This is a genomic window from Crateriforma spongiae, from assembly GCF_012290005.1.
Taxonomy (GTDB): domain Bacteria; phylum Planctomycetota; class Planctomycetia; order Pirellulales; family Pirellulaceae; genus Crateriforma; species Crateriforma spongiae.
The window spans coordinates 922,743-1,128,761 of record NZ_JAAXMS010000001.1; the positions used below are offsets into that span (position 1 = coordinate 922,743).

Below are 206,019 nucleotides of genomic sequence, written 5' to 3' on the forward strand. Positions count from 1 at the left end.
GTCATGGATGATTGGGGTGCGGAAAGGCCGTCACGCCGACTTTCGTTGAAGGAGTCGGAGAAGCAACAGATCCTTAATGTCTTGCAGGAAACGGGCTGGCGGATTCGGGGCAATGGAGGTGCGGCCGAACTGTTGGACGTCAAGCCGACGACTTTGGAAGCCCGGATGGCTCGCTTAGGCATTCGTCGGCCAGGGAATCGATCGGACGATTCGTAGTCGCCCGTTCGTTTCGTTCATTCTTTCTTGGCATCGTTGCAATGCCGCCGCCTATTGAGTCTTGGATCGGGCGGTGTGTGGTCGCGTCGGTCGGTGGCCAGACAACGTGCGCTCGGTGGCCAGACAACAGGGGTTGCCAACGGGCGGACGAAGCGGGATGCCTCCAACATTTGGTGGGATCTCCAAGGGTTGTCGTGCCGCGGTGGAGACGTGTCGGAAGGAGGCGATCGACACAAACTGTTTGACTGCCATGGTTTGTGTTTCGAACGATTGACGACGGACTGTGACGGCACGACCTGTGCTGTGGAGGGCCGACCTGCATTCGAATCCGCAAAGTTTGGGTTCACCGCATTTCACCGCGAATGCGAGAGGAAGGTTGGTTCATGTTCCAGGCCGTCTTGCGAGTCGTCGCGCCGCACGAGATGCGTGGAGAGTTCATCGACGTCTTCTGGGGATTGACCGGGCCCACCGCCTGCGTTCGCGGATGTCGGGGGTGTCGCGTGTTCCGCGAGGTCGAGGATGGCGACGCGATCACCTATTGGATGCAGTGGGACAGTCGGGACGCGTTGGATGAACACTTTCGGTCCGAGCGGTTTCGGCGACTGTTGCCGTACATCGAGATGTCAACCGAGCCGCCCGAGGTGGAAGTCACGCGGGTGGAGCGTTTGGGCGGAATTGAAATGGTCCTGACCGCCATCAATTCGCGGCTGAGCTGATGGTTGTGGGAACTGAAACACTTGTCGCTATGAAAGATGCAGTGATGAAGCCGATCCTATTGAAGCTGTTGTTGATGTTGGGTTGCGTCGGGCTTGGTCCGATCGCTTGGTCAGACCCGCCATCCGAAGAGTCCGCGATCCGTCAGATGGTCAAGGCGTATGTGGATGCCTACAACCGACATGATGCGGACGCGGTCGCCCAAATGTGGTCGCCCGAAGCGGTTTATACCAACCCGCACAGCGGCGAACAGTTCGTTGGACGGGACGCAATCCGCGGTGAATTTGCCGCGACGTTTCGTGGTAGTAACGACCTCAAGTTGTCCCTCGTCACCGAGTCGATCGAATTCGTCTCGCCCAACGTGGCGATTGAAAAGGGGGCGGCCACATTATCGCAAAAAGGATCCGTCTCCGAATCGACGCGATATTCGGCTGTCTATGTCAAACGCGACGAGCAGTGGTTGCTGGACCGTGTCACCGAGATTGTGACCGAGCGGCCGAAGCCCAGTTATGAAGGTTTGAAGGAACTGGAATGGCTGATCGGCTCATGGATCGATACTGACGACGATGCCACGGTTGTGACCACGTGCAATTGGACCAAGAACCGAAGTTTTTTGACTCGGATGTTCTCGATCAGTGTCGGCGACAACGTGGACTTTGCCGGAATGCAGATCATCGGATGGGATGCTGCTGAAAAGACCATCCGATCATGGGTGTTCGATTCGGATGGTGGTTTTGGGCAAGGCACGTGGCATCGTCAAGGCGAAGCTTGGCATATCCGTTTGGTCGGCACGTTGCCCGACGGCACCCGTTCATTTTCGACGAACATTATGCGGCGCGTCGATGACGACACGTTCACTTGGCAAGCGGTGGATCGCATGGTCGCGGGCGAACTGTTGCCCAACGTCGATGAGATCGTCGTTAAGCGTCGAGATGAAAGCCAATGAAATTTTTCAACGGTCGAACGTTTGGCATGTCGGTTGGCGCTCAGACGACGCTCCTGAAAGTCTCCGGCTCGCTGAATGAATCCAAGCCGAACCGTTGGATCACCAAGCCGATGTGTGGGGAGAAAATAATGAAATGCAAAATCGTATGGCTGGGCATTTTGTGTGTCAGTCTCTTAACGCCCACCGAAACCCTGGCTCGAGGCGGTCGTGGTGGCGGCATGCGCGGCGGTGCAATGCGAAGCGGTGGGTTCAGTGGTGGCGGATTTAGCGGGGCCCGGCCGTCGATCGGACACGCGCCATCGGTCAGCCGCCCAGCTTCAAGGCCATCGGTCCCCAGTATGTCGCGACCCGGAATTTCGTCGCCCGGGTTTTCATCACCCGGCATCAGCCGTCAGCCCAGCGTTGGCACGCGGCCCAGTGCCGGCGGAGGCTTGTCATCCGGTGCATCGATTGGAAACCGTCCCAGCGCGGGGACTCGTCCGGCCGCGGGAACACGTCCCAGCTTGCCGTCACGTCCCGGTTCACCGTCACGACCAGGAACCGGGGGCGGGACGGGAATCTCCAATCGACCGAGCAATGCCGGCGGCCCTGGTGTTGCGACTCGTCCCAGTGTGGGCGACCTACAAGACTTTTTGGATATCGGTCCGGCGACTGGGGGCGGACGTCCCGATTCGCGGCCTGGAAACCAAGTCGGTGATCGAGCCGGAAACTTGGCCGCTGGGATAGCCGGAGGTGTTGCCGGCGGGGCGGCGGCGGAGTTTTTGCGTGACCGCCCCTCGACCGCTGATCGGCCTGCTTCAGGAGATCGGCCTGCTTCAGGAGATCGGCCTGGTGCAGGAGATCGACCTGGTGCAGGAGATCGACCTGGTGCAGGAGATCGACCTGGTGCAGGAGATCGACCTGGTGCAGGAGACCGACCTGGTGCAGGAGACCGACCCGGGCATGGCAACCGACCCGATCGAATCGCCGACCGAGAGGAACGGCAGCAGAACCGCATGGACCGACGCGATGAGATTCGCGACCAGATCGATGATACGCCGATCCGAGACTTCTGGTCGGACCATCCGCTGTGGGGAACGTGGGCCATCACGCGTCCGTTCCGCTGGGCGGCTTGGGGCGGCGTGTCGACTTGGGTCGACTACGGGTGGACCGAACCGCTGTATTACAACTACGGCGAAAATCTCTACTACGACGACGGTTCGGTCTATTACGAGGGCGAACCGATCGCGACCGAAGCCGAATACGCGGCGCAGGCCGAAGCCATCGCCGCATCGGCTGATCAAGTGCCGGTCGATGACCAGGAGTGGATGCCGCTGGGTGTCTTTGCTTTGGCACCTGACGGCCAAGAATCGGGGCCGGAGCCCACGCTGTTTTTACAGTTGGTCATCAGCAAGCAAGGCGTGATATCCGGGACGCTGAATAACATTGCCACTGGCGTGACCCAAACGATCGAAGGGATGACCGACAAGGAGTCCCAGCGATGTGCTTGGAACGTTGCCGACAAGGCCCGTCCGATCATGGAAACGGGCATCTACAACTTGACGCAAGACACCGCACCGGTGCTGGTTCATTTCGCCGACGAAACGACTCAGCAGTGGTTAATGGTACGACTGGACGATCCGTCTGCGGGGGAACAATGAATTTTCAAGGTTTACGTTGCACGATGTTACATCGATTGATAGGCATTTCCGGAACGGTCGGTCTACTTTTGTTGATCGGTGGTTGCGGTGAAGTCGACGCCCTGCCCGAACCCGTCCGTCCGGTCCGTGCCGCCAAGGTGGGATCCAAGCACGCAATGCCCGGTCGTCAGTTTCCCGGGCGTGCCGAGGCGAAGCAGGACGTGGAAATGTCGTTTCAGGTTTCCGGACTGTTAATGGACTTACCCGTTGATGTGGGGACCGAGGTCAAGCAGGGTGACAACATCGGTGCGTTGGAGCCGCAGGATTTCCAAGCCGCTCTGGCGATGGCCGAAGGCAACTTGGCACGAGAGCGTTCCAACTTATTGGCGATGGAACGCGGGGCGCGACCGGAAGAAATACAAAAGCTGCGAGCCGCATTGGCTGAAGCCGAAGCCCTTCACCGTGAATCAATTTCTGCTCACCAGCGGAACGTCCGGTTGATCAAGGAACAGGCCGCTAGCCAGGAGGATTTCGATCGCAGCTTGGCACGTCAGGAACGCAATGCGGCACAAGTCGCCAGCGTCAAAGAGGAATTGAATATTGGTTTAAAGGGGGCTCGTCCCGAGGACCTGGACGCCAAACGTGCGGAGATTCGTGCGTTGGAAGCCGCCGTTGCCAGTGCCAAAAACCAGCTGAACTACGCAACGTTGAAGGCCCCTTTCAGCGGACGTGTGGCGGCACGTTACGTCGACAATTTTCAAACCGTTCAAGCGAAGCAGCCGGTCGTTCGTTTAGTCGATCTATCCAAAATCGAGATCACGGTGCAGGTTCCCGAGAGCCTGATCACCCTTGTCCCACAGTTGCGAAAAGTGGTTTGTCGTTTCGACGCCTTCGCCGGCAAAGAGTTTGAGTGCGAGGTCACGAAGATTGGCAGCGAAGCGTCACAAGTCACGCGCACCTATCCGGTAACCGTCCAGCTGGATCAACCGGACGATCTTTCGATTCTGCCGGGTATGGCGGCCACCGTTCAAGGTTTGATCGATGTCGACCAAGTCGATGATGGATGGATCGTGCCGGCCAGCGCGGTGTTTGCCTCCGAAGGCAATGATCGGAGTTCCGTTTGGATCGTGGACGAGTCGTCGCAGACCGTTTCGCGTCAGGAGGTCGAGATCTTGCGATTGATGGCCGACGGATTGACGGTCGTGGCCGATGGGATCAACGAAGGCAGTTGGGTGGTCACCGCAGGTGTGCATTCGTTGCGTGAAGGCCAGCAAGTGAAGTTACTGCAGGCGGGAAGCTGAGGACGTCATGAATCTTGCAGCTATCGCAATTGAAAAACGAGCGATCGCCTACTTTGGGGTCGCGCTGGTGGTCATCGGCGGCGTTTTTTGCTTCTTCCAGCTAGGGCAGTTGGAAGACCCCGAATTTTCGGTGAAGACCGCTGTCATCACGACGACCTATCCGGGCGCAAGCGCCGAGCAAGTCGAACTGGAGATCACCGACCGCATCGAAACCAAGCTCCAGGAGATGACGGAGCTGAAGAACGTCTATTCGAACTCTCGACCCGGACTGTCGATCATCAAGGTCGACATCAAAAGCCATTATTGGTCGGAACGTCTGCCGCAAGTCTGGGACATCTTGCGTAAGAAAGTGGCTGACGTGGAACCGACGTTGCCGCCGGGGGCCGGAAAGCCCAAAGTCGGAGACGACTTTGGTTATGTGTTCGGGTTCTTGTTGGCCGTCAGCAGCGACGGATTTAGCTATGCCGAACTGGAACGCTACGTCAAAGACATGCGGAAGGAACTGAGTGTTGTTTCCGGCGTCGCACGCGTGGATTTTTGGGGCGTCCAGGACAAACGCATCTATGTGGACGTTTCGACAACCCAATTGGCGGCGCTGAACATCACGCCCGAACAGCTGATCCGAACGCTGCAATCGGAAAACATGGTGGTCGACGCCGGCAGTGTGAACCACGACAGCAAGCGTTTTCGGGTCACACCAACTGGCGAATTTGCGTCTCCCGAAGACATCGCCGATTTGGCCGTGTCCGGGACTGTGGTCGGACGAGATGAAATCCTTCGCATTCGCGATTTTGCATCGGTGTCGGTGGGATATGTCGATCCGCCGATGCAATTGATGCGTCACAACGGACGTCCCGCCATCGCACTTGCCATTGCGCCTGGTGCCGGCGAGAACGTCGTCCACGTGGGCAATGCGATTGATCACCGCATCAACGAATTGCTGGCGGATTTGCCGGTCGGTATCGATGTTCAGCGGGTGTCGTGGCAGTCGGACCAAGTCAGCGAATCGATTCGCGCCTTCATGATCAGCTTGCTGGAAGCGGTGGCGATCGTGCTGATTTTGTTGGCCGTCACGATGGGCGTTCGGCCGGGCATCATCATTGGGATCAGCGGACTGGTGTTTCCGATTCTTGGTACGTTCATCGTGATGTCAATCATGGGAATCGATCTGCACCGTATCTCACTCGGTGCATTGATCATCGCCATGGGCATGATGGTCGACAACGCGATCGTGGTGACCGATGGAATCATGGTCCGCATCGCCCAGGGACGCGACCGGGTGGAAGCGGCGATCGAGGCGGCAAACGGTCCGGCGCTGCCGCTGTTGGGCGCGACCGTTGTGGCCTGCATGGCGTTTTACCCGATCTTTGCGTCCAGTTACGACACCGGCGAATACGCGGGAAGCCTGTTCACGGTGGTGGCCATTTCCCTGGTGCTTAGTTGGCTGTTCTGTCAAACCGTTGCGCCGCTGTTGTGCATCGCAATGTTGCCGGGCCCCAAAGCGGGACAACCCGGCGGGGATCCGTACCAGGGCAAGTTGTATCGATGGTTTCGCGGCGTGCTTTCGTGGACCATCCGTTATCGGATTCTGTTTCTCAGTGGGATGGTTGGGTTATTACTGGCATCGGTCGTGGGCTTCCGCTGGGTGCCGCAGTTGTATTTCCCCGATTCCAGCCGCTTGCAGGTGATGATCGATTACTGGACGCCCCAGGGGACACGAATCGAAGAAACCAGCGCCGGACTGGAGCGGATCGAAGAGTACCTACAACAGCATGACGCCACCGCATCGGTCAGCACGTTCGTTGGGAAGGGACCGCCGCGGTTCTACTTGCCGGTAAGCGCCGAAGACCCCTACACGTCGTATGGCCAAATCATCATCAACACCAAATCGCTTGACGGAGTGAATCAACTGGTCAGCGATACGGACGCTTGGGTCAAAGCAAACGTCCCCGAAGCGATGGTGCGAGTGCGGAAGTATGCCGTGGGGGCTTTCGATGATTGGAAGATCGAGGCCCGGTTCAGCGGACCGGCTAATGCGGATACGGCAACGTTGCGTCGACTGGCCGAAGCCGGAGCGAACGTTTTGCGCGAGACGCCGTTAGCTAAAGAAATTCGCGTCAATTGGCGACAGCGTGTTTTGGCATTGCAGCCACAATTGAATCAGGAACGAGCGCGATGGGCCGGCGTCTCACGCGAAGAACTGGCACGTGTGTTGAAGCGATCGTCCGATGGTGTGGTGATCGGGCAATATCGTGAAGACGATAACCTGATTCCTATCCTGGCGCGAAACATCCAATCCGAACGTGAATCGTCCGCGAATTCTTTGGATGAACTGCACGTGACGCCACGGTTGTCCACCAAGGCTGTTCCCGTTTCGCAGATCATTGACGGAGTCGGCATGCCGTGGGAAGACCCGATAATCTGGCGTTGGGATCGACGTCGTGCCATCACGGTTCAGTGTTCGCCCAACGGCGTGACGGCACCGACGCTGCGAAATGCGGTGTTGGAAAAATTTAATGCGATCGATCTACCGCCCGGATATCGACTGGATTGGGATGGCGAATACTGGAGCGCCAAACAGTCACAAGAAGCGTTGGTGCCCGGCATTGTCCCAGCGGTGGTCGTGATGCTGTTCATTTTGGTGGCTTTGTTCAACAGTTTTCGGCCGATGTTGATCTGCATCGGTGTGATTCCCTTTGTGATGATCGGGATCACCGGCGGCCTATTAATGACCCAAACGCCGTTCGGGTTTATCGCTTTGCTGGGGGCGATGAGTTTGTCGGGAATGATGATCAAGAATGGGGTTGTTTTGCTGGATGAAGTGAACGCCAACCTCGGCCGCGGCTTGAAGCCCTATAATGCGGTGGTCGAAGCAGCGGTTTCGCGTCTAAGCCCCGTGGTGAATGCCGCGGGGACGACCGTGCTGGGTGTATTGCCAATGCTTCAAGACGTGTTTTGGGTTGCACTGGCGGTGACGATTTTCTTCGGGTTGATCGTCGGAACTTTGCTGACAATGGTCATGGTGCCAACCCTGTATGCGCTTTTCTACCGCATTCCTGCCGAGTCACAGCGTTAAGGGACGGCCGATGGATTCACAGTTGGGACAACTGATTCGCCACACGCGGGTGGACGAAATCGTCGGCGACGTGATCCGGTTGCGTGCCACCGGTGTGGCGCTGGGGGACATGGCGGAAATCCAGAACACCGACGGCAAGACGTCGCTGGCGCGAGTGATCGGATTGGATCGCGATTTGGTCAGTCTGCAGGTCTTCGCCGGCGGCAAAGGCCTGTCGACCGACGCATCGGTTCAGTTTTTGGGTCGACCGCTGGACGTGGTTTATTCGCCAAATATTTTGGGGCGCATTTTTCGCGGTTCCGGCGAACCGATGGACGGCGGTCCCGATCTTTCGGCGGATCCCCACATCCGCGTTGGCGGTCCAACCGTTAATCCGGTGATGCGTGTGATGCCGACGCGGATGATTGAAACTCGCGTCCCGATGATCGACCTGTTCAATAGCTTGGTCGAAAGTCAAAAGATTCCAATCTTTTCGGTCGCCGGCGAACCGCACAGTGAGCTCCTTGCACGAATCGGGTTCCAAGCCGATGCCGACGTTTTGGTATTCGGCGGTCTCGGATTGATTTTCGACGACTACAGTTTTTTTCGGACCAGTTTTGAACAGCACGGCGTCTTTGCCCGCACCGTGATGTTCGTCAATCAGGCATCTGATCCGTTGGTCGAACGTTTGCTGGTCCCCGACATGGCGCTTGCGGTCGCCGAGAAATTCGCGGTGGAAGAAAACAAACGTGTGCTAGTTTTGCTGACCGATATGACCGCTTACGCCGACGCCATGAAGGAGATCGGCGTGGCGCAAGAACGCATTCCAGCGGTCCGCGGCTACATGGGCGATTTGTATACGCAGTTGGCACAACGCTACGAAAAAGCGTGCGATTTTAAAGGGTCCGGTTCGGTCACCATCTTGAGTGTCACGACGATGCCTGGTGACGATGTGACTCACCCGGTTCCCGACAACACGGGCTACATCACCGAAGGCCAATTCTACCTGCACGGTGGAATCATTGATCCCTTTGGTTCGCTATCGCGTCTGAAACAACACGTGATCGGTAAGACCACTCGCGAGGATCATTCGCAAATCATGAACACGATGATCCGCTTTTATTCCGAGGCGGTCGAAGCCCAAAAGAAACAGGCGATGGCTTTTGAGCTGTCGCCATTTGACGAAAAGCTGTTGAAGTACGGTCGTCTGTTCCGCGATCGATTCATGGACATCCGCGTCTCTATGGGCGTAACCGAAGCGTTAGATTTGTGCTGGCAGACGCTTGCCGAGTGCTTTGATCCCCAAGAACTGTTGATGAAACAGCATTTGGTCGACAAGTACTTTCCAAAACCTGCGGATTCGACGACTGCAGCCAAAAAGTAGCATGTCATGGCGAAATTACGGCTCAGCAAAAACAGTCTTCAACAGCAGCAGCAGAACCTGAAGCTGTACCGAAAACTGCTGCCGTCGCTGGATTTGAAACGCAGACAGTTGACCGTCGAGGCGCAGAAAGCAAGGGCGGAACACCAAGCCGCCTTGATGGCCGCTGAAGTCTTGGAAGCCGCCATCGGCGATGAACTTCCCATGCTGGCGGATCCGCAAATCGATCTGTCCGGCTTGGTGACCATGGACGGGTATCAAGTCGGTCAACAGAACGTTGTCGGAACACGATTGCCGGTGCTGCAACATGTCGAGTTTACGGTTTGCGATTACTCGCGTCTGTCGACCCCCGCGTGGGTGGATGTTCTGGTGCAGCGACTAAAGGATGCATCGGAGTCCCGTGTGCGTGCCCGCATCGCTGGTCAGCGGGTCGAGATCTTGAACAAGGCCGTTCGCCGTATCACCCAGCGGGTGAACTTGTTTGAGAAAATATTGATCCCTGAGGCGCAGAAAAATATCCAGCGAATTCGAATCTATCTGGGCGATGCCGAACGGGCCGCGGTCATCACGTCAAAACTGGCGAAGACAAAGCAGCAAACGGCCGGCGGCGGATGGGACACCGGGGAGTGGGGGGCATGAGTATCGTTGCATTGGAGCGAGTCACCTTTGCAGGATTGACCAGTGAAAAGGAACGTTTGCTGGACGATCTGCATCGTTTCGGGTGTCTGGAAATCATTCCTTGCGATCAACCGGGGGCAACTCCGGTGCATGATGGACCATCCGGTCCCGCACGCGACGCGTTGAAGTTCTTGTTGTCATCGCCGCATCGACGTCGTCAGATCCGTGACCCCGAGCGATTCGATGCGGATGCCGTTGAGCGGAAGGCATTGCAGTTGCAATCGCAATTGCAGACGTTGCATGAAGAACTTGACGACTTGATTCAACGGTTGGAATTGGTAAGGCCGTTCGGTAAGTTTCGTTTCGCTTCCATTGAAGAGATGGGCGACCTTCGTTTGTGGTTCTACGTGGTTCCGCACGACCAAATGTCAGGTGTGGAATCGGCTCTGTCGGAATCAACATCGAACAATAACAGTGCCTGGCAAACGGTCAATCGCGATGCGAGGTTTTGTTATGTCGCAGTTGTATCGATCGACGAACCGATCGACATACCGGTTCCCCGTGTTCGAATCGGATCAAGATCGCCCGATGAGCTTGCCAAGCGGCGCGACGACGTCGAATTTGCGATCGAAGATGTTCAGGCTGAACGGATTTCGTTGACGCGATGGTGTCTGTTGTTCGCACGCAGTTTGACCGAATTGGAAGACGCCGCAGCCCGGCGGCAGGCTGCCGGACAGACGCTGGATGCGGATCCTGTTTTTGCACTGCAGGCTTGGGTTCCCAGCGACCGCGTCGACGAGTTGGCGGAATATGCTAAACAAAAAGGAATCTTGTTCGAGCATCGGCCGCCCGTCCAGGGCGAACGTCCGCCCACGCTGATGCGTAACATGTCGCAAACGGAAGCCGGCGAAGACTTGGTTAACTTCTACATGACGCCGGGCTATTGGACATGGGATCCGTCCGGTGTCGTTTTTGTTTCGTTTGCGATTTTCTTCGCAATGATTCTGGCCGATGCCGGTTATGCGTTGTTGCTGGGCGTCGGATTGTTGGCCATCTGGCGTCGACTGGGACGTCCCCCCCAGGGTGACGATGCCTGGATCGCGGCGTCCGACATCGAACAGGGCGAACCGGAATTGCAGCGCTCGATGGGGCAACGTTTCCGGCCGATGTTGCTGTTGATCGTCGTGTTCTCGCTGATCTATGGCGTGTTGGTCGGCAGCTACTTTGGGCTTTCAACGTCACCGGATTCGGTGTTGGGCCGATTCAACGTTTTGGATATGGGTAATTCGCAATTGATGATGGGCGTGTCGGTCTTGGTGGGCGGGGTGCATGTGATTTTGGCCAACCTGATGGATGCGCGGCGTTATGTTGATTGGCGTGACGGTTTGGCTTCCTTGGGTTGGGCCATGGCCGTGGGCGGTGGCCTGATGGCGGGAGCCGGCTATGCGATGCCAAGGCTGGATGTGCTGACGACTGTCGGTGGTGGCTTGGTGGCCGTCGGCTTGTTGGTGGTCGTCGGATTCACGGCTCGGCATGAAAAGCCGGTCAGACGGTTGGTCGGCGGTCTGATCGGGCTGACAAAAATTTCCGCGGCGTTTGGCGATGTGTTGAGCTATCTGCGATTGTTCGCCCTGGGGTTAGCATCAGCATCTTTGGCAACTGCCTTCAATGACATGGCAGCGGGGCTGCACGGCAGTTTTCCACGTCTGGGATTGCTGTTTGCGTTGCTGGTGTTGTTGTTCGGACACGCATTGAATTTGTTGCTGGGCGTTTCCAGCGGAGTCATTCACGGGTTGCGGCTGAATGTCATCGAGTTTTTCAACTGGGGACTCAAAGACGAAGGTCGGCGTTTTACCCCATTTCGACGAAAGGAAGGTTCCCTATGGAATTAGCGATCACCACGTTGGGGTGGATCGGCCTGTACGCTCCGCTGGCCCTTGGTGCCGTGGGCAGCATGCTCGGTTGTTTGCGCGGCGGTATGGCTGCGTGCGGAGCAATGTTGGAGGTGGAAAGCGGCTATGGACGTTTTGTGGGGGTGGCCGCAATGCCATCATCGCAAACGATTTATGGCATCGTCGTGACGATGGCATTGCCAGCGGCGATCGGCGCAGAGAATTCGCCTGGCATCTTCGCGCTGGGCACTTTGTCTGGCGTCGCTTTGATGTTCAGCGCACTGGCACAAGGATCTGCTTGTGCGGCGGCGATCAACGCATCGAAAAGTAAACCCGAGGTCTTTGGGATCTCGTTGGCGCCGGCTGCATTGATCGAAGGCTTTGCCGTGTTTGCTTTTGTGTTTGCCTTGGTCCTGGCCGGTCGTTTACCAGGGTGAAACGTCGGGGATCCCGTTCACTTGTCCGGTTCAAGCACTCCTGCAAGTTGCAAACATGGAAACTAATCATCCAACATCCGATGGCGTTCAGCAGCTGATCGATAAGATTCGCGACCAAGGCGTCCAGGCGGCGCAAGCGGAGGCGGATCGCTTGTTGAACGATGCACGTGCCCAGGCTGCAGCGATCATCGCCAATGCCAAGGCGGAAGCGGAACAGGAAAAGGATAAAGCGAAAGCCGAAATCGATGCGCACCGGTCCGCTTCGCTGGATGCGCTGGACTTGGCTGCCCGGGACGCCGTTTTGGTGTTGAAATCGCGGGTGACCAAGCGGTTTGAAGAATTCCTAAGTCGGATGGTCGTGACAGCCACTTGTGATCACGAATTGGTCCGCAACCTTGTCTTGGTCCTTGCCGGTCATGCCGCCGAGGAACTGATCGAAGACAAAGAGATCCACATCCGGGTGTCCCAGGCTTTGTTGGGCGAAACAACTTTGGAAGACGACGCGCGCGAAGCCATCCTGGCCCTGTCAAGTGACATGCTGCGTGAAGGGATCGAGCTGATGCCGACGCACGAAATCAAGGGCGGCGCGAGGGTGCGTCTGGTTCAGGATCAGCTTGAAATCGATCTATCCGACCGCGCCGTGGCTCGATTGATCGCACAACGAATCGTGCCGCGTTTCCGTGCCATTTTGGAGGGGACCGAGTCCGCGTAGTTTCATCATGTATTACGACTTGATCGCCAGCCTGCCGCACCTGCCGCATTTTCTGTCGGCAGAACACTGCCCCATTACACCCTTGCGGTTGCGACAACGTTTGGGACTGCTTCGTCCAGGCGACGCCGAGTTGCTGCAGCGAGTTTGGCCGCTCGTTCAGTGGCGCGGCGATGGATTGGCCATCGAGTCAGATCATGTGATCACGGAACGCTATCGCCAGTTGGTCGAATCACCTGTGCCGGGACCGCTTCGCGGCTACTTGGACTATCGCATGACACAACAAACCCTGCTGGCGGCGCTCCGTCGGAAGCAGGCTGCGATGGGGCCGCCAGCGACGGCGTTGTTTGCGGATTCTTCGAGCCCGATTCATCAGATTTCCCGGAACTGGGAAAAGCCAGATTTTGGATTGGCAAACGTTTACCCCTGGCTGACCGGAGCGTCCGATCAACTGGCCAGTGGTGACGCACTGGGCTTGGAACAGACAATGGTGGAATTGAACTGGCGCTGGCTAAGTCGGATGGCCGACCAATCCGTGTTCGGCTTCGCCGCGGTGGTCTCCTTCGTCTTCAAATGGGATCTGCTTCGGTCCTGGCTGGCCAATGATTCGGCAGAAGCGAAACAGCGTTTTCAAAAATTGATTGATAGGGTGACGCATGTCGCAGACTGATGACCGAAAGAGTGCCGGGCGAACCGCTACTGTCGTGCAAGTGCGTGAAAGCTTGGTGCTGATCCAGATCGATGAAGATGCGTCGGTCATGAAGAACGAAGTCGGCTATGTTTGTGTCGGCGACGAAAGGCTGAAAGCGGAGGTCTTACGAATTCGCGGACGTACCGCCGACATGCAAGTGTTCGAGGACACCACCGGGGTTCGGGTGGGTGACCGAGTCGAAATGACCGACGAGATGTTGTCGGCGACTTTGGGACCTGGGTTGTTGGGACGTGTTTTCGACGGCTTGCAAAATCCGCTGCACGAACTGGCGCAGCAACATGGATTTTTCCTTCCACGTGGCGTTTCCGTTGAACCGCTGGACATGAACCAACGATGGGAATTTACACCCGCCGTGTCCGTTGGCCAACGCGTCGCGCCGGGTGGCGTCTTGGGGACCGTTCCCGAGGGACCCCTGACACACAAAATCTTGGTTCCTTTCGGCGAATCGGATTCCGTCACCGTGACTTGGATCGCAGAGGGAAAGCATTCGTTGAGTGATCCGATCGCACGTATCGAGTCGGCGGGCCAGGAACGCGACGTTACGATGATGCAACGTTGGCCGGTGCGGCGTCCGGTTCCCGGATCGCTGCTGCGTCGGAATTTTGCCGAACGGTTGTATCCGCAGGAACCGTTGACGACCGGGACTCGGATCATTGACACCTTTTTTCCGATCGCCTCTGGCGGAACCGGATGCATACCTGGCCCGTTTGGTGCCGGCAAAACGGTGTTACAAAGCACGATCGCGCGTTATTCGACCGTGGATGTCGTCGTCGTGGTTGCCTGTGGCGAACGAGCGGGCGAAGTCGTGGAAACGATCACGCTGTATCCTGAGACGGAAGATCCACGCACCGGTGGCACTTTGATGGATCGAACCATCATCATTTGCAACACGTCATCGATGCCGGTCGCTGCCCGGGAGGCATCCATTTACATGGGAGTGACGCTGGCGGAGTACTATCGACAAATGGGGCTGAGCGTTTTGTTGATCGCCGATTCGACATCCCGCTGGGCACAAGCGATGCGGGAGACGTCGGGACGGATGGAAGAGATTCCCGGTGAAGAAGCGTTTCCCGCTTACCTGGATTCATCCGTCAAAAACGTTTACGAGCGAGCGGGCGTGATTCGCTGTCCGGATGGTTCGGAGGGCAGTTTGACGATGATCGGAACGGTATCACCGGCCGGCGGAAATTTCGAAGAACCCGTCACGCAATCCACCCTGGGGACGGTCAAGACCTTCCTGGGGTTGTCGTATGATCGCGCCTACAAACGCTTTTACCCGGCGATCGACCCGCTAATTTCTTGGTCTCGATACCTGGACCAGTTGGCGCCATGGCTGAGCGAAAACTTGGATGCCGATTGGATCGGCGACGTCAAACGACTGCACGAGCTATTGCAGCAAGGAGAGTCGATCAACCAAATGATGCAAGTGACCGGCGAAGAGGGAATCACGCTGGAAGACTTCATCACTTGGCAGAAATCCGTCCTCGTGGACATGGCGTATTTGCAACAAGACGCGTTTGACGAAGTCGACGCATGCATGTCCCGCGACCGGCAACTGGAATCGCTCAGGCTGCTGATGCGTTTGGTCGATCGTGATGATGAACTTGAAAGCCGCGAGGAGGTTCGCGAACTGTATACTCGACTGATCGGGTTGTACAAAAACTGGAACTACAGTGCGCCCGGAACGCCGGACTACGAAAGCTATCGAGAACAAATCGAAGCGATCGCAAGCCGAACGTGATCTTGGTTGAACGACGCCGACATTTGTGGTGGTTTGGGGCCCAGATTTCCAATCCAGAGACTTCTTGGCGGAAAGTTGGATTGAATGCGAGATTCAAATTTGATCGATCGGATTGGACAAGGGATTTAATGTCATGAACCAACATCCCGATACCGGACAACCGTCACCGCTGGGGGCCACCGTCGTTGATGGCGGCGTCAATTTCAGTTTGTACTCTCGCGTCGCAGCAGGTGTCGAACTGCTGTTGTTTGACCGCGAGGATGACGACGTTCCCGCTCAAGTGATCGCCTTTCATCCGGAATCCAATCGAACCTATCACTATTGGCACCGAATGGTTCCCGGGATCAAAGCCGGTCAACTGTATGGGTTTCGTGTGCATGGTCAGACCACCGTCACGTACGGGGCGCGTCCGGATCCCGAAAAAGTCTTGCTGGACCCCTACGGACGTGGCGTCGTTGTACCCAACGGCTACAGTCGTGATGCCGCTTCCAATCCCGGTGACAATTCGTCAACGGCCATGAAGAGCGTCGTCGTCGATGCGTCAGATTACGACTGGGAAGGCGACCAGCCATTACGGCGGCCCGCCGCGCAAACCATCATTTACGAAATGCACGTTGGTGGATTCACGCGTGATTCGCGATCGGGAGTTTCGCCGTCGAAACAGGGGACCTACGCCGGACTGATCGAAAAAATCCCTTATTTGAAAGAATTGGGCATTACGGCGGTGGAACTGTTGCCCGTATTTCAGTTTGATGCGCTGGACGCACCGGACGGAAAAAAGAATTACTGGGGATATGCCCCGATTTCGTTCTTTGCGCCGCACGCTGCCTATAGTTCGCGTCAGGATCCGCTGGGACCGGTCTGTGAGTTCCGTGATATGGTGAAAGCACTGCACCGTGCCGGAATCGAAGTCATCTTGGATGTCGTTTACAACCATACCGCTGAAGGAAACGAGCGCGGACCCACTTTGTCATTTCGTGGGATCGATCGATCCACGTATTACATTTTGCACGATGACCATTATGCGAATTACACCGGATGTGGGAATACGCTGAATGCTAACCATCCGATCGTCCGCCGTATGATCGTCGACAGCTTGCGCTATTGGGTGCGTGAGATGCACGTCGACGGATTCCGATTTGACTTGGCGTCGATCCTATCACGAGATTCAGACGGAGTCCCGCTGCCGAACCCACCGGTGCTGTGGGACATCGAATCGGATCCGCAACTGGCGGGGACGAAATTATTGGCCGAAGCCTGGGACGCGGCAGGTCTTTATCAGGTCGGCAGCTTCGTGGGGGATGCCTGGCGGGAGTGGAATGGCCGATTTCGCGACGACGTACGTGATTTTTTTCGTTGCCAGCCAGGGTCAGTGCGGCGGATCGCCGACCGCATTGTCGGTAGTCCCGAATTGTATGGTCACAAGCTGCGGGAACCGGAACAAAGTGTTAACTTCGTCACCTGCCACGATGGTTTCACTCTGAACGATTTGGTTTCCTACAACGAAAAACACAACGAAGCCAACGGTGAACAGAACCGTGACGGTTGCAATGACAATCGAAGTTGGAATTGCGGAGTGGAGGGGCCGACAGATGACCCAGAGATTGAAAGGCTTCGGAATCGTCAAATCAAAAATATGCTGACGGTGACCATGCTTTCGTTGGGGATTCCAATGATCACCATGGGCGACGAAGTGCGGCGGACGCAAAACGGAAACAATAACGCGTATTGCCAAGACAACGAAATCAGTTGGTTCGACTGGTCATTGCTGGAACAGCATGCTGACATTCACCGGTTTGTTCAAGTATTCTGCGACCAGCGTGTTCGACGAACAACGGTCCACGAACGGGAACGAGTCACGTTGGTCGATCTGTTGTGTGAGGCCAATGAAACTTGGCATGGTGTGAAGTTGAACCAACCTGATTGGAGCGATTCATCCCATTGTTTGGCGCTTCACGCGCAGCTGCAAAGTGCCGAAATCTACTTTCACCTGATCTTGAACGCGTATTGGCAACCGATGGAATTTGAATTGCCGCCGTTGGACGTCGGGCCGTGGCGGCGGTGGATCGATACGTCGCTGGAGTCGCCCGATGACATCGTTCATCAGGACTGTGCCCCGACGGTGGCAACGAACCACTATCTCGCCGAATCGCATTCGGTTGTCATGCTGATTTCTGGTGGAGGTCTTTCATGATGTCACCGTGGGGAACACCAGTCGCTTGTACATCACATGGGCGTCCACCAACCCTTGGTCGGCATGGCGAAAAGCGTCTGGCAACGTGCCGACGATTTCGAAGCCGAGCTTCTGCCACAATCGCACCGCCACCTCGTTGACCGCAACGACCAAGTTGAACTGCATGGCGGTGTAGCCGAGCTTCACGGCTTCTTGTTGTGAGTGTTTGCACATGGCCGTTGCCGTTCCACGTCCTCGTGCCTGCGGCGATACGACGTAACCACAATTACAGATATGCGAACCCAAATCAGGCTGATTCGGCTTGAGGTAGTACGTGCCGAGGATGCCCAGGTTTGAATCAACGGCCACATAGGTATGGGCCGGATTGTTGATCCAAATCTGATAGGCTTCGTCTTCGTCGATCGTCGGCGAATAGGGATAGGTGGTGCCGGCACGGAAAACAGGTTCCAGGATCTTCCAGGTGTCAGCCCAGTCATTGTCGGAAAAGAAACGGATTTCAAGCATCGTGATTTGGGTGGTGTGCTAGACGCCGATCGGACGGGGGACGCGACCGTGCATTCGGATGTCGGACGCCGACCTAGACGTGAGGCAACCGAAGCCGAATTTATCCGAGTTTATTCGTTTATTCGGCCGCAGCAGAAGTCGTGGCCATTCGTTGGGCGGATGCTTCCCGTTGTTTGGCGTCCAAGGCGCTTCGTAACTGGTCGATCCGTTTGTCAAACGAGCGTCGACCGACCAAATTTTCTTTTTCCAGCGGATCGTTCTGTAGATCGTATAACTCTTCACCGTCAGGCCAACGTGCGTATCGCCAATGTTGGTTGCGAATCGCATAGCCAAGTTTTGGGCCACGTTTGACGACGGTGTAGGCGTATTCTTTTTTGCCTTTCCGTTCCGGGTGATTCAACAGCGGTTGCAAGGAATGTCCTTGCAGCGACGCTGGTGGGGACAGTTGCGTCAGATCCGCGATGGTCGGATAGATATCAATCAGTTCGACCATGGCCTGTGATCGAGTTCCCCGCTGAGTCAATCCCGGTACTCGAATCAAGAATGGGACTCGTGTGCCGATATCAAACAGGGTGACCTTTCCCCATAGAAAGTGGTCGCCGAGGTGATAACCGTGATCGGAGGTGAAGATCACGATGGTGTCGTCCCAGTGTCCCGAATTTTTCAAAGAATCGAAGACGAGTTTCAGCTGTGAATCGATGAATGAAACGCATGCGTGGTAGGCCTGCATGTACTTTCGACGCAGGTCATCATTTTCGACTCCCAGTTCAAATCCAAAGGCTTCGTATCGTTTGGAAATGGCAGTGCCGGGGATGGAATCCCACAGCTTTGGGCGGTCAGGAACGTAGGTGATTTCGGCGACGGGGTATCGATCAAAATACTTGCCGGGCGCTAGAAATGGTACGTGTGGTTTTTGAATGCCACAGGCGATGAAGAATGGTTGGTCACCGTTGGCTTTGTTGGCCAACCATTGCTGGACTTGGCGTACGTTCTTTCCGTCTTTGTGTTGATGATCGTCCAGTCCGCTGCGGCCGTAACCGGGGGGCGTCTGGGCGTTCAACTTGGCAGAAACGGATCTTTGAATTTCTTTCCAGGCTTTTCGGTTTGTGCGATCCGTCACACTGCCGTGTTCGGCTTCGAACCGGATTCGTGCATCGCGAACCACCGGCAATTCGTCGTTATCAAAGCGGACGAATTCGTCCCATGCGGTTGCCCCGTGCTCGTGTCGGGGCGAATGAAAAACTTTCCCAACGCTGGCGGTCCAGTATCCGTTTTGCTTTAAAAACTGTGGCAGCGTCGTGGTTCCAGGACGCTCGTTTCGGATGTCCGCGGTGTTATCCAAGACACCGGTCGATTGGGGATACAGCCCGCTGAGCAAGGACGCGCGGGACGGTCCGCAGACGGGATATTGGCAATAGGCTCTTTCGAACGTCATCGCGTCATTGGCAAACGCTGCCAATGTCGGTGTTTGAATCGGCTGATAACCGGCCGGTGAGACGTGCGTATTCAAATCGTCACAAACGATCAGCAGCACGTTGTGTTTCTTGCCGTCCGCGTTGTTTTCCACGGCCTCGTTTGGTTGCCGGTCCACATCATCGAACGTCGACGCAGGGACACTTGGATGGTCCGCTGAGTGTCCATCGCCGGAAAATGCCAATACCAACGAACAGCAAACGAACCGACAAAAGCCATCGCGAAGTGTCATGGTCAGAACCTGGCGTTGGTGGACGGTGTTAATGGGCGGACTGCGTGGCGAAAGGATGTGGCGATGGATCGTTAGGCTGGCGTCAGGTCGGACAAGACCAGTGGAATTTCTTCGAAGACGTCACCGTGTTGGCCGATCAGTCGGAAGGTGACCGTCGGATCGTCGGCGGCCATGTCGAATGTGAATTCACCGAAAGCGATGAAGTCGTTTCCTTTGTCGTCGGTGCCGCTGTAGCCAAACAGTTGATCGGGGCAGTCTTTGACCAAGCCGGCTGGTCCGGAAACGCCGCCTAACGTGGCCGGTTCAAATTCATAGAATGCAAACCCCGATGGGCGGGGAATTCGGAAGCCGCGAGCGCCATGTCGGTCTCCGCAGACCAGCAGAACTCCACTGACGTTTTCTTGTTCGATCAACTGAAAGATTTCTTCACGAGCCTCGGTGTCCCAGCTGCCCCATGAGTCTTTGGCGTTGGAAACATAGTCGCTCCACATCGTTCCGCTACTGATGATCTTGAACGGTGCGTTCGACTTTTGAAGCGTGTTCTTCAGCCAGGCTTGCTGGGTTTCACCCAAATAAGACCCGTATCGATTGCGGCGTGAATTTTGGCGACACGATCGGGTGTCCAGCATGATGATTTCAATCGGGCCGATGCGTGTGTTGAAATAGATGCCGTCTCGTTGGTCATCGGCGGGCGGGTTGTTCCAGTTTTCATGCCATACCGACCGAACGCCATCACGATCCGCATCCGTGAAACGTTTGGGCACGCCGCTGAGGTCGTTGTTGAAGTAGTCGTGATCATCCCATGAGGCATACAGGGGGACTTGCGATGCAAGTGTACGCCAAGCGTTGGATACATCACGCAATTGATAGTCAGCACGATGCATGGCGATGTTGCCTTCGCGGTCATCCACCGCGATGTCACCGAGTAGCATCATTGCATGAGGGTGACGCCCGACGATCTGGCGAAACAGGTTCAGGTTGTGAACGCCGATTTTGTGACAGCAGGATCCGAAAGCGATTCGGACCGTGTCACTTGCGGTATCCAACGGCGCGGTGGTGAAATTTCCTTCGGCGGCCAAATGGTCGCCGACATGCAGTTGGTAGTCGTAGCCGGTGTTGGGGGCCAATCCGGTGATCGATAGACGCAATGCTTGGCCGGGGTGATCAACCTGCCCTTGGAACGTCTTGCCGGCGACGGCGATCGAGCATGTTTGCGTGGTCGCCGGGCGCAACCAAATTGTGACACCATTGCTGTGGAGATCACCCAACATCGGGCCGCCCATGAGATGCAACCGATGATGCTTTGCCGCATCGACAATGGCTTGGTCGGTGAATTCTGCGGTCGGGTTGTCGGCAAACACTTTGCGTGCATCGAGATAGAACTGTCGCAGGTTGGCCGGCGGCGGTCCGTAGCTGTCAAGCAATTGGGTGTCGATATCCAAAGTGCCTTTGTGAGCATTCTTCAGCGTGACACGGAATTGTCGGTCGACGGCGTCTCCGAGAGCCAATTTGCAAGACGTCAACAGAGAACCGAGAGTGATCAGAAATGGTCGGCGTTTCATGGTCGTGTCGGGCGAGTGGGATGCTGATGGACGGAGGCCAACGGCAGGCGGGACAGGAATCGTGCGGTAGCGATCGTGTGATCAGTAGCATAGCCCAGCCGCCCAACGCACGTTGGGAGGTGCGCACGGGGGTACGATGGTCCAAGAATTTCGCCGAAGCGTTGAAGGCACCGTTGTCCCGTTGCGGTGGAACGTTCTGGTCCGACGCCGCCTAAGATTCGACGTCTTCGTCGAACACCGGATGATCCAGTCCGTGGTCCAAGTCGGCTTCGGCCGCTTGGATGCTTTTTGCAATCGCCCCCACGCGGCGGGTCAACCCGATGTGAAAGATACCGTCGCCTTCGTCGATGACGCCGTTGCGTAATCGACCGATAACGACGCCGGAATGCGTGGCAAAGATGGGCGTTTTCTGGCGTCCCAGCGGATCGCCGATCTTTCCAAGAATCATGCCCTCTTCGACGAAGGCTCCTAAATTTACCGAGGGCAAAAACAGCCCGCCCCGCGGTGCACGTTGCCAAGTGGTTTGTTCGCAGAAGACGGTTTTGCCGCGTGTTTCGGTGCGTTTTGCTTGCGGTAACATTTGCAAGTGACGCATGACCGACAGCACACCGTTGATGGCCAACTGGACGGGAGCCGGTTCCAAAATGCCCGCTTCGCCGCCCTCGTACATCAGTTGCACCATGCCTTGACGACCGAACACGTCACGAAAGGATCCTTCGCGAACCGTCGAAGCAATCGTCACAGGCGCGCAGAACACTTCGGCCAGTTCCTTGGCGCCGGGGACATCGTCGCTGTAGCGAATTTGGGGCAGATTGGGACGGTTGACCGCACCGGTGTGCAGATCGATGGCATGAGTGCACTGGTTAGCGATTTCCTTGGTCAAAAGATCGGCCAAGCGTGCGCCAAAGGAACCATTCTTTGATCCGGGAAATAAACGGTTCAAATCACGTCGATCCGGCAGGTAGCGACTGCGGTTGACGAAGGCCGGCAGGTTGACGACCGGGATCAATATCAAGTCGCCCGCCAAATGACGCATCCGTCGATTCAGCAGACGCCGAATCGCTTCGGTGCCGTTGATTTCATCGCCGTGGATGGCGGCCGTGACCAGCAATCGAGGTCCCGGTTTTTCGCCGCGGCGAACATGCACGGTCAGATCCAAGACTTGGTGGGTGACCAAATGACCCACTGGCAAGTCAATCGTTTGGCGTTGTCCCGGCATCAAACGATGGGGGCCAATGCACAATGGTTGATCAAAGTTGTCGTTCGGCATTCAACAGGCTCGCGGCATTGCCCCATGTCCCTTAAATTCTACCGCGGTCATCGGCGAAGCAAATCGGGCATCGGGAAAGTCGCCATGCCCCGAGGCAAAAGCGGTCCGGCTAGGTCGGTCCGCCGTCGCTGGACTCGTGTATCAAACGTCGGCTTGGGTGATAGGTGAAGCGTAATGTTGGTTCCGATTATCGTTGGAATCGGATTGACGATCGTCACCGTCGCCATCCACGCGGCGGGGACGGTGTATTGGATTCGAAATCTGTTCAAGCACCGTGATCATTTCCACGCCCGGATGAGCTTCGGAGCGGTGTTGGACATCTTGGCCCGAACGGCGGCGACGCTACTGGTGATGCATATCATCGAAGTGTTGGTTTGGGCGGCGCTGTATTGGTGGATGCAGTCCGAAACGCTGATCAATACCTTTGAAGACGCGATGTACTTTTCCGCCGTCACGTTCACATCGCTTGGCTATGGAGACATCGTCGTCCAGTCTCATTGGCGGATCGCGGCGGGGATCCAGGCGATGACGGGGTTGTTGGTTTTCGGCTGGAGTACGGCGTTGCTGTTTGCCGTGGTTCAGCGACTGATCGTCATCGAAGAATTGCATTTCGAATCTCTGCCCAAATTGAACGATGCCGAAACGAGCGGCGGTCTTCCGACTCAGGGTTCGTCGGCGCCGATCAATCGTAACGTTACCGAAGGCAGTGATTCCGGTTCGGCTCCGTAAGCGGTCAAACCAAGTCGCTGGGCCGCGCTGCCATTGCAAACGGCAAATTCCACACGGCCACCGGACCCCGATAAGACGACCATTTCGCCCGGCGTTGCGTCCCCGTAGGTGGCAACCGATCGCACCGAGATGGGCGTCGATTCATTGGGACAATCGATCCAAGCATCTGTGATGGTGTGCCCCGACGGACAATCAGCCGTGTGGATGTTTGTGATTAGATTTCCAAAGGAGTCTGCGTACAGCACTTTCCCGCGGATTTCGGTGGATCCCGAGGTTGCGTCGGATCGGTGTTCCGGTTTGGGAAGCGTGAAGCGAACTGGATCGATGCGACGTTCGCCCAGTTCGGACAACGGAATTCCGCCTGCGATCGCGGCGGCGGCCGGGGCCATCAGATCGCGGCCGTGAAAAGTATTGGAGACATCCCGCACTGTTCGCATCGCGGTTTCATCCAAGTGCCAGGCGTCGACAATGTTCAGCAAACTGAACAAACCGTTATCGGGTCCGACAATGAAGTGTTGGTCGTTGATCCCCGATTGGTTGGGGCATTCGAATGTGCCGACCAAGATTTTGCGGGATGTTCCCACCCCCGGATCGATGACGGCCAAGTGAACCGAACCGCTGGGGAACCAAGGCAATGTGTCGGCCAACCAAATCGCGGCGGCGGTAATGTTTTGCGGTGGAACATCGTGGGTGACGTCCACCAGGACACTGTCGGGCGAACGCCGCAGCAAGACGGCTTTCATCTGGGCGACGTAGCCGGCGGTTGCTCCAAAGTCGGTGGTAAGCGTGATGATCGCCAAAGGTCGGCTCCTGCATGAACCTGCGAAATCGGTATGCTTGGCATCGCCACGCGGGACTATTTCGAATCGTCCACGCCCACGACGACACCTGACAGACTTTCTCGCAATCCATCTGCTTCGACAAGACACGCACGATGCCCACCGCTTTGACCATTGCCGCACACCACGACGACATCGAATTTCTGATGGCAGGAACGATGATTCTGCTGAAGCAGCGTGGTTGGGACCTGCACTACATGGACATCGCCGATGGGTGCCGTGGGTCGACCGTGACCGATCGCGAAGAAACGGCACAAATTCGTTTGAACGAAGCACGTCAGGCTGCCGAATCGCTGGGCGCGGTCTTTCACCCACCGATTTGTCCGGACATGGAAATCCACTATCGCACCGATTTGTTGCGAAAGGTCGCTGCGGTTGTCCGGCAAGTGCAGCCGAGCGTGATTTTGACGCATTCGCCGATCGATTACATGGAAGACCACGAGAATGCTTGTCGTCTGGCCGTCGGCGCAGCGTTCGCACACGGCATGCCTAACCTGGAAAGTGATCCGCCGGTGGGCACCTACGACGATCCCGTGACGGTTTATCACGCTCAGCCGGTCGGCAATCGCCAGCCGACCGGCGAATTGGTGGTTCCGCATTTTTATGTGGACATCAGTGACGTGATCGACAAAAAACAGCAGGCATTGGCCTGTCATGAAAGTCAAAAGGTCTGGCTGGACCAGTCCCAAGGCATGGACAGTTACCTGCAAACCATGCGCGACGGATCGGCAGAGGTCGGCCGGATGAGCGGTCGGTTCGCTTTTGCCGAAGGATGGCGTCGGCGTGAACACTGGGGGTTCTGTGGCCGCGATGACGACCCGTTGCGAGACGCCTTGGCGGATATGATTGCCCCTGGCAAACCACGCGGCGAGGTCGGAAAGGGCTAGGATGTGGATTCCCACCGGCACCGGTCTGCTGTCTATCGTTGATGATGTCGCCATCGGTTCGAAATGGTCGACAGGTGCCGGGGCCCCGCGAAAGTCTTGCCCTCCCCTGCCCAGTGAGATGTTGTGATGTTTTCTTGTCGACGATTGGCTGACCGACGTGTGATCGGGTTGGTCGGTATTTGGATCATGGGTCTGGCCTTTGCCGTCGATGTATGCGGCGATGATTCCCGCAGAACCAATGTCGTGTTGGTCATGGCCGACGACATGGGATGGGCACAGACGGGGTACTATCAACATCCGATTTTGAAGACGCCGCATTTGGATGAAATGAGCCGGCATTCGATTCGCTTCGATCGGTTCTATGCCGGCGCACCGGTTTGTTCGCCGACCCGTGCAAGCGTATTGACCGGACGCAACAACGATCGCACCGGCACCCTGAGCCATGGATATCCGCTGCGACACCAGGAAGTCACGATCGCACAGTTGTTGAAGAAGTCCGGATACACAACAGGCCACTTTGGGAAATGGCATTTGAATGGTTTGCGGGGACCCGGTGTTCCCGTTTTGCATACCGATTCGCATCACCCCGGTCACTTCGGGTTCGACCAATGGATTTCGGTGACCAATTTTTTCGATCGCGACCCGATCATGAGCCATCGCGGCAGCTTCGTCGAATACGAGGGGGATTCGTCAGAAATTGTTGTCGATCAAGCTTTGGAATTCATCAGTCGCCAAGCAAAGAGTGACCAACCGTTTCTGGCGGTGATCTGGTACGGAACGCCACACAGCCCTTTCCACGCCGCTGAAGCGGATATGGAGGGCTTTGAGGATTTGGATGAAGCATCGAGAAATCATTATGGTGAATTGGTGGCCATGGACCGCAGTATCGGAACCCTGCGTCAGGGTTTGCGAGACGCGGGAATCGCGGACGAAACGATCTTGTGGTTTTGCAGTGACAACGGGGGACTGCCAAAAATCAAGCCATCGTCGACCGGACCGCTGCGAGGCAACAAAGGCACGATTTATGAAGGCGGATTGCTGGTCCCGGCATTGTTGGAATGGCCCGATCGCGTCGACCAGCCGCAGACTTTGATGACGCGAAGTGGGACGTTCGACATCCTGCCCACGATCTTGGATGCGTTGGGAATGAAAGACATCCAGCCTGATCGCCCGATCGATGGGATCAGCCTGATGCCGATGATTGATGCGGCGGTTGCGGGTGAACCGATTCCACCACGCACGAAGCCGCTGAACTTTCGCCATTCCGGTCGTTTGGCTGTGATTGATGGTGATTTGAAATTGCTGACGACCGACATTCGCAAGGGCAATTTTGAACTTTACGACCTGGCGAATGATCTTTCCGAAACCAATGACTTGTTTGATTCGCGACCTGATGACGCCAAGCGTTTGATGGAAAAACTGATCCAGTGGAATCAGTCGGTCCAGGACAGCATTGAAGGAATTGAGTATCCCGAAGGACGTTTGTTGCCGGGAGATCCGCCGTCGCGATTCTGGAATGAGACGCCTGAGTATCAGCCGTACATTGAACAGTGGCGACAACGACCGGAGTACGGTGATTGGCTGGCCAAGCGTCGGTCGTCGAAAAAGGCGAGCAAGTGATCGGCCGGCGACGTGATCAACGGTGATAGGAACGGTCCGCGTTTTCGTGATTCAAACGCATGCAAACTAGCGGAACCGGAACAGACCGTTGAGCCAACGGTAACATCGGCCGGCCAATGAGATCGGTTCCGCGTCGATTTTGGCCCGAACCGTCGCGCCGGTGACCATGCGAAGCGATGGCTGGTCCAACAAGACACTGACCAGATACGAGGTGGATCTGGGATCGGTTTGACGCGCGGCTTCGGGATCGTCACGGCGTTCGGCATGCTCGTTCGCGTTCCATCGTTGTCGAGCGATTTGCACCACTTTTCCCGACATCCACTGGTCGGGGGCGGCATTCATGATCAGGCGGACGCGATTGCCGATCTTCAGACGGTGGATGTTCGATTGTTGGGCAATCAAGTTAGCGTTCCAGCGATTGCCCACTGCGATGCTAATCAGTTCCGTGCCGGCTTCCAAAGTGCAGCCCGCGTTTTCAGGTAACGTTGGGTCACCCTGCCACCCCGTCAAACGAACGTCATCGGTCGTCTGAACGCGTCGAGGCGGTTCTAGTACGACGCCGGCGAATTCGGATCGAATGGTCAATGCTTCGACTCGTTGATCGGCTCGCGCCTTCTGATCGATAAGGTCGGCCAGCAAGGCTTCGGCCGCTGGCAATTGGTTGGCAACGACGGGGTTGCTGACGGTCGTGTCTTTCAGTGCTTGTACCACGGCTTGTTGGGACCCAACGCGTCCGGATGCCATGACTTGTTGCAATTCGGTTTCTTCATTGGACAGTGTCGCGATCACTTGGCCTTTTTCGATCGGATCGCCGGGGCGGACGGACAGCGATTCCAGATCGCCGGTGGTCGACACGAACACGCGGGCTTCCTGCGCCGGTGCGATGCGACCGGTCGCCGTTACGCGGGATGAATAGGGAATCAACGCGGCGATGCCCAGGGCCGCTGTCGCCACGACGCTGATCCAAAGTCGGTGCATTTTGATTTGGTGCCGCTGTTGAGGGTTTTGAAGAAAACGTCGGGGGCCACGCAGCATTGTTGAAATCATCATGGCCGCTGCGAAAACGCAAAGGGTTTTGCCCAGCGATTCCAAGCCATAGGGTCGCAACGCGTACGCGACGAACCACAAGATGACCAGCGTCAATGTCCACCGGTAAACAAACGCCGCGATGGCATAGACGGCCAACACGGTCCGGTACCGCCAGGTTTCCATTGAAGGCTGGGGATCGCGGATGCCGAGAAAATGGTTGGAAGCCAGGGACGATAGCCAACGATTGGCTTGCTGCGACAGATTGGGGATGTCCAATAGATCCGAAAGGACGTAGTAGCCGTCGTAACGCAGCAACGGATTGGCATTAAAGACAACCGTGCTGATGCCACAAACCAGCATCACATTCATGGCCACGTAATGGACCAAGCCTGGGCCGGACAAGAACCAGATCCATGCGGCCAAAGACGCCAAAATGACTTCGACCGCCATGCCGGCCAGACCGATCGAAGCTCGCGCGAATCGATTGGGCAACATCCATGAATCGGTGGTGTCACAGTACAACGCCGGTGTGAACACCAACAGCATGGGGCCGATCTGGTGGCATTCTCCGCCGAAATGTTTGCAAACTAACGCGTGACCCAATTCATGTGCGACTTTCGTTAAGCCGATCACTGCCATCAAGGTCACGACGGCGTCCAGCTGAAGCCAGCGATGCATGTCTGGAAATTCTGCGGCGAATCGTGATGCTGAAATCAGCATGATGATGCCGGCGGAAACGGCCAATGCAATCCAGAACGCCAGGCATGCGGGCTGTAACAGCGGCCGCACCCATGGATAAACACGACGCAAAAGTGGTTCGGGATCGACACCGGGAAAACGAATGAACAGCAGGCTGCTGAAACGCTGTTTCCATTGATCGGCTTGGTGCTTTCGCCGTTTTCGCAGCAGTTGATCGGCCTGTCCGGCAGCTTGGCTGATCAACAATCCGCTTTGATAGAAACGGAACAGCAGCCGATTCAATTCGGGTTCGGTCACGCGTCGTGGTGCAAAGCGTTTCTCGTAGCGTTTGCGAAGTTCCGTCAGGTCGGAAACGTCCTGCAGTTGCGATAGCACGAAATACTCGTCCGGTCGCATGCGATGATATTGCAGCGAAACCGGATCCTTGGCGACGAACGCCGATTCGTGGGCGTGCATCGTCTGGACGAATTGCAGGTCGGGACGACAGCGGACGTGAATGCGTTGTGACATTCTTCTGGTCACGCCGAGAGATGAAAAAGGATGTGTCGATGCACAAAGTCGATCACGTCGCTGAACCAACTGGTCAACAAACGGCGGCGATCACATTGGATCTTGGCGGTGACATCGGCGCCGATCATTGCCGCATCGTTGTTCCAAGGGGCGAAGCCGGACGCCTGGGCGGTGATATCCGCATAGGCGTCGATGACGTATCGGCCTTGCGGATCCAATCGTGTGGCGGTCGCCGTGGATTGCAAAGTGCCGGCGAAACTGAGTTCGGGTTCCGTCGCAATGGCGAACCGAAGTGGCAGTGTTGTGGAACCTTGCATCGATTCCAGCACGGGGCCCGCGTCGGAATCAACGATCGACAAGGTCAATTCCCACGGTCCCTGATCGTCGACGATACGCAACAACGCATCGCCACGGTTGACGGGGCGATCGATCAGACGCTGGCGGATCTGCCAGGCATCGACGCGGCCTCCGATCGGGCTGGTGACCACCAAATCGGATTGTTGCTTTTGCAACAAATCCAACTGAGATTTCAGTCCGGTCAGTTCACTGGACAATTGGCTTTCTTCCAACGCCCAACGTGCTTGCGATGCTGCATCGGCCGAAGGATCCAAACGCATCGCCTGCAGGGAAGCCAAGCGTTGGCTGGCGGTTTGGATACGACCGGCAAGATCTTCGACCTGGCTTTCCAAGTCAGCGTTCTCCAACCGGATCAACGGGACACCGGCCGACACCGTATCACCATCGGCGACCAAGATTTCTTTGACGATACCGTCGATCCCCGCAAACACTTGCTGGCGAATCTTGGGTTCAGCGTGTCCCGACGCGGTGACGGTGTGGTCGACGCGGATCAGCCAAGCGGCGGTCAACAAGGCGAACAGAATGACGAACGTCGCCAGCCAAGCGGCGCGACCGATCGATCCCGTTACACGGCCGATGGCCTTGCGTGTTCGCAGTGCGAAAACGCTTTGGTGTTCGTCGCTGTTTCGCAACGCTAATGCGGATGCATCGGCGACCTCGTGGATCGGGGGGCCGATCGTCGCATCGGGACGTCCTTCGAACGATTCCAGCAACAAAATGCCCAGCAGTCGCCCGTCACCCGACAAGGCGTTTTGAGTTTGTCGCAAAATTAAGGCGTCGACGTCGTCGTCATCGTCGATGCGATCCGACGGCAGCGTCGGGGCGTGGATCGGCAGCATGGCACAGGTGGTGACGCCGGTTTGGTCCAGGTAATCCTCCAGCGGCGTTTGAATTTGTGGCGGCAATTCGCCGGTGTCCGGCAACAGGACCGGACGGTTCAGCACGGCGGCGGCCTTGGCCAGACGCTCGGCAGAAGCCACGCTGTTGCTGCGTCGATCCACCACCGCCACGCTGCTGATTGCGGAAACCACCATCTTGCGACCACGCGGACGCAATAAGGTGACTCGATCCCACTGCAGCAAACGACGGGCTTCGTTGACAATGCGATAGCACGTCGCATTCATGTCCAAGTCGCGGTGCAACGACCGTAATGCTTGACGCGCACCTTCGGTCGACAAGTCCGTCGCTGATTGATCCGAAAGCCTTTGTTCGCCAGAAATGGCTAGCGACCGATCGGGCTCCGGTGCATCGATGTGTGCGTTTTTTTGGAAGTGCCGCAGCCAGGTTCGGCTGGCGGATGCGTACTGGGAAAGACGGCGAAGTTGGTCGACTTGAGTGCGAGGTCCGACGGTGGGTGACATCAGCGGCGCGACGATCAACACGGCGGTCCGATAGGGATCGCTTTCAATTTCCACATGGTATCCGCGAGTGACCGAACCCGGATCGTGGGTGGGGACGGAGCAACCGACGGCAGCCGAGGTGGCGGATTGCAAAAGTCTGCGGATCGCATCACGGTCGATGACGGCGGATGTGGATGGATCGGTGACCAGCATCACCGGCGCGGACCACTGGTGCCAATGCACGGCGACGATGCCGCCATTGAGTGCCTGTTGAAGATCCGTTGCCAAACGCCGAAGAAAGGACTCTGTGTCGCCGCTGGCCGATGCCAAGGCGGCGACGCGAGAATCGATCGATCCGACATCCGCTGGTTCGCCCCCGCCGGTCTGCGTGTCATACCGAAACGGCGCGTCAGAATCAGCCTTGCCGTGCGAGGTGGCCGAGTCGTTGGATGATGACGATGATTCGGCGTTCACAGGTGTGGGCTCGGTAACGAATGGAACGTGCGGCTTCGCGATCAGCGATCGCCCGCGTGAACCGAAGGACCGTTCATCCGGTAACGGTTAGGTTATCCGTTCAATGGTCGAACGAAATCGATCTCCGATAGGACGATCGGGGCCACAAAATCGGTCCAATCAACGATAATCCGACCGGTGCGAAGTCCAGTCGACCGAGCGAATCGCCTGGCATGCGGTGTGGAATCGACTCACGTGGCGAACAGACACGCCGGTCGTCACGATTCTATCGACTGGCCCGTGCGGGCACACAAGATGGGGGGGCGGTGTAGAAAAACGTCGCGGCGGGGCGGCCCCGACAGAAATGCGGCACGTCAGCAGTGACGGCCGTTCTACGCGTCGACCGCGTGTTGTTTCAGTTCGTCCAGATTGGCGAATTCCAGTGCGGATATGTGCGTCGATTCCAGGACGACAGACGGTGCCATGCCGGCATCGAAGGCTTCCTTCCACCGCGCGGCGCACAGACACCAGCGATCACCGGGCTGCAGACCGGGAAAATCGAACATGGGATTGGGGGTGGACAGATCGTTTCCGCGCTGCCGGCTGAATTCCAAAAATTCGGCGGTGACCTGAGAACAAACAACGTGCAGCCCCGTGTCTTGGCCGCCGGTGTTGCAACAGCCATCGCGATAAAAACCGGTCATCGGATCGGTACTGCAGGTTTGAAGTTCGCCCCCCAGTACGTTCTTGGCCTTTGCCATCATCACGTTCCAAATCCAAGGATTGCCATGTCACCGATGCCCGCAGTCGCCGCTGGGGCCCGCCTCGGCGTCATTGTAGGCCGATGGGAAACAGCGTAGCGTCGTCTTGAGCCCGTCGCGACAGGGGCCCCCATCAGCGTGAAAACGCACCAGATGTGGAATTTGATTCTGGACGATCTGGAAGGACTTCTTCGGTGGACCGTCAATCTTCAACGCGTCGGCCGATCAAATCTTGATAAAGACACGACGTCGATAAAGCCAAAGGAGCATGCCGTAGATGATCAATAGTGTGATTGCACCCGACACGGTGCTGATCGACGCGGGGCCGAACCACGCAAATGAATCACGGCCCAAGTGGCAGAACAGCACATCACGAATCGGTTCAACGATCGTCCAGCTGAACACGTAGGCCAGGATGCTGTTCGCACCGATGACGACAAACGGAAAACTCCACGATTGCCATTGGTGCTGATCACAAATCCAGTGCAGCAAGGCCAGCCACAGGAAGCAAACCGCGCCGCTGACCAGCGTCCATGACGGCGTCCAGATTCGTTTGACGATCGGGCAAAGATCCGTCCATCCCAAGAACCAACCCATGACAAAGCAGATGGATGCCGCAAGAAGCAGGCGTTTCATGCGTCCGCCGAACGAACGAATGTCGCGGAACCAACGTCCGGCAAAGATCCCCAACAACATCGTGCCCAGCGTCGGGATGAACGAAATGGTGCAGTAACCTCCGCCGTTGCAAACAAATGGTTCTTCGCGAGGAAACAAGTTCATCCACCAGACTTCCAGCCGCCAACTGGGGTTGCTGTTTTTGTTCCAGCGTGATGCAAAACCATCGTGGTGATGGGGCCAATCTTGAGGCACGCCGACCGCGGCATAATCAAAGTCGTCCTGTGGCGGGGCCGACGCCGCGTACCACGCCCAGAAACCGATCAGAACAACCGCCAATGCGATCAAATTCCAACGTGGCGACAGCAACGCGATCACGAAGGCAATGGGGTAGCCCAATCCGATCTGTGTCAGCGTGTCGTCGAAGCGAAATTGAGTTGAATCGTGACCGAGGGAACGCAGGCCGATGCCCAGCAGCACCAAGACGGCGGCACGCCACAGGGCGTGTAAAAACAACTTGGTGTCACTGCCGCCGTGACGACGTCGACTGGCAATGGAAAAGGGCAACGCGACACCGACCAGGAAAGTGAATCCCGGCTGGATCATGTCGTGCAACGACCCGCCTTCCCAGGCGATGTGGGACGTATGAAAACTGATCCATTGACAAATCGTGCTGTCGGGAAAGTGATCACCCAATTGATCCAGGTGCATCATTTCCGCCAGCATCAAAAACATCACCATGCCGCGGAACACGTCGATGCTGACCACACGTCCCGTTTTCGTCGCGGTCAACGCCGATTCATTCGGAACGTCACCGCGGGAATCGTCAGATGGGTTGTTCATCGCCGGGGTTCCGGATCGCGGTGTGTGGCATCGAGGCGGTCACTTTGGGGATGGCGTCCGGTCGGCCGATGACGCATCACGTTGTCGGCGGCATCGCTGGCTGCAATACAGGACTTGTTCCCAATGGCTGCGCCATTTTTTACGCCATGCGAACGTTCGGCCACAAACCGGGCAAACTTTTTGTGGCAGCGTTCGTTTGCGATCTCGATTCTTTGGCATCGGGTCTTCTGCAACGGGCGACGTTTGGCGATCGGTGAACCCATCGATGAAAAAACATCGTGGGGATTGAGTCGCCGCAACAGGGGCGTGATTGCGACGCCGCCCAAGCCATGGGAAACGACCGGTGGCCAGTCACGCATCGACCCGAGCGTCCTAGACCTTTTCCGCGGTTCCCGCGACGGTTTCGCCCGTGACCGGTGCTTTGCGTCGTGGCACGACGGAACCATCGGTTCGTTGTTGTGGCGGAACGACCACACCACAACTGACGATGAATTGTATGGCCTCGTCGATCGTCAGATCCAAATCGATGGCTTCGCTGCGTCGCACCGTCACGATGAATCCGGTCATTGGCATGGGGCTGGTTGGCATCAGAACGCTTAGTGTCGGTTCCCCACACGCTTCGGTGATCTCCAACATGCTGCCACCAGTGACAAAGCCGATCGACCAGATACCTTCGCGTGGATACTGAATTGCCACCACGCGGTTGAATTCAATCTCGCGATCATCAAAGGCAAAGTCCGTGATCTGCTTCACGCTGCCGTAAACCTTGTTGACGATCGGGATCCGCAGGATGGCCGCGTCGAAACTGGCCACAAACCATCGCCCGACGCCGCCGGCGAACACGCGTCCCAGAAAATAAAGCACCGTCAGGAATACGATCAAAAACACCGGCACCACGATGGATCGTGGCATGTACGTCAGTTCGACATAACGGTGCCAGTAAGCCGACGCGCTGGCCGGTCCCGGTGTGAACGGCCCAAAGTAGTCGGCGTTGTCGTCCACTTTGTTGACAACGTAGTCCGGCAGGAAGCGGAAACCATTTGGGCCAGGGACATAGTTGGTGCCTTCGTAGAAGAACCCGTCCAGACGGCGGCCCGATTCGGTGGATGCCTGCGCGCCTTCGGGGATTTCCGCCAACGTGTCGTTGACGTACCAAACGATGGCGTGACGGATGCCGCTTTCGACGGGGCGAAGCACGTAGCTTTCGATCGCGTTCCAAGCCCAGATCAACACGACGATCGTCAACAGCGGCGGCAGCACCACACCCAGACCGCGCAGGATGGCGCGTCGGAACGTGCCCCCGCGCGATTCGGCGCGCGACGAAGCCACGCGGATCGCGTCGGCCATGTCATCGGCCTGCGGCGAATCGGGATCGGAAGGTGTTGGAGCGTCGCTCATGAAAGTGGTTTCAGTCGCTTAGAGTCGATGGTCGGCTCGTGGTTGGTTTTGGGACCGACAAGCCCTGAACAGAGCCTGTGCTTATCCGGCAAAACCGTTGGGGCCGTTTAGGTGAGCGGTGCGTTTGTCGCCGCCCCGGACGTGTTTCGGCAACGCATCAGCCGTGCCAGTTTTCGAGTCATTGGCGAATTGCCCGTGCGATGACGCCCACACTGACTCGATCGGCACCGGCCAACTTCAGGACACGTGCCACTTCATTGGTTGTCGCCCCGGACGTCATCACGTCGTCGACGATCATGACGTGCCCACCCTTAATTCGGCCAAACGGTGCCCGGCCGAAACGGTCCGATGGAAGATAGCTTTTTTTAACGACAAAGGCATCGCGGACGTTGGAAATTCGCTGGCGATCTCCCAGCCATGCTTGTTTCGCGATCGGTCGCCGTGTCCGCAAGATTGATACAAACGGACGATCCAACTTGTTCGCTACGGTGACCGCCAATGTTTCGGCGGAACAACCACCTCGTGACAACCGGCGTGTCCAGTACGACGGCACGTAGGTCACCATGTCGGGCAACGGATCCATGTCGCCGGAAAGATCCCGGAGAATCTCCGACGCCAAATGTCCCGCCGCAGCGACGGCGATCGCCGCATGGCGTCCATATTTCGAGGCAACAACCATGCCCCGGACTGCTTCTTCGTAGGACCAAAGCGCATGGGTGCGGTCGATTCGCCAGCCTTTACCAGGTCCGGACGCACCACCACCACACACGGTGCAGCGACCCTTTTTGGCGGCCGATGCCCCGCCGGGCACTCCGCACCATCGGCATCCCATCCGCATTTTTGGACGCGAAACGGACAAGCGGGTCAGACAATCCTGGCAAAAATCACCGCCACCAGGGGTTTGTCGGCTGCACAACACGCAGGTCGGCGGCAGGACTAAATCCACCCATCCTGTCGATGGCATACTGATTGTTGACCGCTGGTCCGTCATCGGCGTGGGTTACCTGAGTGGGAAAAGTCGGCTGCGGCGTGGTTCGTCGGGGGGCCGGCACCGGCTTTACGATTTTCGAACCGAATCGGCGTGAACGAAGGCAGAACGAATCGCGAATGTCCGTCGGGGCGAAAAGAAAATTTCTGGAAAAACGAAAAACAGGTTTTTATCCGCGAACCTTCCCTTGCCCTGGGCGTCCTTACGACCGATCCCTGAGATTGGGTGACGGCTGGATCCGCTTTTCGCTGGTCCCCGTTGCTCCGCAGGAGTATCCTTTTTTGCGACGGTTGATGTTGTTTGCCACACCGCGGTTGATCCGTTGGCGTGGTTGAATCGTATCGTGACCGTCGCCTGGGTTGGAGTCACCGGCTCTGCCCAACCCATCAACTTCATCGTTTTTTTGTTTTGCTGCCGCACCCAAAACAAAGGGTGCCGGGAGGTTTGAAATGCGTTTGGAACAAGCCGCCGCCGTCGTCGTTCGCGTCTTTGCAGTTGTCGAAGTACGCACGAATCGCGTCATGGGTGCGTTTGCCGCCGCATTGCAGACCTCCACCCGTTTGATTCGCAGTTATCTGCGAGACGGGATTGATTGGCAGTGGCTGTTCTCGTCCAGATCACATCGACACCTATCGAGTTCGATGTCGTCAGGTCTGGATGTCTTGTCGGATCGCATGCACCCGCGTTGTCCGGGCCGGCCCATGTTGGTGCCGGTGACAACGCAGGGCCCGATCGGCACAGGGCGATTGAAACCGACGCTTGGCAAACGCTGCGGCTGATGTCGATCGCCGGCCTTGGTCGTGCGGAAAACCCTCGCACGCCACGGCTGACACGACACAGGCAACGTTTTGACCGTCGCTGAAATCGCCTTCCGATCCGGCACCGTTGTGTTGGTCCATCGGCCGTGATGCTTCGCACTGAAACGAAGCATTCCTCGGACGCCTGGAACCTGACAACGCACCGCATTCGGTCGGCATGGTCATCGCGGTTAACCAAGCAATCGGTTTGACGCCTTTGGACATCGGTTCCTTTGTCAGGTCCGCCGGAATCCGGCCGTGACCATCGACGAAACACCGTTTTGCCAAAGTCGTCTTGATCGACCCCGCCGCTAGACCGGCCACCACGACAACGCAACTTCGCACCGCTTTCGACTCCCACCGATCGCCAAGTCGCGAAGTTTAACGAAGCCAAACACAACCAGCAAAACACCCCACCGCGACGGCTGCCAAGAAAGTCGTCGCCCACCGAATCCGCCCCTTTTGGATTCACGTCGATCGTCACCGGCGGCCAGCAGAACCCTGGCCCCGACGGATCGGCCGACAAGGCGGATCGGGAAAAGGAAATCAACGATGAATGCAATCGATGAACAGCCAATGTCCCCGGCTCAGCTTCGCCAATGCAGCGTGGCTGAACTGGTGAAGTCGGCCCAGGATGGAAATCGCGAGGCCTTCGGCGAACTGTTCGAACGTTACCGTGGCGGAATCGTCGCGTTGGCGATGCGGAAGGTCCGCGACGGCGACGAGGCCGAAGAATTGGCCCAAGACGTCTTCATGCAGGCGATGCAGAAGATCAATCAATTGCGTGTTCCGGAAGCTTTCGGCGGGTGGTTGCGTCAGATCTTGCACCGCATGGCGATCAACCGCATCACGCGTCATCGCGGCGCGGTCGTTTGTGATCCCGAGACTTTGGAAGCAACGTGTGCGGCCGACGCAACGCCCGAAACCTTCGCCCAAGATCGCGAAGAGGCCGCCGCAGTTCGCAGCGGGATCGGACGTTTGAACGAGATGGATCGGGACACGCTGAACGCGTTTTACCTGAACGGACAAACCTTGATCGAAATGAGCGATGCGTTCGCCGCACCGGTCGGAACGATCAAGCGACGTCTGCACGTGGCGCGGAAGCGATTGGCTAAAGAAATCGATGTGATGCAAGCGGTTTGATCCGCTGGCCGATCGATCCGTTTCCCACAGTCGCCCATGCACCAAAATCCGTGACGCCCCGCCGGTGAAAAATCATCGGCGGGGTTTTTTTGGGGCTTTCGCCAGCGACATCGGGAGGAGTGATTCTTGCTGAGACCTGGCATCCGCACGGCGAAGCAAGACGAACCGTGATTGCAAGCAATCTGGAAAACAGGCGTTGCAGGCAAGCGGGCAAAGTTGGGGGCCAAATCGCAGGGGATCGTCCGGCGGGATGGGCTTTTCACCAGTGTGGTTGATTGAATACCCTCCGCAAAACTCACCCCGACGCCGTTGCCCAACGATTGGGCTTTGGGGCGTGCGGAATTGATGGGTGAATCACGAGGTCTGGATCGACACGATGCTTCATCATCCCCAATCCACCGATCACGAATCACCGAGCGACGGTCAACGTCCTGCGGCTCCCGTTGATGCGCTGAGCGCGTCTGCGTTGGAATTGTTGATGAAACCGTTGCCGCGTCGCCAGCCGTCACGCCAGGACAGTGGATCGTGGCGTGTCCGAAATAGTGGTTCGTCGGTATCGATGACCGAGGGGGTCGGCGAGGGGTTTTATCGGCCCGGAACTCTGCTGTGGTTGTCGGCGTTCCTGTTCTTGCTGGTGCCACTGTTGACGCTGGCGGATGTTCCGATCGCCCGCTACGTCGCCAACACTCGGTGGTCCAGTGATTTCCAGAGTGCCCTCGATCTGACCCTGGTTTTTTCGCACGGCATCGGCGTCTTTTTGGTGTTGGTGGGGATCATGTTGATGGCTCCCGGCAAACGCTGGCAAGTTCCCCGTTTGGCGACCTTGGCGCTGGGCGGTGGATCGGTAGCCATGATGGCCAAGCTGTTCGTGTTGCGGCGCAAACCCCACGCGTTGAACTTGGATCTGGCGACCACCGACTATGCGTGGTTGTGGGCGTTTGATTGGGATTTGGATCAGATCGCGACCTTCGCCGCACAGACACGCGCGTTCCCCAGCGGCAAAGTCGCCACGGCGACGGCATTGATCGTCGGTTTGTGGGTGATCCTGCCGCGCGGTCGCTGGCTGTTCTTCATCATTGGTGCCGGCCAACTGTTGCAGCCATTGTTAAGTGGTGCCCATTTCTTTACCGACGGGATCGGCGGCGTGGCGTTCGGGTTGTTGTGGGGGTACGTCTGCTTCAGCCCCAACCTGTTGGGCAGCGTGTTCGATCGCTTTGCACCCGAATCGCACCAGCGACTGCGGCGTCGCAAACGTGACAGTTATGCGTTGGCCGGCGAAGGATCCGGCGGCGGCGTTCACAGCGAAGATCGCGACAACGCGGAATCGCAGGAAGACAAACGAGCGGCGTGATTCGTTTTGCCGGCCGTTGGCTACTCGTTCATGCGTTGTCGCAGCGCATCCAAAACCGGTGGCGGAACGAACTTTGCCAATCGTTGGTCGCTGTCGCTGACTGCGGCGATCTGTTTCAGCAACGAACTGCTGACGTGTGAAAAACGTTCGTCGGCCATCAGAAACACAGTCTCGATGCTGTCGTCCAACTGCCGGTTGGCCATCATCATCGTGAATTCACCGGCGGTGTCGGTCAGCGGTCGAATGCCACGGATCATCAGCGATGATTTCTGCTGGCGGACGAAATCGACGGCCAAGCCATCGAACGGTTCGACACGCACGTTTTCAAAAGGCTCGGTGACCTTCTGAACCAGTTCGACCCGCTTTTCGATTGAGAACATCGGGCGTTTGTCCGCATTGATGCCGATCCCGACGACCAAATTTTCGAACAACGCCGAAGCCCTTTGGATAATGTGCAGGTGCCCCAGCGTTACGGGGTCGAAGGAGCCGGTGTACACGGCCGTGCTTTTGTGGGGCATGGTCAATCAATGAAGCAAGAGAAGTTGGCAGGCCATGGGCCAATCCGTTCGGCTACTTTGCCAGGCCTGCGGCCAAATCAGCCAGTTGTTCCAGTTCGTGCAGTGTGTTGTATGCGTGGATGCTGGCGCGGACACCCGCACCACGACAGCTGATGACCATGGAAGAATCCAAGGCCGATTGTCGGACTTTTGCCGCATCGACCCCGGGGACTTCAAAGATAACGATTCCCGTGCGATGCATTGACCCGACTGGTGCGTGACAAATCAGACCACGTTCACGCAGCATTCCTTCAAAGCCGTCGACCAGTCCGATCACCCGGTCAGCGATCGCGTTGGCACCGTGCATGCGGCGGACTTGCAGGAACAATTCAACGCTGGCCGACAAGGCGGCAAATCCGACCATGTTGGCCGACCCGCCTTCGAAACGAGCGGCGGTCGGGCGAAGGTCCAAATCGGTTGCCGTGAACGCTTTGGATTCTTTGACGCTATGCCAGCCCACGCCGATGCACCGCAGCGTTTCCAGGTGACGCCGGGCGACCACGGCGACGCCGGCACCCTCAGGCCCCAACAGCCATTTGTGACCGTCGGCCGCTAGAAAGTCGACAGGAATTTGGGACAGATCCAGTGGGTACATTCCCAAGCCCTGGATCGCGTCGACGAAAACCTTCACGCCGCGGCGATGAGCCCGGTGCACCAGAGATTCCAGATCGACCCGGTAGCCGCTGGAAAATCCGACCCAGCTGACGGCGATCATCTGAGTCGAATCGTCGACACGGTCGAACAAGTCATCGATTTCCACGCGGCCATCGCGGCGGGGAACAATTCGCACGTCCACGCCCTTGCTTTGTTGGTTCAGCCAAGGCAGCAAATTGCTGGGATATTCGCCTTCGGGCACCACCACGCTGTCGCCGGGCTGCCACGGCCAGCCTTCGGCCACCAGGTTGATACCGGTCGTTGTGTTGGGAATCAGACAGACTTCGTCGATCGACGCACCGGTCAGCTCGGCAAATTGTCCTCGTAACGTTTCCTGGCGATCGTGCCACTGCGGCCACACGGTGTCGCCTTCTTCACTGGCCTGAGTCGCAAACTTGGTGATCGCATCGGCGGCCGGCTTGGGCAGGGGGGCCACGGCGGCATGGTCGAAATAGTGCCATTTAGCCGTGATCGGCATCTGGTTTCGCCACCACAGCCACGGATCGCGCCGCAGCAAGTCGTCGGCGGTCGATGTTGGGGGGGCAGTAGACGAATTTTCAGGGGCGGGCGTCGAATTCATGGGCCAAATGCCGCGTTGACGGGACGAAGTATCGCAATCAACATCGCACTTTCGTCGCAATCCTTACAGCCGTCCGAGCGGCGAATTTTCGTGAAAATGCACACCTTGGGCGGGCGTGGGAAAATGCGTCGAGGGCAACTATACTTTGCCGATGAAGTTCCCAAGCAAATCCAACGGCCTGTCGCGGCGGGCCCCATTTCAGTCCTTTAGTCCTTTTCAAGAGGTTGGTTGATGCCCAAGGCGCTTTGTCTGATCAGCCTTGTGGCTTCGATCCTGGTCGTCGTGCTGTTTGGTGCCGATGCGATCATGGGCCTGGCCGGCATGGAAGATGTCGCTCCGCTGGGCTACGCCAGCTTGCTGATGGACCTGACGTTTGCCATTTTCGGCCTGATTCTGGTCTTTTTGAGCTTCACGACCTATCGCGAGCAGCGATAACCCCGGCCGTCTTGCCCTTGCCCCCCGCTTTTCGCGGTGGTCCTTCTTGGCGGTTGCGTGCGATCGACGCACGCCGTGATGAGCGGGCCCTGGATCCGCTGACTGTCGACTCATCCCCCGGGGCTGGCGATGTGGTGGGCAACCGACGCGCTTTCAAACGGTTATCTTGGTGGATCCATCGCCGCTTTGGCCTGCCTGGCCACCAGAAACTGCGGCGATTGATCACGTCCCGCCCTCCCCTTTCCTGGTTTCGGCCCTCGGCCGCCCCGCCATGCCAATCACAAGACGTCAGTTCTGTCGTGCCGCGACCGCGGCTTCGTTCTGCACATGGACCCTTTCCGACGCACGAGCCGATTCGGACGCGAATTCGTCGGGGATCGGCAAGCTGGAAACGATGGTGCCGTACCGTCAGATCACCAAGCCGCCGGGGCACCACTGGTTCGGGTACTACGACAAACGAGAATTCGACCCGACGGGGACAAAGGTGCTTTCGAACCGGGTGAATTTCGAAGGGCGTTCCCCCGCGGGAAACGATTCGATCGACGTCGGCTATGTCGACACCGCCGACGGTGACCACTGGGTGCCGCTTGGTGTGTCCAACGCTTGGGGATGGCAGCAAGGTTGCATGCTGCAGTGGATCGGACGCGACGGACGCCGTGTTCTGTGGAACGACCGCCAGGGTGACCAGTTCGTGTGTCGCATTCACGACCTGAAATCGGGACGAACGCGAACGATTGATCGGCCGATCTACACGATCAGCGACGACGGTCGCTTTGGTTTGTCTGCGGATTTTCGTCGCATCGACAACCTGCGTCCGGGATACGGCTATGACGGACTAGCCGATCCCTTTGTCGATCAGCGGAGCCCAAAGGAATCAGGCGTTTGGAAAGTCGACTTGGAAACGGGCGACAGCCGTTTGATTCTTTCACTTGACCGTGTCGCCGCAATGCCATGGCACGACGGCCAAACACACGACGAAGCTTGGCACTATTTCAACCATTTGTTGATCAATCCGTCCGGCACGCGCTTTATCGTGCTGCATCGGTTCCGCCCGGAATTTGATCCCCAGACGTTGCAATACAAAGGCGGTTTCGTGACGCGGATGTTGACCGCCGATCTGGACGGCAACGATTTGTATGAGTTGGATCCATCCGGGAAAACGTCCCACTTCATTTGGAAAGACGACGAAGTCGTGACGATGTGGACGCGGCCCATTGGCATGCCCGCCGGCTTCTACGACTTCGTCGATCACACCGACAAGGTGACGCCCGTGGGTGCCGGGGTGATGAAGTCCAATGGTCACAACACGTATTTACGCGGCGACCACGGTGATTGGATCTTAAACGACACCTATCCGTCCAAGCAGGACCGCCGCCAAACGGTGTATCTGTACCACGTTCCCAGCGGCCGTCGATTCGATCTGGGACATTTCCCATCACCCCATGCCTACACGGGGGAATGGCGTTGTGACACGCACCCGCGTTGCAGCGAAGACGGCACGCAGGTGGCCATCGACAGCCCGCATCAAGACGGCCGACAAGTTCACCTTTTGGACATCAGCGAACTGTTGGCCCGGAATTCATAGCGGCGGTTCCCACCGCTGCCCCGATTCCCGATCACCTTGTTCGGGAAACGAACGATCAAGAAGCCACGTTTTCGGCGGCTGACTTGTCCGCCTGCATCTTTTCGCGTAGTTCCTTGCACGCATCGCTGGGGTTGCTACACAGCGAACAACTGGTGGAACCATCGGGATTGGTCTTGCTGTTCAGCCCACCGCAACTGCCGCTGATCGCACGCCGCCCGAACATCACGCCGACGGCCATGCCGGTGACCACGATTCCCATAAACACAGCCGTGACGACCGCCAGCGGCAGGACACGTGAGACAAAGGAGGATTCATCCTTGGCATTCGATTCATCGGAACCTTTCACCGTTGTCAACTGATCGACATACGGTTGGAACTGGCCTGTGGCCGCTGCGTCGTAGCCATCCTGGTTGCGATGGATCACCAACACGTCCAGGCCTTCGGCTTTGGCGGCTTCGATACCCGCATCAGGTCCCAGCACATTGATGGCGGTGGCCCATGCGTCGGCCGACATGCAATCGTCGGTAATCACCGACACGGAGGCGACGTCGTGCTTGACCGGGCGTCCCGTTCGCGGATCAATCGTGTGTGAATACCGAACGCCATCGATCATGAAAAAGTTTCGATAATCGCCCGATGTTGCGATCGCCCCATTGGTCAGACCGTGGGCAATGGCCGGACGATTCATCGCTTGGTCCGGCGCCTGAATGCCGACCATCCAAGGGCCGGTTGGCTTTGCCCCCGTCGTTCGAATTTCACCGCCGATTTCAACGAAGACGTTTTCCGCACCAGTGGATTGCAGCAATTCGACGATGCGGTCCACGCCATGGCCTTTGGCGATCGCCGACAGATCGATGCGCAGATCGGGAATGTCTTTGCGCAACGCCGGTGGTTGTAATCGGACATGCAGATGCGAATACCCGGTCGCCGCTTTCAAGCGTTCCAAGGTTGCATCATCGGGGATTTGATTGGAACGCGGGGCGGGGCCAAAGCTCCACGCGTCCACCAGAGGTCCCACGGTCACGTCGAAGCCGCCATCGGTCAGTTCCGAAATCTCCAAGGCTCGCTTGACCACCAGGGCAGTCGCATCGCTGACGTCGAACCAATCGGTCGAATCCGATGCATTGAACTGCGAGATCTCCGACGACTTCAAATAGGTCGACATCTGGTCGTTGACGGTTCGCAATTCGGCATCGACTTGAAAGCGAAGATCGTCCGGCAGCGAATCATGGGGCGGCGCGATTTTGATCGAATAAGTCGTCCCCATCGTCTGGCCCGCAAAGCTGACCAGGTCTTGCTGACCGCGGGCTGGCGACTGACCGATGCCCAGTGCAACCAAAAGAAACAACGCGGCCACCCAAAAGTGCGACCGCGTTGCGACGTGCATGAATGCGTTCATGAAAGATCAACCACCGAAGTCGTCGTAGGCGATGTTTTCCGGTTCGACGCCCAAATCATCCAACATCTTGAAGACCGCTTGGTTCATCATCGGCGGTCCACAGATGTAGTACTCGATGTCTTCGGGTGCCGGGTGCTTGGACAGGTAATTTTCCAACAACACTTGGTGAATGAATCCGACGTAGCCCGACCAATTGTCTTCGGGCATCGGCTCGGAAAGCGCGATGTTGAATTGAAAGTTCGGGAATTCCTTCTCGATCTCACGGAAGTGATCGATGTAGAACAGTTCACGCAAGCTACGACCGCCGTACCAGTACGACACTTTTCGGTCGGTCTTGCGGTTCTTGAACAGTTCGAAGATATGGCTTCGCAGCGGAGCCATTCCCGCACCACCACCGATGTAAACCATTTCGGCGTCGGTGTCCTTGATAAAGAACTCGCCATAGGGACCACTGATGGTGACCTTGTCGCCCGGCTTTCGGCCAAAGATGTAACTGCTCATCTTGCCCGGCGGGATGCCTTCGGGGCCACGTGGCGGCGGCGTCGCGACCCGGATGTTCAGCATGATGATGCCCTTTTCACCCGGATAGTTGGCCATCGAATAGGCACGCACGACGGGTTCGTCGACCTTTGACACGTAACGCCAAACGTCAAACCGGTCCCAGTCCGGGTGGTACTCTTCTTCGATATCGAAGTCCTTGTATTCCTGGACGTGAGGCGGGCATTCGATCTGAATGTAGCCACCGGCCTTGAAATCGACTTCTTCGCCCTCGGGCAACTCCAGCACGAATTCCTTGATGAACGTCGCAACGTTGTGGTTGCTGCGGACGGTGCATTCCCACTTCTTGGTTTCGAAGGCTTCGGCAGGAACTTCAACCTGCATGTCTTGCTTGACCGCGACTTGGCAACTCAAACGGTCGCCTTCTTTCGCTTCACGGTTGCTGATGTGACCCTTTTCGGTCGGCAAAATATCGCCACCGCCTTCGGTCACTTTCACCTTGCACTGGGCACAAGTGCCACCACCGCCGCAAGCGCTGGAAACGAAAATGCCGGCGTCCGCCAACGCGCCCAGCAATTTACCGCCGGCGGGGACTTCGATTTCTTTCTGGTTATTGACGGTGATCTTCACCGGGCCCGAAGCCACCAGCTGGCTCTTGGCCAACAAGATCACCACCACCAACGCGACCACCACGAAGGTGAACATCACGACGCCGAAAACAACGGTTGTCATCGAATCAGACTTTGTTGACTTTTTGAAATGTGAATGACGAACGGATCGGCAGGCCGATCATGCGGTGGCGGACGCCTTGGGGATGTCCGACGCAGCAGCACCTGGCGACGATCCCGGAACCCGCCCGAATCGGATCAAAGCTGAATCCCGCTAAACGACATGAACGCCAGCGACATCAGTCCAACCGTGATAAACGTGATGCCCAAACCACGCAGCGGCGGTGGAACGTCACTGTATTTCAGTTTTTCACGAATTCCCGCCAACGCGGCGATCGCAATGGCCCAGCCGACGCCGCAGCCGAAACCGTAGACGCACGATTGGGGGAAGTTGTAGCTACGTTCCTGCATGAACAGCGACGCACCCAGGATGGCGCAGTTGACCGTGATCAGCGGCAGGAAAATTCCCAACGCGTTGTAAAGCGACGGAAAGAATCGGTCCAATGTCATTTCCAGAATCTGGACCATCGCCGCGATGACGCCGATGTAGCTGATGAAGGACAGAAACGTCAGGTCGACGGTCGAAAAATCGATCACATCGGTGCCGATGCCCAGGCCGTTCAGCCAGGTCAACGCGCCCTTCTTCAACATCCAGTCGTAAATCAACTGGTTGGCCGGAACCGTGATGGTTTCGATCACGATCACGGCAACGCCCAGGCCCAGTGCTGTTTTGACGTTCTTGCTGACCGCCAAGAACGTGCACATGCCCAGGAAAAAGGCCAATGCCAAGTTCTCGACGAAGACGGCCTTCAAAAAGATGCTCAGGTATTCTTCCATCGGACTCTAGGCCTCTTCGATTTGTTCGGGGCGGAACGATCGGATCACCCAGATCATGATGCCGATCAAGAAGAACGCACTGGGCGGCAGCAACATCAAGTTGTTCGGGTTGTACCAACCGCCGTTGCGGTCCAGTTCCATGATGGTGACGCCGAACAGCGATCCGTTGCCAAACAGTTCCCGAAAGAACGCGACGACCAGCAGCACCATGCCATAGCCGAGGCCGTTGCCGACGCCGTCCAGAAAGCTGATGCCGGCCGGGTTCTTCATCGCAAAGCCTTCGGCGCGACCCATCACGATACAGTTGGTGATGATCAGCCCGACGAAGACCGAAAGCTGCTTGCTGATGTCGAAAAAGAAGGCCTTCAAGAATTGGTCGACCACAATCACCAGCGACGCGATCACGGTCATCTGGACGATGATCCGAATGCTGCTGGGAATGAAACTGCGGATCGCACTGACGGCCAGGTTACTGAACGCGGTCACCGCAATCACGGCCAAGGCCATGACGACCGACGTTTCCATCTTGGTGGTCACCGCCAGGGCACTACAGATCCCCAGGATCTGCAACGCGATCGGGTTGTTATCAACCAGGGGTCCCAGCAGGACCTCTTTGGGTTTGGGGGCTGCCATGATTAACCCTCCAGCGTGGGTTGAAGTCCGGTGCTCGGTGAAACGCCAGCGGTTTCTTCGCCGGCGGGTGCTTCGTTCAATTCCGTCCGAAGCTTCTTCATGAACGGGCCATAGCCGTCATCGCCGGCCCAATAATTGATCAGGTTGGTCACGCCGTTGCTGGTGATGGTGGCACCGGACAGACCGTCGACCGAATAAGGATTTCCAGGAGGCGCCGGACCCTTGCTGACCTTGGCCGCCGGTTGCCCACTGTCGTCAAACAGCAGTTTGCCTTCCCACTGTTGTTTCCAACGCGGGTTGTCCACTTCGCCGCCCAGTCCCGGGGTTTCCCCGTGTTCGTAGAACGTCAGACCTTGAATCGTCTCCAGGTCGCTTTTCATCGCCAGATAGCCGTACATGGTCGACCACAAGCCTTTGCCATAGACGGGCAAGACGATTTGTCGGATACGGTCCTCGCCCGGACGTTTCACGAAGAAGACCTTGGCGACCTTTTCGCGACGGCCGATTCCGGGGTTGTAATCCTCAGCGACGACTTCGACGCTGCGAGCCTTGTCGTCGACCACTTCACGAGGATCGTAGGTTTCCGGATCGATCTCGGTGTTGTAGGAACCGTCTTCCAAGTTGACCAATTTTTCACTGATCCACTCGTACAGTTCCGCCACCTTTTCAGCCGACAGCTGTGACGCGGGCTTTCCGTATTCGCCCATCGCCAGACCTGTGGCGTCCAGAATGTTTCGTTGTTGATCCAGTTGCTTGTTCTTCGCTTGGATCGGACGCAGGACGACCGCCGCGGCGCTCACCGCTAGCGAACAAACCACGCAAAGAACCAGGGCAACCAAGATGGTGTTGCCGATCGAATCACGCCGTTGCATAACGAGCCTTTCTGCGAGAGACGTTCCACTGGACGACGAAGTAGTCGATCAGCGGAGCAAACACGTTGCCGAACAAGATGGCCAGCATGATTCCTTCGGGGAAAGCCGGATTGATGACCCGAATCAGGACGGTCATGAATCCGATCAGTCCGCCGTACAGCCATTTACCGGTTTCGGTCATCGATGCGCTGACTGGGTCGGTGGCCATGTAAACCAAACCGAACGCCAAGCCGCCGATGGCCAGGTGCCAATAGAATGGGACTGCGAACATGGGGTTCGTTTCGCTGCCCACCGCATTCAACAACAACGACGTGGCGACGACACCGCCGATCACGCCGGTCATGATTTTCCAGGATCCGACGCCGCAGGCGATCAAGATGCCGGCGCCGACCAAGCACAACAGGGCGCTGGTTTCGCCGACACATCCCTGAATGGTGCCGATGAAAGCACTCATCCAAGTGATCGGTTCCTGGGCACCCCAGACATAGTCGACGCTGGCCAGTGAACCGACGGCGTCCTGTTCGGCGATCGCCATCTGCCCCAGGGCGGTCGCGCCGCTGAAGCCATCGACGGCCGTCCAGACTTTGTCACCACTAATTTGGCCGGCGTACGCGAAGTACAAGAACGCACGACTGGTTAGGGCGACGTTCAAGAAGTTTCGACCCGTTCCGCCGAAGACCTCCTTGGCCACGATCACCCCGAACGCAATCCCCAGTGCGACCTGCCAAAGCGGAATCGATGCGGGCAGTGTCAGCGGGAACAGTAGCCCCGTGACCAAGAAACCTTCGTTGATTTCGTGTCCACGCAGAACGCTGAACACCAATTCGATGTGGCCACCGACGAACATCGTCACGATGTACATCGGCAAAAAGAAGATCGCACCGAGCACGAAATTGGCGACATGATCCGATGCGTCATAGCCGAAGCCGATCGCCTGGAACAGTTGGTGATGCCAATCGTAATCGATGTCGATCCCCGCGGCGGTCATCTTTTCAACCGCTTCGGTGGCCTGGTAACCGACATTCCACATGCCGAACAGGGTCACCGGAACCAACGCGAAGACGACCATGCTCATCATCCGCTTCAGGTCAATGCCGTCGCGAACGTGGGTCAAGCCGTGCGTAGTTTCGCCGGGTGTGTAAAGAAATGTGTCGAGGGCCTCGTAGACCGGGTAGGCCTTCTCCAGAATCGCACCCTTTTCAAAGTAAGGGTGTACCGAATCCAGAGCGTCGCGCAGTGCTTTCATGTTTCTGGGTATTCCTTGATCAACCTTCCCGTTCGATCGTGGTCAAGTTTTCACGCAACAGGGAACCGTACTCGTATTTGCCGGGACACACGAACGTGCACAACGCCAAGTCTTCTTCGTCCAACTCCAACGCGCCCAACTGTTGCGCTTGGTCGGTGTCGCGGACGATCAGGGCACGCAGCAATTGCGTCGGCAGGATGTCCAACGGGACGACCTTTTCGTAGGTTCCCAGTGGCACCATCGCCCGCACGCTGCCGCCGGTGGACGTCGTGAAGGGGAATTTTTTGCCCGGCGTCATCGCGGATGCGAAAACGCGTGTCACGCTGTACTTATCAAAACCGGGTTTTTGCCAGCCAAGAAACTCGCGTTCATCGCCTTCGGCCAAGACGGAGACTTGGTTGTGATAGCGGCCCAGGTACTGGTGTGGATCCAACGCGGTGCGTCCGCAAAGCACCGAACCGGAAATCGGCCGGACTTTGACGTCTTCGCATTCGCCGTCGATCAATTCGCTGACGTTGGCGCCCAAACGGGTTTCCAACAATCGCGGCTGTTTAACGACCGGTCCGGCCAACGCGATGACGCGTCGCGGGTCCAACGTTCCATTGATCAACAGCGATCCGATCGCCGCAACGTCTTGATACCCGATGTGCCAAACCGTTTTGGTCGGTCCCACCGGGTCCAAGTGATGGATGTGAGTGCCGACTAGCCCCGCCGGGTGGGGGCCGCCGAACGATTCAATTTCGATTTTGGTGTTGGAAGACCCGGGGATCTCGGAGTTCGGCGATTTGCACACGAACACCTTTCCGTCGGTCAGCTCGGCGATCGCTTCCAAGCCCAGTGAAAACTGGTCCTTGCGGTCGGCCAGCACCACCGCGGGGTCCGCCGCCAGCGGATTGGTGTCGATCGCGGTCACAAAGATCGAATGCGGGGTGGTGCCCGGGGCGGGAACTTTGCCGTAAGGGCGTCCGCGAAAGGCGGTCCACAGCCCGGACTGGACCAACACGTCGGTCAGCCCCTGACGGCCCATGCCCGACGGCGTGCCGCCCTTGGCTTGGTCGAATTCGACGCGTTCGTCCCCTTCGACTTGGATCGTCAACGCTTCGAATTTCCGTTTCGCACCGCGGACCACGCCGGTCACGCGACCCGATGCCGGAGCGGTGAAAATCACGCCGGGGGTCTTTTTGTCCTCGAACACCGGTTGGCCGGCGCGAACGGTGTCGCCTTCGGCCACCAGCATCGTGGGCTTCATACCGACGTAGTCGTCACCCAACAGGGCAACCGACGAAACCGGCGAAGCGACTTCGATGTGCTGTTCCGGGCATCCCGTGATGGGAAGGTCCAAACCCTTTTTGATCGTTACCATCGACTGTTTCAGCCTAGAAAGAATGCTTCACACGAACGCCGGCCCGTGTCGAAGACCGCCTGGTCGTGGCAAAACACGCCGCAGAGACTTTGTGAAAAAAATCACAAAGTAGGTCCAAGTCAACGCCCGCGGTTCTTGCGGGCGTCACTGTGGCAGAATATCGCACAGGCAAGCAAAAGTGACAACGGCATTGGACGCCGCTGCGGACGGTTTTCCCCAGGGCATCCCACGACGGTCAACGCTGACCGTTGCAACTGGAAAACTTTGCCGTCTTTGCAGGCAATGCACCAAGACCTGGCAACGGCGATTGGCGCGCCGCTAACACCCGATTCACGGGACGTTCGTCTTCCGGTAACCCCTTGCCGATGCTCCGCGATCGGGTGCCACCTTTGAATCAATACGCCTAGCGTTTTTTCCCTGCGCGTTTACGCTGCTGCAGAATTTTTTTTTGCATCGGTTTGCGGTGCCGTTTTTTGTTTGGTCGCGAGAGCGTTCCGACTGCGGCCGCCGGAAACAAGCGAACCCATCGTCACGCGGCATCCCTCAGGTGCATCGTCACGGGATGCCCCATGCCGGCGTCTGCTTTGGGAGTCACTGCTTCAGTGTGGCCGCCGAAGGAAACATCGCATGCGTGCCCCTGCGATTCACGCGGGCTAATGCGATTGTTTGCCCGGCCGACGAATACGAACTCAATACACCCTTTCCATCAAAGGCATCCGCCCTTGCGTCGCAACGACATCCGAAACGTCGTCATCATCGCCCACGTTGATCATGGAAAGACCACGCTGGTCGATTGCCTGTTGCGTCAAAGCGGCCAGTTTCGCGATGCGGAACTGAAAGGCGAACGCATCCTGGATTCCAATGATTTGGAACGGGAGCGTGGGATCACCATTTTGTCAAAGAACATCGCGATTCCCTACCGCGACGTCAAAATCAACTTGATCGACACGCCGGGCCACGCGGATTTTGGCGGTGAAGTCGAACGCGTCGTCCAGATGGCCGACGGTGCTTTGGTTTTGGTCGACGCCGCCGAAGGCCCCATGCCACAAACCCGCTTTGTTCTGGAAAAGGCTCTGCAGGCCGGCGTCCGGCCTATCGTGGTGGTCAACAAGGTCGACCGCCCGGACGGCCGCCCGCACGAGGCGCTGGACGAAGCGCTGGAATTACTGGCCGAGCTTGGCGGCGAAGACCAACTGGACAATGCGGCCTATGTCTTTGCCAGTGCCAAAGAGGGATTCGCCACGACCGACCCCGAAGCGACGTCCCCCAACATGCAACCGCTGTTGGACTTGCTGGTGGACGCGGTTCCCGGACCCGAAGTGGAAACGGAAGCTCCGCTGCAAATGCTGGTAACCACTTTGGACTGGAGCGACTACGTCGGTCGAATTGCGATCGGTCGAATCACCGCCGGTGGCATTCGCAGCGGTCAAAACGTGATGCTGTACCAGAAGGATCAGCAACGTGTGGCGAAGGTCGGCGGATTGTTCGTGTTCGACAAGCTTGGGCGCACCCCCGCCGAACAAGCGTCGGCCGGAGACGTGATCGCGATCGAAGGTTTGGAGAATGTCGAAATCGGCGACACCATCGCCAATACCGAAGGCGGCGCCGCGCTGCCGCGGCTAAGTGTCGACGAACCGACACTTGAGATGATTTTCAGTGTCAACACGTCGCCGTTTTTGGGGCGCGAAGGCAAGTTCGTGACAACGCGTCAGCTGAAGGCACGGCTTGAAAAGGAACTTGAGCGAAACGTCGCACTGCGGGTCCGTCAGGTCGAAGGCAGCGACAGCTATGCCGTGGCGGGCCGGGGCGTGTTGCACTTGGCCGTCTTGATCGAAACGATGCGACGCGAAGGTTACGAGCTGAGCGTCGGAAAGCCGCAGGTGGTCTACAAAGAAATCGACGGGATCAAGCACGAGCCCTACGAAGATTTGCGGGTGGAGGTGCCCACCGAAACGATGGGGCCGGTGATGGAACTGGTGGGTTTGCGCCGCGGAACCTTGGACGTGATGCAACAGCGTGGCGATTTCAGTTTGCTGAGCTTCAAAATCCCCTCGCGTGGTCTGATCGGCTTGCGAACCAAGTTACTCAACGCCACCCGCGGGACGGCGATCATCCATCACCGGTTTGACAGTTACCAAGTGGTCGAGGGCGAAGTCCCGCGTCGCGGAAACGGCGTGTTGATCTCCATGGTCAGTGGCAAAGCGATGCCGTTTGCTTTGTTCGGTTTGCAGGACCGATCCGAATTGTTCGTCGCCCCGGGAACGGAAGTCTATGAAGGCATGATCGTCGGCGAAAACGCCCGCGATAACGATATGACGGTGAATCCGTGCCGCGAGAAAAAGCTGACCAACATGCGGGCCAGCGGCAGCGACGAGAACGTGATTCTGAAGCCGCCGCGCGACATGTCTTTGGAAGCCGCACTGGAATACATCGAAGACGATGAACTGGTGGAAGTCACGCCGGAGAATATTCGGCTTCGCAAAGCCGTGCTGGGCGAAGCGGATCGTCGTCGTATCAAGCGTGCCGGGAAAACCGCGGCCGCCGTTTAGGCCTTGCCAGGCGGCGAGGCTTGTCGGGGATTCACGCACACCCACGCTGAGGATTTGTTCACGATTTTGTCCGTAACATGCGGATGCAGCGGAGAGTGATCGCCGTTGCGGCCCTGCGTCGTAGGGGGAAGCCCGAACTGTTCGAAAAATCAGGTGTCGACGAGGCCGCGTTTGCCACAGAAGAATACTAGACTGTCGTTAGCAACCTGTTTGTTTGACCCGCATGATTCTTGGACGATGAAACGTTTCGCAATCGCTTTCCTTGCTTTCGCATTTGTCTCGGCCGTCGGTTCGTCGGCACTGGCCACTTCACCGACCGGTTGGGACCGAGTCATCGTGCCGACCGGACAGTACCGCCAAACCGTCAAGGCGATGCCGATTGAACAGCGTCCCGGACGACCATTGCACGTTTACGGCAATACGATCCGTTACCGACACCAGGCCGCCAACGGACAAATGCGAGGCAAGCCGTTGCGTCGGATCCTTCTGGGAACCGATCAGTTGCGCGGTATCGGCCGATAGGTAAAACGCATCTAGCCGCCGCGACGATTGCCGTTTTGGGTCCGGTATTGCGGATAATACCCGTCGTAATAGGGCGCGACTGGATACGGGCTGTTTCCACCGGCCGGATAGGGATTGCCCGGGCGATCAAAGACGGGCGGTTGACCGGGGCGGCCGAGTCCGTTGCCCGGACGCTGACCATTGCCCGGACGTTGCCCGCCGGGGCCCGCAGGTCCGACACCGGTTGCGCCAACCGGCGGATAGGGGGCCGGATAGCCGTAGCCCAGATTCAGACCGGCGAACGGTGCACCCCAATTGGCGTATGGCGTACTGTAGGGCCGATACGGGAATCGCCATTCGCCGTAAGGTCGAACGGGATCACCCCAGGTGTCGACGTTGTGATAGTTATCGGCCGACTGGCCATAGGCCAGTGTGCTGCGATAGTGGCGGTACCCGCTGCTGCGATACGTCGGGTCGATTTCCACCGATGGCGTCGCCGTGGGCGCGTACTGAGTGACCCGCTGACCGCTGACGGGGTCATGCGTGTAGGTGCTCGGAAGCGTCAGCCAATCCGTTGCGATGGCCTGTGCGGTCAATAGCATCCATGCGACCACGGGGATCATGTAGCGCATGGACGCCAAGCTAGTTCGCAAAATGAATTGGCGTCGGGAAAATGGCAGGAACGCGGCGAATTTGCCAAGTTCTGCCTCGGCGTAATCCGTCCAATCGTCACCAGCGGACTTTCCATCATCGCCCGTCGAGCGAAGCGTGATGTGGCGAAAGCGACGTGCCGTTACAGCCGTCGCAGCCCGTCTTCGGTCATCGGATTGGGGATTTCGAAATCAATCTGATCGATTCGCTCCAATGTTTCCGCGTCCAAAATCAGGTCGTCCGCTTCCAGAGATTCTTTCAGCTGTGCGACCGAAGTGGCGCCGACGATCGTGCTGGCGACGAAATCGTGCTGCTTGCTCCAGGCCAGAGCCAGGGCGGTGACACTGACGCCCAAGTCCTCGGCGATTTGGCCCAGGCGTCTGGTGGTTTCCAGTGATCGATCATTGACGAATCGCTGGGCCATCCGTTTTTGACGGTCACCGCCGTTTGTCAGGTATTCCGTGAACCGACCGCCGGGCGGCGGCCCATCGTTGTATTTGCCTGTTAGTACGCCGCCGCCCAAAGGCGAATACGGTAACAGTGAAAGGCCTTCTTTACGCAGCACCTGGGCCAGTTCGCTTTCGCAACGGCGATTGATCAGGCTGAAGTTGTTCTGAACGGTTTGGTAGCGATCCAGTCCGTAGGTGTCGGCTTCCCATAGGCTTTTCATCACACCCCAGCTGGTTTCGTTGCTGCAGCCGATGACTCGGACCTTGCCGCTTTGCCGCAATTCAGTCAACGCCGACAACACTTCGTGATACGGCATGCCGTGGTCGGGCCAGTGGATCTGATACAGATCGATGTAATCGGTTTGCAGACGACGCAGCGAAGCTTCGCAGGCACGAATGATCTGGTGCCGGTCGACCGCACAGTGTTCGTTGCGGACCGGCGCGGCGAACCAGCCGTGTGCCGGGCCGGTGACTTTGGTGGCAACGATCACCGCTTCGCGGGTTTGTCGTTTCAACCAGTTGCCAAAGATTTCTTCGGTCTTGCCAACCGTTTCCCGCTTCGGTGGAACGGGATAGATTTCTGCCGCATCAAAAAAGTCGATCCCCGCATCGCGTGCGACGTCACAAATTTCGTGGCTGGTCGATTCATCGCACTGGGAACCGAACGTCATCGTGCCCATGCAGATGTCGGACACGACGATACCGCTGCGGCCGAGTCGTCGTCGTTGCATCGTTGAATATCTCTTGGAAGAACCGTTGTCGAAAAAATGGTCACGCGATCAAGCTGGTGGATCAGCGTTCGCGGAACAGTTCACTGATCGATTGGTCGTGGTGAATCCGCTTGATGGCTTCGGCAAGCAGCGGGGCGACCGACAACTGGACCATACCGGGCAATTGTTTTTCGGCAGGAATCGGAATCGTGTCGGTGACGACGACCGAATCGATCGGGGCTTCCCGCAGGCGATGAATTGCCGGACCGCACAGGACCCCGTGGGTGCAAGCGATGTGGATTTCTTTTGCGCCCGCATCGTGCACCAAGCGCGCCGCACCGCAGATGGAACCGGCGGTACTGATCATGTCGTCAAACATCAATGCGATGCGTCCTTCGACGGGACCACCGATGATGGTCGACTGGCGAACTTCCAGTGCACTGCTGCGACGTTTGTCGATGATTCCCAGCGGGCCACCCAATCGTTTCGCGTGGCCGACGGCGCGTTTGATGCTGCCTTCGTCTGGGCTGACCACGACGATTTCGTCTTCGTCCAGCCCGCGGCTAAGGAAGTGATCGTTCAGCACTGGTGCAGCGTATAGGTGATCCACCGGCACGTCGAAGAAGCCCTGAATTTGGGCCGCGTGCAGGTCCATCGCCAACACGCGATCGGCACCGGCGCGGGTGATCAGATTGGCGATCAGCTTGGCCGTGATCGGCACCCGCCCTTCGTCCTTGCGGTCCTGCCGCGCGTAACCGAAATACGGGATGACCGCGGTGATCCGTTCGGCACTGGCGCGGCGGCAGCAATCGATCATGGTCAACAGTTCGATCAAATGATCGTTGACCGGTGGACATGTGGGCTGGATCAAGAACACGTCGCGTCCGCGCACGTCTTCATCTAGCTTGCAAAAATTCTCTCCGTCGGGAAATTGTCCCAACGAGATCTTGGCCGGCTCCAGGTGCAGGTGCCGGCACAGTTTTTCAGTCAGCGTCGGGTTCGCCCGACCACTAAAGATTTTCAGTTCACGCATAACCCATTGATCGCATCGTTTCGTCGACGATCTGCAGCTCCTGTGGGTTGTTGATCGAAAGAGCTTCGCACGGCTTCAGCACGGGCAAAGCGTCCACCGCCTTGCCCGATTTCCGCAACAGTGCCGGACAATCCGTCAGGTAGTATTCGCCCTGTGCGTTGTCGTTGCTGATCTGTTCCAACGACGACAGCAAGTCGGGGGTTTGGAACAGGTACGTGCTCATGTTCACTTCGGTGATCGCCAACTGTTCCGGCGTGGCGTCTTTGTGTTCGACAATGCCGATAAAGTTGCCGTCTTCGTCACGAACGATGCGACCCAGCCCGGTCGGATCGTCTTTCTTCAACGTGCCCATCAGCAACGACGGCTGCGTTTTAGCGAAGTGATCCAGCAAGGTTTTCAAACTGTCGGATTGAATCAGCGGCGAATCGCCCGCAACCACGATGGTCGGACCGGCTTGCGTCATCAATGCGTCGCGACACATTTGCACCGCGTGGCCGGTCCCCAGTTGTTCGGTTTGTTCCACGAACTCGATCGGGTCTTTGCGACCGCTAAGCTCCTGGCGGACCAGGTCGGCTTGATAGCCAACGACGACGATCTTGCGTTCGATGCCGGCCGCCGACAAAGCGTCCAGCACAAAATGGATCATCGGGCGGTCCACCACGGGGCAAAGCACTTTGGGCAGTTCGCTTTTCATCCGTGTGCCCTTGCCGGCGGCGAGCACGACGGCACAGGGCGAATCCGTTGCAGGCATTGATTGAACCGATCGATTGTTGGGGGCCGAGTGTTCAGTGGTCGATCTTTCGGCCGGTCGCAGCGGATGCCTGCGACGCGGCCGATGGGCCGACATCGTGGTCGGTCGACCGGACATCAGCAAGGCGGGGCAAAGAAGGCCGAACCTGTGTGGTCGGTCCGGTCGCCCAGTAAATGTCGATCAATCGCCTTGGATACGCAGCATTTTCAAGGTCCGGCCTGCGGCGTCGATCTCGAATTTGAACCGCCCCAGATAGCTCATTCCCAGCAGCGGTTGGGCAAATGACGCGGAAGCGTCCAAGACGGCGGCACGGACGTTTTCCGCTTCGAATTGTCCAACCCGCACCGACGGCAACGTGACGCCGCGGGCACCGATCACGCGGCCATCGGCCAACTCCATCCGCATTGCCGGCGCATCGGCGGGAATCTTGATGTCCAATTCGGCGGCTGTTTTCGCCGGCAGACTGATGATCGACGCCCCGCTGTCCAGCACCATCTTGGTCGTCTTGCCGCCGACGGTCACGTTGACGAACAAACCATTGCCTTCGGATTCCAGTTCAATCGTTTCGCGAAACACCTCGGATTCTTCCGCCTCCAGACGACGAAGGACCGGTGCCAGAATCTCGTCGGCCGTCAGTTCGTCAGGGGTATTCAGGTTGCGATGGGTGACCGACAGGGCGATGGACACTTTGCGGTCCTTCAAGCTTTCGGCCAGTGCGTCCCGCAGTTGATCAAAGTCGGCGCGAATCGCCATCACGACTTCCGCATAATCCGATTCGGCTTGATGCAATTGTGACGCTTGCTTGTCCACGTTCAGCTTGGCGTTTTGACGATCGGCCGCCAACTGTTTCGTTTTCGCCGCCGTCGCGTTGATCATTGCGACAATTTTGTTGTGGTCCCGCCCGCTGATGGCCGGGATGGATGCCAGTCGCAAATTGAGTTCGCCATATTGTCGATTCAGCCGAGACAGTTGTTCGACGATCGTGTTTTCGATCAACGTGGCTTGCTGCCAAGCTTGGCGGATTTGCCTGAGCTCACGCCGTTGTTTGGGCAGCCCCGACAAGGCACGCGATATCTCGCCGGCCGACGTGCAAATGATCTGTCGTCCGGAAGGTTTCAGGCCATGCGTGTCCAGGATATCAACGGCCTGGGCCAACACCGCGGGTGAATAGGGTTTCGGTGCAGGGACGTCGGCGGATTGCGAATCCTGGCCATCAGGGTCGGATCGTGACGTGGTTGACGAAGCCTGTGATTCCGTATCACCGGTGCTTTCATTGGAATTGGTTTGTGCAGCGATCGTCACCGGCGGCAATGCGCAGATGCAAAACATCACGGCCAACGACAAACGGCCGATGGTCAAAGCAAAACCCGTAGGCATTGGAAACGTTACGGCGGTCGTGCGTTGGGGAGCGCGGAAGACCATGGATGGATGGGTGGTGGGGCGGAAGGGCGAAGGAAGGTGACGCTGTTGCGGGGGGACGAGACCTCTCTATCGTATGCTGGACGCGGCCGCGATGGGATTAAAAAATGATCAGCAGCGTGGCGGAAGTTTCTGCCGCCCCGATGTACGGGCGACGACCCTGGCGTCGGAACGAACGGCAGCGAACCAATCGAAAGTGGATCGACGGATGGACCGGAAAGAAATTCCAAACGCAAAGAACCGTTCGGCTTCATCGCACCCCATGCCGGCGACCTCACGACGCAGCGTGGTTCGGCGAGACCCGTCGGCAATGACATGTCCCATCTGTGGGACCGGTTTTTTGCTGGATGAGACGCAGGCCCCGCCGTTTTGCAGTGTGCGGTGCAAACAAATCGATTTGGGGCGTTGGTTGGACGAAGAGATCGGGCTGCCCCATGAAGGAGAACCCGATCCCGAAATGCTCGATTGAAACGAGATGCACACTCGAAGGCCGCGAAGAGTTACCGAATCCAGCGACTGGTTTTGGTTAGGCTCTGTTTATCAATTAGTAACCCGAAGCGTCAGCGAGGGGCCGAAGTTTTTCAACAAGAATCCCTCGCTGACGCGTCGGGTTACCGTTTTCATTGGCCTTCGTGTTGATTTGATAAACAGTGCCTAGCAGTCTGTGGCTTCCATCGGTCCGAACGCTGCTATCGCCAGGGTGACGGTTTGCAGAGCGGCGTTTAACGTTTGGGCATCGGAGGATGGGGGCGAATCGGCAGACGCCAAGCCGGGATGTCCCGTTCGACAATCTCGCCATCGGGCATCAGCACAAGAGCGACACGAGCGGTGTTGATTCGCATGGGAAGTTCTTCTTTCTTGGTCAATCGAATTTCGTCGATTTGCAAGATGATCTCGCCGGCGGCGAAATTGACTTTCCCGTACTTCAGGGTCACATCACTGGTGACCAACATACCGGCGCCATCCTCCAGTTCCGGATGAGCCGTACGCAGCACATCTGGCACCGAAAGTAGGTTGTCCCAAAGGTTCGACCACATGGTGCGGCTGGGGTGAATCTGACGTGCCGGCCCAGACCAGCTCCACGAACGCTTGATCTGTCGCACCGTGCTGTCTATCCGAGTCGCGCTGACGGCGTTGGCGCGTTCCGATCTTTTCCTTTCGTTTTGAGGTTCGTCGGCGGTTGCAACGCAGCACAGGCTTAGCAAGATCAAGATGGATCGAATGTGAATCGCCATGGTTGATGTCTCCTGGTGTTACGGTTCAGGGGCGGCTTGAAGAAGGTGGTGAGTTTCGGCAGTGTTGTTCTGCGGCCGTGTTCATTTGGTCGAAGGATCGTTCACGCGTCCGACGAACAGGATGCTTCCCGTTTGGTTGTCACGAATCAGAAAGGCGAACGGCCGATCGACATTGAATGTCGGCGGTGGTGCTGGCACCGACGTGGCTCGGATGCCGCCGACGCCGGTAACCGCGGCTGCAACGGTTCCTTCTTCGTCCACCTGAATGACGGCCTTATGAAGAACGGCAGAAAGTTTGATGCGATCCTGTTTCGTTATTCCCGAGAAATCTGCCGCGTTGGTGAACGCGGTTTCGATTCCCATCTGTTGTAAATGGGGGATCAGGTCGTAACTGCTGCTCAATTCAAACTTCGGAAGGGTCACCAACGTGCGACGTCGTTTCGGACGCTTGGCCAATTGGGTGTTGAGTGTGCTTAGATCCATTTGGTCGATCATGGAGCTCAGCCCGTCGTGGCTATCGGGCAATAAGATCACCATTTCCATGCGACGAATCTTGTCGCCATAAGGCAAAATTCCGATGCGATAGGTGTCGCCATCCATCGTTTGGATACGGATGTTTTTCTGCATCATCGGGACTTCCTTGGTCGTCCCGTCGGCCAGATGAAAGGTACGTGGCCGCGTCCGTTGTTTTGAGAAGGATTCGGACCATGACCCTTTGAAGTAAATGGCACTGGCCAAAAACATCAGCGTGTCTTTGGTAACCGTGTCACGCGACGCTAGCTTGGGAATACGTCCTGCGGTGGCGTCGGAAACCCAATCGTTGATCGCGGCAATGGATTCGTCTTGCTCGTGATGAAAATCGGCGTGCTCGACGCCGGCAAAACGGTCTGCGAGCAGGCTTTCGTACTTGGCACGAATGTCCAAGCCCGAACGCAACCACAGGTTCGATCCCATCGAGATCTCGACGCCCGTTTGGTCTTGGTCGGTCATTTGTTCAATGAACGGGCGGAAAAGCGAATCCGTGTTTTTATCGCGATACAACAAAGACCGAAGTTCCTCCTTGGTCGGACCTTTGGCAGCCGGTTCCAACAAACTGAGTGCCATGTGGATGTTCATCGGGGAACAAAAAATGTTCTTGTCGTCGGCTTTGCACAAACGCCGCAGCATATCGATGCTCAATCGATTCTGTTCCGACACCAAGGGTGATAAATCCATCGGTTCGGGTCGCAGTTCATTCGCGACCGTGCGGGCGGACACGAACGCCAGCGGAATCGATAACAGCAGGGTGATCGCCGCGACGGCCAGCGATCGGCGTTGCAGCCAGCGACAGGTGGTTTGTTTCAAGCTTTGAAGTGACATCATGGTTTCCTATTCAGTAGGCGGACGAACGAGAGAAGAAGAAGCTCAGCAACAACGCGGCGACGAACGGTGAAGCGATGAGCGATGAACACAGCACATCGGCATTACGCCGCGCCGTTTTTAAAAGCCCAAGAACATGGCCGGCATGTCGGCAGCGGGTGTTTGCTTGGGGGGCGTGGATGGTGGATCCGGTTGCACTGTTTTTTCGGGGCGCGAAACCGGCTTTTCGGGACGCGAAATCGGTCGGCCGATGGGGGCCGGCGTGGGAGGCCGTTGGCGAACGATTTTTTGGGTTTGCTGGGTCTGGAACGCTAGGGTCTTGATGGCCGACTGCAATCGTTCGACCAGAGATGATTCAAGCATTTTCAGTGACTGTTCAGCGCTACGGCTGATGCGTGTGGCCTCGTCCAACTGCCGAGACAGTTCCGTCAAACCTTTGGGCGTCGGGATCTCTAGCTTCAGCTTGCTAAGCAGTGGATCAAGCAGCTTGTCGACGATTTTGTTTAGCGGTTTCAGGATGATCCCAGCGATGGCTTGGGGCTTTTCCAGGATTTCGCGAACGCTGAAGCTTTTCGTCTTTCGAGTGATCGGGTTTTTGATTCGAATCGGTTTGGAAATCACGTCATCGATGCGGGCGATCAGTTCTTCGCTGGCTTTCATTTTGTCGCCACTTTGCTGAAGTGATTGATGGACCGTTGCGAAGGCTGCGAACACACTGTCGATCTTTTGAAACAACGATGTGATCAAGCGTGATTGCTGGCCCAACCGTTGGATCGCATCGACGGTTTGATCGACGGAACGGCGATGCTGCGAAGCGGTGAACTCGAGTGTCTGATGAAGTTGGCGATGCGTCGCTGCGATCTCCGTCGCCTGAGAAAGCGAATGCCGGTACACGCCGATGTCGCGACGCAAGGTTGCCAACTTGATGCGGCCGCCGGCAATGGTCTGTCGCAGATCTTTGACACGCTGGCGTGCCGGTTTCAAAACGTCGCGTTCGAATCTGTCCGCCTTCTTGCGAACCTTCGTGATTTGATTCTGCAATCGCTCGACGTTTTTCTTCAGATGACGCGCCGCGGTGCGAACGTGCGGCACCGATTGATAAGGCGTCAAACGATCGGCCAACTTTTTCAATCGACGATCAAAGTCGCGAATCAGGCTGGTCGTTTTGATTCCGACTTTGACTCCTTCGCCGAATCGCCAACCGGATTGGTCCAGGTGGACCAGTTGGGAATCGAATTCGCTGATCTGTGATTGCAATCGACGCAGGTCTGCATCGATCGCAGCACACTGGGGAAAGCGGGGGGAGATCGACGCAGACGCTGGTGCGGGCGACAGGCTGGCCCAGATTCCGCCAATCAGGGTGGCGAGCAGGAGGCTTTTGCGGATCATGCGACCTTGGCGGGGCTTGTGTGCAGCGGGTGACCGAGACCGACGTGGTGTCGATGTCGATCCCTGCGAGAGCCAACGTCGAAAGGTGACAAAGATTAGTGGCGAATTCGGATTTCATCCCCGTCGGGGGCTTGCGCTTCGATTGCCATCGGTGGTGGCCGATTCGTCGCTGATTACAGCGAAAACCGCAGCGTTAGCACGGCGTGGGGCGGAATCTGACCCTGCGATTGATGCTGCGGTCGGGGGGCGAAATTGTGTTCGTGGTCGGTCAACCACGCCGCATCTGGATCGCCGACGCCCGGCCCCGTCACGGTGTAGGGACGGTGGGTGGGCCGGTCGTTGACGATGTGAACGACCATTCGATCGTCGTTGCGGACACACAGGGCTTCCAGGCCGCCGGGCTGTTCGCCATCACCGCCGGCATCCATTTCGATGGGGACACATTGGCCGCCGGCCGGGCTGGTGTTGGCGATCTGCTGGAACACGTAATAGGCCTTGCTGCGCCAGTAACGTTTCTGCGGATATCCTTCGCCCCACTGTGTGCTGATCAAGCCCGATTGGTTCTGGGCCGGGTGCGCCCATTCGAATGCCATCCAGGCCGAACACCCCAAACGCAGCGCGTTGGTCATGTTCCGCCCATATTCCATCGCCGACGCCAAATCAGATTTGGGAGACCGCTGGGCCCACTCGGTCATCCAAATCGGTTGTTGGTCCGACTTGGTGAAGCGTCGTAGTTCCTGGAAACGAACCGGCCAATAACCGCCGGTGTTCCAGTAGTCGTGAACACCCCAGGCGGCCAAGTGATCCAATTGTCCGGACTGTACAAAGTCGGCCAGACGATCGCTGTCCTTTCCGGCGCGGGTGATCGAGCCGGCCCCCAACGTTTCCGGAAAAACGAATCGTGGAAGGTGATCAAATTCATTGTCGGCTTCGATCAATTCGATGATGGCGTTTCGCACCTGGACGTGCGTTTCGGCCAGTTCAGTCAGTGATGTGTAGTGCGTTCCGTCTTGGGTATGAGGCCAATCGGGTTCATTGAATAAGCAGAGATAATCAATCGTGGTCCCCTTCCACTTGGCGTGCTTCAGGAACGCGTAAACGTATTCGGCCATCTCCAGCCGGTATCGATCTCCCTTCTTCAAACCGCCATTACCGGTGGTCGCCTGATTGGTCTTCATCCACGGCGGCGGCGAATAAAGACAAGCGAAGACCTTCAAGTCGGGGTTGCGTTGTTTGGCATTCCACAGAATCCAAAACAGCCGGTCGCATCGCGACCAATCAAAGGCATCATTGTTCAGCGATTGCCAGTCGTCATTGTCATTGGTCGGCTCAAAGTCTGGACGGATCAACGCGTGAACCAATTGTGTGTCCACGTCGCGGAAGCACCAGTCGAACAGATCGTTGCTGATGTTGAATTGGTTGTCATAGAACATGACTCCGGCACCGAGCCCGGTGTAAGGGTGTCCGGTTTGATCGGGGTGAATCCGTAGGGTGACGGGATCGGACGACGCGGGTTCGGTAACTTCCAATGTCACTTCGGTCGCGACATCGCCGGCGGTCAACTGCACGGTGATCGCATCACCAGCGGATTCCGGAATGATCACGAACGGATTGCGTGGTTCGCCCGTGGGGTCTTGGACCAGGGATGCGGACCCCCTGATGTTGACCTGATAGGTTTGTGGATCGGCACTGGACCAGCGATTGCTGCCTTCGTACCGGGCCTGGATGTGGATCAAATTCGGGCCAGCGGCGAACAGCCCGTCATCAGGTTCGGCCACCCGTAGTGCGACGATTTTTTTCGGCGTCTCTTCCGGTGATTCAGCGGAAGCCAATCGCGACGCCGACACTACGGCGACAACAGACAGAAAGACGACGCGGGCCGTCGTGATGTTCATGGGAGTCCCCAAGGAGTGATCGTGATTTTGTTCCCAGTGTAGATCAGTCGGCCGGGCTGTTTTCGAGCCGGCTGTTGGTCGATGCTCCGCTGCGACAGTGGGGCGTCGCGTGGGCAAATGCGTCGGTCAGGCACGGCCAAGACGCCACGGCAACGGGAAACTGGCTTTACACAGGGGGTGGGGATCGGGATAATACGGGGCTTTGAAACCGAAGGCCTTTTCCGCTGTCCGCGGCGGAAAAGGTTTCTTTTTTGTCCGAAAGGAAGGATGGATGCACGAGACCGTTCCCATGACGCGGGAGGGTTACAACCGTTTGAAAGCCGAAATCTCTCGCCTGGAAAACGATGAGCTGCCCGTCATTACCGAAAAGTTGGCTGCCGCCCGCGAGGAAGGCGACCTGAAGGAAAACGCCGAATACCATGCCCAGCGTGAAAACCAGGGCATGCTGATGGCGAAGATCAGCGAGCTGAAAGACAAGGTCGCTCGGGCGTCAATCGTTGATACGTCGCAAATGCCCAAAGACGAGGTCGCTTTTGGCTGCACCGTGACTGTCGAAGACCTGGCCTACGGTGACGAAGAAGAGTTCACCCTGGTGGGCACCGGCGACGAAGATTACGACACGAACAAGATCCTGGTGACCAGCCCGCTGGGCCAAGGACTGATCGGCAAAAAGGTTGGTGATACCGCGGAAGTCGAAGCGCCGGCCGGCATGCTGAAGTTCAAGATCCTGAAGATCGAGTACGAATCCTAGCCGCTTAAAAATCTTTCACGGGCGTTTTCGCCGTCACGTCAAAAAGGGCTCCGAGGTCGCAATGACCGCGGAGCCCTTTTGCATTGGACTATGGGAGGACGCTTCGGTTCGATGACCGATCCGGTGCTAGCGGGCGACCGGTTCGATGTTGGTGGTGATGTCAAAGCCCATGTCGCGGATCATGTCATAATCGACTTGCGGCGGTTGTCCCTTGGTCGTCAGGTAATCGCCGACAAACAGGCTGTTGGCCACATACAGACCCATCGGCTGCATGTGACGCAAGTGGATTTCGCGGCCGCCAGCGATGCGGATTTCACGATCCGGATTGACGAACCGGAACATCGCCAACGCCTTCAAGCAGTCGTTGGGCGACATCGCTTGGGTGCCTTCCAGCGGAGTGCCGTCGATCGCATTCAGAATGTTCAGCGGGATTGAATGCACGCCCAGATCTTTTAGGTCAAACGCCATCTGCACGATGTCGTCGTGGGATTCACCCATCCCGATGATCCCACCGCTGCACATTTCCATTCCCGCGTCGCGAACGTTTTGCAGGGTTTGCTTGCGGTCTTCGTAGGTGTGCGTCGAACAGATGTGACCGTAATAGTTTTCGCTGGTGTTCAGGTTGTGGTTGATGCGATCAACACCGGCGGCGAACAAACGATCGGCTTGTTCGCGGTCCAGCAGCCCGAGGCTGGCGCAAATGTCCAAGTCATACTTGGCTTTGATTTCCGGCACGATGGATTCGACCGCGTTCATTTCACGCTCGTTCGGGCCGCGAGCGGAGATGACCAGGCAATAGGTCTTCGCACCCCGTTCGTGCGCCAGCTTGGCCGCTTCCATCAAGCGATCACGCTGCAGAATGTTGTACTTGGGAACCGGCGCGTTGCTGACCTTGGACTGGCTGCAGTAGCTGCAGTCTTCCGGGCACAAGCCGCTTTTCGCGTTCATCAGAAAGTACAGCTGGACGGTACGGCCGAAATGCTTTTGGCGGATCCGGAAACCGGCGGCCATGATCGCCGGGACGTCTAGGTCCGACGCGCTGACGATCGCCAACGCGTCTTCACGGCTGATCGTTTCGCCGGCCAGCACCGACGAGGCCAGTGAGTCATAGAAACCGGGTTCCGCCATCGGCTTGGCGTTGATCGCCACGTCGGAATCGGTGGAAACGGGAGGCAGGGTCTCCGGGGTGGCCGCGTCGGTGGTCGACATGATCTATCGGGCTCGCTGAATTCGATGAACAGGATCGGGGACGCCGTCCTTGACGCGATTTCCGTGGCGCGACCGGACTTTTGGGTCCGCAAAAAGCGGATTCGTATCGGTCGGCCCCTCGCATCGGGCGGGCTTTTGCATCTGCGGTGCAGATCGTTCAACATGGTGGCCCTTGGCCGACAATTCAGCAAGAGCGGCCGACCGCCGCGTACCCATTTGTGAACCGTCTGCGTTGGATCCCACCGAACCTGATCGAAGTCCCCAAATGGGGCCCCAAGCTTGGACATTGCGTCTGGGGTGTCTGGCCGAACTGGCATCGGCGTCCGCTCCGGCGTCCGCGTCGAATCGTCCTTTGGGCCGCGGCGACCGAGTTTTGGTGCGGACATCGCGGGGTGTGGAGCTGGGGGAACTGGTGTCGCCGGTGAGGTGGAATTTCCTACAAGGGCGTCAAGGTGGGCCCTCGCCGCAGATACTGCGCCGCACCACACCCCAGGACGAATTGCTGATTCGACGGTTGGATCGGCATCGATGCGAAGCGGTGGAGGCTTGTCGCGACGCAATCCGATCGGCAGGGATCGTGGCGACGCTGTTGGACGTCGATCACTTGTTCGACGGCGGGACGCTGTTGCTGCATTTTCTGGGCGACGTTCCCGAGCAGATCGACGCGATCACCGGCGACATTGTGCGACAATATGAAGCAGTGGTTCGCACCGGTGAATTTGCCGAATTGCTGGAAACCGGATGCGGTCCGGGGTGCGGCACCGACGCCGCCAAAGGTTGCGTCGGTTGCGTGTCCTGTGCCGCCCATGCGGCCTGTCGCACGGCCCGCTGAATTGGCGTTGGCGCGAGACGCCGATTCGTCAGGGTTTGATGACGAAGTTGACCAGACGCCCGGGCACGGCGATTTTCTTGACGACCGTTTTCCCGTCCACCAGCGACTGGACTTTGTCGTCGTCCAACGCGGCTTGGATCATGTCGTCCGGTTTGGCGTCGGCGGGGACCTTGATCTTCGTCTTCACCTTGCCGTTCAGTTGGACCGGGATCTCGATCGTTGATTCGCGGATCGCATCTTCGTCCCAGGTCGGCCAGGTGGCATGGGCGATCGAATCATCGTGACCCAGGCGGTTCCAAAGTTCTTCGGCCAAGTGCGGGGCATAGGGCGACAACAGAACGAGGAACGAATTCATCGCTTCGATCGGTCGTTCGTCTTGGCGGGTGAAGAAGTTGGTGAACTCCATCATCCGTGCGATTGCCGTGTTGAAGCTGAGCCCTTCGGTGTCTTCGGTCACCTTTTTGATCGTCTGGTGAAGGACACGGTTCTGTTCTTCGTTGCAGGGCTGGTCGACCAATTCGGCACACAGTTGATCGTCATCGGATTTCGCATCCACGATCATTCGCCAAACGCGATCCAAGAAGTTTCGCACACCGCCGACGCCGGACATGTTCCAGGGCTTGGTGGCTTCGAGCGGTCCCATGAACATTTCATACAGACGCAGCGAGTCGGCACCGTATTCACGCACCACCGCGTCAGGGTTGACGACATTGCCACGACTCTTGGACATCTTGTCGGCTTTGGCGATGACTTCGATGTCGGTTCCTTTGACGTACAACTTGCCTTTGCGTTTTTCCGTCGCATCATCGTCAAGGTCGTGGCCGTCGGTGCTTCGCAACACCAAAGTCTTGTCGTCTTCTTTGCCTCGCACCGCTTCGATGCCGACGTCGGCCAGAGTTTTCTGGTGCTGTTGGGCCTGATCTTCGCTCAAGTGAAATTGTGCTTGGCCCAAGATCATGCCTTGGTTGACCAGCCGTCCGAACGGTTCGGCGCAGGTCACGTGTCCGCGGTCGTACAAGACCTTGTGCCAGAACCGGGCGTACAACAGGTGCAGCACGGCGTGTTCGGCACCGCCCACGTACAGGTCGACGGGCATCCAAGCCTTTTCCAGCTCGGGGTCGATCATGCATTGGTCATTTTTCGGATCGATGTACCGCAGGTAGTACCAGCAAGATCCCGCCCACTGGGGCATGGTGTTGGTTTCGCGTCGGAAACGCCGTCCGTCCAATTCGACGATCAACCAGTCGTCGTCGGCCTTGGCCAGCGGCGGTTCGGGGCGGCCGTGGGGTTTGAAGTCTTCCAATTCCGGCAGCGTCACCGGCAAGTCTTCGGCCGGCACGGTGCGTTTGCGGCCGGTCAGTTCGCCGGCTTCGTCAATTTCATGAAGCACGGGGAACGGTTCGCCCCAGAAACGCTGGCGGCTGAACAACCAATCGCGAAGCTTGTAATTGACCGCGGCTCGGCCCAGGTGATCGCCGTCCAGCGATTCGGTCACGGCCTTCTTCACTTGGTCTGTCGTCTGGCCATCAAACGGGCCGCTGTTGATCGCCACACCGGTGGCCGAGAAACAGGCTTTGCCGGCCAAGATGGCTTCGCGTCGGGGATCATCGTCATCGGGCCCGACGACGGGAATCACGGGCAAGTCGAATGCTTGGGCAAACTCAAAATCGCGTTCATCGTGCGCCGGGACCGCCATGATCGCGCCCGTTCCGTAACCGGCCAAAACATAGTCGGCGACCCAGATCGGAATGGGCTTTCCGTTGACCGGGTTGATCGCGTGCGATCCGGTGAAGACGCCGGTTTTGTTCTTGTCGCCTTCGGTGCGTTCTCGATCACTTTTGAAGGAGGCTTGTTCGCAATACTTTTTGACTTGCTGCGATTGATCTTCGGTGGTCAATCGTTCCAGCATCGGATGCTCCGGTGCAACGACCATGTACGTCGCGCCGAACAGGGTGTCGGGCCGAGTCGTGTAGACGCGCAGGGCATCGGTGGGGTCCGTCGGAAAGCCCGACGCGCCACGTTCGGCTTTCCAAGCGTCGAACTGGTCGGCCGGGCCGATGAAGAAATCGACTTCCGCGCCGGTGCTGCGTCCGATCCAATCCTGCTGCAGTTTTTTGATGCCGACGGGCCAGTCCAAGTCGTCCAGGCCGGACAACAGTCGTTCGGAATAGGCCGTGATTCGCAACATCCACTGACGCAGCGGAATACGTTTGACCGGATAGCCGCCACGTTCGCTTTTGCCATCGATCACTTCTTCGTTGGCCAACACGGTTCCCAACTCGGGACACCAATTCACCAACGCGTCGTCTTGATAGGCCAGACGATGATCGTCCTGGTACGATTCGATCGCCGCATCACCTTGGGCGGCGATTTCCGCTGGGATCGGCAATTCGGAAATCGGACGACCCTTTTGTTGTTCGTCGTCGAACCAGGTGTCGTACAGGACCAGAAAGATCCACTGGGTCCAACGGAAATAGTCTTCGTCGGTTGTCGCGACGACCCGATCCCAGTCGTAGCTGAAACCCAGCATCTTCAGCTGGCGTGTGAAGTTGTCGATATTCCGTTGCGTCTGGATCCGCGGATGCTCGCCGGTGCTGATTGCGTGTTCCTCGGCGGGCAATCCGAACGAATCGAAACCGATCGGGTGCAGCACGCTTTCGCCGCGCAGACGCGCGAACCGTGAAACAATGTCCGTCGCCGTGTAGCCTTCGGGGTGACCGACGTGCAGACCGTCGCCGCTGGGATAGGGGAACATGTCCAGCACGTAGCGTTTGGTCCCGCCGGGCAAACGTGGCGTGGCGAACGTGCGATGGGTCTGCCAGTATTCTTGCCAGCGGGGTTCGATTTCGGCGGGGTTGTAACGCGGCATCGGTATCGCAGTCGAGTCGTCGGGAAAGAGGGGATCACGGCGGAGCGCCAGCATCGCCGCCATCGCCCGGGACAAAGGATTCGGCGGGCTGGGCAACGCCAGGGCATCGCGAGGCGGGATTCTAGGACAACGTCGTGGAAGCTTCCATGACCGGGCAATCGCCGACGGGGGACCTACGTGTCACCGCAATCGACGTTGACAGCGGTCCGCGGCGGCTGTTATCCCGCGATTGACGACCGGATCCGTCCCCCTTTCAGCGATCCCTTTGTGGCCAAATCGGCGAACCTGCCGGAGACATGTTCACACAGGCGGTCGTGCTGTTGACCGACGTTTGTGACCGCCCGCCGGATGTGAAGGTTCGGCAGCGACGGATCCCCCCACCGACCAACCAGGCTTCATCGCCAGCGTTCTTTTTGCGGGAAAAGGACGCCATCCGTGCCTGTCAAAGGTTTCGCAGCCGCGTGACCTTTGGTGTACGGACGTGTCAGGATCACCGCGCGACGATTACTGGGTCAATCGTCTCGACAATGACCTGCGGCGATGAAGTCACGACGCACCGGGGTGCGCTACGACGTGCCCCGGTGCGGGGATACAATCGCCAGCATGCCGACCAACGATCCCCAGCGCGAAGCCGCGACTGACGACGCAGCGTCTGACGAACAAGTCAACGCCGATGCAGCCACCGACGTCGAAAACGGAACCGACCAAGATCCCGCTTCGCCGGGTGTCCAAGGTGATTCGGTGTCTGACCCCGCCGATGACGTCCTGCCAGGCGATGACACGGGTTTGGACGACGCTCCGCCGGTGACCGTCCAGGATGAACGACGGCGTCGACGCCGAAAGAAACAGTTGGCTGTGGCCGTCGCAGTGATCGCGGCGGTGATTGCTGTGGTCGTGTTCTGGGGCGGCGAATCGCTGGACGTGATGCCCGAGACGACTGAGGAAGTTCCCGCGGCCCAGCGATTTCACGCTCTGGTTGAACAGATTCGTGCCGATGAACTGCAGTCGATCCACGTGACCGAATATGAGGTCACCGACGCGATGTGCCAGCAATTGCGGGGCTTGGACAGTTTGCAACACGTGATCTTTGACCAAGGCAGCATTGGTGACGAAGGCTTGGCGGCGATCGCTTCGCTGCCCAAGCTGCAGCACGTCCGCTTGCGGTTGTCGCCGATCACCGACAAAGGCTTGGCGTCGCTGACCGAATGTTCCGATCTGTGGCTGATCAATCTGCCGCACAGCCGGGTGACGGCCGACGGCGTCGCTCAACTTGGCAAACTTCCGCGGTTAAGACAGCTGCGTTTGGGAACCGATCGAGCGGGCAATGACATTTGCCGCGCGATCGCCGGTTTGACTTCGCTGCGCGGCATTCATCTGATCGGCATCGGGGTGACCGACGAAGGCATGAAGTTGATGGCGGAAATGCCCTACCTAGAATCGCTGTATTTGGACGATTCCGCGGTGACCGATGTCGGATGGCAATGGTTGTTCGACACCAAGCCGCAATTACACGTGCACGTCGATCAGCAGCACCACGATCGCGACCCCCACGCCCATCGCCACGACTGATCGATGACCGGCCGTCGCGTCGAATCCCATTCGCACAGACTTGGATCGACGCGACCGAACCGTCATGATTGGCGGCATGAATGCGAAAGCCCCCCACGCCGATCGTTTGCGCTCGTTGCGTCAGTCCTTCGAAACGCACCAGATCGATGCGTTGTTGGTGACCGACGAGATCAACGTCGGCTATTTGTCCGGGTTCACCGGTGACAGTTCTTACCTGTTGGTCGGCACCGGCGAAGCGACGCTGTTGAGCGACCGGCGATACGAAACACAGATCGCCCAGGAGTGTCCCGATTTGGCCGCCGCGGTTCGGCCGCCCTCGCAATCAATGCCGGACTTGCTGGCGGAGGTTTTGGCCGGATCCTGTTACCGTCGCGTCGGCGTCGAATCATCCAGCGTCACGTTGGCCCAGTGGGACGCTTGGCAAGACCGATTGGCCGATGCCTCGCCGTCGATCCAGTGGGTGCCGACCGCGGGCGTGGTCGAAGCGTTGCGGCAAATCAAAGACGAATTCGAAATTGGTCGAATCCGCCAATCCATCGACATCGCCGAACGGGCGTACGTTTCGGTGACCAGCCGTTTGACGTCACGGATGACCGAACGCGAAGTCGCCCATGACTTGGAATCCGTGATGCGGACCTTGGGGGCATCGGGGGTCAGTTTTGAACCCATCGTCGGTGCCCAGCCCAGTGGTGCCCTGCCCCATTATCGGCCCGATGCGGTGCCGCTGGGCGATGCCCCGACGCTGTTGATCGACTGGGGGGCTTTTTATCAGGGCTATGCCAGCGATCTGACGCGGACGCTGCATCGTGACGCCGCCAGCGACGCGTTTCGTCGCGCCTACGATGTGGTCCTGGCGGCTCAATTGGCGGCCATCGAACGCATTGGCAACGGCGTCGCGGCCAGCGACGTCGATGCGGCTGCCCGCAATGTGATCGAAGCGGCGGGGATGGGCGACGCGTTCAAGCATGGGCTGGGGCACGGAATCGGGCTGCAGATCCACGAATCCCCCCGGATGGCGTCGGTCAGCCCGCAGGTGTTGTCCAGCGGGATGGTCGTCACGGTCGAACCCGGTGTCTATTTCGAAGGCGAATTCGGCATCCGAATCGAAGATGACGTCTTGGTGACTGATTCCGGGTGCGAAGTGCTAACGCGACTGCCCAAGGGCCTCGATGATTGTCGGCTGATTCTGTAAAGTCTGCGATCTGATCTTTTGGGGCCACAGCGCCGATACTGTTTCGCCACCGGAGCCCAAAGGGGCTGGGGCGGCCCGGTCGGGGCACCCACCACGAAGCCTCGCGCTGCTGAAAATCATCCGTGGCTTTTCCCGTCACCTCCGCGATAGAACGATAAAGAATGAGCAAGGGAGAAAAGTCAAACACCGGCGTGTTTGACATCGATCGCATCCGTCAAATCGTCCAGTTGATGGAACAGCACGAGCTTGGCGAAGTCGATCTTCAGCAAGGCGACGAAAAAATCAAACTGTGCCGTGGGGTTGCCCCGGCTGCCGTGCCCGTTGCTGCACCGGCACCGGTCGCGGCTGCACCGGTCGCGGCTGCACCGGCCGCGGCGCCTGCCGATGCATCGGCCGACACGTCGGGCACGATCACGATCAACGCGCCGATGGTGGGTACTTTCTATTCACGCCCCAATCCCGAATCGGAAGCGTTCGTCAAAGTCGGCACGGTGGTCAGCCCCGATACGGTGTGTTGCATTGTCGAAGCGATGAAGGTCTTCAACGAAATCCCCGCCGAATGCAGCGGCAAGATCGTCGAAGTGTTGGCCCAAGACCAACAAGCCGTCGACTTTGGCAAACCGTTGTTCCGTGTCCAGCCGCTGGACGGTTGAAGCAAAACCTGACGTTCTATGTTTAAGAAAATTTTGGTCGCCAACCGCGGCGAAATCGCGCTGCGCGTGATCCGCGCTTGTCGTGAAATGGGCATCACCAGTGTCGCCGTCTTCAGCGAAGCCGACCGTGATTCGATGCACGTCCAATTGGCCGACGAAGCGTACTGTGTCGGTACCGCTCGCAGTGCCGACAGCTATCTGCGGATCGATCAAATCATCGCGGCTGCAGAAGTTTCCGATGCCGACGCGGTCCACCCGGGCTACGGCTTTCTGTCGGAAAACGCCCACTTCAACGAAGTCTGTCGTGAAAGCGGATTCGAGTTCATCGGCCCCAGTGCCGATGCGATGCGCAAACTGGGTGACAAAAACACCGCCCGGTCAATCGCCATCGCCAATGAAGTCCCCGTCGTTCCGGGCAGCGACGGGTTGATCGAATCGGACGACGTGGCACGACAGACCGCGGCGGAAATCGGCTATCCCGTATTGATCAAAGCAACCGCCGGTGGTGGCGGCAAAGGGATGCGGATCGCCGAAAGCGAAGACGTTTTGGCCAGTGCATTGAAAGCCGCCCGGAACGAAGCTGCTGCGGCGTTCGGCAACGGTGGGGTCTACCTGGAAAAGTTCATCGATCGCCCACGCCACATCGAAGTCCAAGTCATCGCCGACACCCACGGCAACGTTTGCCACTTGTTCGAACGTGATTGCAGCGTTCAGCGTCGGCACCAAAAGCTGATCGAAGAAGCACCTTGCAGCACGCTGACGCCCGAGCGACGCGACGCAATTTGCCAAGCGGCGGTGCGGATGATTCGCGGTGCCGATTATGCCAACGCGGGAACCGTTGAATTCATCGTTGACCAAAACAACGATTTCTATTTCATCGAAGTCAACGCTCGGATCCAAGTCGAACACCCGGTCAGCGAACTGGTCGCCGGCGTGGACTTGATCAAAGAACAGATCCGCGTGGCCGCTGGCCAACCGCTGTCATTCAAGCAAGAGGATCTGGTCTGCACCGGGACGGCGATCGAATGTCGCATCAATGCGGAGAATCCGGATCGCAATTTCCAGCCTTCACCCGGCCGAATTGAATCGATGTTTGCCCCCGGCGGAATGGGCGTCCGTTTCGATTCGCACGTCTACGCGGGCTACACCGTGCCGCCACACTACGATTCGATGATCGGCAAGCTGATCGTGCACCGCCCGACGCGTGAAGAAGCGATCGCCACGATGCGGCGTGCTTTGGCGGAACTGCAGATCAAGGGCATTTCCACCACGGCGTCCTTCCATGATGTCGTGCTGGGGCACCCCGAGTTTGTGGCTGCGACCATCGATACGAAGTGGGTCGATCGCGAATTCCAAAAGCCCTGATCAATCGGTCGTGGTTCGATCGATTTAAAATCGCTCGGTCGACGCTTCGGTGTCGGCCGAATCGGATCCAGCGGCGTCCAACGCCGCGATCCATTCTTGCGGTTGGTCACCGAAGTCTTTGCCGGTGGCGTCACGCAGCGAGTTGACTGCCAAACGCTGGGTCGACGGGTCGCTGTCATTCAATGCGATGCGTAGCGCGTCCACGGCGACCGGAGATTGAAATCGTCCGAGTGCGGCGATCGCGGAATTGCGGACATCATCATCGGGGTCGGCGTTGACCGTGGTGGCCAACAGCCGCGCCGCTTCCTCGTCACCCCGTTTACCCAGCCCACGACAAGCTTCCATTCGGACTTTGAAGTCGTCGTCATCCAGGCCCTTGCGCAACAGGTCCAATCCGTTGGCTTCGTCGGCACGGCCCGCGGCGACGACGGCCAACCGCCGCATTTCCGCGCTGGGGTCGTGTTCGTAAATCTTGTCCAGTTCACTTAGCCAATACTGTTGGCGATCGGCGGTCATCCGGGCAATGCCACCAGCGACGTCCTGCAGTTCTTGGTGTCTTTCAAAGTCGGTGATGCCCAACTGACGGTCGTCGCGCCATTCCTTCATCACAAAGTACGGATTGACCTTTTTCAACGCGTACAGCGGTCCGTCGTGACAACCCGGTGCGATCGTCATGATCGTGCCAAGCAGAACGGCGGATCGTATCGCGAAACCGAGGCGAATGGCCTTAGCAGGACGACTCGGTTCGATTCGGCTGCGGATCATGCGTGAATCAAGGCTCGTGAAGGAACGCGTTAGGGAAGGTCCGTCGCCAAGGCAACGCGACCGTTTTGCGATGTAGCAAACCACGATGGCTGCCTCCAAGGGCAGTTTATCGGCAACTGTGAAACTGCCAGTTTCCGCAACCGCCGTGATAGGCACCGAATGCGGGCCGGCGCAATCCCCCCCGCCCAATCGATCCATTCGGATCAGTTGGCCCCATCGGATTGTCTTCCCATGGTTTCTAAATGAACACACGCCCCATGTGCTAACAGTCAACGGCACAGTTTCGATAGAGCCGAACGAAACGCGATCTGGGTATCGCGTCGACGAACCAATGCGACTTGGCAGAGTTGCGGTTTGTGACGACGTCATCCCGTTGCGATGCGATGCTTCGGCACAAGCAAACTGATGGGGGCATCATGGCACTTTCCATTCACTCGAACCGTTGGACGACTTTTGCGCTGTTGATTGCGTCGGCTTGGATTGCATCCATCGCCCAGGCGCCCAGGGCACAATCCATCCACGATTCCATCGCTTCGCGCACGTCCAACGTCCGTGTCGATCCCGTTGGGACGGACTTGCCCGAGTCGATCACAACCGAGTCACACTCGTTCCAACGCGATCCAACATCCGACAGCGTGAATACCCAGGATCGGATCACGATTCATGTGGGAACGTCCACATCGATGACCGGGCCATGCGCTGATTTAGGCAATTCCGTTTTGGACGGCATTCGGGCCTCCTTCCATCAGGCGAACGCCGAAGGCAAGCGGTATCGATTTCAAATCACGGCGATGGACGATGCCTATGATCCTGCTAAAACGGCGTCGAACACGAAACGGTTGCTGGCCGATCCGACAATCTTGGCGGTGATCGGCAACGTCGGAACTCCGACCGGCGTGGTTGCCGCGACGATGTGTTGCCACACAGACACGTTGTTTTTCGCACCGATCTCAGGCGCGCAGATCCTGCGAACCGAAGGGACGCAGACGCTTCAGCATTTTCGCGGCAGCTATGAAGACGAAGTGTTGGCGTCGATCAACGCGATCCTTCGCTGCAGCGACATTCCAGCCGACCAGATCGGCTTTTTCTGCCTGCGGGACGGACTCGGGATGGCAGGATTCAAGGCCGCTTGTCGGGTATTGGAGCAGCACGGTGGTATTCCCGCGCATCGCATACCGGTCGGGTTGTACGCCAGAGATTCGCTGGCCATTCAAAACGGTTTGGCGGACCTGCTGAATCACCAGCGACCGCCAAAAGCAATCATCGTCGGCGCGTCCACCGACGCGACGAAAGAGTTTGTGTCCCATGCACGACGCCATGGCTATCGCGGCTGGATCATCTGTATCAGTTTCGTCCAAACGGATTCACTGGCACGTGTCATCGCCGTCGACGATCGGCGAGTGATCGCGACTCAAGTGGTCCCGGATCCGCTTTCAAACCACGATATTGCCATCCGGTATCGCGATGCATTGAAAGACTTTGCTCCACAATCGCATCCGAATCCCGCATCATTCGAAGGCTATTTGCTTGGATCCGCGTGGGTGCATGCCGTCGATTCATTGGAAGTCCATCCGAACCGGAAATCGGTGGTTCAGGCCGTTGAAAACATCTTCACGGGGACCACGCCGGTTCCCTGGTTGGAAGAATTCCGCAGTCTGCAAAACGCTGATGGCAAGCGGATCTGGGCCACCCGGCTGACGTCATCGGGAGTCCAATATGAAACGTGGGATCAGATCTTTGCATCGGAGGCGTTGTAATGCATCGAGTCATTCCACCCCATAAACCCATTACGGCAATGCTTGTTGCCGGGGTCGTCTCGGGAATCATTTTGCTGGTCAGCTGCGTGGTGACGCTTCAGCGGCTGAACGACCAACGTTTGCAAGCGGCCAAAGCTGAGATCCGAGCACGCGAGCTGGTCGATCAGACCCGGCGTTTCCGCAGTTCGATTGAAAACATCGTATTGCGTCCCGAGCGGCAGGATTGGGAACAGGTCGGCGGTCAAGCAGAAAGGGAACGTGATCAACTGCGCGAAGCTTTACAGTTCGTCGATTGCGGCCAGCAGCATCGTCCCGACGACTGCCAGTGCCAGAAACTGTACGATTCCCTGGATGAAATCGTTCTTGAAATCCGAGACTTGGGGAGATCCAGCGAGGTCCTGCGCGGCGATCTGCAAGTGTTGAAGCAACAGTTTCGCGTCGCACGAGATGCTTTGTTGCGAATCCGTTCCGCCGCTGAGTCCGTCGAAGGACGCTACCGTTTGAATGGGATCATTTCACCGGGAGACGAAATCCACCGCAACGTTCAAGCAACCATCTTGGAATGCAGCGACGCTTTGCATTACTTGGAACGCACGAAAGTTGCGTCCAACGTCAGCGACCTGCTTCGATTGCGTGAAGGCGCTTATCGACCATTGTTGATGCGTTTGGAGCTTTCGCTTCACCGGCTTGCCGAGCTAGACGATGCTCAGGCGATCGCGACGATCGATGACTTTGCCAAACTTCGACAGGCTGCTTTCGATCATTCTAAATCTGCCGATTTGTTTTTTCACCCGGATTGCGAAAGCATCTTCTGCCTGCGTTTCAAGGTGATCGAAAATCAAAAACAGATCGCTGCATCACAGAAACGCCTGACCGGTCTGGTAACGCAAGTCAGCACGAACGTTGCAAATCGGTTGGTCGCCCTGTCTGGTGACGATTCCCAACGCACCGCCGAAGTGGGGAACCCGTTGCAATCCGCCATTTGGACGATGGTTGTCTTGGGCGTGATTTTGTGCGTGACCTTTGTGGGGTTGGCGGTCGCAGTACGAAGGCTGTTGATCCGGACGTTCGAAGCGACCGAAGAGAAACGTCTGGAGGCGGAAAAGCTGGCGCTGGTGGCGAAGTACACGGTGAATTCCGTCGCGATTACCGACGAAAAAATTCGTGTCGAATGGGTCAACGAAGCGTTCACACGAAACACGGGGTACACCCTGAATGAAGTCGTTGGGTTGTCGCCCGGTAAGTTTCTGCAGGGGCCCCTGACCGATCCCAAGATCATCCGAAGGATGCGAGCGGCGCTCCGTAAAGATCTCGGTTTTCGCACGCGAATCTTGAACTACAAAAAGGACGGAACTCCCTATTGGAACGATTTGGAAGTTAGGCCTATTCGGAATCAAGACGGCGATGTCACCAAGTACATCAGCATCCAAACCAATGTCACTTCTCAGGTGGAAGCCGAACAGCGACAAGCAAAGCTTCAGCAGGAATTGACACAACAGAAAACCTTGCTGGATACGATCGTCCAGCACATTCCGGCGGGGGTCATCGCCGCCGGACCTGACGGAAACGTCACTTGCTTCAACGCGAAGGCGGAAAAACTGCTGGCGGCCAGTTGTGATGACTTGAAACGTGTGGACCAGGTGGACGCAATCTGGCGTTTCCAAGAAGACGACGGGAATGCGGAATCGGAATTCCAATGCCCGCTGGGGCGCGCGGTCAACGGCGAAGACATTCCCAATCGTCAATTTCGTGTGCAGGTGGGCGGCGATGACCGTTGGCTGTTGTTGGGCGCGGTCGCGTTTGATAGCGAACACGTCAACGGCGGCGTGGTGATCTTCAACGACGTGACGGAACAGGTCGCAACCGAACACGGCCAGCGGCAATCGCAAAAGCTGGAAGCCATAGGACAATTGGCCGCCGGAATCGCTCACGAAATCAATACGCCGATGCAGTACATCGGGGACAACATTGATTCGTTGGCCGAATGGATGGACGAGTTCGGTACGTTCTTGGAACAAGCCAACGATGGCGGCAATGACGAGGACCCCGATCGATGCGATTCGATGGACCAACCGGCACAGCGTATCCAACGACTGCAACAAATGGTCGCCGAAGCGTTGCAGGATTGTCGCGAAGGATTTGATCAAGTGACCGGCATCACTCGCGCGATGAAGGAGTTATCGCACCCGGGGGAAGCCACCTATCAGTGGGCCGATCTGAATCGGCTGGTGGTGGGCGCCATCACGCTGTCGAAGAATCGCTACAAGTATCACGCCGAATTGGTGAAAGATCTGGAAGCTGATCTTCCAGAAATTCAATGCCGGTCGGCCGAGATCAGCCAAGTCGTTTTGAACTTGGTCGTCAACGCTTCTGATGCGATCAGCGAACGTTTGGAATCCGACGATTCCCAAGGCGGGGTGATTCGAGTCGAAACGCGCCGACAAGATGATCAGGTCATCTTAAGTGTCAGCGACAACGGTTCAGGGATGGACGAAGCCACCATCGAACGCATTTTCGATCCGTTCTTTACGACCAAAGACGTCGGCAAGGGGACGGGACAGGGATTAACGATTTCGTATGACATCGTGGTGGCAAAACATCAAGGCAAACTGCTGGTCGATAGCGAACCGGGGGTGGGAACGACGTTTACGGTTTCTTTGCCTATTGAACGTGAAAGCGATGGTGAATCGGAATCCTACTCTCGGGACTTGGGTGACCCAGACGTTTGGCTGGACGAAGATCCAAACGTGTTGGATTCATTGCAGGACACCGATGATTTGATCATCACCTGAACAATCCAGATGAAAACGAACCAACAAACGAACGAAACGGCTGTCTTGTCGAATCACAGATGGGGTGAATGAAAGATGAACGATCGAGTCTTATTCGTCGACGACGAACAAAAAATGCTCGACGCGGTGGCGCGTCGCTTCGAAGGGACGTTTGAAATTCATACGGCTTCTTCGGGGGCAATGGCTCTGCAGATGATGGAGCATCAAGACCCGTTCGGTGTTGTGATCTGTGATATGAGAATGCCGCAGATGGACGGCTTGCAATTGATCAAAGAAGCACGGAAGAAGTTCCCCGACAGCATCTACATGATGCTGACTGGTAACCAAGATCTGACGACCGCGTGCAACGCGGTCAACGTTGGTCAGGTGTTCCGATTGCTTCACAAACCATGTCACAGTTCGGTGCTGCATCGCGCGATCGAAGATGGATTGATGCAATATGATTTGCTCAATGGTCGCGAAGATTTGCTACGCCGCACCTTTGGCGGTGCACTGACCGTATTGACGGAAATCTTGGAATTGACGCATCCCATCGTTTTCCAGCGTTCGCACACCGTGATGCGGTTCGTGGACGAATTGGCAGATCAGATGGGCCTGGGCAAACCTTGGGATTATCGCGTCGCCGCATCGCTTGCCAACATCGGCCGGGTCGTCGTGGGCGAACATGACCAGGACCGTTCCGACACTTATGGTGTTTGCATCGATTCGGAAGCCGAGATCGCTGGTCGCTTGATCGCCAATATTCCGCGTTTGACTGATGTGGCGGAAATCGTTCGCCGGCATCCCAATGCCAGTCGAATTCCCGATCATCCCGAACAGTCCCGCGAAACGCGAATCGAAGCCGGCGCTTTGTTGCTTCGTACCGCGATCGTGTACGAATTTCATTTGCGAAGTGGGCTGAAGCCTGACCGGGCTTTGACTCAATTGACGCACGCAATCCCTGGGCTTGCCAAGTCCGTATTGGATGCGGCGGCCAGGTTGGACGTGTCGGAATTCTCGGCACCGGACGATGAAAGACCGGATGTTGAAATTCGACCTTACGCGTTGAAAGAAGGCATGATCCTGGCGCAAAACGTCCAAACCCGCGATGGTTCCCTGCTGTTGTCCAAGGGGACCCGGTTGAGCCAAGCGTTCATTGAACGTTTACAACAAATGGCGATTCGCGATGATTTGCGGCCGCTGTTTGTCCAGGCCATTGTGGAAACACCCGATGCCCAGGAGGCGTCGGAGGAATCCGAACCGAACGCGGCGGATGAATCCCAGGGACAGAGCGACGGCGATACCGACGTCGGTGCGAACGCGGATCACGTTGCGGCCGATTCATTCAGCGGTGCCGACGAACCGGTTGCCGCACCGATCTAGCCGTGTGAAGGTGGGTTAATCAGATGCGATCGCGGCCAAGACCTGTTGCGCCGCTTCGATCGTTTCGTCGATCATCGCTTCGGTGTGCGTGCGGCTGAAGAATAACGCTTCGAATTGGCTGCATGGCATGTAGACGCCCTGGCCGATCATGCCCCAAAAGTACTTGGCGAACCGATCGCGATCGCAATGATCGGCTTCGTCCCAGCTGTTGACCGGTTGATCGTGAAAGAACAGCGTCATCATGCTGCCGACTTGTTGGACTTGGTGCGGGATCTCGGCCGACGTTGCCGCCGCGTCCAAACCATCGGCTAACTTTTTGCCCAGACGTTCCAGTTGTTCGTAGGGCGGTTGGCGTTTCAAGATTTCCAGGGTCTTGCTGCCGGCTGCTACGGCCACCGGATTGCCGCTTAGGGTTCCCGCTTGAAAGACTTTTCCGGCGGGCAGCACCTGATCCATGATGTCCTTTCGGCCGCCGTAGGCGCCCAGCGGCATGCCCCCGCCGACGATTTTGCCAAGCGTCGTCATGTCGGGGGTGATCCCATAGCGTTCTTGTGCACCGCCGTAAGCCAATCGGAATCCGGTCATCACTTCATCAAAGATCAGCACGCATCCGTCATCGGCGGTCAGCCGACGGACTTCTTTCATGAAGACCTCGCTGGCCGGCACGCACCCCATGTTTCCGACCACCGGTTCCATGATCACGGCTGCGATTTGGCCGGGATGATCGGCAAAGCACTGGGTGATGGCATCGACGTCGTTGTATCGCAGGACGATGGTGTCGCGGCTGGCGCCCGCGGTCACACCGGGGGAATCGGGCGTGCCCAAGGTTGCCGCGCTGCTGCCGGCGGCGACTAAAAGGCTGTCGACGTGGCCGTGATAGTTGCCGGCGAACTTGATGACTTTGTCTCGACCGGTGGCGCCACGTGCCACGCGAATCGCGCTCATCGTCGCTTCGGTGCCGCTGTTGACCAGACGCACTTTTTCAATTGAATCCACCGCGTCGATGATCTGTTGCGCAAGCACCGATTCGGCTTCCGTGGGTGCGCCATAGCTGGTCCCACGCGATGCGGCTGCGGTGATGGCATCGATCACTTCGTCTTGGGCGTGACCCAAAATCATGGGGCCCCATGATCCGATGTAGTCCAAGTACCGATTGCCATCGATGTCGAAAAGGTGCGGGCCTTTGGCGTGATCGATGAACAGCGGTGTTCCGCCCACGGCGCCGAAAGCGCGTGCGGGGCTGTTCACCCCACCGGGCATCAGTTGTCGCGCGGATTCGAAAGCGGCACGGCTCTTTTCGCCGGCGGCGGCCGTCAATGAAATCGATGTCATGTCGTGGGACCTGTGCAGTGATTGCTGTGTATGTCAGGCGTTGAGGCTTTTGATGTGACGGTGATGGGTTACAGGTTGGACGATCGTTCTTGTTCGATCATTTCTCTGGCTCCTGATTCGATCAACCGGTTCGCAATGTTGGTGGCCAACTGGATCGTCGATTTCGCATCGGGAGAATCCAATTCACCCGTTTCGTTCAAGCATTGTCGGCCGTCGTGTGACAAGACGCGAGCGTGGACGTTCACGCGATCGTCAACGATGGTTGCCAGCACGGCGATGGGCGCCAGACAACCGCCGTGCAATTGCGACAGAATGGTTCGTTCCGCTGTGACGCACAGCCGACTGTTGGGATCGTCCAGTTTTGAAACCGCATCCAGTGTCGCTGTGTCACCGGCGCGAACTTCGATACCCAGCGCACCCTGCCCCGGTGCCGGCAGCATCTGTGAAAGCTCAATTGTTTGACGCGGCAGGTCGTTCATCTCCAGCCGACGGATGCCGGCTTCGGCCAACAGGATTGCATCGAATTCGCCGCTGTTCAGTTTCGAAAGTCGGGTTTGGACGTTGCCACGGATCGGCCGAATGTCCAAGTCGTTTCGCAGCGCCTTCAACTGGGCCATGCGGCGGCGACTGCCCGTGCCGACGACCGACGCTTTCGGCAAAGTGTCCACGTCGTATCGCTGGGGCGAAACCAGACTGTCGCTAACCGTTTCGCGGGTCGGCACGGCGGCCAACGTGAAACGCTCGTCCGGTTCGGTCGGCAAATCCTTCAGCGAATGCACCGCCACATCGGCTTCGTCTTCGATCAATGCCTGCTGAATCCGTTTGGTGAACAAACCGACGCTCCGCGATCCGTCGATCGGATGCTGGTCGACATCGCCACCACTGACCAGTGGGACCAGACGAGTGTCGTAGCCGGCATCCGTCAGTTTCTGGGCAACGAAACGCGCCTGCCACATCGCCAAAGGGCTCTCACGCGTGGCAATTCGCACGATCGGTAAATCTGTCATCAAGCAAAAAGTCCAAAAACTGCGGATGCCGGATCGGCTTTCTCGGGCTCGCGTTGGGGCTGCGAAACCTGGATCATCCGGCACGGTGGCTAGAATGGGAACCGCCAAGCGAAGGGGCGACCTGTTGACACATCGGTGTTTCCGCCGACCCCGTGGGTTCGTCGATTCGCACGTCGACGGGTACGATCACGGCTCGGTTTGCGTTCGATGGGCGGATCGTCCCGGTGTTGGGCGATTCGATTTTCGACGTCCGAACCGGTGTTTTTTCGCGCCTCACGGCCGACGTGAATGTTGCCCCCGTAGTCAGGCATCAGGTTCCGCACCATTAAACGTTAGCCAATGCGGTGTGACGACCCCGGCGGTCGCCCCACCGCGAACCGTGCGGCCGAATTTTGTATTGAATGTTCACCGTCCCGGCCGTCATCCATCTGGTATTTGATCCCAACGTGTCCGCAAATCCACCAACCGGCGATTTTCGCGACGACGATGCGACCCGAGAATGGTCCACCGGCGATGGGGAGGCGGGTTCACACGACTTTACCGAAGCGGGGTTGTTCGAAGTTTCTTCTGGTGATTCGGCCGATGACGTCCTGGAGGTCCATGACCGCCTGGGCGATTACGAAATCAAGTCGCTGTTGGGCTCCGGCGGCATGGGCCAAGTCTTCTTGGCCGAACATGTGCGGATGCAGCGAACCGTCGCGCTGAAGACACTGCCCGTTCACCGGCTGGGCGATGCCAAAGCAATCGAACGATTCTTTTCGGAGGTCCGTGCCGCCTCTCGCGTCATGCATCCGAACATCGTCACCGCGTTTGACGCGGGCGAACAAGATGGTGTGCCCTATCTGGCGATGGAATACGTCGATGGAAAAACGTTGACCCAGATCGTCTCCGAAGGCGGGCCACTGACCGTCGGCGATGCGGCGGATGTCATTCGGCAAGCCGCGCTGGGGTTGCTGCACGCGCACCGGGCCGGCGTGGTGCACCGCGACGTCAAGCCGGGAAACTTGATGCGAACCACCGACGGGACGGTCAAGGTATTGGATCTGGGTTTGGCCCAAATCAGCTCGCTAGCGGTCGACGCGATTCGGCCGTCGGCTAAGACCGACGCAGGAACCAGTGCGGCCGATGCCAAATCGCAAAACCACGGCGATGACAAAACCGCTGGCAAAAAACAATCACGGGTCAAACGCCGACCGGGAAAGCTGATCGGCACCCTGTCGTTCATGTCGCCCGAACAGTTGGAAGACCCCGAATCGATTGATTCACGCAGCGATATCTATTCGTTGGGGGCGACGCTGTATTTCTTGTTGACCGGACGCACGCCATATCCCGGCGAATTCTTGGACCAAGTGTACGGTCATCGCCACGGCGAAATTCCCGATCTGATGCAGATCCGCGATGACGTCGACATGAATTTTGCCAACGTGTTTCGACGCATGATGGCAAAGTCACCGGGCGCCCGATACAACTCGCTGGATGAAGTGATCGAAGACCTGTCAGGTTACGTCGCATCGGATTCCGCGCCGTCTTGGCTGCAACAGTTGGCGCCCATGCAGGCGATCGCACAAGACAGCAGCACGATCATTGGCGGTTCGACCTATGGCGGTGAATCCACCGTGGCGCGTCGGACCGAGATTGTCGGTTTGGATCTGGGAATGTTCGACTTGGCCGCCGCCAGTGCGGACTTAAGCGGATCGCTGCGGAATTTGACGCCCGGCGAACTGGGCCAACCGCTGTTTCGAATGGTGATGACCGGCAGCGACGGGACGATGCGATTCGGTGACGTCGCAACTCAGCGGCAATCGACCAATCCCGACCAAGTGATTCGGTGTTTGCCGATGTATTTCGGCCAGCCAACAATCGGTCGGCAAGTTTGTGGACGCAATTGTCCACCGGAAGTCTTGATGGGCGCGATGATCCGCCGCGCGATGCGTCAGGCGTGGAATCGCAAACAGCCGCCCGAAGCGGTGGCGATCACTGTCCCATCGATTTATGACCAGCTGCATCGCCGCAGCATCATGCAATCGGCGACCATCGCCGGCCTGCGTTCGGTTCGCTTGGTGGACCGATCCTTGGCGTGCGTGCAATTGATGATGATGCAACATCAATGTGGCGGAACTGCATCGGCCCCCACGGACGACAATCCGTTGGTGTTGGATGACCCGGCCGAATCCGAACCCATGCCGGGCGACGAAAGCCGTCATGTGTTGTTTGTCGGACTGACCGGCCAGGCATGCGAGGCGGTGGTCGTTCGGTGTGAAAACGGTCGGCTGGAACAGTTGGGGGCCAGTGGGCATTGGAACCACGGCACACTGATCTGGATTCAACGTCTGGTCGACTTGGCCGCGGAGATGTACAGCCGGTCGATCGATCTGGATCCACGAAAAACCCTGCGACGAGCCGCTCGGTTGCAGACCGCATGTGAGCGTGCGATTCAGTCGCTGATCATGTTGCCCAGCGTCAAGATTACGATCGAAGCCGCATCGCATCCCGTGTCCGTCGTCGTGGATCGCATGCAGTGGATGCTGCGATGTGAAGACTTGATCGACCAAGTCACCGAACATATCCAACAGGCCTGTGAACGCGCGTCGATCCGGCCCGACGAAGTTGACCATGTGGTCGGTCTGGGACCGCTGTTGCGGATGCCGGAATTGAAGAAGCGAATCTTTGCCGGGGTTCCTGCCGCCGCGAATGTCACGATGGCGGATCGCCATGATGTGGCTTGTGGTGCAGCGATTTGCCTTTCAGGTGAATTGCCCGGTCGCGGTGATATCCCGATGCCGCCGCGAAACGTGGCCAGCCAACAGATCGGCGTTCTGGTCGAAGACGCGCAGGGACGCAGCCGCATTCTGCCCATCATTCCGCGAGGCACGATCTTGCCGGCTCGGACGAATCGCCGAATCAGTGCCGGGAAACAAAAGGAATCGTTGACGCTGTCCCTGGTCGAAAGCTCCGGGCCTCTTGGCAAACACTGGCAATCCCTGGGACAATATGATTTCGACTTGGATTTGGCGAAGGATTCGTCGGCCAAACGGGCTCGCATGATCGGCTTCGAAGTCGACATCAATGGCCTTTTGACCGTACGTGCCCAGACCCCGGGCGTTCCCGGAAGTAACAAGTTGCCGTCACTTCCAAAGCCGGCGATTGACGAAAGCGATCTGGCAGGCTGGATCCAGTGGTTGAACGAACAGCCCGTCGAATAATCTTGCCGGGCCGGTCGGGGCACCGTCGCTTCGGATCGGCGATCACGCCCGTTGTTGGTACTTGCTCGTGTGTTGGTGCACTTGGATGCTTCCTACACGGTCAGGTTGGCGGCCATCGCATCGCGAACCCGTTGACGACAGGTTCGCTCGTCTAAAGAACACCCCCACCCAACACGCGAAAGGTCTCATGGAATTTGTCAAAATGCACGGTGCGGGCAACGACTATGTTTATGTCGATTGCTTCGATCAAACCGTGCCGTCGGATCTGCCGGAATTGGCGCGACGCATTTCCCATCGCCGTTTCGGAGTGGGGGCTGATGGGCTGATTTTGGTTCGTCCCAGCGAACAGGCCGACGCGTGGATGCACATGTTCAACGCTGACGGCAGCGAAAGCGAAATGTGTGGCAACGGGATTCGTTGTGTCGCCAAGTTGGTCCAGGACCGCGGGTACGCCAACGCATCGCCGCTGACCATCGAATCGGGGGGCCAGGTTTATACGATCCAAACGCAATGCGATGACGACGGAAAGGTTTGTCAGGTCACCGTTGACATGGGCAAGCCGATTCTGCAGCCCGAACGGATACCGACACTGATTTCGGGCGACCCTCATGTCGTTGACGTGCAAGTGGAAGTCGACGGACGTCGTTTTCCCGTGACCTGTGTTTCGATGGGCAACCCGCACTGTGTCGTGTTCGTTGATCATGCCGACGACGAATGGGTGCTGAAGATTGGCCCACAGTTGGAAAACGATCCCCGTTTTCCAAAACGTGTAAACGTCGAATTTGTCGAAGTCCTGTCACCGACCGAAGTCCGACAGCGGACTTGGGAACGGGGCAGCGGCGAAACTTGGGCGTGTGGCACCGGTGCGTCGGCGGTTTGTGTCGCCGGTGTTTTGACGGGACGAACCGAACGAACCATCTTGAATCACTTGCTCGGTGGCGACCTGACACTGCGGTGGGATGAAGACAGCGATCATGTGTTCATGACCGGCGGAGCGACCGAGGTCTTCCGCGGGACTTGGTGAACGACGGGATCGCCGATGGGATGAAATCGGGGCGGGACGCAAAGCGACGCGGTTTGGTTTAGAATGCGCGCTTCGCTTGACGTCGCCGCTGCTGCAGCGACCCTTCCTGATTTGCCCCCCCGCACCGATTTCGAGAATTCCGGAATGATGTTCCGACCTGTTGTTTTCACGCTGTGTTTGTCGGCGTGGTGTCTTGCTTCGTGTTTGTCCAACGGCTTGGTGTTCGCTCAAGGCGATGATTTGCCATCGGTTCAGCAACGTGCCGGAGTCCAGCCGCGCAACGTCATTTTCATTTTGACCGATGACCATCGCTATGATGCGATGAGTTTCATGGGGCATCCCTTTTTGGAAACCCCGCACTTGGATTCGCTGGCATCCAACGGTGTTCATCTAAAGAATGCGTTTGTCACGACATCGCTGTGTTCGCCCAGCCGCGCGTCGATTCTGACCGGTCTGTACACCCACAAACACCGTGTGATCGACAACAACCGTGCCGTTCCCGAGGGCACCTTGTTCTTTCCGCAATACTTGCAACAAGCCGGATACAACACCGGGTTCTTCGGCAAATGGCACATGGGTGGCGGAAACGATGATCCAAGACCGGGCTTTGACCATTGGGTCAGTTTTCGCGGTCAAGGCAACTACCTGCCGCCAGGCCCCAATTACACGTTGAACGTCAACGGCGAAAGGGTCAAACAGAAAGGCTATATCACCGACGAACTGACCGATTACGCGTTGGATTGGTTAGATCAACAAAGCGACGATCAACCTTTCTTTATGTATCTGTCGCACAAGGCGGTTCACGCGAACTTTACCCCAGCCGAGCGTCACCAAGATCGATATGCCGATGCTGACCTAAGCTTTTTGCCTCGTGGCAAAGACATCACCGCCGAAAACAATTCACCACGATGGGTTCGTGATCAACGCAACAGCTGGCACGGCATCGATTTTTCGTACCACAGTGATCGTGGACTGGATTACTTGTATCGGCGTTACTGTGAATCGTTGCTGGCCGTTGACGATAGCGTCGGCCGGGTGTTGCAGCGTTTGAAAGATAAGGGCATCCATGACGAAACATTGATTGTCTACATGGGCGACAACGGTTTCATGTGGGGGGAACACGGTTTGATTGATAAACGTGTTTCCTACGAAGAATCCATTCGTGTTCCGATGATGATGCAGTGTCCCGATCTGTATGACGGCGGCAAGGTTGTCGAACAAGTCATCGGGAACATTGATGTCGGCCCGACGATCATGCATGCCGCCGGGTTGACGACCCCCGAATACATGGATGGTCGCAGTTTCTTGGAATTGCCGAATGATGCGGATCAGCCGTGGCGTGACTACTTCTTGTACGTGTATTACTGGGAAAAGAACTTTCCCCAATCACCGACGCAATTCGCGTTGCGAGGGGATCGATTCAAATACATCACGTATTACGGATTGTGGGATACCGACGAACTGTACGATTTGTCAAAGGACCCGAAGGAAACCCAGAACTTGATCCATGATCCTGAATATCAAAACGTGGTTCAGGAAATGGAAAACCAGCTGTATTCCATGCTTGGTCAGGCCGGCGGGATGGACATTCCGATGAATCAGCCCGCGGGCAGAAGCCAGAACAAGCGTTGGGACGACCGCGGCGGGAATGATGCAGCGGCGTTTCCCAAGGCGATGGTCGTGGACGAACCGATCAACCGCCAGGCGAAGTAGTTCGGCCCGCAACGCCGACGTGCTCCCATTGATATTGTCAACTTCCAGAAAGAATGAATCGATGAAGTGGATGCTGCGCGGCGTTTCGGCCGCGACGATCATGTTGTTGGTCTCCGGCGGAGATCATGCCGCTTTGCCCGCTGCGGAACCCTCCGGCAGCGCGGCCAAGGCGGCTTGGTGGCCACAGTTCCGCGGGCCGAGTGGTGACGGCGTCGCGATGCAACAGAATCCGCCCGTCGAATTCGGTGGCGAAACAACGTCGCTTTGGCGGACGGAGCTTGTCGGCAAAGGTTGGTCGTCACCAGTCGTTGCCGATGGAGTGGTTTGGATGACCACCGCGGTGGAACGTCAGCCGACCGAAGAAGAACGCTTGGAGTTGCTGCGAAAAACGGACAACGATGAAAAGAAGTTTCGCACCCTTGCGATCGCTGCTTCGATCAAATTGAAATTGTTGGCCGTCGATTTGCAGTCGGGCAGTCTGACCAAGACGATCGACCTGACCACGGTTCAGCAACCTGACGCGATTCACTCGCTGAACAGTTACGCGTCACCGACGCCCGTGATCGACGGCGGTTCCGTTTTTTGCCACTTCGGCACGTTTGGCACCTTTTGCATTGACCGTGACAGTGGCGACGTCGTGTGGTCACGAGTCTTGCCGCTGAAGCATGCGGTCGGACCCGGCAGTTCGCCAATGGTGTACGACGACAAACTGATCCTGATCCAAGACGGGATGGAGCAGCAGTATGTTGTGGCACTGGACAAAGCGACCGGCGAAACCATTTGGAAGGCCGATCGTCCGCCGATGCGGGCCAGCAATGGTGACCAGCGAAAATCCTATTGCACTCCCATCGCGATTGAAGATTCCAAGGGACGTGATCAACTGATCTGCATGGGCGCCCAATGGATGATTTCGTTGGACCCGTCCAGCGGTAAAGAAATCTGGCGCGTGGATCACGGCAGCGGGTTTTCGGTTGTGCCGCGTCCGGTGGTGCATCAGGATCTGGTGATCTTTGCCACCGGCTTTGGCAGCAAAGAATTGTGGGCGGTCGATGTGACCGGTAACGGCGACGTCAGCAACACGCACGTCCGCTGGACGGTGTCACGGGGTGTGCCGACCAAGCCGTCGCCGTTGTTGTTAGATGGGCTGCTTTACATCGTCGATGATTCCGGCGTGGCTTCCTGTTTTGCCGCCGAAGACGGCAGCGTTGTTTGGAAGAAACGGCTGGGAGGCAATTTTTCGGCTTCACCGCTGTTGGCCGGTGGCCGAATCTACTTTGCCAACCACGATGGTGACGTCTTCGTCGTCCGTCCGGGCGAAGAATTCGACTTGGTCCAAGAAAATCACTTGGGCGAACAGATCATGGCGTCGCCGGTGGCGGTGGACGATTCGCTGCTGATTCGCACCGATCAAGCGATCTATCGCTTTTGAATCTATTCGGTCGAATTTCGCTGGCCGTCGGCGGCGACGGTATGCGTAAGTCGTGCAATTCGATGGTGCGATCGATTGATGGATTTAATCGATGTCCAGCACACGTCGGTAAACATCGGCGACCCCATTGCTCATGGCCAAGTCCGAAAACTGCCGACCGTGACGTTGATAGGCGGCTTCGGACATAGCGGTCCAGTCATGGCGACCGGTGACCAATTCGGTGATCTTGTCCGCTAGGCTTTCGGCATTTCCGGCTTCGGCCAGCAAGCCTTCGACACCATCGGTGATCGCTTCGGGGGTGCCTTCGACGTGCGTCGCGATCACCGGAACCGCTGCGGCCATTGCTTCCAGTACGACCATGGGCAGCCCTTCGCCGAAAAGGCTTGGCAATAGCATGGCGTCCAATTGCGATAGCGCCGCGGGGACGTCATCGGTGAAGCCCACCCACTGGACGTTGTCGCCCAGATTCAAGCCATCGGCTTGCTGTTTGACTTGGCGTTCGTATTCCGGTGTCTCAAACGGACCGATGCACCGGAGCACGACATCGTGGCCTGACTGTCGCAACAGAGCCAACGCGTCCAACGCGACCTCCACGCCTTTTCGCGGCCGCATCAACGCGATCATGCCGATCGTCCATCGCTGTCCGACACTTGGAAAACGTTCCCGACGCGGTCGGATGCCGGGCACGCCGTTGTGGACCACGCTGATGCGATCGTCGGCGATGCCACCGGCCCGGCAATGGTCTCGCAGGCTTTCGGACACGGTGATCAGGTGATCGGCGCTACGCAAAGCGGCCTTTTCGGTCCACGCGTTGATCCGATTCAGCCAAGGTCGATCGGAATCACGCGATGCTGGGCTGTGCACGTGATACACCCAGGGACGCGACGTCAAACGCGACACGATCGCCGCCAACAACGCGGTCCGCGGTGTGTGGGCATGCAGCAATTCGTATCCGTGATCTTTGACCAGTGTCGCGATTCGACCCGTCACGGCCATGTCGAATCGGCCCGACATCGGAACGTCGAAAGCGCTGCCCCATGCCCCGCGTTTTTCATGCAGCATTTCAGAAAAGCGACCTGGTTTGACGCATGCGAAATCGGCAAAGAATCCGTGCGACGGCAGGCATCGTCCCAAGTGCGATTGGACACGTTCGGCACCGGCAAAGTGTTCGCCGTTGACCAAGTGCAAAACCTTGGTGGTCCGCATCGCCACCGGCGTTTTGGCTTTGGGCGTCGCCATGACTGCGACCGGGCCGACGGTTGCTTCGATTGATGTGGGAACCATGGGCGTAAGCATCGGGCGTGTCCTGCGAAAACGCGGGTGTACAGACGGCAGATCGGACCGCGGGCGGGTGTCGTTACTGGTTTTGTCTGACCAGGTGACTGTCTAATCTTTGCTTGCCACTTGGTAACGTGACCTGTCACCGTCACCGCCGGGCCTGTGACCGGGGATCGTCTTGTTCGACTTTGCGGATTGTGCCGGTCGATCCGAAGCCGTGGTCGCCGGCAAATTCGGCCGACCGTGTTTGGCGGGCGGTGGAACTGGATTTGGCCCGTCTACGTCATCCGGCCGGCTTGGTTTAAGCTGACGCGTCCCCGGCGATACCGTTCGGTGTTCTGATGGAGCGCCGTCGGCCAATTTTCCCCGTTCAATCCCCCTGTTTGTGACGAAGCATCCCCTTGAAAGCCAACCTTGTCTTGTTGCCCGGCGATGGCATCGGGCCGGAAATCGTGGAATCGGCCAAGAGCGTTTTGGAAGTGGTCGCCAAGCGGTTTGGCCATGAATTCCAGTACACCAGTTGTCTGATCGGTGGGATCGCCATCGATGAAACCGGCGATCCTCTGCCTCAGGACACCGTGGACGCTTGCCGGCAAAGCGATGCGATTCTGCTGGGCGCCGTTGGTGGACCCAAATGGGACGACCCCAATGCCAAGACACGCCCCGAAGCCGGGTTGTTGCGGATCCGCAAGGAACTGGGGCTGTTCGCCAACCTGCGTCCGATCAAGATGTTCGATCAATTGGCCGACGCTTCACCGCTGCGGCCCGACATCATCAAAGGAACGGACATTCTGTTCTTCCGCGAATTGACCGGCGGGATCTATTTCGGCCAGTCGGGCAGCGGAGAAGTCGATGGACACGAATCGGCCTATCAATCGATGGTCTACAGCGTTCCGGAAGTGGAGCGTATTGTTCGCTTGGCCGCCAAAGCGGCTCAGGGTCGCGACAACCGCTTGACCAGTGTCGACAAGGCCAACGTGTTGGAACCCAGCCGGCTTTGGCGTCGTACCGCCGCACGCGTGATGGCTGATGAATTTCCCGAGGTGCAGTACGACGTCGTCTTGGTCGACGCGATGGCGATGCACTTGATCAATCGTCCGGCCGATTTTGACGTCGTGGTGACCGGGAACATGTTCGGTGACATTTTGACCGACGAAGCATCGATGTTGCCGGGTTCGCTGGGCATGTTGCCCAGTGCTTCGCTGGGCGATGGTGGTCCCGGATTGTACGAACCGATCCACGGCAGCGCACCGGACATCGCCGGCAAAGGCATCGCCAATCCGCTGGCGACGATTCTGGCGTCCGCCATGTTGCTGCGTCATTCGTTGGACTTGAATGAAGAAGCCGCGGCGGTCGAATCCGCCGTTCAGGAAGTCCTGGCCGACGGATTGCGGACCGCGGATATCGCCCGCGGAGGTGATTCGGTCAGCACCGAAGTCATGGGCCAGGCGGTCACGGCCAAGTTGGCCTAACGCCGCCGACTGACCATGGGTTCGCATACGGCGGCGTGACCAGCGGGGGCGCCGCGATCTGATTCAGTTTGCGATTTTGAATTCGCCCCAGACGTCATTGGACCGCAGGGCACAGGTGGATCATGACGAATTTTGCCGCCACGGTTTCGATGCCGGCGACTCCGGTGCAACAGGCTGCCCAGTCGGCATCGCTGACCCCGACGTATTTGTTGCTGGCCTTGATTCTGGGAACGCTGGGGATCGCCAGTGTCGTCGGATGGTTCTTGTCACGCCGTGAAAAACTGGGTGTCGAAAACACCTTAATCACGCGGTTCAACTACAAGATCCGTGTGTGGTGGATGATGCTGGCGATCTTTGCGATCGGGCTGTTGCTTCACCGCATCGGGGTCGTCGTGCTGTTCTTTTTGGTGTCGTTTTGGGCATTACGAGAATTCATCACCATGACGCCGACACGTCGTGGAGATCACCGGACGTTGTTTTGGATCTTTTTCATCTTCACCCCACTGCAATACATCCTGATCGGGCTGGGCAGCGGTTATTACGACTACTACAGCATCGTCATTCCCGTTTACGCCAGCCTGTTCATTCCCGCTCGGGCCGCGATCGCGGGTGATTACAAGCGATTCCTGGAACGCAGTGCCAAGATTCAATCAGGGCTGCTGATTTGTGTTTACTCGCTAAGCCACGCACCGGCGTTGTTGGACCTGGAATTGGTGCGGACACCGATCCGCAGCGGTGCCGAAAAAATTCCGTGGGAAGGCAACAACCTGAGCGTGATGATCTTCTTCGTTCTGATCGCCCAACTGTCGTTGGTGATGGAGCGTGCCTGGAGCGTGTTTGCCGGGCGAACGGTGATCGCCGAAAAGATCAACGCGTCCAGAACTTGGGAAGGCGTCCTGGGGTCGATCGTCAGCACGGGTATCATTGCCGCCGCCCTGTCGTGGGCCACGCCGTTTTACCCATGGGAAGCCGGTGTGATGGGCGGCGTCGTCACGATCATGGCCAGCGCGGGAACGTTGACGATGAGTGCGATCAAACGCGACCGCGGGGTCAAGGACACGGGAACGCTGGTCCAGGGGCACGCGGGAGTGTTGGACCAGATCGACAACATCTGCTTTGCAGCGCCGATTTTCTTTCACGTCACGCGTTTCTTCTTCACCGCTTGATCACGACCCAAGCCGAAAACCCCTCGAACCGAATCCCGTTTCCGCGAAACGATCATGACGTTGACCCTGTTTGACACCCACGCGCACCTGAACATCGACGATTTCGCCGACAACGTTGACCAGGTGGTCGATCGCGCGAAACAGGTCGGGCTGGTCGGCATCGCCGTGATCGGCATTGATCGTCCGACCAGTGTGCGTGCGGTCGAATTGGCCGCGGCGTATCCCGATTTTTTGTACGCCGTCGTGGGAATCCAGCCGAACTCGGTGGCTTCGGCGGCCGAAGGCGATTGGCAGTTTGTCGCCGATCTAGCCGGCAGTCCCGGGGTGCGGGCGATCGGCGAAACCGGTTTGGATTGCTATTGGGACGACACGCCCATCGACGACCAAAAGGTCTATTTTGATCGGCACATGGATTTGTGCCTGCAGACGGGCTTGCCGATGGTGATTCACATGCGTGAGAGCTGTGAACTGATTTTGCAGCAGATGCAAAGCCGTTCCAAATTACCCGCCGGCGTGATGCACTCGTTCACCGGAACCATCGACCAAGCACGACAGTGTTTGGATCTTGGAATGATGATCAGCTTTGCAGGTATGGTCACGTTTAAGAAAAGCCACGACCTACGCGAAGTCGCCGCGATGGTCCCGGAGGACCGGTTGTTGGTCGAAACTGATTCGCCGTACCTCAGTCCAGAGCCGCTGCGGGGGAAACGCCCCAACGAACCGGCCCGCGTTGAACATACGCTGCGGTGTTTGGCTGATGTGCGCGGTGTTGCACCGGAGCACTTGGCGGATGCGACCACGGCGAATGCGAAGCGATTCTTTCAGCTTCGTTGATCGACCGCTTTTGTTCTTCGATTCAGACGCGGGCTGATTTCAATTTTTCTTTTGCTTCCTGCAAAAATTGCAACGCGTCCATCGGCGTCATCGCGTTGATGTCCAGTTTTTGCAAATCTTCCAGCAATGGATGATCAGCAAATCCGAACAGCGTCAATTGAAATTGCCCACCGCCTTGGTTGTCATCCGGGGCGCTGATGGTCGGACGATCAAACGCGTCTCGGTGATCCGCTTCCAACTGTGCCAGAACATCCTTGGCGCGTTCGCCAACGGCCTTGGGAACACCCGCCAAGCGGGCCACGTGAATGCCGTAACTCTTGTCCGCACCGCCACTGACGATGCGATGCAGAAACACGACTTCGTCGTTCCATTCCTTGACGGCGACGTTCAAATTGGCAACCCGCGGAAGCATTTCTTCCAGTTGGGTCAGTTCGTGATAGTGGGTTGCGAAAAGTGTCCGGCAACCGATCTGTTCGTGCAGGTATTCGGTGATTGCCCAGGCCAGCGAGAGGCCGTCATAGGTGCTGGTGCCTCGTCCGATCTCATCCAGAATGACCAGACTGCGTGACGTTGCGGTGTTCAGGATCCGCGCCGTTTCGACCATCTCCACCATGAACGTACTTTGCCCGCGATTCAGTTCATCGCTGGCACCAACGCGGGCAAAGATCCGGTCGGTCAGCCCGATTTCCGCCTTGTCGGCAGGCACGAACGAGCCGGTTTGCGCCAATAGCGTGATCAGTGCGACTTGGCGGATGTACGTGCTCTTTCCCGCCATGTTGGGGCCGGTGATCAACAGGATCATGCCCGCTTCGGGCGAATGCACACAGTCGTTGGGAACGAATTCGCCCTGAGGCATGGTGATGTCCAGCACCGGGTGACGTCCGTTTTCGATCCGCAGGATCGAATCGTCGGTCAACTGGGGACGCACCCATCCGCGATGACTGGCGATTTCGGCCAATGCCGCCAGGACGTCCAGCTGTGCCATCGCATCGGCGACTTCTTGCAGGATCGCCAAATGCTGATGGGTCGCGGTTCGAAGTTCTTGGAAGATGTGCTGTTCGCGTGCCGCGGCCTTTTCGTCGGCCGCCAACACCTTTTCTTCGTACTCTTTCAGCTCCGGTGTGATGTATCGTTCGGCGTTCTTCAGCGTTTGTTTGCGAATGAAGTCGTCCGGGACGCTGTCGCGATGTGCGTTGCTGACTTCCAGGTAATAGCCGAACACCCGGTTGTAACCGACCTTCAAATTGGTGATGCCGGTTTCGTCCATTTGACGTTGTTGATACGCGGCAATCCATTCTTTGCCGCCTTTGGCCAAATCCCGCAGCTGATCCAGTTCTTCGTCGTAGCCTTCGCGGATGAAGTTACCGTCGGCGGCCGACAGCGGGCATTCGTCGGCCAAGCCACGTTCCAGCTTCGAACGCAGTTCGGGACACAGATGCAGTGATGATTCGATCTGCACCAACTGTGCCGGTTTGCGGTCGGTCAACCGAGCTTTCAACGTCGGCAGCCCGGCCAGCGTGCGTGCGACTTGTTGCAAATCACGAGGCCCGGTTCGACCCGTCGCCAATCGGGCAAGCAGTCGTGTCAGGTCGAACGTTTGCTTCAAAGTCGCGCGGATATCGTCCCGTAAATTTTCGTTGTTGACGAATTCTTCGACCGCATCCAATCGGTGGTTGATCGGATCAATTTCGATCAGCGGACCGGCCACCCAGTCGCCCAGCATCCGCGAACCCATCGGCGTGCAGGTGCGGTCGATCACGTCCAACAACGATCCTTCGCGCGATGCGGTCCGCAGGGTTCGTGTGATCTCCAGACTACGTCGGCTGGCCGCATCAATTTGCAAGACGCGGCTTTGACGGTGCGATGTCAAAGACCGAAAGTGATCCAAACCCGACGGCTGGGTTTCTTGCAGGTAGGTCATCACCGCGCCGGCCGCGGCGATCGCCGGTGCGTCTTCGGTGGCGAATCCGAAGCCGTCCAGATTGTGCACGCCCAACTGTTTGCACAATGTTTCTTCGGCGGCGTCCTGGGCAAACGTCCATGCCGGTCGGCGTGTCCAGGACCACGGGGCGGTGGTGTCGGGGGAAAACCGTCCATCGTCTTCGCGGTACAGGACTTCGGCCGGCCCGATCCGTTCCAATTCATCTTCCAAGCGGTGTCGTGGGAACACGCCGGCTTCGAAACGTCCGCTGGAAAGTTCCGCCCATGCCAGGCCGACGATCGGATCGTCCGCGTTGTCCGCCTTGGCGGGTGGCAGGAAAACGCAGGCCAAATAATTCGCTTCGCGGGGATCCAGCAAACCGTCGTCGGTCAGCGTGCCGGCGCTGACGACGCGGGTGATTTTTCGGCGGACCAGCCCTTTGGCCTGCTTGGGGTCTTCGACCTGTTCGCACACGGCGGCTCGGTAGCCCGCACGAATCAATTTGTGCAGGTACTGGTCCAGCTGGTGGTGGGGAAAGCCCGCCATTGCCGTGGGATTGGCACTGTCCTTGTCCCGGCTGGTCAGAGTCAGCCCCAAGACCCGGGCGGCCGTTTCGGCGTCCTCCAGAAATAATTCATAGAAGTCGCCCATGCGAAACAGCAGCAGGGCATCGCCACAGGCTGTCTTCGCCTCGTGATACTGTTTCATCATTGGTGTCATGGCGGAAATCGTACCCATCGACCTTGCATCCGCCCAGTCAGGATGGATCTCGCGACGCCACGGTTTCCGCGTATCCCGTGACGATCGTCCGACTGGGGCAACTTTTGCGGGCTGGACCAGCAACCGGAGATTAAGGATGCGTCGTTTCTAAACGCCCACGGGCCACTCTCGTATGCACCGAGAGCTTTTCGATGCCTGGCAAAGTTTGACGATTGGGCGGTGAAATCCGAGGTTCGGGGCCGTGACGGGCGCCGGGGGTAGCTGGAACGATCGTCAAAACCGTCAAAGCTTTCCAATGCCGGGTTCGGTCTGTAGTGCCTGTACCACCCGCACCGATGAATCCGATTGAACGGGAGAGCGTTTTGTGCCGGTCGTGACACCGACCCAGGACCCATGAGGTCTGTCCGCGTCCGGCATGAACCCGTGATTGCTAATACGTCACCTGAACCAAAGACGGAAATACATCATGCGTCGCTCCTTCACTCGGGCATGTGCCGCGGCCCTGCTGATGGCCCAGACCGGATGGGTGGCTGCCCAGTATCCGAATCCAGTGCCGGTCAGCCAAACGGTTGGCCAGGCGGCTGCCGATGCGCCGCAGCTGAAAAAGCTTCGCGTTCCCGGATCCGCCGCGCGGCGAATCGCAACGACGATGAGTTTGCGATATCGCGACGTGCCGGGCATCTCCATCCAACCCGACCCGCAGAACAACCAGGTCGTCGTGTTGGCACCGGCTCGCGAGCATGGCCGGATCGCCAGCGAAGTCCGAAAGCTGGTGACATCCGCGGTGCAACCGGCATCGGCCCAGACCGAAGGCCCGCTGAAAGTCCAGCTGACCGCGGTGACGTGGCGCGAATTCGAAGACGCCATCGCTCAGGTGATCCCCGAAGGCACGCCGGTAACGACCAGTCGCAATGGCGAACGGGCGGCTTTCCAATTGACCAGTGCTCCCCTGACTGGAACCACAGTCCAGGTGGATCGACGGCTGAACACGGTCACCGTCATCGCGCCGCAGCCCGCCGTTCCGGGGTGGCAAGAAATGATCGATGCGATCGACGGTGGCATCCGTTCGCCCGGCGATGTGATGCAACTGGTGCGATTGCAGAACGCCGAACCGGCGCCGATCCAACGCGCGATTCGGTTGCTACGCGAAGTCGAATCGAACCAAGCCGAAGCGATGGCCGCGATCCCCGCACCGGCCGGCCGGCTGGCTCAGGTGCCGTTGCAAAACGCCATGTTCCAAGCCCCTGCCCCGCAAGACGGTGCGAGCGATGCGGGTGAACCACCCGCGAACGAAGACGAATTGGGTGCGCAGGGTGTTGCCGGTGATACGGAACTGCAGTTCATTCCCGAACTGGGAATGATCATCATCAAGGGGGCCAAGAAGGACGTCCAACGTGTCCGCGAGATCATCAGTGAGATCGAACGTCAAAGCGAACTGACGCGACCCGAGGTCGAAGTCGTTCGCTTGGAACATGCCGACGCCAATGCCGTCGAAACCTTGCTGCAACAGTTGTACGAAGACGTTTTGTCGACGCGACAGGGCGAAGTCAGCATCACGTCGCTGGACACGCCCAATGCATTGCTGTTGATCGGACGCCAGGAAGCGATCGCCAGCTTGATGGACTTGATCCAAAAGATTGATCAACCCATCAATGAGAACGATCGATTGCGGGTGTTTCGTCTGCAACACGCATCGGCCGTCGATGCAGAAGAAACGATTCGCGGCTTCTTCACCGAGCAACCCGGCAGCAGTGACGACCCGCGGCCCGGATTGGGGATTCGCGTTCGTATCAGCGCCGATTATCGCACCAACAGTTTGATCGTCAGTGCGTCGCAGCGTGACTTGGCCGAGGTGACTCGTCTGATCAACGAATTGGACGTACAGCAGATCGCGGCACAAAGCGAGATCCGCACATTCACGCTTCGCAACACGCTTGCCGAAGACTTGGCTGACACGCTGAACGAAATCATCGCGCCGGGCGAAGGTGACGAAGCGTCCCCGCCGTCGACGACGCTGTCGATCGTCAAACTGGGCAGCGAAGGCAGCGAGCAATTGGACAGTGGCGTCTTGGTGGGCGCTGTTGTCACCGCCGATACGAACACCAATACGATCATCGTCAAAGCACCGTCGACCAGCATGCCGCTGATCGGTGAACTGATCCGGCAGTTGGATCGTCCGGCCGATGTCGAGTCGCTGGTGAAGGTTTTCACGCTGGAAAACGGCGACGCGACCAACCTGACCGCCGCACTGCAATCGTTGTTCGGCGATGATGCGGCGACATCCGGCACCAGTGTCGGGGCGGGCAACTTGGCCGATTCGACGGCGTCGGAAAGCTCGCTGACGCCACTGCGGTTCAGCGCCGAAATTCGCACCAACAGCATCGTCGCCAGCGGCAGTGCAGAGGACTTGGAAGTCGTCGAGAGCATTCTGTTGCGTCTGGACAGCGAAGGTTTTGCCGAACGAATCACCGAAGTGATCTGGCTGCGTCACCAGGACGCCACCCAAATGGCCGAAGCCCTGCAACAGTACGTCAGTTCGCGAAGCCAGTCACAGAATCAATACACCCAATTCCAACAAGGCGGTCTGGGACCGTTCGACATGTTGGACCGCGACTTGATCGTCGTGCCGGAAGACCGCACCAACAGTCTGATCATCAGTGTTGCCCCGCGGTTGTATCCGGACGTCCGGCGACTGGTCGACCGACTGGATCGTCGTCCGCCGATGATCATGGTCAAAACCGTGATCGCCGAAGTTCGATTGAACGATCGATTCGAAATCGGTGGCGAACTAGGCCTGCAAGACTCGCTGTTGTTCGACCGTGACATTGCGGGCGGTGCGACCGGTGTCCCGCCGTACAGCGACAACGGATACAACTTCAACGGAACCAACCTGCCGAACATCAACAACGTGTTCCCCAACACACTGGCCTCACGCGGCGTGACCACGTTCGGTGTGGGGACGTCCAGTGCCGATGCCGGTGTGGGTGGATTCGTGCTGAATGCGGCCAGCGAATCGGTCAACATGCTGTTTCGTACGCTGCAAACCGCCGGCCGATTGCAAATCATCAGCCGTCCGCAGATCACCACGGCGGACAATACCGAAGCGTTGATCCAGGTCGGCCAGGACGTCGCACGGCCCCAAGACGTCGTCGTAACGAACAATAACACGGCGATCGGTGTCGAAGACGTCAGCGTCGGCTTGATCTTGCGAATCTTTCCGCGTGTCGGATCAGACGGCCAGATCTATATGGAAATCGATGCCGAACGATCGGCCATCAACAACACCGACCCGGGACAAGTCATCGGTAACTTCGATGGTGCACCCGTCGTCGTCCCGCCGATTGACATCACTCGAGCTCAATCGACCTTGACCGCATACAGCGGACAAACCGTGATCTTTGGTGGTCTGATCCAAAAGACCCGAGAGAACGTGACTCGTCGCGTGCCCTACCTGTCGAACATCCCGTTGCTGGGTTACATGTTCAAGTATGACGAGGAAACGGAAGCACGTAGCGAGCTGCTGCTGGTCATGACGCCGATGCTGATCAACGGCGAAGAGGATTTGGAATACATCAAGCAGACCGAATCCAGCCGCATGTCCTGGTGCTTGGCCGACGTGGTCGAAGCTCACGGTGACGTCGGGCTTAGCCATGGCTATGGACTGTGGGGACCCGCGGTTGGTCCGACGATCTATCCCGATATGACACCGACCATTGATGGTGTGATGCAGGAACAGATCATCAGCCAACAGGTGGTCAACGGAAACGCGTCCGGCGAAGCTTGTGTCCAGGAAGGTGCGGTCATCCAGTCACAACCCGTTGAATTGAACGACGGCATGATGATCCAGCCGCAACCGTATCAGCCGCCCGCTGGTGCTGAGATCCCCTTCGAATCGACGCTGCCCGCCGACGCGCCGATCATGACCGCACCGTCGGCCATGCAAGCACCGACGCAGCCGCGTGCACCCCAGCGGATTCATTCGCCTGAAAATGTCCAGCCGCCCGTCACGATGACGCCCGCGTCGCCGGTCAGTCACCGCATGCCGACATCCGGCGTTCAGCCGTCGCCGGCAATGCAGCAAAGTGGATCGGCTGGCCAAAGCGGCAACGTGGGCGGATTCCAACTGCCATCAAGCGGCGGTGCCGCGGCAAACCCTGAACCCGTCGTGGCACCGATCCCGACTGAGGCGATGCGTCAGGCATCTTGGAATTCGCAGTCCAGTTGGTCATCGCCAGCCCCGGCCAGCACCACGCCGCAGGCAACCCAAAGCGGCAAAGTGATCCGTCTGGGACAGGGGGCCACCGAAGTTTCCGCCAACGCGGGTGACACGACTGGGCAGGAACCGGCCAAGCCCAAGCGTCGCTTCCCCAAGGTCTCGCCTTTGTCTTGGCTGCGATAGTCGACGAATCAATCGAAAGGAAGGATCCGAACGATGAAAAAGAAATCACGCCCAATCGTCGCCGTCGCACTGTTGGTCGGCGGATGCACCACCATGACCGGTTGTGCATCATTGACGGCCAAACAAGACACGGGGCGTCCGACGACGGCCAACGCATCGAAGACCGATGAAACGCTGTGGGAAAAATTGCCGCTGATCGGAAAGAAAGACGACCAGCCCAAACCGTATCCCAATCCGGTGCAAGTCGCCGCGACGTGGACGCCCGATACGCTGATGCAAACCGGACGGGTCCCGACTCGTGGTTTCGGCGGACGGATTTTCTTCTTCGATGAAAAATCGCACGCCGTTCCGGTCGAAGGGACCTTGGTCGTGCACGCGTTCAACGAAGACGCGACTGATCCGAAGGAACAAGTGAAGCGGTACGAATTCACGCCGGAGCAATTCACAAAGCACTACAGCCAATCTGATCTGGGCGCGTCGTACAGCGTTTGGATTCCGTTCGATGCCGTCGGCGGCGAACAGCGTAAAATTTCGCTGGTCGCATCCTTCGTGACTGAAAGTGGCAAGCCGATTCAGTCCAGTCCGGCCAAGGTGGTGCTGCCCGGTCAAGTTGAAAAAACGCAAGAGACGTTGGCACAACGTTTTGCACCGGAGTACAAGGACTGGCAGGCGGCCAACGCCGGTGGGACCACGCGAGCCTCGGGATTAACGACGACGACAATCCAGCGTCGCCGCTCGGTGCCGGGGTCGACCAGGATTGGTGGCGCCACCGAAAGCCGATCCATGTTGGCGTCCAGCGATGCGACGCCCGCGAGTGATGTTTCGATGCGTCGACGGCCGATGACCCAGTCGGTCGATGTGATGCCGGCCAGTGCGACGATGCCCGCCAGTGCGACGATGCCATCTAATCAAACGCAGCGTTGATTGCCGCAGGGATCAAACATCCACGGCGCGCTCGAAACGTTGGATCGATGTGGCTTTCCCATCGGAATCCGTCTCGATCACCGCGCCGCATAGACGGACGTCGCGGGTGGCGACATAGAAATGGGTCGGTTGGAACGTTCGCGTGGTTTCCATCACGCGACGGATGTCCCGTCCGATGATGCTGTCGTACGGCCCAGTCATTCCGACGTCACATTGGAACGCCGTTCCGCCGGGCAGAACGGCTGCGTCGGCGGTCGGCACGTGCGTGTGGGTGCCCAATACAGCGGTGACACGACCGTCCAGATAACGTCCCAGCGTTTGTTTATCGCTGGTCGCTTCGGCGTGGACGTCGACCAGAATGCAGTCGACCTTGGATTCGATTTCGCCCAGCACACGATCAATCGCATCGAAAGGGCAATCGACCGGACGCATATAGACGCGTCCCAGCAGCGACACGACGCCAAGCTTTCCGGCCGGTGTGTCGACGATGCAGTGCGTGTGACCCGCGGCGGTCGACGGGTAATTCGCCGGTTTGACGATCCGGTCGCTGGACTGCAACGTGTCCATGATCTCTTTGCGACGATAGATGTGATCGCCCATCGTCATCGCATCGACGCCGGCGTCGCACAGACGCTGGAACTGACGTGGCGTCAAACCGGAACCATCGGATGCATTTTCAGCGTTCGCGACGATGGCATCTAAACCCAGTTCTTTCTTCAGCGGTGCCGCGTGCTGCAGCACCGCGGTGTAGCCAGGTTTTCCAACGATGTCACCGAGGAACAGAAAACGCATTACCAGCGGAGCCCAAACCGTTCGCCACCGGTGTCACGGTTATTGCCGCCTTTCAGCGGACCGTCATGGCGTGACTTGACGGCCATTTCGCGTGGCGGTTCGATCTCTTCTTCGGTCGGTTTGGTTTTCGCGGTGTCAGCGGCCGAGGTTTGGGCCGCTTTGATCGACAATGCGATTTTTTGGGTATCGCGATCGAACGACAGCACTTTGACTTCGACTTCGTCGCCTTCGGAAACGAAAGCACTGATTTTCGAAACGCGATGATGAGCCAATTCGCTGATGTGCACCAAGCCTTCGATGCCGGCGGCCAAACGGACGAAGCAGCCAAAGTTGGCGATCCGGGTCACCGTGCCTTTGTGAACCGTGCCCGCGGCGAAGGTGGCTTCGGCGGTGTCCCAAGGGTTTTCCAGCAGGTCGCGATAGGAAAGACTGATCTTTCCAGTCGCCTTGTCGACCTTTTCCAGTTTGACCTGAACCTCTTGGCCTTCTTCCAACACTTCGCTGGGGTGTTTGACGCGATCCCAGCTGAGCTTGCTGATGTGGATCAGCCCGTCCAGTCCGCCCAGATCGACGAAGGCGCCGAAGTCTTTGATGCTGCGGACCGTGCCCTTCAATTCATCGCCGACTTCCAGCTTTTCCAACTGCTCCTTGCGTTTTTCTTCTCGCTCACGCTCCAAAATCGCGCGACGCGAAAGCACCAGGTTACCGCGTCGCTCGTTGGCTTCGGTCACGAGACAGATCATGCGTTGGTCGACGAATTCCGATAGGTCTTCGACGCGATACTCGGTGACTTGGCTGATCGGGATGAAGCCACGGACGCCGCCGACCTTGCATTCCAAACCGCCGGCGTTGTGTCCCGTGATCGTGGCTTCGACGACGGATCCTTCTTCCATGTCCGCCCAGTCACTGACGTCGACCGCCTGGCCGGGCAAGGTCAGGACGTACAAGCCGTCTTCGCCGTTGAAACCGCGAACCATCACTTCGACGGAGCTGCCGATTTCCGGCTCTTGTTCGAACTGTTCGAAGGGCACGACGCCTTCATCCGGGCCGCCCATGCCGATGAAGACGCTGTCGTCATGGATTTTCAGGACGCGGCCTTGTAACCGCGAACCTTCGGCCAGCGGTTCTTTGCGGTCCGGCATGCCGGCACCGCCACCCAGAATCGAATCGATGTCCGAATCGGCCAGTTGCATGTCCAATTCGGCCTGCAGGTCGTCGGACAACGGTTGCCGCAAACTCGGGACGGCGACCTTGCCTTGCTTGGGCGGCGCCTTGGCGGCGGCCGGAGTGGTCACGCCGCTGGGAACGACTTTGGGAGCGTTGTCGGTCGAACCTCGTTCGCCGGCCAAGCGAGGACGCGGGGCTTTTTTGCCGCCCGGCTTTTTCTTCTTGGCGGGCTTGTTCGATGGGGCGGCCCCGGCGTCGGTCGTCGCGACCGGCGACGCGGGTTTGGCCAGCCCCAGCCCACGTGCGGCAAGCGGACCGCTGCCTCGTGCCACCGGTTTGGCATCGTCACCGGCCGACGAATCGGATTCCGCAGCCGGGGCGGCCGACGGCGTGTCCACCGGCGCCGGATCCGGTGTCACCGTGTTTTCCGACGCGTTTTCCGGATTCGGGACAGCGTCGTCCGGGCGAGGTGTGGGGGCGGTTGCGTTGGCGGGATCTTGCGGGCTGGCGCTGTCCGACGCAGGGGACCCGGTTTCGGGCGTCTGTTCGCCGTTGGTCATCGGTGGTGGTGCCGTGATCGGTTAGTAAATTAGGCGGCCACAACGTCAATCGCTGGGCATCGCCGTTGATGCTAAGGGCGAACAGTCTAACAACCCGATTCTCGATCAGATAGAGTCAACTCCAGCCATGCCCCAACTGCGGATCATCGGACCAGGCCACTCGACCGACAGCGACTTTGAAAGCCAGTTAAGACAAGCTTTGGATGGCGAACTGGTCGATCGAATCGTCGCCGCCGCCGTGCCACCGCTGGATGACAGCGGCCGGGATGCCCCATTGGATGACTTCCTGACCAGAACGCCCGCGAAACAGTGGTGCCAGGCGTCCGCCGCGGCCAACCGGGATCCCATCGCCAGCACGCTGTGGTTGTTGGCAGGCGATCTGGACCGCAGCCACAGCATCAGTCAACGTCTGCACACGCCCACCGGCAGCTACCTGCATGGCGTGATGCACCGCCGCGAAGGCGATTATGGCAACGCCAAGTATTGGTTCCGCGGTGCCGGACAGCATCCAGTCGAAATCGCCCTGCAATCGGAATTCCCCGACTGGTATCCGTCGGCCGACGGATTCGTCGATCGGTGTCAGAAATCCGTCCGTTCATCGCAACCGGAAAATCCTGACCTGACAGAGGTTCAGTGGGTGGAATGGTGTCAACTGCTGTGGGGGATGATAGCGACGTCGAAACCCTGAAATCTGTGTTTTTGCCGCCTTTTTCAGGACGCAAAACGAAACATGTTCGATAATAAAGACAGGAGCAGTTGCTCATAATGAGCATGTGTGGGGCACGCGAAATACGAGTGCTGCTCCGGTGAGCGGCCCGGGTTTTTTTTCAGCCGTCCGATGGGTGAGCATCGGCAGGTTGGGGCACAAAACCCGGGCCGTTTTTTTATGCGCCGGCGGAACATCCGGCCTCATCTTGTCCGCCCATCCAATCTGCCGATCCGCCGGTTTTGCGACATCCATGTCGCCGGGACGCAACGTCCGTGATGCCGGCAGGCAACATCGCTTTTGCCGCTGGGCGTTGCCGAAGCAGTCCACGCGGATCATTCGCAATGCGGTGGACGTGCGTTGGAGCCCGCAATTTCCGGGCATTTCAATTCTTCGCAGGACGCCCATGGCGATCTGTGGCAACGCGGTCGCGGGCGGTCGGCACATCGTCTGCTTTTGCATCGTGTCGCAGGCACGTCAGCGCGGGGAAAGACGTGTCGACATCACTGCGCCCTTTTCGATCGGTCCACCTCCGAACGACTTCGGCGTCCGACCATTTGCCCCGTCTGCCAAGACCGCCCATGCACTGTCTACAGTTGGCCAATCTGGCTTCGCTGCTGGCCCAACGAGGTCACGCCATCGCTTACCGCGAAGACGCGATCTGTCCCCGCGCTTTGACTGATTACTGGGTGGCCTGTCGATCGCGTTCAGATTTGTGGCATCAAGCGATGGCACGGAATCGCCAGACGCATCAGGCCGGCGATTGGGTCGCCCTGCGGCGTTGGTGGGATGATCACCTGGTGGTTTTACAGGAGATTCTGGTCAGCGAAATGTTGTCCCGTGTGGTCGCATGCTTGGCCGCCGCCTCGGATCAACAGTTTCGATCGGCACCGATTTGCTCAAAAACTTGGTCCGATGAAGACGCGATCGATGGCCCCCTGCCCGACGCGGACGACTGGGCGATCGATCCTTGGGGCGAAATCGTTGTCGGTGGCGATTCGGTTTCGGGATACAGCATGTCCCACGACAAGGATCGCGATGCGTCTTCGTCTGGCGACGCTTCGACAACTTCATCCAAAGATTCGACGGCGGCTGGTTCGGGTAAACAAGATCTGAGTCCCATCACCGATGCCATTCAGTCCAGCCACTTGGATGCTCGAAATCGCGTCCAGTTTTTGATGCTGCACAATCGCGGTTGTCGCGTGACCGACGCGGTTCGCTTGAATCGATTACGAATGACAGTGGAACGCTGGACCGATGCATTGTTGGGACGCATGCCGGTTCGATTGTCGACGGCGATGAAGTATGGCTTCGACAAAGAACTGATTCGCAGCTATGCCGATGAAACTGCCGAACTGGGGCCGACGATCGGATACAGCGCCGCTGCCGCACTGTTGAATGCGTCGATGATGAACACGCTTTCGCGTCATGTCGATCGAACCCCCGCGCTACCCCAAGCCAACCGGCGGGTCGCACAATCGGTGATCAAGATGCTGCGTCCCAACTTGTTCGATGATTGGGGTGAACTGAAATCACTTCGTCAGCATCGCATCGAATGCGATCATCGACACAGTGAACTGGACGGCAAGACGCCGACAGCGTGGCACATGGACGGCGACGATTCCGGTGATCGTGGAGATGCCGGGGCGAAGGATTCGCTGCAGCGATGGTACCTGGCGTGACGCGTCTTGGTCGGACGACTGGTTCGGTGAAGGTGATTCGGATCGACCCGTTGTTCCAGTCATTCAGCTCGCGATTCTGAACCGCGTTCAAAACTTGCGGATCGACGTCCAAGGTTTCCATATCGGTGGTAATCGTGCGAAATGGATTGTTCGTTCAAGTACCGCAGACATTCGATGCGCCCGTGATCGACAACCGGTTCATCAATCACGGTAATGAACCTTTTGCCGCATGCACGCCGGATGGACTCGCCGGCGACCGATACGGTGCGAAGTCGGCTGACGCACCCGGATTCGATCCGTTGCACCAATTGTGCCATCGTTTCTTCGATCGGATCGATCAGGCTGGGTAACCAATCCGCGCTGCTCTCCAACCAATCGCGGGCGACTTGGTCCATTTCAGGTGCAAGAGAAAGCGTGATCGGTGTTCCCACGCAAACGGCAGCCGAGATCGCCACCACAGCGTCCGCCAAGTCATCACCCGACTCGACGCGAACCGTCATCCCGTCGACCGGACGATAACGCCGCACATTGTCCTGTCCGACCAATTGAAAGGTGTCGTGTTCCTTCGCAAAGTCGGTTTGATGAGCCAGCGATTGTGACGCAACGGCACGCCGGAATCGGAAGCGTTGGTCACTGCCAAAAATAGATTCGGACGATTCGTTGTCTTTCATCCACTGGCACAATGGCCCCAAAGACTGGTGCGGCGTGTCGGTTTCTTGTCCGGCGGGTTCCCAATCGTTGGTGTGGCTGATGCGAGAAAACGCCAATACATAGTTCGGTCCGCCCGCTTTGATTCCCGGACCATAGGCAGAAAGACCCACACCGCCGAACGGTTGTCGCAAAACAATGGCACCCGTTGTCGGGCGGTTGATGTACAGGTTGCCTGCGGGGATGGACTCACGCCAAAGTCGGATCTCGCGATCGTCCAAACTCTCCAATCCGCTGGTCAGCCCATAGCCCGTGTTGCGAACCATTTCGATCGCTTCTTCCAGACGACCAAAACGCATCACGCCCAAAACGGGACCGAACAGTTCGGTGGTGTGAGTGAAGCTTCCCGGCTGGACGTTCCACTTCACCCCCGGTCGGTACAGCGTCGGGTGACCGTCGACGCGTTCGGACATGACCAGCCAAGTTTCATCGGATTCCAATTCCTGTAGGCCACGCCGAAGCTTTTCCGTCGGCGGATCGACCAAAGGAGTCACGCGGGTGTGCAAATCCCATGCGGATCCCACCGGCAGGCTGCGAACCGCGTCCGCCAAGGTTTCGCGAAACACTGGATCGTCGAAGACTTCGTTTTCCAATAACAGCAGCGAAGTCGCACTGCATTTTTGACCGCTGTGTCCGAAAGCCGAGTGCAATACGTGTTTGATTGCCAAGTCACGGTCCGCCATTGCCGTGACAATCGTCACGTTTTTGCCACCGGTTTCGGCCAGCAGGTGCAGGTCCGGACGAACGTCCAGCATTCGCATCGCGGTTGACGTTCCGCCGGTCAGCACCACCGTGTCGACTGTCGGATTCTTGACCAAGCATTCTTCGGCGACGTCATCGTCACAGATGATCAATTGCAACGCTTCCTTGGGCACGCCCGCGTCCCAAAAGGCTTGGCACAGCAACCATGCGGGCAGCAACGTTTGCGTCGAAGGTTTCAACACGACGGGGTTACCTGCCGAGATTGCCGCCGAGATCCCGCCGCACGCAATCGCCAGCGGAAAGTTCCATGGTGTGATCACCGAAACCACGCCACGAGGACGACATTCGATGCCGGGGCATTCGTCCCATGCCTTCATCGTCAGTGGATAGAACTCCAGAAAATCCACCGCCTCGCTGACTTCGGGGTCTGCTTCGGCGACGGTCTTTCCGGCACCTGCCACCATGCTGCCGATCAAATCGCCGCGTCGAGTACGGATAAGTTGAGCGACCTTGCGAAGCACCGCATGACGTTCGTCGACGGATCGGTCGGCGGCCCACGTTGATTTCGATGCGATGTTCACCGCCATCATCACCGTGGCGATATCGGCCTTTCGATAGCGACAGGTGACCACGCCGGGACGGGACACATCGTCGTTGGTGAACCACTGATGTGCGTCCGCCCTATCATCGTTTGAAGTTTCCGCCACCGAATGACCGGCAATCACTGATGTCACGCGTATCGCGTTGTCGTCGCACTTTGTTTGCCATTGATCCAGTGTTTCCTGGGCCCAACGCCCGTGGTGCGGCAGCGACCAATCGGTGTCGGGTTCGTTGACGAATTGCGTCCAGTGTTTTGCCGCCGGCGGCGGTGTCGGTGGCAGACAGCGATTTTGTGTTCGGCGTGGCTGTACCGAAACTCTTGGGCTGTCGATCAGGGCGGCTTCGAATCGATCTGCCAAACGCTTGAAATCAGGTGTGTTGGGTTGCAAACGATAGGCGTGCCGCAGGAAGTTTTCCGCACCCGTGTTTTCATCCAACCGGCGAATCAGATACGTGATGGCGTGCAAAAAGTCTTTCTTGCGACATGCCGGTGCGTACAACAACATCGATGCGTCACGCTCGGTCAGGGCGCGTCGCTGATGATTGGCCATGCCTTCCAGCATTTCAAACTGGACGGCATCGGCGGCACCGAAACGCTGAGTCCAAATCATTGCCAACGCCACATCGAATAAGTTGTGTGACGCGACGCCGACCCGAACGTGTCCGGCCGACGCTGCGGTGATCAATTCCCACAACATCCGCTTGTAATTGGCGTCCGTGTCGTGCTTGTTGGTGTACGGTGCAAGCGGCCAACCGCTAACCGACGCATGGACGCGTTCCATTTCCAGGTTGGCGCCTTTGACCAAGCGGATCGTAAGGGGAACACCGCCCCACTTCACGCGATCGGCCGACCACTGGATCAGATCGCACATCACCAAATAGGAATCAGGGACATAGGCCTGCAGTGCGATGCCTGCCTTCACCGATTCCAAGTCGTCGCGCTGCAGCGTCGTGCGCAACACTTCGGCGGTTAAGTGCAAATCGCTGTACTCCTCCATGTCCAAATAGACGAATTTGGCTTGCCGATCCCCATTGCCGTCGTCGTGGTTGGCGTTGCGATACAAACGTTCCAAGCGATTGGACACCGCACGGATCGTGTGATCGAAAGCCAGCGGAGAAACCTGGCTGTACAGCGTCGTTAGCTTGACGGAAATGCACTGTACCGCGGGCATTCGCAACAGATCGCAAAACGCTTGCATTCGCCGTCGCGTTTCGTCTTCACCCAACAACGCCTCACCCAACAAGTTGACATTCATGGCCACACCATGGCTCTGACGCGATTCCAGATGGGAAGCTAATAAGTCAGGTTCGGCTGGCAATATCACGTTCGCCGTTTCGCGACGCATCTTTTCCTTGACCAGCGGCACCGCCACGCCGGGCAAGTATTCGCCGAAGGCTTGGAAACCTTTCAGCATCGCTTGTTCGACCGGGTTGAAAAAACGAGGGATGCCTTGCAGATCCAACAGGTGAGTCATCTGGTCCGCCACCCGCGCCGACGTGTGCGTGCGGAACGCTTGGTCGGTCATTTCCACCAGCGTGGCTTTGTCTCCTTCGTGGCCGATCATGCGATCCAGTTCGGATTGCTGGCGTCGTTCTTGCGGCGTTTGAAGACGTCGAGATTCGGTCAGCAAATCGGCTGCCAGTTCGATGGCTTCGGCCGCATCACGCCGGGCATCCAATGCGGGATATGCTGACGGCGATTTGGGTTCATGCGTAGGCAAGACATGATCCTTGGATTGGTGTCGAACGAGATACCGGGCGGACCCATTGCTTGACCGCAGTGCTAGGGTGTGTCGATCGCCCGTCGAAGTGGATCAATCAATACGATCCGCGTGGGAGATCCGGTGGTGGTTCCGCCCTGTTTCATTGTAGGCGTGCTTCGCTTTTGCTCGGTTACTTTTCCCGTGACCAGCCAGGGCCAAGCTGAACAATTTCCCAGTGGACGCGATACGCCGGCGCGGCGTCCGTCCTTTTCACGCCATGCGTCAACGACGATAACGTGTGCTGGCCGATCGGCCCGTTGCAGGTGCAGCTTTCGCTACCACCGGCGGTCCAATGGCCATCTGGACTGACACCGTTTCTGCGTCGCCAACCCTCGTGACATTGCCGTGACCGACGATTCCCCCCGACCTGAAACTCCTGAACATGCACAGGCCGGTGCGGTGACAGGCGATGAAGAGGAAAAGGCTGGGTGTTTTCCGGCGATCCTTGCCGCCACGCTGATCATGGGCATGGTGTTCTGCATCGGTTGCGGCTTGTCGGCGTGGGTGATTTTCGGCAAGCGTACCGAGATGGCCATCGTGACGATGGAGAAGAACTTTGTGCCGATGGTCCAACAAAGTCGTTTGGAATCGGATGACAAAGCCGCGGTCCTGGAACAATTCGAAGACTTCATCCGTGACATGAAAGCGGACAATGTCGAAAATTGGCAGGCCAGCGGCGTGCTGCAGCGTTTGGTCAATTTGCCGATCGTCGAATGGGGGGATTTGCAGGCGGTCGAAGCCTACGCTCAAACGCGGGATCCCGAACTGGCCGACGAGGCACGGTTGCAGCTTTCTCGCCTTCGCCGGGCGATCGAATTGCAGGAAGCCGTTCGGATCGATGTGACCGATGCGCTGAAACCAGTGATGCGTCCCAGTGACGATCCTTTGATGGTGCAGGTGTTGATCGATCCGCTGAATGACGACGCGGTCAAGGAGACGGTTTTGCGAGCGAAGCTGTTGGCCGATCGTGCAGGAATACCCGACAAACCGTTTGAAGACGTACAGATTGGGCGGATTGTGCGGCGACAAATCGAAGCGGGAATGCTGAAGGGCACGTATTGAAGCCGCGTTTGGTTCCCCGGGGACTCGGCAAGGCTCTACAGTGACGGCGGTTCGGGCGAATCCCGACCGTGTTCAATTGGGTTCGGTGGAAGGGAAGAATCGTTGGCGACCAAGAAGATTGTCATTGTCGGGGCCGGGCCCGGCGGGCTGGCCAGTGCCATGCAATTGGCCAAAGCGGGTTGTGATGTGACCGTCCTGGAACGGCGGGATCGCGTCGGCGGGCGGACATCGGCGATTCATCAAGACGGCTTTCGGTTCGATTGTGGGCCGACGTTCTTTCTGTACCCTCGGGTGCTGACGGAAATCTTTGCATCCTGTGGCTACGACCTCATGGATGAATGTCCGATGCAGCGGTTGGACATCCAGTATCGGCTGACGTTCGGCGGCGGCGGCGTGCTGGATTGTTCCGCCGACATGGACGAAATGGATCGCCAAATCGCCCAGATTTCCCCCGGCGATGTGGGTGCCCTCCGGCGATACATCGACGACAACCGGGTCAAGCTGGAACGCTTTCGGCCGATTTTGGAATCACCGTTTTCGTCACCAATGGATCTGCTGCGTCCGTCCGTTCTGGCGGCCGCGCTTTATGTGAACCCGCAACGTTCGTTGGGACGCGAACTGCAACGGTACTTCCAAGATCCACGGCTGGTCATCGCATTTGCGTTCCAGTCCAAGTACTTGGGAATGTCTCCGTTCAATTGCCCCAGCTTGTTCAGCATCCTGTCCTTCTTGGAATACGAACACGGCGTCTATCATCCGATGGGCGGATGCAGTCGTGTCAGCGAAGTGATGGGGGATTTGGCCCGGTCGATGGGCGTAAAGATTCACTTGGACCAGGAGGTCCGTTCGGTGGAACTGCAAGGTCGACGGTTAAAGGCTTTGCACACCGATGATGAACGCTATGAAGCCGACAGCTTTGTGATCAACGCCGACTTCGCCGACTGGATCAGCAAAAACATTCCCAACGCGATGCGTCGCCGATGGAGCGATCAGCAACTGGCCAAGAAGCGTTATTCGTGCAGCACTTACATGCTGTATCTGGGCATCGATGGTCTGTACGAAGACCTGCCGCACCACAACATCTACATCAGCTCGGATTACGAACAAAACCTTCGCGACATTGAACACGATCATGTTCTCAGCGATGATCCGTCGGTTTACGTCCAGAACGCTTGCGTGACCGATCCATCATTGGCTCCGCACGGCCAAAGCACTTTGTACGTTTTGGTGCCCGTCACTCATGAACACGCCAACGTCGATTGGTCGGTCCACGCCGATCCGCTGCGTGAAAAAACGTTGGATCAGTTGGCCAAGATCGGCCTGACCGACGTGCGAGATCGTATTCGCACCGAACACCGAATCACGCCGGTGGACTGGAAGAAAGACTACGCGATCTATCGCGGCGCCACATTCAACTTGGCTCACAACTTGGGACAAATGCTGCACCGTCGTCCGCAAAATCGATTTGAGGAATTGGACGGTGTGTATTTGGTTGGCGGCGGAACGCATCCCGGCAGCGGTTTGCCGGTGATCTACGAATCCAGTCGCATCACGTCGCGGTTGCTGTTGTCCGACTTGGGGATCAGCACGGACTTCATCGATGCATCGGCCACCGGCATCACGGCAAAAAAGCCTGCCGTCGCGGCGATGGTACCGGCGTGAACGTCGTGATCAACACGATGCCACGCAGTTGACGTGGCATCAGGCAAGCTTAGGCCGCTTCGTTAAACAGCCCGCCACCGCGACCGCGTTCGGTCGTGTCCGGTTTGCCGATTTTGTGTCCGTATGTGTCGCCGCCGGTCGATCCGCTCAGCAGACGGATCAATTCCTGGCCCAGATTGGCCAGGTGGTACTGGCAAACGAACAGGGCAACCGAACGTTCTCGCGTGACTTCGATTTGACGGCCGACTTCGTCCAGACGTTTGGCCAGGCGTGCATCATCGATGCGACGCGTCGACATCAGTCTCGCTCGCAAGGTCGTTCCGCTGCCCACCGCGTCATCGGCTGCCAGCAGTTCCTCGCGTTCGGCCAGCATGTTTTGCAGGTTTTGCACCTGTGCAGACAATGCGTCCTGTGAAGCCTTCAGCTCCTCACTTTTGACGTTGACCGTGCCGACACGTGTCTCGTCCAAAATCAGGTCGATCGATTCGTTGATTTCAGCTAGACGTTCGGCGTAGTCGGCAACACGTTGTTGCCATGTGGGGTTTGTCATGATTGTCGCTGCAAGTTGAACAGTTCGAACATTGGATCGCTGATCGTCGACGCTGACGATTCGGTCAGATCTTCGACGATGTATTGGTCCATTTGGTTTTGAAATACTTCTTCGGCCCGACCACCATGCATGTACGCCGGTTTGCCCGCCGTTTGACGCATGGCCTTTAACATCGAACCGAACATGGTTTGCCCGACGAAGTCTTGGAAAGCTTCACGCAGTGGCTCTGACTCGCCGGCCGATTTGGTTGCCGCATCCAAGGATGAATCGCTTTCCAGATTGGGACGCCGCGGTGCGGCAGCCAAGTGGGAACCGAATGAATTCTGGCTGGGCAGGACGTTCATCGAAACACTTTTGGAAACGAAGCACTTGGGTGGGACAATCGGTCAGCGCGATGAGGCAACCGGATTGCAAATCAATCACTACTGAAAAACGACTTCGCCGTACAAGTCACCTTTGGCCTTTAGTGTCTTGATAATCGCAATCAGATCTTCGGTGGAAACATCCAACGCGTTGAGCGCGTCGGCCAGGTCTTTCAATTTGGCGTTGGTTTCCGGCGAAGCGTCTTGACCGATTTCCACGAATTCAGGTCCGCCGGCTTCGATTCGCAAATTGCGATGGGTCACCAGGACCGGCGCAATTTCCACGTCTTTGCCGATAACCACGATGCCATCGGATTCATTGATCACGACGCGGTTGGATTTGGACTGTAGATGGATGGTGGTGTCCAGCAACAGGGAGATGAAACGCACGGGACTAGCGCGATCCAGTTCCGGAATTTCAACTTCGATGTGCAGCTGATCGATCGCGCGGGCGGTCGAAAGGTTGCTGCTGAGTCGTGCCGATCCGGGGGTTAGGTTGGATCCGTTTGCCAATCCACCCCGCGATGCCGTAGCGGAATCGCCTGCGATGATCGCCATGTAATTGTTGATTTCGTCTTCGACCCGTTGGGCAGTGATGAAGTCGGCAAAGTCCTGATCCAGAATCAATGTGATCCGCCCGTCGGTATGGAAGTTCGCCTTGATGGTGGATTCCATCTTGGCACCGCCTTCGACGGTCGCCACGGTCGCCGGCCCGTCAGGCGACACTCGCAATTGGCCCTGTGCCAGGGCATACACATTCCGGTCATCGGTTCGCGGCCCCAGCATGGGCGTGGTCAACAGCCGACCGCCTTCCAGGCTTTTGGCGCTGATGGCACTGACCGATACGTCCAGCAAATCACCTTGCTGGGCACCCACGGCGGGGACGACCGCAGTCACAACGACCATCGCCACGTTCTTGGCATCGGCAACATCGTCCAGGTTCAATTGCCCCGTCGTGTCACTGGAAACGGGACCACCCATCAATTGCATGGCTCGAGCCAAGGCGCGCGAGGTTGTCGCAGCGTCACCGTCACCGGTACCCCGCAATCCGACCACCAGCCCCAGGCCTTGCAGCGTGTTCGTTTCCTGGCCGCGGACACGACAGATATCGCCCAAACGCATTCCGGCGGCGTCGCACCGGTATTCCACGGCATTGAACACCAGCGACAAAAACACCGCGATGCACCGGAGCAAAGCGGTTGGGTTGAATTGTGCTCGAGCGATCGCGTGATCGGTCGATCGATTCGGATCGGGCGACGGCACTTGGACGTCCTTGTCAGTGGGGTTGGTCTTCATCCAATTCGCGTCCGTGCGATCAGAAAGGCTGGAGTCGGTCGAACCACCGTGTGAACCAACCTCGTTTGTATCCGTCCCGCAATTGTCCTTGATCTTGCTTGTCGATTTCCAGATCGATCAGGTCGCGGCTAAGCACCACGTTGTCGGGGCCCACGTCTTGGGCGCGGCAAATTCCGGATAGGGCGGTTTCCCAAAGGTTGTCGTTGACCCGAAACTTTTTGCGGGCTTCCAAGACCAGATTTCCGTTGGGCCGAATGTCGACGATGCGAGCGGCAATGTTGAAGGTTAGGGCTTCGCTGGTATCGACGTCGGATTCCGCACGGTACTGGTTGTTCGTATTTCCCGCGACGCTGGGGTCGCCGTTGGGCTGCTCGTCGGGTTGCAACCGGCCCTGGGTCAAACGAATCCAATCGCTCAGCACGGCGCTGTATTGGGTGATTTTGCGGCTCTCGGCGCTTCCCTCGGCCAGGACCCGAGCGATTTCGTCGACCCGGATGGTGACGATGTCGTGGATTTGGAAAACGCGTCGTGGCAATGGCGGCGTGTATGTCCAACTGACAGCAGCCAATCCCGGATGTGGCGGCGGGGTTTGACCGTAGGGCGCAGAGATCACCGGTGCATCAGATCCGTGTGGGCCGACCACTTGGCTGTTGGACCCTTGTGACGATCCGTTGACATCATCGCCGTGAAAAAGTGAAGTCGACTGGGCCAACCCCATTGATGGCGCCGCCAGCAGGACGCTTAACACCAGTGCCAGGATCCGTAACCCGCGGTGACCGATGATCGAAGGTGCGTTTGTGTTCATTGAATTTTGCATTAGCGCACTCTGGGGGACCGAGTCACGATTTCGGCAAGGCCGGACGCAGCGACGCGGGCGACCATTCGGCGTCTCGGTTCGGTCGTCTCGACTTCGATCAACTGTGACAAATGACCATCGTCCAGCGCTTTGGCCATCGTGGTGACGCGGACTCCGCCACCGACGACTCGCAATTCGATTTGATCACCGCGATGGATCAGCACCGGCGGCGCCACTGCCGACACCGAAAGCGGCGCGTCTTGTCGTGCCAAGCCGACGATCTCTTTCCCGATGAAGTCGTCGACGTCGGAACTGTAGTCGTCGCGTTGTTGGTCTTCCGGGACGGGAACCCAGGTTAGATCTTCCACGCGAATTCGATGGCCGCGACGAAGTGGCATCTTTGGAGCAACGAACATGGGATGCGGCTTCAACTGAAGCACGACCTGCGCGTCGATGGGGCCATCCACTCCACGCCCGGTCACCATGATCGCACGTCGGATCGGTGTCGATTGCTCGACAGGTTCTTGGGGCGGCAAGACGGCTTCGCGGAAACTGGTGTGCATGATTCCGCCGGCCGATTGAAGTTGCGTGAATCCGGCCAGGTTTTCCGATGACGACGCCAACTGAACGTCATAGTGCTTCATCAGCTCGGGGTTTTGTCGCTGAACCGACATCCGGATCCAAGATTCCAGTCGCGATACGACGTGTGGCGAAGGCGGATCCGCCACAGGCATGGCGGCGGGTACCGACGTGTTGCCCGACGGTCGAACAGCGGATTCGGTTGATGTTGGTGAAGTCGAAAGCGTCGGGCTCGATTCGTTTGGTGCGGACACCTTTTGCACGGAAGATCGCCTCGGTGCGGGACGGTCACCCAATCGTTGCAGCGGAGACGGTCCGGCAAGGCTTTGCCGTGGCGGATGCTGTTTTCGCAACGAGACTTCGATCATGTCCGGGCCGATCCATTCGATCGGTTGTTCGGTGCCCTCGGATCTTGCGACCGCCTGCGCCAAACGGTCGCGTTCGATCCTTGCACGGCCCTGGCCGACGGGAATGAGACCAATGATGCCGCCCCGAAGCCGCGTCCAGACGTCCGTGGGGACTCCGATCGGTTCGGCAACGTCGCCCAATCGGATGACGGTCGTTTCCAGATTCGTGCGACCAACACAGCGGAAACGCCAAAGCGATTTGACGGGTTCATCGTTCAGTGCCGATGTCGACGGTGCTGATGGAGGTTCCTGTGCGAAGCAATCGATCGACGAAGGATTCCAGTACCATCCAACCAGCAGCGCAGCAAACAACGTCGATCGAGCGATCGACGTGCGTTGACAACGGTTTGCGGCGTCCGCCTGGTTCACGGTGTTCCTTTGCGAAGGGTTGAGTGGGGGGCTGATTCGGCGTCTGAGTATGGATGCCGGATCGCGACCCGCTAACGATCAAACGGGTTAGAACCGACGCAGGTTGGAGATGTTCTGCATCACTTGGTCGCCGGCTTGAACTGCTTGGCTGTTCATCTCGAACGCGCGTTGCGTGGTGATCAGATCGATCAGTTCCTGGACGGGTTCGACGTTGGATGCTTCCAAGTTGCCCTGTCGCAGCAATCCCAATCCGTCGACTCCCGGATTACTGACCTGTTCAGGTCCCGACGCGTCCGTCGCTTCGTACATATTTTCGCCAACCTTTAGCAATCCATCGGGGTTGATGAATTGGGACATTTGAATTTGCCCCTGGACGGCCAGTTCGGTCACGCCCGGTTGTCGAACCATGACTTCGCCATTGGTATTGATCACGATCTTCGTGGCGTCCGGCGGGATGTTGACCGGCGGATCCAACAGGCGACCGGTTTGAGCCGAACCGATCACCAGGTTTCCGTCGGCATTGATGTCCAGGTTGCCCGCCCGTGTGTACATCGGCTGTTGGCTGGACGGATCAAGCACACGCAAGAATCCGTCGCCTTGGATTGCGATGTCCAATTCACGACCGGTTTGTTGCAGCGTGCCCTGGCGATGATCGGTCTGGGTGCTGGTCACGCGAACGCCCAAGCCGACTTGTGTTCCCACGGCTGTTGGCGTTTGTGTGGCGTCACGAACCCCCGGATAAACTTCCGTTCGGTACAGCAAGTCTTCGAAATTGGCGCGGTCTTTCTTGAAGCCGGTCGTGTTAACGTTGGCCAAGTTGTTGGCGATCACGTCCAACTTGGTTTCCATCGCTTCCATGCCGGTCGCGGCGGTGTACAGCGTTTGAACACTCATGTTTGGTTTTCCGTTGACGCGGCAGATTGACGAAGTGAATTACGAACGGGTTCGTGGCGGCAAGGCCACGACTACTGCAGCAGACGACCGACGAGTGACCCCATCAGGTTGTCTTGGTTTTTGATCATTTGGACGTTGGCTTCGTAGACGCGGCTGGTCTCGATCAATTCCATCATGGCGGTGGTGGGCCGGACGGATGATTTTTCCAGCGAACCCGCTACTACGTCGCGTTCTTGCGGGGACACAAGGTCAAACGACTTGGTCGGCTTGAACAGGTTGCCGCCCAGATGCTCCAAATCACCCAGCTGTTTGGGTTTGGCCAGCATCAGCGACCAACGATTGTTGCCCTGGATCAGTGTCCCCTGAGGACCCACATCGAACGGTCGATCGGACTGTAATTGGATCGGGCTGCCGTCGGACGCAAGCACTTGGTGTCCGTTTTGGGTGACCAAGTAGCCGCGGGAATCCAGCACGAATTCGCCGGCACGCGTCATCATTTGTTCTTCGCCATGTTGGATGACAAAGAAGGCTTCGCGGTCGTGGATCGCAAAGTCGGTTTTTCGGCCGGTGACCTGGATCGGTCCGACATCAAAGGCCGTTTGCGTGGGCTGGATTGTGACTCCGCCGCCCAAATCGTCGGCCCCACTCAAGCCTTCGCTGACTTCGCCACGCTCGATCAATTCCGCGAATCGGGCCTGAAGGATGGTTTCTTGAGGCTTAAAGCCGGGCGTTTCCACGTTGGCCAAATTGTGGCTCAGCGTGCGCAGACGCTGATCCTGGGCATGCGCGCCGGCGGCAGAGAGGTAAAGGCCGTAGGGCATGAGAAACTAAGTGGCTTCGAACTTGGCGTGTGACCGAATCACCAGGGGCGATTCACCGGTTTGGAATCAAATCAACCAGCGCGTCACGTCGGACTTGAGCAAATCTTCACCGCAGGTAAGAAATTTTCGATTCCCCTGGCAAGGGCGAATCAGTGTTGGACGAGTGTTTGCAAGTTCTTCGGAGAGATGCGAAAACACACGAAACGTTCGTGTCGGCGCGGTTTCGGTGCCAACGGCAGCGTTTGGCGGCTCTTCGACGGGCTCTCGCGCCCCGAATCGTCGTGAAACTGGCCTAAAGAGATGGCCTGGTTTGGTCACATTCGAACCAAGGCGACGCTTGGAGTTTGCGTCGGCAACCGTCGTGTCGTGAAATCACGCAGAAGGCGTTTCACAGAACCGGCGGTGACGTGCTGGGGCAATCGATCGCTGACCAGACTTTGACGCATGAAACGACAACCGCTGGCAAAAGTGCACTGAGCCCACACGACGGAAGGAACAAACGAGAGGCGATGACGATGCTATCCGCAGCAACTCGAATCACGATCGCTCGGATAACGGCACCGCTGTTCTTCTGGTTGTCGCTGGCGTTTTTGGTCGGACAAGCTTGCTTGGTCGTGCTGTGGGTGGACGTGCCCAACTTGCGCGAATCTGCCTTGGTCGCTTTGGAAGAAGTCGATCCGGAACAGGAATTGAATCTTGCCGACATCGGTCAAGCACGCGCGATCGGCTTGGGATTGGATCCGCAGACGCAAAGGGAAGAACTTGCAACGCAGCATCGCGTCGTGACGTTGCTGTTGTTGATCTGGCCGTTGATCATCGCCGAGTCGGCGTTCCACTGGCTGACTCGTTCCTGGTCGCGGGCGAACCGCTGGTTTCATTTTTACGGCTTCCTTTTCTGCTTGTGTCCGTCATTGCGTTTGTGCGCACGCAGCGTCGAAATGGATCGCCGATTGTGGTTGCCGGGCCTTGGGTGGCGACGCAGCGACAAGCGACTGCGTCGACGACTGGAACGCACCTTCAGCTTGCCGATGATTGCGATCGCATTGTTGATCTTGCCCGTGCTGGCGATCGAATTCTTTTTCAAAACCCAAGTCGTGCAGCACGAATGGTTGCGTTTCGCTCTGCATGTATCGACCGGCGTGATCTGGTTTGCTTTCGCGCTGGAGTTCATTCTGATGGTCAGCGTGGCGGAGAAGAAGTTCGATTACATCCGCACCAACTGGATCGACTTGGCGATCATCTTGCTGCCGTTGCTTTCGTTTCTTCGTTCGCTTTCGCTGGTCCGCAGCACCAAGGTGGCGAAGTTGTTGCGGGTGTCCAAGTTGACTCGTTTGGCCAGCATGTATCGCATGCGTGCCACAGCGGTCAAAGCCCTGCGGGCATTGATTTTGTGGGATGTCTTGGAGCGACTGTTGCGGCCGGATCCGGAAAAGCAACTTCAAAAGCTGAAAGAGGATCTGAATCAGCGTGAGCTGGAAATTCGCATTTTGAAACGAGAGATCTATCGGGCGGAACGCAAGCTTCGACGCGACGTTGGTGATAGCGAGCCGGTAATGACCGGGGCCGACATCGCGGTTGCCTCGGATACGACTCTGGCTTCCGACGAAGTGTGACGTTTTGACTCACTGCTGGACTGTTGTTGATTGTCGACATTCGTGTGGCCATGGGGACCATCTTGGTTCAAGTTGTCACCGGCGAATGGAATGGTCATGCGGATTCAACGAGGTTTGGTCGCTGCGCGAAAACGGTTTCGATTATCTGCGTTGACGGTCGCCGCACTGTGCTGCCTTGGCGTATCGTGCCCGTCAGCAAAAGCGCAGCCGGGCGCTGGTGATCTGATTCGAACCGGAAATCTGGTCCAAGACCTCAGCGGCTATCGCTGGAAGCTGAAGCGAATGCATCCGGGTCAGGGTGTGGTTCAGGGGCTGCACGAATTGCCACCCGCTGATATCGAAACCCACGTGTGGATTTCTGGCCGCGTTCCCGGGGACGTCTATACCGACCTTTGGAAAGCCGGCGTTTTGGAAGATCCCTACTGGGGACGCAATAGCACCAAGGCGCAATGGGTCATGTTGGATGAGTGGTGGTATTCGCTGCAATTCGATGTCGGCGAAACACTGAAAGACAAAGTCGTGCGACTGGAATTCGACGGGGTGGATTATGCATGTGACGTCTGGCTGAACGGGAACAAGCTTGGCCGTCACGAAGGGATGTTCAGCCCGTTTGCATTTGACGTCACGGACTTCGTCAACAGCGGCCCTCGATGGGACAAGGGCCGAAATATCCTGATGGTCAAGCTGGATCCACCACCGCAGGTCAATCACAAGGTGGCAGGGTTGAAGACGCCTTGGTTTGGTGACTATTGGCGTGATCTGGTGCCTTTCGGGATTTGGCGTCCGGTTCGGTTGGTGGCGTCAGGCAAAGTGCGGATCGACGACGTCTACGTGAAGCCCGTGGTGCGCGATGATGGTACAGCGGTGGTTAAATTCGAAGTCACCCTTGAGAACCACGCGGACCAGGCGATGGAAATCAAGATGCCCATCGCCATCGAAGGGAAAAACTTCTCATCCGAACCCGTGGCGACTGAAGTACAGACCCGAGTGGAGCCTGGTAAGCAAGTGGTGACGGCGGAGGTCGATGTCGCCGATCCGCAACTTTGGTGGCCTTGGGATCTGGGCAAACCCAATCTGTACAACGCAACGATCGAAGTGCGCCTTGGAGATGTCGTCCATCACCAACAAACCGAGACCTTTGGAATTCGCCAAATCAAAATGGAATGGAATCCGGGTTTTGGTCCGGATGAGGTTAGCTTTCCTCGCACGGTGATGCTCAACGGCAAGCGGCATTTCATTCGTTCGGCATGTTGGGGCGGGCCGCCGGACATCTTTGTGGGGCGAACGTCGCCGGATGAATACAAGACGCTGATCGATTTAGCCAAAGCGGCCAACATGAACAACATCCGGATCTTTGGGTGGCATCCGCCTGAGATTCCTGAGTTCTATCAGTACTGCGATGAAGCGGGCCTGACCGTCTGGCAGGACGTCATTCCCCTGGGGACGGCGAATATTTCTCAGGAGCCATCGTTCGTTGAGCGGATCTACCGCGAAGCCGTGACAGTCATCAAAGAACGCCGCAATCATCCGTGTTTGATTTTGATCGAAGGTGGTGAGGAGGCCTTTCTGCGAGCCGCTGATCCGGTGTTTACGAAAGGATTCCTTGAAGAACTTGGTCGACGTTTACAACAGCACGTCGATTTGCCCTACGTGCCAGATTCCCCGCTGACCTGTGCGATCGCGCAAAGCGTCGGTTACAAGCCGAAAGAGGCGGTGCACGCGTTGGCCTATTTCTATTCGATGGGCCGATGGCTGATGGAGGACTGGTACCGATCGCTGGACTTCCCCATCGTTCCCGAGTTGGCGATCACATCGGTTCCGTCGGTTGAAAGCCTGAAGCGGTTCATTCCGCCGGATGAGCTTTGGCCTCCCGGGCCGAGTTGGGGACATCACTGGGCCGATTTGGACCGTCTGCGGATGCAGAACTTCGATTGCTTCGGCGACGAGCGAACCGGATCGTTGGAAGAATTTGTCAACGCAACGCAGGACGCACAGGGCACGATCTTTCAATTGGCCGTTGAGCATTTTCGTCGGGCCAAACCTAGATGCAGCGGAGTCTCGCTGTGTCACTTCATTACGTATTGGCCGGACATGAAATGGGGGATCGTTGATGCGTATCAAGAACCCAAACGTTCGTACGAGTATGTCAAACGGGCGTACCAACCGTTGCTGGTCAGTCTGGATTTTGAACGACGGCGATGGAAACCCGGCGAGTCATTGGATGCCAAGGTTTGGTTGATCAATGACACCTATCAATCGCATCAGGATTGTGTGGTTCGGTTGAACATCAAAAATTCCGATGGAGCGGAGTTGGCGGTCAATGAATTTGATGTCGCTTCGGTGGACGAAGACAGTTCGCTCGCGATCGGCGAACTGAAGTGGCAGGTCGATGCGACGGTCGAGGACTCGTTTAACGTGTCGCTGTCTTTGCTGGATGCTGACGGAGCTGTGCTTTCCAGCAATCAATACCAGTTGCTAATCGGCGATCAGGAACAGGCACGTCTGCGGATGGCGGCGATGGGTAAAACAAGATCCCAAGCGAACCTAAAGTACACCTACGGCAACTACTACCGCTTCTTCCCGTCGATGATCGGCGAAGGGGATGCATCCTCGGACTCTGCCGATGGCGTTCCTCGCGCCGGAGCGTTTTCAAAGGATCAGCCATAGATGGTCGGGGCGATCTAAGTTTGTCGCTGCGACTGATGGTTGGAGCGGGTACGACAGTCTGGCAACGAAAAAACGCCCCCGAGAAGCATGCTTCTCGAGAGCGTTGATCGGTTCAGTCTGTTCGGAGACGAGTTCTTAGTTTCTCAAGATCTCAGCAATCCCGAAGGTGAAGAACGTTCCAATACCGGCGTTGATGATTTCTTCTTCGCACTTGTACTGCAGCAGCACCACGTCACCTGGCTGGATCAGCACCCGAGCGGCCGGATTGTTGGTCGCTTCGGAAATATCAACCTCGATGGCGACTTGCTGGTTGCACGGCAGTTTGCGAAGGATGTAGACGCGTCCCGGCGGCACACCAGCGACCGGCGAACGGCCAAGACTGATTCCGCCACCGCTGTTTTGAGCCGTACCACCGACTCCGGCACCGGCCAGAGCCAAGGCCCCAAGCACGTCCAAGTCATAGTCACGAGGCAGCGGGAATTCACCACCCGGCAACAAACCACCGGTGTAGAAGACTTCCGTTTCACGCGATTCGATGTACACGATATCGCCATCATTCAGCGTGATGTCCTCGTCGCTGATGTCGGGGAATTCACCCGGACGGACACGTAGCGGCACCCTCAAGATCGACGGGTCTTCTGGTAATTCCGGCGGACAGTAGCACGGGTCTCGCTGCAAACATTCTTGCTGTGCATAGAACTGTTTGACGAACTCGCGATACTTCTCTTGGTTCGCACGATTGGCCCGCAGCACCTTGACCTGGTTCTTGGCGTTCAAGCCAGGCAGACCGCCGGTTTCGACCAAAGCGTGCAGGATGTCGTTCTCGTACGCATTCAGCTTGACCATCGAACCGCTACCGCTGCGGTCGCTGCCGCCACGGATGAACTGCGACGCGACGTCTTGCGACTGAAGGCCTCTGCTCGTGCGACCGTCACCCAAGCCGTCTTCACGGATGACGATGATGTTGTAGGTCCGCTTTTGGATCAGCGTCACGATCGGCCGAGCCTTTTCCTCGATCAAGATTTCTTCATCGATGTAGGCATCGCGGATCTTGTCACGCACCTGTTCCAGGGTCAGCCCTGCGACGTCCAACGGCTCGATCAACGGCAGCGCCAGCGTTCCATCGTCTTGGATAGCGATCGGGTATCCGATCGATGGCGGCAGCGTGTTGTCGGCTTCTGGGAAGTTCACCGGCGGCGGTTCCGGCGGCTCGTTGGGCGGGTTGAAAGGCAGAACGCCTTCGATGTAAACGCCCAAAATGTCGCCACCGTCCAGCAAGTATTCACGCGGTGGTTCCAGCGACAGCAAAGAGATGTCGACCGGGACCAAGTCGTTTTTAGGCTCCGGGAAAAATTCCGGAGGCAGTCGATTCGCGGGCACCCCGTTGATCGGTTGAGTCAACGTGCTGCAGCCGGTGATTGCCGTCACGGCGACGCCGGCGGCAAGCGCGGTTGCGGCGGTTCGCAGCGTCCTGATGCAGCGATGGATCCGCCGGCCGGCTGAAAGTGTCTTAGTCATCCTTGAACTCTCTTGCTAAGGCCTATCAGCTCACTCGAAGGTGAACGGAATCGACTCGAACGTGTTCGTGTCTTCCGCGTCGTCAGACGCTGGAGACTGCGGTTTGCCAAAGATGTCGTCGATAACGGCATCAATTTCTTCTTGACTGGGTTCGTCCAACCGATAGGCGTCGGCTTGGATTGGCGTCGCACCGACCTGATCGCTCAAATTCAGTGAAACGGCCGGCGGCTGGGCTTGCGTCGGTGCTACGTCCGCCTCCAACGGCGCCACGTCGACCGGTTGATCGTCAGCTTCGACGATGGCGGGAATTTGCACCGCGTTTTCAACCGGCTCTCCGATGGCACGGTCGACGACCGTGCCTTTCCCGGCCAGGTTTCCGTTCTTGTCGTAGAAGTCGCCGTTTTGGCTGATATAGCCTCCCGGCACTGGGATCATTTCTGCGACGGAAGGTTTCGCCGGCTCCGGTTTCGCCTCTGCGATCGTATTGATCGTTCCGGGCGTGGATGTCTGCCGCGTCGGTAAGTTGGTCATTTGGATACTGGCGTAGTGGCCAATACCGTCCTGTTCGGCCGCTTTGACGCCGATCGGGTAACCTTGGAACCATGAGTTCACCGCGGCGTGACCGTTGGCCGATTGGTACCGCCATCCCCAGTATTCACGGGGTGCGACGGTCGGCGTGCATCCGGTCCCGCCCTTGGCGACGTCTTTGTAGGCGTCCATGAATCCGCGTTTGATATCACGCAGATTGCGATGGTTGCCGAAGCATTTCTTCTCACGTTGCCAAGCTCGGGCGGCCATGACTCGATGATGATGGGACATCATGAAGTCATTCAGGCAGCCTTCGTCACACAGTGACTGCGTGGCCGTGTTGAACATGGTGCAGCCGGTCGATGCGACCAAAGCCAGACCCAGACAACCGCTGGCAAGCAGTCGGAAACGTCGACGACGCGACGAATCCGGCTTGTCGGACCGGGAGCTGCTTGTTGATGAAGTGTCGCTATGGGTAACAGATTCCGCTGACGCGGTCGTTACCGTCATTTTGCGAATCGCCATTGGGCCCCCCTTGGCTGCTGGCGGCATTCGATGTGTCTTTACGCAAGGGACCTGACGGAACGACAGGACCCCCTCCTGGGATACAAATCGTCGTTACCGTCGTTGCGGATTAGCCAAAAGTGACGGAAACGCGGGCTGGACCGTTGAGAATGCTCTGCACTGTCGCGACAGACATCGGGAATGTCGGGATCCGACGCCTCAAGACAGGCCGGTGGTGGGGGCCGATAGCAGTCTTTTGTGTGCTGGGGCTGTGTACGAAATTCCACTTTTCTTCAGGTTTCGCCAGTGTGTCGCGTTGGCGACGCAATGAGCCGTATCGATTGGGCGGATTGCACAAGTCAGTCAAAAACTAGCGTTTCCCGCGTGAAATCTAAAGGAATTTGATCGATGCACGGGTTCGTTTGGTGGAGGGGACTTTTATACTGATGGTCGATCGCCGGTTTCGAATGGCTGATGGAATTGGGCAAAGCTTTCGGACACCGACGATCAGACGCCTGCTCAACATGCTACTCCCACTCTGATTTCATCACGGCGGAACACACTATGCAGTGGATGATTGCGATTTCGTTCATCCTTTCCCTCGCTTGTTCGCTGTTATTGGTTCGAATTGTCCGGGCATTTGCGCGGACGGTTGGGTTGGTGGACCGTCCCGATGCCGAGCGAAAAGTGCACGAAAAGCCGGTCGCTTTGGCCGGCGGTGTCGCTGTCTATCTGGCGGTGGCGATCACTTTTGCGTTGTCTCTAATTCTGGACCGAACCCTGGGCTACCACTCGCTGGGGACGATCCAGATGCGTTGGTACGTACTTTTCGGGGCGGCACTGGCCATCATGGCTGTCGGGCTGATCGACGATGCTTGGTCGCTCCGAGGACGGCAGAAGCTGCTGCTGCAGATCGTGATCATCGGGTTGATGATCGGGGCGGGAACTCAGATCCACCAGATCGGATTGTTTGGGTACGAAATCAAGCTGGGAGCCTTCAGCATTCCCGTCACCATGCTTTGGTTGCTGTTGGCGGTCAACGCACTGAATCTGATTGACGGTGCGGACGGGATGGCCAGTACGGTCGGAATGATTATCGCCGTTGGTCTAGGTATTTTAGGGTTCGTCGGGGCTTCGTCGCTCTCCGGTGTGGTCGGTTTTGCACTCGCGGGCGCCTTGCTCGGCTTCCTGGTTTACAACAAACCCCCCGCCAGTATTTACCTTGGCGATGCCGGCAGCATGATGATCGGCCTGTTCGTGGGAACCTTGGCGATCTGGTCCAGCTTGAAGGAATCCACCGTTCTGGCTTCGGCACCGTTGGCGATTCTTGCGATCCCGCTGTTTGATTCCTCAGCCGCCATTGTGCGGCGTCGGTTGACGGGCCGCAGCATCTACGCGACCGATCGTGGTCATATGCACCACCTGCTGCAATTGAAATATGGGCCACACGGGCTTTTGATCGTGGTTGGTCTGGCCTGTCTGGTCACGACCGTGGTCGCGGTATTGGGCGAGGTTTACAGCGAACCGTGGTGGGCGATGCTTGGCGTCATTTTGGTGATCGCGGTACTGATCCAAACACGTTCATTTGGACACAGCGAAGCCCGGTTGATCTTTAATCGCGCGGCACACTTCATCGAATCGTTTTTCATGCATCCCGAACGTTGTGAGCAGTCCAAGCAGCATCGTCGATTGCAACTCCAGGGGGATGCGCCTTGGGAACTGGTCTGGGAACCGTTGGTCGAGTTCGCGAAGAAGCACGATCTGGCCAAGATGAAGGTCAATATTTCCATGCCTTGGCTTCACGAGAGTTATCACGCAACTTGGCAAAGTGTGCGTCTTCCCGAGCGTGCCCAGCAGATGGTGATGGAAGTGCCGTTGTTCGCAGAACGTCAGAACGGCGACGAAATGGTCGACATTTCAGTTGGCAAATTGGAGCTGGTCGCGTTGGGCAAGAGCACCGCGATTTACCAAAACCTGGAAGATTTCCTAACTAAATTGGACGAAAGCAAAGGTCCGATCACCAAGATTATGTTGGACTTGGAACGCCGCCAGCTGAAGGGCAAAGGTACAATGGTCGCTCCGGTCAGCCGTCCGGAAACCGAGACTTCCGAGACCGTGGCTTCCAAAGCCGGCGAAACTGCTGAACAGCCACAAGTGGATTCGGCATCTCACGCGGTTTCGTCTTCCTAGCACTTGCTCGTGGAGAGGTAACGGACCGAGGTTTTGGTGAAAGATGGACGGTGCCATGAACCGTCGGTCAGTTGACGTATTCCTCTTCGTTTTCGCCACTGGGACGAGAGATTTCGCCGGTATCTTCGAGGTGCCGTACGATGTCGACGATTTTCTGCTGGACGGATTCCACTTCGCTGACGCGGACGCTTCCCAGGAATCCCATCTCGTCTTTCAGGTTTTCGGCGGCACGTGAACTCATGTTCTTCATGACTTTTTCCTGAAGCGTTTCGCTGGCCCCCTTCAAAGCCATCGCCCACTGAGCGGTTTCGACGTTTTTCAGCAAGGCCTGAATATCGCGATCGCCCAACTTGGCGATGTCTTCGAAAACGAACATCAGCCGGCGAATGTCATCGGAGAGTTCTGGTTCGTCGCGACCCAGGGATTCCATGATCATCCGTTCGACGGAGCGTTCGCAAACGTTCAGGATTTCGGCGACGCTTTCCACGCCCCCAGCGGACGTGTGGCTTTGATTCACCATGCTGGATAGGCGTTGTTCGAGGCCGTATTCCAGCTCCTCGATGGCATCGGGACTGGTGCGGCCGATGGAAGCCACCCGGCGAATCACATCCAGTTGCTTCTCGGAATCCAGGCCACCCAAGACTTCCGCGGCGTATGACGCGGGCACGTGACTTAACAGCAACGCGATGGTTTGCGGATGTTCTTCGCCGATGAATTGCATCAGCGTCTGCGAATCCACCTTTTTGACGAACGCAAAAGGCATCGATTCGATCGTTTGCTGCAAATTGCCGATCAGTTCCGATGCGTCGCGTCCCAATGCCTCCTTGATCAGTTCCTTTGCTCGCTCCAAGCCGCCCGGGCTGGCGTAAATCGAACTGGCTTTGCTGGTCAGAAATTCCGCGATCACGATTTCTTGGTCATCGCCACCGACGGATTCGGTTTGCGCGATGCGAATGCTGATCTGTTCGATCAATCGCGGCGGCAACTGCTGCATGATCCGAGCAGCAGTCTTGGTCGGCAAGCTCATCAACAAGATGGCCGCTTTGCGAAGCCCGTCGTTATCGGTATTGACCGTCTGCACCGTGAGGAATCCCTTCGCGTTCGCGTCAGCCCGGTCTGGCCCGATTGACGCTGTTTCGATTGAAGCTGCTTCGCCATCCTGGCGTCTTTCGGCTTATCGACGTTTTGGGGATCGATCCGGCGATAACGCGACGCATTTGCCGGATTCGACGGAGCTAGAGCCTGTAGTGGTGACTTGAACCATACCGGCAAGGCAAACAGTGACGGTTGTCACTGAATCTGAGCTGAAACCGTCTACTGGGAGGCAGACGGTCGTTTCCAAGGCAGACGACAGACGCCCCACTGGCCCTGGTTCTCATCCACGGCGACTTCGATCCACGACAAGTGGTCGCCAAATTTGTCGAACGTTTGATCGATCACCCGCCGACCGATGTACTCAGCCAACTCTTCGGCCGTGGTGTTGGTCACAGGTAAATGGACACAGTCCTCATTTGGAAAAACCCAGCGGCGGTCTCGAAATGTCGCCGTGGTTTCCTTTTCATCCTTCGTCACTCGAATCTGGGCGTGCCGGTCGGGTAACAAGACGTGATGGTCCAGGCTTCCCGTTTCCGCAAGAACGGCATCACGCAACGCGATAAAGTCGACGACGTAGCGGTTTTCGTCCAAAGGACCTTCGACCGACACGCGGACGCCGTAATTGTGGCCGTGGATCCTTTCGCAAATGTCGCCGGCGAAGGTGATGAAATGCGCCGCCGAAAAAACAAATTGTTCTTTGCTGACGTCGACTCGGAACACAGGTTGTTCGGTGGAGTGTGTCACGCTGATCTTTCGGATTGCAATGGAGTGGGACACAGAAGGACAAACAGTGCTGCCGCCAGAAGGTCGGCGGTGGTACCCGGATTCAAACGGTTCCCATCTGATCTTAGACGTTCGTCCAATGTCCGGATCGAAGACGGGGATTCACAGTCGGTTTCGCGGAACCACTGCCGGACATTCAACGCGATTTCCGTCCCGCATTTGCGGCCGATCAGCGAGTCGGTGTTTTCTTGCAGCCATCGATGTTGCGCCAAGCAGATTCCTTGGATCGTGTCACCCGTTTCATCGATGCAATGCTTCAATAGCGGTGTCATTTGGTGAAGCAGTCCATCGAATCCGTTGACGTACTCCCGGGCGATCCCATCACGTTTCGAAGCCAGACGCATCGCGGCCATCAGATCATCATGATTTGCTCGGTCGTCGTGGACGTCCATTTCCAAGTCGTCTGATTCGTCACTCGGGTTCATCCCGCCGGCCATTGCATGGGCGATTGCACGAAAGACCGCCCTGCTCTGTCGGACGCTGATCGACGACAGCACATTCGTGACCGACTGAAAACGCGACCATGGCGATTGGTTGCCCACCGATGCCAGAAAATTGGTTCGCATGACCGCTTCCGCCAACGGGGCGATCAACAAAGCAATTCCCAGATTCACATTCGTGCCGGTTACCCGCCGTGTCTGCACCACAGTGGATTCGATTCGTTGGCCCCAACCCAGATCAGTGCGAGTCAGCTGGACCGCGGCGATTTCTGCTGCCTGGGCAAAGTGTGCGAACGAAAGGTCATCAAATACGCGGCCCGGATGCACGTTGCCTGGTTTCGGAGCGGTCGCCTCAAGAACGCAGGCCCAGCGGACGGCATCGCCCACCGTGTGAATCATCGGCGCGAAAGCATTCAGAGGGCTGTTGTCATTCACGTCGATTGCAGAAATTCGTCGATCGCATTCAGAGTTTCGTTCGGTGCGTCTTCCAGCACATAGTGCCCCGCATCCTCGATCGGCACCACAGTGGCGTTGGGCCAGTGCCCTTGGAAACGCTCCAGGCATTCGGGTCGAAAACACCAATCCTGCATGCCCCAGATCAACAAGATTGGAAGACCGGAAAGCGACGGCAGCTCCGATTCAAGCTTTTGTAACACCGGAAACGTCCGGTGCGACCGATGCATCGGAATGTCTTGGACAAAGGCGTCGATCGCGACACGATTCGCCCAGCTGTCATAGGGGGCGATCATGCCGCGGCGGACGTCCGGCGGCAGCGGTTGCCGCGAAACCGTCATCGTCTGCGCGGCTCGAGCGAACGCGTTGAACCCACGCACGCCCAGCGGCCCGACCAACGGCCAGCGACAGGCGGCGATCCGCAGGGGCAAATAGGGCGGCGGGAAAGCGCCCGTATTCAGCAACACAATCCTCTTGAATCGGTCGCGACGTTCACACAACGCAGCCAAGCCGATCGCACCGCCCCAATCGTGGGCCAGCAACGTTGTCTGGCTCAAGTCCAGCTGGTCGATCAACCGGACCAAATTGTCGCGGTGTGATGCCAGGCAATAGTCAAATTCAGACTTTGCCGGTTTGTCACTGCGTCCACAGCCCAGGTGATCCACCGCCACAACGCGACGGGCAGAGCTGAACCGCTGGACGACGCGACGAAAATAGAAACTCCAGGTCGGATTCCCGTGGACGCACAGGATGGGACCGGAATCGGACGGAATCGAATCCGACTGATCGGACGGTGTATGCGACGTCGGGCCTTCGTCCAGATACCGCATTGTCCAGGTTGATCCGGACAGGCCGTCGACCCTCAAAGATTTTGATTCGTATGCCAGCAGGTCCTGGGCGATCATGTCCATTTCACTCGTTTCGGATCGCGATTTGCTACCGCTGGTGGAATCCGTGTTGTTGTGTCAATCTGACACGACGAAAGTCGATTCGGAAACCCCAGGATTGAAGTGGCCGAAGATCTGTACGAAACCCTTGGCGTCGGTCGAACCGCCGACAAGGACGAAATTCAAAAAGCGTACCGCAAGCTCGCGCGGAAATATCATCCCGACGTCAACAAAGACAGTGACGCGGCACGGGAGAAGTTTAAACGCGTCCAGGAAGCTTACGAGGTTCTCAGCGACGAAGAAAAACGCGCCGCTTACGATCGGTACGGCGCCGACTTTGAAAAAATCCGCACCGGCGGTTGGCAACCGGGGGCCGGCGGAGCTTCGTTTGACGGGCTGGATTTGGAACAGATTTTCGGCGGCGCCGGCGCGGCAAAGGCGGGAGGCAATCCGTTCGAAGGCGGCTTCACGGATTTCTTCGAGCAACTGATGGGTGGTGGTGCAGGCCCGGCGCGAGGTCGTCCGGGGCGTGGCCGGACCGCTGCTGCACCGCCGCGACGCGGATCCAATCTGCGGCACGAGCTGGAAATACCTTTTTCGATGGCCGTCACGGGCGGAAAGACGGAGTTCTATCTGCACCGCGGTGGCAAGCAAGAAAAGTTGTCGGTCACCATTCCCGCCGGCGTCGAAACGGGGTCAAAGATTCGCCTGAGACAGCAAGGCCACGCTTCGACCAGTGGAGGTGATCCCGGCGATTTGATTTTGCTGATCAAGGTGTCGCCGCACCCACATTTCAAGCGGAACGGCCAGAACCTGGAACTGCGATTGCCCGTCTCGATTGGCGAAGCGGTCTTGGGCGGCAAAGTCGACGTGCCCACGCCGCAAGGTACGGTCACACTGTCAATCCCGCCGGGAACTAGCAGCGGAAAACGGCTGCGGATCAAAGGACGCGGGGTTGCCAAAGCTGGTGCGAACCCGGGCGACCTGTTGGTCGAACTTCAGATTCAGCTACCGGACCAAATCGACGACGAATCCAAGCAGTTGATTGAATCCTTTGCCGAACGAAATCCGCCGCCGGACCGCGACGATTTGCAGTTTTGACGGTGGCGGTCGCTTCGCGTGCCGCTACCGAACCTTGCTGCTACCCAACCGCGCCGCAACCGAACCGCGGCGTGTACGAGCCCCTTTTGTGGTATCGATTTGCTGGAACCTGTCCTTTGAAGCCAACACCAGCCGAACCAGGACTTCCCCAGGACGCCCTGACGTTCCCCAAGTCGCGTCGCGTCCGTCGCCCGCAAGAGTTCACTCGATTGATGCGGACGGGAGTTTGCGTTGCCGACGACGTGTTGGTGATGTTTGCAAGCCCGATTCGGCCCCGGCAGCGTCAATCCCTGGCGGATGCGAAAGCCCAGTTGGGCGTCACCATTCCGAAAAAGGTGGGCAATGCGGTGGTTCGCAATCGATGGAAGCGTTGGATACGAGAATCTTTTCGAACTCAGCCCAGCGAGTTTCACGACGGTTGGCAGTACGTCGTTCGGCCCAAGAAAGGTGCATCGGCAACGTATCAGGCGATTCGGCGATCGCTGCCACGTTTATCGCGACGCGCGGTCAAGCGGTATCGTCAATCCACATCCTGATCCGCGCGTGTTTCACGACAGACACACCCCTAGCAGCCTATCAATGGACGGGTGGCCAACCACTTGCCGTATCGATGACAATGTCGAAACTAACGCAATGGTCCCGATGCCTGCCGCGAACGGTCCAAACAAACCAACCTGGCGACCAACGTCGTCCTTATCCCGCGACCCCCATCACCGACAGAGTGAGTTGAATGGAATTTTCATCGGCTTCTGACATTTTGCCGCCGCAAATGGCCGGCGGATATTCCTATCAGAACTACCAGCGCCAGCGTCAAATGACGTTGGGCGATTTGCTGCTGGAAAACCGCATCCTGTTTTTGCAGGGTGAGATTCATACCGGCAACGCCAACGAACTGGTGATGAAACTGTTGTATTTGCAAAGCGAAAATCGCCGCAAAGACATCCACTTTTACATCAACAGTCCCGGCGGCAGTGTCACCGCCACTCTGGCGATCTACGACACAATGCAAATGCTGTCGTGCCCGGTGGCAACCTACTGTGTCGGCGAAGCCTGCAGCGGTGCATCGGTCGTGCTTTGTGCTGGCACCAAAGGCAAGCGTTTCTGTTTGCCCAACAGCCGCGTGATGCTGCACCAACCGATGGGCGGTGTCGGCGGTCAGGTCAGCGATATCGAGATTCAGGCGGCCGAGATGTTCCGCTATCGCGACGTGCTTAACGGCATCCTGTCGAAGCACACGGGCCAATCGGTCGAACAGATCGCCAAGGATACCGATCGTGATTTCTTCTTGAATGCGGAAGAAGCCAAAAACTATGGGCTGGTTGACGACATTCTGACGCGTCCGCCCAACGACAACGATGAAGACAGCGACGACGAGTGATTCGCCACTGCGGTGTTTTGCGGTTCGAACGGAATCGCAGTCAACCGAACTTGTCGTTTCATTGCATTAACCAGCCATCCAATCAAATAAGAACGAATCACGATGCCGATCATTCCTTACGTTATTGAAAGCAACGGTCGCGAAGAACGCACCTACGATATCTACAGCCGGTTGTTGAAAGACCGGATCATCTTCCTGGGACAACAAGTCGACGACCAGATCAGCAATGCCCTGGTGGCTCAGATGCTGTTCCTGCAGTCGGACAACCCCAAGGAAGACATCCATCTTTACATCAACAGTCCCGGCGGCAGCATCACCGCGGGCATGGCCATCTACGACACGATGCAGTTTGTCAGCTGTGACGTCGCCACCTATTGCATCGGCCAAGCCGCTTCGATGGGGGCCGTTTTGCTGACCGCCGGTGCCAAGGGAAAGCGACATGCGTTACCCAATGCCCGGATCATGATCCACCAACCGTTGGCCGGAATGCAGGGGACCGCACGCGAAGTCGAGATTCACGTCGAAGAATTGCGTCGGATCAAGCAACGCATGAACGAAATCATGATCGAACACACCGGCCACTCGCTGGAAAAGATCGAGGAAGACACCGATCGGGACCGTTTCATGTCGGCGGCCGAAGCGTCCGAGTATGGCTTGATCGACAAGGTGGTTCAGCGGATCGATCAAACGTCGTGATGCGTCCTTCGTCGGGCACCTCGTCACCGCCATTGGTGGGTTAAGTGTTGGTGCCGCGTACACGCCCCCTTCGTCTAGCGGCCCAGGACGCTGGGTTTATTCGGCCCGGAAACGCTCGTTCGAATCGGGCAGGGGGTATTTCCCATGCGAAAAGGCCGGCCGGCAAAGCAATCCTGCTTCACCGGCCGGCCTTCGTCGTTGTTATCTTCCGTTGTTGTCGTCTCCGGCAATGGACGATCGCCTTCGTTTGATTGCCGGCGATGATCGGCCTGCCTTGGCCTACAGATAGCGTTCCCGAGGATCGGTCAGTCCATCGGCCAAACGGCGAAGTGCATCAGTTTCGATTTGGCGTACCCGCTCGCGAGTCAATCCCAACGTCTCGCCAATCTCCTTCAGCGTTTTCGGCTCATCGCCGACCAAGCCGAACCGCAGTTTCAAGACCATCGCTTCGCGTTCTTCCAGATCGTCCAGCAATTCCATGGCGTGACGCAGGATGTCGTGGTCCAGCATCTCCTCGTCGGGAGCCTTCAAACGCTCGTCCATGACCATTTCGCCCAGCGACCAACCGGAATCGGTTTGATCGCTTTGAGGCGTGCTGTTGTTGATCTTGATCGCCTTGCGAATGATCGGCAGCTTCTTCTTGGGTAACCCCAGCACGCGGGCCACTTCTTCGTTGGTCGGCGTACGGCCCAGTTCTTCGCTCAGCCTTGCCGTCGCCCTTCGCCACTTGCTCAGCAATTCAACCATGTATGCCGGGATGCGAATCGTTTTCGCACTGTTGATCAATGCTCTCTTGATCGACTGTTTGATCCAGTAGCTGGCATAGGTGCTGAATCTTGTTCCGACACTGGGATCGAATCCTTCGACCGCCCGCAGCAGACCCAGGTTGCCTTCTTCGATCAAGTCTTGCAGCCCCAGGCCCTTGCCCGTGTAGCCGCGAGCGATGTTGACGACCAAACGCAGGTTGGCACGCACCATTCGGTCACGCGCCATGACGTCGCCCTGAGCGATTTGCTCGGCCAAGTCCAGTTCGTCTTGAGCCGACAGCAACGCGGTTTCATTGATCTCGCGAAGATACGTTTCCAGAGGCGATTGGGCGGCCGAATCGCGTCGAGTCTTCCGTCGTTCGCGACGGACGGCCGGAGTGCCGGTCACCGCCATCGTTTCGTCGGTTGAGCTATTGTCTCCACGCGAATCGTCAGTCCAGGAATCGGTTTGCAACATGAATCGGGTACCACGTAAGGCGGCCAGGTCGTTCACGTTGATGGACGCGACGCCGCGTGGGCCGGATGACGCGTCAAAAGCGACGTCATACGACCGACACGGCGGCGGTGAATCGGTTCCGTTGGGAGTGTGGGTCGGTGACCGGTTCGGGGTGCCGTGCGACACGTGTGAACGACCCGACCTCAGGGAGGCGATCGGGTCTGGAAACTAACATCGACCACCAAGACGAAGAAAAAGCACCCATTGCGAAGAATTTCGGTCTGTGACGATCGCACCGATCACGCGATCCGTTCCGTCATCGTCGGCAAACATCAGCCGTCTTCGGCCAACAGCATCTCCAGCGTTGACCGCATGTCCTTTTCCCCCTCGTTGCCCTGCCAGTTCATTTCGCCATACCAAGACCGTCGCAGAAAGCCGTCTTTGTCAATCAAATAGACTGATGGCCAGATCCGATTTCCCCAAGCGTTCCAATTGGAAGATTCCAAATCCAAAAGAATCGGGTATCGGATGCCTTCGCGTTTTGCCGCCGACGCTACTTTGTCGCCATCTCGTTCGGCGGAGGTTTCAGGACGCTGGATACCCAACACCACCAGATCATCGTCCGCATAATCGGAATACCAGGCGGTGTAGTGCGGCAGATTGCGAATGCAGTTGATGCACTGAAAAGCGTAAAAGTGAACAACCACCACTTTGCCTCGCAGGTCGGCCAGTCGGACCGGTTCGCCCTGGATCCATGTCACGCCGGCATCTTGAATCTCGGGTGCAAAGGGAAGTTTGCGACGGACTTGTGAGAAATCGAATGCAGGGCCGGTCAACGAACCCAGCCGCCCACGCTGGGTGTCGGTCAGAGCGCCGACCACCGTTTCGCGTTCGGTCTGCTGTAACTTGGCGACTTGTCGGGCCGCTTCGCCGGCCTCCAATTCTTGCTTCTTTAACTTGGCAGCGATCCGCCGGCTCTCCGATTCGGTTTTGGCAAAAGCATCGGCGAAACGCTGGATCTGCGACGATGTCAGTTCCAGACCCTCGCGGACATCGTCCAACAAGACCATCCGCGTTCCCAGTGCCTGTCGCCGCAACTGCATCAGGCGATCAAACTGAGACGAATTCAAAATCGACTTCAATTCGCGTTGAAGCTTTGCCGTCAAATCCGCGACCGTCTTCTGATACGGCTCCGGCTTGGTGTTTCCGGTGGTCATCAGGTTCAGCTGCGGGAACCACTGTGCGTCGATGCCTTTGACCACACCAAATAGGCTGCGTTTCTGGTCGCTGGTTAACTCCAGGTCCTTGTGCACGGCATCATCGCGAATCATTTGCAACAGCACGGGTGGCAAGTCGGCCGTTGTCGGCTCGGACGCTTCCGCATTCACCAGCGGCACCGATGTTATGAAAACCAGGACGCAATGGGTCAGTGCCGAAGTCAGGATGGAAGACCGCATGGTGAGCATCACCCGGGTTGGTAGATAAGGGAGACCAAGTCGGCGACCGGCGGCTGCGGACCAGGTAGAAAAGTCAGGCAACAATCGCTGAGTCGTCACCCCAAAACGCAGCGTTCCCCACCAAAATAGCGGATCAGCTTGGCAGACCGCCGGATGCCGGTGATCCGCGACGTCCCGTTTTCTGGCGACTGTCCGTCTTCATCAAATTCACACGTTTTTTTGGCACTCCAGGTGGCCCCCGAAGTTTGCCCAGCTTCACTCGTTGGAGTACCATCAGAGGGTCCCTAACCTCTGCAATGAATGCGACCGACCACGGTTGCCCCATACTCTTTTCCGCTGATTCGATCACCATGAAGCGTTTGTTCACTGCGGTCTTGGCCGCTGGTTGCTTGTTCGGAACTGCGTCGGCCGATGTCACTTTCAATGCGGTCGGCGAACAGGTGACCATTGATTTCCAAGGGTTCACCGGTGCCGGTTTCGGACAGAGTGCGACGGACACTCAAGGGCAACCGCTAGGCGACGGCACGATGAACACAAGTGACTGGAGTGTTCTTACATTTTTGGATCCTGGGCTTTCCGAATTCGGTGTCAACTTTGACGAAGATATGATTTCGCCCGCACCCAACGAATTTGCACAGGGCAGCTCCAGCGGTTCGACCGCACAGTCTGGTGTTTACAGCTTCGCAACCGGAAAATCCAACACCAATGACGCCGCGCTCGGGTTTCGTCCGGAAGACGATAGCGTTTTCGATGAGGGCGATTTCACGCTGCGTCTCGCGAACAACACTGGATCCAGTTTGTCATCATTCGCCGTGACGTTCTCGGTGTTTGATTTCAATGACAAGAACATGTCCACACAGCTGGATTTTTCGTTTGCCAACTTGGACGATGACCCGGCATTCACAGCAAACACCGCACTGACTCACATCACGGATTCGGACGCCGCCACCGTTCCAGACTGGGATGAAACGGTGCTCAGCACCGTCATCAACTTTGGGACGCCGATCGCCGATGGCGAGCAATTTTTCCTGCGATGGCAGGGCCAGACTGCCGTCGACGATGCTAATGCGGACCCACTGGGTGATATCGTTGCCATTGACAACATCTCGATCACCGCGGTTCCAGAACCTAGTAGCCTGCTCGCCCTGGGTGCTGTCTCCGCCCTCGCCGCACGCCGTTATCGACGTCGCAAGAACGGCTAGGGGAGTCACCATCTGGCAACGCCGTCAAGGAATTGGATGGCTCTTGGTGAATTCGCCCGCTGGACGATGAAGGACGACGTCAACCTAGACGCTCCGCTGTCTTTACCGGCTGTTGTCGCATGGTCACTGCGAATCGCTGATCGGGTTTGCGAACCAGACCCGATCGTTGCCATAGCCGTCGCGAAAATGGATGACTGGGGTGCCATCGTCCGAATCAGCGGATACCAAGGCTCCGGCAAACATCACGCGGCTGATTCCGTCATCTGATGCGGATGAAAAAGCCGGATGATCCTTGGTGATGATCCGATCATCGCTGTGGATCGCGCCCAGTTCCGATGAGTCGTCGATGACGCTGTTCTGGTCATCGTCGTAGCCACGTTGACCTGCGGCCGAATCGGAGCCGATCCATAGCAACGCATCGGCGTCGGGATCAAAGTGAACGCTGGTCAATGATGTTGTGCCGGAACCGGGCGAATCGATGGAATGATACTCGTCACCGAATTGCAGGCACTGTCCGATGCGCAGAACACCGAACAGGACGGCCAACGTCATTGCTGCGGCGATGAACGGCATTGGCGTCGTCGATAGGGACGCCGCCGGGTCATGTTTGCGATCCATCGCTCGGGCTCAGTCTCCGAAGTACTTCGCGACGGACGATTGTTCGACCTCGCGAACCTGAGTGTTCTCCACTCGGATCTCGATACTGATGGCAGGCAAACCTCTGGCAAACGGTGGTGCCGTCTCTTTTTCCCCGATGGCTTTGCTGCCGAAGGAGTTTCCCCCAGCGGAACTTGTGACGTCATCCAATCCGTTGGTCGATGGATCCACCGAGGCGGCATTGCCTGGCAGAGTCGCTGGGGGCGTGCCGTCGCCGTTGTTCAGCCACCATAGCGTTCCTTCGTGCAATCGCGAATTTGGATCCTGTCGTGGCCACTGCAGATATCCATCACTTTCGTAGTCGTCGGTGAAGGTGTCAAAAGCGGGTTGGAACAAGACGATGCTGCCGCGATTGGTAATCATGCGACCGGAATAAAGGAACGGATCGCCGTATTGCGGGGCGTGCCGGGCAAATTGGTTGTATCCCGAAAACCGAGTGTTCGGCAGCAACGCGATATTCATCGCCGGACGGCGTTGGTTCGAAAAGGCGTGGTATCGAAGGTTTCTGTTCCCTCGAATCGCACCGCCAGCCTGGACGGTGTAGGCCAAGTCGACAAAGGCACCCTGCACGCCGTTGACCGGCTGTTGCCGACCGGTTGCCGGTGTGGTGACTGACTGGATCAGTGTGTCGTAGTACGCTGGGTCATTGGGCGTGACCACCCGGTCATCCGAGCCCAACGCCTGGTATTGGCCGTCAATTCCGGGGGACACATAGGTCTGTGCACCCGGATCGAAAGCCTTGACGTCAAACGCCAGAAGGTTGGTCAGTAGGACGTCTTCGCCAACGCGTTCAATTCCCCAGCCATCGCCGAACATGTCGGTGTGAGATAGATCTTGTCCCAAAATGAATTCCGGCCGAAGAAAACCATTCATGTAAGTCGGCGTGACGAATCGTGAACGCACCTGTCGCAGCGGGCTTCCGCCAAACGGCGGTGCCACCGGAGGTGTCATCTGCGTTCCCGCTTGCAAGATCGGCGCGACACCGCCCAGAGCTAACAGCGGCATCGACGTGTAACCATTGGTTCCGTTGGGCGGACTGATGCCCAAAATCGTCTGTGGAACACGAACGTGCGCAAACCGGTTGTGGGGCTGTTGCAATTCGTCCAACGAGTTCGCGAAAACGAAATTACTTGGTGCACCATTGGGCAGCAATCGTCGGCCCATCGAAAGGTCGCACTGTTGGTGAATCGGCCCCATCCCGATCAGCCAAGCCAGCGCCGCCTGTGATTGGTTCAGCCCGTTGCCGCCCGGCGTCTTGATCGCCGGCAAACCGGTACTGGCATCCGAAGGCCATGTATCTGGTTGCAGATAGGTGTAGTTGCCACTGGTGAATTGCGGCAATGCAGGCCCCAGCGTTGTGACACCGTTCAAATTCAAATCGGGGCGGATCAACAACACGCGGCGGTGCAGCTTCATTTGATCCGGGATGCCGTTGCCGTCCAGATCGACGATCGTCGGTTGTGCGGCGGTATCGTAGACGTGGATGGATTGACCGTTGTTCGCGGTGTCCAGTGACGTCTGATATTGCGGGCTGACGTAGTAGATGATTTCCGCATACTGCGACGTGATCACCACGGGATCCAGCGCACCGGCGACGCCGCCGGGAAAATTCGCCGCGTTGTAGGCGACGCCGTTGGCTTCGGCCGTCTTGGCGTCCAGGACAAAACGCGGCACTTTGCCGGTGAATGGAGATCCATCGGGAGCCTTGGCGGTGAATGCCAGGTAATCGTCGTAATCACCGAAACGCGAATCCTGCAACGTGTACTCGTTGTCCTCGGCCGGGGCCCGGCCCATCAGCGTTGCGGTGATGTTGCTGATCGGGCCGTCAAAATAGACCAGGTAGCCTTCGCCCTTGTCGCTGCCCGTTGCCGCTGGGTTGGCGGTGCATCGTGACAGTTCATCACGCATGCGGCGGGTCACGTCACGGACACGGCTGCTAAGGTCCACTTGCGCACGGCTGACGCGTACCTGTTGCCCGACTTTACCGAACGACGAGGCGAGTGCGGCCATCAGCAACAGCGTGATCGCCATCGCGACCATCATTTCGACCAGCGTAAAGCCGACCGCGATCGATTTTCGGTTCACTCTCATTTCTCCACCTGCGAATAGATCACGGTGTTGGCAGCATTGATGTCGGTCCCCGGGCCGGCAAATCCGACGGGGATCGATCGATCAATGACATAGGTCGCCCGGTAACGCCGTTGGCGACCGATGTCGGCGTTGTATTCTTGGCCCAATTGCGACGTCGCACTATCAACTTCGAAATAGCCGATCGTCATCCGCACCATGAAGGTCTGGGATTGGGTGCTGACCAAGTTCGGAATCCGCACCAGCGAATGCAGGTCCATGAACGAACTGCGGCTGCGGTCGGCGTGGGCCGGTCCGGCGCCGTCGGGGGTGAACAGCGGGTCAAAGTCCGACGTTTCCCCGGCTCGCGCGATGGTGCCTTCGGCCGGTGTTCGGTTGCGAAGTGCGTTCGCGTTGCCGCCCGATAGGGTCGGCGCCAAATCGGCATCCAGGCTGGTGCGGAAGATGCCGGCGAACTGTGTCGGCGAATCTTCCGTCAGCGAATTGGGATCGAAGTTGTAGGGTTGCGATTGAATCTGTGGCGGTAACGTCGTCGTGTCGACGATTCGTGAAGCATTTCCGCCGGCGGGCGTGTATCCGCGTCGCGATTCCAAAAACTCTTGATAGCGAGTCGATCCTTGCGCCGTTTGTGTCCGTTCGCTTGACGACAGGTGGTTGAACATCAACCCCATCCACACCGGATATTCGCCAATCGTGTTGAGGTTCAAACGGCCCTGACGGCGGCCGTCCCAGATCTTGTTGTGCGGTGGCAACAGATAGTCGCTCAGTTTTTTCCGGGCATGCAAGAACGTCGAATTGGGATTGGGCACGTAGGGAACGCGTTCCGGATTGATGAATTCGATTTCACCGCGGTAACGCGGCGGCGTGGCCACGAAATCAAAGATGCGAAGGGCCTGCGAAGCATCGTCTTCGGTTTCGTCCGATTGGAAGAAGTTCAGCAAATGCCCGAACGGAGCACGGAAGGTCGTCGGCGGATCCGATGATGCATTGGGATCGTACGGGCTGTTGGTTGCCGATGCGTCATTCAGAGTGAATTCCTCGAACAACCTGCCTTGCGAACACGCCGGCACCATCATGACTTCCATCGGTGACGCAAAGTCGCGGTTCAACCATTCGTGCACCGCAAACGGAGTCAACGGCAGCCCGCGATTGCTGTTCGCACCAGTTTCAACCACGGTCACATCGTCCGCCACCACACCGTTGCTGTTCGCCGGATTGCGAACGTCGCCGAACGCCAGGTTCAAGAAGTTGAACGTGTGGTCCAGGCCTTCTGGATTAGTATCGCCGTCGGAATCGGCGAAAGCGAAATACGTCGATGCGGTGGTATCGATGGGCAGCGTGGCCGGATCGTTCACCGTGTAGCTAAACAAAACATGGGAACCCGTTCCGTTGGATGGAACACCGGTGCGTTGGCGGCTGCCTGCAAGGTAGCGCGTGTCCACGTCGTTACCATTCACGGCCGGCGGACCCACATTGGATTCGCTTTCTTCGCCACTGAAGACGGTCAAATCCAAGGTCATTTGATCGATGGTGATGTACGGATTCGTCACGCGATCAAACGCACGTGTCGGATCGGCCAAACGCTGCAGAAATGCCGTTCGATAGTTTTTCACCGTGCCCAGCATCGGTTCAGCCGGGTTGGCGCTGGTCGCCAAATCCAAAGTCAGGTCACCCACCGGGGCATTGGACAGCAGCAGATCCAGCGGCTGGTCACGCGGCGGGTCATTGATCGGGTCATCCCAGTCGATGTACGAATCGATCAATGGGTATTCGGTGCTGTTGCTGGAATCGTATTGCGCCGTCGGTTCGGGATAGTAACCCGTCGGTGTCGGCAGCGGTTCGCTGATGTTCAGACCAATGCCGTGCACCGGACGCGCCGTGGCTTGCCAGCCAAGCGGTTCGGCGAACGCCCCCATGATCAGCGATAAACCGGGCTGAGACAGACTGGTCGTGTTGGGCGTGTTCAGCGGAGTCGTGTCAAAGTTGTAATGGGCCAGTCCGATCACCGGGTTGGCATTGCTGATCTCGAATCGCTGGGGGCTGTTCCCCGCGGGCGCGACATCACCACTGGACACTTGGCTTCCCAAGTAAGTGACCGGTCGTGGTGCAAGCGTCAGGTATTGTTCACCCAGCAGGCGGGCGTTGTTGCTGCCGCTGCGATTGAAGAACACTCGGGCCACACGGTTCGGGTCACCGGTCAACCACGGCATGACATGGGTGACGTTTTCCAGTTCGGCAACGCTTCCGTAATCCGTGAAGAAGATGAACCGTTCCAGATTCAACCGGCGGTTGTCTTGATTCAGCTCGTCGAAAGGACGGAAGTTCTGGGTGTGTTGCGAATTGCCGTCGTTGTACTGCGTGCCGATCGGGTTGCGTGGCGTCCCAGGGTCAAAGGAATAGCTGTCGGCAAGGTTCAGTGTGCCCGATTGAATCTGGTCACGAATGTACTGCGGTGAAATTTCGCGGTCGTTCGGCGAATTGGCGCCGTCGTAGTGAGGTTCGCTGATGGCGATTCGCCAAACCGGAACCTCGACCACACCATTGGTCGATGGCGTGGTGACCGTCTTGTCCAGTTCCAGTCGATATTGGCCGCCCTGGTACCGATACAACTCCATCGGCAATCCCGGGGCGTGTTGTTGGTCGTTGTTGTTCAAAACACGTTGACGCGGGTTGAACAATTCCAAGAACAGCGAGCCTTGAGGGATTCGGAGTTGGTCGGTATCGGGATCGGGAGGGGTGTCCGATTTGTCGGATCCCGATCCGCCGCCTTCCTGTTTGGTGTCGCGGACTCGGACGTCGTGCAGCGCCAAAGATTCGCTGAACAGCAAGTCGGGGCTTTCAACGCCCCAAACCATCGGGCTGGCCGGTTGGTTTCCCGTGACTGTGTTGCCGTCGAAATCGATGTTCGCATATCCGTCGCCATCGGTGTCGTACGTGACGTTCCAATTTCCGTCCAGCGGATTTCGGTCGTACACGAACGGTGTCATGATCGAATCGGGATCACGATAATCGACGACGTTCACGGCCCATTGGGCCAAACGACGTGCACGGTATTCCGCCGGATCGGTGTTGCCCTGATCGGCAACCGGGAAATCGTATCCGTCGCCGGTGATCGCCATCATCAACACGTAGATGTTTCGGGCCAACAACGTTCGCGGGTTTTCTAACGCGACGTTGTAGCTTGGACCGTCGATCCCGTTGGTGCCACTGGGGCGGACGTTGGAAAGATAGGTGGCGGTGTTGTTCGCATTGCCCGCGTTCGGGTATGCCCGCGTTTCGTAATAGACCTCCAGCGGTTCATCGATGACACCGTTGCCTTCGCTGGCTTCATCGGTGCTGCCGTTGGCGTTATCGTCCACGCCGGAACGCGAGCCACGTCCGTTTTCGATCGTATCGGCGGCCAGCTGACCGAAGGCGTCGTCAACGCCGTTACCGAACGGGCGGTTCAGGTCCAGTTTTTGGCCGAGTTTCAGTTCACGCGGCAAGATCGCATCCAAGTACGCCTGTTCGTTCTGCAGATCGGTTTCGCTGCTGATCCGGCCGTCGCTGTTCAAACGCTGCAGCAGCATTTCCATCAGTGCCAGCGGTGCACCCTGTGACCGCGATCCTTCCGGGGGCAGTGCCGCCGGAACGTCCAGAGAGGTGCTGACGGTCGTCAAATTGCGGGCCGCCGATGCGGGTAATCCCGTCAGACGCGAAATCTGTTCCATGCGGCTGAACAGTGACTGGTCGGCCAAGCCCACCATGTCTTTGGTCCGATAGGCGTTGTCGCCCGACAGAACGCCGCGGGGATCCATTTCGTAGGGATCGTCGATGTTTTCGTCGATCTGCGTTCGGACCGGTGGACCGGCGTCATAGTTGCGAACAATCGTTCCGGAACCGGCGACGAACAGGCGGCCGCTGCGGCTAAGTCCGTAACCACCACGCCCGAACGGGTCGGCCGACAATCCGGTGCCAGCCCCCAGCCAACGTGAACCGACACGTGGCCGATTGATCAGCGAGTCCAGCAGGTCATTGCCCTGCAATCCCGGGTACGCGTAAGGCCATGCCGGAGCGATCCCCAGACGATTCTGATAACGGCCGGTCAATAGGTTCGAATACTGCGTTCCACCGGCAAGCACCTGTGCATCGGCGTGAACCACATTGCCATAGGGCAAAACGATTTCCGCCGGCCCGAATCCAATGCCCCGATAAATCTCTCGATTCACATTGTTGCCGGTCCGAGGGGTTGGATCGAACCACGGTTCGTTCTCCGATGAACTGAGATCCACCGGCGAATCAATCGTCCCGTGGGCATTGACATTCAAGCGTGCCGAAAGGTCTTCGATCAGCGGGGCGACCAACGGTTTGATCAGCCGGCCATCAGGGGCAGTCTTCGTCGGAAGTCCGAAGTCCACCCAAATGCTATCGGGAACACCGTCACCATCGTTGTCGACATCCCACGGTCCGTTGACCAGGGCGTTGACCAGCTGGTCCAAGCCGATCATTTGGGGAATGGACCCGGTCGAGCCAGCATCTCTGTCAACCAACAAGGGCGTTGAAAACGCGGGATCCGTATTACCGCCGTTGAACTGTGGATTGATCGCGTTGGGCAAAACGTTGTTGTTGGCGTCGGAGAATTGACCCTGTGCAAACGACAGCGGACGGAACGTGGCCCGACGAATCGCCTCCACGATCGTTTCCAGTTCGGCTCGGCTGGCGCTGGAAAGATCGTATTGATTGACGATGTAATTGATCAGCGCCGGTCGGTGAAACGACGGAATGATCCGACGTTGTCCGTTGCCGTCGACATAAGTGTGTGACAGGAACCAGTTTTGGAAATCGGCTGCGTCATACGATTCGTCATAATCGCCGTCGATGCCTTGAACCATACGGAACTGATTGTTCGCCTGATTCAAGTATTCCATGTCAGCGGACTTGACCGCCAATGGACCCTGACGCGGGAAACTGGGATTGAACAAATTACGGTTCGAATCCACGGCTCGCGGTTGGAAGGCAACAGGAATCGCTGCGGTCGAATCAGCATACGGAACTGGCGTGTCCTGATCGACATTGTTGCCGTCGAATCCGACACCGCCACCATTCATCGGCTGGCCGTTGATGATAAGCCGAAACCCGGTTTCCCCAGCCGCACCCGCGTTGGCGTATTGTCGCGTCGACATCCAGCCGGGCGTGGTGCTGGCGTAGAATAGCGCGGAAACTGCGTAGGGGTCGGGATTCGTAGCGTTCGGAAAATTGAACAGATCGCCGACGGTCAATTCAGTGCCGTCGGACAATGCGACCTGCAGGTCCGGGTCCAATGCGATGTAAACGCTCAACCGAGTCGAACGATCGTTGGCCGCATCGGGACGCCAACCGATGGACCGAATGATGCGAAACGAATTCCCAGCCAGGGGCCCCGATGCGAGGGTCAACACGCGACCGGAAAAGAAGTCGTCCACACCAAAGACACTGTCGCGTGGATTGATTTGTTCGTTCGGTGTGTTTGCGTGGTCGTCGGGATAGGTGCCGAACAAAGGCATTGCCCAAGTATCGTTCGGGTTCGGCGTGGTCAGATTCAAGACTTGGCGAATACCGTTTTCGTTGTGCTGAAAGAACGACAACGGAATACGGACAAAGCCGCCGCCGACGTGCATTGGACGATCCGCCGCGACACTGGATTCATTGAACGGTCCGGTTTGATCGATTTCACGCACCGCGGTCTGGACCGCATCGGTGATTCCGTACAAATCCGACAGTAAGTCTTCCCCGTACATCGGATGCAGCGGATCGGACGTTCCACGGATCAGTGTGGCGACGGCATCTTTGAAGTCTTCGGACGGTTCGGTCTTGCGCATTTCACGCGACGCGATCCCGAAGGCCGACTGTCGCGAACTGCTGGTGTAGGTCACATAGGTCACCACCAGAATGCCCAGAAAGGCCAGCATGCTAAGCACGACCAACAGGATGATTCCTGACCGCCGGTTGTCACCGCAGGGGCGAACCGGTCGCGATTGGAACGATCGCGTCATGTTTCGTGTTTGTCGTTTCAAAGTGGGTCCGTTCATGGTGTTCACCGAGGGATCCGAGGGGGATCGTTCGCCGTTCGTTGCCGGTGTGCAACGTCAGCGTTCGGTCACGTTCGCGTGTTCCGTGCGGTGCGCGACAGATCAAAGTTTGAAAAGCTGGATCGATCCGCGGTGCCCTGCGTTTCGATCCGATGGTTCTTAGGGGCGGCGGATGGTTCGTTCGGTCACTGAAACGACTCCGCGTACCAGGGTCATCACCGTGTTGTCGTCGACGAAACCGTCTGCCGGGCCCGGCGTATCGATGAGATCATTGGCTAGAGAGTCGAATCCGAAACTCCAGTCGGGGCCATCGAGCATCAAACGCATATGCCACACTTCGTAGGGTGTCCCGTGCACGGGATCGTTGAAGATGATGCGATCGGGTTCGCCACTTGTCGTTTGGCCGACGACGCCCGCCACTCGGAACCAGCGGTGAACTTCGCCGCCGGGAATGCCGGGCAAGGTATCGCGTGACATCATCACCCATTGGCCGGGAATGATCGTCGGATCCACATAAGTGGACATCACAATTTCCACGGTACCGCCAGCGCCGCCGGTAAACCCGCCGGCGTAGGTGACGTAGGCCACACGTTCTTCGGTCGCGTTTGCTTCGGGGGCATCGGCGTAGACGCCGTTCAGCGTGCCTTCGGGGCCCGCGTTGGGATAAGTGAAGAAAGTGCGATCGCGATTTTCGATCACGGCCACGGACACCGATGAAGTTGAACCACCGGGGATTTCGTTAACGGTGGCGATCCAACTGTAGGTGCCTTCGGTTTGTGCTTTGCCGTAAGTCATCACCGTACCGGTGATCGCTTCGCCCGCGATGATCGGTGCCAGTGTTTGGTCCTTGGGCTTGGTGATATTCAGATCATTGCCCGATTCGGAAAGGTAGTTGGCTTCGGTTCCCGAAATGAATTGTCCCGCCGTACTGACCCCACGATTGATCGTCACACGGGTCAGACGCGGCATCGGTGGCCACTGATTCGATGCCGTCACCGGCAACGATGGGTTCACCAGCGGGTTGTAATTCGCTTTGTAATACGGGAATCGTATTCGACGGTGTCCGTTGGTTCCCGCGGTGAAGTAACTGACGTACTTTCCGTCCGGCGAATTGGCGGCGTTGTAGGGCAAATACCCGTTTGGGTCGGCGACAAACAGTGGGTCGATACAAACCGAGTTGCTGCTCAGGTTCATGTTGCCGACGCCCTGCCAAAGCGTCGGATCTTGCCCCCGTCCCGGACGTCGCTGGTAATCGGGGTGCATCAGGTCGTTCAAGAAGGTCGGGGTGTTTTCCAGAATCGCAAAACGTTGTCCACCGTCGGAATACTCTGGAACCATTGATCCCAGTTTGGCGAAATCTGGTTGCAACACCCAGCGTCCCGGTTGGCCGTAGTTGCGTGCTTGAAATTCGGCCAAAGCGGCGTTGGCCAGCGAGGTCGCATTGTTCAGGCTGACCGCATCTTTGGCTTGCCGGCCGGCGATTGGCAGGATCGATACCAACCCGACCAGCCCGATCAAGATGATGCCCATGGCGAAAGCGACTTCGACCAAGGTCACACCCTGCCTGTCGCGACCACCGGCGTGTCTGCGGAAAAGTTTGAAATCACTCATTACAGGTCCTCCAACGTGTCGGAGTTGAAGGCGTACGTTCGGGCCACCAAAGCCGCGTTGGCCATGTTTTGTTCGATGGTCAGATTCGGATCGACCGGTCGCGTTGACGCGATCGGGGATACCGCGACGTTGCCGTTGCTGGGGTTGATCACGATCCAAACGCTATCGCCGTCCAGAATGTTGGACACCGCGCGGTCCTCGGTGGAAAACGGGGCGTCCGGGCGGATGCCGTCGGTCTTGCCCAACAAGAAAAAGATCTGGCCGGTCGGACGTCGCTCGTTGAACGCGTAGGGGGCCGCACCGGGCATGGCGGACCCGACCGACTGGACGCTGCCGTCGGGGGCGAAAACGATCGCGATGTTCAGGAAAGTGATCGGGTTGTTCGGGTCGGTCGAATTCATCGCCACGTTGCCCGCGGTGGCGTCGATGAAGTAAGGCGAAAATTCGATGCCCGCGGGCAGGCCGCCTGAATAGGTTGCCGTGCCCGAAAAATTCAGGTCGATCGCCATGCCCTTCATCAAGTTCATCGGCGAAGTTTGCGACGGCGATGGCTGGCGGAAAATCTGAAAACGCGAGGCCCGCCAAGTGTTGTCGGCCGTTGCGTTGACGGCACCGGTCGGCAACTCAAAGGTCGGGAATGCGCCACCACCGATTTCAACAAAGCTTCGCGAATCAAATCGGATCTTGATGTAAGGTCGGTCGTCGGTGGGCAATGCCGGCAGCGGCAACGCGTTCCACTTGGGATAGTTCAAATTGTTTCGATTCCATGGCGGCGTGATCGCCCCATAGCTGGCCAAATCCAGATCGTTGGCGTCACTGAAACCGATCGCCATGATGCGAACCGGGCGGCTGCCTTCGAAACTGATCAGATCGCCGGCTTTGATCGGTGCCGCGCCGTCATTGGTCGAGTCGCCATCGTTCAGCACTTGCGCACTGAGCCGTAGCAACGGGTTTTCTTCCTGGCGAAACAGGCAAGCGTTGAATTGACCGGTGCGGGTGGTGCTATTGCTGTTGGCGACCTGCGGCGTGCTGAAGACGAAATCATCATGAATGATCACGCACCGGGTGTCGGGGGATTCACCGCCATAGGACGGCACCCCGTTGGTCATGCGAAGACGCGTGCTGTATGACCTGGCGAACGGATCGGTCGTGCCCGCTCGTTCGATCACCACGCCGACCGGACGTCCGGTGGCGATCGCACGATCCCGTGCGGTCGTCAGATAGGCGACGACCTGCCGTGAGGTTTGTGATTCTTTTTGGTCTTTCAGCGTTTGCTTGATGGCGGGCAAACCGATGCCGGCCAACAGCATCAACAAGACCATGACCACCATGATTTCGACCAACGTGAATGCACGTCGGTGCTTCGGTCGTGACGCGTGGATACTCATTGGGCGTCTCCCGTCAGACCGTGGTTGGTGATGTTGTCCGACAGACCTTCGAAGGATCCGTCACCGTCGGTGTCAAAAACGCCCCCGATTGCACCTGCGGCGCCGTTGTTTTGGACCAGCGACTGTCGCAGGAACGGATCAACGTAAAAGAAGTTCTGTGGTCGGCCGGCCGTTTGATTACCAACCCATGCTTGAGTGTTGGGCCAGGTTTCCAACGGATAAATCACATCGAAATTGTTGTTGTCGCTGCGGGTCTGAAAGAACCGCAGATCAAACACTCCGTCCGGACCCGCCGAGACAACCAGTGGTTGAAGCGATCGAGGCAGCGGCTGAGCGTTCACCGCCGAAGAAGCGTTTTCCGCATACGCAAAGTCGGCACGGAACACGTCGTACTCCTCCGGTTCCACGTTGGCCAACACTGTCGGCGGGGCCGGGTTAGCCGGTTCGACGTAACCGACCGGCCAGCGGATGAACCCCAGTGGGACACCCCAGGCGTCGACGATTTCCGGCACTCCGTCACCGTCGGTGTCTTCGACGTGGCCGCGTGGAAGCATTTCGATCGCAGACGTGCCGCTGATGAACGTCGTCGACATGATCAGGTACAAACATTCGGCCGGGCTGTTGGCCGGGCTCCATGATGTCGTGAACCCGAGTTGGTTGTTCGGGACGATCCGTGGGATACGTGCGCGGTAAGCCGACAACTGGCCAGGAACGTTGTGGTTTTCCGTCCGAAAATCGTTGTCGGTGTCGTTCCACCAGCTGTAACGTGCGACCGTCACGCTTGGGATAAAGGTGCCGTCAGGTTGTCGATCGGACACTCGGACGGGGCCCGCAATGGTGACTGGGTCGGTCCAGACACCGCTGATCCATTCGTCCGGCTGACCATCCTTGTTGCGGTCGGATGTCAGATCGGGACTTAAGACGAAGAACGGATCGTTGGTGGCGTTGGTCACCCGATTGTCAGTGATGCGAATCAGGTCGCTGTATCGATCCGGCAGGTACATGCGAATCGCGTCGCGCCGCATCTGCAGACGAACCCGCTCGGCTTCATCGGCCGGAATCGATGGGATCCGCTGGGTGGTCCGAGCAACGTTATGTTCCAGCGGCAACGGCAGCGAATTCAATTCATCCAGTCGTTGACGGATGACGCCATCCACGACGCTGATGACGGCTTGGGTCCGAGCGATGCGTGATGACCGGCGTGCGGTGGCCATCATCGAAGCACCCATGCCCAACAGCAGGCCGCCGACGACCAGCACGACCATGATTTCCACCAGCGTGAACGCCGATCGTGGTCGTTGCCGCCAGCGTCGCAGGCGGATCGGTCGTGGTTTGAACAAGACAAGCATGACAGTCGACAAGAAAAGAGGGATCGGTTGGGTCGGGCGCGCCAACGGCGTTGGCACCGCGCCGCGGGCCGATCAGGTTTCCAAATCGCTTTCCAGTGTTCGGGAGCTGAAGTTGGTGATGTTGTCCAAATGGGCGTTGCCTTCGGATCCGTTGACGGCACCGTCTTCTTGGAAGCCGTCCATACCGGTGATCAAAGTTTGCTGAGGCGACGTCGCGTTGCTGTTGATCGTCATCGCCTTGCCCGTCTTTTCGATGAAGTACGCGGGCAAATCGTTGGCGGCCACGGTGTTTTGTGCCGCCGTCATGGGCATGCGGATCAGCGTGCCGAACGTGTCGTCGGTACCAGCCGCGATGATCTGGAATGACTTGTCGTTTGCGAACTTCCAACTTTTCAGCGACGCATCCGGTTCGGTGCCCCATCCGCTGCCGGTCGGCGAAACGGGCACGTTCGTCTTGTACGGACGGACGCCACCAAAATCGGGGTTGTAATACCCGTTGTATGGATTGGCACCGGCGACCAACGTCGATACGGCGTCAGGAATGCCGCCATAGGTTCGCGATTCGAAGTAGACGAACGGTGCGGCGCGACCATCCATCTGATAGGCGGGGATCAAGTCACCGTCGTCGGTCGAATTCACTTGACCACCGGTTTCGGCTGCGGCCGCGTTGATGGTCAAACGTGCGACGTCGAATTCGAACAGTGCATCGTTGCGCGAAACGTTGTATTGAAAGTCGGCAACGTTCGTGGTCGTCGTGTATGCCGCATTGTTTTGTGCCAAGCGACATTCAAAAGGTCCACCGGCTCCGGTCAATGGATAGGCTGCGTCGTCGCTGAATCCACCCAAGAACAAAACCAACGCTTCGCTGCGATCGATCGCGGCGGGGTTGAAGCGGCCGTTGCCGTCGTGACACATGTTGTAAAGCAGCGTCAGGTCGCGTTGCGACATTCGCGGGAAGGCTTTCTTCAGGTGTCGCTGGGCGATCGTCCAGCTGCTCATGTCCGGCGGGTAATCGCCGTACTTCAAGTTGTATTGTTCCACCGAGTCGGCCAATTGCGTGATTTCGACTTTCAAAGCCGTTTCGCGACCGGTGGCGATCACATTGGTGACCGCAGGAATCGCGATCCCGGCCAAGATGCCGATGATCACAATCACGACCAGGATTTCCACCAGGGTGAACCCGTGCCGAGCCGCCAGTGATTGGCGGGCCGCTGGATCGATGTGACGATCCGGCGAAGAGGCGTCGTGATGAACTTGCGTTGTTGACATGAAGGCTACCCGTGTCGGCTCGTGTCCGTGAGTCGTGTAAGAGTCGTGAAAAGCTTCGCCGTCTTCGGCGTTGGTTGGATGGAAAAGGATCAAGTCAAACCACTGATCAATTCGACCAAGGGCATGAACAGACTGATGACGATGAAACCAACCGCCAGCCCCAGGAACACGATCATCAACGGTTCCATCAGAGCGGTCAGGCCGTCGGTCATGACGCGGACTTCTTCGTCGTACGTGTCGGCGACCTTGTAAAGCATCGTGTCCAGTTCGCCGGTTTCTTCGCCGACGTCGACCATGTTGACGACCAAGTCATCGACGACGCGGCTCTTGATCTTCGTCAGGTAAAACAGGCCGGCCAACGCCGCACCGCCGACAAACAATTGGCCGCCCCAGCTGAACAATGATTGGACCATCGTGCCGTCATCCAGCTTGGTGCCTTTGGCGGTCACCGCGATCGACAACAGGAACACGCCGGGGAAAGCGCCGAAGATGATCCAAAAGACCAGCGTCATCGGGTGAAAGCCCAGCACGCTGTATTCCTTCAAGGGTTTACTGATCACTTCCCCTTCGCGAATCGAATCGTTGACCTGTGAAAACAGGCGTTCGAACATCGCGTTGCCGGCGGTTTCCCGGGTGATGTTGATCGCTTCCAAAATCGGCACACCGCTGCTGACCAGGGTGCCCAAGGTTCGCGTGGTCCGGGCCATGATGTTCTTTTCGATCAGAGCACCGAAAATCGGGACCCGAATGATGAACATGTCGAATCCCATGCGACCGTGCCGGAATTTTCGTAACAGCTTCAGCACGATCAGCAAACAGATCGGAAGCGCGAACAACAGGAACCAATAGTCCTTGATGTAATTGCTCATCGCGATCAACAGGATCGTCGGTGTCGGCAACGACAACCCGAATTCCTCGAACATCTCTTCGAACGTCGGAACGATGAAGACCATGATAAACGACAGAATCGCGATCGCGACCAAGACGACGATGACCGGATAGATCAACGCCCCTTTGACCTTTCGCTTCAAGGATTCGGCGCGTTCCAGGAAGTCGGCCAGACGCTGAAGGATCAACTCCAGTGCACCACCGGCCTCACCGGCTTTGATCATGTTGACGTACAGCCGCGAAAACACTTTGGGGCATTTGGACATCGCTTCGCTGAGCGTTGCCCCGCCTTCGATTTCGTCACAGACGTCCATCAAGGCGTTTTTCAGTTTGCCCGGTTTGGCGTTGCCTTCCAAGATTTTCAGGCTGCGCAGGATCGGCAGACCGGCATCTTGAAGGATCGACAACTGACGTGTGAACGCACAGATGTGTTTCGTACCACCGCCACCGATGGCGAAGGGGCGTTTTTTCTTCGCGCCCGCCGCCGTGGTCGCCGTCTGTTTTTTGACGGCGATCTTGGTGACGAAGTAGCCCATCTGACGGATGGTGGTCTGGGCTTCTTCTTCGTTGGCCGCATCGATTTCGTCCCGGATCTCTTGTCCGGTCGCGTCCATCGCTTCGAATTGATAGGTAGGCATGACTTCGCTTCGCGAAGAAGGGAAAAGGTCGTCAGGTTACTGGTTCACGGGCAGATGACATTTAGTCATGCCGGCTTGATTCAAGACTGTTCCGGGCTGTCGCCGGATGAAGTCCGCAAAGATCCGTCACCCGGTGAAAACGCGTAGTTTTCTGCAGATTCCCGAATCTGCGTGGATCGGTATTGGATCAATGACTGCAGCATCTTGGACAAAACCTTCGCTTCGTCCGCGATGTGTTTGGCTTGTTCTGATTTCAACTCGTTGACCTTTCCGGCGATCAAAGCCTGAGTCCGCAATTCGGCGACGGAACCCTTGGCGATGGTCAGAAAGCGAATGAAATCTTTGGTGGTTCGTTCGTAGCCTTCGGCAATGTTGGATGCGATCGAAACGGCCGAACGCTGCATCTGGTCTTGCAGACCCCACGGCTGTTTTCGATCAAACGCTTGGTACACGCAAACCGCTAAACGGCATGCGCGTTTCCATACTTCTAAGTCTTCGTAGGTTTGGGCCATCGTGTCCGTCAATCTTCTCGCCGGACCGTCCGGGGACGCTGCCTGTGACCTGTTTTCCAGGTAACCCGGCAGGCCTTACTCCTCCACCGTCTCGCGGAGGACTTCGTCCAGGGTGGTGATGCCTTGGGACGCCATGTTCATGCCGTAATCGCGTAGCGGGATCATGCCGTTGCGGGCCGCTTCGTCGCGGATCTCGTCGGTCGACGCGTTGCCCAAAACCATTTCACGGATGGTGTCGTTCAGCAGCATCAATTCGAACAAAGCCACGCGGCCTTTGTACCCGGTGTTGTTGCACTGTTCGCACCCGACACCCTTGTAAAACGTCGTCCCGTCCACCGCTTCGCGGGTCATCCCCAGGTCACGTAGCAACTCATTGCTGACATCGGTTTCCTCGCGACACTTCGAACAGATTCGCCGCACCAAGCGTTGGGCCAGGATCGCTTCGACCGTCGCGCAAATCATGAACGCTTGGATGCCCATGTCTTTCAGTCGTGTCACCGTGGCGGGGGCACTGTTGGTGTGCAACGTGCTGAAGACCAAGTGACCGGTCAGCGAAGCTTGGATGGCGATTTCGGCCGTCTCCAAATCACGGATTTCGCCGACCAGGATCGTGTCGGGGTCTTGCCGCAGGATGGCCCGCAGACAGCTTGCGAACGTGACGCCCACGGCGCTGTCGATCGGGATCTGAATGATGCCGTCGATGTCGTATTCGACCGGGTCCTCGGTTGTGATCAATTTGTCTTTGATGTCGTTCAGTTCGGTCAACGCCGAATACAGCGTGGTCGTTTTTCCCGAACCCGTGGGGCCGGTCACCAGCACGATGCCGTTGGGGCGGTCGATCGCTTTGCGAAAATTCGCGATCGTCGCTTCGTCCATCCCCACGTTGTCCAGGGACAGGTTCACGACGCTGCGGTCCAGCACCCGCATGACGACGCTTTCGCCGAAGATCGTCGGCAACACGCTGACGCGAAGGTCGACCGGGTGACCACCGACCATCAATTCGATTCGGCCGTCTTGGGGCATGCGGCGTTCGGCGATGTCCAAGTCCGCCATCACTTTGATCCGTGTCGTGATCGCGAACGCCAAGTGACGCGGCGGCGGGACCATTTCGTACAGCACGCCTTCGGCCTTGATCCGAATCCGGAATTCGTCTTCGAACGGTTCAAAGTGGATGTCGCTGGCGTGGTCCTTGATGGCCAGCAACAACACCATGTTCAACAGCTTTCGGACCGGCGCCGAATCGGCCAACGCCTCGGCATCGGTGATGTTGAACTTTTCGTTGTCCAGCGCGTTAATCGACGCCTTGAGTTCTTCGTCTTCGGCCAGTTCGGCGACCAGTTTTTCAACGCTTTCCGATTCGCTGTCGTAGTACTTTTCGATCGCTTGCAGCACGTCGTGTTCGGTGGCCACGACCATGCCGATTTCTATGCCCAGGAACGTCCGCAATTCGTCTTGGATCGTCAAGTTTTGCGGATCGCACGTGGCCACGGTCAGCCGGTCGTCTTCAAAGGCGACCGGGATGACGCGGTACAGTTGCGCCATGGTTTCGGAGATCTTTTCCAACACCTCCGGGGCCAAATTGGCATCGCCCAGCGACACCGTTTGCATGCCCATTTGTTCGGCGAGCGCTTGGGCAAGCTGCTCGTCGGTGATCAACGTCATTTCTTCGGCGACCTTGCCGAACAGAGCGCCGGGTTGTTGTTCCTGTTCGGCGAGGACGGATTCCAGTTGTTCGTCGGTCATGAAACCGAGGTCGACAAGGATCTGTCCGATGCGGCGTGTGGCCATGGGGGCGATTAGCGGTTAGCGAAATAGCGTGTGGGAATGTTTCAAAGGTGTCGTTCAATCGTCTTCGCCGACGGGCATCGCTTCGTCGCCAAGACCCTTGCGAGCCTGGACGATGCGGCGGGCCAAGTCGTCCGGACGGTGGGCTTTGGCCAAGGCGTCTTCGACGGTGACCTTTTCCGATTTCCAATGGTTGAACAAAGCGTCGTCCATCAGCTGCATGCCGAATTTCGCTCCGGTCTGGATCGAGCTGTTGATACGGAAGGTCTTGTTTTCACGGATCAGGTTCGACACCCCGGGGGTGACCACCAAGACTTCGTAAGCCGCACAGCGACCGCCGCCGATTCGGGGCAACAGGGTTTGGGCGACCACGCCGATCAGCGAACTGGCCAGCTGGGTTCGGATCTGGTCCTGCAGGTTCCCGGGGAACGCGTCGATGATTCGGTTGACCGTGCCCTGGGCACTGTTGGTGTGCAGCGTGCCGAACACGATGTGCCCCGTTTCCGCCGCGCTGATCGCCGCTTCGATCGTTTCCAGGTCACGAAGCTCGCCGACCAGAATCACGTCGGGGTCTTGCCGCAACGCCCGCCGAATCGCTTCGGAGAAACTCGGCACGTCCACGCCGACTTCCCGCTGATTGATCGTGCTCTTGATGTGGTCGTGATAGAACTCGATCGGGTCTTCGATCGTGATGATGTGGTGGTCGACGGTTTCGTTCAGCAGGTGAATCAGCGAAGCCAGCGTTGTTGATTTCCCCGAACCGGTCGGTCCGGTCACCAGGAAAAGACCCCGCGGGCGGTGCACCAGTTTGACAACGCTCTCGGGCAATCCCAGTTGTTCGGGGGTCAGCTTGTCGTTGGGGATTTGACGCAGCACCATCGAAATGAAGCCGCGTTGTTTGAACACCGAAACCCGGAAACGTGCCAATTCGCCGAACGCGAACCCGAAGTCCGTGCTTCCCGTTTCTTGCAGTTCCCGTTGGCACCGTTCCGGCGTGATGCTTTTCATCAGCGCGACGGCGTCTTCGGCGTCCAGTGTTTTGGTTTCCAGTTTCCGCATCCGGCCGTGCAAGCGAAACACGGGCGGTTGACCGACGACGATGTGAATGTCGCTGACGCCTTGCTTGATGGCGGCCTGCAACAGTTTGTCGATCAACACGGTTGCCATGACGATTCGTCTCTTTGGGCGGTGAAGCGGCCGTCCGGGCCGTTCGGGATTAGCAATAGCCCCGTCAATTTGGCCTGGGCGGGTGACCCGACGGCGTTGGCCAAGGGAAGGCGGGGAAAAGTGAAAAGGGTGTGAAGGGGAATTCCGCCGCACTAGCCGGCGGGTTCGCCCGTCTGACAGCCATTATCGCAGCAAAATTCCGCTTTTCAAAGAAACCCGCCGGTTTCACGCGGGTTAGGTGCGGATTTATGAACCCGCCCATTCGGGCGGTTCGGTGCAGTTGCGTGGCGTCCGCTTGGCCGCGCCCGGTTCTTTTGGGGTGCTGTGGTCACCCTGTGCGTTGGGTGGTCAGCGGCGTTGCGTCGGTGCCGGGTCTGAGCTGGCTGTTACAGCGAATCCAGGTCTTTGACGATGTGGCTCATGGCCAACTGTTCCTGTTCGGTTCGCTTGGCGACTCGGTAGACCTCTTCGAAGCTGGTGATCCCGCGAATCACCTTCAGCATGCCGTCGGCGTAGAGCGTGGACATGCCGTTTTCGATCGCAAGTTCCCGGATTTCATTGGTCGCGGAGCCCTTGAACATCATCTCGCGAAGCTTGTTGTTGATCAGCATCAGTTCATAGATGCCGACGCGTCCGCGGTAGCCCGACTTGCCACAGTAGGTGCAGCCCTTGCCCTTGGCGAATTCCGCCTGCTTGACCATTTCGGGCGGCAATCCGCTGTCGGCGATCAGGCTTTCCGGCGGCGTCCATCGGGTCTTGCATCTTGGGCAAATCGTCCGCACCAGCCGCTGGGCCAGCACGGCGATGACGCTGCTGGCGACCATGTAGCCAGGTACACCGATGTCCACCATCCGACTGATGGCACTGGGCGCATCGTTCGTGTGCAGTGTACTGAAAACCAAGTGTCCCGTCAGTGACGCCTGGATTCCCATTGATGCGGTCTCGTGATCCCGCATTTCGCCGACCAGGATGATGTTGGGTGCCTGACGCAGCATCGCGCGAATGATGCGGGCAAAGTCCAGTCCGATGCTGTGCCGGACTTCCACCTGGTTGATCCCCGGCAGGTAATACTCCACCGGGTCTTCGGCGGTGATGATTTTGCGGTCCGGGCGGTTCAGCGCGTTCAGGGCGGCGTACAGTGTCGTGGTCTTCCCCGATCCCGTCGGGCCGGTCACCAGGACGATCCCGTTGGGCCGGCGGATCAGGCCGTTGAAATTGCGATAGTCGCGCTGGGACAGGCCCAGCTGGCGGACGCCGACCTTGATGTTGTCCTTGTCCAGCAGCCGCATCACGCACGACTGGCCGTGGTTGGTCGGGATAATGCTGACCCGCAAGTCAAGCTGCTTGTCGCCAACGGTGATCTTGATCCGCCCGTCGGTGGGGCGTCGCTTTTCGCTGATGTCGATCTTCGACAGGATTTTGATGCGGGCGATGATGGCCGACAGCATCCGCCGGGGGGCGTTTTCCCTTTCCACACAAACGCCGTCAATTCGATAACGGATTCGAACCCTGTCTTCGAAGGGTTCGACGTGGATGTCGCTGGCCCGCAATTGGACCGCTTCTTGGATCATCAGGTTGACCAGCCGGATGACCGGTGCGCTGCCGTCGTCGACGACTTCTTCCCCGCCACCGCCGTCTTCACCCTCGGTTTCGGTGAAGTCGATGGCCGTGTCGGTGAATTCCTGCAGCATACTGTCGGCCGATTCACCTTCGACCTGGCCGTAATACTGGTTGATCGCTCCGTTGATCGATTCCCGCGGGGCGATCGCGGTTTCGATCTTTCGGTTCAGGATGAAACGCAGCTTTTCGATCGTTTCCAAGTCGAACGGGTCTGCGATCAGGATTTGCAGCGCCCCGTCTTCTTCGCTGTACGGGATGACCGTGTTTTCACGGGCCACCGATTCGGGGACCAGTTCGATGACGTTTTCCGGGATCCGTGTTTCGCGAAGGTCGACAAAGGGGATCTTGTGGAAATCCGCCAGCGCTCGAGCGACGTCCTCGGGGGCGGCATATTCCGACTTTACCAACACGTCGCCGACGTCTTGATCGGTATCCTTGGCGATCTGTTCCGCTTCGGCCAGCTGCTCGGCACTGATGATGCCGCGTTTGATCAGCAGATGGGTAAAGTCCATGGCGGCTTGGCTCATCGTGTTTGTCTTCGTCCCGGAAAGAGAGAGTGGAGCAAGAGAGTGGACGGAAAAGAGACGCGTCGCGGATGGATCGCGTCAACGTCCTAAGATAACAGACCGGCGTCAGATAGCGAGTTTTACAGCCCCTATTCCCGCCACAGGGCCCGGGTTCGGCGGCGTACCGGTTCGGCGGCGTACCGGTTCGGCGGCGGGCCGGTTCGGCGGCGGGCCGGTTCGTCTACAGGACGGTGGTGACCAGATCGTCGACGGCCACCGGACGGACGGCGACGAACGATTCGGCGGCATCGACCCCTGCCAGGCTGCCGGTGACCAGGGCGGCGGCGCGGATGCGGGATTCGATCGCCGGTTTGTGGGCGAATTGGCTTTGGTAACACAGAATGGCGTCGATTTTCTGTTGCAGCGTTGCGGCCACATCGACCAGCAAGTGATGGGAATGGCCGGCGATCGTGTCGGGTTCCAAGGCCAGCCGAAAGTACAGCTGGCGGCGGACCGCATGGACGGGAAGGCCGTCAAAATGCTGGTCCCACTTGGTCAGCCGACTGTAAAAGACCGCCGCGTCGGTGATCAGTTTGGCTTGCCAGTGGTCCGGCGAAGCGGTCGGGGTGGCGTCGCCAAAGCCGATGACGATGCGTGGACGGTGGATTCGGAATTGTTTCGCCAGGGCGACGCGAGCGTCGAATCCGTCCATCAGCCGGCGGTTGGGTAGCCCCAACTGGATCCGGACCTGCACACCCAGCGTTTCGGCAGCCGCCCGGGCCTCGGCCGCCCGGACTTCCGGCGATGGGCAATTGGGGGTCGGTTCACCGTCGGTCAAATCGATGATCCCGACGCGATAGCCTTGGCGAACCAGTTTGGCCAGCGTTGCCCCACAGGCGACTTCCACGTCGTCCGGGTGTGCGGCAACGGCGACGACGTCCAGCGGCGGTGAATCATTCATGGCGAAGGCCTGGCAGGGGCGGCGCGGCAGCGGTCGTATGGCAACACGGGACGCGATCGCGTTCTTTCAAAGTCCGCGTTCATTCAAAGTCGGTGCGATCGCTACAACCGTCGTGTTGGTCAAAGTCGACCGGGGGTTGGGATGGGATTGAGAAGAAACCATCTTGATGGCGCGTCCGTCGGGACGGAATCGGACTACCGTTAGTGGTGTGCGAGGGACACGACGCACGGGCCACCATGACGAAGCAACGAGAGAATAATAAGTGTCCCCCCGTGCGAGGCGGGGTCGGTCCTTCGGGATCGGCCTCGCCTTTTTTCGTGCCCTGACCGGCGTTTCGCCCTTGCCAGCCAGGTCTCGCATGACCGGCACGGACCCGACAAGCCGCGGTGGTCGATCGTCGCCGAGTCGTGACGAGCGCCACGAACGCAGCGTCCCCCAGACGCCGAAACATCAGATGAGGATTTCGCAAAGCCGATGCCCGTCGTGGAACCGAAGGTCTTTCTGCCGCGTCCCAATGGGGGAAAGCATGCAAAAATCGTTAGTTCGGTTTCAGTTTGCGTGGACATGGGCCGGTGTGACGCGATTCTACGTAGGACGTCCTTTGAGACCGCGTGGTCCTGTCAAACCTTGACGGTGATAACGATTTTTCGCATCGCCGCCGCGATGCTTTGCCGAAACACCCCGTTACACGAACCGCCCTGGCTGTCACAGCGATTTAGCTGGTGCCAATGAAGGTTGCGGTCCGCGAAGGGATCGACCGTGCCACCGCAGGGTGGTTGCCGGCCAATCTCGACCGGACTTCAGCGCTGGGCACTTGAGTGCCCGACAATCGATGGTCTGCGGTTCCGCAGCGATGAAACCTCCGTCCGGTGCGACGGAAACCGATTCGCCCCCAACACCCCTGAACGAACATTCTAGGTATGTCGCGAAACGCTCTTCGACAACTGATTGCCAGCCTGACCGGTGGTTTCCCGCACAAGGATGCCGTGATGAAGCAGCCGCGTGGCGATGGCGATTTGGCCAGCCGTGGGCCCTTGCGGTTGGAAATGCTGGAACGTCGGCAGTTGATGGCCGGCGACGTGGAGATGATGTTCACCGACGGCAACGCCGACGGGTTGCCCGATGCGGGGGCCACCGCGACGGCACAAAGCGATGTCTTGGCGGTGACCGGTCAGGCGGAAGGTGAATCGGAGCCAGATCTGGTTCAGTTTGCGAAGAATCTGGAAGCCGCGGGCGTGCAATTCTTCGGCGCCGCCTGGTGTCCGGCCTGTACCCAGCAGAAAGAATTGTTCGAGGACGGTGGCGACGAACTGCCCTTTGTCGAAGTCACCAATCCGGACCGAACGCTGAACAGCATCGGCATCGCCGAGGGCATCTCACAATTCCCAACTTGGCGGTTCCCCGACGACACCGAGGCGACCGGGGTCTTGGATTTGACGACCATCAGCTCCCGCAGCGGCGTGCCGATTCCGCAAAGTGAAACGCCGACGTTCGAGACCATTGGTTCACAAACGGTTCGCATCGGATCGCCGTTGCATGTCGTCGTGGATGGTTACGATCCCGACGGCAGCGTGCTGACGACCACGGTCACGGTGGAAGATCCGTCCTTGATCGAAGCGACCGTGATTTCGGGCAACCGTTCGTTGCGTTTGGATGTTGCCGGGTTTGGTGACATGGTGTTCGAGCTGTTCGAACAACGGGCACCGGTTCCCGCCGGACGCGTTGCGGATTTGGCGGAATCTGGATTCTATGACGGCATCATCTTTCACCGCGTGGTCAACGGCTTTGTGATCCAGGCCGGTGACCCGACCGGAACGGGAACCAGCGGATCGACCTTGGGCAGTTTCGACGACCAATTCCATCCCGATCTGCAGCACAACCGTGACGGGATCCTGTCGTTCGCCAAGACCTCGGACGATACGAACAATTCGCAGTTCTTCATCACCGAGACTGACACACGGCATCTGGACTTCAACCACTCGATCTTTGGCCAGTTGGTCGAAGGCGAAGACGTCCGTGAAGCGATCAGCAATATGGAAACCGATCCGCCGGCCAGCCAGGGCGGTGGTGCCCCGACGACCGACATCGTGATCGAAGATGCTTCGGTCTTTACCGACACCGAAAACAGCGTCGTGATGTTCAAAGCGGTCGGCGGGACGGGAACGACCAATGTCACCATCACGGTCACCGACGAAGACGGCAACACGCACAGCGAAGTGATTCCGGTGACGGTGGTCGCCGATACGGGCAGCAGTTCTGATTCACAGCCATTCTTGGGTGACATCAACGACCCGGTCACCTCCGCAGTCGACACGCCGGCCCAGTTGCAGTTGTCGGCCGTGGATGTCGAAGGCGACGCGGTTCGGTACAGCGGTTCGATCGTCAGCGGCCAAGGCAACGCGACGCTGAACGTGGATTCGACGACCGGTCTGGTCACAGTGACGCCTGCTTCGGGGTTCACCGGCACCGTGGATGTCAACTTGACCGTGGCGGCCGCCTCCGGTGCAACGGGCAGTGACAACCAGGTCGTGACGTTCGAGTTTGTGGAATCGCAGTTGTCCGCACCCACGGGATTGGACTTGTTGGCCACCAGTGACAGCGGATCCAGCGACAGTGACAACGTGACCAATGAGGGCACGTTGTCCTTCACCGTCACCGGTGTGGAATCGGGGGACACGGTTGAAATCATCAACACCGACGGCGATGCGGTGATCGGTTCGGCGGTTGCCGCCGGCAGCACGGTCACGATCACGACGTCGAACATCGCCGCGCTGGGCGACGGCAGTTACACGCTTGCGGCTCGGCGTAGCAACGGCGGTTCCAGCAGCGGCAACAGTGCGACCCTGACGGTGACCTACGACAACACGGGCCCGGCGACGGTCGGCGACACGGCCACGACCCAGGCCAACGTCGGGACGCAGTACATCACCAACCTGATCAGCAGTGAAGAAGGCAGCGGGCTGGTTTATTCGTTGATCTCGTCGCCCACCGGCGCGACCATCAACCCGGCGACGGGCCAAATCACTTGGGATCCGCAGGCCGCCGACGTGGGAACTGTCGACTTTGACATCCGGCTGACCGACTTGGCCGGCAACGCGACCGATGACAGTTTCAGTGTCACCGTCAGCGAACCAGCGGTCGCGGGCGTGCGACTGGAAATCACGGACTTGGACGGAAACGTCATCACCAGTGTTGCCAGTGGCGAAGAATTCTTGCTGCGGATGTACGGCCAGGACTTGCGACCCGGCATCGATCGACGCGGGGTCTTTGCAGCATTCGCCGACATCTTGTTTGACGCCAATCTGATTCAACCGGTCAGCGGGGCGACGATCCAGTACGGCAGCGGATTCAATACCGTCCAAGACGGGACTTTCGCCAGCGGGCTGATCGACGAACTTGGTGCGGCCCAGTCCAACACGGTCCCCAGTGACGAAAGCGAAAGCCTTGTCGCCACCATCCGCATGGAAGCGATCGCCAGCGGGACGGTCAACATCACCAGTGAACCGGCCGACGACTCGGGCAGTGAAACGTTGTTGTATCTAAGCGACGAACGAATTCCGGCCGCCAGCGTCGCTTACGGCAACATCTCCTTGGCGATCGACCAGAACTTTACGGTCGTTGATGACACGTTCACCGTGGACGAAGACAGCACATCCAACACGCTGGACGTCTTGGACAACGACACCGCGGTCGCCGGCACCACGCTGACGATCGTCTCGGTCACTCAGCCGACCACCGGCGGCGCGGTATCGATCAGCAACGGCGAATTGATCTTCACGCCCACCGCGGACTTCGTCGGCGAAGTCGTCTTCAGCTATCGCGTGGCCAACAGCGATGGGGTTCAAGACGATGCGACCGTGACGGTGACCGTGGAAGACGTGAATGATCCGCCGCTCGGGGCGCCGGATACCTTCACCGTCGATCAGGGGACGGTGTTGAATGATCTGGACGTCTTGGACAACGACAGCATCGCACCGGATACGGGCGAAGAACTGACGGTCACCGGCGTCGGGACCACGTCAAACGGCGGCACGGTGACCGTTGCCAGCGACGGCAAATCGGTGTTGTACACACCGCCGGCCGACTTCACCGGCGTCGATACCTTCACCTACACCCTCAGCGACGGCGAAGCGACCGTTCCGGTGACCGTCAGCGTGACGGTGAACCCGGGCGACGAACCGCCGGTCGCGGTCAACGATGCCTTTACGGTGACCGAAGACGCAGCCGAGGCGTCGTTCGATATCTTGGCCAACGATACGCGTGACAGTGAGAACCAGGCCTTCGAACTGCTCGAAGTCGCCACACCGTCCAACGGTGGAACCGCTTCGGTCGGCACCGATGGCGAACTGCGGTACCAACCGGCCGCCAATTTCGTCGGTACCGAAACGGTCCAGTACACCATTCGTGACACCGGCGGCGGGCTTGCCGTCGGAACGGTGACCTTCACGGTGACCGGCGTGAACGATCCACCGCCCGCGGCCGATGCGACGGCCGACGTGTTGCGATCCGCCGGCGAATCCGTCGTGCTGACCGTTGCCGATTTGCCGACCAACGTTGACAGCGGTGAAACGTTGCAATTCACCGCGACCGGAACCACGTCCCAGGGCGGAACGGTTCGCATCAGCACCGCGGGTGATCAAATCCTGTACACGCCGCCGGCCGGCGATTTCACCGGCGATGACACGTTCACGTTCACCGTCAGCGATCCATCGGGCGCCACCAGCACGGCGGCACTGACGGTGACGGTGTCCGATTACGAGCTGCGTGATTTTTCGTTCGCACTGTCGTCAGCCATCCCCGGCGTATTGCATGGCGTTCGATTGGTGGGCACCGACGACTTGGGTGCTGCCGTGGATGTCGCCGCAACCCAGGACGCCAATGGCCAATTCGTCTTCGCCGACCAATTGCCCGGTGACTACAAAATCATGATCCCCGCGGTTCCGTTCTTGCAAAAGGGTGGCCAGCCGATTGAGTTGGAACTAAACAGTGCACCGGAGGACGGCGATGCGGCACTAGAGGCCGACTTGGGACGTCTGCGTCCGCAATACCTTTCGATCCGGGATTGGTTCGGCGGTGCGGCACGACGGTCGATCGTTGCGGCGGTCAGCCCCGGCGAAGAACCCGTCTTCATGCAAACCAGTCAAGACACCGGAGATGTTTCTGATCCGGATGTGCAACTAAGCAACGACGGAACTCAGGTGACCGTCACCGGGAAAGACGATCAAGACGCCGATGTGCAGGCGACGTTGAACGTTCAATCCGGCAACCGTGTCGAAGTTCGCGGTCAAGTCGGTGATTTGCGGCTGCTGAAAATCAGCGTCGAACCGACCGATGTCAGCTTCACCGAAGTCGCCTCGGCGGGCACCGCGTCGACGGCCGAAGGCGAAGCAGCGGCGGCAACCGGCCAATCCGTGTTGTCCAATGACCAGGCGGCTGAGGGTGAATCACCCGTCGTCGCAGCGGTGACTCAAGTGGACGCGGTCGTTCCCGCTGCTTCACCGGTATCGGTCGATCAAACGCCACAACAAGACGCAAGCGGCGTCGGTTCGGATGCCGATACCAACGTCGTCGGCGACAGCATGGACGCCCAACAGGTCGACGCATCGATGCCGCAGGTGGCGTCACGTTTAAGCCTGCTGTCGTCCGCTGCGGATCAGTTGGCCGAACCCGACGACGATCTTTCGGCCGATGCCGTTGACGCGGCGTTGTCGTCGTAACGGTGTCCTTTGGCGTGTCCGCCTGATTGCCCCGGCGCACCGCGGTGCGACTTCGCATGAGGCGATGACGTGACCTGAACGTCCGATTTGGTCGACCGAATCGGCGTGGCTGAATGCTGTCTTAGGCAAACCACATCCGTCATCGCCAGTCAAGACCACGGCGAAAAACCCCGCAAATCGTTGGGTTTTTTGCGATGTGCCCGCTTGCACGGATCCCCCCGCCGACTTATCACCTTTCCCTGAAGTTGACCGGACGTTGGATTTTCCGGCCCAAAACCACTTTGTCACCGCCACTTTCAAAAGGGTATCGCCCATGGCCAAGGCTCCGACCAAGACTCAAATCTTGGCGAACATCGCCGAAGCGACCGAGCTGTCCAAAAAAGACGTTGCTGCGGTCTTTGATGCATTGACCGAAGAGATCCGTGCCGAGCTCGGCAAGAAAGGATCTGGACAATTCGCGATTCCAGGTCTGTGCAAGATCGTCCGTCGCGACGTGCCCGCCAAGCCGAAACGTAAAGGACGCAACCCTGCCGATGGCAGCGAAATCTGGTTGGCTCCCAAACCGGCCAGCAAGAAGATCGTGATCCGTCCGCTGAAGGGTCTGAAGGAAATGATCTGATTCGTTGGTGGAACCACCGGAAGGACGCGGTTGATCAAACCGCAAGCTCCGGCTCCACGACGTTGATCATCCTGAGCGTCCGGACTCGGATGGTGTGACTCTCGCAGGCACACCGCCGGCCGGCCAGAAGTGTTGAAAAACACCGCTATTTCTAATCAAAAAAGCCGAAGTCCGGTCACTCACCGACTTCGGTTTTTTTTGTGGACCTGCCTGATCAGCCCGCCCAGCAGACCCGCCCAGAATGTCTGCACAGCAGGTCCGGTTCAAATCTGATAGAGCGACCGATGCAAGTCTTTCAACAAATCGACGAAGCCCGAAACTGGGTTCGCCAACAACGCGCCGAAGGCCACCGCACCGCGCTGGTGCCGACCATGGGAGCGCTGCACCAAGGGCACCTTTCCTTGGTCGAACTTGGGCGGCAACGTTGCGAGAAGACGATCGCGACCATCTTCGTCAATCCAACCCAATTTGGGCCTGGCGAGGATTTCGAACAGTATCCTCGATTGCCCGAGGAAGACTTGCAATTGCTGCGTCAGGTCGGCACCGATGCGGTTTTCTTACCGGACGCAGCGGCGATGTATCCGACCGGATTCAGCACCGCCGTGTCGCCACCCGATGTTGCGGGCGATTTGGAGGGCCGCCTGCGACCCGGTCACTTCGCCGGCGTGGCCACCGTGGTCTTGAAGTTGTTTCAAATTTTACCGACCACACATGCGGTTTTCGGACGCAAGGACTATCAACAACTGTTGGTCATCGCCGCGATGGTGCGTGACTTGAATGTCGACATCGAAATCATCGACGCGCCGATCGTTCGCGAAGCGGACGGATTGGCGATGAGCAGTCGCAACCGTTATCTCAACCCAGACGAACGTCAAACAGCAAAGCGATTGTCCGCGGCACTGCAGGCGTGCTGTGATGCTTACGCCGATGGCAACCGCGACGCCGACGCCTTGCAGTCGATCATGCATGCGGTACTGACCGAATCTGGGAAATCGCATCCGCCGGTGGATTCCATCGATTACGCAGTGGTCCGTGGAGCCGATGACCTACGCGTGTTGAACACGGTCACGGCCGATGCGATTGCGTTGATCGCGGCGAAGGTGGGATCGACTCGATTGATAGACAATCGGGTGATCGGCAACACCGATTAGACGCAGCATGAAAGCGTCACGACAGCTTTCGTTTGTTGTGCAGCAGTCGTCGGGAGGCTGGCGGCCAGCGCCCTGCCGCTCCTTTGATCGGCTACCCCGGAGTCACTGGTTCGCCTTGGCCGACGACCAACGCGAACCTCCGCCGGGAAACACGGCAAAGCAGATCACGATCATGGTCAACGCGATTGCGATCGGCGGCGGCGCGACGACATAGAGGCAAACCGACAGTAACGCCAGCCAAAAAATTGGATGGGACAAGACGGTTTCGATCGATCTTCGGTGAGGCCACACCAGCACGGTGATGATGACGGTCACAAACAGGATCAGCACGTTATTCAATAGCCATCTCAAGTCGGCTTGTGCCACCTGGTAAAATTGCAATCGTGATCGCCAGGCGTCGTCGTTGATCGAATCTTCGCTCGGCACAACGGTGTTGGGACCATCGATGACTCGTGCCCATATCGTGGCAAACTTTCCGGACGTTGACTCCGCTGGCGAATCACCTTCGTCATCCAGCGGCACGTCCAGTGAGACGGCAACGGCCGCAAAGCGGTCACGCAACTGTTGCCAGCGTTGATCTTGTTCCGAATCGTCGCTGGAGATCATCCGCAAACGTGCTTGTTCGAGCGACCGAAATTCTTCGGCCCAGTCGGTCAGCCACGTCGCCATTTCCGCCGCCGGCTTTTCGGCAATCAAATCTTTCGCCCCGTCGACCACGTCAACAATCGATTCGGCCAACGCGAACAATCGTCGTTCGTTTTCGTCGGCGATCCAATCACTGATGACTTGTCCGTTGCGATCATTGCCGCCCGATGACGATGCGTATTCGGTCAGCGTTTGCAGGGTCAATGACGAAACGCCCGGACGACCGGTTGATAAGGCATCGTTCGAACGGGTTTCGGATACCGACCAAGGTTCTGGTGCAAAGTTGGGCTCGACCACCGGCAGAATGGCGGACAAATCGGACGTCTTGGACCCAAACGCGTCCGACGGATATTCGAACAAGACGTCGACGATCTGCGGCAGTTCGGCGTAGGCCAAGCCGACGGTCACGCCGTTGGTCTGTTCGCCGTTGGTCTTGTCGGTTCCGCTGACCAACGCGGTTCTGGCGACGGCCGGGCGATCGTCGACGGAGGCACGTAAGAAGTTCGCCAAGCTGGGGTAATGTATTTCCAACGAGAGATCGGATTCGGGCACCACGAAGTAGCGGCATGCCACCAGGGTGCTGTCGGGACGTACGATGACGCGAACGTCTTGGGTGGCTACCGAAAGCGGTCGGTTGTTGCGGGTCTGGCTGACCAAGTCGACCGACCACTGATCGGACCGGATGGAATACCGACCAGCCGACGCATCGGTGGACGCCGCCTGGGTGGATGGTTTGTTCGGGTCGACCTTGGGGCCGGACGCGGGGGCTTGGATGCGGTCGACACCGTTGGTTCGCCACTGTAGCGGTTGTCCGGACGCCTGCTGTGGCACTTCCACGACCGCACGTCGCACCGACACGTCGCGGATTTCCAAATCGGGAACGGCGATGGACCCGCGGTCCACGGTGGATAATCTTCCGGTCAGGCGATACGAGGTGTCGCCGGCATCACCGATGGGGCGGCGAATGCGAATCCACTGGCGGCTGGCGTCGGGGCCGGGTTGCTGCAGCCATCGATCGGCGCCCTGGACGTTCAAGTCAATCGACCACAATGCGGGAACCGCGATGTCGACGATCTCCGGTGCACGAGGTCGAAAATCGATCTGGAATTCAAAGCCCCACTCGCCGTCGATTTGTTCGATACGAGTGGTGGTGTCACAGCGGTACCGCACGCCCTCGGTTCGGATCCACATCGGTTGGCCGGACCAAGTCGGAGGTTCCTGGCCCGGCAGCGTGCTCCACGCGGCGACTTGGACCCAGCCTTTATCGTTCAATTCGGCGTTAGAGAAACCGGTGGTCGATTCAGCCACGGTTTGCCCCGGCCAAGCAACGGTGGTGGATGCGCCATTCTGTGTTGGCTCCTTTGCACCGGCGGGCGAAGTATCAATGGTGATCTCAGGATCTCGCGTCACGACATGCTGAACGGACGGCGTCGTCAATTGCATCTCGCCCGGACTCGGCCAGATTGAAAGGTCGGTCCAGACGAAGGGGGCATCGGAGCGCAAACGTCGCGTGGCTGCGATCGACAGCCGCGATCGAATCATTGCTTCTGAAGCGACGCCGGACGATTCAGCAGTGCCTTTGGCCTGTGGGGCTTTGACCTGCACCAGGAACGTCTGGCGATTACCGCGACCATAAAGCACACGTGTCACGGCAGCTTCACCGTCGACCGTTACCGAGTGCAATTCGAAGCCGGGCGGCAGGGTCACCGGGAATTCGGTGGGACTTTGTGCCGACGACAGTGACAACAGCGTCGTGTAACGATACTGCAGTTCCACCAAGTCCGGCCTGCTTTGGCCGGGAAAATCAGGCCGATCGTCGACATCGCGAAGATGCAGGTGATGAATCGACTCGGAAAGGATCGGTGGTCCCGGGCGGACGCGGAGGATCATCTTTGGAATGACACCGGAAAAGACCTGGACCGATTGTGCCACGCTGCGGAAACCGTTCCAGGACGCAAAGAACTGGTCGGGCGTCATCACTTCGTCGGTCCGCTCGGCGACCACCGCGGTCGACTCAGTTTCAAATTCGATGCTGATGTCTGGCGCGACACCCAGCGCCACATAGACGGGTGTGACAGGATCGCCGCCAGCCGGCAGCGCCGACGGCAGGACCAAATCGGTGCGTAGCGCGGTTCCCGATTCGGGAAACGCTGCTCCTGATCCGTCGACATCGATCCGAGGCGAAGAATCACAGGCCGGACAAGTAACGGCCACCAGTCGGATCGGCTGATCGGAAGCCGCGATTCGCTGATAATCGACCAGCGTTCGCCCGCTGGATGTGAATACCGAGTCCACGATTCGCCAACTGTCGGAAATCAGCGTCGGTGGTGAATCCGAAAACAAGACTTGGACTCGATCACCCGCTTCCGTTTTTCCAAGCGGTGTCAGTTCATAGTCGATGACCGTTTGATGACGTCCGACCTGAACATAGTAGCGACGCTGAAGAACATCTTTGCGAGCCGACGTTTCGGTCAAGTCCGACTGATAATCCAAACTGATGCGATCGATGGGCCCCAACACGGCCGAACGCAGACGACCGCTAAGATCATTTTCGATCGGACCGACGCAACGGTTCAAACGGATATTGTCCCAGCCACGTTGATCGACGACCAACAATTGGGCACAAGCGATCCGCGGAATCGGCATCGCCAGAGAAACGGTGGAACCTTCGCGGTCAATCGACGGTACCAGTGTTAAACGCAAACGAACTTGATCGGTCGACGGAATCGTCACCACCGTCCATGCATCGGCTGACAACCCGTTGGCGTTGTCGCTGGTGACGCCGGCATCGGATGACTGTTGCACGGTGCCGGATGATGGAAGGCCACCCACGTCGGATGCCGCGCCGGTGGCGTCGTCGGGTTCCGCCGCCTCCGCAAAGCGAACGACGCTGTTGCCTTCGTCACGTATCAGTTCAACACGCTGAATCAGGTCCGCGTCGATCGGCAAGCGGACGCTGCCGGTGGCGGCGTCCAGTCGGATGTCGAACTCCGCTTCAACGGTTGGCATCGGCAAAACTTCGTCGGCGGCGACCTGCTGTAACTGGACGGTGTACCGAGCCGAGTGGTACAGCGGCGGCAGGGTGGATGAACGACGCTGGATCGATTCCCAATGTCGCAGTGCAGCGATCGGTACATAGACGTGGTTGCCGACGATCGAACCGTTTTCGTCAAAGGGCAACAGGACATCGACCACGTCAAAGGTCTGCGTGGCGGGTGCCGTTTCGCTTTGTCCGATCGCCTTCGGCATGACGCCCGAGATAGCCACCAACGACGTGCCCAGCATTAACCACAGCACTGACCGAGTCAGTGAGAGTGAAAACGAACCGCTGGGGTCATTCCTGGAACTCTGACGCCTGTCATTTCGATCCATCTTGCAAAGTGATGTATGCAGCAAGGCGGCCACGAGCCAGGGCACCAGTATCCAGCCGACAAACGCGACGGTGAACTCGGTCCAAAGCAGACAAAACGTCGCCAGCAACAACGCAATCGCAGCGGACAAGACCAACTGGAACCGGCTGACGAACCATCCGGCCGCGAAGAACACGAAAGCACCACAGCAGCCCAACGCAAACAGTAGTTCTCGGCGCAACAGCAACACGGTCGTCGCCGGTGTCACTCGGATCCCCGCAACGCTGTCATGACGTGGCCGGAACAAATCACTTAGCAGCATGGTTTCCGATGACGGCAACAATCGCATCGACGATTGCCAAACGACACCGCGTGGTCGAATCCACGGCACACGGCACTTGCGGGCCGACCAAGTGCCCAAACGACTGCGAACAAACGTCAATCGAATGGTGTCACGTTGTCCCGCCGCCGTCGCGGGCAAGCGAATCGGGTGCTGGGGGATCTGGCCGACTTCCAACAGTGACCCGTTTCGCCGAACCGTTTCCAATTGCAAGTCCAATGGTGTATCGATGACGATCGTCTGGTCCGATGAAATCACCAATTCGGATCGTATTTGATCGCTGCCACGGCTGGACACGATCATTTCGGTGTCTTGCTGCCAAACGTCGGTGCGCCCGGGATGCGCAGGCCGACGACGCAAACGAATGGCGACTTGATCGTCGGGGTTGTAACGCATACGCTGCATGAAACGTGACTCCGGTGCAGCGGCTTGTTCGATCGGAAGCGGCGTTGGAGTGATGGTTCCCGATGAAGCGGTCGCAAACAAAGGGTCTTCCAAAAGAATCGACGCGTCCTGTTGTCCCGCACCAGTGACCGATGGCAATTGCAGACGAACGCCGGAATTCGCGATCGCGTACTGGCGGGTGCCGACCAGCGTCATCGTGGTCGCGGTGGGCGCTGCAATATCGAAACGGACAATCCGTCGGTCGCTGGTTTCGGTCGTCCGCGTCTGATCCGCTCGAATCGCTGTCATCGGACCGCCAGCGTCGGTCACCATTCCCCATTGATACTCGGGCAGATCGGCGTGATCGTCGATCGAAAGTGAAAGCTCCGAAGGTGCACGCCCTGATGCAATCAGGACACGAACGGTTTCAACGATCTCCGTGGCCGATTGACGGAAATCGACGTTCACCTGAGCATCGAAATCTTCCCGCGGCGGTGCCAACCGCAGCGGCGGAACCGCTGCCATATCGTTGCGAAAGAACAACGAATCGTTGGACATGGGTTCCAGAAAATCGCGGCGTCGTGATGACAGACCGTTCGGCCGACTGGGGCGGTATGCCAATAACGTCAGGTCGTCCCAAACGCCGCTGGAGGGACGTTCGACCTGAGCCGCCAAGTCAGTGGCCACACCTTGGACACGAGCGACCCAGGTCGCGGGAATGCGGCGACGGTCCGACAGACGCCGTGATGGGAAGCGCGCCGCAATCTCAATCAATAGACGCTGATCCACTATATCTGCGGATTCGGGCCACAGCGTGATGGTTCCGCCACGCCGAAGCGGTCCCAAGCGTTCACGGATTCGACCGGAATTTGGAAAGCTGATCTGGTCGACGTCCCAACCCGGTTGGATGGCCAGTTCGACAGGACTTAAACCGCCCTGCCCCATCGGCAATTCCAACAACATCTGAGCTTGGTGTTCCGGTTCATCCAACTGCAAACGCAGCGTGGCCAAGCATTGCCCAAGTTCGCTTTGGGGCATCACCGTCAATCCGATCCATTGATTCGATGCGATCGGCGGACCTTCCCATTGCCAAACACTTGCGTCGACACCTGGTTGCACCCGAGCCAGACGCCAATGGTCGGGCAATTGGCTGGACGTCAACGACATCGTGTTTTCGACACGAATCTGCAACTGTTCTTCGGTCACTGCTTCCAATACACCGGTGCTGCGGAACCTTGGTCGACGCAGTTGAAATGGACGCTCGCCGTAGCCAGCGGGAATGCAGTGCCCACGGATCATCAATGCCAGCCCGGTGCCCTGATCGTCTTCGCTTCTGGTGCCGAAATTCGAAAGTTCACCCGCCACGTCCAGTTGTCCCGACGATTGACCACGCGGCGTAAAGACAAAGGGCACCTCCAAACCGTTGATCTCGACCGATTCGACCGAGCCCATGGGGACATCGATCGATGGCAACCTGTCGTCCGACGGTGATTCGATGGTCAACCGGTGTTGCCAAGTGATGCCCGATGCCGACATTTCCAACTGCGTCCGCACCCGTCGCACGACGATGGGGGTGGCGCTGCGGAAGGCATCCGAACGACTGAACTGCAAACGCAAACGTTCCAACCCACCGGCCCGAACCACGTACAAGCGACGGCGTGCCGAATCGTCGTCGGCGAACTCGCCCGCGATGGAACCTTCTTGCCGGACCACGCCCACGTCGCTGGTCAGCCCGACGTCGGCCGGTGTTTCGATCTGAAGTTCACAATCAACGGCGATCGGAATCTGCAAATCGAATTCGATTCCCTGCGGCGTCGCCAATCCGCGGGCGGCCCAGCGAAACGTGGTTTCAGATGACCCGGAACGTCGCAAATACAGATTGCCGGCGTGGTCTTGAAGCAATCCGGTCGTGTCGGTTCCCAACGCGAAACTGCTGGCCGGTTGAATCGCCAGATTGGTTGCACCCAACAGCACGGTGGGATGCAGTGAGGCTCGGACGCTGTCGTCCGGCGATTTTCCGGATGTGGGTTGGTCGCACCAAAACTGCGATTCGTCGCCGACCAACATCAAGCCTTCCAGTCGTGCGCGATAGACCGAACGCTGTAGGCTGCCGGATCCTGGTGTGTCGTCCCGGTCCGGCCGCAACAGTTTTTTCAAGCGATCGATTCGGACCGCTTCAAAATCGTCGGGAATCAAACGGTACTGACCCTTGTACACGCCAACGCCGCGCAATCGACGACCGTCGGGATCCGTTGCCGGTAATGACAATGCATCGATGTTGCCGCTGATCCAGTCCGACGTCATGTCTTGTGCCAGCGTAACCGCGGTGGCACCGAAGCCGACCAACCATGATGCCAACAGCCACGTGGCGATCGTGCCGCGAACCGATGGAACAATCATTCGCATGAATTCACCTCCACCGATCATTCATTGCGCCGCGACGGAGAATCGGATGGCTGGGGTGAAGACGTCGGCTGACGGGTGCTGGCCGGATCGTTGGGGGGCAACATCGGCCCGCCTAGGGCAGGTTCTGGATCGCCGGGACGACGATCAAGCGTTTCGGTTTTGGAAAGCGCGTCGGGATCGATCGACGGTGAGTTGCCGGCTTTCGAACCGCCGCCATGCCGAAGTGCCGAATCGGATTGGACACCCGACCCATTGTCGGGGCTGTTCGAATGACGCGTGCTGCCGGTGGTGGCCGGCCGCGGCGTGTTGCTGGGCGACAAAACGCGTGAAGCTTGACGGTCGGTCATTAATGCGCGAACCGCAACCATGATGACCAGCAACACCAATGAAACCACCAGCCACTGGCCGGCAAGCACGGCTGCATCAGGTGCAACCAGCAACAGACCAGCCAACGAAAGGGCCGCTACGACACCGGTCATCGGGTGGCGGACGATCGGGGTCGCCGTCATCAGTGCCGCAAAGCCCAAGACGATCGAACCGATCAGCAGCCACAGCAACATGCTGCTGAATGCCAGCACGGAAAACGATGAAACGCTGCTGCCGACGTAAAGGTAGATATTGCCGCCCGGCGGACGCGGCAGTGACTCGATCCCAACCCAGGTCGCCAAATTACTGTCCGATTCGGTAGGGCGACGGGCCAGACGCCAGCGATCAAACCGCCACGACATCGCTCGACCGATGGTGGGCGACGCCCAGACAATGTGCTGATCACGCGGTGCAACAATTTGCCAATAAACACGTTCGGTCCCCGTGACGAACTGCAACAACGGACGCACGGGGATCCACACCGGCGGTCGGTCCATATCAAACCAAACGTCCAATTGCACTGTCTGCACCGCACCGGTCGACGGCAACGTGACTTCCATTCCGGCGTCCCGCAGCCTTGCCGGAACATCGCGTCCGTCGATGGTCGCGTTGGCCGATATCGGACGCAGGTCCGGTGCCAATTCCAAACGGAAAGTTTCGCCGCCTTCGACCAGGGCGAACACCTGTTCGTGACGTACGTCTTGCCCCAAAAAGGAACGGACCACCGCGCGGCGGACCATCGTTCGGTGCACCGATTTGGCCTTGTTCAAAACACGGACACGCAAGGGTTGGCTGGTGGGGCGGGCGAATTCCAATTGGGAACGCCCGGGATGATCGATAGAGACCAAGTCGCGTGACGCGTCGCCGCGCAGCAGCACACGGCGGACGTTGCGCATCATCACCTCCGACGTGTCCGGTCGTGGCAATGCCACCGTCAATACGCCTGATTCCGGGACCACGTCGGCGACCGGAACCCGGTAACGCCATCGAATGGACCGGGCACCGTCGGTCAATTGTTCCGAAACAATTTCGTACCGATCTTTGCCCAGCGGTCGAATCGCCGCAGACGATCCATCGACCCATACGATCCAATCGGCCAATGGATCGGTGGGCGTGGGGTCGGCGGAATCATCGCTTTGGGTTTCGCCAAGCGGCGGATCCGATGAATCGTCATTGAGATCCCCCGCGGTCGAAAGCGATGCGTCGGTGGTCGATTCGGAATCCGCGTCAATGGCCCGTGTGGCCGAGTTGGATTCCGCCGATGGATCGCGCAGTAAGCGAACCGGCAACCTGCCTTCCAAGTCGAACGGGCTAGTCACTGTCCAGTCGATCGTCACTTGGATCGCGTCGCCGTCCAGTTCCAGCGTCGCGTCGCTAAGCAGTGAAACCTGCTGGGGCTGTTTGACCACGGTGCCGACCAGTCGCGTGGGCTGGCCGGTCGGCAATATCCGGTACAACGATGTCAACGTGGATTCGACCGATCCGTCGTTGGGTTGTGTGACCGATGGGTCCAAACCGACCGACTGTTCCAAGTCGACGATCAGTCGTGATCGACCGGCATGGATGATCCGCAAATTGGCATCTGAAACCAACGTCGTGTCATCCAATCCGATCACCCGCGGCAGCGCGACGTCGACGGCCGTTTGCTCCGGTGCAAGCGTTCGATCGGCGACAATTTGAAAGGCCGCTAGATCGCCGGTGTCCAATTGGCTGACTTCGATTTCACGCACGCTTCCGTCACTGAAGGCATCCAAATCGACGCCGGTGTCCACGTCGACGATTGACCGGACGGTCCAGTCCGAAAGGTCAACCTTCAGACCGCCGCCGCCGACCAGTTGGCCGCTCGGGCGAACCGTCATCGTGGCGGTCAATGCCGAATCATGTAACGAAACGTCAATGTCACTGGTCAGTCGAAGCTGACGCTGTTTCGCGGTCAACCAAACGGGCAGCGCCACGTTGGCCCGATCCAGGTCAAAGAAATAGCTGCGGCGGGTCGACAATTCTTCGGTGGTGCGGCCGACCACGCTTTGGATCCACGGGCGGCTGATCCAACGCAATCGATAGTCTTCGCTGCATAGAAACCGTAGTTCGCCTCGCTGAAACACCGCGTCGACCACTTCAGGGACTCGCAATGACAGTGGGTCGGTGGCGTCGGCTCCTGAATTGCGGACCTGCAAATTGATGGTCAAATCCAAGCGACTGACTCGCTCGTTTTCCATCAGCGTCACCGTCATTCGGCCCGCTGATTCGCCAGGGTCCGGCAGCTCCAATTCGGCGACTTCGACATTGGAATCCACCGTCGGTGTGTCCAGCAACACAGTTTCCGGCGGCAGTTGAATGGTGAACGACGTCAAGTCCCCACGAAGATTTCGGACCGTCAATTGAGACGTCAAAATTGGTTGGTCTTGTGGCGAATCCCAGGTGACTTTGGCGTTCACATAAGCGTCCAGCATGTCCGACGCGACCGCACGCTGTTTGACCTTGGACCATTGCAAAGTAAATTGCCCACCGGCGCTGTCGACCGATAAAACGGTGCGATCCCCCAGTGTTCGTTGTTCGCTGACTTCGTCACCGCGGCCGATCACCTGTGATGTCAAACCGATGCCTTCGACATTCATGACGATTCGCGACGTCGCCACGGGCAAATCAAAGTCCACATGGCGTAGTCCATTTTCGCCTCCGACGCGAACCACCGCTGGAACCTGGATTGTCAATCGGCACGGACGCGTGGTCGATGACCAAAGGACAAAACCCGATCGGTCGGGGGCCATGGTGATCCGATGACGGCCGGCCGGTGGTGGCGGCGATGTCGTCGGTACGTCCGGCTCCGGTGCAACGGCTCGTGCTTCTGAGGAAAGCTCGGGGTCAGTCGTTTCGGCTGGTTCGTCGTCGGTCTCGTCCGGTTCGCTGTCCGAATCATTGTCGTCGTTCGAATCAGAATCACCGCCATCGCTGTGGTCATTTGATTCAGTGTCAGCGTCATCGCCTGAGGGTTCGCCCGCGTTTGACTTTTCGTCCGAATCGTCTTGGTCTATTGGTTCGGCTCCGTCGTCTTCGGTGTCGGAACCTTGGTCGGAATCATCCGTGTCGGTTTCCGTCGTGGCGGTCGGGTCGGGGGCGGAAGAAGATTCGGTTGAATCGTCGCCCGACAGCGTTGATTCGACGATTTCAAATTCGCCCGACGGATGGAAGTTGCCCATTCGCAACGGAACACTGACCCAACGACCCTGGGTCGAATCGATATCGACCGACAAGGTGACCGACAAATCCGCGCTGTCTTGGTCCACGTCCCCCTGGACTGTCAGCGACATGTTTCCGTGAGTCTGGGATGTTGCCCCCAAGCCCTGGGCCAGTCGGCGGATTCGTTCGAATTCTTCCCAGCTCATCGCCGGGCGTACCACCGGGTCACCGGCCTCGTCCAAATACACGAACGCTTCGACCGACAACGACGATCCGGTTGGACGTTCTGGCGACGATCCGATGACACCGTTTTCTTGCGGTCGATTCGTCGGCGGTTCGGTTCCCGGTGGTTGTGATGACGCCACTTTCGGCAACGCCAATGAAACCAGCGCGACCGCCAGGATGATGGCGATCGGACACCGGTTCAGCGGTTGGCCGATTCCGGATTCCGGGCGTTGGCGCGGCGTGGGATTCATCAACGAATGAAACGGGACAAGGGTGATGGCGTGCGACGCCGGGATGTCGGGTCGCACTCTTTGCGGCGTCGGGCGTTGGCGGTCCCGATTTCGAACGCAGTTAAAGTCGCCTGCAGAGCCCCCAGTCTACGCAAACATCAACGTCGGGGTAGCAAACTGTCCCTTTCCAACAACCCCTTCGTCACCAAGTGTCGGCGTGAAGGTGACAACCGTCAAAACCGGAAAATCCCCACCCCGCCCGCAGCCGGCGGCGAAGGTCCTACGACACAGTCATGACAACAGATCGGCACGAAATGGTTCAGGTGCGACCCTGGACCAGTCCGCAGCGGCCAAAGGTTCACGAGGCCAGCGGCAACGGAGAATCTTGCAATTGGGCCCACAATTGGGCGATCAGGTCATCGTCCAGCGGTCCTGTTTGCTGGTCGATTCGAATCCACGGCCGGGCGCGTCGAATGACGCCTTTTTCCAGAAATTCACCGAACAGACGCAGACGCATTTCCGCGTCGTCGGACAAGTCCATGGTGAAGGGGTAATCGCGTCGCCCCAGCAACACCGACGTCGCCAACGACGGTCCAAAGACCGATGTCACGCAAGCCGCGCCGGGGCCGCCGGAATGTCCCGATTGTCGTGACCATTCCGCTTCGGCAGGGAACGTTTCAGCCGACAGACCGTCGCCGGTCGCGACAAGGTCGATCGTCGGATGGCTGTCCAGCAGCGTGGTTTCGATCGAAACCGTCGTGTCGATGACCAGCCCGCCGGCTCGGTCGGTGAACGGTTGCAGCACCAGCTGCAGGGAATAGCTGCCCTGCCCCTGAGGAAACCACAAGTGCCACTGGTCCCCGCGGACGAAAGATTCGCCCAATTCGGGGAACTGGTCATCTCCGACCGCCTGGAATCGGACGGCCTGCTGACCGCCGCAGTGAACCGAGACCGCTTGGCCGCCACCGACGGCTTCGACACGAATCTCTGCGTCGGTGGCGTTCCAGATCCCGACACCCGGATTGATCAAATTCCACATGGGGACGGTGCTCCGAAACGATTGACCGACGCTTGAAAAGTAAAAATCGGACGAAGGAATGTGCCGATCAGCCGGCGTATTCGGCGCCGAAGAACTCCTTGCTGTCGTCGACCGACGGCTTGATCGTGCGGCTGCCTTCTTTCCAGTTGGCCGGGCAAACTTCGCCGTTCTTTTCGAAGTATTGCAGGGCTTGGACCATCCGCAGTGCTTCATCAACGCTGCGGCCCAGCGGCAAATCGTTAACGACTTGGTGGCGGACCACACCGTCTTTGTCGATCAAGAACAGCCCACGCAACGCCATGCCGCCGTCAAGCAGCACGTCGTAATCGCGGGAAATCTGCTTGTTCATGTCGGCGACCAGCGGATAAGCCGTCTTACCAATGCCACCCTCGTTTCGCGGGGTGTTCGTCCAAGCCAAGTGCGTGAAATGGCTGTCAGTCGAGACGCCCAAGATTTGGACATCCAGGTCGCTGAAGCCCTTTTCGGCGTCGCTGAACGCGATGATTTCGGTCGGGCAGACGAAAGTGAAATCTAGTGGCCAAAAGAACAGCAAGACGTATTTGCCGCGGTAATCGCTGAGCGAGATCTCTTTGAATTGACCATCGGGCATGACGGCCTGGGCTTTGAAATCAGGAGCTTCCTGGGTGACGAGTACTGCCATGGTGTCTTTTGAAATGTTTCGGTGAGTGGAAGTTGAAAAACGATGTGTCTGGCTCAATGCGTCCACACTATTAGATGACCGGACGCTTCCGACAACCGGCCCCTGCGGCGATGGGTCGCACCGCACGGCAAAATCCCAGCGGTTTTTCACAGCAAGGATTGTCAAAATTGTGAAATCTGGAATAGTGAAGGGCAAGGGCACTACGACGTCACGCGGAACTTTCTGGGCGTGGGCGTCGGAACCCCCGCGTTTTGGCCGTTTTCGGATCATCGCAATCTTCCGGTCACCGCAATGTGTGGTGTCGAAAGCTCGGGACCCGCGGCATTTCCATTTGAACTCGTGCTTGAAGCGTTCAATGACCCAGCAACAACCGACGCAACGACAGCCCGCCGCGGCTAGCGATGACTTGCGCTCGGTCGATCGCGAACTGCTGTCCGCTTTGCGGGGTGGGCAATCGATGACCATCGGCGATCTGACCGATGCCTTGGGGGTGACCGCGACGGCGGTACGCCAACGGATCGATCGATTGCTGTCGGCCGGTCTGATCGAACGGCAAAAGGAAGTCGCCGGACGCGGCCGACCGACTTACCGGTACGGTTTGACGGTTTTGGGCCATCAACGTGCCGGTGCGAATCCGGCCGAATTGGCGGATGCGATGTGGCGTGAAATCATGGCCATCGACGACGCCGAAGTCCGAGATGCCGTGGTTGCCGGAGTGGCGTCACGACTGGGACGTCAATATTTGGCCAAGATTCGAGCGATCGCAGACGACGATGATCCGGTCCTTAGCGACCTGTCGCTGGAAGAACGCATGAAACGCTTGGCGGGCGTCTTGGCCGGCGAGCGTATTGAAACCGATGTGCGGACGCTGGCATCGAACGACTTGCCCGTCTTGGACATCACCGCCTGCCCGTATCCGTCGTTGACCGAAGCTGCGTCGCACGATCGTGCGATGTGTCGCTTGGAAGAACAAATGCTTTCCGAAGCTTTGGGGAAGCAGGTTCAGTTAAGCAGTTGTCGTTTGGACGGTGACGACCGCTGTCAGTTTTCCGCGTCGCCCGAAACAAGCGACTCTGCGGATGACACGAACCAAGAACAACAAGAACGTTGAACGATCCATTCGTCGGGGCCGTGGCTCCTTTTTACCTTTCTCTCGCTCTACAGATTCCTACGCTTTAACCACTGCAGCGATGACTCACGTACTGAAAATTGAAGACCTGCGTGTCAACGTCGGCGACAAACCCATCTTGCGCGGCGTGAACTTGACCCTTCGTCACGGCGAAACGCACGCCCTGATGGGCCCCAACGGCAGCGGCAAAAGCACCTTGGGTTTGGCCATCATGGGACATCCCGGCTACGAAGTGGTCGGCGGCAGCATTGAACTGGATGGCCAAGACGTCTTGGACATGGAAGTCGACCAGCGTGCTCGTGCCGGGCTGTTCATGGCGTTCCAGCGTCCGATGGCGATTCCCGGCGTGAAAATGGCCGACTTCCTGCGTCACGCGACGACCAACGTCCGCAACCCGGATCGTAAGGAGGGCGAAGAACTGATTCCGATGCGTGAATTCCGCAAGGAATTGAAAGAACGCATGGCTCATTTGCGAATGGACACCGAATTCGCACGCCGTTACGTCAATGACGGGTTCAGTGGCGGTGAAATGAAGCGTGCGGAAATTCTGCAACTGGCCATGCTGCATCCCAAGTTCGCGATTCTGGACGAAACGGACAGTGGTTTGGACGCCGATGCCGTTCGTCTGGCTAGCGAATCGATTGCCGACATCGGTCGTGAAAAGATGGGGCTGTTGATCATCACCCACCACGACAAACTGCTGGTCCACAATCCGCCGGAATACACCCACGTCATGCTGGGCGGCCGTTTGGTGGAAACGGGCGGTAAGGAATTGGCCGAAGAGCTTCATGAAAAGGGTTACGACCGCATTCGCGCGGCTTATCCCGATGCCGAAGCCGCCAACCAAGAAATGTTGGCCGAAGAAGCTGCGGTTTAACCAATCGGGGCGCCGGGATGCACGGCGTCGCCATCGATCATCGATCAAAACACTTTCATCACTCAAACGATTCAGACGGTCATTATGTCCACGGACGTTTCCGAAACCGATCAAATCGGCGAAATCAATAAATACAACTTCCGCACGGAAACCACCGGCGTGTTCAAGGCTAAGAAAGGCCTGAGCGAAGAAGTGGTGCACCAGATCAGCGATATTAAAGAAGAGCCGGACTGGATGCGCAAGTTCCGTCTGGAATCGCTGAAGGAATTTGAAAGCCGTCCGATGCCCAAGTGGGGCGGTGCGATCGATATCGATTTTCAAGACATCTACTATTATTTGAGGCCGACCGATCACCAGGGAAAAACCTGGGATGACGTTCCGCAGGAAATCAAAGACACGTTTGAAAAGTTGGGCATTCCCGAAGCGGAACGAAAGTTCCTGGCCGGTGTGAAGGCTCAGTTCGAAAGCGAAGTCGTGTATGGGTCGTTGCAAGAAGACCTGTTTGAAAAGGGCGTCATCTTCACCGACACCGATTCGGCCGTTCGCGAACACCCGGACTTGCTGCGTAAGTATTTCGGCACGGTGATTCCGGCCAGCGACAACAAGTTCGCCGCGTTGAACAGTGCCGTTTGGTCGGGCGGTTCGTTCATCTACGTTCCGCCGGGCGTCCATATCGATTTCCCGCTGCAAGCTTACTTCCGGATCAACGAAGAAAGCATGGGGCAATTCGAGCGGACACTGATCATCGTCGACGAAGGTGCCAGCGTTCACTACGTCGAAGGCTGCACGGCCCCGATGTACACCAGCGAAAGCTTGCACAGTGCCGTTGTGGAAGTCGTTTGCTTGAAGGGTTCGCGGTGTCGCTACACCACGATCCAAAACTGGGCAAACAACATTTACAACTTGGTCACCAAGCGGGCTTACGCCTATCAAGACGCGACCATGGAATGGGTCGACGGCAACTTGGGCAGCAAGCTGACGATGAAGTACCCGGCGGTCCACATGATGGAACCGGGCGCACGCGGTGAAATCCTTTCCATCGCGTTTGCCAATGGCGGCCAACACCAGGATGCCGGTGCGAAATTGGTTCACAACGCTCCCAATACGACCGGCCAGATCATCAGCAAATCGATCAGCAAGAACGGCGGTCGCAGCAGCTATCGCGGTTTGGTTCACGTCGCCCCCGGTGCGACCAACAGCAAGAACAACGTCGTCTGTGATGCGTTGATCTTGGATCCCGAAAGCCGCAGTGACACGTACCCGTACATCGAAATCAGCGAGCAAGATGTCCAGATCGGACACGAGGCTAGCGTGTCACGGATCGGCGAAGAACAGATGTTCTATCTGCTCAGTCGCGGACTGACCGAGGCCGAGGCCAGCACCATGATCGTCAACGGGTTCATCGAACCGTTGGTCAAAGAATTGCCGATGGAGTACGCCATCGAAATGAACCGCCTGATCCAGTTGCAAATGGAAGGCAGCGTCGGCTGATTCGACGCGGGCGTGATTTCGTCAACGCACAACGTTTTTGAACCTGAATCCTTAGATACATGACACAAACGACAACCATCGCATTCGACCAGGCGGGACTGGAAAGTTTTCTGCAGTCACGTGATGAACCGGATTGGCTGACCGAACTGCGACGCGAAGCTTGGCAACATGCCGCCGCGATGAGCTGGCCCGAGCGGCGCAGCGAAGAATGGAATCGCACCGACATTCGTGTTTTTCAATTAGAGAAATACGGGGTACCCGGCGGACCAGTCGCCGACGATTTGCCCTCGCGTGCACAGCTTGCCGAAGGTGTGGATCTGGCCGGCTGGATCCACACGACCGACAGCCAAGTCACCGAGGAATCGCTGAGCGAAAAGTGGGCTGCCAAAGGCGTGCTGTTCGGCAGCCTGGAACGACTGTGCCGCGATCACGCGGACATCATCCGCCCGCATTTGTTCACCGCGTTTGATCCAGACTATGACAAGTTCGCGGCGCTGCACGCGGCGTTTTGGTCGGGCGGTCAATTGTTGTACGTCCCTCGCGGTGTTGCACTGACCGAACCGCTGCACATCAGTTCGCTGTTGTCCGACGGTGGTACCGACACGACGCACACGTTGATCGTGCTGGAGGAAGGGGCCGAGGCCACCGTGTTGCATGAATCCAACGGCGTCGATGCCGACGGCGGTGGGTTGCATTTGGGAGCGATCGAACTGATTCAAAAAGCGGGTTCGCATCTCCGCTTTGTTGACCTGCAGGAATGGGGTCAAAAGACGTACCACTTTGCACACCAAAAGGCGGTTGTCGATCGCGACGCGTCTTTGCAATGGACGATCGCTGCGATGGGTGGACAATTGGCCAAGGTGAACCAAACGGTCGACTTGGTGGGACCGGGCGCTGACAGCCAAGTCAATGGTGTGATGTTCACTGAAGGCCGCCAGCACTTGGCCTTCCACACAATGCAGCACCACAAGGCTCCGAACTGTCACAGTGATTTCCTTTACAAATCCGCGCAACAAGACCGCAGCCGCACGGTTTGGAAAGGAATGATCAAGGTCGACAAGGTAGCGCAAAAGACGGACGGTTACCAACGAAACGATAACTTGGTCCTGTCGAATCATTCGCGAGCCGATTCGATTCCAGGACTGGAAATCGAAGCCGATGATGTCCGCTGTACTCACGGCAGCACGACGTCGAAGGTGGACGAAGAACAGGTTTTCTACGCCCAATGTCGCGGCTTCACACGCAACGAAGCCACGCGGATGATCGTGACCGGATTCTTTCAACAGATCTTCGATCGCATTACGATCGAAAGCGTTCGCGAGGCCCTCGGGGCGGCAATCGCACGTCAGGTCCGCGAATACAGCTGATTCGGTCACGATCGACCGAAGACCGAAGTTTCAATTTTCAGGGAGAAACAGCCATGGCGCTGGCCGAAGACAAGGTTCGCGAAGCGTTGAAAGAAGTCATCGACCCCGAACTGTATGTCAACATTGTTGATTTGGGATTGGTGTATCTGGTCGACATTGGTGAACCCAACGACGAAGGCAAACACGATGTCACGGTCGAAATGACGATGACCAGTCCGATGTGCCCGGCCGGCCCGCAGTTGGTCGCCGGATGCAAAAATGCCGCCGAAAGCCTGGATGAAGTCCAGACCTGCGAAGTCAAGGTTGTCATGGACCCCCCGTGGTCACCTGATAAGATGACGGACGAAGCCAGAGATCATTTGGGCATTTTCTGATCGGTCGAATCGTGGGCCTGCCCATGCCGTTCGACTGGAAATGTCGGGTTTTCTGGTTTCGTTTCCAGATAAAACGGGCACGACGGGTGGCTCCAAAGTGCATTCTGACGCAACCCTTGCCGGGCCGAACGGTGTTCGCCGCGGCAAGCAACATGAAATGATTCGATGCGAGTTTTTGTAGCAGAATTCATTTGCGGTGGCGGATTTCTGCATACTTCGGTCGATGGGATTCCCGAAAGCCTGCGTCGTGAAGGCGCCGCAATGCTGTCGGCTTTGGTCGAAGACACGACTGGCGTCGCCGATGTGGTGACGCCCGTCGATACGCGTTTGAATCCGTCGCTGGTGGATGTCGATCACCTTTCGATCCGTCCCGTTGATCCTGCGGGCGGTCCGATCTGGGCCCAATGGATTGAATCGGCCACCGGTTGCGATCACGCCATCATCGTGGCACCGGAAAGCAACGGGCACCTGGCCCAGGGCATCGCCATGCTGCGGGCTGCTGGGATCGATTGTGTTGCCGGCAGCGGCGACTTTCTGCGAGTGGCCAGCGACAAGATTCTGACCGCAAAAACGCTGCACACCGCCGGGGTGAAGCATCCGCTGTTCATGGCCGAAGGCGAACGGCGACACCGACGTTCGTTGTCCAAGTGCGATCGATTTATCTTGAAGCCTCGTGACGGTTGCGGCACGCAAATGATCGCCAAGTTCGATGACTTGGACACGGCCATCAGCCAGATGACGCCCCAAGACATCCTGCAAGAATTCCGGCCGGGACGTCCCGTTTCGATTGCGTTGATCGCCGATGACGCGGGACTGAAATTTTTACCGGCGGCCGCACAATTCTTTGATGTCGAAACGTGCATTTATTCCGGTGGTCGCGGGCCGTTGTGTGATGACGACCAACGGCGTGCGATGGCTCTGGCATCACGTGCGATCGAAGCCATGCCGCCACGGGCGCGTGGATACATTGGGATCGATTTGATTTTGGGGGATCGTCCCGGTGACGATTGCGTGATCGAAATCAACCCGCGTCTGACGACTTCTTACGTGGGGCTGCGTCGCATGACGTCATGCAACTTGGCGGCACAAATCCTGGGCATCGAAACCCAAGCGATCTGTTGTGATGTCGGTGTGGATGACGTGTCTTGGACCAGCGAAGGTGATATCGCGGTGGCGACGGAAATCCCGTTGTCCGATGCCGGCCGGCCATGAAGCGGTCGGCTGCGAAGCGACCCGGGCAGCGAATCGGGTTGGACATCGGCGGTGCGAATCTAAAGGCCGCAACCGATGCCGGTGATGCCGCAGACGTGTTTTTTCCGCTTTGGAAGCAACCGGATCGGTTGGCAGCCGCCGTCGCCAAAATCTTGCAGGGCTTCTATGTGGATGCACCCGCCGATTGCACCATCGGGGTGACGATGACCGGTGAGTTGGCCGATTGCTACGTCGATCGTGCCGTCGGTGTCGCTCATATCACCGACTCGGTGGTCCAAGCGGCGGAACGCATCGGCGTCAATCGTCAGCGCGTCCATTTTTACTGTGTCGATGGTCGCTTCGTCGATTCGCAGTTGGTCAAGCAGCGTGTCGATCAAGCCGCGGCGTCCAACTGGCATGCGTTGGCCAGTTACGTGGCGGCGAAGGTTTGTTCCGACGGCTGGCTGATCGATATTGGTTCGACCACTTGCGATTTGCTTCCGCTTCGAAACGGCCTCGTCGCAACCGATTCGCACACCGACTTCGACCGTCTCTGCAAAGGTCAGTTGGCTTACTTAGGCTGTCGACGGACTCCGGTGCAATCGATTGTTTGTAGCTTGCTGATGCCACAGGCTTTGCAAACCGGAGTTGCCACGGTCTCCAATGATGCCATGCACTGCGATGGTGACTTGATCGACGTCCCGGTGATGCGAGAGCAGTTTGCGACGCTGGATGACGTCGGATTATTGTTGGGTCATGTGCCCGAAGACCAGGAAGATTGCGATACCGCCGACGGATGTCCGCGAACGATTTCATCCGCGATCAACCGGATCGCTCGGATGGTCGGTTTGGACCGGCGAAGCGTGGACTTGGGATTGGCCCAATTCATGGCGAGACAGGTGAAACAGGCCGCATCCGATCGGATTCGCGATGCCGCGTCACGTGCGGTGTCCGACCAGGATTCCCGCGGGGACTCCGCGACGAACGGCACGACACTGGTGATCAGCGGGCATGGTGATTGGCTGTTGCCCGATGATCTGGACGTCGTGCTAAGGGGCGATGGTCATGTCGGCGATCGGTTGTCACTGATCCGATTGGCTGAGCACTGGGGACCGGCGATCAGCCGCGTTGCGCCGGCCTATGCCGTCGCCAGACTGATGCCGGTCGACGATCACTGCGAACCTTCGTGATTGGTGTCGAGCGTCGCCCGAATCACTCGGCGGATTCACCGTCTTCCTGCGGGGCGGCATCGCCTTCGGCATCCACGGGGCTGCCACCGTCGTCGGGTTCGATATCGGCGGGAGGTCCGATCAGTTCTTCCAGGTGATTATTCAATCGAATGCCACGTGCGGCGAGTGAAACGACCTTGCCTTCGCGATCGACCAGAATCGCGGTGGGAATACCCGTGATGCCGTAATACGTTGCCATGGGGTGGTCCCAGCCCATGCCGTTTTCTTCGTCACCGACCAGATTGACCCAGTCGATTTCAAACTGTTCGATGCATTTTTCCATCGCGGCGATGCTGCTGTCCATGTTGATCCCGATGATGGTGAAGTCATCGGGATAGGCCTGCAGGGCACGCTTCATGTTGGGGATTTCACTTTTACAAGGGCCGCACCACGACGCCCAGAAGTCCACCAAGACGACTTTACCGCGGTATTGGTCCCAATCAAATTCGGTGCCGTCGGCCGTGGTTCCTTTGACTTCGATCGCATTGCCGGGCAAGCGCATTCGTCTGGCGGACCCCATGGCTTTGTCGGCCAACTGTTGGAATTGCGGATCATCCGATTCGGACAAGACTTTGGCTAAGCGTTCGTACATCTCGGCACCCAGTTCGGGATGATCGGAGTAGCCAATGTTGCGGGCCAGGCTGGATGCAAGTGAATAAGACGATCGGTCGATCCCGTCGGTTTCGATGATCCCCATCACGCGGTCGATCAAGGCTTGTTGTTCTTCCGCCGATGCGGTTCGCGCGCCACTGATCTCCGATTTCAGCTGTTGCAGTTCGATGAACTGGCGGACACGCGGCAGGTCACTCTTGGAATGCCGTTCCAGCAAATCGGCAAGCTGCTGGCGGGCGTCCGCTTGATAGTTTGCCAGGAACGACAAAGCGGGCCACTGGATGTTCAGCGCCTGCATGACGGTGTCCTCATCGGCGTCTTCGTGATCGACGATCTTTTGTGCAGCGTCGACCACCGCCCGAGCCGAACGGAACATGGAATCTCGGTCGCGACCACGTTTGGACATCACATCCTGGATGAAATCGAACAGTTCGTCAGGGGAACCCTCTGGTACCACAAACGCCTGTTCTTCTTGTTCTTCGGTTTCGGTCGCCGTTTCTTCATCGGCCGCAGCATCGTCGGCGCAAGCGACGCCGGGAACCGGGCCAGCCAGGACAACGGCCAGACCCAAGCAGACGATCCAACGCAGGCCAAGCGAAAGACGCGGATTCGAAAGGCGTTCGATCGAACAAGCGTGCTGTGCTTGATCGACTGGTCCAATGGGCATGGTCATGTTTCGGTAAACCCCGGTGGCAGGCGGCATTGATTTTGAAGCGACGGACCCGTGGTCGAATCACGGTGTCGACCTGGTTCGGATCCGAAAGGCGATTCCCCGAAGATAACGGGGTGATCCATCGAGGCGGTAGAACTTCGCCGAATCTTTGTCGCGAAAACACCCGATTCCCGGTGATGCCACTATCGGGCGTCAAGGATGTTCAGTGCCCGCTAGTACCGGCGGACTCGTGCCATCAGGATGACGGAGATACCGCCCAGGACGAAATTACCGACCCAGACGCCCCACGGCGGGACGTGCCCGTCCTTGGCCTGTTCCAGGCCCAGCAGGAACAGCGGGAAATAGATCAGGATGGTCGGCAGAAAACACATCCCGAACGTCGACCAGTAATCACTGGACTTGGCGATCATCGCGAGCGGGGCGCCGACCAAGACGAAAAACAGGCAGGTGAAACCTTCGGCCCAGCGACGCCACGGTTCGGTGTGCAGCAAGATCAGTCGTCTTTGACCGCTGGATAATTCCCACTCGATCGCCTGGCCTTGCGGACCCGCCAATTCTTCGGGGCGAGCGGTCAGGATCGAAAAAGCCGTTTGCGCGGCTAGTTTGCCCACCGTTTCATGCATCGCACCGTCCTGACGCAGTCGTTCCCGCCCGATCAGGCGAAGCGGCAAGTCTTGTGGACGCATCGACGATGGATCACGGTTGCCACCGCCTTTCTGTAATTCAATGGGCCATTCATGTTCGCCGGGAAAGGTGCCGCTGACATGGCTGCCGAATTCCAACTGGCTGTCGACCAGTTTGATGATCAACGACATCGTTTCCGGATCCAGGATCAGTTCGCCTTCGGCAGCGGTCAGTTTATGAACCGGACCGCCGGATGATTTTCGGATCGTGACGGCGGGGTGAATCAATCGGTGTCCGACGACCTCGCGAACGTGGATCGAAAATCCATGGTCCGATTGATAGGAATGCTTCGACCTCAATAGTCGATAGGCGATGTCTTCGATCGACATCATGACCACGCGCCGCAGGCCGGGTTGGCCCCACGACTTGGCGACATCGGAAAGAGCCACCGAAACGGGGCTGAGTAACGCGGCGAAAATGATCGCCGGCTGCAGCAGCTTCATCGGTGAAATCCCGCTGGCCTTCACCGTCGCGATTTCACCGTCCGATGCCATACGTCCGTAAACGCAACACACCGAAAACAGTGCGGTCGCCGGCAACGCAAACTGCAACGCGACCGGTGCCATGAAAGGCATGATCCGCAGCACCGCATCGGGCCCCAGACCTTTGCGCAGCAATTCCCGCGCGACGACGATCAGCAACAGCAGCACGGTCAGAACGACCAACGCGATGACAAAGATCTTGAAGATCTCGGCCAAGATGTAGCGGGTCAGTCGACTGGGCATGAGCGGCAGGTAGGCACGGCGAAGGTCGGCACGGCAACGTCAAACCGACCTTTAGCAAAGTTGCCACATTTCCCCTATGCCAATGCGTGGCTGTGCGGACCACTATCGCGGCACCGCTGAGATCTCGATCCATGATGTGGCGTGAAACGCGTTGCGGTTTCACGTCGACGCGTATCCGTTGATCGGTGGGCGACGCGAACCGAAAGCGACGGCCACCCTAGTTGTCGATGGCCGTTTCGCCGGCGGCCCGATCGTGCTGTTCGCGCAATTGTTGCATCGTTGCGATGATGGCCTCGGCTTGGTGCCGGACGGCTTCGGCAAACTGGCCATTGCTGACGGCCTGTTCGGCGGTCCGCTGGTGCTTTTCCACCTCTCGCCAGTCCATTTCCCAGCACTTTTCGTCGGCGGCGCGCCGCAATTCGTCGACGGTGGTCCGCAGTTTTTCGTTCAGCGAATCGGACGGCTTGGCGTTGTACCGTCGATACGGGGCTCTGCCGCCGCCGGGATGATCGTTTCGCAAACGATTGTTGGCCGGCTTGGCACTCAGCTGCATCTGCACGATCGATGTGATCGCCGCAGACAGGCCCAACAGGATCGCGATCACCATCGACTGATACATGCCGGCAAACGCCAGGACGCCGGCACCCAACAGGCAGGCGACTGCGGCGGACGGAAACAGGCCGGACACGACACGCTGCGTGTCGGCGGCTGGTCGTGCCGGTGGTGTCGCCGATCCGTCGGGCATTCGGTCCACACGGGCGATGATCACCGTGGAATTGTCCGGACCGCCACGCAGATTCGCCAAGTCGACCAAGACGCGGGCCGCTTCGTCGACCGGCAGACAGCTCAAGATGGCGCCAATTTCTTCATCGTCGACTTGTCCCGATAGCCCGTCGCTGCACAGCAAGAACGTGTCGCCGGGTGCCACCGGGAACGGGCCTTCCGAATCGACTTGAACATTCGGGTTGGGGCCCAGCGAACGGGTGATCACATTTTTGGGGATGGATTGGCCCAGCGCGCTGTTGGGGTGAACCTGTCCGCTGGCTTCCATTTCCCAAACCAGCGAATGATCAAACGTCAGTTGGTCCAACATGTCGCCGCGCAGGCGATAGATGCGGGAATCGCCGACGTGCGCGATGATGGCACCATCGGGGATGATGGCCATCGCACTGGCGGTCGTCCCCATGTTGTGGAACTCAGGATTTTCCTGACCGCGGCGGTGAATCTCTTCGTTGGCTTGGTCGACCGAGGCGCGCAGCAGGTCGATTGCCGCGAATTCATCACTGGGCAATTGCGAACCGCCGCGGAAATACGTCGACGCAATGCGATCGATCGCCATGCGGCTGGCCAGTTCACCAGCGGCGTGCGCTCCCATGCCGTCGGCGACAACGAACAGATGGCCACACAGGCCGAATCGTTCGGGGGAATCCGCCAGCACCACCGCGTGGCTGTCCTGGTTATTGGATCGACGCATGCCGACATCGCTGATGTCGGCGAAGCTGATTCCGTGATTCCAGGCTTCGGACACCGACACAATGCTCACGCTGACAAGACAAACCGCCGGACAAGACTGGTCAAAGGGCGGCAGGAAACAAACATAGTAGTCTACTGTCTGGAAACGTCACGTGGGGCCCCGACACGCGGTCGTCAGTCCTGCAGCCCTTCACGATCGATCAAGTCGCCTTCGGTCAGCATGCGGAAACCTTTGCCGGCCAACGTTTCCTGAGCGCTTTCAATGTTATCAACCATCAAAGCGACGGCGGGTTCTCCGTGGGGACGCGACAAAAGCGGATAGGCCTGGATGATGTTCAGTTCCGCCTGCAGCAGCGCCGTGCAAACACGCAGCAATGGTTGCGGTCCATCGGGCAATTCCACGCCGACCAAGTCACTTTCAATGATGGTCAATCCGCTGCGTTCCAAAATGTCGCGGCCGCGGTCGGGGTCGCTGACGACGAAACGCACAAACGCACACTCCGCCGCGTCGCTGATCGACAACGCGACGATGCGAATGCCCGTCCCTTCGAAACGTTTGACCACCTCCAAAAGTTGGCCCACCCGATTTTCCAAGAAGACCGTAAACTGTCGAATGGCCGGAAAGTCGCGGCCACGCATCGTTTTAAAATCGGTCCCCGAATTGGCGCCGAAGCTCATCGTGTCGCTGTCCTCTTGTCATGCGAATAGGGCCCGGGTACCGGCAGAGTTTAGGCCCCGCCGGTCGGGACGGTCAATTCGCCCGACGAATCAGCCCGACCCGTCTATTTTGATTGACCCCTGTGGATATGAATGACCTGTCACGGATGAATGCCAAACAGACGCCCGCCGATCCCTCATCCGATCCGCCGCCATTGGCTGCGATGCAGATCCCCATACGGGTCGCCTATCAAGAAACCGATGGCCAGCGACGGGTGCATCACGCGAATTATTTGAACTATTTCGAGCGGGGCCGGGTCGAAATGTTGCGTGAATTGGGCATCTCGTATCGTCAGCTAGAAGACGATGGGATTTTGTTGGTCGTCACCGAGATGAATCTTCTGTACCACGCAGCAGCCGAATTCGACGACGTATTAACACTGACAACCGAAGCCATCGAAGTCCGACCGGTGCGGGTGAAGCATCGCTATCGCATTCATCGTGGTGATGACTTGATCGTTCAAGCCTGGTCGACCATTGCGGCGGTCAATCGTGAAGGCAAGCCGTGTCGTCTGCCTCCACGGATGCGGGAATTGGCCAGCGCAGCAGAACGTTCCTCCTGAACGCGGGCGGTACGAAGCATCGCCGGAATTGGGGGCACCCGTAGGTGAACACGTGTGTGTCAGTTCCTTTCCGCTACTTTGGTGCCAATGGTAAAAAGCTGGACCTAGCTGGCCAAATCGCTACAATAGACCGCAGGTAGACGCCGAACAAAGACGGGCCAGACCACTGGCACCTCGGACCCGGCGGCGCACCGACCCCCACCCACCCCCGCGTGACTGACGCGAAACAGGCAACCGCGTTCATCGCCTTCGTCCCATTCGTCCGCACCGATCAGTCGGACATAGCAACCTCAGTTGGAGATCGTCGCTTCCGCGGAATTTCCATCGAGACGGCTTGTGGTTCCTGATCATCGCGGCCGTTCATTCACGGATCGATTCGGTGAATGACACCTCAGGTTTGATGATTCGTCCCTGTTGCCTAACCCTCGTCCCTGACTCGATCTCCCTCTTTTCGAATCAGCGACGACCGCGTCACGACCCACCCCACCACGACTGACGAAACTGCCAATCCGGATTGCTGATGCGTTCATCCACGATGGGGCACCGCCTGTCGATCGATGCCGCTGCATCGCCATCGGGTTGTCTGGCCACGGCCCCGACCGGTTGGCTTCGACAGTCTCCACCCGCCTGATCTGACACGCCATGCATCGGAACGCATTGATCGAACGACGGCGCCGTTTGCCGAACCCTTTTGGTTGCCGGTCGGTTTGCAGTTCGCGCCCACAGGCCCGCATTCACCCTGGCCGATTCGGCCGGTGCCCAGCGCGGGCGGCCGTTTGGATGTCGACGCTTGTTTGGATGATTGCCGCGGGTGGTGGTTTCGCAACCGCGGATGAGTCCGACACGCATCCACAGGACAGCCAGCGGTCCAGTGAATCGGACGTCGAAGCCCGCTGGCAAAAAGACGGCTGGGAATTGATGGAGCGGTTCTGTCTGGACTGTCACAACGATGCGTTCCAAGAAGCCGAATTGGATCTGTCGGGTTTCGACACAATCGAAGGGCTGATGCTGGAGGGCAACGGCATGACCGCCGAACGTGTCTTGAACATGGTTCGATTCGGCGCGATGCCCCCGGAAGATTACGACGTTCCCACCGATGGCGAACGCAAACAGCTGGTCCAGGCTTTGGACGCGGCGATGTATTCGGTCGTATGCGACTTGGTGCCCAAGCCTGGCAAGGTCACCGCGCGGCGATTGAACCGTGCCGAGTACAACCATTCGGTCCGCGATCTGTTCGGTATGGATTTGCGGCCTGCGGACGCATTCCCGTCGGACGAGGTCGGCGGCGGATTTGACAACAACGGGGATGTATTGTCGTTGTCGCCAATGTTGATGGAAAAGTACTTGGACGCGGCGATCTCGGTCGCTGATGCCGTCTTGGTCGACCCGGCCGACTTGCCCCGAATTGATTCCGAAGCAGCGGGTGATCTTCTGGTGGTCCAAGGTGATGGGGTGACCGGCAGCTTTTACGGACGGTTCATCACGCCCGAATCGTTCGTATGGACCGAATTCAAAGTCCCCGCCGATGGCAAGTACCGTGTTCAGGTCGCATGCGGGATGACGCGTGAGGACGATGGTCCCGGCCGCTTTGGTTTGTTCGATTCCGACGGTTTGTTGTTGGGCACCTTCGTGGCGGAATACTTCGGCGGTGGTGGCAGCAGCCAGCGCGAATCGGTCACCGTGCATTTGACCGAAGGAACCCACGTCTTGTGTGTCGCGCCGCTGCCTGGTGCGGATGACGATGCCAAAGGTGACGCGAACTGGAAAGTCGGCGAAGCCAAGTTGGATGCCATCGAAAAGCTCAGCAAGCAAGCCATCCGCGATGGCAAAAAACAGTTCGGCAAAGGTCTGACCCCCGACCGCCGCTTTGACCGAGACCGATACACGTACATGGTCCGCAAGATCGAAGTCGAAGGACCGTCGGAGTTCGACAATCCGGTCTATCCGCCCAGCCAGTGGAAAATTCTGCGGAAACAACCGCCGCGTCGCCGTGGTGGATACCGTGATGTGGCCGAAGCCGCACGCGAAAACATGGCCCCGCTGCTGCGACGTGCGTTTCGCGGACCGGTGACCGACGACGATTTGGACGCCTATGCCGCCTTGGTCAAACAGGCCACCGATCGCGACGAGTCCTTTGTGGATGGAATGCGAATCGCCATCGCCGCGATGCTGGTTTCGCCACGGTTCTTGTTCCGAATCGAAAGCCCCGTCGACTGGGAAACGGGCAATGTCGTCGCCCAGGCGGACGAAGGCGTGGTGACGCTGAGCGATCACCAGTTGGCCACGCGGTTGGCGTATTTCTTGTGGAGCAGTTTGCCAGACGATCGTCTGTTGGACTTGGCCGACCAGGGCAAGTTGCGCGACGAAACGGTGCTGAAGAACGAAGTCAAACGAATGATTCGCGATCCACGGTCGCGGTCGCTTGCCAGCGAGTTTGCGGCGCAGTGGCTGGGACTTCGAAATCTGGAAGGCGTCCAGCCTGATGCTTCACGTTATGCCGGTTTCGATGAAAGCCTGTTGCCACGCATGGCAACGGAAACCGAATCACTGTTCATGCACTTGATTCATCAGAATCGACCGATCAGTGAACTGTTGACGGCGGATTACACGTTTGTCGACGCTGCACTGGCGAAGTACTACGGTCTGAAGGATTCGAAGATTTCCGAAGATGATTTTGTCAAAGTTACGCTGGCGGATACTCCGCGCCGGGGTGTCCTGGGGCATGCCAGCGTGTTGACCCTGACCAGCAATCCGACACGTACATCACCTGTGATCCGCGGCAAATGGATCCTGGAGAACATTCTGGGAACACCGCCGCCGGAACCTCCCGCCGGTGTTCCGGAATTGGAGGAAACGGCGACCGCGGGAGCCGAGGCATCACTGCGTGAACAGATGGAAATCCACCGCGCTGATCCGGCCTGTGCGTCGTGCCACCGCGTCATGGATCAATTGGGATTCGGCTTGGAAAACTTTGATGCCGTCGGTCGTTTTCGCAAAATGGATGGCAAGTTCCCGGTCGATTCCAGCGGCGAACTTCCCGGCGGTCGCACGTTCAACGGCGGAAAAGAATTGAGCGAGCTGCTGGGACGCAGCGAACAAAAATCGTTCGCCGCAACGGCGGTTCGCAAGCTGATGACGTTTGCACTGGGTCGCGAATTGACCCCTCAAGATCGATGTGTCGTCGATGAAATCGTGGCGCAGACAGCCGCGGACGATTATCGGCTGGCCGATCTTGTCTGGGGCGTGGTCAATAGCCGTCCATTCCAGGCTTACGAGTGGACGCCCAACGTGACGTTCCGCGATGCCGTCGGCGACGCCGAGCGAAAATAGCCCAAATGAATGAAGCGAGATAAATCGTTTGTCTCGTGATAAAGCAAAACCCGTTTGCGATGCTTTCACCAAAACCGGAGACTCCGATGACAGCCCGAACCATCGACCAACGAACCGAGAACGGATTGTTGCATCGCCGCACCTTGCTACGTGGGGCGTCGGTAGCGCTCGGGCTGCCCATGCTCGAAGCGATGTCGCCGTTGGCCAAAAGTGCTTTTGCCTCGGTCGACCCAAAACGTTCTCCGGTGCGTATGGCTTGTGTGTTTGTTCCCAACGGTGTGATCGTGCCCGATTGGAAACCGACCGGTGGCGGTTCGGATTGGCAGTTGTCAAAGACTCTGCAGCCGCTGGCGGCGTTCAAGTCAAAGCTGAACGTCATCGGCGGCTTGGCTTTGGATAACGGACGAGCCAAAAAGGACGGCGCGGGCGACCACGCACGTGGCGGTTCGACGTTCTTGACCGCGGCACGGCCGGTGAAAACCAGTAGCAACATTCGGCTGGGCATCTCCGTCGACCAGGTCGCCGCGACCCAACTGGCCGATGTGACGCGTTTGCCATCGATCGAACTGGGACTGGAAGGCAGTCGCAACGCGGGCAGCTGTGACAGCGGATACAGTTGCGCCTATTCGTCGAATATCTCTTGGCGAAACGAAACCCAACCGATGCCCAAAGAAACGATCCCACGCATGGCGTTTGATCGCATGTTCGGATCGGGCGATTCCGCCCAGCGTCGTGAACTGAATCGGACCCGCCAAAGCATCTTGGATGTCGTCCAGCGGGATGCCAAACGATTGCTGGGCCAAGTCAACCAGACTGACCGACGCAAATTGGACGAGTACTTCACTAGCATTCGCGAAATTGAAAAACGGATCGAACGCACCGAACGCGAAGACGCCGCCGCGCTGCCCGATCTGGATGTGCCCGATGGTCGTGTCGAAGCGTTCCGCGAACACGCGCGGTTGATGTTCGACTTGATGGCGATCGGTTTTCAAACCGATACCACACGCGTCGCGACGTTGATGTTGGACAACGCGGGCGGGAATCGTTCGTATGCCGAAATCGGCGTCAAAGATGCTCACCACCAATTGAGCCACCACCGAAACCGCGAAGAAAACGTCAGCAAGCTTCGCAAGATCGACTACTACTTGGTGGAACAACTGGCGTATTTCCTGGAACGGTTGGATTCGATTCCCGATGGTGATGGCACACTGCTGGACCAATGCATGGTCCTGTACGGCAGCGGGCTGAGCGACGGCAATCGGCACCAGCATGATGACTTGCCGATCGTTTTGGCCGGCAGCGCGGGCGGTCAATTGGAAACCGACCGGTACATTGTGACGCCGTCGGAACGCCCGATGGCCAACATGTTCCTTTCCATGCTGGACATGATGGGCACGCCGGCCGAAAGCATCGGCGATAGCACCGGACGCTTGGATGAATTGGGCGTCACCCTGAACGCCTGACCGATCGGCGGTTTCCGGGCAGGCCGCGGTGATTGTGGTCCACGGTGTGCAGGTGGGCGAACGGTTCGCAATGCGTCAAACTAATGACGCATTACCCGAGTCCGTGTTCCGATCACTCCGTCCCCCGAGTGCACCTCGTGTCCAGCACGCCCGATACTTGTGAATCTGCCGGCGGTTTGTCGGCCAGCCACGGTGACGTCGTCACTGACGGACAAGCTTTGGCCAAACGCTATGCCGACGTCCGGACGCTCAGCGACAGCATCGTCGCGCCGCTGCAACCAGAGGACTGCGTGCTCCAGTCGATGCCCGATGCCAGTCCGATCCGCTGGCACCTGGCGCACACGACTTGGTTCTTTGAGACCTTTGTTTTGGCCGACCGTTGCGATGCACCGGTCGCCGACGAATCGTTTCGGTATCTGTTCAACAGTTACTACAACACGGTGGGGGATCAATTCCCGCGGCACCAGCGTGGACTGCTTTCGCGTCCCACGGTTCGCGAGGTCATGGGATATCGACGCGACGTCGACGACGCTGTGGTCACGTTGCTGCGAAACGCCGACGTGGTCGATGAGTCTCTAGCACGTGTCATCGAGTTGGGGCTGAATCACGAGCAGCAACATCAAGAATTGATGCTGACCGACATCAAGCACGCCTTTGCCCAGAACCCGCTGTACCCTGCTCATGTCGATGCTGACTGCGGACCATGCGATGCACCGGAGTTGCAGTGGATCAGCAGTGATGGTGGCGTTGTGAAAATGGGATGCACCGGAGACCGGTTCTGTTTCGACAATGAATTGCCACAGCACCGTGTCTTTTTGGAACCCTTTCAAATCGCCAACCGCTTGGTGACGAACGCGGAATACCAACAATTCATCGACGACGGTGGCTATCAGGATCCTCGGCATTGGTTGTCAGCGGGATGGGCGACGGTCCAGCAGCAAGGTTGGACGAACCCGATTTATTGGATTCGCCGAGGCGAGGGGTTTGACGAGTTCACGCTGGGAGGCTGCCACCCAATCGATCCCGAGGCACCGGTCGCCCACCTGAGCTATTTCGAGGCCGACGCATTCGCACGCTGGTCGCGGGCCAGGTTGCCGACCGAGGCCGAATGGGAAACCGTTGCAAGGGAGCCAAGCCCTGATGATCCGACCAGCGGCGAGTGCATTGATGCTAGGCGGCCCGTTCATCCGACCCACGGTACCCCATCGGCAAGCGGCGTTTCAGGTTTGTACGGCACGCTGTGGCAATGGACCAGCAGTTCCTACGGCCCCTATCCGGGATACACACCGCCGGAAGGTGCGTTGGGGGAATACAACGGCAAATTCATGTGCAACCAATACGTTTTGCGTGGCAGTTCCTGTGCCACGTCGCCGGGGCACGCGCGTCGAACGTATCGGAATTTCTTCGGCCCGGATGCGCGTTGGCAATTTACCGGCATCCGTCTGGCACGGTCGGTGTGATCGGGCGGCGAGATGACAGCGCGTCGATCAGGGTGCTTCGTCGAAGGTGACAAACCAGCCTTCCGGCGGATCATCCAAGCCGAACGATTTGTGGTATTCACGTTGACGCAGTTCGATCCAGACCAAGTTTTCTTTGTTGAATTTGGTCGGTGCCCATCGGACCGCACGACGGGCCAATTCTTTCGCTTGGGTGAAATCCTGGCGTGCCACGGCGGCCAAGGAAAGGTTGACCATCGCACTGGTGTTTAAGGGATGCCAACGCAAAGCTTCCTCCCACAGTTGCGCCGCCATTTGCCAGTTGCCGTTTTTGGCCAGCTTGTTCCCTTTGCGGACGCGGCCGCTTAGCGGGGTCAGGTAGGGACGCGCCAGTAAAACCTCGTCTTTGCGCAGCGACGGCAGAATCAAGCGGTTCGTATCGCGGGCAGCCGCCTTCAACAGTGCCAATGTTGGGTCTTCTTCATTGGCCAAGTCCGGATAACGCTGCATCGCATCGTCGAAGTGAACCGTCAGCGGGGCGCCGATGGGTGGTTGATCACCGCCGGTTGCCAGCAGACGCCAAGACAGTGTGATGTGTTCGGGGGCGGCGTTCTGGATCGGTACCACATCGCGACGGATGCGCTGGTGTGTTTTCTCGATGACTCGGCCCTGCAAGACGTAGTCGAACCCTTCGGATCGGGCGATCGGCATCAGCGCGACGTCGCTGGGCACCGCGTCCGTCGCACTGGTCAGTTGAATCTCCGGAGGCTGTGGCAACTGGTCCACCGTTGCCAATTGAATTTGGCGACCGACATCCGACGGCGCTTGCTGCAACAGTTGATCCACCAAGCGACCGGTCAGCGACCGAGGCCCTTCGACACCCGCGATGATGACTCGTTTGCCCACGGCCGATTTCATCGCCGGAGCCTGCCAGACATGCATCGTCGCAGCCGTCCTGCAGCCTGCAGAAAGCAGAATCACACTGCACACCACCAAGCACACCCCGATCGGGGCGGCGCGGCGCGAAATCGCCGGTCGCAAACGTACCGATGATCGTGTAAAGGCGTCTGGATACATAGGCGGATGAATAAGAAGCGGTGGCCGCAAACGTCAAGGTGAATCCCACGTTGCTAGCAAGCCAAGCGTCACCGCTAGTAACCATTGGAGAGTTTCATGACGGAGCGATATGCCGAAAGTCGCATGGGGGACAGCGGTTCCCAATGCAACCCCTCGGGTGATTGAGGTGCGGCACGGACGGTGGTTTGGACTGTGCGGCCAGTGATTTTCACGAGGGGCTCGCCAGGCTGATGGTCGGCTGGGTATATGAATCGTTCGATGCGATGGTCCCAGGGCAAATTTTGTTTCTGATTGGGGCGACTTGAGGGAGTGGTTCATGGATGCCGGGTGTGACGATCGAGCGGCAAACCTTCGCGACACACTGGCCGGCCATCGCTGGGCGAAAAAATGGTCGCTGATCAAATCAGCGTGGCCACGAAGTTCACGTTGGTTCCTTCGTGAAGCGTTGGCTGATTCCCAGGGCGATTTGCGAAGCTTGGTGAAGGGGCGATTGAAGATATCTTTCGAGGAACCACTGAGCGATGCATCTACCCCAGGGTTCATCGCAGGGAACTTTCTACCGGTCTCACCGGGCATCTCCACCATGTTGTCGATCCGCGAACCGTCACGATCACCTACCCGTTCACCGACATACTCTTCATGATCATTTGTGCGGTGATTGCCGGCGCCCATGACTTCGTCGCAATGGCTCACATTGCCAACACGAAGAAGGAGTGGTTTGAGATGTCTCTCAACATGACTTCAGGAGTTCCTTCGTACGATCGATTCAACTCGATCCTGAAGTACGTCAAGCCCGAAGAATTTTAGCGCAGTTTGCTTGGTTGACTGAGTTGCACGAAATCACTGACCGCCGAGTCGGTGATCCGGTGCACGTCGGTGAGCCATGACGCCACAACCGGTTCAAGCTCATCAAGTTCAATCGCGGGGGTATGGCATTGAAACGTTCGTGCGGACGAAGGTCATATCGCATGTTCAAAAACTTGGCGAACCATTCGCTCCTTGTGTTTGCACGCTTAGCGACCGAAACGAAATCGTCCGCTCCGGCGCTGGCTTCACAGATCATCATCGACAGTCAATCGACAAATCGGTTCATCGCGACGCGGGTCTGTTACGTTTCCGAGTTGGTCCACATGCGAAGCATCCCATCGCAAAAAGTCACGGCGAGTGGATTCGCCTGACGCTGCAATTGATAAACTCTCCTGTGGTTATTTGTTTACTTTTTGGCGGCGTCCAGTGCGGCACATTCGCGTCTTGAAATTCTCCTACACCACGCTACGGTGGGAAAGATCGAGCTCTTGGGTTTGGCCATTGACATTGAGTTCGATAGGGGCGCGATTCCAGGGCACAAGATTTCGGGCACATCGATGGCGGGGGCAACAATTTCGCGATTTCTCAAGCCTGACTTTTGGTTGATTTGTTGTTTCCCAAATGACAGCCGAACTGGGCGTTGTCAATGGAAATGCGGATTGTGCCGCGTCTCTCTGGCTTTCGCGTCTCTCTGGCTTTGCTGTGTATTGGTGATTTGTGGGTGTCTTGATGATCCCGACTCGCAAGCATCAATTCCTGTAGAGAATGAAAGGCTCCTTCGGGACGGATATGGTTTTGCGATTGATTCATCAGCATCAATCAATCTTGGCGTATTGTTTCCCGGTGAGTCGACTTTCGTAAGGTTGCCGTACGGCAGCGTTACATCGGATCGGTTGTCTATTGATTCAACCTGCGAATGTCTTTCAGTGGCTCAGCAGGCGTATAGCGATCAGTCGTATCATTGTTTTTCCATTGAGAATGATTCGCCGCCCGTTTCAAAGCAGAGGTTGGCAATCGTGGTTGAAGTGAAAACAGGCGACCGGCTTCTACACACTTATCGAGTGGATG

148 protein-coding genes and 1 tRNA gene (1 of these 149 cut by a window edge) are annotated in these 206,019 nt (G+C 58.0%); 71 read left to right on the forward strand and 78 right to left on the reverse strand.

Annotated elements, in window-relative coordinates:
• The 3 genes from HFP54_RS03455 to HFP54_RS03465 all read left to right on the forward strand — a co-directional run.
• Positions 1-216: the 3' portion of a sigma 54-interacting transcriptional regulator gene (locus HFP54_RS03455; RefSeq protein ID WP_206036000.1), read on the forward strand. It extends 1,728 nt beyond the left edge of the window; 216 of the gene's 1,944 nt are visible here — the last part of the coding sequence; its start codon lies beyond the left edge, outside the window; its stop codon occupies positions 214-216.
• Positions 217-599: 383 nt separating this feature from the next.
• The gene (locus tag HFP54_RS03460) at positions 600-932 is read left to right on the forward strand and encodes a putative quinol monooxygenase (RefSeq protein ID WP_146412547.1); all 333 of its coding nucleotides are present in this window, start codon (positions 600-602) and stop codon (positions 930-932) included.
• Positions 933-961: 29 nt separating this feature from the next.
• Entirely contained in the window at positions 962-1,876 is a 915-nt protein-coding gene (locus tag HFP54_RS03465; protein WP_235951215.1) for a YybH family protein, read from the forward strand.
• Between the two features lie 391 nt (positions 1,877-2,267).
• Here the strand turns inward: HFP54_RS03465 and HFP54_RS03470 are convergent, their stop codons facing one another.
• Positions 2,268-2,453 (reverse strand): hypothetical protein, encoded by a 186-nt coding sequence (locus HFP54_RS03470; RefSeq protein WP_168564041.1) that lies wholly within the window; start codon positions 2,451-2,453, stop codon positions 2,268-2,270.
• Positions 2,454-2,871: 418 nt separating this feature from the next.
• On the opposite strand from HFP54_RS03470, the gene HFP54_RS03475 reads away from it, so the two are divergent.
• The 11 genes from HFP54_RS03475 to glgX all read left to right on the forward strand — a co-directional run bounded on the left by HFP54_RS03475 (position 2,872) and on the right by glgX (position 17,535).
• The gene (locus HFP54_RS03475; RefSeq protein ID WP_168564042.1) at positions 2,872-3,516 is read left to right on the forward strand and encodes a hypothetical protein; all 645 of its coding nucleotides are present in this window, start codon (positions 2,872-2,874) and stop codon (positions 3,514-3,516) included.
• A 23-nt stretch (positions 3,517-3,539) separates the two neighbouring features.
• Positions 3,540-4,796, forward strand: coding sequence for an efflux RND transporter periplasmic adaptor subunit (locus HFP54_RS03480; RefSeq protein WP_168564043.1), 1,257 nt, complete (start codon positions 3,540-3,542; stop codon positions 4,794-4,796).
• Between the two features lie 7 nt (positions 4,797-4,803).
• Positions 4,804-7,872, forward strand: a complete 3,069-nt coding sequence (locus tag HFP54_RS03485) for an efflux RND transporter permease subunit (protein ID WP_168564044.1) — start codon at positions 4,804-4,806, stop codon at positions 7,870-7,872.
• A gap of 10 nt (positions 7,873-7,882) precedes the next feature.
• Complete coding sequence (locus HFP54_RS03490; protein ID WP_168564045.1) at positions 7,883-9,235, forward strand: V-type ATP synthase subunit B; 1,353 nt, start codon at positions 7,883-7,885, stop codon at positions 9,233-9,235.
• A 6-nt stretch (positions 9,236-9,241) separates the two neighbouring features.
• Positions 9,242-9,871, forward strand: coding sequence for a V-type ATP synthase subunit D (locus tag HFP54_RS03495; protein WP_146412557.1), 630 nt, complete (start codon positions 9,242-9,244; stop codon positions 9,869-9,871).
• Positions 9,868-11,742: a V-type ATP synthase subunit I gene (locus HFP54_RS03500; RefSeq protein WP_168564046.1), complete on the forward strand. Its 1,875-nt coding sequence runs from the start codon at positions 9,868-9,870 to the stop codon at positions 11,740-11,742. Before HFP54_RS03495 ends, HFP54_RS03500 begins: the two co-directional genes overlap by 4 nt.
• Positions 11,733-12,179, forward strand: a complete 447-nt coding sequence (locus HFP54_RS03505; RefSeq protein ID WP_146412561.1) for an ATP synthase subunit C — start codon at positions 11,733-11,735, stop codon at positions 12,177-12,179. The genes HFP54_RS03500 and HFP54_RS03505 overlap by 10 nt, the downstream gene beginning before the upstream one ends.
• Positions 12,180-12,234: 55 nt before the next feature.
• On the forward strand, positions 12,235-12,891 hold the full coding sequence (locus tag HFP54_RS03510; protein ID WP_168564047.1) for a hypothetical protein: 657 nt from the start codon (positions 12,235-12,237) through the stop codon (positions 12,889-12,891).
• Positions 12,892-12,898: 7 nt separating this feature from the next.
• A complete protein-coding gene (locus HFP54_RS03515) occupies positions 12,899-13,558 on the forward strand; it encodes a DUF2764 family protein (RefSeq protein ID WP_168564048.1) in 660 nt (219 codons plus the stop codon).
• Positions 13,545-15,341 (forward strand): V-type ATP synthase subunit A, encoded by a 1,797-nt coding sequence (locus HFP54_RS03520; protein ID WP_168564049.1) that lies wholly within the window; start codon positions 13,545-13,547, stop codon positions 15,339-15,341. The genes HFP54_RS03515 and HFP54_RS03520 overlap by 14 nt, the downstream gene beginning before the upstream one ends.
• Before the next feature lie 133 nt (positions 15,342-15,474).
• Complete coding sequence (glgX, locus tag HFP54_RS03525; RefSeq protein WP_168564050.1) at positions 15,475-17,535, forward strand: glycogen debranching protein GlgX; 2,061 nt, start codon at positions 15,475-15,477, stop codon at positions 17,533-17,535.
• Here the strand turns inward: glgX and HFP54_RS03530 are convergent.
• The 4 genes from HFP54_RS03530 to HFP54_RS03545 form a co-directional block, all read right to left on the reverse strand.
• Positions 17,530-18,039 carry a GNAT family N-acetyltransferase gene (locus HFP54_RS03530; protein WP_168564051.1) on the reverse strand — a complete coding sequence of 170 codons (510 nt, stop codon included), beginning with the start codon at positions 18,037-18,039 and terminating at the stop codon, positions 17,530-17,532. The genes glgX and HFP54_RS03530 overlap by 6 nt on opposite strands.
• 118 nt (positions 18,040-18,157) lie before the next feature.
• Positions 18,158-19,744, reverse strand: a complete 1,587-nt coding sequence (locus HFP54_RS03535; protein ID WP_168564052.1) for a sulfatase — start codon at positions 19,742-19,744, stop codon at positions 18,158-18,160.
• 71 nt (positions 19,745-19,815) lie between these two features.
• A complete protein-coding gene (locus HFP54_RS03540) occupies positions 19,816-21,306 on the reverse strand; it encodes an alkaline phosphatase D family protein (protein WP_206035967.1) in 1,491 nt (496 codons plus the stop codon).
• A gap of 211 nt (positions 21,307-21,517) precedes the next feature.
• Positions 21,518-22,576, reverse strand: coding sequence for a succinylglutamate desuccinylase/aspartoacylase family protein (locus tag HFP54_RS03545; RefSeq protein WP_168564053.1), 1,059 nt, complete (start codon positions 22,574-22,576; stop codon positions 21,518-21,520).
• Between the two features lie 174 nt (positions 22,577-22,750).
• Here HFP54_RS03545 and HFP54_RS03550 point away from each other — a divergent pair, with 174 nt between their 5' ends.
• The gene (locus HFP54_RS03550; RefSeq protein ID WP_168564054.1) at positions 22,751-23,305 is read left to right on the forward strand and encodes a potassium channel family protein; all 555 of its coding nucleotides are present in this window, start codon (positions 22,751-22,753) and stop codon (positions 23,303-23,305) included.
• Here the strand turns inward: HFP54_RS03550 and HFP54_RS03555 are convergent.
• The gene (locus HFP54_RS03555; protein ID WP_168564055.1) at positions 23,239-24,105 is read right to left on the reverse strand and encodes an SAM hydrolase/SAM-dependent halogenase family protein; all 867 of its coding nucleotides are present in this window, start codon (positions 24,103-24,105) and stop codon (positions 23,239-23,241) included. The genes HFP54_RS03550 and HFP54_RS03555 overlap by 67 nt on opposite strands.
• 134 nt (positions 24,106-24,239) lie before the next feature.
• Here HFP54_RS03555 and HFP54_RS03560 point away from each other — a divergent pair, with 134 nt between their 5' ends.
• Both HFP54_RS03560 and HFP54_RS03565 read left to right on the forward strand, forming a co-directional pair.
• Positions 24,240-25,031 (forward strand): PIG-L deacetylase family protein, encoded by a 792-nt coding sequence (locus tag HFP54_RS03560; RefSeq protein ID WP_168564056.1) that lies wholly within the window; start codon positions 24,240-24,242, stop codon positions 25,029-25,031.
• A 126-nt stretch (positions 25,032-25,157) separates the two neighbouring features.
• Positions 25,158-26,651, forward strand: a complete 1,494-nt coding sequence (locus HFP54_RS03565) for a sulfatase-like hydrolase/transferase (RefSeq protein WP_235951216.1) — start codon at positions 25,158-25,160, stop codon at positions 26,649-26,651.
• Between the two features lie 66 nt (positions 26,652-26,717).
• Here HFP54_RS03565 and HFP54_RS03570 read toward each other — a convergent pair whose 3' ends face one another.
• From HFP54_RS03570 to HFP54_RS03600, 7 genes are all read right to left on the reverse strand, one after another.
• Positions 26,718-28,889 (reverse strand): biotin/lipoyl-binding protein, encoded by a 2,172-nt coding sequence (locus HFP54_RS03570; protein ID WP_168564057.1) that lies wholly within the window; start codon positions 28,887-28,889, stop codon positions 26,718-26,720.
• Between the two features lie 8 nt (positions 28,890-28,897).
• Positions 28,898-31,060 (reverse strand): efflux RND transporter periplasmic adaptor subunit, encoded by a 2,163-nt coding sequence (locus HFP54_RS03575; protein WP_168564058.1) that lies wholly within the window; start codon positions 31,058-31,060, stop codon positions 28,898-28,900.
• Between the two features lie 371 nt (positions 31,061-31,431).
• Positions 31,432-31,800 (reverse strand): DUF2237 family protein, encoded by a 369-nt coding sequence (locus HFP54_RS03580; RefSeq protein WP_168564201.1) that lies wholly within the window; start codon positions 31,798-31,800, stop codon positions 31,432-31,434.
• Between the two features lie 225 nt (positions 31,801-32,025).
• Entirely contained in the window at positions 32,026-33,258 is a 1,233-nt protein-coding gene (locus tag HFP54_RS03585) for an acyltransferase family protein (protein WP_206035968.1), read from the reverse strand.
• A gap of 39 nt (positions 33,259-33,297) precedes the next feature.
• Positions 33,298-33,477, reverse strand: coding sequence for a DUF2256 domain-containing protein (locus HFP54_RS03590; RefSeq protein ID WP_146412586.1), 180 nt, complete (start codon positions 33,475-33,477; stop codon positions 33,298-33,300).
• Between the two features lie 153 nt (positions 33,478-33,630).
• A complete protein-coding gene (locus tag HFP54_RS03595; RefSeq protein WP_390656515.1) occupies positions 33,631-34,605 on the reverse strand; it encodes a DUF502 domain-containing protein in 975 nt (324 codons plus the stop codon).
• Positions 34,606-34,834: 229 nt separating this feature from the next.
• A complete protein-coding gene (locus HFP54_RS03600) occupies positions 34,835-35,602 on the reverse strand; it encodes a ComF family protein (protein WP_206035969.1) in 768 nt (255 codons plus the stop codon).
• 491 nt (positions 35,603-36,093) lie between these two features.
• Here HFP54_RS03600 and HFP54_RS03605 point away from each other — a divergent pair, with 491 nt between their 5' ends.
• The 3 genes from HFP54_RS03605 to HFP54_RS03615 all read left to right on the forward strand — a co-directional run bounded on the left by HFP54_RS03605 (position 36,094) and on the right by HFP54_RS03615 (position 38,935).
• Positions 36,094-36,423 (forward strand): hypothetical protein, encoded by a 330-nt coding sequence (locus tag HFP54_RS03605; RefSeq protein WP_168564059.1) that lies wholly within the window; start codon positions 36,094-36,096, stop codon positions 36,421-36,423.
• Positions 36,424-36,993: 570 nt separating this feature from the next.
• The gene (locus HFP54_RS03610) at positions 36,994-37,584 is read left to right on the forward strand and encodes an RNA polymerase sigma factor (RefSeq protein ID WP_168564060.1); all 591 of its coding nucleotides are present in this window, start codon (positions 36,994-36,996) and stop codon (positions 37,582-37,584) included.
• Positions 37,585-37,960: 376 nt separating this feature from the next.
• A complete protein-coding gene (locus tag HFP54_RS03615) occupies positions 37,961-38,935 on the forward strand; it encodes a phosphatase PAP2 family protein (protein ID WP_168564061.1) in 975 nt (324 codons plus the stop codon).
• Between the two features lie 20 nt (positions 38,936-38,955).
• Here HFP54_RS03615 and coaD read toward each other — a convergent pair whose 3' ends face one another.
• Together coaD and HFP54_RS03625 are read right to left on the reverse strand one after the other, a co-directional pair.
• A complete protein-coding gene (gene coaD / locus HFP54_RS03620; RefSeq protein ID WP_197136469.1) occupies positions 38,956-39,453 on the reverse strand; it encodes a pantetheine-phosphate adenylyltransferase in 498 nt (165 codons plus the stop codon).
• Positions 39,454-39,505: 52 nt separating this feature from the next.
• Positions 39,506-40,726: an aminotransferase class V-fold PLP-dependent enzyme gene (locus tag HFP54_RS03625; protein ID WP_235951218.1), complete on the reverse strand. Its 1,221-nt coding sequence runs from the start codon at positions 40,724-40,726 to the stop codon at positions 39,506-39,508.
• Between the two features lie 231 nt (positions 40,727-40,957).
• Here HFP54_RS03625 and HFP54_RS03630 point away from each other — a divergent pair, with 231 nt between their 5' ends.
• Together HFP54_RS03630 and HFP54_RS03635 are read left to right on the forward strand one after the other, a co-directional pair.
• Entirely contained in the window at positions 40,958-41,161 is a 204-nt protein-coding gene (locus HFP54_RS03630; protein WP_145300559.1) for a hypothetical protein, read from the forward strand.
• Positions 41,162-41,432: 271 nt separating this feature from the next.
• Complete coding sequence (locus HFP54_RS03635) at positions 41,433-42,746, forward strand: hypothetical protein (protein ID WP_168564062.1); 1,314 nt, start codon at positions 41,433-41,435, stop codon at positions 42,744-42,746.
• 55 nt (positions 42,747-42,801) lie between these two features.
• Here HFP54_RS03635 and HFP54_RS03640 read toward each other — a convergent pair whose 3' ends face one another.
• From HFP54_RS03640 to HFP54_RS03670, 7 genes are all read right to left on the reverse strand, one after another.
• Entirely contained in the window at positions 42,802-44,145 is a 1,344-nt protein-coding gene (locus tag HFP54_RS03640; RefSeq protein WP_235951219.1) for an FAD:protein FMN transferase, read from the reverse strand.
• Between the two features lie 6 nt (positions 44,146-44,151).
• On the reverse strand, positions 44,152-45,375 hold the full coding sequence (nqrF, locus tag HFP54_RS03645; RefSeq protein WP_146412599.1) for an NADH:ubiquinone reductase (Na(+)-transporting) subunit F: 1,224 nt from the start codon (positions 45,373-45,375) through the stop codon (positions 44,152-44,154).
• A 134-nt stretch (positions 45,376-45,509) separates the two neighbouring features.
• Positions 45,510-46,148 carry an NADH:ubiquinone reductase (Na(+)-transporting) subunit E gene (gene nqrE / locus HFP54_RS03650; protein WP_146412602.1) on the reverse strand — a complete coding sequence of 213 codons (639 nt, stop codon included), beginning with the start codon at positions 46,146-46,148 and terminating at the stop codon, positions 45,510-45,512.
• A gap of 6 nt (positions 46,149-46,154) precedes the next feature.
• Positions 46,155-46,781, reverse strand: a complete 627-nt coding sequence (locus tag HFP54_RS03655; RefSeq protein ID WP_145300547.1) for an NADH:ubiquinone reductase (Na(+)-transporting) subunit D — start codon at positions 46,779-46,781, stop codon at positions 46,155-46,157.
• 2 nt (positions 46,782-46,783) lie between these two features.
• Positions 46,784-47,653, reverse strand: coding sequence for a Na(+)-translocating NADH-quinone reductase subunit C (locus HFP54_RS03660; protein ID WP_146412606.1), 870 nt, complete (start codon positions 47,651-47,653; stop codon positions 46,784-46,786).
• Positions 47,640-48,899, reverse strand: a complete 1,260-nt coding sequence (locus HFP54_RS03665; protein ID WP_168564063.1) for an NADH:ubiquinone reductase (Na(+)-transporting) subunit B — start codon at positions 48,897-48,899, stop codon at positions 47,640-47,642. Before HFP54_RS03665 ends, HFP54_RS03660 begins: the two co-directional genes overlap by 14 nt.
• A gap of 19 nt (positions 48,900-48,918) precedes the next feature.
• Positions 48,919-50,262 (reverse strand): Na(+)-translocating NADH-quinone reductase subunit A, encoded by a 1,344-nt coding sequence (locus HFP54_RS03670; RefSeq protein ID WP_168564064.1) that lies wholly within the window; start codon positions 50,260-50,262, stop codon positions 48,919-48,921.
• Between the two features lie 722 nt (positions 50,263-50,984).
• Here HFP54_RS03670 and typA point away from each other — a divergent pair.
• Positions 50,985-52,811, forward strand: a complete 1,827-nt coding sequence (gene typA, locus HFP54_RS03675) for a translational GTPase TypA (RefSeq protein WP_231604578.1) — start codon at positions 50,985-50,987, stop codon at positions 52,809-52,811.
• Between the two features lie 237 nt (positions 52,812-53,048).
• Complete coding sequence (locus tag HFP54_RS03680) at positions 53,049-53,333, forward strand: hypothetical protein (RefSeq protein WP_235951220.1); 285 nt, start codon at positions 53,049-53,051, stop codon at positions 53,331-53,333.
• An 11-nt stretch (positions 53,334-53,344) separates the two neighbouring features.
• Here HFP54_RS03680 and HFP54_RS03685 read toward each other — a convergent pair whose 3' ends face one another.
• From HFP54_RS03685 to HFP54_RS03705, 5 genes are all read right to left on the reverse strand, one after another.
• Entirely contained in the window at positions 53,345-53,944 is a 600-nt protein-coding gene (locus HFP54_RS03685; protein WP_168564065.1) for a hypothetical protein, read from the reverse strand.
• A gap of 161 nt (positions 53,945-54,105) precedes the next feature.
• Positions 54,106-55,143 (reverse strand): aldo/keto reductase, encoded by a 1,038-nt coding sequence (locus HFP54_RS03690; RefSeq protein WP_146412616.1) that lies wholly within the window; start codon positions 55,141-55,143, stop codon positions 54,106-54,108.
• A gap of 61 nt (positions 55,144-55,204) precedes the next feature.
• Positions 55,205-56,155 carry a ribose-phosphate diphosphokinase gene (locus tag HFP54_RS03695; protein WP_145300530.1) on the reverse strand — a complete coding sequence of 317 codons (951 nt, stop codon included), beginning with the start codon at positions 56,153-56,155 and terminating at the stop codon, positions 55,205-55,207.
• Entirely contained in the window at positions 56,148-56,906 is a 759-nt protein-coding gene (locus HFP54_RS03700; RefSeq protein WP_146412619.1) for a sugar phosphate nucleotidyltransferase, read from the reverse strand. Before HFP54_RS03700 ends, HFP54_RS03695 begins: the two co-directional genes overlap by 8 nt.
• Positions 56,907-57,086: 180 nt before the next feature.
• Positions 57,087-58,283 (reverse strand): retropepsin-like aspartic protease family protein, encoded by a 1,197-nt coding sequence (locus tag HFP54_RS03705; RefSeq protein WP_168564066.1) that lies wholly within the window; start codon positions 58,281-58,283, stop codon positions 57,087-57,089.
• Between the two features lie 352 nt (positions 58,284-58,635).
• Between HFP54_RS03705 and HFP54_RS26320 the strand changes: the two genes are divergently transcribed.
• Positions 58,636-58,794 (forward strand): DNA gyrase inhibitor YacG, encoded by a 159-nt coding sequence (locus HFP54_RS26320; protein ID WP_145305009.1) that lies wholly within the window; start codon positions 58,636-58,638, stop codon positions 58,792-58,794.
• A 253-nt stretch (positions 58,795-59,047) separates the two neighbouring features.
• Here the strand turns inward: HFP54_RS26320 and HFP54_RS03715 are convergent, their stop codons facing one another.
• The 4 genes from HFP54_RS03715 to HFP54_RS03730 all read right to left on the reverse strand — a co-directional run bounded on the left by HFP54_RS03715 (position 59,048) and on the right by HFP54_RS03730 (position 64,203).
• Positions 59,048-59,560 carry a hypothetical protein gene (locus HFP54_RS03715; RefSeq protein ID WP_168564067.1) on the reverse strand — a complete coding sequence of 171 codons (513 nt, stop codon included), beginning with the start codon at positions 59,558-59,560 and terminating at the stop codon, positions 59,048-59,050.
• Between the two features lie 81 nt (positions 59,561-59,641).
• Positions 59,642-60,922 carry a serpin family protein gene (locus tag HFP54_RS03720; protein ID WP_168564068.1) on the reverse strand — a complete coding sequence of 427 codons (1,281 nt, stop codon included), beginning with the start codon at positions 60,920-60,922 and terminating at the stop codon, positions 59,642-59,644.
• A 117-nt stretch (positions 60,923-61,039) separates the two neighbouring features.
• Positions 61,040-62,308: a hypothetical protein gene (locus HFP54_RS03725; RefSeq protein WP_168564069.1), complete on the reverse strand. Its 1,269-nt coding sequence runs from the start codon at positions 62,306-62,308 to the stop codon at positions 61,040-61,042.
• A gap of 173 nt (positions 62,309-62,481) precedes the next feature.
• A complete protein-coding gene (locus HFP54_RS03730; protein ID WP_168564070.1) occupies positions 62,482-64,203 on the reverse strand; it encodes a glycoside hydrolase in 1,722 nt (573 codons plus the stop codon).
• A 271-nt stretch (positions 64,204-64,474) separates the two neighbouring features.
• Between HFP54_RS03730 and greA the strand changes: the two genes are divergently transcribed.
• Complete coding sequence (gene greA / locus HFP54_RS03735; protein WP_146412632.1) at positions 64,475-64,954, forward strand: transcription elongation factor GreA; 480 nt, start codon at positions 64,475-64,477, stop codon at positions 64,952-64,954.
• Positions 64,955-65,080: 126 nt separating this feature from the next.
• Here greA and bioB read toward each other — a convergent pair whose 3' ends face one another.
• Positions 65,081-66,082 carry a biotin synthase BioB gene (gene bioB, locus HFP54_RS03740; RefSeq protein WP_390656518.1) on the reverse strand — a complete coding sequence of 334 codons (1,002 nt, stop codon included), beginning with the start codon at positions 66,080-66,082 and terminating at the stop codon, positions 65,081-65,083.
• Positions 66,083-66,428: 346 nt separating this feature from the next.
• Between bioB and HFP54_RS03745 the strand changes: the two genes are divergently transcribed.
• Positions 66,429-66,995, forward strand: coding sequence for a hypothetical protein (locus tag HFP54_RS03745; RefSeq protein WP_235951221.1), 567 nt, complete (start codon positions 66,429-66,431; stop codon positions 66,993-66,995).
• Positions 66,996-67,023: 28 nt separating this feature from the next.
• Here the strand turns inward: HFP54_RS03745 and leuS are convergent, their stop codons facing one another.
• On the reverse strand, positions 67,024-69,864 hold the full coding sequence (gene leuS / locus HFP54_RS03750; RefSeq protein WP_168564072.1) for a leucine--tRNA ligase: 2,841 nt from the start codon (positions 69,862-69,864) through the stop codon (positions 67,024-67,026).
• Positions 69,865-70,467: 603 nt separating this feature from the next.
• Between leuS and HFP54_RS03755 the strand changes: the two genes are divergently transcribed.
• The 4 genes from HFP54_RS03755 (at position 70,468) to accC (ending at position 74,643) form a co-directional block, all read left to right on the forward strand.
• Positions 70,468-71,433, forward strand: a complete 966-nt coding sequence (locus HFP54_RS03755) for a leucine-rich repeat domain-containing protein (RefSeq protein WP_168564073.1) — start codon at positions 70,468-70,470, stop codon at positions 71,431-71,433.
• Positions 71,434-71,509: 76 nt separating this feature from the next.
• Positions 71,510-72,625: a M24 family metallopeptidase gene (locus HFP54_RS03760; RefSeq protein WP_168564074.1), complete on the forward strand. Its 1,116-nt coding sequence runs from the start codon at positions 71,510-71,512 to the stop codon at positions 72,623-72,625.
• A gap of 161 nt (positions 72,626-72,786) precedes the next feature.
• Entirely contained in the window at positions 72,787-73,278 is a 492-nt protein-coding gene (gene accB, locus HFP54_RS03765) for an acetyl-CoA carboxylase biotin carboxyl carrier protein (RefSeq protein WP_168564075.1), read from the forward strand.
• A gap of 18 nt (positions 73,279-73,296) precedes the next feature.
• The gene (accC, locus tag HFP54_RS03770; RefSeq protein WP_168564076.1) at positions 73,297-74,643 is read left to right on the forward strand and encodes an acetyl-CoA carboxylase biotin carboxylase subunit; all 1,347 of its coding nucleotides are present in this window, start codon (positions 73,297-73,299) and stop codon (positions 74,641-74,643) included.
• Positions 74,644-74,667: 24 nt separating this feature from the next.
• On the opposite strand, the gene HFP54_RS03775 is transcribed toward accC, so the two are convergent.
• Complete coding sequence (locus HFP54_RS03775) at positions 74,668-75,318, reverse strand: HEAT repeat domain-containing protein (RefSeq protein ID WP_196784257.1); 651 nt, start codon at positions 75,316-75,318, stop codon at positions 74,668-74,670.
• A 506-nt stretch (positions 75,319-75,824) separates the two neighbouring features.
• Here HFP54_RS03775 and HFP54_RS03780 point away from each other — a divergent pair.
• The 3 genes from HFP54_RS03780 to HFP54_RS03790 all read left to right on the forward strand — a co-directional run bounded on the left by HFP54_RS03780 (position 75,825) and on the right by HFP54_RS03790 (position 81,319).
• A complete protein-coding gene (locus tag HFP54_RS03780) occupies positions 75,825-77,165 on the forward strand; it encodes an ABC transporter substrate-binding protein (RefSeq protein WP_168564077.1) in 1,341 nt (446 codons plus the stop codon).
• Positions 77,165-79,957, forward strand: a complete 2,793-nt coding sequence (locus HFP54_RS03785; protein ID WP_168564078.1) for a PAS domain-containing sensor histidine kinase — start codon at positions 77,165-77,167, stop codon at positions 79,955-79,957. The genes HFP54_RS03780 and HFP54_RS03785 overlap by 1 nt, the downstream gene beginning before the upstream one ends.
• Before the next feature lie 75 nt (positions 79,958-80,032).
• The gene (locus HFP54_RS03790; RefSeq protein ID WP_168564079.1) at positions 80,033-81,319 is read left to right on the forward strand and encodes a response regulator; all 1,287 of its coding nucleotides are present in this window, start codon (positions 80,033-80,035) and stop codon (positions 81,317-81,319) included.
• A 15-nt stretch (positions 81,320-81,334) separates the two neighbouring features.
• Here the strand turns inward: HFP54_RS03790 and hemL are convergent, their stop codons facing one another.
• Together hemL and hemC are read right to left on the reverse strand one after the other, a co-directional pair.
• Positions 81,335-82,651: a glutamate-1-semialdehyde 2,1-aminomutase gene (hemL, locus tag HFP54_RS03795; protein ID WP_168564080.1), complete on the reverse strand. Its 1,317-nt coding sequence runs from the start codon at positions 82,649-82,651 to the stop codon at positions 81,335-81,337.
• Between the two features lie 68 nt (positions 82,652-82,719).
• Positions 82,720-83,658, reverse strand: coding sequence for a hydroxymethylbilane synthase (gene hemC, locus HFP54_RS03800; protein WP_168564081.1), 939 nt, complete (start codon positions 83,656-83,658; stop codon positions 82,720-82,722).
• 401 nt (positions 83,659-84,059) lie between these two features.
• On the opposite strand from hemC, the gene HFP54_RS03805 reads away from it, so the two are divergent.
• The 4 genes from HFP54_RS03805 to HFP54_RS03820 all read left to right on the forward strand — a co-directional run bounded on the left by HFP54_RS03805 (position 84,060) and on the right by HFP54_RS03820 (position 91,027).
• Positions 84,060-86,861 (forward strand): protein kinase domain-containing protein, encoded by a 2,802-nt coding sequence (locus HFP54_RS03805; RefSeq protein ID WP_168564082.1) that lies wholly within the window; start codon positions 84,060-84,062, stop codon positions 86,859-86,861.
• A 187-nt stretch (positions 86,862-87,048) separates the two neighbouring features.
• Positions 87,049-87,885 (forward strand): diaminopimelate epimerase, encoded by an 837-nt coding sequence (dapF, locus tag HFP54_RS03810; protein ID WP_168564083.1) that lies wholly within the window; start codon positions 87,049-87,051, stop codon positions 87,883-87,885.
• 147 nt (positions 87,886-88,032) lie between these two features.
• Positions 88,033-89,598 carry a sulfatase family protein gene (locus tag HFP54_RS03815; RefSeq protein WP_168564207.1) on the forward strand — a complete coding sequence of 522 codons (1,566 nt, stop codon included), beginning with the start codon at positions 88,033-88,035 and terminating at the stop codon, positions 89,596-89,598.
• Between the two features lie 61 nt (positions 89,599-89,659).
• Positions 89,660-91,027 (forward strand): BamB-related PQQ repeat family beta-propellar protein, encoded by a 1,368-nt coding sequence (locus HFP54_RS03820; RefSeq protein WP_168564084.1) that lies wholly within the window; start codon positions 89,660-89,662, stop codon positions 91,025-91,027.
• 84 nt (positions 91,028-91,111) lie between these two features.
• On the opposite strand, the gene HFP54_RS03825 is transcribed toward HFP54_RS03820, so the two are convergent.
• On the reverse strand, positions 91,112-92,323 hold the full coding sequence (locus HFP54_RS03825) for a glycosyltransferase (RefSeq protein ID WP_168564085.1): 1,212 nt from the start codon (positions 92,321-92,323) through the stop codon (positions 91,112-91,114).
• 383 nt (positions 92,324-92,706) lie between these two features.
• On the opposite strand from HFP54_RS03825, the gene leuB reads away from it, so the two are divergent.
• From leuB to HFP54_RS03840, 3 genes are all read left to right on the forward strand, one after another.
• On the forward strand, positions 92,707-93,777 hold the full coding sequence (gene leuB / locus HFP54_RS03830) for a 3-isopropylmalate dehydrogenase (protein ID WP_168564086.1): 1,071 nt from the start codon (positions 92,707-92,709) through the stop codon (positions 93,775-93,777).
• A gap of 122 nt (positions 93,778-93,899) precedes the next feature.
• The gene (locus HFP54_RS03835; RefSeq protein ID WP_197136502.1) at positions 93,900-94,943 is read left to right on the forward strand and encodes a phosphatidate cytidylyltransferase; all 1,044 of its coding nucleotides are present in this window, start codon (positions 93,900-93,902) and stop codon (positions 94,941-94,943) included.
• Positions 94,944-94,997: 54 nt separating this feature from the next.
• Positions 94,998-95,777, forward strand: a complete 780-nt coding sequence (locus HFP54_RS03840) for a TatD family hydrolase (RefSeq protein WP_168564087.1) — start codon at positions 94,998-95,000, stop codon at positions 95,775-95,777.
• A 22-nt stretch (positions 95,778-95,799) separates the two neighbouring features.
• On the opposite strand, the gene mutS is transcribed toward HFP54_RS03840, so the two are convergent.
• Positions 95,800-98,418, reverse strand: a complete 2,619-nt coding sequence (mutS, locus tag HFP54_RS03845; protein WP_168564208.1) for a DNA mismatch repair protein MutS — start codon at positions 98,416-98,418, stop codon at positions 95,800-95,802.
• Between the two features lie 466 nt (positions 98,419-98,884).
• On the opposite strand from mutS, the gene HFP54_RS03850 reads away from it, so the two are divergent.
• Positions 98,885-102,817, forward strand: coding sequence for a secretin N-terminal domain-containing protein (locus HFP54_RS03850; protein WP_168564088.1), 3,933 nt, complete (start codon positions 98,885-98,887; stop codon positions 102,815-102,817).
• Positions 102,818-102,850: 33 nt separating this feature from the next.
• Positions 102,851-103,741 (forward strand): hypothetical protein, encoded by an 891-nt coding sequence (locus HFP54_RS03855; protein WP_168564089.1) that lies wholly within the window; start codon positions 102,851-102,853, stop codon positions 103,739-103,741.
• Positions 103,742-103,753: 12 nt separating this feature from the next.
• Here HFP54_RS03855 and HFP54_RS03860 read toward each other — a convergent pair whose 3' ends face one another.
• Entirely contained in the window at positions 103,754-104,533 is a 780-nt protein-coding gene (locus tag HFP54_RS03860; RefSeq protein WP_168564090.1) for a TIGR00282 family metallophosphoesterase, read from the reverse strand.
• On the reverse strand, positions 104,533-106,260 hold the full coding sequence (locus tag HFP54_RS03865; protein WP_168564091.1) for a S1 RNA-binding domain-containing protein: 1,728 nt from the start codon (positions 106,258-106,260) through the stop codon (positions 104,533-104,535). The genes HFP54_RS03860 and HFP54_RS03865 overlap by 1 nt, the downstream gene beginning before the upstream one ends.
• A gap of 127 nt (positions 106,261-106,387) precedes the next feature.
• Between HFP54_RS03865 and HFP54_RS03870 the strand changes: the two genes are divergently transcribed.
• Positions 106,388-106,948: a hypothetical protein gene (locus HFP54_RS03870; RefSeq protein WP_146412701.1), complete on the forward strand. Its 561-nt coding sequence runs from the start codon at positions 106,388-106,390 to the stop codon at positions 106,946-106,948.
• 599 nt (positions 106,949-107,547) lie between these two features.
• Positions 107,548-108,648: a hypothetical protein gene (locus HFP54_RS03875; RefSeq protein WP_168564092.1), complete on the forward strand. Its 1,101-nt coding sequence runs from the start codon at positions 107,548-107,550 to the stop codon at positions 108,646-108,648.
• Between the two features lie 59 nt (positions 108,649-108,707).
• Here the strand turns inward: HFP54_RS03875 and HFP54_RS03880 are convergent, their stop codons facing one another.
• Positions 108,708-112,379 (reverse strand): bifunctional proline dehydrogenase/L-glutamate gamma-semialdehyde dehydrogenase, encoded by a 3,672-nt coding sequence (locus HFP54_RS03880; protein WP_168564093.1) that lies wholly within the window; start codon positions 112,377-112,379, stop codon positions 108,708-108,710.
• A 387-nt stretch (positions 112,380-112,766) separates the two neighbouring features.
• Here HFP54_RS03880 and HFP54_RS03885 point away from each other — a divergent pair, with 387 nt between their 5' ends.
• Together HFP54_RS03885 and HFP54_RS03890 are read left to right on the forward strand one after the other, a co-directional pair.
• Positions 112,767-113,483, forward strand: a complete 717-nt coding sequence (locus tag HFP54_RS03885) for a hypothetical protein (protein ID WP_146412705.1) — start codon at positions 112,767-112,769, stop codon at positions 113,481-113,483.
• Between the two features lie 102 nt (positions 113,484-113,585).
• Complete coding sequence (locus HFP54_RS03890; RefSeq protein ID WP_146412707.1) at positions 113,586-115,145, forward strand: phytoene desaturase; 1,560 nt, start codon at positions 113,586-113,588, stop codon at positions 115,143-115,145.
• 49 nt (positions 115,146-115,194) lie between these two features.
• Here the strand turns inward: HFP54_RS03890 and HFP54_RS03895 are convergent, their stop codons facing one another.
• From HFP54_RS03895 to HFP54_RS03925, 7 genes are all read right to left on the reverse strand, one after another.
• Positions 115,195-115,695 (reverse strand): hypothetical protein, encoded by a 501-nt coding sequence (locus tag HFP54_RS03895; RefSeq protein WP_168564094.1) that lies wholly within the window; start codon positions 115,693-115,695, stop codon positions 115,195-115,197.
• On the reverse strand, positions 115,692-116,039 hold the full coding sequence (locus HFP54_RS03900; RefSeq protein WP_168564095.1) for a rod-binding protein: 348 nt from the start codon (positions 116,037-116,039) through the stop codon (positions 115,692-115,694). Before HFP54_RS03900 ends, HFP54_RS03895 begins: the two co-directional genes overlap by 4 nt.
• A 78-nt stretch (positions 116,040-116,117) precedes the next feature.
• A complete protein-coding gene (locus tag HFP54_RS03905; RefSeq protein ID WP_390656521.1) occupies positions 116,118-117,179 on the reverse strand; it encodes a flagellar basal body P-ring protein FlgI in 1,062 nt (353 codons plus the stop codon).
• 193 nt (positions 117,180-117,372) lie between these two features.
• Entirely contained in the window at positions 117,373-118,158 is a 786-nt protein-coding gene (locus HFP54_RS03910) for a flagellar basal body L-ring protein FlgH (protein WP_235951223.1), read from the reverse strand.
• A gap of 11 nt (positions 118,159-118,169) precedes the next feature.
• On the reverse strand, positions 118,170-119,504 hold the full coding sequence (gene flgA / locus HFP54_RS26095) for a flagellar basal body P-ring formation chaperone FlgA (RefSeq protein ID WP_206035971.1): 1,335 nt from the start codon (positions 119,502-119,504) through the stop codon (positions 118,170-118,172).
• 87 nt (positions 119,505-119,591) lie between these two features.
• Complete coding sequence (gene flgG / locus HFP54_RS03920) at positions 119,592-120,398, reverse strand: flagellar basal-body rod protein FlgG (RefSeq protein ID WP_146412726.1); 807 nt, start codon at positions 120,396-120,398, stop codon at positions 119,592-119,594.
• Positions 120,399-120,469: 71 nt separating this feature from the next.
• Positions 120,470-121,219, reverse strand: a complete 750-nt coding sequence (locus tag HFP54_RS03925; RefSeq protein WP_168564099.1) for a flagellar hook-basal body protein — start codon at positions 121,217-121,219, stop codon at positions 120,470-120,472.
• Between the two features lie 515 nt (positions 121,220-121,734).
• Between HFP54_RS03925 and HFP54_RS03930 the strand changes: the two genes are divergently transcribed.
• Positions 121,735-122,832 (forward strand): potassium channel protein, encoded by a 1,098-nt coding sequence (locus tag HFP54_RS03930; RefSeq protein ID WP_168564100.1) that lies wholly within the window; start codon positions 121,735-121,737, stop codon positions 122,830-122,832.
• Positions 122,833-122,928: 96 nt separating this feature from the next.
• Entirely contained in the window at positions 122,929-125,499 is a 2,571-nt protein-coding gene (locus tag HFP54_RS03935) for a glycoside hydrolase family 2 protein (RefSeq protein ID WP_168564101.1), read from the forward strand.
• Between the two features lie 135 nt (positions 125,500-125,634).
• Here the strand turns inward: HFP54_RS03935 and HFP54_RS03940 are convergent, their stop codons facing one another.
• Both HFP54_RS03940 and HFP54_RS03945 read right to left on the reverse strand, forming a co-directional pair.
• A complete protein-coding gene (locus tag HFP54_RS03940) occupies positions 125,635-127,017 on the reverse strand; it encodes a polysaccharide biosynthesis/export family protein (protein ID WP_168564102.1) in 1,383 nt (460 codons plus the stop codon).
• A gap of 30 nt (positions 127,018-127,047) precedes the next feature.
• Entirely contained in the window at positions 127,048-128,070 is a 1,023-nt protein-coding gene (locus HFP54_RS03945; protein WP_168564103.1) for a hypothetical protein, read from the reverse strand.
• Between the two features lie 543 nt (positions 128,071-128,613).
• Between HFP54_RS03945 and HFP54_RS03950 the strand changes: the two genes are divergently transcribed.
• Complete coding sequence (locus tag HFP54_RS03950) at positions 128,614-130,239, forward strand: glycosyltransferase family 4 protein (RefSeq protein WP_168564104.1); 1,626 nt, start codon at positions 128,614-128,616, stop codon at positions 130,237-130,239.
• 67 nt (positions 130,240-130,306) lie between these two features.
• Here HFP54_RS03950 and fliG read toward each other — a convergent pair whose 3' ends face one another.
• The 4 genes from fliG to HFP54_RS03970 all read right to left on the reverse strand — a co-directional run bounded on the left by fliG (position 130,307) and on the right by HFP54_RS03970 (position 133,921).
• Complete coding sequence (fliG, locus tag HFP54_RS03955; protein ID WP_197136516.1) at positions 130,307-131,320, reverse strand: flagellar motor switch protein FliG; 1,014 nt, start codon at positions 131,318-131,320, stop codon at positions 130,307-130,309.
• A gap of 233 nt (positions 131,321-131,553) precedes the next feature.
• Entirely contained in the window at positions 131,554-132,078 is a 525-nt protein-coding gene (locus HFP54_RS03960) for a 6-pyruvoyl trahydropterin synthase family protein (RefSeq protein ID WP_146412740.1), read from the reverse strand.
• The gene (locus HFP54_RS03965; protein WP_206035972.1) at positions 132,075-132,956 is read right to left on the reverse strand and encodes a triphosphoribosyl-dephospho-CoA synthase; all 882 of its coding nucleotides are present in this window, start codon (positions 132,954-132,956) and stop codon (positions 132,075-132,077) included. The genes HFP54_RS03960 and HFP54_RS03965 overlap by 4 nt, the downstream gene beginning before the upstream one ends.
• A 32-nt stretch (positions 132,957-132,988) precedes the next feature.
• The gene (locus HFP54_RS03970) at positions 132,989-133,921 is read right to left on the reverse strand and encodes an alpha/beta fold hydrolase (protein WP_168564106.1); all 933 of its coding nucleotides are present in this window, start codon (positions 133,919-133,921) and stop codon (positions 132,989-132,991) included.
• 99 nt (positions 133,922-134,020) lie between these two features.
• Here HFP54_RS03970 and HFP54_RS03975 point away from each other — a divergent pair, with 99 nt between their 5' ends.
• From HFP54_RS03975 to HFP54_RS03995, 5 genes are all read left to right on the forward strand, one after another.
• Entirely contained in the window at positions 134,021-134,998 is a 978-nt protein-coding gene (locus tag HFP54_RS03975) for a DnaJ C-terminal domain-containing protein (protein WP_146412747.1), read from the forward strand.
• A gap of 116 nt (positions 134,999-135,114) precedes the next feature.
• The gene (gene rnpA / locus HFP54_RS03980) at positions 135,115-135,534 is read left to right on the forward strand and encodes a ribonuclease P protein component (protein ID WP_235951224.1); all 420 of its coding nucleotides are present in this window, start codon (positions 135,115-135,117) and stop codon (positions 135,532-135,534) included.
• 194 nt (positions 135,535-135,728) lie between these two features.
• Positions 135,729-136,376, forward strand: coding sequence for a ClpP family protease (locus HFP54_RS03985; protein ID WP_231604582.1), 648 nt, complete (start codon positions 135,729-135,731; stop codon positions 136,374-136,376).
• Positions 136,377-136,478: 102 nt separating this feature from the next.
• On the forward strand, positions 136,479-137,072 hold the full coding sequence (gene clpP, locus HFP54_RS03990; protein ID WP_145300368.1) for an ATP-dependent Clp endopeptidase proteolytic subunit ClpP: 594 nt from the start codon (positions 136,479-136,481) through the stop codon (positions 137,070-137,072).
• Between the two features lie 63 nt (positions 137,073-137,135).
• A tRNA-OTHER gene (locus HFP54_RS03995) sits at positions 137,136-137,210 on the forward strand.
• Between the two features lie 141 nt (positions 137,211-137,351).
• Here the strand turns inward: HFP54_RS03995 and HFP54_RS04000 are convergent.
• Together HFP54_RS04000 and HFP54_RS04005 are read right to left on the reverse strand one after the other, a co-directional pair.
• A complete protein-coding gene (locus HFP54_RS04000) occupies positions 137,352-138,233 on the reverse strand; it encodes a sigma-70 family RNA polymerase sigma factor (protein WP_197137624.1) in 882 nt (293 codons plus the stop codon).
• Between the two features lie 374 nt (positions 138,234-138,607).
• Positions 138,608-139,732, reverse strand: a complete 1,125-nt coding sequence (locus tag HFP54_RS04005) for a redoxin domain-containing protein (RefSeq protein WP_168564107.1) — start codon at positions 139,730-139,732, stop codon at positions 138,608-138,610.
• A 296-nt stretch (positions 139,733-140,028) separates the two neighbouring features.
• Here HFP54_RS04005 and HFP54_RS04010 point away from each other — a divergent pair, with 296 nt between their 5' ends.
• Positions 140,029-140,934 carry a PEP-CTERM sorting domain-containing protein gene (locus HFP54_RS04010; protein ID WP_168564108.1) on the forward strand — a complete coding sequence of 302 codons (906 nt, stop codon included), beginning with the start codon at positions 140,029-140,031 and terminating at the stop codon, positions 140,932-140,934.
• Between the two features lie 123 nt (positions 140,935-141,057).
• Here the strand turns inward: HFP54_RS04010 and HFP54_RS04015 are convergent, their stop codons facing one another.
• The 13 genes from HFP54_RS04015 to HFP54_RS04075 all read right to left on the reverse strand — a co-directional run bounded on the left by HFP54_RS04015 (position 141,058) and on the right by HFP54_RS04075 (position 163,420).
• Positions 141,058-141,552, reverse strand: coding sequence for a hypothetical protein (locus HFP54_RS04015; RefSeq protein ID WP_168564109.1), 495 nt, complete (start codon positions 141,550-141,552; stop codon positions 141,058-141,060).
• A gap of 9 nt (positions 141,553-141,561) precedes the next feature.
• Positions 141,562-143,676, reverse strand: a complete 2,115-nt coding sequence (locus HFP54_RS04020; protein WP_168564110.1) for a PulJ/GspJ family protein — start codon at positions 143,674-143,676, stop codon at positions 141,562-141,564.
• Between the two features lie 2 nt (positions 143,677-143,678).
• Positions 143,679-149,726, reverse strand: a complete 6,048-nt coding sequence (locus tag HFP54_RS04025; RefSeq protein ID WP_168564111.1) for a hypothetical protein — start codon at positions 149,724-149,726, stop codon at positions 143,679-143,681.
• Positions 149,727-149,885: 159 nt separating this feature from the next.
• Positions 149,886-151,337, reverse strand: coding sequence for a type IV pilus modification PilV family protein (locus HFP54_RS04030; protein ID WP_168564112.1), 1,452 nt, complete (start codon positions 151,335-151,337; stop codon positions 149,886-149,888).
• On the reverse strand, positions 151,337-152,725 hold the full coding sequence (locus HFP54_RS04035) for a pilus assembly FimT family protein (RefSeq protein ID WP_168564113.1): 1,389 nt from the start codon (positions 152,723-152,725) through the stop codon (positions 151,337-151,339). Before HFP54_RS04035 ends, HFP54_RS04030 begins: the two co-directional genes overlap by 1 nt.
• Positions 152,722-154,074, reverse strand: a complete 1,353-nt coding sequence (locus HFP54_RS04040) for a prepilin-type N-terminal cleavage/methylation domain-containing protein (RefSeq protein ID WP_168564114.1) — start codon at positions 154,072-154,074, stop codon at positions 152,722-152,724. The genes HFP54_RS04035 and HFP54_RS04040 overlap by 4 nt, the downstream gene beginning before the upstream one ends.
• A gap of 72 nt (positions 154,075-154,146) precedes the next feature.
• Positions 154,147-155,343: a prepilin-type N-terminal cleavage/methylation domain-containing protein gene (locus HFP54_RS25160; RefSeq protein ID WP_206035973.1), complete on the reverse strand. Its 1,197-nt coding sequence runs from the start codon at positions 155,341-155,343 to the stop codon at positions 154,147-154,149.
• Between the two features lie 89 nt (positions 155,344-155,432).
• Entirely contained in the window at positions 155,433-156,869 is a 1,437-nt protein-coding gene (locus tag HFP54_RS04050) for a type II secretion system F family protein (RefSeq protein ID WP_146412767.1), read from the reverse strand.
• Between the two features lie 80 nt (positions 156,870-156,949).
• A complete protein-coding gene (locus tag HFP54_RS04055) occupies positions 156,950-157,381 on the reverse strand; it encodes a four helix bundle protein (protein ID WP_168564115.1) in 432 nt (143 codons plus the stop codon).
• A gap of 75 nt (positions 157,382-157,456) precedes the next feature.
• Positions 157,457-159,169, reverse strand: a complete 1,713-nt coding sequence (locus HFP54_RS04060; RefSeq protein ID WP_146412771.1) for a GspE/PulE family protein — start codon at positions 159,167-159,169, stop codon at positions 157,457-157,459.
• A 54-nt stretch (positions 159,170-159,223) separates the two neighbouring features.
• A complete protein-coding gene (locus tag HFP54_RS04065) occupies positions 159,224-160,333 on the reverse strand; it encodes a type IV pilus twitching motility protein PilT (RefSeq protein ID WP_146412773.1) in 1,110 nt (369 codons plus the stop codon).
• Positions 160,334-160,719: 386 nt separating this feature from the next.
• Entirely contained in the window at positions 160,720-162,480 is a 1,761-nt protein-coding gene (locus tag HFP54_RS04070; protein WP_146412775.1) for a GspE/PulE family protein, read from the reverse strand.
• Between the two features lie 220 nt (positions 162,481-162,700).
• Positions 162,701-163,420: a PIG-L family deacetylase gene (locus tag HFP54_RS04075; protein WP_168564116.1), complete on the reverse strand. Its 720-nt coding sequence runs from the start codon at positions 163,418-163,420 to the stop codon at positions 162,701-162,703.
• Positions 163,421-164,340: 920 nt separating this feature from the next.
• Between HFP54_RS04075 and HFP54_RS04080 the strand changes: the two genes are divergently transcribed.
• From HFP54_RS04080 to panC, 3 genes are all read left to right on the forward strand, one after another.
• On the forward strand, positions 164,341-169,137 hold the full coding sequence (locus HFP54_RS04080; RefSeq protein ID WP_168564117.1) for an Ig-like domain-containing protein: 4,797 nt from the start codon (positions 164,341-164,343) through the stop codon (positions 169,135-169,137).
• Positions 169,138-169,450: 313 nt separating this feature from the next.
• The gene (locus HFP54_RS04085; protein ID WP_145300321.1) at positions 169,451-169,756 is read left to right on the forward strand and encodes an HU family DNA-binding protein; all 306 of its coding nucleotides are present in this window, start codon (positions 169,451-169,453) and stop codon (positions 169,754-169,756) included.
• A gap of 284 nt (positions 169,757-170,040) precedes the next feature.
• Positions 170,041-170,907 carry a pantoate--beta-alanine ligase gene (gene panC / locus HFP54_RS04090; RefSeq protein ID WP_168564118.1) on the forward strand — a complete coding sequence of 289 codons (867 nt, stop codon included), beginning with the start codon at positions 170,041-170,043 and terminating at the stop codon, positions 170,905-170,907.
• 102 nt (positions 170,908-171,009) lie between these two features.
• Here the strand turns inward: panC and HFP54_RS04095 are convergent, their stop codons facing one another.
• The 4 genes from HFP54_RS04095 to HFP54_RS04110 form a co-directional block, all read right to left on the reverse strand.
• Entirely contained in the window at positions 171,010-178,032 is a 7,023-nt protein-coding gene (locus tag HFP54_RS04095) for a hypothetical protein (RefSeq protein WP_168564119.1), read from the reverse strand.
• Positions 178,033-178,049: 17 nt separating this feature from the next.
• A complete protein-coding gene (locus HFP54_RS04100; RefSeq protein ID WP_168564120.1) occupies positions 178,050-182,054 on the reverse strand; it encodes a hypothetical protein in 4,005 nt (1,334 codons plus the stop codon).
• A gap of 337 nt (positions 182,055-182,391) precedes the next feature.
• A complete protein-coding gene (locus HFP54_RS04105; protein ID WP_168564121.1) occupies positions 182,392-183,072 on the reverse strand; it encodes a hypothetical protein in 681 nt (226 codons plus the stop codon).
• Positions 183,073-183,139: 67 nt separating this feature from the next.
• Positions 183,140-183,733: a peroxiredoxin gene (locus HFP54_RS04110; RefSeq protein WP_168564122.1), complete on the reverse strand. Its 594-nt coding sequence runs from the start codon at positions 183,731-183,733 to the stop codon at positions 183,140-183,142.
• A 355-nt stretch (positions 183,734-184,088) separates the two neighbouring features.
• Here HFP54_RS04110 and HFP54_RS04115 point away from each other — a divergent pair, with 355 nt between their 5' ends.
• From HFP54_RS04115 to HFP54_RS04145, 7 genes are all read left to right on the forward strand, one after another.
• On the forward strand, positions 184,089-184,844 hold the full coding sequence (locus HFP54_RS04115; protein WP_168564123.1) for a helix-turn-helix transcriptional regulator: 756 nt from the start codon (positions 184,089-184,091) through the stop codon (positions 184,842-184,844).
• Between the two features lie 79 nt (positions 184,845-184,923).
• Positions 184,924-185,739, forward strand: coding sequence for a Fe-S cluster assembly ATPase SufC (sufC, locus tag HFP54_RS04120; protein WP_168564124.1), 816 nt, complete (start codon positions 184,924-184,926; stop codon positions 185,737-185,739).
• Positions 185,740-185,823: 84 nt separating this feature from the next.
• On the forward strand, positions 185,824-187,230 hold the full coding sequence (gene sufB, locus HFP54_RS04125; protein ID WP_146412794.1) for a Fe-S cluster assembly protein SufB: 1,407 nt from the start codon (positions 185,824-185,826) through the stop codon (positions 187,228-187,230).
• Positions 187,231-187,289: 59 nt separating this feature from the next.
• Positions 187,290-188,597, forward strand: coding sequence for a Fe-S cluster assembly protein SufD (gene sufD, locus HFP54_RS04130; RefSeq protein WP_168564125.1), 1,308 nt, complete (start codon positions 187,290-187,292; stop codon positions 188,595-188,597).
• 53 nt (positions 188,598-188,650) lie between these two features.
• Positions 188,651-188,971: a metal-sulfur cluster assembly factor gene (locus tag HFP54_RS04135; RefSeq protein ID WP_168564126.1), complete on the forward strand. Its 321-nt coding sequence runs from the start codon at positions 188,651-188,653 to the stop codon at positions 188,969-188,971.
• Positions 188,972-189,136: 165 nt separating this feature from the next.
• Entirely contained in the window at positions 189,137-190,183 is a 1,047-nt protein-coding gene (locus tag HFP54_RS04140) for an ATP-grasp domain-containing protein (RefSeq protein WP_168564127.1), read from the forward strand.
• A complete protein-coding gene (locus HFP54_RS04145; protein WP_168564128.1) occupies positions 190,180-191,352 on the forward strand; it encodes a hydantoinase/oxoprolinase family protein in 1,173 nt (390 codons plus the stop codon). The genes HFP54_RS04140 and HFP54_RS04145 overlap by 4 nt, the downstream gene beginning before the upstream one ends.
• A 22-nt stretch (positions 191,353-191,374) precedes the next feature.
• Here the strand turns inward: HFP54_RS04145 and HFP54_RS04150 are convergent, their stop codons facing one another.
• The 4 genes from HFP54_RS04150 to HFP54_RS04165 form a co-directional block, all read right to left on the reverse strand.
• Positions 191,375-192,670, reverse strand: coding sequence for a TlpA family protein disulfide reductase (locus HFP54_RS04150; RefSeq protein WP_168564129.1), 1,296 nt, complete (start codon positions 192,668-192,670; stop codon positions 191,375-191,377).
• A gap of 218 nt (positions 192,671-192,888) precedes the next feature.
• Complete coding sequence (locus HFP54_RS04155) at positions 192,889-194,085, reverse strand: LptF/LptG family permease (RefSeq protein ID WP_146412807.1); 1,197 nt, start codon at positions 194,083-194,085, stop codon at positions 192,889-192,891.
• Positions 194,086-194,302: 217 nt separating this feature from the next.
• Complete coding sequence (locus HFP54_RS04160) at positions 194,303-195,628, reverse strand: PP2C family protein-serine/threonine phosphatase (RefSeq protein WP_315853840.1); 1,326 nt, start codon at positions 195,626-195,628, stop codon at positions 194,303-194,305.
• Positions 195,629-195,732: 104 nt separating this feature from the next.
• On the reverse strand, positions 195,733-196,236 hold the full coding sequence (locus HFP54_RS04165; RefSeq protein WP_145300276.1) for an ACT domain-containing protein: 504 nt from the start codon (positions 196,234-196,236) through the stop codon (positions 195,733-195,735).
• A gap of 128 nt (positions 196,237-196,364) precedes the next feature.
• Here HFP54_RS04165 and HFP54_RS04170 point away from each other — a divergent pair, with 128 nt between their 5' ends.
• The 4 genes from HFP54_RS04170 to egtB all read left to right on the forward strand — a co-directional run bounded on the left by HFP54_RS04170 (position 196,365) and on the right by egtB (position 203,091).
• Positions 196,365-196,838: an acyl-CoA thioesterase gene (locus tag HFP54_RS04170; RefSeq protein ID WP_235951225.1), complete on the forward strand. Its 474-nt coding sequence runs from the start codon at positions 196,365-196,367 to the stop codon at positions 196,836-196,838.
• A 780-nt stretch (positions 196,839-197,618) separates the two neighbouring features.
• Positions 197,619-200,168 carry a DUF1592 domain-containing protein gene (locus HFP54_RS04175; protein ID WP_168564130.1) on the forward strand — a complete coding sequence of 850 codons (2,550 nt, stop codon included), beginning with the start codon at positions 197,619-197,621 and terminating at the stop codon, positions 200,166-200,168.
• A gap of 86 nt (positions 200,169-200,254) precedes the next feature.
• A complete protein-coding gene (locus HFP54_RS04180) occupies positions 200,255-201,631 on the forward strand; it encodes a DUF1552 domain-containing protein (RefSeq protein ID WP_235951226.1) in 1,377 nt (458 codons plus the stop codon).
• A 137-nt stretch (positions 201,632-201,768) separates the two neighbouring features.
• Positions 201,769-203,091, forward strand: coding sequence for an ergothioneine biosynthesis protein EgtB (egtB, locus tag HFP54_RS04185; RefSeq protein WP_315853841.1), 1,323 nt, complete (start codon positions 201,769-201,771; stop codon positions 203,089-203,091).
• A gap of 27 nt (positions 203,092-203,118) precedes the next feature.
• Here egtB and HFP54_RS04190 read toward each other — a convergent pair whose 3' ends face one another.
• On the reverse strand, positions 203,119-204,009 hold the full coding sequence (locus HFP54_RS04190) for a hypothetical protein (protein WP_168564133.1): 891 nt from the start codon (positions 204,007-204,009) through the stop codon (positions 203,119-203,121).
• 660 nt (positions 204,010-204,669) lie between these two features.
• Between HFP54_RS04190 and HFP54_RS26325 the strand changes: the two genes are divergently transcribed.
• Entirely contained in the window at positions 204,670-204,951 is a 282-nt protein-coding gene (locus tag HFP54_RS26325; protein WP_390656524.1) for a transposase family protein, read from the forward strand.
• The last annotated feature ends 1,068 nt before the right edge of the window (positions 204,952-206,019 follow it).

What these genes read in the sequence shown, in the direction of transcription:
- HFP54_RS04010 (WP_168564108.1), top strand. Translation starts at nt 140,029, where the DNA reads ATGAATGCGACCGACCACGGTTGCCCCATACTCTTTTCCGCTGATTCG.
- HFP54_RS04155 (WP_146412807.1), bottom strand. Translation starts at nt 194,085, where the DNA reads ATGCCCAGTCGACTGACCCGCTACATCTTGGCCGAGATCTTCAAGATC.
- HFP54_RS04035 (WP_168564113.1), bottom strand. Translation starts at nt 152,725, where the DNA reads ATGAGTATCCACGCGTCACGACCGAAGCACCGACGTGCATTCACGTTG.
- clpP (WP_145300368.1), top strand. Translation starts at nt 136,479, where the DNA reads ATGCCGATCATTCCTTACGTTATTGAAAGCAACGGTCGCGAAGAACGC.
- HFP54_RS03665 (WP_168564063.1), bottom strand. Translation starts at nt 48,899, where the DNA reads ATGAAAGCACTGCGCGACGCTCTGGATTCGGTACACCCTTACTTTGAA.
- HFP54_RS03685 (WP_168564065.1), bottom strand. Translation starts at nt 53,944, where the DNA reads ATGCGCTACATGATCCCCGTGGTCGCATGGATGCTATTGACCGCACAG.
- HFP54_RS04135 (WP_168564126.1), top strand. Translation starts at nt 188,651, where the DNA reads ATGGCGCTGGCCGAAGACAAGGTTCGCGAAGCGTTGAAAGAAGTCATC.
- HFP54_RS03565 (WP_235951216.1), top strand. Translation starts at nt 25,158, where the DNA reads ATGTTTTCTTGTCGACGATTGGCTGACCGACGTGTGATCGGGTTGGTC.
- HFP54_RS03910 (WP_235951223.1), bottom strand. Translation starts at nt 118,158, where the DNA reads ATGAACACAAACGCACCTTCGATCATCGGTCACCGCGGGTTACGGATC.
- HFP54_RS03500 (WP_168564046.1), top strand. Translation starts at nt 9,868, where the DNA reads ATGAGTATCGTTGCATTGGAGCGAGTCACCTTTGCAGGATTGACCAGT.
- HFP54_RS03950 (WP_168564104.1), top strand. Translation starts at nt 128,614, where the DNA reads ATGCAGTGGATGATTGCGATTTCGTTCATCCTTTCCCTCGCTTGTTCG.
- HFP54_RS03905 (WP_390656521.1), bottom strand. Translation starts at nt 117,179, where the DNA reads ATGCGTTTGGGCGATATCTGTCGTGTCCGCGGCCAGGAAACGAACACG.
- HFP54_RS03520 (WP_168564049.1), top strand. Translation starts at nt 13,545, where the DNA reads ATGTCGCAGACTGATGACCGAAAGAGTGCCGGGCGAACCGCTACTGTC.
- HFP54_RS03625 (WP_235951218.1), bottom strand. Translation starts at nt 40,726, where the DNA reads ATGAATTCGACGCCCGCCCCTGAAAATTCGTCTACTGCCCCCCCAACA.
- HFP54_RS03505 (WP_146412561.1), top strand. Translation starts at nt 11,733, where the DNA reads ATGGAATTAGCGATCACCACGTTGGGGTGGATCGGCCTGTACGCTCCG.
- HFP54_RS03870 (WP_146412701.1), top strand. Translation starts at nt 106,388, where the DNA reads ATGCCCCAACTGCGGATCATCGGACCAGGCCACTCGACCGACAGCGAC.
- HFP54_RS04170 (WP_235951225.1), top strand. Translation starts at nt 196,365, where the DNA reads ATGAATGACCTGTCACGGATGAATGCCAAACAGACGCCCGCCGATCCC.
- HFP54_RS03510 (WP_168564047.1), top strand. Translation starts at nt 12,235, where the DNA reads ATGGAAACTAATCATCCAACATCCGATGGCGTTCAGCAGCTGATCGAT.
- sufC (WP_168564124.1), top strand. Translation starts at nt 184,924, where the DNA reads ATGACTCACGTACTGAAAATTGAAGACCTGCGTGTCAACGTCGGCGAC.
- hemC (WP_168564081.1), bottom strand. Translation starts at nt 83,658, where the DNA reads ATGACAGATTTACCGATCGTGCGAATTGCCACGCGTGAGAGCCCTTTG.
- HFP54_RS03865 (WP_168564091.1), bottom strand. Translation starts at nt 106,260, where the DNA reads ATGACCAACGGCGAACAGACGCCCGAAACCGGGTCCCCTGCGTCGGAC.
- HFP54_RS03730 (WP_168564070.1), bottom strand. Translation starts at nt 64,203, where the DNA reads ATGAACATCACGACGGCCCGCGTCGTCTTTCTGTCTGTTGTCGCCGTA.
- HFP54_RS03985 (WP_231604582.1), top strand. Translation starts at nt 135,729, where the DNA reads ATGGAATTTTCATCGGCTTCTGACATTTTGCCGCCGCAAATGGCCGGC.
- HFP54_RS04025 (WP_168564111.1), bottom strand. Translation starts at nt 149,726, where the DNA reads ATGAACGGACCCACTTTGAAACGACAAACACGAAACATGACGCGATCG.
- HFP54_RS03480 (WP_168564043.1), top strand. Translation starts at nt 3,540, where the DNA reads ATGTTACATCGATTGATAGGCATTTCCGGAACGGTCGGTCTACTTTTG.
- HFP54_RS03690 (WP_146412616.1), bottom strand. Translation starts at nt 55,143, where the DNA reads ATGCAACGACGACGACTCGGCCGCAGCGGTATCGTCGTGTCCGACATC.
- HFP54_RS03965 (WP_206035972.1), bottom strand. Translation starts at nt 132,956, where the DNA reads ATGATTCACACGGTGGGCGATGCCGTCCGCTGGGCCTGCGTTCTTGAG.
- HFP54_RS03610 (WP_168564060.1), top strand. Translation starts at nt 36,994, where the DNA reads ATGAATGCAATCGATGAACAGCCAATGTCCCCGGCTCAGCTTCGCCAA.
- HFP54_RS03570 (WP_168564057.1), bottom strand. Translation starts at nt 28,889, where the DNA reads ATGTCACAACGCATTCACGTCCGCTGTCGTCCCGACCTGCAATTCGTC.
- HFP54_RS03680 (WP_235951220.1), top strand. Translation starts at nt 53,049, where the DNA reads ATGAAACGTTTCGCAATCGCTTTCCTTGCTTTCGCATTTGTCTCGGCC.
- bioB (WP_390656518.1), bottom strand. Translation starts at nt 66,082, where the DNA reads ATGGCGGAACCCGGTTTCTATGACTCACTGGCCTCGTCGGTGCTGGCC.
- greA (WP_146412632.1), top strand. Translation starts at nt 64,475, where the DNA reads ATGCACGAGACCGTTCCCATGACGCGGGAGGGTTACAACCGTTTGAAA.
- HFP54_RS04085 (WP_145300321.1), top strand. Translation starts at nt 169,451, where the DNA reads ATGGCCAAGGCTCCGACCAAGACTCAAATCTTGGCGAACATCGCCGAA.
- HFP54_RS04075 (WP_168564116.1), bottom strand. Translation starts at nt 163,420, where the DNA reads ATGAATGATTCACCGCCGCTGGACGTCGTCGCCGTTGCCGCACACCCG.
- HFP54_RS03945 (WP_168564103.1), bottom strand. Translation starts at nt 128,070, where the DNA reads ATGGCGATTCGCAAAATGACGGTAACGACCGCGTCAGCGGAATCTGTT.
- accB (WP_168564075.1), top strand. Translation starts at nt 72,787, where the DNA reads ATGAGCAAGGGAGAAAAGTCAAACACCGGCGTGTTTGACATCGATCGC.
- HFP54_RS03970 (WP_168564106.1), bottom strand. Translation starts at nt 133,921, where the DNA reads ATGGACATGATCGCCCAGGACCTGCTGGCATACGAATCAAAATCTTTG.
- HFP54_RS04040 (WP_168564114.1), bottom strand. Translation starts at nt 154,074, where the DNA reads ATGCTTGTCTTGTTCAAACCACGACCGATCCGCCTGCGACGCTGGCGG.
- HFP54_RS03660 (WP_146412606.1), bottom strand. Translation starts at nt 47,653, where the DNA reads ATGCAACGGCGTGATTCGATCGGCAACACCATCTTGGTTGCCCTGGTT.
- nqrE (WP_146412602.1), bottom strand. Translation starts at nt 46,148, where the DNA reads ATGGAAGAATACCTGAGCATCTTTTTGAAGGCCGTCTTCGTCGAGAAC.
- mutS (WP_168564208.1), bottom strand. Translation starts at nt 98,418, where the DNA reads ATGACACCAATGATGAAACAGTATCACGAGGCGAAGACAGCCTGTGGC.
- HFP54_RS03700 (WP_146412619.1), bottom strand. Translation starts at nt 56,906, where the DNA reads ATGCCTGCAACGGATTCGCCCTGTGCCGTCGTGCTCGCCGCCGGCAAG.
- HFP54_RS03725 (WP_168564069.1), bottom strand. Translation starts at nt 62,308, where the DNA reads ATGATCCGCAAAAGCCTCCTGCTCGCCACCCTGATTGGCGGAATCTGG.
- HFP54_RS03835 (WP_197136502.1), top strand. Translation starts at nt 93,900, where the DNA reads ATGACGAATTTTGCCGCCACGGTTTCGATGCCGGCGACTCCGGTGCAA.
- HFP54_RS03780 (WP_168564077.1), top strand. Translation starts at nt 75,825, where the DNA reads ATGGCACTTTCCATTCACTCGAACCGTTGGACGACTTTTGCGCTGTTG.
- sufD (WP_168564125.1), top strand. Translation starts at nt 187,290, where the DNA reads ATGACACAAACGACAACCATCGCATTCGACCAGGCGGGACTGGAAAGT.
- HFP54_RS03935 (WP_168564101.1), top strand. Translation starts at nt 122,929, where the DNA reads ATGCGGATTCAACGAGGTTTGGTCGCTGCGCGAAAACGGTTTCGATTA.
- HFP54_RS03540 (WP_206035967.1), bottom strand. Translation starts at nt 21,306, where the DNA reads ATGAAACGCCGACCATTTCTGATCACTCTCGGTTCTCTGTTGACGTCT.
- flgG (WP_146412726.1), bottom strand. Translation starts at nt 120,398, where the DNA reads ATGAGTGTTCAAACGCTGTACACCGCCGCGACCGGCATGGAAGCGATG.
- HFP54_RS04100 (WP_168564120.1), bottom strand. Translation starts at nt 182,054, where the DNA reads ATGAATCCCACGCCGCGCCAACGCCCGGAATCCGGAATCGGCCAACCG.
- HFP54_RS03760 (WP_168564074.1), top strand. Translation starts at nt 71,510, where the DNA reads ATGAATGCGAAAGCCCCCCACGCCGATCGTTTGCGCTCGTTGCGTCAG.
- HFP54_RS03840 (WP_168564087.1), top strand. Translation starts at nt 94,998, where the DNA reads ATGACGTTGACCCTGTTTGACACCCACGCGCACCTGAACATCGACGAT.
- HFP54_RS04030 (WP_168564112.1), bottom strand. Translation starts at nt 151,337, where the DNA reads ATGAGTGATTTCAAACTTTTCCGCAGACACGCCGGTGGTCGCGACAGG.
- HFP54_RS03595 (WP_390656515.1), bottom strand. Translation starts at nt 34,605, where the DNA reads ATGGCCGACGCGATCCGCGTGGCTTCGTCGCGCGCCGAATCGCGCGGG.
- HFP54_RS03615 (WP_168564061.1), top strand. Translation starts at nt 37,961, where the DNA reads ATGCTTCATCATCCCCAATCCACCGATCACGAATCACCGAGCGACGGT.
- HFP54_RS26320 (WP_145305009.1), top strand. Translation starts at nt 58,636, where the DNA reads ATGACATGTCCCATCTGTGGGACCGGTTTTTTGCTGGATGAGACGCAG.
- HFP54_RS03875 (WP_168564092.1), top strand. Translation starts at nt 107,548, where the DNA reads ATGCACTGTCTACAGTTGGCCAATCTGGCTTCGCTGCTGGCCCAACGA.
- HFP54_RS03805 (WP_168564082.1), top strand. Translation starts at nt 84,060, where the DNA reads ATGTTCACCGTCCCGGCCGTCATCCATCTGGTATTTGATCCCAACGTG.
- HFP54_RS04140 (WP_168564127.1), top strand. Translation starts at nt 189,137, where the DNA reads ATGCGAGTTTTTGTAGCAGAATTCATTTGCGGTGGCGGATTTCTGCAT.
- HFP54_RS04175 (WP_168564130.1), top strand. Translation starts at nt 197,619, where the DNA reads ATGTCGACGCTTGTTTGGATGATTGCCGCGGGTGGTGGTTTCGCAACC.
- HFP54_RS03630 (WP_145300559.1), top strand. Translation starts at nt 40,958, where the DNA reads ATGCCCAAGGCGCTTTGTCTGATCAGCCTTGTGGCTTCGATCCTGGTC.
- HFP54_RS03860 (WP_168564090.1), bottom strand. Translation starts at nt 104,533, where the DNA reads ATGCGTTTTCTGTTCCTCGGTGACATCGTTGGAAAACCTGGCTACACC.
- HFP54_RS03755 (WP_168564073.1), top strand. Translation starts at nt 70,468, where the DNA reads ATGCCGACCAACGATCCCCAGCGCGAAGCCGCGACTGACGACGCAGCG.
- HFP54_RS03515 (WP_168564048.1), top strand. Translation starts at nt 12,899, where the DNA reads ATGTATTACGACTTGATCGCCAGCCTGCCGCACCTGCCGCATTTTCTG.
- HFP54_RS03705 (WP_168564066.1), bottom strand. Translation starts at nt 58,283, where the DNA reads ATGCCTACGGGTTTTGCTTTGACCATCGGCCGTTTGTCGTTGGCCGTG.
- HFP54_RS03825 (WP_168564085.1), bottom strand. Translation starts at nt 92,323, where the DNA reads ATGCTTACGCCCATGGTTCCCACATCAATCGAAGCAACCGTCGGCCCG.
- HFP54_RS03485 (WP_168564044.1), top strand. Translation starts at nt 4,804, where the DNA reads ATGAATCTTGCAGCTATCGCAATTGAAAAACGAGCGATCGCCTACTTT.
- HFP54_RS03545 (WP_168564053.1), bottom strand. Translation starts at nt 22,576, where the DNA reads ATGCCGAACGACAACTTTGATCAACCATTGTGCATTGGCCCCCATCGT.
- HFP54_RS03590 (WP_146412586.1), bottom strand. Translation starts at nt 33,477, where the DNA reads ATGCCAAAGAATCGAGATCGCAAACGAACGCTGCCACAAAAAGTTTGC.
- HFP54_RS03495 (WP_146412557.1), top strand. Translation starts at nt 9,242, where the DNA reads ATGGCGAAATTACGGCTCAGCAAAAACAGTCTTCAACAGCAGCAGCAG.
- HFP54_RS03580 (WP_168564201.1), bottom strand. Translation starts at nt 31,800, where the DNA reads ATGGCAAAGGCCAAGAACGTACTGGGGGGCGAACTTCAAACCTGCAGT.
- dapF (WP_168564083.1), top strand. Translation starts at nt 87,049, where the DNA reads ATGGAATTTGTCAAAATGCACGGTGCGGGCAACGACTATGTTTATGTC.
- HFP54_RS04150 (WP_168564129.1), bottom strand. Translation starts at nt 192,670, where the DNA reads ATGCCCATTGGACCAGTCGATCAAGCACAGCACGCTTGTTCGATCGAA.
- HFP54_RS03790 (WP_168564079.1), top strand. Translation starts at nt 80,033, where the DNA reads ATGAACGATCGAGTCTTATTCGTCGACGACGAACAAAAAATGCTCGAC.
- HFP54_RS04115 (WP_168564123.1), top strand. Translation starts at nt 184,089, where the DNA reads ATGACCCAGCAACAACCGACGCAACGACAGCCCGCCGCGGCTAGCGAT.
- HFP54_RS03815 (WP_168564207.1), top strand. Translation starts at nt 88,033, where the DNA reads ATGTTCCGACCTGTTGTTTTCACGCTGTGTTTGTCGGCGTGGTGTCTT.
- HFP54_RS03925 (WP_168564099.1), bottom strand. Translation starts at nt 121,219, where the DNA reads ATGCCCTACGGCCTTTACCTCTCTGCCGCCGGCGCGCATGCCCAGGAT.
- HFP54_RS03530 (WP_168564051.1), bottom strand. Translation starts at nt 18,039, where the DNA reads ATGCTTGAAATCCGTTTCTTTTCCGACAATGACTGGGCTGACACCTGG.
- HFP54_RS25160 (WP_206035973.1), bottom strand. Translation starts at nt 155,343, where the DNA reads ATGTCAACAACGCAAGTTCATCACGACGCCTCTTCGCCGGATCGTCAC.
- HFP54_RS03695 (WP_145300530.1), bottom strand. Translation starts at nt 56,155, where the DNA reads ATGCGTGAACTGAAAATCTTTAGTGGTCGGGCGAACCCGACGCTGACT.
- HFP54_RS04190 (WP_168564133.1), bottom strand. Translation starts at nt 204,009, where the DNA reads ATGCATGTCTGGCAGGCTCCGGCGATGAAATCGGCCGTGGGCAAACGA.
- HFP54_RS03895 (WP_168564094.1), bottom strand. Translation starts at nt 115,695, where the DNA reads ATGACAAACCCCACATGGCAACAACGTGTTGCCGACTACGCCGAACGT.
- HFP54_RS03635 (WP_168564062.1), top strand. Translation starts at nt 41,433, where the DNA reads ATGCCAATCACAAGACGTCAGTTCTGTCGTGCCGCGACCGCGGCTTCG.
- HFP54_RS04110 (WP_168564122.1), bottom strand. Translation starts at nt 183,733, where the DNA reads ATGGCAGTACTCGTCACCCAGGAAGCTCCTGATTTCAAAGCCCAGGCC.
- HFP54_RS04060 (WP_146412771.1), bottom strand. Translation starts at nt 159,169, where the DNA reads ATGGCCACACGCCGCATCGGACAGATCCTTGTCGACCTCGGTTTCATG.
- HFP54_RS03715 (WP_168564067.1), bottom strand. Translation starts at nt 59,560, where the DNA reads ATGGCGATTCACATTCGATCCATCTTGATCTTGCTAAGCCTGTGCTGC.
- HFP54_RS03850 (WP_168564088.1), top strand. Translation starts at nt 98,885, where the DNA reads ATGCGTCGCTCCTTCACTCGGGCATGTGCCGCGGCCCTGCTGATGGCC.
- HFP54_RS03585 (WP_206035968.1), bottom strand. Translation starts at nt 33,258, where the DNA reads ATGAACAACCCATCTGACGATTCCCGCGGTGACGTTCCGAATGAATCG.
- HFP54_RS03550 (WP_168564054.1), top strand. Translation starts at nt 22,751, where the DNA reads ATGTTGGTTCCGATTATCGTTGGAATCGGATTGACGATCGTCACCGTC.
- HFP54_RS04165 (WP_145300276.1), bottom strand. Translation starts at nt 196,236, where the DNA reads ATGAGCTTCGGCGCCAATTCGGGGACCGATTTTAAAACGATGCGTGGC.
- HFP54_RS04065 (WP_146412773.1), bottom strand. Translation starts at nt 160,333, where the DNA reads ATGGCAACCGTGTTGATCGACAAACTGTTGCAGGCCGCCATCAAGCAA.
- HFP54_RS03940 (WP_168564102.1), bottom strand. Translation starts at nt 127,017, where the DNA reads ATGACTAAGACACTTTCAGCCGGCCGGCGGATCCATCGCTGCATCAGG.
- HFP54_RS03640 (WP_235951219.1), bottom strand. Translation starts at nt 44,145, where the DNA reads ATGAACGCATTCATGCACGTCGCAACGCGGTCGCACTTTTGGGTGGCC.
- hemL (WP_168564080.1), bottom strand. Translation starts at nt 82,651, where the DNA reads ATGACATCGATTTCATTGACGGCCGCCGCCGGCGAAAAGAGCCGTGCC.
- HFP54_RS04145 (WP_168564128.1), top strand. Translation starts at nt 190,180, where the DNA reads ATGAAGCGGTCGGCTGCGAAGCGACCCGGGCAGCGAATCGGGTTGGAC.
- HFP54_RS04180 (WP_235951226.1), top strand. Translation starts at nt 200,255, where the DNA reads ATGACAGCCCGAACCATCGACCAACGAACCGAGAACGGATTGTTGCAT.
- HFP54_RS03465 (WP_235951215.1), top strand. Translation starts at nt 962, where the DNA reads ATGAAAGATGCAGTGATGAAGCCGATCCTATTGAAGCTGTTGTTGATG.
- HFP54_RS03535 (WP_168564052.1), bottom strand. Translation starts at nt 19,744, where the DNA reads ATGACACTTCGCGATGGCTTTTGTCGGTTCGTTTGCTGTTCGTTGGTA.
- HFP54_RS03605 (WP_168564059.1), top strand. Translation starts at nt 36,094, where the DNA reads ATGCGTTTGGAACAAGCCGCCGCCGTCGTCGTTCGCGTCTTTGCAGTT.
- nqrF (WP_146412599.1), bottom strand. Translation starts at nt 45,375, where the DNA reads ATGACAACCGTTGTTTTCGGCGTCGTGATGTTCACCTTCGTGGTGGTC.
- HFP54_RS03460 (WP_146412547.1), top strand. Translation starts at nt 600, where the DNA reads ATGTTCCAGGCCGTCTTGCGAGTCGTCGCGCCGCACGAGATGCGTGGA.
- HFP54_RS04105 (WP_168564121.1), bottom strand. Translation starts at nt 183,072, where the DNA reads ATGTGGAATTTGATCAATCCGGGTGTCGGGATCTGGAACGCCACCGAC.
- HFP54_RS03775 (WP_196784257.1), bottom strand. Translation starts at nt 75,318, where the DNA reads ATGACGATCGCACCGGGTTGTCACGACGGACCGCTGTACGCGTTGAAA.
- HFP54_RS03490 (WP_168564045.1), top strand. Translation starts at nt 7,883, where the DNA reads ATGGATTCACAGTTGGGACAACTGATTCGCCACACGCGGGTGGACGAA.
- glgX (WP_168564050.1), top strand. Translation starts at nt 15,475, where the DNA reads ATGAACCAACATCCCGATACCGGACAACCGTCACCGCTGGGGGCCACC.
- panC (WP_168564118.1), top strand. Translation starts at nt 170,041, where the DNA reads ATGCAAGTCTTTCAACAAATCGACGAAGCCCGAAACTGGGTTCGCCAA.
- HFP54_RS03820 (WP_168564084.1), top strand. Translation starts at nt 89,660, where the DNA reads ATGAAGTGGATGCTGCGCGGCGTTTCGGCCGCGACGATCATGTTGTTG.
- accC (WP_168564076.1), top strand. Translation starts at nt 73,297, where the DNA reads ATGTTTAAGAAAATTTTGGTCGCCAACCGCGGCGAAATCGCGCTGCGC.
- coaD (WP_197136469.1), bottom strand. Translation starts at nt 39,453, where the DNA reads ATGCCCCACAAAAGCACGGCCGTGTACACCGGCTCCTTCGACCCCGTA.
- HFP54_RS04015 (WP_168564109.1), bottom strand. Translation starts at nt 141,552, where the DNA reads ATGGATCGCAAACATGACCCGGCGGCGTCCCTATCGACGACGCCAATG.
- HFP54_RS03900 (WP_168564095.1), bottom strand. Translation starts at nt 116,039, where the DNA reads ATGAACGTCCTGCCCAGCCAGAATTCATTCGGTTCCCACTTGGCTGCC.
- HFP54_RS03855 (WP_168564089.1), top strand. Translation starts at nt 102,851, where the DNA reads ATGAAAAAGAAATCACGCCCAATCGTCGCCGTCGCACTGTTGGTCGGC.
- HFP54_RS03720 (WP_168564068.1), bottom strand. Translation starts at nt 60,922, where the DNA reads ATGATGTCACTTCAAAGCTTGAAACAAACCACCTGTCGCTGGCTGCAA.
- HFP54_RS03475 (WP_168564042.1), top strand. Translation starts at nt 2,872, where the DNA reads ATGGACCGACGCGATGAGATTCGCGACCAGATCGATGATACGCCGATC.
- HFP54_RS04055 (WP_168564115.1), bottom strand. Translation starts at nt 157,381, where the DNA reads ATGGCCCAAACCTACGAAGACTTAGAAGTATGGAAACGCGCATGCCGT.
- HFP54_RS04005 (WP_168564107.1), bottom strand. Translation starts at nt 139,732, where the DNA reads ATGCGGTCTTCCATCCTGACTTCGGCACTGACCCATTGCGTCCTGGTT.
- HFP54_RS04070 (WP_146412775.1), bottom strand. Translation starts at nt 162,480, where the DNA reads ATGAGCCAAGCCGCCATGGACTTTACCCATCTGCTGATCAAACGCGGC.
- HFP54_RS04095 (WP_168564119.1), bottom strand. Translation starts at nt 178,032, where the DNA reads ATGCGAATGATTGTTCCATCGGTTCGCGGCACGATCGCCACGTGGCTG.
- HFP54_RS03670 (WP_168564064.1), bottom strand. Translation starts at nt 50,262, where the DNA reads ATGGTAACGATCAAAAAGGGTTTGGACCTTCCCATCACGGGATGCCCG.
- leuS (WP_168564072.1), bottom strand. Translation starts at nt 69,864, where the DNA reads ATGCCGCGTTACAACCCCGCCGAAATCGAACCCCGCTGGCAAGAATAC.
- HFP54_RS04080 (WP_168564117.1), top strand. Translation starts at nt 164,341, where the DNA reads ATGTCGCGAAACGCTCTTCGACAACTGATTGCCAGCCTGACCGGTGGT.
- HFP54_RS03655 (WP_145300547.1), bottom strand. Translation starts at nt 46,781, where the DNA reads ATGGCAGCCCCCAAACCCAAAGAGGTCCTGCTGGGACCCCTGGTTGAT.
- sufB (WP_146412794.1), top strand. Translation starts at nt 185,824, where the DNA reads ATGTCCACGGACGTTTCCGAAACCGATCAAATCGGCGAAATCAATAAA.
- HFP54_RS04000 (WP_197137624.1), bottom strand. Translation starts at nt 138,233, where the DNA reads ATGGCGGTGACCGGCACTCCGGCCGTCCGTCGCGAACGACGGAAGACT.
- HFP54_RS03745 (WP_235951221.1), top strand. Translation starts at nt 66,429, where the DNA reads ATGGGGCCCCAAGCTTGGACATTGCGTCTGGGGTGTCTGGCCGAACTG.
- HFP54_RS04050 (WP_146412767.1), bottom strand. Translation starts at nt 156,869, where the DNA reads ATGCCTACCTATCAATTCGAAGCGATGGACGCGACCGGACAAGAGATC.
- HFP54_RS03560 (WP_168564056.1), top strand. Translation starts at nt 24,240, where the DNA reads ATGCCCACCGCTTTGACCATTGCCGCACACCACGACGACATCGAATTT.
- HFP54_RS03930 (WP_168564100.1), top strand. Translation starts at nt 121,735, where the DNA reads ATGCTATCCGCAGCAACTCGAATCACGATCGCTCGGATAACGGCACCG.
- HFP54_RS03785 (WP_168564078.1), top strand. Translation starts at nt 77,165, where the DNA reads ATGCATCGAGTCATTCCACCCCATAAACCCATTACGGCAATGCTTGTT.